Raw genomic sequence first — 228,271 nt, forward strand, 5'->3', positions numbered from 1 at the left:
CTGGGGGCCGCCCCCCCGCGCCGCTCTTCGCCCCGCCCCGGCGCCCCCACACCACTCACCCCCTTGCCTTGTGTCGCCGGGGGGGGGCCGCCCCGGCCCGCCCCCCCCGCCACGGGCGCATCGAGGTCAGCAGCAGTCTGCGACGCACGTGCCGTCTTCGAGGATCTCGCAGCAGTCGTCCATGTCACACCCCCTTACATCGATGTCCATCTATATGATTCCCAGCCATCGTGGCGGATATATTGACGATCGTCAATACATCAGACAGAATCGAGATGTGCCTGTCTCAGAGCTCATCCCCCTGCGCGACCTGCGCTCCTGCTGCGCGCCGCTGACCCGGGCGCCGATCTCCGTTCAGAACGCGGAGTCACTGGCATCCTCCCTGAAGGCCCTCGCCGACCCGGCCAGACTCCGGCTGATCTCGATGATCTCGGCGCACGCCGACGGCGAAGCGTGCGTCTGCGACCTGACCGAGCCGCTCGGACTGAGCCAGCCCACGGTCTCGCACCATCTGCGAGTGCTGGTCTCGGCCGGTTTCCTCGAGCGTGAGAAGCGCGGGACTTGGGCGTACTTCCGCGTCGCCGACGGTGCGATCGCCGCCATCTCCGACCTGCTCGGGCGCTGACCGCGGGCCCTGCCCCCGAGACGACGGCTGCGGTGCCAGGATGAGGGCATGACCGACAGCACGTCGCCGGCACTCATCGAGCGCACCGGCATCGAGATCATTCCGGAGTCCGATCGCACCGCGCGACCGCGCGATCTGTTCTGGCCGTGGTTCGCCGCCAACGTGTCGGTGTTCGGCATGAGCTACGGCTCCTTCGTGCTGGGCTTCGGCATCTCGTTCTGGCAGGCGACGATCGTCTCGATCGTCGGCATCGTCGTGTCGTTCCTGCTGTGCGGGCTCATCGCGATCGCCGGCAAGCGCGGATCGACGCCGACCATGGTCCTCTCGCGCGCCGCCTTCGGCGTGCACGGGCAGAAGGTGCCCGGCATCGTATCGTGGCTCACCTCGATCGGATGGGAGACCTTCCTCGCCATCATGGCCGTGCTCGCGACGGCCACGGTGATCACGCAGCTCGGCGGCGACGGCGACAACGTCGCGTTGAAGATCATCGCGACCGTGATCGTCGCCGCGCTCATCGTGACCGCCTCGGTGCTCGGGTACCACACGATCATGAAGCTGCAGTCGGTGCTCACCTGGCTCACCGGCGTCGTGACCATCCTCTACATCGTGCTCGCCGCCGGCAGGATCGATCTCGGGGCGGTGCTCGCCAGGCCCGACGGCAGCATCGGGCAGGTCATCGGCGCGCTGGTCATGGTGATGACCGGTTTCGGGCTGGGCTGGATCAACATCGCCGCCGACTGGTCGCGGTATCAGAAGCGCACCGCTTCCGATGGCGCGATCGTGTTCTGGAACACCTTCGGTGGAGCGATCGCCCCCGTCATCCTCGTGGTCTTCGGTGTGCTGCTCGCCGGCTCCGACGAGAAGCTCTTGGATGCCGTCGGCGCCGACCCGATCGGCGCACTGGCCGTGATCCTGCCGATCTGGGTGCTCGTCCCCTTCCTGCTCACCGCGGTGCTCGCGCTCGTGTCCGGGGCCGTGCTCGGCATCTACTCCTCCGGCCTGACGCTGCTCAGCCTCGGCATCCGCATCCCCCGGCCGGCCGCGGCAGGAATCGACGGACTCATCCTCACCATCGTCACGATCCTCGTCGTGTTCGGCGACCAGGGCTTCCTCGGCCCGTTCCAGTCGTTCCTCATCACGCTCGGCGTGCCGCTCGCGTCGTGGGCCGGTATCCTCATCGCCGACATCCTGCGCCGCCGCTGCGACTACGACGAGGCGGCGCTGTTCGACGCGAACGGCCGTTACGGAGCGTGGGACTGGACCTCGATCGGCACCATGATCGTGACGTCGATCATCGGCTGGGGCCTGGTCGTCAACCTGTTCGCGGAAGACGCAGCCTGGAACAACTGGCAGGGCTACCTTCTGCCGCTCATCGGCGGCAAGGACGGCGAGTGGGCCTACGCGAACCTCGGCGTGTTCATCGCGCTGGTGCTCTCGTTCGTCGTCACCTGGTTCGCCCGCGCGAGCCGGATCCGTCGCCAGGAGCAGGCGTGACAGAGGGCGGGACCGCGGACGCCTGGCTGGTCGTCATAGATCCGCAGAACATCTTCGCCTCGCCCGACTCCGAGTGGGGATCGCCGTTCTTCGGGTCCGCGATGCAGAACATCGCGCAGCTGGCCGACCGGTTCGGCGAGCGCGTGCTGATGACACGGTGGATGCCGACCGCCGACCGCTCCACCTCGTGGGGCGCCTACTTCGCCACGTGGCCGTTCGCCGACCAGCCGGCGACCGACGAGCTGTTCGACCTCGTGCCGGCGGCGGCCGCGCTCTCACCGCATCCCACCCTCGACCTGCCCACCTTCGGCAAGTGGGGTGCGCAGCTCGAGGACATCGTCGGTCGCGGCGCGCACGTCGTGCTCGCCGGGGTGTCGACGGATTGCTGCGTGCTGTCGACCGCGCTGGCGGGGGCGGATGCCGGCGCGCACCTCACCGTCGCGACCGACGCCTGCGCCGGGTCGACGGCGGAGAACCACGCCGCCGCGCTGCACGTGATGAGCCTGTATCCCCCGCAGATCACGCTGGCCAGGACCGCCGAGATCCTGGCCTAGCCGCCGTCACTTTGGCAAAGGGGTGGGGCAGAGCGGGTTCAGGGGGTCCAGGTGTGCACGGGATCGCCCGAGTGCATCCGCTCGAGGTAGTCGTCGAGCATGCCCCGCAGCGCCTGCGGACGCGACTCGCCTGCCCTCTCCCTGGCGGCGACGTTCGCGCGCTGCCAGGTGGCGCCGTTGCGTCCGGTGATGCACCGCTGCTCGATGATGCCCAGGTAGCGGTCACGCGCCTCCGCCGAGACGCCGTGGGCGTCCAGGCCCTCTGCTGCCAGAGGCAGGAGCCGACGCAGCACGAGCTCGCGCGGACCGACCCAGCCGAGCTCGGGCCAGTACAGGCTGGACTCGATGCCCTCTCGCGCGGCCGCACGCAGGTTCTCATCCGCCGCGTCGAAGGTCATCTGCGACCACAGCGGGCGCTCGGCGTGCGCGAGCGACTGCAGCAGGCCGTAGTAGAAGGCGGTGTCCGCCAGAGCATCGGCCATCGACGGGGCCGCCGGCAGCACCCGGTTCTCGAGCCGGAGGTGGCATCCGCCGTCCTGCGTATCGTAGATCGGACGGTTCCAGCGGTACACGGTGCCGTTGTGCATGCGCAGCTCGCTGAGATCCGGCGCGGTGCCCGCCTGCATCGTGGCCAGCGGGTCCTGGTCGGAGCACTCCGGCAGCAGCGCCGGAAAGTAACGGGAGTTCTCTTCGAAGAGATCGAAGATCGAGGTGATCCAGCGCTCGCCGAACCACACCCGCGGGCGCACCCCCTGATTCTTCAGCTCGTGCGAGCGCGTATCGGTGGCCTGCTCGAACATCGGAATCCGCGTCTCGTGCCACAGCGCGCGCCCCGCGAAGAAGGGCGAGTTCGCCGCAAGGGCGACCTGCACGCCGGCGATGGCCTGCGCGGCGTTCCAATGGGCGGCGAACTCCTCGGGCTTCACCTGCAGGTGAAGCTGCATCGACGTGCACGCGGCCTCGGGCAGGATCGTGTCGCAGACGATGTCGAGATCCTCTGCCTCGGCGGCGTCATCGAGGGCCACCCCGTCCAGACGCAGCTCGATGTCCTCGCCGCGCGCGGCGAGGATCTGCTGCCCGAGCATCTTGTACCGGGGCTCGCGCGACAGCCAGCGCTCGGTGAAGTGGGTCTCGTCGAGAGTGGGCAGCATGCCCACCATCGCCAGGTCGCTGCCGGCGCTGTGTGCCCGCTCGTCGGCAGCGGCGAAGGCTGAGCGCAGCACGCGCTCAAGCTCGGCGAGGCTGTCGCCGGCGAGCGGGCGCGGGGCGACGTTGATCTCGACGTTGAAGCGACCCAGCTCGGTCTGGAACGCGGGGTTCGCGATGGCGTCGAGCACCTGCTCGTTGGTCATCGCCGGATTTCGTTCGCCGTCGACGAGATTCAGCTCGATCTCCATGCCCAGCTGCGGCTGCGAGGCCTCTTCGAACCAGCCGTCGCCCAGCATCGTCTCCAGCGCCGCGAGCCCGCGCTGCACCTGTTCACGGAACCGCGCCCGATCCTGTCGAGTGAAACGCCGTGCGCTGATGCTGTCTCCCATGGCGCGAGAATATCGGGTCACCCTGCACGGAACTGCATTCGCATCTCACGGTTGTGACGACCGCCACGTAAGTGATACGTTCGGCGGCATGGCCGACGGCGAGAATCAGCGCGCGCTCGAAGAGGGCATCGTCACCGATCTGAAGGACCGGATGACCTACGGGCTCTACCTCGACCTGGATCGTCTGCTCGGCGCCCAGCACCCGGTGTCGCGTCCCGAGCATCACGACGAGATGCTGTTCATCATCCAGCACCAGACCACCGAGCTGTGGCTCAAGCTCGTGCAACACGAGCTGGGCACCGCGCGCGACCGCCTCGCCGGCGACGACCTGCGCGCGGCCCTCAAGCACATCGCGCGGGTCAAGCACATTCAGGAGGTGCTGACCCAGCAGTGGTCGGTGCTGGCCACCCTCACCCCCACCGAGTACGCCGAGTTCCGCGGCGACCTCGGCAGCTCCTCGGGCTTCCAGTCGGTGCAGTACCGGTGCGTGGAGTTCGCGCTCGGCAACAAGAACGAGCGGATGCTGAGCGTGTTCAACGATCACCCGGAGAACCTCGCCATGCTCACCGCGGAGTGGGAGCGACCCACCGTGTACGACGAGTTCCTGCGCTACGCCGCCCGCCGTGGACTGCCCATCCCGCAGCAGATCCTCGACCGCGACGTGCGCGAGCCGTACCGCGAGCACCCCGAGCTCGTCCCCGCCATCCGCGAGATCTACGAGCACCCGCACGAGCACTGGGACCTGTACGAGGCGTGCGAGGAGCTCGTCGACGTCGAGGACAACTTCCAGTTCTGGCGCTTCCGGCATCTGCGCACGGTCACACGTACGATCGGCATGAACGTCGGCACCGGTGGCTCCAGCGGAGTGAGCTTCCTGCAGCGCGCGCTGGATCTGACCTTCTTCCCCGAGCTGTACAGCGTGCGCACCGAGATCGGACGCTGAGTGCGGGCGGCGCACTTCTTCGACGGCTCGGCCGTGCGCCCGGGTGTGCTGCAGGTGCGCGACGGCCGCGTCATCCTGCGGGAAGGGCAGGCGCCGCACGGCGCTGCGGTTCTCGACGGGGTGGTCACCGGGCTGTTCACCGACCACCATGTGCACCTGCAGCTCGTCGACCACCACCGGCTGAGCCGCTCCCGGCTCGGCCGGGTGATCGATCTGGGTGCGGATCCGGAGTGGGCGCGCGAGATCGCGGCGCAGAACTCCGGAGAACCGGGCGCTGACGACGGGGAAACGGCGGATCTCGGCCCCGACGGTGCCGTCTCTGCGGAGTTCTGGCCCACGGTTGAGTACGCCGGCCCGTTCCTCACCGCACCGGGCGGGTATCCCTCGGATCGCGCCTGGGCTCCGGCGGGTGCGGTGCGCGAGATTCCGGATCCCGTGCATGCGGCCGCCGTCGTCGACGAGCTCGCCGCCCTCGGGGTCTCGCTGATCAAGGTCGTCGCGCACAGCGAGGCCGGCCCGCTGCTCGACGACGACGCGTTCCGCGCGGTGGTCCGCCGCGCGGCCGCGCACCGCCTTCCCGTCGTCGCGCATGCGGAGGGCCAGGGTCAGGCGCAGCGCGCCTTGCGCCTGGGGGTGACGCGCCTCGCGCACGCGCCGTTCAGCGAGCGGCTCTCCGACGCGGAGGTGGCTGCGCAGGCGGCGTCCGCGTCGTGGATCTCCACACTGGCGATCCACGACAGCGCGGTGCGGGCGATCGCCGTCGACAACGTGCGGCGCTTCGTCGCCGCCGGCGGCGAGGTGCTCTACGGCACTGACATGGGCAACGGCGAGATGCCCGTCGACCTGCACGCGGCCGAGATCGACGCCCTGCGCGCCGCCGGCATCGACGGGCTCGACCTGCTGGCCGCCCTCTCCCCCGCCGACCCGCTCGCGGCAGGCCCCCTTCTGCTGCTGCCCGACGGCGACCCGAACCGGGCCCATCGACTCTCTCCCGCCGACATCGACGCCGACATCCTGGAGCCGTGACATGACCGACATCACCGCCGACCTGCTCGCCGAAGCCCGCAAGCTCGACCAGGCCGATCCGCTCGCCCACCATCTCGCCGAGTTCGCAGACGCCCCCGGCGTGGTGGCCTACCTCGACGGCAACTCGCTGGGCCGCCCGCTGCGCGATCTGCCCGAGAAGGTCGCTGCCTTCGTGCGCGACGACTGGGGCACCCGGCTGATCCGCTCGTGGGACGAGCAGTGGATGCAGCTGCCCATGCAGCTGGGCGACCGGATCGGCTCGCTCACCTTGGGCGCCGCGGAGGGGCAGACCGTGGTCGCGGACTCCACCAGCGTGCTGCTGTACAAGCTCATGCGCGCCGCGGTGGCCGCGCAGCCCGGCCGGACCGAGATCGTCATGGAAGCCGGCAATTTCCCCACCGACCGCTTCATCGTCGCGGGCGTCGCCGACGAGACCGGCACGACCGTGCGCTGGGTGGAGCCCGACCCGGTCACCGGGCTCACGCCCGAGCAGGTGGCATCCGTCGTCTCCGAGCGCACCGCCCTGGTCGTGCTCAGCCACGTCGACTACCGCTCCGGCGCTCTGGCCGACATGCCGCGCATCACCCGCGTGGCCAAGGACGCCGGTGCGCTGATGCTCTGGGACCTCTGCCACTCCGCGGGAGTCGTGCCCATGAAGCTCGACGAGTGGGGCGTCGACATGGCGGTCGGCTGCACCTACAAGTACCTGAACGGGGGTCCCGGCTCGCCCGCCTTCGCCTACCTCGCCGCCGCGCATCACGGCTGGCTGACCCAGCCGATCCACGGATGGTGGAGTGCGGCAGACATCTTCGCCATGGGCCCGCAGTACACCCCGGCGCCCGGCATCCGCCAGCTGCTCAGCGGCACCCCTCCGGTGCTGTCGATGCTCGCCATGCAGGGCATGCTCGATCTCATCGAGGCGGGGGGCGTCGACGCGGTGCGGGCGAAGTCGATCACGCTCACCGAGTTCGCCATCCGCGCGTACGACGCCGTGCTCGCGCCGCTCGGCGTGCGGATGCTGTCGCCGCGCGAGGCCTCGCGACGCGGCGGGCACGTCACGATCGGACACGATTCGTTCCAGGAGGTCACACAGCAGCTGTGGACGGATGGGATCATTCCGGACTTCCGCTTCCCGGACGGCATCCGCCTGGGACTGTCGCCGCTGAGCACCTCGCACGAGGAGACCCTGCGCGGCATCCTCGCCGTGCGCGACGCGCTGCAGTCATGACCACCGCCCCGCCCGATGTCGTGCTCGACGACATCGAGGCGCGTCCGGGCAGCACCACCTCCCTGCTGCGCACCCTGATCGGGCTGTATCTGCGCCCGCTCGGGGGGCGGATCTCCTCGGCGGCGCTGGTGCGGCTGGCCGGCGATCTCGGCATCCCGGCCGCCCGGGCGCGCACCGCGATCACCCGCCTCAAAAAGCGCGGCCTGCTGCTCGCCGCTCCGGATGCCGGGTACGCGCTCAACCCGGCTGCCGTGCCGATGCTCGAGCGCGGCGACCGGCGCATCTTCCAGGTGCGCGCCATGCGCCCCCACGACGAGTGGCTGCTGGTGTCGGCGACGATCCCCGAGACCCGCCGCGATGTGCGGCATCAGCTGCGCCGCCGCCTGCAGTTCATCGGCGCGGGTGCGGTGTCGGCCGGGCTGTGGATCCTGCCCGGCCACCTCGCCGACGAGGTCGAGCAGCTGCTCGCCGAGCTGGAGGCCCGCTGCTACGCCACCCTGTTCCACACGCGCGACCCGGCGCCGGCCGAGCCGCTGCCGGACGCGGTGGCCCGGTGGTGGGATCTCGACGCGCTGCGCGCCGAGCACGACCGCTTCCTGACGTCTCTCGACCACCTCGACCCGGCGGAGCCGTTCGCCGCCTACGTGCGCCTGATCGACAGCTGGCGCGTGCTCCCCTACCTCGACCCCGGCCTGCCCGCGGCGCTGCTGCCGGCCGACTGGCCCGGCGAGCGCAGCGTGGCGGAGTTTCAGCGCCTGTCCGAACTCCTGGCGGCTTCGGCCGCCGCGCACGTGCGACGCGTGGTGTGACCGGCGCGCCCATTCGCCCCCATTGCGGCAGGCGGACCGACCTCACGACACGCGGAAGAGATCCGCATCGGCAGTGCGCAGGGTCAGTCCGTTGCCGGGTGCCGACGAATCCGGCGTGATCGTGCCGCCCTGCGGGTCGAGGGTCCCCTCGAAGAGCATCCCCTCGATGCGCACGTGGTCGTGGAACCACTCCAGATGGCGCAGGTTCGGTGTCGCGGCGGCGACGTGGGCGTGCAGGTGCGGTGCGCAGTGACCGGAAACCTCCAGCCCGAAGGATGCCGCGACCGCGGCCGACCGCAGCCACTCGGTGATCCCTCCGCAGCGGGTCGCGTCGATCTGCAGGCAGTCCACCGCCTGCGCCTGGCACATCCGCCGGAAGTAGTACGTGTCGAAGCCGTACTCTCCCGCCGCGACATCCGCTCGCACCGCGTCGCGCACCTCGCGCAGCCCGTCCAGGTCGTCGGATGAGACCGGCTCCTCGAACCAGTGCACATCCAGATCTGCCGCGTCGGCCATGACCCGGATCGCCTGCTTGCGGGTGTAGCCGCCGTTGGCATCCACGAACAGCTCCGTCCCCGCCCCGATCACCTCCCGCGCCTGACCCATCCGGCGCAGATCGCGCTGCGGGTCACGACCCCAGGACTCCCCGATCTTGATCTTCACCCGCGGGATGCCCTGCTCGATCGCCCAGTGCCCCAGCTGCTCGCGCAGCTGGGTCTCGGAGTACGTGGTGAACCCGCCGCTGCCGTACACCAGCACCTCGTCGCGCACGGCGCCCAGCAGCCGGTGCAGCGGCAGCTCGAGCAGACGCGCCTTCAGGTCCCACAGCGCGACGTCCACCGCGGAGACGGCGTAGCCGACCGCCCCCTGACGGCCGCTGTTGCGCACCGCCGTGATCATGTCCTGCCAGCGGCCGGGCACATCCAGCGCGCTCTCGCCGCGCACCACGGGAGCCAGCACCTCCGCGACGATCTGCCCGCAGGCGGCCGTGCCGTACGTCCAGCCCAGCCCAGTCCGGTCCCCGGCACCGACCTGCACGATGATCATCGTGGTGGAGTCCCACGCGATCGTCCCGTCCGCCTCCGGGGCGTCGGTGGGGATGGTGTAGACGCCGACGTCGACGCGGTCGATGACCACATCGGCAGGCGCAATCCGCCCGGCGTTCACGACGACGACTTCTCACCGTCGCCCGGGTCGGAGCGGCCGAGGTGCAGCGTGTTCTTCACCCGCTGCACCCCTTCAGTCACCAGCGCCTTCGCCGAGTCCTTGATCACGGCGGGGGCGTACGGGTCGCCCTTCAGCAGCGCCTCTCCGGTGTTCTTCGCGAACTCGAACGTGATGTGCGGCGGCAGGGGCGGGACGTTCTTGCTGGTGTGCGCGTCGATCAGCGTCACGCCGTCGTGCGCCAGCGCGATCTCCCACGCCGCCTCGACCTCGCTGTCCTTGGTCACCCGGATGCCCTTGAAGCCGAGCAGCTCGGCCCAGCCCGCGTAGTCGACCGACTCCACCCGCTGCGACGTCTCCCACACCGGGTTGGCGTCCTCGGTGCGCATCTCCCACGACACCTGGGTGAGGTCGTCGTTGTGCAGCACCATGACGATGAAGCGCTTGTCGGTCCAGCGCTCGAGGTACTTCTTCACGGTGATCAGCTCGTTCATGCCGAGCATCTGGAACGCCCCGTCGCCGATCGTGCAGATCACCGTGCGATCCGAGTACGCGAATTTCGCGGCGACCGCGTACGGCATGGCGGCGAGCATCGTCGCCAGACGGCCGGACAGGTCGCCGCGCATGCCGCGCCGGAGCCGGATGTGGTGTCCGTACCAGTCGGCGGTGGATCCGGCATCCGTCGTGACGATCGCCCCCTCCGGTAGCCGCTCGTTCAGCGCGTGGAACACCCGGCGCGGATTCACCCCGTCGTCGTACTCGGTCATCGCCTGCGCGTGCATCTCGCGCTCCCAGTCGACCATCTCCGCTGCGATCTTCTGCTGCCAGGAGGTGTCGGTGCGCTCCTCGAGCATCGGGATCAGGGCGGTCAGCGTCGCCTTCACGTCACCCCACAGGTTCACCTCGGTCGGATAACGCAGACCCATGTGCTCAGGTTTGAGGTCCACCTGCACCGCCCGAGCACTGCCGGTCTCGGGCAGGAACTGTCCGTACGGGTAGTTCGTGCCGAGCATGACCAGGGTGTCGCAGTCGTTCATCTGATGCAGGCTCGGCAGCGACCCCAGCAGGCCCACCTGCTGGGTGTGATGCGGGACGTCACCGGGCACGACCTGCTTGCCGCGCAGCGCGGTGATGATGCCGGCTCCGCAGCGCCGTGCGGCTTCGAGCACCTCATCGGTGGCGCCGTCGGCGCCCGCGCCGACGAGGAAGGTCACCCGCTCGCCGGCGTTGATCACGGCGGCCGCCTTCGCCACGGCATCCGCGGGTGGCACGATCGCCATCTGCGGTGCGACCGCGCTGGAGCGTGACACCCAGTTCTCGCGTTGCGGCTTCACCATCTTCATGCCCTGCACGTCGTGCGGCAGGATCACCACCGTGGGGGTGCGATCGACGATGGCGACGCGGAAGGCGGTGTCGACGACGGCCTGCGCCTGCTCGGGCGAGACGATTGTCTGCACGTAGCCGGCGACGTCGGCGAAGGTCAGCTCGAGCTTGCTCTGCTGCTGATTGAAGGTGCCCAGCGCATTCAGGCCCTGCTGCCCGACGAAGGCGACCACGGGCTGGTTGTCCATCTTCGCGTCGTACAGGCCGTTGAGCATGTGGAACGCCCCTGGGCTCGAGGTGGCCATGCACACGCCCACCTCGCCGGTGAACTTGGCGTGCGCGGTGGCCATCAGAGCGCAGATCTCCTCGTGGGTGGGACGGATGTACTCCAGGCCGTCCTCGCCGCGTTCGGCGCGGCCGAGTGCACCGTCGAAGTCCCCGATGCCGTCGCCGGGGAAGCCGAAGACGCGGCGCACTCCCCACTCGCGGATGCGCTGGATGACGAAGTCGCTCACGGTGGATGCCATGGTGTGCTCCTCTGGCTCTAGTTCTTGCTGCGGATCAGCCGGTCCGCTGCGCGCGCGGCGACCGACATGATGGTCAGCGCCGGGTTGGCGCTGCCCTGGGTGGGCAGGACGCTGCCGTCGGTTATCAGGAGGTTCGGCACCGCGAAGGCGCGACAGTCCGCGTCGACCACCCCCTGGGTCTCGTCGGCGCCCATCCGGGCGCCCCCGACGAGGTGGGCGAAGCGCTGGATGGTGATCACCTCCTCCGCGCCGGCGGCCCGGAGGATGTCCTCCATCACGTGCTGAGCGGCGTCCAGCAGCATCCGGTCGTTCTCGCATTGCGAGTACGCGAAGTGCGCGACGGGCAGACCGTAGCGATCCTTCTCGTCGGCGAGGGTCACCCGGTTGCCGGCCTGCGGCAGGAACTCGCACAGCGCGCCGAAGCACGCCCAGTGCGGGTAGTCGGTCATGTAGTCGCGCATCCGCCGGCCCCACCGTCCGCCGGCCGAGACGTGCTCGGCCCAGGTGATCGGCAGCGGCGAGACGGTCTGCACCGAGAAGCCGCGCTTGTAGGGCTTGCCGGGATCGGTCTCGTAGAACTGCTCGGTGCTCACCTCGGGCGGCGGCGCCTTCCACATGCGGATCTCGGCCTCGAAGCGGCCGGCGGTCTGCGGCGCGCCCTGCACCATGAGGTAGCGCCCGACGAGATCGTGGTCGTTGCACAGGCCGTCCGGGAAGCGCGCGGAGGTGGAGTTCAGCAGCAGCCGCGGCGTCTCGATCGAGTAGCCCGCGATCGCGACCATCCGCGCGCGCTGGAAGCGCGCCACGCCGTTCCTCAGATAGTGCACGCCGGTTGCTCTGCCGGTTCGCTGGTCGATCTCGACGGAGGTCACCATGCTCTCGGCGCGCACCTCCGCACCGTGCGCGAGCGCGTCGGGCAGGTGCGTGATCAGCGGCGACGCCTTCGCGTTGACCTTGCAGCCCTGCAGGCAGAAGCCGCGGTAGATGCAGTGCGGGCGGTGTCCGAACCTGCCGTTCGCGATCGCCACCGGCCCGACGCGGGCGGGGATGCCGAGGGCCAGCGCTCCGCGCTGGAAGACCTCGCCGTTGCCCGAGACGGGGTGCGGCCGATGCGGGTAGTCGTGCGGGTCGCCCCATGGCCAGTGCTCCCCCGCCACCGGCAGCTCCTGCTCGATGTCCTCGTAGTAGGGTCGCAGGTCCTCGTAGGCCATCGGCCAGTCCGCGCCCACCCCGTCCTGGGTCCGCGTGCGGAAGTCGCTTGGGTGGAAGCGCGGGACATAGCCGGCGTAGTGGATCATCGACCCACCGACGCCGCGACCGGAGTTGTTCGACCCGAGCGGCACCGGGTCGGCGCCGCCGATCTGGCGGGGCTCGTTCCAGTACAGGTGATGCGAGCCCGCCTCATCGCTGACCCAGTCGGCCTCGGGGTCCCAGAACGGCCCGGCCTCGAACGCGACGGCCTTCCACCCGGCACGCGCGACGCGCTGCAGCAGGGTCGACCCGCCCGCGCCGCAGCCGACGATCGCCACGTCCACCTCGTCGTCGTCGGCGAAGCGCCGCATGTCCTGGATCAGCTGCGGCTCGATCGCCGAGCCGTCCGGGCGCAGCAGCCAGGCGGACTCGTTGCGTTCACGCAGATCACTCATCGTGCTTCTCGCGCAGGGGGTCGGCTTGCGGCCGCACGTCGCGGACCTCGAACGGCTCAAGACGGTCGATGCCGATGTTCTTGTAGCCGCGGGGGTAGGCGGGGCCGGCGAATCCGATCTCGTCCCAGGCGGAGGGATGCGAGTAGAAGGCCGTGCAGGCGTACCGGTTCCACAGGTTCCACACCAGCGCGCGGGGCATCCCGCGCCAGAAGTCGGCGTCGGAGTCGTGGATCTGCGCGAGCATGTCGTTCTGCTCGTTCCAGCGGCATTCGGCGAAGGGCCGCCCGCAGCGCTCGCGAGCCTCGTCATCGAGCAGGGCGAGAGTCTGCCGCCAGGCCTGGTCGTCGGGCGGCATCGAGTCGTGGTGCCAGCCGTCGAACTGGCCCTCGGCGAGACGTACATCGACCATGCGCGTGATCGGCACCTTCGGCTCTGCGCGCTGGTCGAGCAGCTGATCGAACAGCGCGGTCGCGGCGGCCTCCTCGGCGACGGTGAAGAAGCGGATCTGTGGCAGGGTGCCGACCCTGCTCTCCACGACGGCGCGGGTCGCGTCGTCCCAGTGCCGCCGCTGCGAGAGCACGTGGAAGCCGGGATAGCGGTCGCCGCTTTCCATCGGGAGCGGACGGTCGGTCATTCTTCCCGCCTGAGGATCGCGGCGAGCACGCCCATGCCGCCGACGAGTGTGACCAGCAGCGGCGCGAGCAGCGGTGGCCCCATCTCGAGGTTGTAGCGCAGGTTGCCGAGCCCGCCCGGCTTCTGGCGCACACCGCGCAGATGCAGGTAGACGCCCTGGATCCCGTTGGCGATGATCGTCGCGGATGCCACCGGCAGCAGCGTCTTCGCGGCGCGGCGGCTCGCCGCCCCGGCGACGCCGGCGATGGCGCCGACCGGCCCGAGCACGACCGGCGCCCACATCCAGCGGTTTCCGAAGCTCGCCTTGTCGTGCTCGAAGAAGATCTCGCCCGCGGTGACCACCGACCCGACGGCGGTCAGCACCGACAGCGACCGCTCGAACCGACCGGTTCTGACGTTGCGCACCATCCGGTCGATGCCGACCAGTCCAGCCGGTTCCGATCTTCTGCGAGAGGCGCGCCGAGCGCGGGTGACTGTGCGCATGCGGGCATCGTACGCCCGGTCCGCGCGGCCGCGGAGGGGGTTGACCTCGATCGGCGACGGCGGGATGCTTGGCGTCGCGGGCTCTGTCACGGATGTCAGCTGACAGGATCGTCGTATGAAGAACTCCGTCAAGGCCGTCATCCTCACCGGCGGTCTGGTGATGGTGCTGCTGGTCGGGCTGCTCGTGTACGCCGTGGCGCAGCGCGCCGAGAGCGAGAACGACCCGAAGCCGCAGGCGCTGCGAGCGGATTCCCATGTGCTCGACGACGCCGGACCCGACGCGGTGACGGTGGTCGAGTTCCTCGACTTCGAGTGCGGGGCGTGCGCGGCGCTGCAACCGACGATCGACGACCTGCGCGCGCGATACGACGGGGCGATCACCTTCGCGGTGCGCTACTTCCCGCTGTCCGGGCATGCCAACGCGATGGCGGCCGCACGCGCGGCGGAGGCGGCAGGTCAGCAGGGCGAGTTCGAGGCCATGTACGACCTTCTGTTGCAGACCCAGCCGCAGTGGGCGGGGGCCGCCGAGGCGACCCCGGAGGTGTTCCGCGCGCTCGCCGAGGAGCTCGGGCTCGACCTCGACGCGTACGACGCCGCGGTCGCCGACCCCGCGACCACCGAACGCGTGCGCCGGGATCGCTCGGAGGGCACCTTCCTGGGTGTGGAGAGCACCCCGACCTTCTTCGTCGACGGCCGCCGGATCGTCCTCACCGAGCCCGGCGACCTGGAACGCGCGATCGTGGAGGCCCAGACGCGCTGACCGCCGGAACGGGTCGTGTTTCTTCGCGTGTCGGCTCGTATCGACGACGGCCATGGTGCGTCGTACTCTCGGTGCATCCGATTCAGAAGGAGCACCGTCATGACCACGCCCCCACCCCGCCTGTCGCCCCTCGAGGTGCGCGAGGGTACGGCGTGCATGTGCGATCGTGGCGGAGCGTGCTCCTCCTACGCCCCGGGACATGCGCTGCATCTGATCCAGGCACGCATGGCCGCATCCACCCCGCTGAGCTGGCTGGATGCCGTGGTCGAGGACGCCGACCCGGGCTCGGGCATGCTGCACCTGCGCACGCTCGACGGCCACCTCATCGCGGTCTGGAACGCGGGCGGCGCGGCGCTCGAGGCGAGCGTCGGCGCCCCGGTGGCGTTGCACACCGCATACGACGTGCTCGATGTCGCAGGCGCGCGCTACAGCGTCGTGCGCTGACAGCGCCTGATCGGTTCGATCAGGACGCCATCTTCGTCATCGAATCGCGCATCGCCATGCAGGCGTCCATGCAGGCCTGACAGGCTTGAGCACACAGGCGGCAGACGTCGCTGTGCTCGGCGTGCGCCCGGCACTCGTCCATGCACATGCGACACATCGCGATGCATGCGTCGAGCATCGCCGTCATCGTATCGGCGGTCATGCCCTGCATCCGCAGCATCGAGCGCATCATCGTGCCGCACATGTCGGCGCAGTTCATGCACGAGACGCTGCAGTCCATCATCTGCGTCGCGCACACCGTGCAGGCCTGCTCGCAGGCGGCGCACGCGTCCATGCAGGCCTGCATCACCTGCATGTCCATCATCTGCATGCCCGCCGACTTCATCTCCGACGCCATGGCGTCCATCATCATCGCATCCATGTCAGGCAGGGTACGCCCGCGCGATCCCGGGGTCGAGGGCATGCGGTGCGGATGCCGGAGTAGGGTCGGTCCGTGCCCACGTTCACGTCCGTGCAGCGGCTCGTCGTCGCGGTCGCCGTGCTGGCGTCGTTCGTCACGTTCCTCGACGGCACGGTCGTCACGGTGGCGCTGCCGGCCATCAGCCGTGAGCTGGGCGGTGGCATCCTCACCCAGCAGTGGGTCGTCGACGCGTACCTCATCACACTCAGCGCACTGATCCTGCTCGCCGGCTCGCTCTCGGACGCCTACGGCCGGGTGCGGGTGATGCGCATCGGCCTGCTCGCCTTCGGTGCCGCGTCGGTCGCGGTCGCCGCCGCGGGTGACCCACTCGTGCTGATCATCGCGCGTGCCGCGCAGGGGGCCGCCGGCGCCCTGCTGGTGCCCAGCTCGCTGGCGCTGATCACTGCGACCATGCGCGGGGAGGTGCAGGCGCGAGCCATCGGGGTGTGGACCGCGTTCACCACCGGTGCGCAGCTGGTCGGGCCGCTGATGGGCGGAGTGTTCGTCGATCTGCTCTCGTGGCGGTTCGTATTCCTCATCAACGTGCTGCCGATCGCGGTGAACCTGATCCTGCTTGCGCGTCTGCGCCTGCCCGAGCCAGAGCGCGCCGTGCGCGTCGACTGGCTCAGCGGCGTCGTGTGCGCGCTGGGGCTGGGCGCAGTGGTGTTCGCGCTCATCGAGCAGGAACGGCTGGGCTGGTCCACTCCGGCGATCTGGATGCCGGCGGCCGCCGGCGTTCTGCTGCTCGCGCTCTTCCTGCGCCGCCAGGCACGCGCGCGCCATCCTCTGCTGCCGCTGGAGATGTTCGGGGTGCGCAACTTCGGCTGGGGCAACATCGCCACGCTGTTCATCTATGCCGCGCTCTCGCTGAACGGGTTCGTGATCGGTGTGTATCTGCAGCAGGGCGCGGGTCTGAGCGCGACCGCTGCGGGCCTGGCCAGCCTGCCGGTCACGGTGCTGATGATCCTGCTGTCGTCGCGTGCCGGGGCGTGGGCAGGGCGATTCGGACCGCGCCTGTTCATGACCGCCGGCCCGCTGGTCATGGCGGCAGGTGCGCTGCTGCTGCTCACCGTCGGCGGCGAATTCGACTACTGGTGGCAGGTGCTGCCGGCGATGCTCGTGCTGGGGCTCGGACTCGCCCTGACGGTCGCTCCGCTCACCTCGGCCATCCTCGGTGCGATCGACGAGCGCCGCAGCGGCATCGCCTCAGCCGTCAACAACGCCGTCTCACGTGTCGCCGGTCTGCTGGTGGTCGCGCTGCTGTCGACGATCGTGGGCGGAGCATTGGACCTGGACGGGTTCCACAGTGCCGCCGTCGTCACCGCCGCCCTGTTCGCCGCGGGCGGGGTGGTGTCATGGATCGGCATCCGCCGGCCACCACGAGAGAACTGAATCGGTCGGTGCACTGTCGGCACCGGCGCACCCGCGCAAGCCCCCTCGCTTCCGCCGCCGCGACGTGGTTCGCTGGTGCGATGACACGCAGACGCCGCCCGCACCGACACCGGCGCGCCGCGCCGGCTGCATCCACCGCCATCCGCATCGCGGCGGCCTGCTACGCGGCGAACTGCGCGCTGGGCATCGGCGTCGGCACCGGCGTGGTGCGCACCGGGAGGTTCCGCTGGGTGCATCACGCGCTGTACATCGCTACCGCCACGACGACGCTCATCGCCCTCGCGATCGCCGCCGCTGACCCGATGCAGCGTCAGCGATCGGCCGCACGCGCTCTGTCCCCCGTGCTCGTCCCGCTCGCTGTCATCCCGTATGCGGGCACGCGCACTCGCCGACATCCGATCATCGCGCTCAGCGCCGCACCCTGCTACCTCCTCGCCGTCCTCAGAACCCGCTGACTGGAGCACCATGGAATTCCTCGACGTCATCCGCCGCCGCAAGACGACCAACGGACCCTTCCTGCCCGACCCGGTATCGCAGGAGCACCAGCGGCTGCTGATGGAGGCGGCCGGGCGGGCGCCGTCGCAGCTGAACAGTCAGCCCTGGCGGTTCGTGGTGATCGAGGACCGCGGCACCATCGAGCGGATCGCGAAGATCTCGGGCGAGAGCATGACCGAGGTGATGTCGAACGGCACGTTCTTCGAGCGGTACAAGCCGTACTTCCGCTTCAGCGAGGCGGAGATGGAGCAGAAGCGCAGCGGCATGCTGTTCGACAAGCTGCCCGCGCTGCTGCGGCCCTTCACCAGTCAGGTGTTCACCTCCCGGGGCCAGAAGCTGATGAACTCCCTCGGCGTGCCCAAGACCCTCGGCGCCGAGAACGCGAAGCTCGTCGCGGGATCGCCGCTGCTGCTGGGCGTGATGCTCGATCGCAGCGAGTACCGGCCCGGCGAGCTGTCGTCGTTCTACTCCGTGTTCAGCATGGGCGCCGCGATGGAGAACGTGTGGCTGACGACGGTGGAGCTCGGCATGGGCATCCAGTTCATCTCCTTCCCGATGGAGGCCCCAGGGCGATGGGACGAGATCATCGAACTGCTGCACGTGCCAGACGACCTCGAGCTGATGGCCGTCTACCGCCTCGGGTACCTGCCCGCCGAGCAGCGCCGGCCGGCGATCGACTGGTCGAGCTCGCAGCGCAAGCTGCCGTCGCAGTACATCTTCCGCGAGACGTGCGAGACGCCGCAGCAGGGCTGGGACGGGTAGGACGGATGCCGGATGAGGCCCTGATCGGCGCCGCCCAGGCGCCCGACCTGCACGTGATGACCTTCAACGTCCGTCGCGCGGTGGAGGGCCGGTTGCGCCCCCGAGCGGATCGCTGGTCGACGCGCGCACCTGCCGTGCGGGCGCTGCTCGCCACGGAGCAGCCGACCCTGCTGGGGCTGCAGGAGGTGCGTCCGCGCGTGCTGCCGCTGCTGCGCGACGCGCTGGGCGACGGCTACCGGATGCTGGGCCGGGGACGCCGTGGCGACGGGGGCGGTGAGGGCACTCCGCTGTTCTTCGACGATCGGCGGCTGCAGCTGCGCGACGGCGGGCAGCGCGCCCTCTCCGATCGTCCGCAGCAGGCGGGGTCGACCGGCTGGGGCAATGTGCTGCCGCGCATCCTGGTCTGGGCGGAGTTCGCCGACCGCGACACCGGGCGGCGCTTCCTGGCCGTGAACACGCACTTCGATCACCTCTCCGCCGGCGCCCGGTGGCGATCGGCCGCCGCCGTCCGCGATCTCGTCGCCAGGCGCGGGCTGCCGGCGGTGGTGCTGGGCGATCTCAACGCCGGCGCTGATTCCGCTGCGCTGGCGCGGCTGACGGACGATCGGGCCGTCGGCGATCCGCTCACCGACGCCTGGCAGCAGGCCGCAGCGCGGCGCAGCCCGGCGTGGGGCACGTACGCCGGCTACCGCCCGCCGCGCGAAGGCGGGCGCCGTCTGGACTGGATCCTGGTCACGCCGTCGGTCGAGGTGTGCACCGCGGCGACGAACGCGCGGCGATATGCGGGACGATGGCCTTCTGACCACCTGCCGGTGCAGGCGGTGCTGCGCATCGGGAAGGAACACGAATGAAGGAAGACTTCCTGCGCCCGCCACGCACGGTGGTCGAGTGGACGGCGGACGCCCTGCGTCTGATCGGCGTGCTCGGGGTGGTCGCCGCTGCCGTGTGGCTGCAGGTGACGGATGCCGGCATCGCCGCGCTCGCCCTGCCGGCGCTGATGCTGCCGCGGATGCTGGGCATGCGCGCCGGGTTCGATGTGCTCTCGAGCGTGGTGGTGCTCGCCGCGACCTGGAGCAACGTCTTCGAGCTGTACACCGCGATCCGCTACTGGGACCTGCTCATGCACTTCGCCGGCGCGGGCGCGCTCGCCGTCATCGCTGCGCTGATCCTCGACCGGTGCCGGATCGCCGCGGTGACCGCGCCCGGCGTCCCCGCGCGCACGCCACTGGTGCTGCTGCCGCTCATCGCGCTCGCACTCAGCGCGGTGTGGGAGATGATCGAGTGGTTCGGCGCGGAATTCGTCAGCCCTGCCATCCACGTCGGCTACCGCGACACGATCGGCGACATGATGTTCGGCGGTCTGGGCGGGGTGGTCGCCGGGATCGTGCTCACGACGGTGTCCGTCGTGCGCAGAGCCGCGCCGGAGGACGCTGCGGCTGAAATCGCCCGGTCGGCTGCGGCCGTGCACTCGAGCACCGAGGGATGATACCCGCGAGTGGGCCCGGCGTCACGCCCCTGCCGCGCATCGCGTTCATGCGATGTGATCGCGGCATGACGAACAACGACAGCACCGGACACCACGACGCCGCCGCCGACGCGAAGCAGGCCGCCAGCGGCTCGCACGGCAACCCCGAGCCCGCGAACGAGGACACCCCCGACGGGCAGTTCGACGATCAGAAGATGCCCACCACCGACGGGGAACCCGCCTCGGGCGAGGATCCGGCCACGAGCGGCGGATCCGAGTCGCAGGAGGAGGGGGACGCGGCGATGAAGGCCGCTGAGGACGCGACCAGGAACTCCGGCTCGCACTGACCGGCCCGCTGGTCGGAAGGACGACCGCCATGGATTTTCAGCAGGTGATCGAGGCCGTCGGCAAAGCGGTCGACGCCCTGGGCGTGCTCGCGATCGTGATCGGTGCGCTCGCGGCCACGGCATCCGCCGCGAGCCACCTCTTCCGACGCGAGGCCAACGTCTACGGACGGTTCAGGCGCTTCCTTGGCCGGTCGATCCTGCTCGGCCTGGAGCTGCTGGTCGCCGCCGACATCATCCGCACCGTCGCGGTGACGCCGAGCCTGGGGTCCGTCGCGGTGCTGGCGGTGATCGTGCTGATCCGGACCTTCCTCAGCTGGTCTCTCGAGCTCGAGATCACCGGTCGCTGGCCGTGGCAGAAGCAGTCGACGACGGCGCAGAGCGGCACCGCAGAGGACGGCGCGTGATGATCGGGCGTCAGCGGAACCCCTCCTGCTGGGTGGTCTCATCGGCCACGCGCACGCCGTAGCGATACGCGAGCTTGCCCCCGAGGTAACCAGACGCCCCGAGAGCCGCGAGCCCGATGATCGACAGGACGAACCCCGCGATGCTCACGTGGTCTTCCTCCTCGGCGAGACGCACCACGAGGTTGACGATGAACAGCACGGTCACGCCGAGGTTCAGCACCATGTGCAGCGTGCCGGTCTTGCGCGCCTGCGTGCCCCGCTCGAGCTGCAGGTAGTCGAGGAAGCCGAACAGCGCCGCGAGCACCGCCCCGACCAGACCGATCACGATGAGGATCCACGCCGCTCGCGTGTATGGCTCGGGGTCTGCGGCGATCAGACCGATGATGTCGAACACGAGGCTCGCCACCCAGGTCCCGATCGGGATCGTGACGAGGATGGGGTGGAACGGATGCCCGTAGGGGCCGGCAAGCGCCGTCCTGGGCTGCTTGGCGTGCTGGTGAGCGTTGTTGCGCGACATGTCATCACTCCCTTGTGAGTCGCAGAGCCTGGTGGACTGTGCAGTTCATCACAGCACCGTCACTGCACTCCCGCACCGGGATTGACAGCACCACCAGGTAGCGTCGCCGTATGAGTGATGCCGGCGCCCTCGATGCGATCGCGGCTGAGCTGTACTCGGCTCCACCGGATCAGTTCGTGGCGATCCGGAACGCGCGCGCCAAGGAGGCCGCCGACCCGCAGCTCGCCGCCCAGATCCGCCGCCTGCGCAAGCCCAGCACCGCTGCGTGGGTGGTCAACGTCTTCGCCCGGGAGCGTTCCGCTCGGCTGCAGCAGGCGCTGCAGCTGGCCGCCGAGCTGCGCGAGGCGCAGGCCGACCTCGACGCCGCCACGCTGTCGCAGCTCGGCCGGCAGCGCCGCGCGCTGACCGGTCAGCTCGCGCACGAGGCCTCCTCGCTCGCCCAGTCGCTGGGCGCGCGAGTGACGGATGCCACGCGCGAGGCTGTGCGCCAGATCATCTCGGCGGCGTTCTTCGATGAGCAGGCGGCGGCCGCAGTGGCATCCGGGCGGCTCGTGCAGGATCTCGAGCCCACGGCATCGTTCGACCTCGATGTCCTCGTCGCCGGTGGTCGCCCGGCCCCGCCCGCGGCAGCGGCGGCGCCCGCCGACGAGGTGCGCGCCCGCCGCGAACGGCGCGCAGCGGAACGCGCCCTGCACGAGGCGGAGCGCGCCCTGGAGCGCGCCCGGGGTGCCGAGCGGCGGGCAGACGCCCGGCAGCAGGATGCCGCTGCGGAGCTCGAGCGGATCGACGAGCACATCGCCGAGCTCGAGGATGCTCTCGCCCGCGCCCGGGCCGATCGCGGCCGAGCGGCGGACGACGCGCAGGACGCTGAGAAGCATCATGACGATGCGCTGCAGCAGGTCGAGACCGCGGAGGGCGCTGTCGCTGCAGCGAGCGCCGGGATCCGTCGCATTTCGGAGCCGCCGACCCTGAAGTAACTATCTGACATGTGCTATGTTACAGGCGTGCCGCGGCCCGCCTGTGGCATCAGCCCGTCGAAGATGCGGGCGCACCCGACCCGAGAATCAAGGACGACTCTATGGCTCGCAAGAAGCTCTCCCCTCTGACTCCGCTGGTCGTCGCATCAGCCTTCGCGCTCGTGCTCAGCGGCTGCTCATCCACCGGCGGGGGCGGCGGCGACGCCGGCGAACCGCAGACCGGCGGCACGCTGAAGGTGCTCTCGAACGGCGACACCGACCACATCGATCCGCAGCTGATCGCGTACGTGCCCTCGAACAGCATCACCCGCGTCATCTCCCGCTCGCTGCTGAGCTACGAGGCGTCCAATGACGCCGAGAAGCGCGCGGCGCTCGTCGGCGATCTCGCCACCGAGGTGCCGGAGCCGACCGATGACGGGCTGACCTACACGATCACACTGCGCGACGGCGCCACCTGGGACGCACCGGACGGGGCGCGACCTATCGTCTCCGGCGACGTCGAGCGCGGCATCAAGCGCATCTGCAACCCGCACATCGGTGCGGCGCTGGGCGGCTACTTCATCACGCTCATCGAGGGGATGGCGCAGTTCTGCGACGGCTTCGGCGCGGTCGCCCCAGAGAGCGGCCCGATGAAGGAGTACGTCGAGGCGAACGACATCACCGGCATCGAGACCCCCGACGACAAGACGGTCGTGTTCCACCTCACCGAGCCGGCATCCGACTTCACCTCGATGCTGAGCCTGCCCACCGCCAATCCGGCCCCGGTCGAGGTGCTGGACTACATCCCGGACTCCCCGGAGTACCGCAACAACTTCATCTCGTCCGGGCCGTACACGATCGACGAGCACAAGCCCGACGTGAAGCTCACCCTCACCCGGAACAAGTCGTGGGACGCGAAGAGCGACCCGCTGCGCAAGGCGTACGTCGACAGCATCGAGATGACGATGGGGGTGGAGGTGGATGCTGCCATGCAGCAGGTGCAGGCGGGTTCGGCCGACATGCTGTTCGACATCCAGCCGGGACCTGCGAACATCCAGCAGCTGACCGCCACCAACGACGAGAAGTTCTCGACGCTCGAGAACGGCGGCGTCGACCAGTTCATGTGGATCAACACCAAGACGGACAACAACGGCGGCGCGCTGCAGAAGCTCGAGGTGCGCCAGGCGCTGCAGTACGCGATCGACAAGAGCGCCGTCGTGCAGGTCATGGGCGGCACCGAGATCGCCACGGTCACCAACGGCATCTTCGGCCCCGGCATCAACGGGTACGAGGAGTACTCCCCCTACGGTGACAAGAGCGGCAAGGCCGATCCCGAGAAGGCGAAGGAGCTGCTCGCGCAGGCCGGCGTGCAGAACCTCACCCTGAAGTTCCCGTACCGCAACCTCGGCTCGCAGCCGGACATCGCCCAGACCGTGCAGGCCAGCCTCGAGAAGGCGGGCATCAAGGTAGAGCTCTTCCCCGTCCCGCCGACCGACTACTACGCGAACTTCATGACCAACCGCGAGAACGCGTCCAGCGGCGAGTGGGACATCGCGCTGGTCGGATGGTCGCCGGACTGGGTCGGCGGCGCAGCGCGCAGCGTGTACCAGCCGCAGTTCACCTTCGACGGCACCCCGCAGGCGTACAACTACGTCGACTACAACAACGACGAGGCGAACGCGCTGGCCGACAAGGCCCTCGCCGCCAGCACCCCCGAGGAGGCCGGCAAGCTGTGGCACCAGGTGGATGAGACCGTCATGAAGGACTCGCCCATCGTCAGCATCGCCGCGAAGAAGAAGGCCAACTATCACTCGGCCCGCGTGCAGAACTTCTCGATCTACGCGCTCGCGCAGAACGGCGACTGGGCCAACGTCTGGCTGACGAAGTAGCCGCTGCTCGCCCTGCTGCTGCGGCGCGATGACCTCGCGCCGCAGCAGCTCGCACTCGGAAGAGAAGAGAACGAATGCCCATTCTCGAGGTCTCCCACCTGCGGGTCGACATCCCCACCGAGGGCGGCGACGTGCACGCCGTCAGGGACGTCTCCTTCGATGTCGCCGAGGGTGAGTTCTTCGGCATCGTCGGCGAATCCGGTTCGGGCAAGTCCGTGCTCGTGCAGTCGGTGATGGGGCTGATCCCGCAGGCGCGCACGTCCGGTTCGGTGCGCTTTCAGGGCGAGGACCTGCTCTCGCTGGACGCCGAGCGGCTGCGCCGGCGGCGCGGGCGCGACATCAGCATGATCTTCCAGGACCCGCTGTCCAGCCTGCACCCGCAGTACACCGTCGGCTGGCAGATCGTCGAGCAGATCCGCGCGCACGAGAACGTCTCGCGCCAGGCGGCGAAGGCGCGCGCGATCCAGCTGCTCGACAAGGTGCACATCAGCGACGCGGCCTCGCGCTTCGACGCATATCCCCACCAGTTCTCCGGCGGCATGCGCCAGCGCGTCATGATCGCGATGAGCCTGTCGCTCGATCCGGCGCTGATCATCGCCGATGAGCCGACCACCGCCCTCGACTCGACGGTGCAGGCGCAGATCCTGCAGCTGCTGGGCGAGATGAAGCAGGACTTCGGCGCGACGGTGCTGATGATCAGTCACGACCTCAGCGTGATGGCGAGCGTCGCGGACCGGGTGATGGTGATGTACCGCGGCGAGCAGGTGGAGGTCGGCACGAGCGACGAGGTGCTGCGCCGTCCGCGCGAGCAGTACACGCGAGCGCTGATCGCGTCGTCCTCGTTCACGCAGAGCGAGCGCCGAACCCCGCTCGGACAGCTCGAGGATGCCGCGCCGGCGCCGGCCGGCCCGATCGCCGAGGTGTCAGACGTCAGCGTCTCGTTCCGCGCCCGTCGCGGCGTCGAGCGGAAGGTGCTCGACGGGATCAGCCTCGAGGTGCGCCGCGGGGAGACGCTGGGGCTGGTGGGCGAGAGCGGATGCGGCAAGACCACGCTCGCGCGCACGATCGCCGGCCTGGTGTCGCCGTCCGAGGGCACCGTCCGCTTCGACGGCACCGACCTGCGCAGCATCTCCGGCGCCGAGTGGCGGCGGATGCGCCAGCGGGTGCAGGTGGTCTTCCAGGACCCGTTCTCGTCGCTCAACCCCAAGCGCCGCGTCGGGTCGATCATCGGCGATCCGCTGCGCATCCACGGTGTGGGCACCCCGCGCGAACGCGAGCGACGCGTCCTCGAGCTGCTCGACCAGGTCGGGCTCGACCCCGACCACTACAACCGCTTCCCGGCGCAGTTCTCGGGCGGGCAGCGCCAGCGGATCGGCATCGCCCGCGCGATCGCGCTGAATCCCGATCTCATCATCCTCGACGAGCCGGTCTCGGCGCTCGACGTCACCGTGCAGGCTCAGGTGCTGCAGCTGCTGGACGAGCTGCAGCGCGAACTCGGGCTGACGTACCTGTTCATCTCGCACGACCTCGCCGTGGTGCGGCACATGTGCGATCGCATCGCCGTGATGGAGAACGGCCGCATCGTCGAGCTCGACGACGCCGAGAGCATCTACCGCACGCCACAGCAGCCCTTCACGAAGAAGCTGCTCGCCGCCGCGTTCCTGGGCGCGCTCAGCGATGTCGCCACGCCCGGCGCCGACCTCGCCGCCGACACCAGCACCTCGGAGGAGCGCTCATGAGTCCGTTCTCGAAGGAGACCCTGACCCTGCTCATCCCCTCCAAGGGCGCCGCAGACGCGGCATCCGGAGTGAAGAGCTCGTGGCATCTGACCCTGCGACGCCTGCGGCGCGATCCGGCGAGCGTCGGCTCTGCCGTCGTCATCGTGCTCATCGTCGCATTCGCGCTCGCCGCACCCCTGATCGCGCAGTGGACCGGGCACGGCCCCACCGAGCAGTTCCGCGAGACCGGCCTCTCGCCGGCGGGGATGCCGGTGCCGCCGAACGGCGAGTTCCTGCTCGGCACCGATCAGCTCGGCCGCGACGTGTTCGTGCGCCTTGCATACGGCGCGCAGGTGTCGCTGCTGGTCGGTGTCGTCGCGTCGCTGGCGGCGTCGGTCATCGGCATCCTGATCGGCATGACCGCCGGCTTCTTCGGCGGCGTGGTCGACACGGTGCTCAGTCGCGTGATCGACCTCGTGATGAGCGTGCCGTTCCTGCTCGTCGCGATAGCCACGGTATCGGTGCTCGGCCCGAGCCTGCAGCTGTCGATCTCGGTGATCGTGTTCTTCAGCTGGGCGGGTCTGGCCCGCGTCATCCGCGGACAGGTGCTCGCGCTGCGCGAGCGCGAGTTCATCGAGACGGCCCGCTCGCTGGGACAGTCGGGCATCGCGACGATGTTCCGCGATGTGCTGCCCAACCTCGTCGTGCCGATCGTAGTGTACACCACACTGATGATCCCCGCCGCGATCGTGTTCGAGGCCACCCTGTCGTTCCTGGGCCTGGGCACCGTGCCGCCCACGCCCAGCTGGGGAAACATGCTCGCCGACGCCTCGAACGGGTCGATGTACATCGTCGCGCCGTGGATGGTGCTCGTGCCGGGCCTCGCGCTGCTGGCGCTGACCCTCACGTTCAATCTGCTCGGCGACGGTCTGCGCGATGCGCTCGATCCGTCCTCTGCGAAGGGAGCGCGGGCATGATCCGCTTCCTGATGTCGCGCATCGGCTTCGGCCTGCTGGTGCTGTTCCTGCTCAGCGTCTTCATCTTCGTGCTGTTCTACGTCACGCCCTCAGACCCGGCACGTATCATCGCCGGCGACAAGGCGACCGAGGCTCTGATGGCGCAGATCCGAGCGAACCTCGGTCTCGACAAGCCGATCTGGGAGCAGTACCTCATCTTCATCGGCAACCTCCTGCAGGGTGATCTGGGCTTCTCGTACCGCTCGAGCCTGCCGGTCGCCGATCTCGTGCTCGCCCGCATCCCCGCGACCATGTCGCTGGTCTTCGGCGCGGTCGTGGTGTGGCTCGCGATCGGCATCCCGATCGGCATCGCCTCGGCCAAGCGCCCCGGCAGCGTGCGCGACCGCCTGGGTCAGGGCTTCGCGCTGGTCGGCATCAGCTTCCCCACCTTCGTGCTGGGCATGCTGGCGCTGTACCTGCTGTACTACCTGCCCACCCGCTTCGGTGTGAACCTGTTCCCGCCCTCGGGGTATGTGCCCTTCGCGACCGGCCCGCTGCAGTGGGCGTGGCATCTGGCGCTGCCGTGGCTCACCCTCGCGATGGTGACCGCCGCCGTCTATGCCCGCCTCACCCGCGGGCAGATGCTCGACGTGCTCGGCGAGGACTACGTGCGCACCGCACGGGCGAAGGGCCTCACCGAGCGGCGCGTGATCTACGTGCACGCGTTCCGCAGCGCCATGCCGCCCCTGGTCACCCAGCTCGGCATCGACATCGGCCTGCTGCTGGGTGGGGTGATCGTGATCGAGCAGGTCTTCGGACTGCAGGGCGTCGGCGCACTCGCCGTCACCAGTGTGGCCATGCAGGACCGCCCGGTGGTGATCGCCATCGTGCTGCTGGGCGGACTTTTCGTCGTGCTGTCGAACCTCATCGTCGACCTCTTCTACGCGCTGCTCGATTCCCGGGTGCGCACTCGCGCCCGGTGACCCGCGGCAGACTGGACCGGTGCCCGCTCGCCGCGAGCACGTCGATCGGAAAGCAAGGTGACCTGCGTGATCTCTGACAGCGCGTACTTCGTCGGCAAGGACATCGTCGCCCGCGACGTGTGGACCACCGTGCCGCTGGATTGGAACGACCCCGACGGGGAGACCATCGAGATCTTCGCCCGGGAGTTCGTCGCCGCCGAGCGCCGCCACGACGACCTGCCGCTGCTGCTGCATCTGCAGGGCGGTCCCGGTGGCAAGGGCGTGCGACCGGTCGGCCGCGGCGACTGGGTCGCCGCCGCACTGTCGCGCTTCCGGCTCATCGTCCCCGACCAGCGCGGCACCGGACGGTCCACCCCGTTGTCGGGGGCGCAGTTCGCCGAGATGCCGGCCGAGGAGGCCGCGCGACGGCTGTCGCTGCACCGGGCCGACTCGATCGTGCGCGACTTCGAGGCGCTGCGCGCCGCGCACTACGGCGGACGCCGCTGGTGGACGATCGGGCAGAGCTACGGCGGCTTCCTCACCCTGCACTACCTCTCCGCATTCCCGGAGGCGGTCGTGGGCTCCGCGGTGGCGGGTGGACTGCCGTCGCTCGATCCTGACCCGGCCGAGGTCTACCGGCGCACGTTCCCGCGCGTGGTGGCGAAGAACCGGCTCTTCCGCGAGCGCGCCCCGCACCTCGCCGAGCGCATTGCGCGGGTCGCCGACATCCTGCAGACGCGGGAGGTCCGTCTCGCCGACGGCGACCGGCTCACCGTGCGGCGCCTGCAGACGCTCGGCTTCGATTTCGGCATGGGCCCGGGGTTCGACCGGGTGCACTGGCTGTTCGACGAGGCGTTCGCCGATCGCGCCGAGACCCGCCTGAGCGACACGTTCCTCTCCTCAGTGGGCGCGGCCACCGCGTTCGCCGCCAACCCGCTGTTCATCGCCTTGCAGGAGAGCATCTACGGCGCAGGGCCGACGGCCTGGGCGGCGCAGCGCGAGCGCGAGCGGCATCCGGAGTTCGACGAGGATGCGCGACCGGTGCTGTTCACCGGCGAGATGGTGTTCCCCTGGATGTTCGACGAGATCCGTGCGCTGCGCGGCTTCCGCGCCGGGGTCGAGCTGCTCGCCGGACGGGAATGGCCGATCGAGCTGTACGACACCGCCCGTCTGGGCGTCAATGAGGTGCCGGTCGAGGCGGTTGTCTACTTCGACGACATGTACGTCGACGCGGGCCTCTCGCTCGACACGGCGGCCCGCGTGGGCGGACTGCATGCGTGGGTGACCAACGAGCACGAGCACGACGGCATCGTCAAGGACGGCGTTGCCGAGCGGCTGTTCACCGCACTCGAATGGCGCCTCGGCGGCCGCGGCAGCGACCGCCCTTGACCCGGCCGGTGCGGCATCCGCACCTCTCCCCCGCCCGAAGATCATCTGGAGATCAGCATGAGCAGTGACCACCACCAGCCCGCCGGCTACGGCGCCGAGGTGCACGTCGTCGATTGGGAGAGCGGCATCCCCAACGCGCGTTCCGGCTCGCAGGACCCGCGGATGCCGTCGCTGGCGACCGCGGCCGGCTTCACCGACTGGATGAGGACCGGCTGGGGCGACGCGGACCGCACGCCGCGGGTGGAGCCCGGCGCCGCGCAGGCCGCGGGGCAGCACCGCGAGCGACTCTCGGCCGCACTGCCGGGGCAGACGCTGGTCATCGCGGCCGGGCGTGCGCAGGCGCGGCTGAACGACTGCTTCTTCGAGTTCCGCGCGCACAGCGACTTCCTCTGGCTGGTGGGCTTCGGTGTGGAGGACGGCGTGCTCGTGCTCACTCCCACCGCGGGCGGACACGACGCGACGCTGTACATCACCCCGCCGGCGCGCCCCGGCGCCGCGGCCTTCCATGCCGACCCGGCGCACGGCGAGCTGTGGGTGGGTCCGCTCGCCGGCACCGCCGAGCTCGCCGATGCCCTGGACCTGCGCGTGCGGGAGCTGGACGAGCTGGCCGTCCCCGACGACGCGCTCATCGCGGGCAGTGCAGTGGTGGGGGCCGTGCCCGGTCGGCAGCTGGGCGGCCGGCATCGCTCGGCCGAGCTCGCCCGGGTGCTCTCGGCGCTGCGCATGCAGAAGGACGCGTGGGAGCTCGCCGAGCTGCGCGCGGCGGTGCAGCACACCGTCGAGGGATTCGCCCAGGTGCGCCGCGAGATCCCGCGTGCCGTGCAGCACGGCGGGGAGCGCTGGCTGCAGGGCACCTTCGACCGGCACGCCCGCACGGTCGGGCAGGCGCCCGGGTACGCGAGCATCGTCGGCTCGGGGGCGAATGCGCCGATCCTGCACTGGGTACGCGCCGACAGCGCTGTCGATCCCGAGGCGCTGCTGCTGCTGGACATGGGAGTGGAGAACCGCAGCGGGTACACCGCCGATGTGACGCGCACGCTCCCCGCGAGTGGTCGCTTCACGACCGCGCAGCGCGAGGTGCACGATCTGGTCGAGCGCTCGCACCGCGCCGGGCTCGCCGCGGTGGCGCCGGGTCGCGACTGGCGCGATTTCCACATCGCGTGCATGGAGGTGCTCGCGCAGGGGCTCTCCGACTGGGGACTGCTGCCGGTCTCGGTCGACGAGGCGCTCGCGGCAGACGGTCAGCACCATCGCCGCTACATCGTGTGCGGCGTGGGGCACCACCTCGGGCTGGACGTGCACGACTGCGGCGCGTCGTCGTACGCGCAGTACTTCGAGGCCACCATGCAGCCCGGTATGGCGCTCACGGTCGAGCCGGGTCTGTACTTCCACGCCTGGGACGAGACCGTTCCGCCCGAGCTGCGGGGCATCGGCGTGCGGATCGAGGACGATGTCGTGGTGACCGACAGCGGGATCGAGGTGCTCAGCGACGTGCTGCCGATCGATTCCGCTGGTTTGGAGCGCTGGATGGCATCCGTGCTGTAATATGTTACATATGACCAACGGCTTCAGCGCCGCGAAAGCTGGAAAGGAACAAAGATGTCTCAGAAGGCTCCCTGGCATGGCGTGATCGTCGCATCCGCCCTGCCGTTCAAGGACGACCTCTCGGTCGACTACGACCGTTTCGCCGATCACGTGCGCTTCCTCGCCGAGAACGGCTGCGACGGGATCGCACCGAACGGATCCCTGGGTGAGTACCAGAACCTCAGCGAGCAGGAGCGCGCGAAGGTGATCGAGGTGGCGGTGGATGCCGCCCCCGAGGGCTTCTCGGTGATGGCGGGTGTCGGCGCGTACGGCGCGCTGCAGTCGGCGCACTGGGCCGAGCAGGCCGCGAAGGCCGGCGCAGACTGCGTCATGCTGCTGCCCCCGAACACCTACCGCGCGAACCGCGAGCAGGTCAAGCACCACTACGCGACCGTCGCCGAGGTGGGCCTGCCCGTCGTCGGCTACAACAACCCGATCGACACCAAGGTCGACCTCGTGCCCGACCTCATCGCCGAGATCCACGAGGCCGGCCACATGGTTGGTGTGAAGGAGTTCACCGGCGACCCACGCCGCATCTACGAGATCAAGGAGCTCGCTCCCGACATCGACATCCTCATCGGCACCGACGACAGCGTTCTCGAGATCGGCATCGCGGGGGCCGTCGGCTGGGTGGCCGGCTACCCCAACGCCATCCCGCAGGCCACGGTCGAGCTGTTCCGGCTGTCGACCTCGGGAGACGTGCGCGACCTCGAGCGCGCCAAGGTGATCTACCGCGATCTGCACAAGCTGCTGCGCTGGGACACCAAGACGGAGTTCGTCGAGTCGATCAAGCTCTCGATGGATGTGCTCGGTCTGTACGGCGGTCCGTGCCGTCCGCCGCGCCTGCCCCTTGCGAAGGACGTTGCCGACCGCATCGTCGCCGACACCGAAGAGGCCGCCGCCAAGGGCTACGGCAAGTGATCCGTGCCGCGGGGCGCGGCGGCGTGCTGCCGCCCTGCCCCGCGGCATCCGGTAGTTTCGTAGGCAGTGCCATGCCGCATGGCACTGCCTACGCTTGTTGATCGGTGGTCGTTCATGGCTCTTCCCTCCGTCGTCACTCCCCTGCAGCCGGTGATGAACCTTCGGGAGCGCGTGGAGGTGGCGCTCGAGGCCGCGATCCGCGCCGGAGAGATGGCTCCCGGCGAGCTGTTCTCGGCGCCCGCGCTCGCCGCGCGCTTCAACGTCTCTGCCACGCCCGTGCGCGAGGCGATGCTCAACCTCGAGAAGCTCGGCTTCGTCGAGGCGGTGCGCAACAAGGGATTCCGCGTCACCGAGGTGCGCGATGACGAGGTGGCGAACATCGTCGCGGTGCGGCGGCTGCTCGAGCCGCCGGTGATGCGCGAGCTGGCGGGGAAGATCCCCGCGGATGCCATCGAGAAGCTGCGCGCGACGGCGGATGCCATCGTCGACGGCGCCTCCAGCGGTGACCTCACCACCTACCTCGAAGCCGACCGCGCCTTCCACGAGTCCATCAACGTGCACAGCGGCAACCCCCGGCTGGCCGCGCTCATCTCGCAGCTGCGCAAGGAGACCCGCCTGCCGGGTCTGGCCGATCTGCTGGCCACGGAGGAGCTGTCACGTTCAGCGGCCGAGCACCACGAACTGCTGGATCTGCTCGCGGCCGGCGAGGGCGAGCGCGCCGAGCGGCTCATGCACCAGCACATCGGCCACGTGATCGGCTGGTGGGCCGGGCGCCCCGAAGCCGGCAGCTGACGCTTCCCGGCTGCGCGCCGGGGTCATCCCTGCGAGGTATGCGGATACGTCCCACGCCCGACGCGGCGCGGATCCGCTGCGGCGAGGCTGGAAGCATGAACGCACGCACAGCCCTCGCCGCTTCCGCCCTGCTCGCCGCAGCCGGATTCTCCCTGACCGGATGCGCGGTGTACGAGGAGCTCGTCCACCAGCAGTCCACGCACACCTTCGACGACCTCGCGGCGTTCCATGCCGAGGCGGATGTCGACGCGCCGTGGATCGCCTCGGACGCCACCGACATCACCGTGCGCACCTCAACGTCTAAGAGCTCCGATGACGCGGTCATCCTGCTCACCGGCGACTTCGCTCTCGCCGGCGACTGTGCGGATGTGGAGCGGCGATCGGCTCCGGTGTGGACGCTCGACGGCGCACCCGACCCGTACGCGGCGAAGACCGTCTTCGCCTGCGGTGACTGGAGTGTGATCCCCGCCGACGACGGCTGGTTCGGCTGGACGCCGAACTCTGACGCGGAGCGGGCGGACGCGCGGGGGAAGTGACCCGTCGGCGCAACGCGCACGATCTGGTCGCGCGCCGCCCTCCAATACGCGAGAACCCCCGATCACTCGGGGGTTCTCATGGCGGTGACGGTGGGATTTGAACCCACGGTAGGGGGTTACCCTACACAACTTTTCGAGAGTTGCACCTTCGGCCGCTCGGACACGTCACCGTCGTCCAGCTTACGACATCCGTCCGCCGCTGCGCGAATCGAAACCGAGCGACGCGCGGAGCAGCGATAGCGCGTGACATATTACAGTTTTGAACCTAGATTGGGATCATGCCCGATGTCATCGCCGATCTCGCCCTGGTCAATGCGCAGCTGCTCGCCGAGCGGGTGAGCATGTCCGCCGCCATCGCGGCCGTGCAGAGCACGCTGCGAGACGGCTTCGACCCCGAGCACGACCTCGCACGGCAGATCCTCGACGTCCCCAATGGGCAACTGCTGCTCATGCCCGCCGCAACCGGCGGCGCCGTGGGCCAGAAGTTCGCGACGGTCGCGCCCGGCAACCCCGATCGGGGGCTTGAGCGCATTCAGGGCGTCTACATCCTCGTCGACGGCGAGACGCTCGCTCCCACGGCCATCCTCGACGGCACTGCGCTGACGAGCCTGCGCACCCCCGCGGTCTCCGCCGCCTGCGCAGACGTGCTCGCCGGCCAGAGCGCCGGCGATCTCGTCGTCATCGGCACCGGTCCGCAATCGGTCCGTCACGTCGAGGCGTTCGCGGCGATCCGCCCGCTGCGCTCGGTGCGGCTGATCGGGCGGGATGCCGGGCGTGCGACATCCGCCGTCGAGGCGTCCCGCTCCTACGCACCGGACGCCGACATGCGCGTCGGCACCTTCGACGACATCGCGGCCGCCGACCTCATCGTGTGCGCGACCACGGCATCCGCTCCCCTGTTCCCCTCCGAATCGGTGCGCGACGACGCGACGATCGTCGCCATCGGCTCACACGAGCCCGACCGCACCGAGCTCGACCCCGCCCTTGTCGGCCGATCGCAGGTCGTCGTGGAGAGCCGGCGGGTCGCGGCATCCGAGGCCGGTGACGTGATCGTCGCGGTCGAGGCGGGGATGCTGCGCCTGGACGACGTGGTGACCATGCACGAGCTGTTCACCGGCGCGACCCCCGCGGCGACCGACCGCCCGCGGATCGTCAAGACCTGCGGCATGGGCTGGCAGGACCTCGCCGTCGCCCGTCTGGCCGTCTGAGCGCCGGATCGCGGAATCACCCGAGCACCGAAGGAGAGCGCATGCAGTGGAGCACCGAGGACTGGCACACCGCCGGCGAACCGTTCCGCATCGTCGAGGACGTGCCGACGCACGGCGACACAGTCGCCGAGCGCCGGGTCGAGGCGATCAGCGGCGACGCGGATGCCATCCGGCGGTTCCTCTGCCTCGAGCCGCGCGGCCACGACGACATGTACGGCGGGTTCATCACCCCGCCCGACGACGCCGGCGCGGACTTCGGCGTGCTGTTCTGGCACAAGGACGGCTTCTCGACGGCGTGCGGACACGGCACGATCGCCCTCGGCGCCTGGGCGGTGCGCACGGGCCGCGTCCCGTCCGACCCGGACGGCGAGACGGCGGTGACGATCGACGTGCCGAGCGGACGCGTGCAGGCGCTGGTGCGCCAGAGCGCCGGACGCATCGACGAGATCGTCTTCCGCAACGTCGAATCGCGGCTGCTTGCCCGCGGCATCCCGCTGCGCACCTCGCGCGGCGACGTCGAGGTCGACCTCGTCTTCGGCGGGGCCGTCTACGCCACTCTGCCCGCCTCGCCCGTCGGGCTCGAGGTCACCCCCCAGCACACCACCGACCTCATCGCGATCGGTCGCGAGATCAAGTGGGCGCTCAACGATCATCCTGCCGCGCAGCTCGAAGACGACCGTCTCTCGGGGGTGTACGGCACCATCCTGTTCGACGATCTCGGGCGCACCGATGCCGGCCCCCATCAGCGCAACGTGACGGTGTTCGCCGACGGCGAGGTCGACCGCAGCCCGTGCGGGTCGGGCACGGCGGCGCGCGTGGCCCTGCTCGCCGCGACCGGTGAGCTCGCCGACGACGAGACGCTCACGCACGACTCGATCATCGGCACCCGCTTCCTCGCCCGTGTCGCCGAGCGCACCGCGGAGGGCGTCATCCCCGAAGTCCGCGGCACGGCGTACCGGGTCGGCTCGTGCACGTTCGAGCTCGACGAGGGCGACCCGGTCGCAGACGGCTTCAGCCTGCGCTGACCACGACCCGAAGAAGAGAGAAGCATGTCGACCGCGTCCTTCACCGCAGCACCCCTGACGATCACCGGCGCCCAGGTCTGGGACGGCGAGCGCTTCGAGCGCCGCGACCTGCACCTCGCCGACGGAATGGTGAGCGAGCATTCGCATCCCGACGCCGACGTGCTCCACGGCACCGGCCTCTGGGTCGTCCCCGGACTCATCGACGCGCACTTCCACGCCTACGCCACGAGCATGGGCGGCTTCGAGAACGAGCGCGGCCCGCTCAGCTACGCCGCGCTCAACGGCGCGCGACGGCTCACCCGGGCGCTGCAGCGCGGCTTCACGACCGTGCGCGACGTGGCCGGTGGTGACATCGGGCTCGCTCAGGCGATCGACGCCGGACTGTTCCCGTCGCCGCGGTACCACTTCACCGGCCCGGCGCTCAGTCAGACCGGCGGGCATGGCGACCCGCGCGCCGCGCACGTGGATGTGTGCTTCTCGCACGGGCACATGTGCGAGGTCGTAGACGGAGTCGACGCCCTGCGCGTCGCCGTGCGCGAGCGGCTGCGCACGGGCGCGCACGCGATCAAGGTGATGGCCTCGGGCGGCGTCTTCTCGCTGACCGATCCCATCCGCGTCCCGCAGTACTCCCCTGAAGAGCTGCGCGCCGTGGTCGACGAGGCGACCCGGCGCGGCAGCTACGTCGCCGCGCACGCCTACTCGTCGGAGGCCGTGCAGCATGCGGTGCAGGCCGGCATCCGCTCGATCGAGCACGGCAACCTCATCGATGAGGCCACCGCGGCGATGATGGCCGAAGCGGGCGCCTTCCTTGTCCCCACCCTCGCCGCGTACGAGGCGATGGACCGCCGCGGCGCCGAGATCGGACTGAACGCGGTGTCACTCGCGAAGAACGCCGAGGTCCTCGCGAAGGGGCAGGATGCCGTGCGGCTCGCGCACGACGCGGGTGTGCGCGTCGGCTTCGGCAGCGATCTGATGGGCGACCTCGAAGACGACCAGCTGGCCGGGGTGCGCCTGCAGGTCGAGGCCAGCGGTGCCGCCCGGACCCTGCAGTCGATGACCGTGGTGAATGCGGCGCTGATCGGGGATGCCGCACTGGGGCACCTGCGGCCGGGCGCGTACGGGGATGCCGTGCTGCTGGCATCCGATCCGCTCACCGACCCCTCTGCGCTGTGGCGCGAGGACGCGCGTCGGGCCGTGATCAGATCCGGCGTCCGGATCTGACGCCCTTCCCCGCGCGGTCGCCGACACCCCTGCTTGCTGCCGAGACCCCCACGTGCGTCTGCGCACACGTGGGGGTCTCGGCTGAAGGTGGCGGTCTCGGCGGAGAGGCGAGGCCGACCGGTCGGATCAGCGGGCGAAGGAGCCCCACTCGGTCGAACGGCCCGCTTCGCTGTGCTGCTGCGGCACGTTCCACGGATTGTCGTCGCGCAGCGGGGCGGGCAGCAGCTCCTGCGGCGCACCCTGGTAGGCGACGCCGCGCAGGAAGCGCGTGATCGCGGCGGTGCCGACGCTGGTGGCATCCGTCGTGGTGGCGGGGTACGGGCCGCCGTGCTGCATGGCGGGCGTCACCGACACACCGGTGGGCCAGCCGCCGAACAGCACGCGTCCGCTGGTCTGCGCGAGCGCGTCCACGAGCGGGGCGAGGGAGCCGTCGGACAGCTCCTCTTCGCGGGCGTGCACGGTCGAGGTGAGGTTTCCGGGGAACAGCTCGACGTGCAGCGCCGGCAGTGCGTCACGGTCGCCGTACTGCACGATCACCGACAGCGGTCCGAACGACTCCTCGAGCAGGGCGTCGCGGTTCGCCATCAGGGTGTCGACGTCGACGGTCACCACCGTCGGGGTGGCGTAGGCCTGCCCGGCGTCATCCGTGCGCACCTCGCCCTCCGACAGCACGGTGACCCCGTCGGCGCCCAGCACATCGTCACGGCGCTGCGAGAACGCGCGCCCGATGCCGGGGTTGAGCAGCCGGTGCTCGTCGACGGCCCCGGCGGCATCCGTCACCGCGCCCAGATCCGCCCCCTCCGGGACGAACAGGAATCCGGGCTTGGTGCACAGCTGTCCGGCCGAGCCGGACACAGAGGTGACGAACGCCTCGAGCAGTGCGGAGTCGGCGTAGGTCGCGTAGACCGGGTTCACGCTGCCCAGCTCGCCGTAGAACGGGATCGGCACGGGTCGGGATGCCGCGATGTCGGCCAGCATCCGGCCGACGTGCGTCGATCCGGTGAACGCGCCGGCGCGGATGCGCTCGTCCTTCAGCAGCGCGACGCCGTTCTCCTGCCCGCTGATGAGCTGGAAGGTTCCCGCCGGCATCCCCGCGCCTTCGAGGGCGGCGGCGACGATCTGGGCGGTGCGCTCGGACAGCTCCGGATGCCCGGAGTGCGCCTTCACCACCACCGGGCATCCCGCGGCGAGCGCGGCGGCGGAGTCGCCGCCGGCCACCGAGAACGCGAAGGGGAAGTTCGATGCGGCGAAGTTCAGCACGGGGCCGACCGGTTCGAGCATCCGGCGCAGGTCCGGGCGCGGGCCGATGACGTAGTCGGGGTCGGCGGCGTCGATGCGCGCGTCGAGGTAGCCGCCGTCGACGATGGTGTCGGCGAACAGGCGCAGCTGCCAGGCGGTGCGCCGCAGCTCGCCGGTCAGCCGCGCCTCGGTGAGGCCGGTCTCGCGCATCGCGATCTCGATGAGCTCGGGCGATGCGGCCTCCAGCGCTTCGGCGACCGCGACCAGGGCCGCACCGCGCTCTCGGGGGCTGGTGCGGGCGAAGGGACGGGCGGCGGTCGCCGCCGCGGCGGCGACGGCCTCGATGGGCTTCTCTGTCACTGTTCTCTCCTCGTCTCGATGAATGTCTGTGTTGTCGGCGTGTGGGTGTCGGCGTGAGCCGGCGTTCAGCTCAGAACACGAACCCCTCGGGGAACGGGTCGTCCGGGTCGAGCAGGTACTGCCCGAGTCCGGTCACCCATGCGCGTCCGGTGATGGTGGGCACCACCGCGGGGCGGTCGCCCACACGCGTCTCGGCCACCAGTGTGCCGGTGAACTCCGTGCCGATGAACGACTCGTTCACGAACGGCACGTGCAGGTCGAGTTCGCCCCGGGCGTGCAGTTCCGCCATGCGCGCGCTGGTGCCGGTGCCGCAGGGTGAGCGGTCGAACCAGCCCGGGTGGATCGCCATGGCGTGCCGGGAGCGGACGGCATCCGATCCGGGGGCGATGAACTCGACGTGATGCACGTGGTCGGCGCCGCGCAGCACCGGGTGCACGGGCGGGGCCTGGGTGTTGATGGCATCCATGATGGCAAGTCCGGCGGCGAGGATGTCGTCCTGCCGGGACCGATCGAAGGGCAGCCCCACCTGCTCGAGGTCGACGAGCGCGTAGTAGTTGCCCCCGAACGCGACCGAGTAGCTGATCTCGCCGATGCCGGGCACGTGGATGCGCTCGTCGAGCCGGTCGACGAAGCTCGGCACGTTCTCGATGGTGACGTCGACGGCCCGGCCGTCCTCGACGCGCACCCGCGCGATCACCAGGCCAGCCGGCACGTCCAGGCGGATCTCGGTGACCGGCTCGGTCACCTCGACCATGCCCGTCTCGACGAGCACCGTCGCCGCCCCGATGGTGCCGTGGCCGCACATCGGCAAGAATCCGGATGCCTCGATGAACACGATGCCCCAGTCGGCGTCGTCCCGAGCGGGCGGCTGCAGCAGCACACCCGACATGGCGGAGTGACCGCGCGGCTCGTTCATGAGGAAGCCGCGCAGCCCGTCGAGGTGCTCCATGGCGTACAGGCGGCGATCGTTCATCGTCGCGCCGGGGATGCGTCCCACGCCACCGGTGACGACGCGCGTCGGCATCCCTTCGGTGTGCGAATCGACGGCTTGGATCGTTCGACGCGCGCGCATCAGATACCTCCTGCGAAACGGGGGACGAGGGACGGATCCGGATGCCGCCGCAACGCGTCCACGGCGAGAATTCTCGCACGCTCGGGTGCGCTGCCGCTGTGCACGATCGCCGTGCTCGGAAGCGGACGGGTGTGGCTCATCACTTCGTCTTTCTCAGTCGCGCATCGAGCGGTGTCGAGTCTCGGGCATCGTGAGGACCACGAGGAGCGCCAGCACCGTGATGATCACCACGTACCAGGCGGGCGCGACGGTCGAACCGGTCACGCCGATCAGCCAGGTCGCGAGCAGCGGTGCAGTGCCGCCGAAGATCGTGAAGGCCAGGTTGTAGCTGATCGATGCGCCGGTGTAGCGCACTCGGGCCGGGAACAGCTCGACGAACGCGGGACCCGCCGGCCCGAAGAACAGCCCGAGCGCCAGACCGAGCAGTCCCTGGCTGATGATCGCCGCGCCGAGCGTCCCGACGCCGACGAGCAGGTACGCCGGCACGGCGACGACCGCGCCGAACAGGCCGGCGATGAGCAGCATCCGGCGGCGCCCGATGCGGTCCGAGACGAGGGCGGCGACCGGCACGGTGAAGAACGTGATGAGCAGCGCGATGCTGTTGGAGATCAGGGCGGCCGACGACTCGAGCCCGATCGTCACCGTCATGTACGAGAAGAAGTACCCGGTCAGCGAGTAGTAGCCGAGGCTGGCGACAGCGGCGATGCTGAAGCAGACGAGCATGTTGCGCCACTGCTCGCGGAAGACCGTGCGGATGGGCGCCGACTCCACCTGGCGGTTCTCGCGCATCTCGAGGAACGCGGGCGACTCGTCGACCCGGGTGCGGATGTACAGACCGACGACGGCGAGCGGCGCGCCGAGCAGGAACGGCACACGCCAGCCCCAGGCCTGGTACGCCTCGGGCGGGAGGATCGTGGTGAGAGCGAGCACCAGCAGGGCGGCGATGACCGGCGGAAGGTTCGACCACGTGTAGACCATGCCCACGTTGAAGCCGCGCCGGGCGGTCGGCGAGTGCTCGGCGACGAAGGAGTTCGAGCCGATGGTCTCGCCGGCGGCGGAGAGGCCCTGCACCATGCGGAGCACGACCAGCAGCACCGGTGCCGCGACGCCGATCACCGCGTACGTCGGCAGCAGGCCGATGAGGGTGGTGGAGATGCCCATCACGAGGATCACGCCGGCCAGCACGCGCTTGCGTCCGAGCCGGTCGCCCAGGTATCCGAGAAGGAAAGCACCGATCGGACGCGCGACGAATCCCACCGCGTAGATGCCGAACACCGCCATGAGCGCCGCTGCCGGGTCGGTCTGCGGGAAGAACAGCGCGGCGATGACCGGCGCAGCATAGGCGTACACCGCGAAGTCGAACCACTCGACGAAGTGCCCTATCGCCGACGACGTCATGACCTTCCGCACACGACGTTCGTCGGCGGGGGCTGGTGAGGCGATCGGGTTCTCGGTCGTGGTGGTGCTCATGAGCGTCTCCTTTGTCGCGTACTGGCGTGTAACATGTTACACGCTACACGGCGATCTGCGACGCTTCTTTGCTCGCTGCTGACCCACTCGCTCCGTCGATTCACGCGCGCGGGATCGACGGCGGCGGCGCATCATCCGGCCCGCCCGAGACGCCGTCGCCCTCGGCGAGAGCGGCGAGCTCAGCGCTCGCAGCCAGCTCGCCGATACGCACCGACGAGAGCACCGGACGCCGGTCCAGGCTGAAGCTCGTCCCCAGCACATCCTCCACGCTGCGACCGCAGGTGCGCCCCTGGCAGGCGCCCAGCCCCGCGCGAGTGGACAGGCGCATGGCACGAGACGAAGCGGCCGAGTACTCGTCGATGCGAGCCTTCGGCACACTCTCGCAGCGACAGATGATGGTGTCGTCCTCGAGCCAACTCGTCCATCCTCGGCCGATGCGGTGCACATCCAGGCGGACGGCGAACGCCCGCATCCGTCGCCGGGCGGCCAACGGCGCCCTCCAGCGGGGGTCGGTGTCAGGAACCCCGGCGGCTGCGAGGCCGGCGAGCTCGCCCTCGGCGAGCGCGGCATCCGCACCGCCGATCCCGGTGACCTCGCCTGCGGCGTAGACGCCGGCGACGCTTGTGCCCTGGTCATCGCCGACTCGCACGAAGCGGTCGGGAGCGATCTCGCAGCCGAACTGGATGGCCGCCTCGAGCCGCGGGGTGAACCCGTGACCGAGTGCGACGGAGTCGCACTCGACGGTGCGCTCGGTTCCGGCGATCCGACGCCAGTCCGCGTCGATCCGCTGCACGGTCACCGCTTCCACTGCTGTGTCGCCGTGGATGCGGATGACCGCGCTGCCGAAGCGGTACGGCGTGCGATGGCGTGCCAGCGAGAAGAGGTACGAGCCGAGCTCTCCGGCCTTGCCGGCCGCTGCGGTGAGCTCCCAGGCGCGAGCCCCCCAGCCGCGCAGCATCCGTCCTGCTGCCGTCGCCTCGACGACCTCGGCCACCTCGCCGCCCATCAGCGCCACGCTCTGCGCGACCGGCAGCAGGAACGGGCCGGCCCCGGCGACGACGGTGCGCGCGCCGGGCGCGAGTCCGTCGCGCTTGGACAGCGCCTGCGCGGCACCGGCGGAGGTGACGCCGGGAAGCGTCCATCCCGGCACGGGCAGAACGCGATCGTGCGCGCCAGTGGCGACGACGACGGCATCCGCCTCGATGGTCTCCGCGCGTCGGTTCGCGGCGTCGGCGGGGCCGATCAGCACGTGCGCACGCAGCGGCGGGCCCGGCTCGACTCGCCACACACTCGCGGAGGACACCACCCGCACATCGCGCAGGCGATCGCGCAGATCGGCGAAGCGGCGGCGCTGATGCTGCAGGCGCTCGTCCGTGAGGGTGGGGTGATGGCGCCAGAACTGCCCGCCGACACGCTCGCCTTCGTCGACGATCACCACGTCGGCGCCGGCGTCCGCTGCGGCGACCGCGGCGGCCAGCCCGGCGGGACCCGCGCCGATGACCATCACCCGGGGTGCGCTGGCGCTCATGCGCGGGTCTCCCTCTCGATCACGTCACCGTCGCAGACGGTACGCTGGCAGGCGCGGACGCCCTCGACGCCGTTGACCGTGAGCACGCAGTCCTGGCACACGCCGATGCCGCAGAAGATGCCGCGCTCGCCGCCCTCGGCGGTGCGCCAGGTGCGGTGCCCGTGCGCGAGCAGCACGCCGGCGATGCTCTGGCCGTCGCGCCCTTCGAGCACCTCGCCGTCGAACCGGATCCGAACGCTCATCGCCCGCTCCCCCTCGCCAACCGCACTGCCTCCGGTATGACTTTCTGCCGCCTGAGCGCGCTCGCGGCGGCAGAAACTGATACCGGAGCGAGTGAGCGGGCCGTGACTGGAGCGAGTGGGCGGGGGGCGGCGGTCATGCGGCGGCTCCCTGCAGGGTGGCCCGCGAGGGCAGGAAGGGCGTCGGGTCCAGGGGCGCCGGGGTGCCGAGCACCGCGTGCGCGATGAGCGCCCCGGTCGTCGGGGCCAGGCCGATACCGGCGCCCTCGTGCCCGGCGGCGTGGAACAGCCCCTGCACATGGGTGTCCGCGCCGATCGCGGGCAGGTGGTCGGGCGCGTACGGGCGGAAGCCGAAGTAGGTGCGCAGCAGCATCGTGTCGCGCAGGAACGGGAACAGCCGGCTCGCCTTCGCCGCGACCTCGGCGAGCGGCGCCAGCAGGCCGTCCTCGGAGAATCCGACGCGCTCGCGGCTGGAGCCGATCAGCACCGTCCCGGCGGGGGTGGACTCCACCACCGTCGACGTCTGCAGCGCGGCATCCCCCGACCCGACGGCGCCCACGTAATCGGCGTCGTACACCTTGTGGAACACACGCTGCGGCATCGCGGTGGTCACCAGGATCGTGCCGCGGCGCGGCCGGATGTCGAGGGCGGCGCCGAACAGCGCCGCGATCTCCCCGGCCCAGGGTCCGGCGCAGTTCACCACGGCATCCGCGTCGATGCGTCCGGTCGGGGTGCGCACGCCCCGCACCCGCCCGGCTTCGACGATCGCGCCGGTGACCTCGGTGAGCTGCAGCTGTGCGCCGAGATGACGGGCGCGGGCGAGCATCGCCTGAGTGGCGAGGCTGGGCTGCACCTGGGCGTCATCCGGGTAGTGCACGCCGACGGCGATCTCGGGCGCGAGGTGCGGCTCAGCCGCGCGCAGGGCATGTGCGTCGAGCACTTCGGCGCGGATGCCGGTCTCGCGCTGCGCGGCGGCGAAGCCCTGCAGTGCCTCTGCGCCCTCCGGGAACGCGACGACGATGCCACCCTTGGCCTCGAACTCCGTGGCGGGTTGACCCGGCACGCGCTCCGCGTCGAGCCGGGCGGCGAGTGCGCGCCAGGCGCGGTTGGCCTCGATCGCCATGCCCGCTTCGGCTCCGGGTTCTTTGTCGGACACCAGGATGTTGCCCTCGCAGCGACTCGAGGTCTCCCCGGCCACGCCGGTGCGGTCGACGACGATCACGTCAGCGCCGGCTTCGGTCAGACTCAGCGCGCAGGCGGCCCCCACGGCCCCGGCTCCGATCACGATGATCCGCATCGATCACACCTCCTCGACCAGCCTAGTGCAATGTCACATGCTTACGACGGGAGATCGCCTCAGCCGCCGAGGTAGGCGTCGATCACTCTGGCATCCGCCGCCAGTTCGGCGGCCGGACCCGACAGCGTGGTCTGTCCGCTCTCGACGACGTACGCCCGGTCGGCGATCTTCAGCGCCGCCCTGGCATTCTGCTCCACGAGCAGCACCGTGGTGCCCTGGGCGTTGACCGCCTGGATCGTCTCCATGACCTGCTTGACCACCAGCGGTGCAAGTCCCATCGACGGCTCGTCGAGCAGCAGCAGCTTGGGTCCGCCGATGATCGCACGTCCGATCGCCACCATCTGCTGCTCGCCGCCCGAGAGCGTGCCGCCCTGCTGACGGCGTCGCTCGGCGAGCCGCGGCATCAGGCCGTACACCTGCTCGACGCGCCGGCCGATGAGCTTCGCGTCGCGCACGGTGTATCCACCCAGCAGCAGGTTCTCGTGCACGGTCATCGTCGAGAAGATCCGCCGGCCCTCGGGTACGTGGATGAGCCCGGCCGCGACGATGTCCCAGGGCTTGGCTGTGGCGAGGTCCATCTCGCCCCAGCGCACCGCGCCCGATTTCGGGCGCACGAGCCCCGAGAGCATGTTCATCGTCGTCGACTTGCCGGCGCCGTTGTTACCCAGCAGGCAGACGATCTCGCCGTCCTGCACCTCGAAGCTCAAGCCCCGCAGGGCGTGCACGCGACCGTAGTAGACGTCGGCCGCATCGACCGTCAGCGTGCTCACGGGCGCTTCTCCTTCCGGCCCCGGCCCGGTCGGGCAGGGTCGAGCGACGACAGGTTCACCGTGCCGGTCTGCAGCTTGGTGTCGTCGAGCGCCTCGTCCTCGACGCCGAGGTACGCCTCGATGACCACGGGGTCGTGCTTGATCTGCTCGGGGGTGCCCACTGCGATCTCCTTGCCGTAGTTGAGCACCACGATGCGCTCGGCCAGCTCCATGATCAGCCCCATGTCGTGCTCGATCAGCACGACGGCGACGCCGAGGTCGCGGATGCGGCGGATGAGCTGCATCAGCCCCTGCTTCTCGTTGAAGTTCAGGCCGGCGGCGGGCTCGTCCAGCAGCAGCAGCTTCGGGCCCGTGGCGAGGGCCCGAGCGATCTCGACGCGGCGCTGCTCGCCGTAGGGCAGCTGCGTGACGTAGAGGTTCTCGTCGCCGGTGAAGCCGACGAAGTCCAGCCATCCGCGAGCCTGCTCTGCGCACTCCGCCTCGGCGTGCCGGTACCCGGGCGTGTGCAGCAGCGTCGCCCAGAAGCCTTCGCGAAGGTTGGCGTGCATGGCCGTCTTGACGTTGTCGAGCACGCTGAGCTCGCGGAACAGGCGCAGGTTCTGGAACGTGCGCGCCATGCCCCACTTCGTCACCCGCGAGGGCAGGACGCGGTAGAAGCCGAAGCTCTGCAGCAGGTCGACCAGGCGCAGGGTGCGGAAGATTCCGGGCGCCTCGCGCACGATGTCCTTGCCATCGAAGACCACGGATCCGGATGTCGGCAGGTAGAACGCCGAGATGCAGTTGAACGCGCTGGTCTTTCCGGCGCCGTTGGGCCCGATCACCGCGAGGATCTCCCCCGCCTCGACCGAGAAGCTCAGCCCGTCGACGGCCTTGACGCCACCGAACTGCAGGCGCAGGTCCTTGACCTCCAGCAGCGCGCTCATCGGCTCTCCTCGCCTTCCACGGTCTCGAGGTCCTCGTTGGCCGTCGGCGGCGGCACCGCCATGAACCCGGCGGTCGCCGGCAGCACCGGCCGCCGCTTCTTCAGCCACGGCAGCACCGCGGTCGCCGGCCACAGCCCCGAGGGGCGGAACAGCATGACCACGACGAGCAGCACGCCGAAGATGAGGAAGCGCCATTCGGCGAAGTCGCGCAGCAGCTCGGGGGCGAGCGAGACGAACAGCGCGCCGATGATCACACCGGGCGTGGAGCCCATGCCGCCGAGCACGACGGCCATGAGGATGAGCGCCGAGTACAGGAACTGGAAGCTGTTCGGGCTGATCGCCGACAGGTGAGTCGCCATGAGCTGACCGGCGACACCGGCCCAGACCGCGCCGATGATGTACGCCATGATCTTCGCGATGTAGGTGTTGATGCCCATCGCCTCAGCGGCGTCCTCGTCGTCGCGCACGGCCTTCCAGGCCCTGCCGAGCCGGCCGCGGGCGAGGCGCCCGGCGCCGATCACCCCGACGAGCACGACCACGGCGGCCACGAAGTAGTAGAACACCACGCGCTGCGGGAACTCCAGCCCGAACAGGGTGAAGCCGTCGGCGAAGCTCCAGTCGCCGAAGCGCCAGGTGGGGATGCCGTGGATGCCGGACGGCCCGCCGGTGATGTCGAGGTTGTTCGCGGTGATCCGGATGATCTCGCCGAAGCCGAGCGTGACGATCGCGAGGTAGTCGCTGCGCAGGCGCAGCGTGGGCGCGCCGATGATGATGCCGGCGATGATGCACGCCAGAACCGTGGCCGGCAGCGCCGCCCACATCGGCCAGCCGAGCACCGTGGTGAAGATGCCGGAGGTGTAGGCGCCGACGGCGAAGAAGGCGATGTAGCCCAGGTCGAGCAGACCGGCGTAGCCGACGACGACGTTGAGGCCCATGCACAGCATGATGTAGATCAGCGCGCTCGTCGCGATCGACATGGTGTACCGCGACGCGTCGAGGAACGGCAGCACGAGCAGCAGCACGACGCTGATCGTGCCGAGCGCGCGCAGGAAGCCGGTGTTGGACGAGAGGATGCCGGCCGGCGTGGCCGGGCGGTCGAACAGCGGCGACGGGGCACGCAGTGCGGCGTCGTCTCTGAATGCGGAGCGGGACATGTCACATCCTCTCGACGACGCGGGCGCCGAGCAGCCCGGTCGGTTTGAAGGTGAGGAACAGGATGAGGAAGGCGAACGAGAAGACGTCGCGCCATTCGCCGCCGAACCAGGCCGAGCCGAACGACTCGAGCAGCCCGAGCAGCAGGCCGCCGAGCATGGCGCCGTAGAGGTTGCCGATGCCGCCGATGACGGCCGCGGTGAACGCCTTCAGACCGATGATGAACCCCATCAGGAAGTCGATCGAGCCGTAGTAGGCGCCGGCCATCACGCCCGCCGCGCCGGCGAGTGCCGACCCGATGAAGAAGACCGTGGCGATCACGCGGTTGACGTTGATGCCCATCAGCTGCGCGCCCTGCGGGTCGAGGGCGATCGCGCGCATCGCGCGTCCCTGCCGGGTGCGCTCGACGATGTGCGCGAGCACGAGCATCAGCGCGGCCGCGATCACGACGAGCACGATCTGTGCGGCGGTGATGCGCATGCCGGCGAAGTTGAAGCCCGAGGACTCCAGCCGCACCGGGAAGGCTTCGGGGTTCGGGCCGAAGATCTGCCGCACGGCGTACTCGAGGGTGAACGAGACACCGATGGCCGTGATCAGCACGGCCAGGCGCGGGCTCTTGCGCAGCGGCCGGTAGGCGATGCGCTCGATGCCCACGCCGATGAGGCCGGTGGTCACCATCGACAGCAGCATGATGACCAGCAGCAGCGGGATCGACGACTCGTTGGAGATCCCGAATGCCGACATGGTGGCGAAGCCGGCGAAGGCGCCGAGCATGTAGATGTCGCCGTGCGCGAAGTTCAGCAGCTTGATGATCCCGTAGACCATGCTGTAGCCGAGCGCGACGAGGGCGTAGAACGAGCCGACGATGAGGCCGTTCCAGATGAGTTGCATCACTGCGGATGTCCTTGCTCGTCAGGGGCGGAAGGAGGCGTGCCGGGCGGATGCCGGACAGCGCCGACGAGCGGGGCGGCTCGCGCCGCCCCGCCGGTCGATCTCAGCCCTGGAGGTCGTCCTTGAGCACGAAGCTGCCGCTCGCGGGGTCGATGGCCACGATCACGAAGCCACCGCCCGAGAGGGTGTGGTCCTTGGTGAAGGTCAGCGGGCCGGCGAAGGTCTTGAAGTCCTTCAGCCCCTCCAGCGCCGCGACAACCTTGTCGAAGTCGGTGCTGTCGGCCTCGTCGATCGCCTCGGCGACCACGCGCACGGCGTCGTACGACTGGGTGGAGTACGGGCCCGGCTTGCCGCCGGCGAGCTTCTCGTAGTCGGCGATCCACTTGTCGGCGCCCTGGATCATGTCGGGCGTCTGCGTGAAGGTGCCCACGACGTTGTCGGTGTAGCCCTTGCCGGCGATCTCGGCGAACTTCGCATCCACCGAGCCGTCGCCGACCAGGAACGCGCCCTCGTAGCCCGCGTCGGTGGACTGGCGCACGATCAGGCCGCCCTCCTGGTAGTAACCGGTCCAGTAGACGAGGTCGGGCTTGGCCGAGGCGAGCTGAGTGGCCACTGCCGAGTAGTCGTTCTCACCCGGGGTGACGGTGGCCTCGAACGAGACCGTCAGCCCGGCATCCTTCGCCTGCTGCACGAACGACTTGGCGAGGTCGGCGGAGTACGCGGTGGCGTCGTTGATCGCCGCCACCGTCTTCGCGCCGATCTTCTCGGCGTATGTCACCGCGGCCTTGGCCTGCTGAGTGCCGGTGCCGTTGATGAGGAAGACGCCGGGGAGCTGCTGCTTGACGAGCTCGTTCGAGTTCGCGGCGGGGATCACCATCGGGATGCCGGCCTCGTCGAAGATCGGCAGGGTGGGCAGTGTCGCTCCCGAGCAGTAACCGCCGACGGAGGCGACCACGCCGTTGGTGACGAGCTTGTTCGCCGCGGCGACCGCCGCGGTGGCGTCGCAGGCATCGTCCTCGACGACGAGTTCGAGCTTGCGGTCGTCGATGCCCCCGTCCGCGTTGATCTCGTCGATCGCGAGCTGCGCGCCGTTCTTCATGTAGTCGCCGAAGGCGGATTCGCTGCCGGAGAAGGGCGCCAGCATGCCGAGCTTGATGGGGCCGTCGGACTTGCCGCCGTCTCCGTCGTCGCCGGCCCCGAGGCCGCCCGAGCAGCCGGCGGTGATGATGATCGCGCCGACTGCGGCGACGATGGAGAGGGTGCGTCGCAGACGCGGAGTGCGGGTATGCATGTGATGGTCCTCCTGGATGCCTCATTGCATTTGCCATCGGATAGTACGTGACACATTACTTTGTGCGGGGTGGGAACGGAAACCTTCGAGACCAATCCGTGACCGAGCAGCGCCGGCGGAAGGGTCAGCCTTCGTCGCGCCCGCTCCAGATGCCCCCGACGTGGCCGATATGGCGGCGCATCAGCGCCTCGGCTCCCTCACCGTCACCGGCGACCAGCAGGTCGACCAGCTGCGCGTGCTCGAGGGCGGTCGGCATGAGGGCGTCGGATTCCACCAGATGCGCGAGGCCCACCAGCCGCGTCTGCTGACGCAGCTCGCGCACCACCCCGAGCAGAGTGCGGTTGCCGGCCAGCTCGAGCACCCGCAGGTGGAAGGCGGTGTCGGCCGCCAGGAACTCCGCGAACAGCCCCGCCCGCCCGGCGTCGACGATGCGGTCGGCGAGTACCCGCAGCTCGGCGACGACCTCGTCGTCGAGGGCGCCGGCGATGCGGCGCATGGGCGGCGCCTCGAGCAGCATCCGCACCTCGCACAGCTCGTTCAGCTCGTCCTGCGAGACCTCCGTCACCGCGAAGCCACGATTGCGGATGGGACTGAGGAAACCGCGGCGCGTGAGGTTGAGCATCGCCTCGCGCACCGGCGTGGCGCTGACCCCGAAGTCACTTGCCAGACGCGGCACGGTCAGCACCTGGCCGGGCGGGATCTCACCCGCGACGATCCGCGCCGACAGCTGGTTCTCGATCTGCTCGCGCAGGCTCTCGGTGGGAGCCAGCGGCGCGGCGAAGCCGCTCAGCGCATCCTGCAGCGTCATGGCCACACCCTACCCGCACGCGGCCGCAAGGCCGGGAGCGCGTTTTGTCCGGCCCGACCGGGCGGAAGCGGGCTACGGTCGGAATAGGATCGCCTCACGCCGAAAGGGAGAACGCGATGGGATTCCTCACCTCTGCCGCCCTCAGCGAGACGGGCTTCGTCGTGCTCGATCGCCACGACCAGTCCGCGGACCCCGCCGAGTGGCTCGACCTGGAGTACGTGGGCTGGCGCTCCTCGGGCATCACGCGCTTCGCGCCGCTGGCCAGTCATGCCGGCGAGATCGAGTGCAACGGCTTCTGGAACCACACCCCGCCGCGCACCGACAAGGACGGGGTGTGGATCGACTCCCAGGTCGAGCGGGCGCCCACCCTGCAGGCGCGTGCGCTCGAGCCCGGTGTGAACGTCGGGCGCTGCCGCGTGATCGAGCTGCAGCCCAACACCTACGCGGACGCGATCTACAACCTGCACCAGGACGACAACAACCGGCTGAACGTCGAGGGCACCGGCTGGGTGGTGCGGGCGTGGCTCAACCTCACCGACGACGCCGATTCGCTGCTGATCCTGCGCTCGGACCGCTTCGACCCGTCCACCGAGATCCGTCTGCCGCTGCACGCGGGCTCGCGCATCATCGTCGACACCCAGCGCTTCTGGCACGCCGTGTGGCATCGCGGCACGGCACCGCGCTACTCACTGATCTGCTCATGGACCTCGGGCCCCGAGCTCGACGCCTACATCGCCGCCGGAAACGGCGACCCGCACCCCGCCTCGGTGCCGCTGCCGGCCGACCTCGTCGCCGACGCGCAGGTCGAGATGCACCGACGCATCGAGGAGCGACGACAGGCGCTGGAGGCGCACGGCATCGTCATGGAGCCGGTCGAGTCGCTGTACGGCTGAGCGGCGCCGGGACCGGTCAGGCCGTGAGGCGCAGCTGCACGGTGCACTCCGCCGGGCGCTGTGCGGCGAGCACGCAGTCCGCGGCGAGCGGGCCGCCCGCCTGGGTGAGCACACCCTGCATGAGGCCGAGATGCACCTGACACAGGGTCGGTCGGTGCTGCGGTGCGCTGGCGGCGTGCGGGCACGGGCTCAGCTCGACGGTCATCGTGGTCTCGTCCACGACCGGCTCGAAGCCGCTCTCCTCAAGGTGCTCGACGAGGGCGTCCAGCTGGTACGTGGCCTCGCGACCCAGCTGCGAATCGGGTTCGGCGAGCAGGCGGCGCATCATGTCGCCGCGTCGGGCGGCCTCTGCGACCTTGTCGCGCGCGACGGCGCTCGACGCGTCGGGCATGCCGGTGGCGGCGCTGTACAGGGTGCGCGGACGTCCGCGGGTGGTGCGGTGCTCGGTGGTCTGGATGACGTAGCCGCCCTCGATCAGACGCTGCAGGTGCTCGCGGATCGTGTTGGCGTGCAGCCCGGTCGCCTCGCAGAGCTCGCTGATCGTGCGCTCGGCGCGCGTCTGCACCAGGTGCAGGATCCGCACGCGCGAATAACTCGATATCGGTCCGTATGCGACCGCGCTGCTGCTCATGCGCCCATCCTCCCAGGGCTGAGGTTTTTCACGGTGCGCATGGGCCGTGAATAATCGCCCGCGCATCGCCGGCATCCCGCGCGGATAGTGTGGGGACATGATCGCCGCCGCCGTGCTCACCGTCTCGGATCGCTCGGCATCCGGCGTGCGCGACGACGCGGCCGGTCCGGTGGCCGTGGCCGCGCTGCGCGAGGCCGGGTTCGCGTGCGCCGACCCCGCGGTCATCCCCGACGGGGCGGATGCCGTCGAGCGCGCGCTGCGCGACCTGCGCGCATCCGGCATCCGACTGATCGTGACCAGCGGCGGCACCGGCGTCGCTCCGCGCGACGAGACCCCCGAGGGCACCGCCCGGGTGATCGAGCGCGCCCTGCCCGGAGTCGCCGAGGAGCTGCGCCGCAGCGGCCTCGCGCAGACGCCGATGTCGATGCTCACCCGCGGGCTGGCCGGCGTCGCCGGCGATGCCCTGATCGTCAACCTGCCCGGTTCGCCGCGCGCCGTGGCCGAGGGCATGCCCGTCGTGCTGTCGGTCGCCGCGCACGTGCTGGCGCAGCTCGAAGGAGAGGACCACCGATGACCGTCCGCCTCGCCCGCATCAGCGAGCAGCCGCTCTCGCTCGACGAGCACATCGCGGCCGTCGACAGCTCCACCGCGGGAGCGGTCGCGACCTTCGTCGGCCGGGTCCGCGACCACGATCCGGATGCCGCCGGTGCCGTGGTCGCCCTCGAGTACAGCGCGCATCCGGATGCCGAGGCGGCACTGCAGCGCATCGCCGAGGCGGCGGTCGGCCAGACGGATGCCGTCGTCGCGGTCAGCCACCGCGTCGGCCGACTGGCGGTGGGCGAGGCCGCGGTCGCGATCGCGGTGGCGTCGTCGCACCGCGACGCGTCGTTCACGGTCTGCCGCGAGGTGATCGAGGCGATCAAGCGCGAGCTGCCGGTGTGGAAGCGACAGGTCGAGGCCGACGGCACGACCGCCTGGAAGGGCATCGGCGGCTGACGCGCGCCGACTGGTCTCCGGGCGGGATCGGGGCTCAGCCCCCGGCGAAGGGCGGCAGCACGTCGATCGTCTGCGCGCCGGTCAGTGCGAAATCGTCGTCCACCCGCGCGCCGTCGACCAGCACCGCGCACCGCGGAAGGATGCCGGTCAGTGCCGGATGCTGCGCGAGCAGCGCCGTCTTCAGGGCGCCGAGAGTCTCGGCATCCGTCGTCATCGCGTCCTGCCCGACCGCCTCCTGCGCGGCCGCGAAGAAGCGCACCGTGGCCGTCCGCTGTGCGGGGATCTGCTCGGTGGTCATCTCACGCCTCCTTCTCGTGCCAGTCCTGTGCGAGCGCGACGACGGCGGCGACCGTCTCGCGCACCTGCTCGGGCGTGCCGCCCGCGCGCCCGGCGACCAGACCGGCCACGAACGCGCTGAACGGCGCGGCGGGCCGCGCCACGCCGGTCGCGACGTCGCGCGCGAGATCGAGGATGAGCGCGATCGGCACGTCGGCGGCGTCCAGCGTGAAGCGCTCGCGCAGCGCCGCTGCCCACGCGTCCAGCGCCTCGGGCGGCAGGGTGCGGCTTGACTCGCTCATCGTTCCTCCTCGAAGACGGCGCGCATGCGCGCCAGGTCGGCCGGCGTGTCGATGTCGGCGGTGACGCCGTCGTCGTCTGACAGCCAGGCTATCCGCAGTCCGCCGAGCACGGCGCGGCAGGACGCGTCGTCGAGCGCTCCCTCCTGTGCGCGCAACGCTTCGCGCAGCGCACGGGTGCGATACGCGCCGGCCAGCCACTGCGGGTGCCCATGTGCGGTGAACACCGCCGCGTCGTCGTCAGCGGAGGCGGATGCGGTCGCCCCGATCAACGTGGGGACGAGGCGCGCGGCGTGCGGCAGATCGCCGGCGAGCACCAGCATCCACGGCGGGATCGGCTCGGTCAGCGCGGCGAGCGCGGCGGCGATCGCGGCGACAGGACCGGTGAACGGCGGGTCCTCTCGCACCCAGCGCACATCGGCGGTCGCGTCGAGCAGGGGCCCCACCGCGATGATCGGAGCGGATCCGGCATCCTGCAGCGCCGTCAGCATCCGGTTCAGCAGCGTCCGCCCGCCCACCTCGAGCAGCGGCTTCGCCCCGCCGCCCATGCGTCGCGAGCGCCCCCCGACGAGCACGATCCCGCCGGGCGACGGACTGGGCGTCATTCGCCGGGCCGTCGCCACGACCCGCTGCGGCCGCCCTCCTTGGCCGTGATGCGCAGGTTCTCGATCGACGCCGACTTGTCGACGCCCTTGATCATGTCGATCACCGACAGCGCGGCGACCGAGACGGCGGTGAGCGCCTCCATCTCGACGCCGGTGCGATCGGCGGTGCGCACGGTGGCCTCGATGGCCACGCCCTCGTCCTCGATGTCCAGGTCGACGACCGCACCGTGCACGCCGATCACGTGCGCGAGGGGCAGGAGCTCAGGGGTGCGCTTGGCGGCCTGGATGCCGGCGATGCGCGACACTGCGAGCACGTCGCCCTTGGGCACAGAGCCGTCGCGGAGCAGCGCCACGGTCTCGGCGGCGCAGCGCACGAATCCGCGCGCGGTCGCGGCGCGCACGGTCGGGGTCTTCTCGGTGACGTCGACCATGCGGGCATGCCCGGCGGAATCCAGATGGGTGAAGGTCATCACAGCTCCATGACTTCGATGGGATCGCCGACGGAGACCTGCTCCGTCTCGGCGGGGACGATGGCGTAGGCCTCGGCGGCGCCGAGTCCCACGCTGAGGTGCGAGCCCGAGCCGCCCGCGGTGGCCGGGCGCACCACGGGCTGCGCGGGGTCGGTGCGGTCGATGATCGCGGGCAGGTACTGCCGGCGTCCGGGCGGCGTGCGCCAGTCGGCGCCGGCCGGCAGCATCCGTCGCGGGCGGTGGATCTGAGCGCGCCCCTGCATGCGCAGCAGGGCCGGCCGCACGAACACCTCGAACGACACCGCAGCACTGACCGGGTTGCCGGGCAGGCCGAACAGCAGCATCCCGTCATCCGCGCCGAAGCCCTGCGGCTTGCCGGGCTGCATGGCGATCTTCGCGAACTCCATCGCCTCGCCCATGCTCTGCTTCACGACCTCGTACGCGCCTGCACTCACCCCGCCGGAGAAGACGATGACGTCGGCGTCCAGACGCCGCGCCTCGGCCACAGCATCTGCCGGGCCGTCGCCCTCGTCGTCGACCACGCGGCGCAGCACGATGTCGGCGCCTGCCTCGGCGGCGAGGCCGGCGAGCAGGATGCCGTTCGATTCGGGGATCTGCCCGTGCTGCAGCGGCGCGCCGGCGGGCACGAGCTCCGTACCGGTCGAGACGATCGCGACGCGCGGGCGGGGTGCGACCGTCACGTGCGAGATGCCTGCGGATGCCAGTGCCGCGAGCTGACGCGGCCCCAGCAGCATGCCGGCGGCGAGCACATTCGCCCCCACGGCGACGTCGCCGGCGGCGCGACGGATGTGCGCGCCGGGCGTCTTCGGCGGGCGCAGCACGACGGCCGTGTCGAGCGAGTCGGCCAGGCCGCCGGCCGTGTCCTCGAACGGGATGACGGCGTCGGCGGCGGCGGGCACCGGCGCGCCGGTCATGATCCTCGCGGCCTCGCCGGGGCCGATGGCGGGATCGAGCCCGCTGCCGGCGGGGATGTCGGCGACCACGCGCAGGGTGACCGGATGCTCTACGGCGGCATCCGCGACGTCCGCCGCGCGCGCCGCGAAGCCGTCCATCGCGGAGTTGTCGAAGGGCGGCACGGCGGTCGCGGCGTGGGCGTCGGCGTGCAGGGTGAGCCCGCGCGCTTCGTCCAGAGGGACTGCGACGCCCGGTCGCTGCCGCACTTCGGCGAGCACGCGCTCCAGCTGCTCCTCGACCGTTCTCATCCCCGATCCTCTCCGTCTCGCCGTCCCCGCCCCCAAAACCGCTGATTCGCTCCGGTATGACTTCGTGCCGCTTGCGACGCGTTCCAGCGGCACGAACTCATACCGGAAGGAGAAGCGGTACCGGAAGGACGGGCGGGGGCGGGGGCGGGGGCGGGCGTCATCGGGGGGACTCCTGCGCGGCCCAGGCGTCCATGCCGCCGGCGAGGACCACGGCGTCGCGCCCGACAGCGCGCAGGGCATCCGCCGCACGCCGCGCGCGCACCCCTGCCTGGCAGATCACGACGATGCGCTCACCGTCGATCGCCTCGGGCTCGGCGAGCACGCGCGCCAGGGGCACATGCCGGGCACCGGCGATCATGCCGGCCGCGACCTCGGCATCCTCCCGCACGTCCAGCAGCAGCGCGCCGGCGTCCGACGCGGCCGTGAGTTCATCGACCGCGATGTGCGGAGCAGGCGCCGGGGCCTCCGGGCTCGGCTTCCACCGAGCGCGCGACGAGCGCAACGGGACCTCGCTGGTCCTGGCACGCAGCGCGTCGATCACCATCACTCTGCCGAGCAGCGGGTCGCCGATGCCGGTGATCAGCTTGATCGCCTCCATCGCGAGGATCGATCCCGTCTGCAGGCACAGCGCCCCGAACACGCCCACGGCGGCGCACGTGGGCAGCTCGCCGACGCTCCCCTCGGGGTAGAGGTCGCCGAGCACGACGGCGTCGGCGCCCTTCGGTGGCGACGACCAGAACACCGTGATCTGCGCGGCGAACTCCTGGATCACACCCCACACGAGCGGTATGCCGAGCCGCTCGGCGGCCGCGGCGACCACGAGTCGCGTCTCGAAGGTGTCGGTGCCGTCGATCACGAGATCCGCGCCGGCGAGCAGATCCGCGGCGTTGCCGGATGCCAGTCGCACGCGCAGCGGACGCACGACCGTCTCCGGCGAGAGATCAGCGGCGACGCGCACGGCACTGTCGACCTTCGGTCGGCCGACGTCGCCGCGGCGGTGCATGATCTGCCGCTGCAGGTTCGACAGCTCGACGTCGTCGTCGTCGATGATCGTGATGGTGCCCACTCCGGCGGCGGCGAGCGCGAGCACCACCGGCGCCCCCAGTCCCCCGGCGCCGACGACCGCGACGTGCGCCGCACGCAGACGGCGCTGCCCGATCTCGCCCAGACCGGCGAGCACCTGGTGGCGCGCGGTGCGCAGGCGCTCGGCGTCGCTCAGGGCGTCGACCGGCGCGACGAGGGGAGGCAGGGGCATACTCCGAGCGTACGGTTCCCGCACGCCGCAGGCCAGCACCGCTCGCCGGGAAACCCGGCCGAACGCCGGTTGGCGTCGCATCCCCGGGCTCAGGTGGCCGGCCTCGCGGTATCCGCCCCCGGGAGAGCACCATCCCGGCCACGCGAGCCACCGACCTCCAGCCCGACGACCGCACAAGCGGAAAAACACCGCCAGAAAACCAGCAGATGCGGGAGCAGCGCCCTAGGCTCGCATCATGAGCTCCTACCGCATCGCCGATGCCGCCCGTCTGCTCGGGGTCAGCGACGACACCGTGCGACGGTGGGTCGACCACGGTGCCCTGCCCGTGACCGGGGACTCCCCCGCCCGCATCCCCGGCGCGGCCCTCGCTGAGCACGCGCAGCGCCTGGCCGACGCCCCCGGCGACGACTCCGACCTGCTCTCCAGCGCGCGCAACCGCTTCACCGGTCTCGTCACGCGGGTGCAGATCGACGGAGTGATGGCCCAGGTCGACATCCAGGCCGGTCCGCACCGGGTCGTGTCGCTGCTGTCGGCCGAGGCCGCGCGGCAGCTCGATCTGCAGCCGGGGTCACTGGCCTCTGCCGTGATCAAGGCGACGAACGTGATCGTCGAGACGCCGAAGGAGGGACTGTGATGAGGCTGCGGAGAATCGGGATCGCCGCGCTGCTCGGGATGCTGCTGCTCACCGGCTGCACGACGTCGGCCCACAGCGGCGACGGCCTCGACCCGAACGCCGAGAGCTCCGGCCCGGGCACCGAGCAGCCCGGCCCGACCGGCGAGGTGACGGTGTTCGCCGGCGCGTCGCTGAGCACCGCGTTCGATGAGATCGCCGATTCGTTCGAGCAGCAGTACCCGGGCGTCACCGTCCGGCCCATCGTCTATGACGGCTCGAGCACCCTGGTGACCCAGCTGCAAGAAGGCGCGCGCGCCGACGTGCTCGCCACCGCCGACGAGCGCAACATGCAGACCCTCGTCGACAGTGGCCTTGCCGTCGACCCGCAGCTGTTCGCCACCAACACCCTGGTCGTGGCCGTTCCCGCCGGCAACCCCGGTGACGTCGACTCACTCGACGACCTCGCCGACGCGGTCACGGTGCTGTGCGCCCCCGAGGTGCCCTGCGGCGCCGCGTCGACGAAGCTGCTGGACGCGGCCGGTGTGAAGGTCACCCCGGCGAGTCTCGAGCAGAATGTCACCGCCGTGCTGCAGAAGATCGCGGCGGGCGAGGCGGATGCCGGCCTCGTGTACGCCACCGATGTCATCGGCGACGACGCCGTCGAGAGCTTCGCGCCCGCCGGTGCGGATGAAGTCGTCAACCGGTACCCGATCGTCGCCCTGCGGGATGCGAGCGAGGCGGGGGTCGCCTTCGCCGAGTTCGTGCGCGGGGATGAGGCGCAGCAGATCCTCGCGAAGCTCGGCTTCGGCGCGCCGTGAGTGCGCCCGCAGGAGGGCCGCGGCGGGGACGGCACGGCGGCATCCGCGACACCGGCACCGGCACGCCGTTCACGCTGATCGCTCCGGCGCTCCTCGGCGTGCTGCTGCTGATCCTGCCCCTGCTGGCACTGATCACCCGCGCCTCCTGGGCGACGCTCTGGCAGGACATCACCTCGCGCGCCGCGCTCGACGCGCTGCGGCTGTCGCTCGTCAGCGGCCTGGCCGCGACCGGGCTGTGCCTGGTGCTCGGCCTGCCGCTGGCGCTGCTCATGGCGCGCTCGGGGCCGCGCGTGTCCGCCCTGCTGCGTGCGCTGGTCGCGGTGCCGCTGGTGCTGCCGCCCATGGTCGGCGGCGTGGCGCTGCTGTTCCTGTTCGGGCGCACCAGTCCGCTCGGCCGGATGCTGTCGGATGCCTTCGACCTGACGCTGCCGTTCACCCCTGCGGCGGTGGTGCTCGCGCAGGCGTTCGTCGCGCTGCCGTTCCTCGTGCTGGCCGTGGAGGGCACCATGCGCAGCGTCGGCGGACGGTACGAGCGCACCGCGGCGACGCTCGGCGCGCGCCCGTGGCGGGTGCTGTGGCGGGTGACGCTGCCGCTGGCGGCGCCCGGCATCGTGGTCGGGGTGATCCTGTGCTTCGCGCGCGCGATCGGCGAGTTCGGTGCGACAGCGCTGTTCGCCGGCAACGCCCCCGGCGTGACGCAGACCATGCCGCTGGCGATCTACACCGCGTTCAACGGCGCGGGCACCGGGCGCGAGACGGCGGTGGCCCTGTCGATCCTGCTGCTCGCGACGGCGGTCGTCGTGCTGCTGCTCGTGCGGGCCTGGCGGCCGGGGGCGCTGCGGTGACCGGCGCTCTGGACGCGCACGTCGTCGTCGCGCACGCCGGTCTCGACGTGCACCTGTCGGTGCGCCCCGGCGAGGTGCTCGCCGTGATGGGCCCGAGTGGCGCCGGCAAGACCACGCTGCTGGATGCGATCGCCGGCCTCACGCGCCTCGGCGCGGGGCACGTCCACATCGACGGGCAGCGGCTTGCGGATGCCATGCGGCACACGCCCCCGTCGCGGCGCTCGATCGGGCTGCTCGGTCAGGATCCCCTGCTGTTCCCGCACATGACCGCCGTCGGGAACATCGCGTTCGCCGCGCGTTCGGCCGGTTCCTCGCGCGCCGAGGCCGTGGCGGTCGGCGAGGAATGGATGCCGCGCATCGGCCTCGCCGGCCTCGGCGATCGCCGTCCCGACCAGCTCTCCGGAGGTCAGCGTCAGCGCGTGGCGCTCGCCCGTGCCCTCGCGGCGCGGCCGCGCCTGCTGCTGCTCGACGAGCCGTTCAGCTCACTCGATGTGCTCGCCGCCGCGCAGCTGCGCGAGGTCGTGCGGGACCAGCTGCACGGCACCACGACGATCGTCGTCTCGCACACGATCGCCGACGCCCAGGCTCTCGCCGATCGGCTGCTGATCCTCGAGCACGGCCGCCCCACCCAAGAGGGTTCACTCGGCGAGGTGCTGGCGGCCCCGGGCACGGAGTTCGCCGCCGCGGTGGCCTCCACCAGCCGGTAGCAGCCACCCGCTGACCCCTTCTCCCCTCTTCACTCTCCACCGCCGCCGGCTGCACACCGAGTAGGGCGCAGGGACGTTCCCGGAGTGAGCATTGGGGAGGAGCGGAGCGGAGGGGCCCCACTCTGCGAACGAAGGGAACGTCCCGGAGCCAGGCCCTTCGACAGGCTCAGGGGCCCAACAGGCTCAGCGACCCAGGCAGCTCAGGGACGCCGCAGCCGCGCCGGGTCGGGGGTCGACACCGGATCCCATCCCCGCTTCGGCGCTCGCGACCCGCGGTGATCGTCTCGCGAGCGGTACACGATGTACGGCCGGAACAGATATCCCACCGGCGCCGAGAACACGTGCACCAGCCGCGTGAACGGCCACAGCGCGAACAGCAGCAGCGCCGTGATGACGTGCAGCTGGAACAGCAGCGGCACCTCGAGCATCAGCTCGGGTCGCGGGCGGAAGATCATCAGCTCGCGGATCCACGGCGAGATGCTCTCTCGGTAGTGGAAGCCGTGACCGAACACCTGGTACACGACCGTGGCGAGGGTACCGAACACGAGCGTCGCTCCGAGGAAGACGAACATGATCTTGTCCATCACGGTGGTGGCGAGGAAGACCGCGGGCACCGTGCGGCGCCGGAAGACGAGGATGGCGAGGCCGGCGAGGGTGAGCACCGCGGCGAACGAGCCGAGCACCGTCGCGCCGATGTGGTAGATCTCCTCGCTGACGCCGACCGCGTACAGCCACTCGCGCGGGATGAGCAGTCCCACCACGTGTCCGGCGATGACCATGAGGATGCCGAGGTGGAACATCGGCGAGCCCCACCGCAGCATCCGGTTCTCATAGCTCTGCGAGGAACGCGTCGTCCAGCCGAACTTGTCGTAACGGTAGCGCCAGATGTGCCCGAAGATGAACACCGCCGCGCACACGTACGGCAGCGCCACCCAGAGCAGTACCTGCATCGTGTTCATGATCACTCCCCTGTTCGGCGGAAGGCGGGCATGGGCAGGCTCATCCCGACCGTCTCGGTCGGCGGGCCCTCGTTGACGAGTGCGAGCACGCGCTCGCGGATGCGCTGGTCGACCTTCGGCAGCGACAGCGTCACGGCGCGCACCACGTCGGCCCACGGGCTGTCCATGCCCTCCAGCGCCGCACGCAGCACCTCGATGCCCTCGCGGTGCGCAGCGAGCACGGCATCCGCCACGTCCGACTGCGACCGCGCTGAGAACTCCAGAACGGCGGGCAGATAGTCGGGCAGCTCGGGCGCGTCGAACTCCCACCCCGCCGCGCGGTACGCGTCGAGGAAGGTGACCAGCGCCGTGCCCCGCCGCCGCGTGTCGCCGGTGGCGTAGTAGCTGAGATACAGCGAGCACTTGCGCTTGAGATCGAACGTGGTGACGTAGCGCTGCTGCCACTCGGACACTCCCGCACCGCGCGCCGTCCGCAGGAAGCGCTGCAGCGGCTCGGCGATCGGCGCGGGCAGCGTGGCGGCATGCGCGTCGAAGACATCGAGTCGTTCGAACCACTGCGCGTCGGGATAGTCCAGCAGCAGCGACACGAGCATGTGCACGGTCTGTCGCTGGGTGGAGGTGAGGGATGCCGGCGTCAGGGCGTCCGGCAGCCGGCGCCGCGGTGTGACGCGCGGCGGCAGGACGGTGCTCATCGCGGGTCCTCCGTGCGCTGCTGTGCGGCGTCGCCGGGGAAGTCGACGACGTCGTCGTCGTACTGCCGGGGCTGCGCGCGGTCGGACGGCGGGAACAGTCCGTGCGGCCGGCCGTTGCCGTCCCAGTTCAGCAGATTCACGCGTCCGGGTGAGGAGGGCCGGTCCGCGGTCTGCCGGTCGGCCAGCGCGTGGAAGTTCTCCACCGCGACCGGCACGGAGGTGCCGCTGGCCGCGCCGAACGGTCCGCCGGCGCCGCCCATGCCCGGGCCGCCGTCGTAGTCCAGCGAGCAGGCCATCTCCTCCAGTTCGTGCGCGCGTTCGGAGTGCGCGGCGGGGATGACGTAGCGCTCCTCGTACTTGGCGATGGCGAGCAGGCGGTACATCTCCTCGATCTCGGCACCGGTCATTCCGACCGCGTTCGCGATCCGCTCATCGCGCTCGTCGTCGATGCTCACCCCGCGCATGTACGAGCGCATCGCGGCGAGGCGCCGCAGCGACGCGTCGACGGGCACCGGATCGCCGGCGGTGAACAGCTCGGCGAGGTAGCCGATGGGGATGCGCAGCTTGTCGATCGCGGCGAACAGCGTCCTGGCATCCTCTCCGTCGTTGCCCGATCCGGTCACGACGTCGACGACCGGCGAGAGCGGCGGGATGTACCAGACCATCGGCATGGTGCGGTACTCCGGATGCAGCGGCAGCGCCACCTCGTAGTCGTGGATGAGGCGCCAGACGGGGCTGCGCTGCGCGGCCTCGATCCAGTCCTCCGGGATGCCGTCGCGTCGCGCGGCCTCGATCACCGCGGGGTCGTGCGGGTCGAGCAGCACCGACCGCTGCGCGGCGAGCAGCTCGTGCTCGTCCTCCACGGCCGCCGCCTCGGCGACGCGGTCGGCGTCGTAGAGCACGAGTCCGAGATAGCGCAGCCGGCCGACGCAGGTCTCCGAGCACACCGTCGGCAGACCGACCTCGATGCGCGGATAGCACATGGTGCACTTCTCGGCCTTGCCGGTCTTGTGGTTGAAGTAGACCTTCTTGTACGGGCATCCGCTCACGCACATCCGCCAGCCGCGGCAGGCGTCCTGGTCGACGAGCACGATGCCGTCCTCGGCGCGCTTGTACATCGCGCCGGAGGGGCAGGATGCCACGCACGACGGGTTCAGGCAGTGCTCGCAGATGCGCGGCAGGTAGAACATGAAGGCCTTCTCGAACTCGGCCTGCACCTCTTCGCTCATCTTCTGCAGGATGGGGTCGTCCTGCATGGTCTCGATCGATCCGCCCAGGTCGTCGTCCCAGTTCGCCGACCACGAGACCTTCATGTCCTTGCCGGTGATGAGGCTCTTCGGCCGGGCCACCGGGGTGTGCGCGCTGTTCGGCGCGTCCACGAGCATGTCGTAGTCGTAGGTCCACGGCTCGTAGTAGTCGTCGATGCCCGGCAGCTTCGGGTTGGAGAAGATGCGCGCGAGCTTGGCCAGCCGGCCGCCCGAGCGCAGCCGCAGCCGGCCGCGCTTGTCGCGCACCCAGCCGCCGCCCCACTTCTGCTGGTCCTCGTAGCCGCGCGGGTAGCCGACGCCGGGGCGGGTCTCGACGTTGTTGAACCACACGTACTCCACGCCGGTGCGGTTGGTCCACGCCTGCTTGCACGTCACCGAGCAGGTGTGACATCCGATGCACTTGTCGAGGTTCATCACCATCGACATCTGAGCCATCACCTTCATCGGTACTGCACCTCCTGGTTGCGGCGGCGGATCGTGGTGACCTCGTCGCGCTGGTTGCCGGTCGGTCCGAGATAGTTGAACGCCCATGCCAGCTGCGCGTAGCCGCCGATGAGATGGCTGGGCTTGAGCAGGATGCGGGTGAGGGAGTTGTGGATGCCGCCGCGCTGGCCGCTCATCTCGCTCAGCGGCACATCGACCGTGCGATCCTTCGCGTGGTACATGTACACCGTGCCCTCCGGCATCCGGTGCGACACGTTCGCACGCGCGACCACGACGCCGTTGCGGTTGTACGACTCGATCCAGTCGTTGTCGCGCACCCCGATCTTCTCGGCGTCCTTCGGGCTCATCCAGATCGTGGGGCCACCGCGCGAGAGCGAGAGCATGAACAGGTTGTCCTGGTACTCGGAGTGGATCGACCACTTCGAGTGCGGGGTCAGGTAGCGCACGTGCACCTCGGTGTGCGTGCTCTTGCCCGGGATGACGTCGCCGAACAGCCGGTGCATGTCCAGCGGCGGGCGGTAGATCGGCAGCGTCTCGCCGAGCTCGTCCATCCAGTCGTGGTCGAGGTAGAAGTGCTGGCGTCCGGTGAGGGTGTGCCACGGCTTGAGGTGCTCGACGTTGATCGCGAACGCCGTGTAGCGCCGTCCGCCGTGCTCTGAGCCCGACCATTCCGGCGAGGTGATCACGCTGCGCGGCTGCACCGACACGTCCTGGAAGCTCAGGCGCGTGCCCTCGTGCTCATCGGCGAGGAAGGTCATCTTCTGCCCGGTGTGCTGCTCGAGCTTCTCGAAGCCCTGCACCGCCAGGCGGCCGTTGCTCGTGCCCGACATCGCGAGGATCATCTCGCACGCGCGCTTGTCGGTGTCCAGGCGCACGCTGCCCGCGTACGGTCCGGATGTCGTCGTGCCGTTCAGGTGCGCCAGGCGCTCGATCTCCGGCTCGGCGCGATAGGTGATCCCCTTCGTGGTCAGCCCGAGCTTCCCGGTGAGCGGGCCCAGCGTCTTCCACCGCTCGGCGAGGTTCGGGTAGTCGCGCTCGACGACGGCCAGCTTCGGCATGGTCACCCCAGGCACGCGCGGCAGATCCTGCACGCGTCCGTGCGGGGTGGCCATCACGTCGGGGGTGTCGTGCTGCAGCGGTGTGGCGACCACGTCGCGACGCACGCCGAGGTGCGTGCGCGCCATGGCGCTGAACTTCTCGGCGAGGATGCGGAACGTGTCGAAGTCGGTCTTCGTCTGCCACGGCGGGGCGATCGCCGGGTTGAAGGCGTGGATGAAGGGATGCATGTCGGTCGACGACAGGTCGTGCTTCTCGTACCAGGTCGCCGCCGGCAGCACGATGTCGCTGAACAGCGTGGTGCTGGTCATGCGGAAATCCGCCGTCATCAGCAGGTCGAGCTTGCCCTCTGGAGCCTTCTCATGCCAGGTCATCGACACCGGCCGCGATCCCTCCGGCGCCTCCTGGGCGCGCAACGATGCGTCCGTACCGAGCAGGTGCTTGAGGAAGTACTCGTTGCCCTTGCCCGACGAGCCGAGCACGTTCGCCCGCCAGATGTTCATCACGCGGGGGAAGTTCTCGGGGGCATCCGGGTCCTCCACGGCGAAGTGCAGCGAGCCGTCGTCCAGGCTGTCGACGACGTGCTGGGCCGGGTCCTTGCCGGCGGCCTCGGCCTCATCGGCCAGCTCGAGCGGGTTGCGGTCGAAGGTCGGGTAGCTCGGCATCCATCCGCGCTGCACCGACTCGACGAGGCAGTCCGCGGTGGTGCGTCCCTCGAACCTGCCGAGGCCCAGCGGCGAGGCCAGCTGGTCGGCGGGCAGTCCGTCGTAGCGCCACTGGTCGGTGGCGAGGTAGAAGAACGCCGTGCCGATCGTGTGCCGGGGCGGGCGGCCCCAGTCGGCCGCGGCCGCGTACTGCTGGTAGCCGGTGATCGGGCGCACCTTCTCCTGCCCGACGTAGTGCGCCCACCCGCCGCCGTTCACGCCCTGGCATCCGGTCATGGTGGTCAGCGCGAGGAAGGTGCGGTAGATGGTGTCGGAGTGGAACCAGTGGTTGGCGCCGGCGCCCATGATGATCATCGAGCGTCCGCCCGAGCGATCGGCGTTGTCGGCGAACTCGCGGGCGATGCGCGTCGCCTGTGCGGCGGGCACCGAGGTGTGCTCCTCCTGCCAGGCCGGTGTCCCCGGGCTGGACGCGTCGTCGTAGCCGGCGGCCCACTGACCCGGCAGGCCGTCGCGGCCGACGCCGTACTGCGCGAGCATGAGGTCGAACACCGTCGTGACGGTCTTGCCCGCCACGGTCCGCACCGGCACGCCCCTGGTGACCGCGCCGGATCCGCCGGCGTGCTCCTGACCGGCCTGCGGGTCGAGGTCGAATCGCGGCAGGTGCACCTCGGCGGCCTCGCCCGCCCAGTCGGCGAGGTCGGCGACCGACAGGGGCGGCACCACGTCGCCCAGGTCGAGGTTCCAGCGCCCCTCGTCCTCGGGCGTGAAGCGGTGCCCGAGCGAGCCGTTGGGCACGACCGGGGTGCCGTCGGCGTCCATCAGCACCGGCTTGAAGTCGGCGCGCGCCTGCGCCGCGTCCGGCCCGTCGAGGTCGGAGGCGGTGACGAACTTGCCGGGCACCAGCACGCCGTCGCGCTGCTCGAGCTCGACGAGGAACGGCGCGTCGGTGTAGCGGCGCATGTAGTCCTCGAAGCGCGCGGTGCGCTTCTCGACGAAGTGCTCGCGCAGGATCACGTGTCCCATCGCGAAGGCCAGCGCGCCGTCAGTGCCGGGGTGCGGGGCGACCCACTCGTCGGCGAACTTCGTGTTGTCGGTGTAGTCGGGCGAGACGGTGATGACCTTCTGGCCGCGGTAGCGCGCCTCGGCCATGAAGTGCGCGTCTGGCGTGCGCGTGACCGGCACGTTCGAGCCCCACATGATCAGGTAGCCGGCGTTGAACCAGTCGGCCGACTCGGGCACGTCGGTCTGGTCGCCGAACACCTGCGGGCTGGCGACGGGCAGGTCGGCGTACCAGTCGTAGAACGACAGCATGGTGCCGCCGATGAGGTTCATGAATCGCGATCCCGCGCCGTGCGAGACCATCGACATCGCCGGGATCGGCGAGAAGCCCGCGATGCGGTCGGGTCCGTAGGTCTTCACGGTGTACACGTGCGCGGCGGCGGCGATCTCCATCACCTCGTCCCACGTGGTGCGCACCAGCCCGCCCTTGCCGCGGACCCGCTTGTACGAGCGGGCCTTCTCGGGATCCTCGACGATCGACGCCCAGGCGTCGACGGGGTCCGGATGCTGCGCCTTCGCCTCCCGGTAGATGCGGGCGAGCGTGTCGCGGATGTACGGATAGCGCACCCGGGTGGGCGAGTAGGTGTACCAGCTGAACGCCGCGCCGCGGGGGCAGCCGCGTGGCTCGTACTCCGGCGAGTCCGGTCCGACGCTGGGGTAGTCGGTCTGCTGCGCCTCCCACGTGATGATGCCGTCCTTGACGTACACCTTCCACGAGCACGACCCGGTGCAGTTCACGCCGTGCGTGGAGCGCACCACCTTGTCGTGCGACCAGCGGTCGCGATAGAACGAATCGCCCGATCGGCCGCCCTGCAGGAAGACCGCGCGCAGGTCCTCCGAGGTCTCGCCGGGCCGGACGAAACGGCCCATGTTCAGCAGCGCATCGGCGAGCGCTCCGTCGGTCGCGGCGTCGCGATGAGTGGTGGTTCCGGGGGTCATCTCTGTTCCTTCCGGAGAACGGCTGGTACTCCAGCATCCTGTCTGCCACGGCATCGCGAGGCAAGCACGCGCCGTTTTTAATCAGATCGGATGCTGCGTGCCCGGATCTTTTCCACGGTGCAAGATGTGGCTGGGATCGGTGAAGCGCGCTACCGTCACCGTTATCGAAGGGATGCATGATGACTGCTGCCACCACCTCCCCCGCACCGACGTCGACCTCGCTCAAGGGCGGATTCGCGCAGGTGCTCCTGGCCACTCTCGCCTCGACCGTCGCCTTCTGGGCGTGGATGTCGATATCGCCGCTGCAGCGCACCTACGCCACTGAGATGGGGCTGGACGAGGGTCAGATCTCGCTCATGCTGGCCACCCCGGTGCTCGTCGGCGCACTCGGCCGCATCCTCATCGGGGCGATGACCGACCGCTTCGGCGGACGGAAGATGTTCACCGCGGTGCTGCTGCTGTCGGTGCCGGCGGTGCTGCTGGTGGCGCTCGCGGGCAGCATCCGCAGCTTCCCGCTGCTGATCATCGCGGGGTTCTACCTGGGCGTCGCCGGCACCATCTTCGCCGCGGGCGTGCCGTTCTCGGGGGCGTGGTTCCCGCCCGAGCGGCGCGGCTTCGCCACCGGCGTGTTCGGCATGGGGATGATCGGCACGGCGGTGTCGGCGCTGATGACCCCGCGCCTGGCGCAGGACATCGGCTACCTGCCCACCCATCTGCTCATCGCCGCCGCCCTGGTGGTGATGGCCGTGCTGGTGTGGTTCTTCATGCGCGAGTCGCCGCAGTGGCAGCCGAACCACGAGAAGCTTGTGCCCAAGGTGGCCGGGGCGCTGAAGCTGCCGGTGACCTGGGAGATGGCGTTCCTGTACGGCATCGTCTTCGGCGGATTCGTGGCGTTCTCGACCTTCCTGCCGAAGTACCTCACCACCATCTATCCGTCGGAGGTTGATGTGCTCGGGGCAGGCATGCGCACTGCGCTGTTCGCCGCTGCCGCCGTGGTGGCGCGGCCCATCGGTGGCGTGCTGGCCGACCGCTTCGGTCCGAAGGTGATCTCGCTGGTCTCGCTGGGCGGGATCGTCACCCTCGCGTACGTCGTCGGGCAGCAGCCCGCGGAGGGCATCGTCACCGGGGTGACGTTCATCCTGATGGCCGGCGCGATGGGGCTGGGCATGGGCGCGGTGTTCGCCTGGATCGGGCCGTCCACGCCGAAGGAGAAAGTCGGCGCGGTCAGCGGCGTGGTCGCGGCAGCCGGCGGCCTGGGTGGCTACTTCCCCCCGCTGGTGATGGGCGTAACGTACGACGCGTCGACGAACTCGTATCACCTGGGCCTGTGGCTGCTGGTGCTGGTCGGAGCGTTCGCGCTGGTGGTGGCCGGGATGCTGCGCGACGTGGGCCGCAAGGTCGCGTGAGCCGCGGCGCGCTCAGCTCGGCGTGCGCGCTCAGCCCAGCACGATCGGAAGCTGCGCCCACCCGGCCAGCGGCGGCTCGTGCCGGACGGGTTGGCGTCCCTCCGCCGGTGAGATGAGCGCGGTGGCCGTGAGCAGCGCGGCGGTCACGGCGCGCAGCTCGGCGTAGGAGAGATCTCGTCCCGGACACACATGCGGCCCGGTGCCGAAGACGAGATTGTGCGCGGCGTGGCCGTGCGGGTCGAACGCCGGCGAGAAGACGTCAGGGTCCCGGTTCGCGGCTGTCCAGTCCAGCAGCACGGGCGTGTCCTCGGCGATGAACTGCCCCGAGGGAGTGGTGACGGGGCAGGTCGTGACGCGCTTGTTCGCGACGAACGGGTCATCGAGCCGCAGGCACTCGCCGAGGATCGCGTCGAACTCGTCGGACTGTGCGGGCAGCTCCCGGGCGAGCATGCGCAGGCGCTGCTGCCAGCGCGGGCGCTCAGCCAGGCGGTGCACCACGACGCCGACGCAGCGCGCGAGGGAGCCGAGATCCCCCGCCGTCCAGTTGCGCAGGATCGAGACGATCTCCTCCTCGGTGAGCGGCCGCCCGTGCACGCGCTCCTCGAGCAGCCGGTGCGTGGCGTCGACCGGGCGCTCGGCGGCGGTCTGCTGTTCGTACGGCGCCATGTCGCGGTGCGCGGCGACCTGTGCCGCCACGATCCGGTCGAACCACGCGGCGACCTCGGCGTTGCGCGCGCTGTCGGCAGCGCGCGCGGCTGCATAGTTCTCGGCCATCCAGTCGCGCAGCTCGCCCTCGACAGCAGCGGGCCAGCCCAGCCAGCGGCACTGCGCACGCACCGCGAACACCTCACCCAGATCGCCGACGGCGTCGATGGGCTGGTGTCGGGGCAGCGCGGCGACCACCTCCTGCGCGGTGCGCTGCAGCATCGGCTCCAGCCCGGCGACGACCTGCGGCGTCATCTGGCGCTCGACGATCTCACGGAACGCCCGGTGCTCGGCGCCGTCCATCCCGTTGGGCACGTGCAGGTGGTGCGACGCGCGGCTCGAGAACGCCGCGGCATCCTGCGCCGCCGCCACCACATCGCGGTGTCGGGTGAGTGCGACTGGCTCGGTCATGGAATCTCCTTCCGGCGACTGCCAGGCTAACCGGCTCAGCGGAGCACGCGGCCGTGACAAAGAGCGCGCACCCGGAACACGGGTCGCGGCGGGTCGGTGTCGGATGCCGCGGTTAGCCTTGCTGCATGGCCAGCACCCGTCGACCCGCCCCGCCCGCCTTCGTCTGCACGGAGTGCGGCTGGACGACCGCGAAGTGGGTCGGCCGGTGCGGGGAGTGCCAGCAGTGGGGCACGGTGCAGGAGCAGGGGGCGCGGGTCGGTCTGGTCCGCCAGACCGAGGCCGTCGCACCGCTCGCGGCCCGTGCCGCGCGTCCGATCACCGAGATCACCACGGCCGACGCGCCGCGGCGTACGAGTGGGGTGGGCGAGTTCGATCGGGTGCTGGGCGGCGGGATCGTGCCGGGTGCGGCGATCCTGCTGAGTGGCGAGCCGGGTGTGGGGAAGTCGACGCTGCTGCTCGAGGTGGCCGCCGCCACCGCCCGGGCCGGCCGGCGCGTGCTGTATGCCAGCGCAGAGGAGTCCCCCGCGCAGGTGCGTCTGCGTGCCGAGCGGACGAACGCGCTGCATGACGAGCTGTATCTGGCCAGCGAGACCGACCTCGCCACGATCCTCGGTCACATCGACGAGGTGCGGCCCGAGCTGGTGATCGTCGACTCGGTGCAGACCGTGGCCTCCGGTCTCATCGACGGCGCAGCCGGGCAGCCGAGTCAGGTGCGCGAGGTCGCCGCGACGCTCATCCGCGTCGCCAAGGATCGCGGCCTGCCCGTGATCATCGTCGGCCATGTGACCAAGGACGGTCAGGTGGCCGGTCCTCGCGTGCTCGAGCATCTCGTCGATGTGGTGTGCCATTTCGAGGGCGACCGCCAGACTGCGCTGCGCTTCATCCGCGCGCTGAAGAACCGCTTCGGTCCGACCGATGAGGTCGGCTGCTTCGAGATGACGGGTGCCGGCATCGCGGAAGTGCCCGATCCGAGCGGACTGTTCCTGTCGCAGGGTGCGGCCGAGCCGGGCACGTGCGTGGCGATCGCGATGGAGGGCCGGCGCGCGCTGCCCGTGGAGGTGCAGGCGCTCACGATCGAGTCGAACGCGCCGAACCCGCGCCGCGTGGTGCACGGGCTGGATTCCTCGCGCGTGGCGATGGTGCTGGCGATCCTCGAGCGGCGCGCCGGCATCGCCACCTCCAAGCTCGACGTGTACGTCTCCACGGTCGGCGGGGTGCGCTTCACCGAGCCCGCGGCCGATCTCGCGATCGCGGTCGCTGTGGCGGGCGCGATTCGCCAGGTGTCGGTGCCGCGCATGATCGCCGCGGTGGGCGAGCTGTCGTTGGCGGGTGAGATCCGGCCGGTGACACAGGCCGCGCAGCGGCGCAGCGAAGCCGCCCGCCTCGGGTATCGGCGCGTCGTCGACGATCGCTCGAAGAACCTGCGTGCGGCGCTCGGCGACATCCGCTCGCACACGATCACCCGTCGGCCGGAGCACGATGTGCCGCCGTTCTGAGCGGTCTCCGGTCGCGAGCGCTCTCTCAGGCGTCCAGCGCGCGGCGCAGCTCCTCCGGCGGCGCCTGCATCGGATGCGGGCCCGCGATGTCGAGGAACACCGTGGTGATCGTGTCGCGATGCGTGGTCAGGAACGACTTCAGCCAGGCCGGCGAGTAGATGCCGACGCCGGGGGGAAGGTTCGCGGGCTTGTTCTTCGCGTCGCTGAACAGCAGCAGCGCGACGTCGCCGGAGTTCGGATCGCGATACGTCCACACCTCGCCGCTGTCGAGCGGATTGTCGCGCGCACCGGGCTTGATGAGCGGCACCACGGTGTTGCCGTTGCGCAGCGCCAGGGCGACAGCGGCCATGTCCTGCTTCTCGAGGGCCTGAGCCAGCGCTTCAGAGCGGAAGGCCTCGGGTGCGGGGCGCGTGCGCGCGGACCTCTTCTTCGCCATGACTCCAGCTTAAGAGAATGGGGCCCTCTCGAATCCTCCATTGGGGACTGGGGAACTCGGGAGGGCCCACCGGTTCTCGACGCGGTGACTGTCGAAGCGCTGGGGACGCTGGTATCGACACCACTGGGGATGGCTTCACCGCATCAGATCGAAGAACCTTCCACCATGGTATCCCAAAACGACCACTGTGTCAGCCCCGGAGGTGCAATTTGACGATTCCCGACAGAGCATTTCGCTCAGCGCAACAGGATCTGCTTCGGCTGATCGCTCTGGAAACCGCCGATCTCGACTGACACCCGGTACGACGCGCCGCCGCCCGGCGCGCGCGGACGGTTCTTCTCCTCGCAGGTGTCCACGGATGAGCGGGTGCGATCCCAGACCACCGGATCGGCGCTGGTCACCGTCTTGCCGGCCTCGAGGGTGGCGATGAAGTCACTGGGCTCGGACTGACAGTCGGTGGAGCGCCACCATACGTCGGATCCGCTGGTCACCGTGAACTTCTGAGTGCTGGAGCCGACGTTCATCGTGCAGTCCTCGGTGCCGGTGTTGGTCAGCGTGATCGAGAGCTTCGGCAGCTCCCCCGCCGGGTACGTGTCGGCGTCGGTCGTCGCCACCACGGTGACATCGGATGCCGTGCACGCGGCGATCCCGGGTGTGGGAGAGGGCTCGGGTTCGGCGCTGGGATCAGCGCTCTTCTCGGCATGCGGTTGCGCGTCGGCGGTGGCATCCGCTGCAGCCGCGCCGCCCGCGGCATTCGCGCTCTTCGTCGCCGCCGACGACGGCGCTCCCGCGCTCCAGGGCTGCGCGACGGCGAGCCACACGCCGCCGGCGAGGACGGCCGCGACGAGCACGAGCAGAAGCAGCACCGCCAGTCGGCGGCGACGGTAGACGGCGGCGGACTGGCGAGGCATGCTCCCAGGCTAATTCAGGTGCTTGAGCATCCTCGTGTTGCCGAGCGTGTTCGGCTTGACGTGTGCGAGATCGAGGAACTCCTCGACGCCGGCATCACCGCTGCGCAGCAGCTGCGAGTACACGTCGGCGTCGACGACCTGCTCGCCGATGGGCTCGAAGCCCCGGCGCGCGAAGAACTCGGTTTCGAAGGTCAGGCAGAACAGGCGAGTGAGGCCGAGCTGGCGCGCGCGGTGCTCGAGATCGGTGACGATGGCGCGACCGACGCCGTGGCGCAGGTACTCGTCGCGCACGAGCAGGGTGCGCACCTCGCCGAGGTCCTCCCACATGACGTGCAGTGCGCCGCAGCCGATGAGCTCGCCGTCGGCCTCGGCCACGACGAACTCCTGCACGGCACCGTAGAGCACCGCAAGGTCCTTGCCGAGCAGGATGCGCTGGTCGACGAGCGGCTCGAGCAGGGCATGGATGCCGGTGACGTCTGTGCTGCGCGCCGGGCGGACGAGGAAGTCTGTCACGTGTCCACACTAGGGCTGCCCCACCCGCGCGAATCCGGAGGTCCGCTGGGAGCTTCGCGATTCCTCTCGGCGGAACGCCGGTAGTTGCCTCAGGCAACTACCGATAGTCTGGTCGCATGAGCAGTGCCGGACCCTCCCCCGAGATCACTCTGCTGCAGTCGCTCACCCTGCTGGTCGCACGCTGGTCGTCGCCCGCCCTGCAGCGCAGCGTGGCGCAGACGGCGGGGGTGGAGGTCGATGCCGCGGACGTGTCGACGTTGTATGTGCTCGGCATGCGGGGGCCGATGCGGGCCGGGGATCTCGCCAAAGACGTGCACGCCAGCCGCCCGACGGTGAGCAAGCAGCTCGCCCGGCTGGAGCGCGCGGGCATGATCCGTCGCGAGGTCGATCCGCTTGACGGTCGCGTGTCGATCGTGCGCCTGTCCGCGCAGGGCGTGGCCGCGCACCAGCGACTGCTCGCACAGGGCATCCGGATGATGCGCCGTGCGTTGCGCGATCGTCCGCGCGCCGACGCCACCGCCTTCGCCGCCGAGGTCGCCGACCTCATCCAGCGGCTGGGCGTCACCGACTCCCCCGGCGACCCCGCCGGGGGCCACCAGCGCTCCCGACCGGGGCGCGATTCCCAGGAGGATCAGTCATGAACCGCACCTATGTCGTCACCGGATCGGCATCCGGCATCGGCGAGACCACCGCGCGCCTGCTGCGCGAGCGGGGCGCCCGGGTGATCGGGATCGACCTGCGTGGCGCCGACATCGACGCCGACCTCAGCACGGCGGAGGGTCGTCAGTCGGCCGCCGCTCGGGCGATCGAGCTCGCCGGCGGCACGATCGATGGCGTCATCGCGTGCGCAGGCATCTCGGCGCCGATCCCCAAGACGCTCTCGGTCAACTACTTCGGTGTGACCGAGCTGCTCGAGGCGCTGCGTCCGGCGCTCGAGCGCTCCGAGGCTCCGCGCGCCGCGGTGGTCTCGTCGATGGCGTCGCTGCAGCCGAGTCCGGCCGAGCTGGTCGAGGCGGCGCTGTCCGGCGACGAGGCGGCGACGCTCGCGATCGCCGAGGAGCTGACGGCGCAGGGTCCGCGCGAGGCGTACCAGGTGTACCCCGCCTCGAAGCGCGCGCTCTCACGCTGGGTGCGCCGCCGCGCCATCTCCCCCGAGTGGGCCGGCGCCGGCATCCCGCTGAACGCGGTCGCCCCCGGCACCGTGCTGACGCCGATGACCGAGCAGCTGCTGGCCACTGACGAGGGTCGAGCGATGGTCGACGCGGCCGTGCCGATGCCGCTGAACAGCCACCAGCCGCCGGAGTCGATCGCCAACCTGCTGATCTGGCTCACCGGTGTGGAGAACACGCACCTGGCCGGTCAGGTGATCTACGACGACGGCGGGGCGGATGCCACGCTGCGCGGCGACGACATCTGGTCGTGGAACGACCCGCGCTGATCCCCGGCGCGACGAAGGGGGCGGATGCCATGGCATCCGCCCCCTTCTGCGTCTCAGTCCGGCCGGATCAGCCCGCCTGCTCAGCCCGCCGCGAGGTCGGGCGTGGTGGAGATTCCGCCGCCGGTGTTCACACCGACCGACACCTTCTCGCCGCGCGGAGCGTGCTCGAAGACGAAGGCGCCGTTCTCGACGTCGACCTTCACGTGGTCGCCGGTGTTGAGCTGGCCGTGCAGGATGCGCTCCGAGAGCTGGTCCTCGATCTCGCGCTGCATGGCGCGACGCAGCGGACGCGCGCCCAGTGCGGGGTCGAAGCCGATGTCGATGAGCTTGTCCTTCGCGGCATCCGACAGCTCCACCGTCATGTCGCGGTCGAGCAGGCGGTCGCCGAGCTGCTTGGTGAACAGGCCGACGATCTGTCGCAGCTCGTCCTTGTTCAGCTGCGGGAAGACGATGATGTCGTCGAGTCGGTTGAGGAACTCGGGCTTGAAGTGGCGCTTGAGCTCTTCGTCGACCTTGCCCTTCATCCGCTCGTACGTCGTCTGCGAGTTGCCCTCGATCTGGAAGCCGACCGGACCACCGGCGATCGCCGACGAGCCGAGGTTGGTCGTCATGATGATCACGGTGTTCTTGAAGTCGACGAGGCGTCCCTGACCGTCGGTCAGACGTCCCTCTTCGAGGATCTGCAGCAGCGAGTTGAAGATGTCAGGGTGCGCCTTCTCGATCTCGTCGAACAGCACGACCGAGAACGGCTTGCGGCGCACCTTCTCGGTGAGCTGGCCGCCCTCTTCGAATCCGACGAATCCGGGAGGGGCGCCGAACAGACGCGAGACGGTGTGCTTCTCGCCGAACTCGCTCATGTCGAGCGAGATGAGCGCAGCCTCGTCGTCGAACAGGAACTCGGCGAGGGCCTTGGCGAGCTCGGTCTTTCCGACGCCGGTGGGGCCGGCGAAGATGAACGAGCCGCTGGGGCGCTTCGGGTCCTTCAGGCCGGCGCGCTGGCGGCGGATCGTGCGGCTGAGCGCGGCGATCGCCTCCTCCTGGCCGATGACGCGCTGGTGCAGCGCCTTCTCCATGAAGACGAGTCGGCTGGACTCCTCCTCGGTGAGCTTGAAGACCGGGATGCCGGTGGCCTGCGCGAGCACCTCGGCGATCAGGCCCTCGTCGACGACCGACTGGCTCTCGATGTCTCCCGCGCGCCACTGCTTCTCGAGGCGCAGACGCTCGCCGAGCAGCTCCTTCTCCTGGTCGCGCAGCGACGCGGCCTTCTCGAAGTCCTGCTCCTCGCTGGCGGCCTCCTTGTCCTGCCGCACCTTCGCGATGCGCTCGTCGAACTCGCGCAACTCGGGCGGGGAGGACAGGATGCTGAGGCGCAGGCGCGCGCCCGCCTCGTCGATCAGGTCGATCGCCTTGTCGGGCAGGAAGCGGTCGGACACGTAGCGGTCGGCGAGGTTCGCGGCCGCGACGAGGGCGCCGTCGGTGATCTGCACCTTGTGGTGCGCCTCGTAGCGGTCGCGCAGTCCCTTGAGGATGTTGATCGCGTGCGGCAGGGTCGGCTCGTTGACCTGCACGGGCTGGAAGCGGCGCTCGAGCGCGGCATCCTTCTCGAAGTACTTGCGGTACTCGTCGAGGGTGGTCGCGCCGATCGTCTGCAGCTCACCGCGCGCGAGCAGCGGCTTGAGGATGCTGGCGGCGTCGATCGCGCCCTCCGCGGCGCCCGCGCCGACGAGGGTGTGGATCTCGTCGATGAAGACGATGATGTCGCCGCGGGTGCGGATCTCCTTGGTGACCTTCTTCAGGCGCTCCTCGAAGTCTCCGCGGTAGCGGGAGCCGGCGATGAGCGAGCCGAGGTCGAGCGAGTAGAGCTGCTTGTCCTTGAGCGTCTCGGGGACGTTGCCCTTGACGATTGCCTGGGCGAGGCCCTCGACGACGGCAGTCTTGCCGACGCCGGGCTCGCCGATGAGGACGGGGTTGTTCTTCGAGCGGCGCGAGAGGATCTGCATGACCCGCTCGGCCTCCTTCTCGCGGCCGATGACGGGGTCGAGCTTGCCGTCGCGCGCCGCCTGGGTGAGGTTGCGACCGAACTGGTCGAGCACCTGCGAGCCGCCCTGAGCGGCCTGCTGGTTCTCGTTGGTGGTGGCGCCGACCGAGGCGGTCTCGCGGCCGGGGGTGCCGGAGAGCAGCTGGATGACCTGCTGGCGGACCTTGTTGAGGTCGGCGCCGAGCTTGACGAGCACTTGGGCGGCGACGCCCTCGCCCTCGCGGATGAGGCCGAGCAGGATGTGCTCGGTGCCGATGTAGTTGTGGCCGAGCTGCAGCGCTTCGCGCAGGCTCAGCTCGAGCACCTTCTTGGCGCGGGGCGTGAAGGGGATGTGGCCGGTCGGCTGCTGCTGACCCTGGCCGATGATGTCCTGCACCTGCTCGCGCACCGCGTCGAGCGAGATGCCCAGGCTCTCGAGCGCCTTCGCGGCGACGCCCTCGCCCTCGTGGATGAGGCCGAGCAGGATGTGTTCGGTGCCGATGTAGTTGTGGTTGAGCATCTTCGCCTCTTCTTGGGCGAGGACGACCACTCGACGGGCTCGGTCAGTGAATCTCTCGAACATGCTGTGACTCCTTTTCGCGCGGGGCGAAGCGGCGGTGGCGCCGTGTACATCGAGAGTAACGACCGTGGGATGCCGGTTCGGCCGTGTTCGCCGTCGGCATAGCGCCACCCCCACGAATGGGACCCTGAGCCTGTCGAATGGGACCCTGAGCCTGTCGAAGGGCATGAGCCCGTTCCCCTTGAGCCCCTGAGTTGCTCGAACTCTTGACGCAGTTATCGCTTCTCGTTATGTTAACGAGGAACGATAACAACGATTTTCGATATACGCGATGGAGAATCATGAAGATCTCGCAGAGCGCTCCGGCGGCGGAGCGGACGCTGAGCAGGGCCGATACGGTGAGCTTGGCGGTGTTCGTCATCGCCGGGGTGGCGATCGCCGGGTGGACAGTGTGGCAGGTCGCGATGCGGATCGCGGAGCTCGTCGGCGGCGGCTCGGTTCAGGTCATGGTCGACTTCCTCGACACGAGGGTGCATGCCCGGATCAGCGAGACGACCCTGCCGGTCGAGATCGACAGAGGAGTCATCACCGTCGAGGGGCTCGGCCCGCTGGGCGTGGTGCCCGGCGTGCTGGGCCAGCTCGCGTTCGCGATCACGGTCGTCGTCGTGGTGGTTTCTCTGATCCTGCTGAGTCGCAACATCCTTCGCGGGCGCGTGTTCGGCAAGACCAACGCCCGCCTTGCCGCGATCGGCGGAGGCGTGGGGCTGGTGGGTGCGGCGGCGTCGCGGTTCTTCGACAACATGCTGGCGAACGCCGCGATGGCGCACGCTGTCGACGGCCCCTTCGACACGGCGGTGATCTCGGTCGAGCCGTTCACCTTCGTGCTCGCCGCGTTCGCGCTGGCTGTGGTCGGCTCGGTGTTCGTGGTCGGTGATCGGCTGCAGCGCGAGACGGAGGGGCTGGTGTGACTCCCGCAGATGCGGACGATGAGTCCACGGGCATCCACTGCCGACTCGACGAGCTGCTCGCCGCACGGGGGATGACGCTGACCGAGCTGAGCGCGCGGGTGGGCGTGAGCATCGTGAATCTGTCGGTGCTGAAGAACGACCGTGCGCGAGCGATCCGCTATTCGACTCTGCGTGCGGTGTGCGACGCTCTGGGCTGCGAGGTGGGCGAGCTGCTGGTTCTCGCGCCGCGCGCCTGACCGGCCCGCCTGGCCACCGATTGCCTGCTCGTGGCCGCGGCGGGTCTAGGCGACGATGGGTCGGAATCGTTCCGGTGGCGGATCGAGGTCTCCCCACAGGTAGGCGAGGAATCCTCTCGGTCGCAGGACGCGCACTTCCCCGCCGCGGTGGCGCAGCTCGAAGTCGCCGTTGCCCTGCCGGGTGATGCGCCAGCCGCCGTGATGCAGTTCCATGTGATGGAACCGGCACAGCAGGATGCCGCGGTCGACGTCGGTGCGCCCCTGATCTCGCTGCCACTCGTCGATGTGGTGCGCCTCGCAGTACGAGGTGGGGCGGTCGCATCCGTGCCAGCGGCAGCCGCCGTCTCGGATGGCCAGGGCGATGCGCTGTGGCGGTGTGAACAGGCGCTGTTCTCTGCCGACGTCGAGCGGATTGCCGCACGCGTCGACACGCACCGGCACGATCCCGGTGTCGCAGATGTGCTGGTCGATCGCTCCCTCTGGCAGCGTCAGGAGGCCGTCCTCGGTGTAGCCGGTCTTCCTGCCGTCGGCTCCGACGACCTGCACCAGCCGCACTCCGGCCTGGCGGGTGCCGAAGACGCTTGTCGCGTCGGCCAGGGCACCCGCGCGGATGAGGTCGATGAGGAGGTCGTACTGCAGCTGCTCGCTGCTGCGTGGGTCGTTCGCGAGTGATCTCGCGGTGGTGCTCTCTTCGGAGTCGACGAAGCGCGGTCCGCCGCGACGGGGACGCAGCGCGGCGTTGAGGATGGTGCTGATCAAGGCGGCGCCGTGATCGTCGTAGGCGATACTCGCGCGGCGGACGCCGTACTGGTCGATCCATTCCCGGTACGAGCGCTTCTCGTGGCGGTCGAGGAACCGCTGCTCGGCGCCGTCGGGGTCGAGCAGGTCGCGGATCGCCCGTGCAGCCGCGCCGAGTTCTTCGACCGTGCGCTCTCCCGCTTCTGCGATCAGCTGCGCTACCGCCTCCGCCCACGCGGCGCGGGTCGCGTCGTCGGCGTCGCGCCACTCAGCGTCGTCGGGATCCCCGCCGGCGGTCGGCGGCTCGCCGAGGCCGCGGTTGATCACGTCGAACTGCGCAGTGCTGATACTGCCGTCGCGTCGGGCTGCGCGCAGCGGCGCGCGCCAGTCGATCGGATGCCACGTGGCATCCGGCTGTTCGAGCGGGGCCACCGGGTCGGTCGCGATCGCATCCGGCTCACCGCCGAGCATCGCCTCACCCACGCGCACCTGCCGCGCGGCTTCCGCCTTGGTCGATCCGGTGATCTGCTGCACGAGCGAGGTGGCGTTTCGATGCCCCTGCTTCTGCGCGGCGCCGGAGTGCCCGGCCTCACGCTGCGAGCGGCGGGCGATGACTCCTGCCGCGATCAGTCGCAGCTGCTCGGCGCACTGCAGGATCTCGTTCGCTTCGCGCAGCACGGCGATGATTTCGGCATCCGTCATCGCGCTGACCGCGGTCTGCGCCTGCTCGACCGATGCACACGTGCCGACCCGCTTGTGCAGGGTCGGGACCAGTGCCGCGACATCGGTGAGAACTGCCATACTTCATCGTCCCAGGGGCCACCGACATTGGTGCGCGACGATCTCATCCATCCTCGTCAGCGGTCCGCAGCAGACAACTGTGAGAACATCTCCGGCTTCATCATCGCGTTGTAGCTCACGAGCTACAATGGGACGATGAGCCGAGAACTGAGCTTGAGGGAGCTTCGCCAGAATCCCACAGCTGCGATCAACGCGTTGGAGGGCGGGGAGGCGACCGTGATCACGCGACGCGGCAAGCCGATCGCCGACCTTGTGCCGCACCGCTCGGCGATAGCGGCAGGTGCGACACCCGCGCAGGTGGCCGCGCTCCTGAGCCGTCACGCAGATGACGTCGCCTGGGCGGCAGAACTCGCCGCGCAGCGCGCAGAGGAGATCCGGGACGCCTGGGGAGATGACGGATGAAGCGGCCGGTCGCACTACTCGACACGTCCGCTCTGATCACCTCCATGGACACGGACGTCGTGGCTGCGCTTCCCTTCGAGCGTCTGGTCGTGTCGTCACTCACGTACGCAGAACTGCGTCTCGGCCTCGTGACAGCCAAGGACAGGAAGTCGTTGGATCACCGAACCAGCCGACTCATCGACATCGCGCAGCTGCTCGGCCCTGGTCTGCCTTTCGACGACGCCTGCGCACTCGAATACGAACGCATCACGACGGCAGCCGTCGATCAAGGTCAGCGCCCGCGCGCCAACGCCATGGATCGCATGATCGCGGCGTCAGCGGCGGCCCACCGAATGCCCATCCTCACCAGAAACAGCCGCGACCTTCCCGGGCTCGATGGCCTGGTGGAGATCATCGAGCTCTGACGCAAGGCGACAGCGGCGGGCCGTACAGGACGCGGCGTGATCAGTCGGAAGCGGACTCGTCCGAGGACGAATCCTCCCCGCGCTTCCTGCCGCGAAACAGCCCCGCGGCCTTCCCACGGATGCTGTCCGCCGCGCCGGAAATCGCCGCTCCGGCGTCCTTCACAGCCGTCACCGCACGGGCTTCGTCCGGCACTCCGTCGCCGTCGAGGTCGACCGAACGGAACACCTCAGCGCTCTTGCTCACCGTGCCGGCGACTCCGACCCCGGCCCGCTTCACTGCCGTGAGCGCGCGGGCTTCGTCGGGGATGCCGTCGCCGTCCAGGTCGACGGAACGGAAAGCTTCGGTCGCAGTGCTCAGTACGTCCCACACGCTCTCGCCGAAGTCTTTGACGTTGCCCGCAGCGGAATCGAAGGCGAGCATGGCGCGTGACGGCTCCGCATCCGTCGGCTTCTCGTAATCTTCCAACCATTCCGGGAAGCCCACCGGCGACTCCGGAAAGGCCATGCGCGCGGCCTTGACGACGTCGCGCCCGAAGGTGAAGCTGCCGACTCCTCCGATGACCGCCCCGACTCCGAACGGAATCGCCTTGCCGACCGCGCCGGCGCTGAGCTTGCCACCGAGCTTGATGGACTCCCGTCCCAGCGCGATGGTCAAAGGCGCGAGAGCCGATTCGGGAAGCTGCTCGGTGAGCACTTCGCCCCAGCCCTTGGGCAGCGCCTTGCCGACGACACCGGAGGCTGACGACTTCGCTGCGCTTACGCCGCCGATACCGACGGCGTTCATCACCATCTTGTTCACTTGGTTCTGCGACTTCTGCCCGAGCAGCATCCCGAGCACGAGCGGCTTGGCGCGCTCGGGGTCGTCAACCGGGATCCCGTGCAGCTCCGCGACTGCGAGGACGTAGAGGGCGCTCGTCTCGTAGAAGAACAGCACGTCGGCGACGCCGAGCCCAAGGGCGATCGGAACGCCGAGGCCGGGGATCGCGGCGGACGCGCCGACCCCGCTGCTCGTGATCGTCACCGTCGCGACGTAACGGCTGTCGAGCTCCTTGAGCACTTCCGCCGGCGTCGCGTGGGGCTTGGCCCGACGGACCGACCGCAGATACTCGAGCACGACCGGCCGCTGAACGGCAATGGCCTTGTACATCTGGGCCTGGAAGCCTTCGGTCTGCGCTGCCTCGCGGGCCTTTCCGACGATGACATCGGGCGCGAGGCCCGACGTCGCCGTTGCAGTCTCGTCTGCGGGCGGTTGGCTTCCTGCGGGTTCAGTCATGCCGTTCTCCTCGTGTCAGGGCGAGTGTATTGGAGCGCAGGGACATTCACTTCGTGTCTCTGCGGTCTGGTCAGATCCGCCACGCAGCGGGCACCGAGACTCCGTAGTCCACTACACCGATGGCGGCGAAATGCGCCTGTGCGGCCTTGATCTTCGCGTTCTCGCTGGGGCGACGCTTCGACTCGTCCATCGTCGACTTCGTTTCTCGGATCATGTAGATCCGATCCTCACCGTCTTCGTGCTTGATGATCGCCCAGTCGGGGTTGTAGGGGCCCACCGGTGTATCGATCTTGAACTTCGGAGGGAGCTTCATGAACAGCTTGATGTCGTCACGCGAATCGAGCAGCTCGGCGAACTTCCGCTCTGGTCCCTCTGGGCCGGCCTCGAAGACAACGTGGTCGAAGTCCGTCTTCTGCTTGTTCTTCACGGCGTACAGATGGTCGAGGAAGTACTCCTTCTCCTCCGCGCCGTCCTTCTGCAGATCGCGCAACTCGTAGACCGATCCGGCGATCGGTTCGTATTGGATGCCATCCAGGACAATCTTCGCGAGTTCGGCAGTGATCTGCTTCTTCATCATCGCGATCACATCATGCGGATTCGCGATGAACTCCTCGAGCCGCCCGCTCTTCAGCAAAATATCGATGACCGTCGTCCGAGTGAGGTTCGTCGCGTCCTTCAGTTCGGTGATGATGTCCGGCAGATCATAGCTGCCCCGAAGCTCAGCCGATCGGGGCGCCGCGTTCTCAACGGCCTTCGCGCCGCCGCGATGGATGGTGACGGACGCGCGCGTCACGGTGATGCGCAGCGGTTCGATCCGAGGCTGGGCCCGAATTGCTGCAACTGCCCTCTTGATGATCTTCTTGCGCTTCGCCTTGACCCGATATGTCGTGCGTGCCGAGATCTTCTCCCAGAACTCCTCGAATTCCTCGGACTGGTAGAGCTCCTTGTTGAAAACGCGACTCGCGCGCGTGCTCACCGGCTTGACGTAGGTGCCGATATTCGCCTGCGCGATCCGCTGAATGATCTCCGGCTCATAGTCGAGGTAGACGTCGGGCAGGTTCAGGCTGAAGTCGAGCGTGTGCGGCTGGAACTTCTGAGTGACCTGGCCCGTATCGTCGATGAACTTCTGCGCGAGCAGGTGCTCGAACACCGAGACCGACCTGTCATACCCGAACAGCTCGTCGGTCGCTGCGCCGTCGACGCCGCGCCAGAGGATCTTGGAGAACTCGTTCTTGCGCACGCGCCCGATCTCGATGCCTTCCTTCTGGAAGTCGTTCTGCAGATTCTTGGCGAACTGCTGCACGGATTCATTTGCGATGACGGTAAGAGTTGCGATGCTGCGGTCGGCCACGCGGACGAACCCATCGTCAGTCTTCGCGACAGGAAGACGCAGACCTCGACCGAGTGTCTGCCGGCGTTCGGTCTCGGCCCCGATCTCACGCAAAGTGCAGATTTGGAAGACGTTCGGATTGTCCCATCCCTCGCGCAGGGCGGAGTGGCTGAAGATGAAGCGCACCGATTCCGACTCGTCGAGCAGGCGCTCCTTGTCCTGCATGATCAGCTCGTATGCGTCGTCATCCTTCTGCGTGGACCCTGTGGTGTCGCCGAAGACACCCTTCTTGAGCTGGGAGAAGTACGCACGACGGTAGTCGCGGGGGTCACCGGGCAGCATCTCAAGATACTTGGGGTTGCGCCCACGCTCTTCGACGAAGACCTCGTCAAACCAGCGCGCGAAGTCGCCGTTCGCCATCTCGTTGTTCGCGCCGTCGCCGAGGAAGCTCCTGACTCGGTCAACGAAGAAGAGGCTCAGCACCTTGATGTTCTTCGGGCGAAGCATCACCGCCTTGCGGAGATGCTCTTTCACGGCTTCGCGGATCATCTCTTTATAGATCGCCCCGGTCGCGCCGCCGACGCTCTCGCCCTCGTACAGCGAGGCGTTGGTGAGTTCGACGAACGGAGGGTCGTTGCGCACCTCCACGATGCGCCACCCGTCGTAGGCCGAGTTGCCGGTGATCTTCGGATCGGAGAGTTCGGGCCATCGCCCACCCATGGGCTTGACCGTGATCGACTTACGCTGCGGCACGCCGCTGGCATCGCGTACAGAAAGCTCCAGGCGGGCAGACCAGGGGCTGTCGTTGATGCCAATCAACTTCACGTACGGGTTCGCGTCCGCACCCTCCTGGTGCGCGTCGGCGACGGCGATCTGCTTGACGAGCCCGAGGTCGTGGGCGTCGACGGGGTCCAGGCGATAGACCACGTTGCGCTTCTTCTTGTGCGTGGCGCTGTAGCGCAGCGTAAACGCCGGATCGAGCTCGCCGATGGCCGACTGCGACAGCTTCGACTCCATGTTCTGCGGTTCGTCCATGATCACGATCGGACGGGTCGCCTTCAGGTAGTCCATCGGCGAGAGGCCGTTCAGCTGATTGCGTGCCTGGTGGATAACCCGAGTGTTTTTGTCTCCGCGGATCGCGTCCATCGTCATGATCAGGATCTGCACGTTGGTCGCGGTTGCGAACGCGCGCACTTCGTCGGGTCGGGTTCCGCTGTACACCGTCTCCTTGAAGGTGATCCCGTATTGCGTGTAGATCCTCTCAAAGTGCTCACGCATGAGCCGGATGCTGGTACTGACGCCCTCGCGGATCGCAACACTGGGCACGAGGATCACGAACTTGGTGAAGTTGTACTGCTTGGCGAGCTCGAAGATCGTGCGCAGGTAGACGTAGGTCTTGCCCGTGCCCGTCTCCATCTCGACGTCGAAGTCGAGTTTGGCGGCGTCGAACAACACGGACTGTACTTCCAATCCGTTCCGGTCCTGGACGCGCCGCAGGTTGGCGAGGATGGTGTCCGTGTCGAGCACCAGGCTGTTACCGACAGCGCCGACGTCTTCGAGGTCGAACCTTCCTTGCCCTGATGCCGTGTGCGCAGCACCTGTGAGGGCACGCTCGAGTCTTTCACCGTCCTTGGGCTGCCCGTCGAAGAGGTCCACGACGGACGCGACCGCGTCGAGCTGGTACTTCTGTTCCGAATCGAACTGAAAGCTGGAGACCGTCATCACGCGGTCCAGAGTTCGATGCCGCGGCTCCGGCACAGCTGCGCCAGGTTAGTCTTGAGCTCGTCATCGCCGCGGAATGCATCCTCGAGAACGATGATGCGCTCGGGAGCCTGATCGACCACATCGCGCAGCTGTTCAAGAGTCGGCTTGGCGTGCTCGTTCAAGTACGCGAGTACGAGCCCGTCGCTCACTGATCGCAGTTCCAGGCCCGCGATCTCGACGGTCTCGATCTTCTCGGTGAGCGAGTTGCCCTGCTTGAGGAGGATCTCCACGAGTAGGTCATCGACTGAGGCGTAGTCGTTGCTGCTTGACTCGCGGAGGTCAAAAAGACGCTGCTCGAGGGCCGTGCGATCGACGTCGCTGGACATGCGCCACTTTGAGAAGTTGGTGTCCGCCAAACGATAGGAGCGATAGCCAAGATCCCGCGTAGCATGGCCAGGATCGAATTGGTTCGCAGAGGCCTTAGTGATCTCGGCCGCAGCGAGTTCAATTCGTCGCCGCGAGATGGCCGAGATTGAGTTGAAGCCACTGCGGCGCGCCACCGAATCTGCGGGTGTCGGCTCAGGAAGCTGAACTTGGATGAAGGAACGGCTGCCACCATCAGCGAGATTTTGCTTCATGACTGCGTGCGCAGTCGTGCCTGACCCTGCGAAGAAGTCAAGGATGATCGAATCCTTGTTGCTCCCGATTTGGATCACTCGCTCAATTAGCGCGGTTGGTTTCGGCGAATCAAACACCTTGTCTCCGTCGAAGAGTGAGCGAATCTCGCGAGTGCCCTTCTTATTACCGTCGACATCAGTCCACAAGTTGGACGGCCGCTTTGCGCGCCCTTCCAGATAAAACTTCTGGTAAGGATGCCACTCGACACCAGCCCCACGGTCGATCTGCTTCCACTCAACGAGCCCGTCGACCTCCATCTCGGCGAAGCGCGCCTTCCCGCAAATCCATCGGCTCTCGTATCCGCCGGGTCCAATGGGATAAACCTCTGTACCGTCGGGGGCGATCGTCGCGTAGAACATACTCGGTCGATCTTCGCGTCGGTCTTCGCCGCCTGTTCGTCGAAGCGAGCGAGTGAGGTAGCGACCTCGCTCGTCCTCCTCGTTGTAGATCGACGCGTCGCTTTCGCCGAACTCGAGGCCGTTAAGGACAGCCACGTTGCTTCTACGGTAAGCAAGCATGAAATCAACAGCGTTAGCCAGCCCGTCGAATCCTCCGCCAGTTGGTGTGCCAGTGGCGCGAGTGATTAGGCCCACGAAGTTCGATTCGCCGAAGACTTCGTTCGCAAGTTTGCGAAGATTGTCTAATTCGTGGTCGTCGATAGCAATGAAGATCAAGCCGTCATCCGCCAGAAGGTTCCTAGCAAGCTTCAGTCGCGGGTACATCATGTTGAGCCAATTCGAGTGATACCGACCCTCGGTCTCCGCATTGGTGGAGAGTTTTTTTCCCTCGTCATTCACTTGCCGAGACCAATCCAAGTACGTCTCAAGGCCTTCTTTGAAGTTGTCGGGATAGACGAAGTCTCCCCCTGTGTTATACGGCGGATCGATGTAAATCAGCTTGACCTTCGCGTGGTAGTGCTTTTGCAGGATCTTCAACACCTCGAGGTTGTCGCCCTCGATGAACACGTTCTTGGTAGTGTCCCAGTCTTTCGAGTTCTCGAAGTCAGGGCGCAGTGTCGCCGTGGTCGGCTCCTGTGCACCACGCAGGGCGCGCTTCTTGCCCGGCCAGAACAGGCCGAACCGCTCGCTGCCATTTGCAGCATCGTCTGCCAGCAGCTCCTTGAGTTTCTCGACGTCGACCTTGCCGTCGGCGATCGCCTCGGGCACCAGTGCCTCCAGCTGCGCCGCGAGCTCGGTGCGGAAGTTCGGGGTCGAGGACGGGGTCTCGTGGATGTCGTCGGTCAAGGCGTGCTCCGTGGTTGTCAGGCGACGATGCGCCAGCGGATGGTGAAGAGGTGCTCAGTGGTCTGGGTGCCCGAGAGCGACTGCTCAATCAGGTCGAGGAACGCGTCCGCCTCATCGCGGAGCCGGCGGCGGACGGTGCGGAACTCCTCATCGGCGTCTTCCGCCTTCTGCTCCCATCGGCGCGCTTCGCGCTTCTGCCGGAGCTGCTCCATGGGGTCGTCGGCAGCGCGGGCCAGGCGCCTCGCTTCCTTTTCCTTGGCGCGAAAGTCACGGATGCGCCCCTCGTGCTCGGCCTTGCGGTCCTGCTGCGAGCGGTAGAGGATCTCCTCCTGCTGCGCGTAGTACCGAGCGTTGCGCGACTGCACCTCGCGCATGAGTTCGACCTTGCGCGACTCGAGATGCATCTCGAACACGCGCCCATCGATGGAGGTGTCGAGATCGCGCACGTCGGTACACGCGAGTTCGAGGATGTCGGCGACGTACTCGCCGTCGAGATCGCGACCGTCATCCGTGATCGCGGCCGCGAGCATGTACGACTCGGAGACGTTCTGATCGCGGGCGGACATGCGGAAGGTGATCTCATTCGCCGTGAGCACTCCGGATGCGCCGGCCAAAGCCTTCACCGCAGCCGAAGCACGTCCTGATCCCGTTATCGAGAACACAAGCTCTCGAGGCGGGGTGTCATGCGCCTTCGCTGCGCGCACCACGTTCTGCGCGAGCAGGCCGGAAAAGCGGTACTGATGTGCGTTTACGATCGGCTGCGACTTGAAGTAGTAGCGACCCGTTTCGACATTGGGTGCCGGGTACTTGTGCAGCTCGAAGATGCGACCGTCACCTTCGAAGGTCGCATCATCGGTCAGCTCATGGCGCGTGACCGCCAACAGCATCCGCTCGAACGTATTGAGGACTTCCTCCGCGGCCTCGTCGTATGCCTTGAGCCGGTCTTGCACGTGGGGGTCGAGATGATCGAAGACTTTGGCCTTCGCGTTCGACATCTCTCGCGAGATCTCGTGCGCATACTGCGCCGCGACATCGTTGAAGGCGGCATCCAGCTCGGCGGCCGTGCGGCAACGCGTGAGGATGTTGCCGATCGTCTTCTCAAAGTCGAGCCCGTCTTCGATCTGCCCCAGCACCTCGTCACTGGCACCGAAGACGCTGGAGAAGAGGTGGAACTTGTCGGTCAAGAGCTCGAGGATCCGAGCCTCGGCGATGTTGCCCTTGTTCGAGAAGTTGACGACGACGACGTTGTGTTTCTGCCCGAACCGGTGCACACGACCGATGCGCTGCTCGACGCGCTGGGGGTTCCATGGCAAGTCGTAGTTGACGAGCATCGAGCAGAACTGGAGGTTGATGCCCTCAGCCGCCGCCTCGGTCGCGATCATCACCGTGCCGTCGGTGCGGAAGTAGTCCACGAGCGCCTTGCGACGATCGACTGCAGGGATGCCCGTGACGACGTCACTGCCACGTTTCGTTTCGAGCCACGCGCTGTAGATCGCGGTCTGCGCTGGGTCGTCATTCGACCCGTTGAAGAGGACCAGCCCTTCGCCATGCCCTGATTCGCGCAGCATCCGCGCCAGGTATTCCTGCGTCTTGGTCGAGTCGGTGAAGATGATCGCCTTCTGCGCGGCACCGAGTTCGCGCAGCCGCTCGAACCCGCGATCGAGCGCCTCGAGCAACTTCACGCCCTTCTGATTCACCACGATCGAACGGGCGAGCGACGCGTAATCCCGCAACTCCGTCGCCTCGGCAGCCATAGCCGCCCGTTCATCTGCGCCGAGAGGGTCGATGTTTGACGGGCCGAAACGCTCGGATGCGTCATCGATGACCTCACCCTCGACTTCGTCGGCGGTAGCGAAGTCGCCAAAGAAACCTCGCGCGATCTGCTGCCGAGTGCCTGCGGCGGCCTCCTCCGACAGACGCGCGGCGATACGTTCCAGCGTGCTCGCCACCGCGTACGTCGACGAGCCGAGGCGCTTGCGGATGATGAGCGCCGCCAGATGGCGCTGCGATCCGGAGAACGCGTACAGCTCATCGCGTTGCAGGTATTCATTGACGAGGCCGTAAAGGCGCTGCTCGTCGTGGGACGGCGTGAATTCGACGGTGAGCGGCAAGCGCTCGGTGAACCGGATGTACTTGTCGGCATCCCTTCGAAGGGTCCGCTTGGAGATGACGGCCACCCGGTCGACGAGATCGTCCTCACCGCCCTTTACATAGCGTTCTCGGAACGCATCCAGCGATGTGAAGTACGTCGGGTCGAAGACGGAGACGAGACCGTACAGCTCCTCCAAGCGGTTCTGGAGCGGTGTCGCGGTGAGAAGGACGGTCTTGTGCGCGTTCTGCACGATGTGAGCGACCGCCGACGCGGCTTTTGCACGCCCTGTCCAGTGGTTACGAAGTCGATGAGCCTCGTCGGCGACGACGAGATCCCATGGCTTCAGAAGCTGTTGCTCATGCCGCCGTGCGAACTCGTAGGAGCAGATGAGGACGACTGGCCGCCGATCCGCGGAAGGCGCAAGCAGCGGATCCTTCGAACGCGGATCGATGATCTCCGACGGAATCAGGAACTTCTCGAACAGCTCTTGCTGCCATTGCTGCCGCAGGGTCGAGGGCGTCACGATCAGAATGCGCCTACGTCGCTCAGCCCAGTACTGGGAAATGACGATGCCCGCCTCGATCGTCTTGCCGAGTCCCACCTCATCGGCGAGAATCACGCCCTTGAGGAACGGCGTCTGCAGCGCGAACAGCGCGGCGTCGATCTGATGCGGTTTGGGTTCGACCTGGGCATCGAAGAGCAGTCCGGCAAGCTTGCCGACATGATCATTCGCGTACGAACGCTGCAGTTCGTACGCGTAGTACTTGGACTGATAGTCGGTGAGCACATTCATGCCGCGACTCGCTGTCGCGACTTGACCAGCTTCTCGCCGACCATCGCCGTCCTCCGGGTTCCCTCAATCCCGGATCGGTACTTATACCCGGGTGCGTTAACCCTGGCACAAGTGGCGGACATTCCTCACGTTTGACGGGTGCCCCGCGTCCCGTCCCCTGCCGCCGCCCGAATCGGCGAGCTGATCGCGGACGAGCGCAGGCGTCGCGGCATCACACAGGACGAACTCGCGGTGCTCACGCAGATCGATTCGTCGAACATCCGCGGGTACGAGAAGGGCCGCGCGCTGATGGGCATTCCGACACTGGTCCGGATCGCGGATGCGCTGAAAGTTGAGCCCGGCATGCTGCTGGACGGGGTCACCGTCGAGATGTTCGCTCTACCCGAAGCGGACCGACGCCGGCGCGCGTAGCGCTCGCCGACGACGGGCCAGCCGGTCGACGTCCGATCCCGGCCACCTGCTGACGGAGCACCTCACGCTGTAACGTATGTTTCATCACGAGGGGGTCAGGTGTCTGAGAGCGACGAGATGGCAGCCGTCGGTCCCCTGAACGTGCAAGTGCGCGAAGCGCTGGATCGGCTGAGTTCGGGCGAGCGGAAGGTTGGCCGTGCAATCCTCGCGAACTATCCGATCGCCGGCCTGGGAACCGTCGCCGAGCTCGCCGAACGTGCGGGTGTCAGCCCGCCGACCGTGGTCCGATTCGTGAGCAGGCTCGGATTCAGTGGCTACCCCGCGTTCCAGAAGCAGCTCGTTCGAGAGGTGCACGAGCGTCTCGGCTCGCCTCTCGAACAGTACGGACGCGACGATCTCCTTCCGGCCGACGGAGACCTCGCCCGCGCTGGCCGCGTCTTCGCTGCGAGCATTGCGGCAACGATCGGTGAGTTGCCGCCCAGCGAGTTCGAGCGCACCGTCGGGATGTTGTCGGATGCACGACGAGTGCGCCTCATCGGCGGCCGATTCAGTCAGCTGCTCGCCGAGTACCTCGGTGCTCATCTGATGCTGCTCCGGGACGATGTGCAGATCATCGGCGGCGACGAGTTCACCCGACTCTCCGTGGTCGCCGACACCCGCCGCGGAGATGTGATCGTCGCCTTCGACTATCGCCGATATGACCCTCGCGTGGTGCGCCTCGCGCAGCGCGCGGCCGAGCGGGGTGCGGATCTGGTTCTTTTCACCGATCTTTGGCTCTCGCCGGTCGCCGAGCACGCCGCGACCGTGCTGCCTGCGAACGTCGAAGCTCCCTCACCATTCGATTCGCTCGTGGGCGCCCTGGCCGTTGTCGAGACGGTGATTGCCGCGGTCACAGATCGTCTCGGCGAAGCCGGCCGTCAGCGGGTCGCCGCGTTGGAGGACATGCGCCGCTCCTCGGGGTGAGGCTCACCAGCCTTGGAAGGCTGCGATCATCTCATCAGTCACTGCTCCTTCGACAGCGTCATCCACCGCGTTCGCGATGAGGCCGGCGGCCTGCTCGATCGCGGATGCGGTGATCGTCAATGGCGGCGTCAGCTCGAGCACGTTCCCACGCACCGGATATGCGACAGCGCCCAATTGCCACAAGCGGTAAGCGACCTTGGCAGTGAGGTCTGGGTCGGGGTCGAGCGATACCTGATCGCGCACCAGTTCGATGCCGAGCGACAGCCCCCGGCCCCGAACATCACCGACTCGGCGTGCCCCTCGACGATCGCCGCGAGCGTATCGCTCAAGCAGCCGTCGCAGCTGATCTCCGCGGTCTGCGGCATTGCGGATCACCTTTGTGTCGCGCAGCATTCGCAGCACAGCTCTACCGGCTGCGCACGACACCGGGTTGCCGGTCGTTGTCATCAGAGCCGAGGCGATCGGTTGATCGAGCACCGACGCAGGACCGACCGCCGCTGATAGCGGAAGCGTTCCTCCGAGAGCTTTCCCGAGGGTCACGATATCCGGCATCACGTCCTCGGCTGAGAATGCGTGCAGACGGCCTGTCCGCCCCAGACCGACCTTCACCTCGTCGACAATCAGGTATGTGCCATGCTCGTCGCAGAGCCGCCGCAATCCGCGAAGGAAGCCATGCGGCGGCACGATGACACCGCCGTCCGATTGGATCGGTTCTACGATCACTGCGGCAACGCCTTGTTGACTGAGCACTCGCTCAGCTTGCGTGAGCACGTCCACCAGAATGGTTTCTGCGTCTCCTGTGTGGGGCCGGTAAGGGTCGGGGTAAGGCAGAAAGATCACGCCTGGATCGGCTGGCACTCCGGCCGAGACATGCACGCCCGACACCCGTTGCGCGGTGCCGACGCCACCGTGATACCCATTCTCGAAGGCGACCACTCCCGAGCGGCCCGTTGCATCCCGGCATCCGCGCAGGGCCACGTCGTTCGCGTCCGTGCCCGCATGTCCCAGGTAGACCCGCCGCTCGTCTGTCGGCAGTCGACTGGGAACGACCGCGATCAGCTCTTCCGCCAGCGCGACTGCGTCGTTGTGTGTGGCGGAGAGAATCGATGCTCCAGCACCTTGCAACATCGCCTGCTGCACGGCCTGTGCGATAGCCTCATTGCCGAGGCCGAAGCCGGACGCTGTCCAGCTGGCGCTCAGATCGATCAGTTCACGCCCGGATGGTTCCAGCAGGGTGTGCCCGTGGCCCGATTGCACAGCCAGAGGGAAGAAGCGCAGCTTCTCGACCCCGGCTATGGCTGCTGCGTCGCGGTCAACCAGGTTGTCTACCGGAGCCATCACTCGTCACCCGTCTCGGCAGGCCCTCGTCGGTGTTCGATGCCGAGCGCGAGCTCCGCAGCGGCGAGGTAGCCGGCCATCAACGCTCGTGCGACGGAGGCGATGGCCTCGTCACCTGGCAGGAAGCGCGGGTGATGCAGCCCTGGCTGCGGGTTCTCTCCCGCCGTGCGCACTCCGACGAACATCATCAACGACGGTGCTGCGTTGCAGAAGTACGAGAAGTCGTCGGCTCCCAGCGAGCGCATCGCATCCGCGCCCTCAACACCCAGCCGCGCAAGCCAGTCATCTGCCCCGGCGGCGAGAACTCGATCATTGATCAGCGCGGGTTCTCCCTCGATTCGACGGACATCTGCCGCAGCACCGTACGCCGCTGCAACGCCCTGCGCCATATGCTGCACTGCGGAGAAAAGCAGGGCGCGATCATCCGGATCCGTCGTGCGCATGGTGGCGAAGATGCGCGCTTCGGCGGGGAGCACGTTGGCGGCGCCCTCGCCGGCGGCGAGGGTGCCGACGCTGATGATCGCCGGGCGCAGTGGGCTCACGGTGCGGCGCACAACCTCCGGGAGAGCAAGGGCGATCTGCGCGATCGCAGCGACAGTGTCGTTCGCCTGGTGTGGGTACGCGGCATGCCCCCCTCGACCGGTGATCCGGATCTCGAGCTCATCGGCAGCCGCGTTGATGAATCCCCCAGCTGCGGACACCGCGCCATCAGGTAAGCCCGGATGCACGTGCGCACCGATCACGTGCGCGATCTCGTATCGACCGATCACTCCGGCCTCGAGCATGTCAAGCGCGCCAGACGGGTAGGTCTCCTCTCGAGGCTGCAGCAGCGGGACCAACGCGACCGGCAGTTCGAGTTGGGCGGCCGAGCGGACCAGCGCGACAAGGGCAGCCTGGTGGATGTCGTGACCGCACGCGTGCATCGCTCCGTTGTCCGATGCGAATCCAGCACCGGTCAGTTCGGTCACAGGCAGCGCGTCCAGCTCAGCGCGAACGGCAACAGCGGGTCCGCCTCGGGGTCCGATTCGACCGACAGCCCCGCTCTCGGCGACAGTCTCGAACGGGACATAGTCGCTCAGCTCTTCGACCAACCGCGCGACGGTCGGGTGCTCGCGTCCCGATATGCACGGTGCGGCGTGCAGCTCGCGCCGCAGCGCGCGAGCCGCGTCAAGCTCGCGCTCGAGCACGGAATCCCACGCTGTTGCGAGCTCGGTCAGGCGTGTCACGGTCAGGGTCACGATGCCACCGCGTCCCGTGCCTCAGGCTTGACGGAAGTCACGGTATCGAGCCGGTACGCTCGCCAAGCGTTGCGCCACCCAATCATCTCGGTGATCCTTGCGCACTCCGACTGCGGCCAGCCGTCCCGCTGCGAGAACGTGTCGAGCGCGCGAGCGAGTCCCCGGCGAAATAGCAGAGCCCCGAGGTGATAGAGCTCGGCGGCGCCGAAAGCATCTGACGAGAACAGGATCTTGTGGAACGGCGCGAGCTCAAGCGTCTCCGCGATGATCTCATCGGACCGGGAGCCGGTGTAGTTGATCGCCAGCCCGACATCGAAGTAGACATGCGGGAAGACCTGCGCGAGGTAGCCGGCCTCCCGGTGGAAGGGGTAGCAGTGCAGGAGCATCACGCGCGCTCCGGAATCGCGAGTCAGACGCAGGAACTCGGTGAGAAGCAGAGGCGTGCACCGGTAGAGATCGACATCGGCGTCGCCGTATCCGATATGGAACTGGATCGCGCAGGCACGGTCGACTGCCGCCCACAGCAGGTTTCTGATGATGACGGGATCAGCCAAGCGTGCTGGGGCACCACTTGCGATGTCGGCCAGCCAGCTCGCGACAGCCCGATCGGTCTCCGCGGCGAGCGGACGTTCAGGGTTGAAGTCCAGCCCGATGCGGTACGCGGCGATGGACTTCACACCGACGGCCGTACTCAGCCTGTCATCAAGGAGACGGCCGTACGCTTCGCGAAAGTCCGCCGCAGCGCACCCGTCGAGCACGAGCTCCTCAGCCAGACGCTCAAGTCTCACGATCTCGAAGGCGCGAGCGTCGGCGGCATCCGCCATATCGTCCGGATCGAGGATCTCATCCCCGCGATGCCCGGTCTCGATGAAGTAGTGACTGATACCCGTCGCACGCAGCAGGCGCCGGCTCGCTTCGACGCCACCGAGTTGGCGCCGCCTGCTCAGGTAGTCATCGGGCGTCGCGAACGGTTCGAGGCCGAGCACCGGGGCGCAGTGCTGTCGGATCGCGAAGCCGACCTGTGAGTCGAAGTGGGTCGTACCCTCAGGCGCATCCCAGTCAGACTCGGTGATGAGGGTTTCGAACTCGTCCCGGTCAAGGTCTGCGGTCGTCACGCCGTGGCAGTGGTGATCGAACAGCGGGATGCTGGCGTCACTCTGGTCAGTAGACACGCGCGTACACCTCGCACTGCTCCGCAAGCGAACGCGCCTGCACTGACGCGAACTCGTCGTGCTTGATCGCCTCGTAGGTCGCAAGGAACGCCGGCGAGAACCACCCCGAGACGACTTCGTCGTCTTTGAGCACGGCCAGCGCCTCCTCGAGGTTGCGGGGCAGCTTGGGCAGGTGCGCGTGCTTGTCATCGAGATCGAGTTCGCCGACGACGATCTCGGGGGTCTCGAGCTCGTCGCGCAGACCCTGCGCGCCGGCTCGCAGGATCAGCCCGAGCAGGATCCACGGGTTGGCTCCGATGTCACCGCCGCGGAACTCGAAGTGCAGCTGCCTGCTGGGGTCGCGCCCATCGATCTCATTGGTCGGGCAGATGCGCAGAAGTGCCTCACGGTTCTGCAGCCCAAGGAACGCACGAGCCGTCGACCAGTTGTGCGGAGCCAGCCGCTGGTAGCTCGTGGCGAGTGGTGCGAAGAGCGCGGCCATCGCCGGTCCGTACTTGATGATGCCTGCGGCGAAGCTGCCGGCAAGCTTCGAGAGCCGGCCTGGACGGGACGGATCGTAGATGACCGTGTTGCCGTCCTTGTCATCGAGCCCGAAGTGCACATGCACGCCGTTCCCTGCCTCTCCTGGTGCGACGACAGGAGCGAACGATGCTTCGCGGCCGTGCGCGTCGAACAGGTCGTACACAATGTCGCGGACAAGGATCGCCCGGTCAGCGGCCGTCACCGGGTCGGCCGGAGCCACAGTGATCTCGTACTGGTGACGGCCATACTCAGGGAGCCACGTCTCAGGTTCCAAGCCCGCCCGGCTCAGTACCGTCATCAGCTTCGATCCGATCGGTTCAGCGCGGCGGAAGGCCTGTAGCGAGAACGGGTGGTGGTCACCCTTGGCCGTGCGATCGACGAACTCGTGCTCGAACGAGCAACGCGTTGTCAGGCCGAATTCCGTGCGCAGCTGTTCCACTGCGTCGCGCAGGAACGTGCGGGGGCAGCTCTCCCACGGCGTGCCGTCGGTGTTGACCAGGTCGGCGAAGACGATGCTGAGCGGCGGGCGACCTGGGATGCCGTCGAGTCGCGCGAGAGAGGCCAGATCGGGTTTCAGCCGCAGGTCGCCCGTCGACCCGTAGGGGATGTCGTCGACGATGTGCCCCAGCGATCCGATGCCCAGGTTGGCCGGCACCCACCCGAGGGAGGTGCTCTCCTCGAAGTCGGCGAGCCGCATGGAGCGCCCCTTGGTGCGGGCTGCAATGTCGGTGGTGGCGATGAAGACGAGTTCGTCCACATCGGCGGCCGGGTGTGAGGGGGCGTCGTTCATCTCTTCCATCCGCGTCTGCGTGGGGTCGGCGGCGCCGACGGAATTTGCGATCATCGTCATCTCAGTCGAGATCCTCCATGCTGAGTCGTGAACCGATGCGGTTCGCGAGCGCGGGTTTCATGAGTACGATCACCAGTCCAATGACACACCACGCACCCGCGATCCAGGGAAAGTAGGTGTACGGGGGCTGCTGGCCTGCGATCTGGATGATGTACACGTACGCGAGGAACGCCAGCCCGAGCACCGGAAGGATCGCTTCCCACTTCGGGATCAGAGAGTTGGGCTTGAACGTGTGCCGGATGACGCCGACCGAGGTCATTCCGTAGGCGACCACCATGCACAGCACGGCGACCGTCGCGAACCAGTAGTAGACGTCGACGGAAGTGGCCCCGAAGAGCCCGAAGGCTACGGCCATTGCGACCGTGAAGATCACGACGAAGACGGTGCTGTTCACCGGGACGCCTGTCTTCGCGCTGGTCCGCGCGAACGCGCTCGGCCCGAAGCCGTCACGGGCGAGGGCGAAGAGAAGGCGAGCGGATGCTGCTGTCGAGCTGAGCAGCGAGGCGAAGGCGACGAAGAACGCGAAGATGGCGATGAGAACGGCGAACCATTGACCGACATACGTCGACGCCAGTGTGGTGAGCGTAGACGAGGCTCCAGCGAAGGCAGCCGCCCCGGCCTCGTCGGTGCCGAAGCCGATCGTCTGCGCGAACATGACGAGCACGTAGATGAACCCGGCGAGCACGACAGCCAGCAGCAGCGCGATGGGCACAACGCGTTTCGGATTGCGCGTCTCCTCGCCGAGGGACGCGCCCGACTCGAACCCCGCCCAAGACAGGAAGCCGAACACTGCAGCAGTCATCACTGCGCTGATAGGGGCATCACCGGGGAGCAGAACAGACAGGTCCACGCCCGTCGATACCGGCGCGTCACCCGTGGCGACTCGAAAGATGATGACGACCGACAGAACCAGCATGGCCCCGATGCCGATGAAGCCGATGACGAGGAGGGTACGAGCAGTGATGGTCGATTCACGAACATTCAAGACCAGCACGAATACTGATACGACGAGCGGCACCAGGACCCATGCCCAGCCTGGCATGGTGACGTCGAGCTCGGCGAGCATGGCTTCGAAGAACACCGCGCAGGCACCGGCAATGCATACGGCGAAGAACAGGTAGGTGCCGAGCAGAGCGAATCCGCCGAAGAACCCTGCTCGCGGTCCCAGCGTCGCGCCAGCCAAGGCGTAGACGGAGCCGGCGTGCGTGATGTAACGAGTGAGCCTGATGAATGCGTAGGCGACCAGCATGGTGCCCACGAAGGAGACCGCGAATGTGAATGGCACAGAGGAGCCGACGAGCGCGGCCACCCCGATGCCGTTGAGCGACATCGCCATGACTGGCCCCATGAAGCCGACGGATATCGCGACGACTTCCCACAGCCTCAGCGATCTGCGAGGAGTGCGACTCCCTTCACGCGCGGCGGATGGCTGGGCCTGCGACGTCGACGTCATGAAAACCCCTTCGCCCGGCATCCGCATCGATACCGGAGTGATGAACGAAATCATGCACGATCTCGTCGTTCGAGTAAGAATGAAACAGATATTACACATCGACGGTTCACCCGTCACGCTTCGTCACATCTATTCCCGGGAATACGTCCTTCCGCTTAGCGTTTACTCCACGTGATGCGCACTCCGCGCAGACCATTGGAGATCCCGTGAGCAACTCATCCGCTACTGCGCGCGCCCAGAAGGCGCCCGACACCCGAGGCCCGGTCCGCAAGCTGCTGACCTCGTTCGGGTTCCAGATCATCGCCGCCCTCATCCTCGGCATCGCCGTCGGACTGATCGCCGTCTCGCTCGGCGCATCGGCCGACAACCCGACACCCCTGTCCGACACGCTTGACCGCATCGGCAGCTCGTACGTCACGCTGCTGCGCGCCGCCGTGGTCCCGCTGATCTTCACCGCGATCGTGGCGAGCATCTCCAACCTGCGTCGCGTGCAGAACGCCGCGCGCCTCGCCGGACAGACGCTTCTGTGGTTCGCGATCACCGCGTTCATCGCCGTGTCGATCGGCATCGTGCTGGGCCTGACCATTCAGCCGGGCGCCAAGGCCGGCGCCGGCCTCGAGAGCACCGGCGAGCCGGGCACCGTCGGCACCTGGTGGAACTTCCTGCTGGGCCTGATCCCGCAGAACTTCCTCGGCCTCACGGTGTCGACCACCCCCGGCGCCACCGACGGCAGCTACACGTCGAGTGTCGGCTTCAACATCCTGCAGGTCATCGTCGTCGCCGCGGTCGTCGGCATCGCAGCTCTCAAGGCCGGCCGCAAGGCCGAGCCGTTCCTGGTGTTCACCGAGTCGCTTCTCAAGGTGATCCAGCGCGTGCTGTGGTGGATCATCCGCATCGCCCCGCTCGGCACCTTCGGCCTCATCGGCGCCGCGGTCGTGAAGTACGGCTGGGACAAGCTGACCTCGCTCGCCTGGTTCGCCGGTGCGATCTACCTCGGTCTCGCTCTGGTCATCTTCGTGGTCTACCCGATTCTGGTGAAGACCCACGGCCTGTCGATCAAGCAGTACTTCTCGGGCGTGTGGCCCGCCGTGCAGCTCGCGTTCGTCAGCCGCTCCTCGATCGGCACCCTGCCGCTCACGCAGCGCGTCACCGAGCGCAACCTCGGCGTGCCCGCCGGCTACGCCTCCTTCGCGGTGCCGCTCGGATCCACCACGAAGATGGACGGCTGCGCCGCCATCTACCCGGCGATCTCCGCGATCTTCGTCGCGCAGTTCTTCGACATCCAGCTCAGCTTCATCCAGTACCTGCTGATCGTCATCGTCTCGGTCGTCGGCTCGGCCGCAACCGCCGGCACCACGGGTGCGATCGTGATGCTGACCCTCACCCTGTCGACGCTGGGTCTGCCGCTCGAGGGCGTCGGACTGCTGCTGGCGATCGACCCGATCCTCGACATGGGCCGCACTGCGGTGAACGTCGCCGGCCAGGCGCTGGTGCCCACGATCGTCGCCAAGCGCGAGGGCATCCTCGACGAGGAGCTCTACAACGCTCCCCGCAACGGCCTGCCGTTCGCCGAGGACATCGACGACGCGGATGCCGCGGAGTCGGATACCACCACCCCGGATGCCACGAAGGAGCCGGTCAGCTCCCGCTGACACAACCCGGGCAGCAGAGCGCCCCACCCCGATGCTGCGGGGTGGGGCGCTCTGCGTTCGCCGGGACCGGCACCGGCGTCAGCGCTCCCGGCGCTGCTCGGCGAGCTCGCGACGGAGGTCGCCGTTCTCGTCCTCCAGGTCGAGCACACGTCCGACTCCCGCGAGATTGACGCCCGCGTCGCGCAATTCGGCGACTCGACGCAGCCGGTCGATGTCGTGGTCGCTGTAGCGCCTGGTTCCCCCCTCGCTGCGGTGCGGCGCGAGCAGACCGCGCCGCTCGTACAGCCGCAGCGTCGCCTCGGGCACGGATGCCAGCTCGGCGGCGACGGCGATCCCGTACAGCGGCGTGGTGGTGTCTCGCTCAGCCATCTGGCATCCGTCCCGTTCTGCAAATCCGACTACTTGAAATCTGCGCCTCTGCGAGCTATAAATATACATCATCGGATGCAGATAACCTGCATCAGCAACCTGACAAGACGCCTCTGCGGCGCATAGTGAGAGGAGAACACCATGGCCATGACCCTCGACCCGATCAGTCAGCTCGATCGTTTCGCTGCGAGCGTGCTGGACTCCGTGCGCGCACCCCGCGTGATGCCCGTCGATCTCTACCGCGACGGCGACCGCTATGTCCTGCACGCCGACATCCCCGGCGCCGACCCCGGCTCGATCGATGTCGACCTCGACGGCTCGCAGCTGTCGATCCGCGCGCAGCGCACCGCCGGAAGCGGCGAAGGCATGCGCTGGATCGCCCGCGAGCGCGGGGCGGGCAGCTACTTCCGCCAGTTCACGCTCGGCGACGGCGTGGACCTCGAGCGGATCAGCGCCTCGTACGACAGCGGCGTGCTCTCGGTGATCATCCCGGTCAGCGAGCGCGCGAAGCCCCGCCGCATCGCGGTGGAGTCCACCGACCGGCAGGACGCCATCAGCGCCTGATCCACGGGGGCCGGGGAGAGCCGCACGGGCACTCCCCGGCCCGCCCTCCTTCTCCCCCTCGATCCCTCGATCCCCCTGCAGCAGAAGGGAGCTGACATGTCTCTCTCAGCCTCACTCGAGCGCTTCCTCGCCGACATGGAGTACCCCGCGACCGGCGACGACCTCGCGCGGGAAGCGGCACGTGAAGGCCTGGACCCCCGCGACCGGCTCCTGCTGGCGCAGCTCGGCAGCCACAGCTACAGCGCGCGCTGGCAGATCCTCACGGCGCTGCGCCGCGCAGACGCGTCTGCCGAGGCATCCCGCGGCGCACCGGCCCTCGTGGCGGTCTGAGTTCGGCCCTCCCGAACGGATGCCGGGGAGCCGGCTCGCCGCCGCGCGGCGTTTCGCGGACGCCCGGTGGGGACCGGGTCAGGAGCGCAGCGCCATGCGCGTGTCGAGCGCCAGCTCCTCGGCATCCATCGCCGCGATCAGCTCGTGCATGACCTCCTCGCTGAGCGTTCCCGCCCGGCGCTCCTCGAGCAGCAGTCGGCGCCGCACCGACAGCCACCCCTTCGCCAACTCCGCGAACTGCTCGGCAGTGGGGCGCTCCTGCTCGGTCGCATCGGCCTGCTCGGCTTCGGACTGCATCTTCATCAGCCGCTGCGCGTACGCGTCGAAGGCCGCCAGGCTCTGCTGGCCCTGCGTCTTCGCCCACGTGCGTCGCATCTCGCGCAGATACGCCTTCCCCGCATCACGGCTGCGCTCGCGCACGGCCGCGATCTCGCGCTCGTCCTCCTGCCGCTCGGTGTCGTCGACGAGGCCGAGCCGGCGGATGAGCCAGGGCAGAGTCAGCCCCTGCAGCAGCAGGGTGCCGACCGTGACGACGAAGGCGACCACGACGATCGCGTGCGCCGCCTGCGGCCGGAGCGCAGCGAGATCGGCCGCGGCGAGCGCGGTCGCCAGCGTCACCACTCCCCGCATGCCCGCCCACGAGATCACCGCGTTGTCGCGCCACGACAGCCGCGTCTCCACCAGACGACGGCGCAACTCATCCTCTGAGACCGGATGCCGGCGGCGCCGCCCCGGCGCGACAGGAAGGCTCTGCGCGGCGGCCGAGATGCGCTGCCACTTGCGCAGTCGCAGGCCCGTCCACCATTGTCCCCACGCGCCGGCCGGGTAGACGAACAGCGGACGCACCACGAGCACTCCCAGCAGCACCACCGCCGCCAGCAGCACGATCGTGCCGGCTTCGCCGTCCTTCAGCTCGCCGAGCACGCGCGGCAGCTGCAGGCCGATGTAGGCGAACACGAACGACTCGAGCAGGAAGTCGGCCGACAGCCACAGCGGCGTCTCCTGCTGACGGGTCGCATAGCTGGTCTTGGGGGCGTTGAAGCCGACGAACAGCCCCATCGCGACCACGGCGAGGACCCCCGAGCCCAGCAGCTGCTCGGCGATGGCGTAGACGCCGAACGGTGCCAGCAGACCGAAGGTGCCGTTGACCACCGGATCGTCCACCCGCATGCGCAGCTGGTGCAGTGCCACCCCGAACACGAGTCCCACGATGACGCCGACGGCCACCGCGAGCAGGAACTGCCCGATCCCGCCCCACACGGTCACCGTCGCTCCGGCGACGATCGCCGCGAACACCCGGAACAAGGTCAGCGAGGTCGCGTCGTTGATCAGGCTCTCGCCGGACAGCACGGTCATCACGCGTCGGGGCAACCCGAGGCGGCGCCCGACGGCAGCCGCCGAGACGGCATCCGGGGGCGCGACGATGGCACCCAGCAGCAGCGCACCCGGCAGTGTGAGCGCCGGCATCACCCACCAGGCGAGCAGGCCGACCACCAGGGCCGTCACGACCACGAGACCCACCCCGAGCCGGCGGATCTGCGGCATCGCCCGACGGAAGCTCACGAACGATACGTCCAGCGCCGCCGAGTACAGCAGCGGCGGCAGCACGAGGTTGAGCAGCACGTGTCCGTCGAGGGTGACGTCAGGGATGAAGGGGAGGAAGGATGCCGCCAGCGCGACCATCGTGACCAGCAGCGGAGCGGGCCAGCCTCTGCCTCGAGCGACGGCCGCCACGGCGACGGCCCCGACGACGACGAAGAAGAAGTTGGCGTCCATCACGAAAGCGTAACGCCGACGGTCACGGCATCAGGCGCTCCACTTCGCCATCCGAGGTCTGGTGGAAGTCGAGGTAGTGCATGCCCACCGCCATGAAGTCCGCCGGCGTGTGCAGGCACACCACCTCGTCCACCTCATCGCGCAGCACGTCGATCACATCCGCGGGGGCGACGGGCGCCGCGACGACGATGCGGCGGGCGTGCCGGGCTCGGGCGATCGCACAGGCGGCGCGCATGGAGGCGCCGGTCGCGATGCCGTCGTCGATGATCAGTGCGGTGCGTCCGGCCAGCGACACCGGCGGGCGGCCCCCGCGGAACCTTGATGCCCTGCGGGCGACCTCGTCGCGCTCGCGCTGCTCGGCCGCCTCGCGCTCGCGGCGGGGGACGCCGGAGGCGGCGATCACGGAGTCGTTGCGCACCACGGCATCCTCCTCGCCGACCGCGGCCATCGCGAGCTCCGGATGCCACGGCACGCCGACCTTGCGGACGATGAGCACATCCAGCGGTGCGTGCAGCGCACGAGCCACCTCGGCGGCCACCGGTACGCCCCCGCGCGGCAGCCCCAGCACGACGAGATCGGGTGCTGCGAGGTCGGCATCCGCCGGTGTTTCGCCCTGGGCGGCGAAGTGCTCCTGCAGTCGCTGGGCGAGACGCCGCCCGGCATCCGTGCGATCGGTGAAGTGGCGCATGCCACCGGCCTACGCCGGCGCACGCGGGCCCGTCAAGTCCTGACTTGGTCGCCCCGCACGAGCAGCATCGAGAGGGGTCAAAAAATGCCGCATGACGCCACCCACACTCGACATTTCTTGACCCCCCAGCGCGCGCCCGCCCACGTGAGGGGTCAAGAAATGCCGCATGACGCCACCCACATGCGACGTTTTTTGACCCCTCAGCGCCGCCTGGAATGCCGACGCGCTCTCGGCTGTTGACGATGTGGATGACTGCTCTCGCCCTCTCCGTCCTCGATCTCGTCCCCGTCCGCACCGGCCAGACCACCGCGCAGGCCGTCGCGTCGTCCATGGCACTCGCGCAGCGCGCCGACGAACTCGGACTCGTGCGCTACTGGTTCGCCGAGCACCACAACATGCCGTCGGTGGCATCCACCGCCCCGCCGGTGCTGATCGCCGCCGCGGCGTCGCGCACGCAGCGCATCCGGGTGGGATCCGGCGGGGTGATGCTGCCCAACCACGCGCCGCTGATCGTCGCCGAGCAGTTCGCCGCGCTCGAGGCGATCGCACCCGGACGCATCGACCTCGGCATCGGCCGCGCGCCCGGCAGCGACCCGGTCATCACACAGCTGCTGCGCCAGTCCGGCACGGCCGGGGACGTCGAGCGCTTCCCCTCGCACGTGCAGGACATCGGCCTCATGCTGCAGCCCGATGGTGCGACGGTGCAGTTCACCACTGGCGGCGAGTACACCGTGAAGGCGACGCCGGTGGCATCCGGCGCACCCCAGATCTGGCTGCTCGGATCCAGCGACTACTCCGCGCAGCTCGCCGCCGCGCACGGCCTGCCGTACGTCTTCGCGAACCACTTCGCCGGCACCGGACTCGAGCGTGCGCTCGACCTCTACCGTTCGACCTTCCGTCCGTCCGCGACGCTCGACGCGCCGCGCACCTTCCTCACCGCGAACGTCGTCGCCGCGCCCACTGCCGACGAGGCCGAGGCGCGCGCCCTGCCGCAGCTGCGGGCGATGGCCCGGCTGCGCGGCAACAAGCCCATGCGCGTGCTGGAGACGGTCGAAGAAGCCCAGCGCGGTCTCGCCGAACATCCGGATGCCATGGAGCAGACCCTCATCGACGCGATGCGCCAGCGCTGGTTCATCGGTGACGCCGAAGGGGTGCGGGCGTCGCTCGCGGAGTTCGCCAGCCGGCATGGCGTGGACGAGATCATGATCTCCCCCGTCGCGGGTGCGCACGAGGGCGAGGCGCTGGACGCCGCCGGCGGGCGCGCGCAGACGCTCGAGCTGCTCGCGGCCTGAGCCGCCCCGAGGCGGCGGAGCAGACGGCGCCGGCCTCGGTCAGGCGCCGGGCTCGCCGTGCAGCAGCGCACGCAGCCAGTCGCGCGCCTCGACGAAGACCCCGTCGGCGTAGCGCTCGGGATAGTGCACGATCTTGCGGTCGGCGCGCGGGTACGAACCCAGGAAGACCACGCGCGGGCTGAAGCGGCGGATGCCCAGCAGCGCGTCGGCCATCCGCTCGTCATAGGCGTGCCCGTCAGCGTCCACCACGAAGCGATAGCGTCCCAGGGCGTCCCCCACCGGCCGCGACTGCAGCAGCGACAGGTTGATGCCGCGCGTGGAGAACTGCTCGAGCATGTCCAGCAGTGCGCCCGGCCGGTCGTCGGGAAGCTCGACGATGAGCGAGGTCTTGTCCGCCCCGGTCGGCTCGCCCGGGGCGACGGGCTTGGAGACGAGCACGAAGCGGGTCACGGCGTTCTCGTTGTCGCCGATCTGCTCCGCCAGCACCTCGACGTCATGGTGCTGCACGATCCCCGGGGCGGCGATCGCGGCCTGGGCGGGCGATGTCCCGTCGAGCACGCCGAGGATGGACGCCACATTGCTCGCCGCCGGCACATGGGCGTGCTTCGGCAGGTGCGCGCCCAGCCAGCTGTGGCATTGCGCGTACGCGACCGGATGCGCGGAGATGACATCCACGTCCGCCAACCGGACCCCGGGCTTGCCGACGAGCACGAAGTTCACCTTCACGAGGTACTCGCCCACGATGCGCAGCCCGGGCAGCGTCGCCAGAGCGTCGAGCGTGGTCGACACCCCGCCCTCGACGGAGTTCTCGATCGCGATCATCGCCGCGTGGCTGCGACCCTCGAGCACGTCCGCGAGCGCTTCGCCTACGTTGTGCACGGGCTTCCAGACCTGGCCGCGCGCCTCTGGCACCTGATCGAGCGCTGCTTCGGTGAAGGTGCCCGCGGGGCCCAGATAGCTGTAGGTGCGGCGTTCGGTCACCTCGTCAGCCTAGTGCCGCCCCTCGCACAGCCAGCGAGTCTGTGACGGCTCCGGCGCCGCAGCCCCTGACGCGTCATAGTCGTACCAGAGCCACAAGCGCAATCGAGGTGCGCATCGCGGCTCCGGCGGGGCAGACTAGCTGCATGACGAGCCGAGCTGGCCTCCCCGCGGAGGAAAACGATCTGATCGACGTCGACGAGCTGATCGCCGCCTATTACGACCGCATCCCCGACCCGTCCGATCCGACTCAGCGTGTCGCATTCGGCACGAGCGGGCACCGCGGTTCCTCCCTCACGACGAGCTTCAACGAGCAGCACATCGTGGCCACCACGCAGGCCATCGTGGATTATCGCCGCGAGCAGGGCATCCGGGGCCCGCTCTTCCTCGGCCGCGACACGCACGCGCTGTCGCTGCCCGCCGAGCGCACCGCCATCGAGGTGCTGATCGGCAACGGCATCGACGTCCGCGTGGACTCCCGCGATTCATGGGTGCCGACCCCGGCGCTCAGCCACGCCATCCTCACCTACAACCGCGGACGCGGGCTCGACGACCCCGAGCGCGCCGACGGCATCGTCGTGACCCCGAGCCACAACCCGCCGCGCGACGGCGGCTTCAAGTACAACCCGCCGCACGGCGGTCCCGCCGACACCGACGCCACGGGATGGATCGCGCAGCGGGCCAACGCGCTCATCGAGGCCGGCCTGGAAGGCGTCGAGCGCATCCCGCACGCCGACATCGACGATGACTCGATCGGGCAGTACGACTTCCGCGACGCCTACGTGCGCGACCTGCCCTCGATCATCGACGTCGAGGCGATCAAGCGTGCGGGTGTGCGCATCGGGGCCGACCCGCTCGGCGGCGCCTCCGTGGAGTACTGGGCGCTCATCGCCGAGATGCACGGTCTGGATCTCACCGTCGTCAACCCCGAGGTCGACCCGACCTGGCGCTTCATGACGCTGGACTGGGACGAGAAGATCCGCATGGATCCGTCCTCGCCCAGCGCGATGGCATCCCTCGTCGCGAAGCGCGGCGACTACGACGTGCTCACCGGCAACGACGCGGACGCGGATCGGCACGGCATCGTCACCCCGGATGCCGGACTGATGAACCCCAACCACTACCTCGCCGTAGCGATCGACTACCTGTTCTCGCACCGCCCGGAGTGGCCGCAGGACGCCGCGATCGGCAAGACGCTCGTGTCGTCGATGATCATCGACCGCGTCGCGGAGTCGCTGGACCGGCGCCTGCTCGAGGTGCCGGTAGGGTTCAAGTGGTTCGTGCCGGGTCTGCTCGACGGGTCGGTCGCGTTCGGTGGCGAGGAGTCGGCGGGCGCCTCGTTCCTGCGCAGGGACGGCAGCGTCTGGTCGACGGACAAGGACGGCATCCTGCTCTGCCTGCTCGCCGCGGAGATCATCGCCGTGACCGGGAAGACCCCGTCGGAGCGCTACCGCGAGCTCGAGCAGGAGTTCGGCGCCTCGGCGTATCAGCGCGTGGACGCCCCGGCGACGCCGGAGCAGAAGGCCACGCTGGGCAGGCTCGCCCCGGACGCCGTCAGCGCGACCGAGCTGGCCGGGGAGCCGATCACGGCCAAGCTCTCGCACGCGCCGGGCAATGACGCGGCGATCGGCGGGCTCAAGGTGCAGACCGAGCACGCGTGGTTCGCGGCGCGTCCGTCGGGGACCGAGGATGTCTACAAGCTGTATGCCGAGAGCCTGAAGGGGCCCGAGCACCTCGCGCAGGTGCAGGAGGAGGCGCGCGCGGTCGTCAGCGCCGCGCTGAAGGGCTGACCGCCGCCTCCTGGGCGTATGAGGGGTCAGAAAATGCCGCATCGCACCCCCCAGACCCGACGTTTTCTGACCCCTCATCAGTTCGCGGGGGCCTTCCTCAGAGGCTGCGTTGGTGGTAGCCGCGTTCGGCTCAGGGAAGGGGCGTGCGCAGCGCGAGCTGCCGGCCGGCCTCGTACAGCCAGCGCTGCGTGTCGGCCAGCGCCGCCGCTCCCGAGCCGGCCAGTTCGGTGAGTGAGCGGGTGTCAGCGAAGAGGCCGGTGTCGGCATCCTCGTCGATGCGCCCGGCGACGAGCAGGGCCTCGGCGCCCGCCTCCGCGGCGAGGGATGCCACGAACGACGGAACCTTGCCATCACCGGACTGTCCGTCATACGCCCCTTCACCCGTCACGACGACGTCGGCTTCGGCGATGGCATCCGCGAGCCCGATCAGGTGCGCGACCTCGGCTGCGCCGGGCAGCAGCGAACCGCCCCAGGCGAGCAGCGCGCCGCCCACTCCGCCCGCCGCGCCGGCGCCCGGCGTGCTCGGATCGAGGGCGAGCAGCTGAGCGAGTCGGGCGAGGCCGGCATCCGTGCGCCGCTGATCCTGCGGATCGACCAGCCCCTTCTGCGGTCCGAACACCGCAGCGGCTCCGCGCGGTCCGGTGAGGGGATTGGTGACGTCGGTGAGCACCTGCACCTGCGGCGCCTGGCGCAGGTGGCCGAGATCCAGCCGAGCGATGTCGGGAAGCCCGCGTGCGCCCGGCGCGACCTCGGTGCCGTCAGCGGAGAGGAAGCGCGCGCCGAGGGCGCGCAGCATCCCGGTGCCGCCGTCGGTCGACGCGCTCGAGCCGATGCCGAGCACCAGTCGCGAGACGCCGTGGTCGAGTGCGGCCGCTATCGCCTGGCCGAATCCGGTCGAATCCGCGTCGAAGGGACGCAGCTCGTCGAGCAGTTCGATCCCGGAGGTGGAAGCCATGTCGACCACTGCGGAGCCCCGCGGCGCGTCGTCGGATGCCGGCAGCAGCAGCCACGCCGTCTCGACCCGGCGTCCGGCGGGGCCGTCGACGACGATCGGCATCCGCTGCGCCCCGCGAACGGCGGCGGCGAACGCGGCGACCGTGCCCTCTCCCCCATCGGCCATCGGCCGCAGCACCGTCTCGACGCTCGGATCGATCGACAACCACGCCTCAGCCAGCACTCGCGCGGCATCGGCGGCGGTGATGGTGCCCTTGAAGCTGTCGGGCGCGAAGACGACGCGCGTCATCGGGACGTTCCCGGCGTGCTCTCGCGCACGACCACCTCGAGCACGGCGGGCGGCTGCGTCCATTCCGCATCGACGACGGCGCGGAACGCCTGCTCGCCGAGGTCGCTGAGCGGTACATGCACCGTCGTCAGGCGCGGAGTCACGTCGCTGCTGACCGGCACATCGTCGAAACCGCACACCGCGATGTCCTCGCCCACGCGGCGACCGGCATCGCGGATGGCGGTCATCGCGCCCACCGCGATCACGTCGCTCAGCGCGAAGACGAGGGTTCCGGCATCCACTCCCTCGGCCAGCGCCTCGGCCATCGCGGCAGCGCCGGACTCGCGATCGAACGACCCCCGGTGCACCCGCGCTACCTCACCGCCGCCGGCGGCGAAACCCGCCGTGAAGCCGGCCAGGCGGTCGTCCGAGGTGCGCACGCCCGCCGCCGCCGCGATCGCGATCGCGCGTCGGTAGCCGAGTCCTGCCATCTTCCGGCCCAGTCGTTCCGCACCACCGTGGTTGTCGATGCGAATGCGGCGATCTCCGCCGTCCCCGAACGTGACGGTGCGCCCGCCCAGCGCCTGGAGCGCCGACAGCTCCGCGACGCTCGACGCCCCCTGGTTCTCGGCGCGCGACGCGGCGAGGATCACACCACGCGGGCGCTGACCGCGCAATGCACGGAGGATGCGCACCTCGCGGTCGGGGTCGCGCTCGGTGATGGCCACCGTGACGATGAGCCCCTCTGCATCGGCCGAGCGTGCGACGCCGGAGGCGATGAGCCCGAAGTACGGGTCGGCGATGTCCGCTACGAGCAGCGCGATGGCCGCCGATGTGCCTCTCGCGGTGGCCTGCGCGGAGGCGTTGGCGGTATAGCCGAGTTCGTCGGCAGCCTTCTCGACACGCTCGCGGAAGGAGTCCGCCACTTTCCGTTCGGAGCCGTTGAGCACACGAGAGGCGGTTGCCAGCGAGACGCCGGCGGCGCGTGCGACATCGTGCAGCGTGGGCGGCGAGGTGCGCACGGACGCGGCATCGACGGTCATGGCCACAGCCTAGCGACGCCCCGCCCCCCGACCCGCGCTGGAGGGGTCAGAAAACGTCGCATCCCGCACTTGTCATTGCGCACTTCTTGACCCCTCATGAAAGGGGGCCACGCGCGACTGCGGAAGAGGGGTCAAGAAATGTCGCATGGAGGGCATCTCACGCGACATTTTCTGACCCCTCGTGGGGGGACGGGGGTAACAGGGCACGCAGCGTGGCCGCCTCGGCGGGCAGCAGCGCGGGATCGTCGTCGACGACGAACTCCAGCAGCGCGTCACGCGGTGGTGCGGGCTGCGCCGCGGCCGAGGCGAACAGCCGGCGCCATAGATCGCCGCGCTCCGCCAGGCGCAGCCTGTTGTCGAAAGGCCACCACGAGAAGACGTGCACGGCGCTGGTGTGCGCCGCGACCTGCTCGTACTCGACGAGGGCGACCTCATCGGGGGCGTCCACGGTGGGCTGCCAGTAGGTCGAGAGCCCCGGCACGTCGGCGAGCAGCCGCAGCGTCGCCGCCGGAGTGTCAGCGAGGGTGCGACGGTGGAACTCCAGAGACAGCGCGATGCCGCGCTCGGATGCCTCCGCGACGGCATCCCGCAGCCGCGCTGCGACCTGCGCCCAGTGCTCGGGCGTCGCCTCGTCAGATCCGGTGCGGCCGGCCCAGATGCGCACCCGGTCGGCCCCGAGCGCCGCCGCGCTGTCGATGACGGGTGTGAGCGGCTCGTAGGCGCCGGCGCGGAAGTACGAACCGTACGAGCAGACCGCGAGGCCCGCATCCGACGTCGCCGCCGCGACCTCGGCGGCACGCTCAGCGTCCCCCGGCGGCACATGCACGTCACCGCCCCACTCGATCACCTCGAGACCGGCGGATGCCGCTCGATCGGCGATCTCCTCCGGCGAGAGCTGCCGGAACGTCACCGAGCACAGTCCCGGTCTGATCATGAGCGCCTCCCTGACGGTGCCGGACCCGACGTCGCCGACATCCCTACGAAATCACATCGCGTGATCACGCCGCGCGAATCACATCGCGCGGTCACGCCGCGCGACAACATCGCGCGATCACAGGTACGGCGAGACGGTCGCCGCGAATGCCTCCGCCGTGCGCGCGACGACCTTCTCGGGTGCATCCGACCAGATGTCGGCGTTGAAGATCTCTACCTCGATGTCGCGGTCGTAGCCGGTGTCGACGACGGCGCGGGTGAGCGAGGCGAAATCGATGATTCCGTCACCCATGTAGTGCCGGGAGAGCAGCACGTCGGCGGGGAACGGCGTCTTCCAGTCGCACACCTGGTACGTCGCGATTCGTCCGTCACGGCCGGCCCGGTCGATCTGCTCGTACACCTGCGGGTCCCACCAGATGTGGAACGTGTCCACCGCGGCGCCCACCACCTCGGCGTCGAAGTCCGCGGCGATGTCGAGCGCCTGACCGAGTGTGGTCACCACGCAGCGGTCCGAGCCGAACATCGGATGCAGCGGCTCGATCGCTAGGGTGACCCCGGCGCTCTGCGCGTACGGGGCGAGCACGCCGATGGCATCCCGCACCCGCTCGCGCGCACCGCTCAGGTCGCGCGATCCCTCGGGCAGGCCGCCCGCGACGAGAACGAGCACGGCCGTGGAGCCGTCGGCACCGGCCGCGGCCAGAGCCGCCGTCTCATCGATCGCCCGACGGTTGTCGTCGAGGGCCGCATCGCGCTCGGGTCCCGCCGGAAGGGTGAAGAACCCTCCCCGGCAGTGCGTCGAGAAGCGCAGCCCGGAATCGGACAGCATCTTCCCGGCCGTGTCCAGGCCGACCTCGTTCACCGGCTCGCGCCACAGCCCGATCGACTGCACACCGGCGTCGGCGGTGACCCGCAGAGCGGTGGCGAGATCGGCGTACTTGATCGTCGCCTGGTTGATCGACAGGCGGGGGTGGGGAGTCGTCATGCGTCCAGTCCGTTCAGCTTCAGCATTGCGTGCCAGCGCTCGCGGGCGAGCTCCGGTTCCTCGAGCGCGAGCGAGGCGTTGCCGAGTTCGACGATGCGCGAGAGGTGCGGCAGACTGCGCGCGGAGTGCAGCCCTCCGACCATCTGGAACGCCGGCTGGTGACCGTTCAGCCACGACAGGAACGCGACGCCGGTCTTGTAGTAGAACGTCGGCGCGGCGAAGATCTGCCGGCTCAGCTCTTCGGTGGGGCCGAGGATGCGGCGGTAGGCCGCGTCGTCACCGTCGTCGAGGGCCTGGATCGCCGCCGAGGCGACGGGCGTGATCGCGGCGAAGGCTCCGAGCAGCGCGTCGGAGTAGGACCGCCGCGAGCCGTCGACCCCGCGGCCGCCGGCGCTCCCGCCGTCGTCGAGTGCACGGGATGTCGCCGACTGCACGCCTTGTTCACGCGAAGAACCCGCGCGCTCGGCGAGGTCCCGTGCTGTCGACGGGGAGGGTCCCGAGTCGCCGATCAGCGACACGTAGTTGAAGTCGTCGCCGGTGAACATGCGCACACCTTCGGGAAGGCGCTCGCGCACCGAGATCTCGCTCTCGGCGTTGAGCAGGCTCATCTTCACACCCGCGATCTTCGAGGGGTCCTCGGCGATGATGTCGAGCAGAACGTCCGCCGCTGCGGGCCACTCAGTCGAGCCGAAGTAGCCCTCGAGCTCGGGGTCGAACGCCGTGCCGAGCCAGTGCAGCACGACCGGGGTGGTCGCGCGATCGAGCACGGCCCGGTACACGCGCCGGTAGTCGTCGGCGGATGCGGCGACGCGGGCGAGGTGGCGGGATGCCATCAGCACCGGCCCCGCGCCCTGCTGCTCGGTGAACTCGAGCTGCGAGATGTACGCGTCGATGACCTGCTGCAGCGAGATGTGCGTCTCTTCGACGTGGTCGGTGTTGACGCCGACCACGACCGAGCCGCCCTCCTCGCGCGCCACCTGCGCGCTGCGGGCGATGAGCTCGCGCGTCGCCGCGGCATCCAGGCCCATGTTGCGCTGGGCTGTGTCCATGGCATCCGCCACGCCGAGCCCCCACGAGTACACGTTGCGGCGAAACGCGAGCGTGGCATCCCAGTCGACGTAGGCGGGCCGGCCGGGGGTGTTGTCGCCCCAGACCACGGGCACCACGTGGGCGGCGGCGTACGCCACTCGCGCACGCAGGGGCGACGTCGGGCGCGCGTAGGCGCCCGCGTCGTTGAGCGCGGCGTCGGAGAGGTCTCCGGATGCCGAGAGCAGACGGATCTTCGACATGCTCAGCTCAGGCTCAGCGTCTCGATGGCCACCTTGCGACCCTCGGCGCTCGAGGTCAGACCCGCCTCGGCGAACTGCACCCCGCGTGCACCGGCGAGCAGGTCGAACGGGTAGTCGGTGCCCAGCACGTAGGAGGTGAGGTACTCCTCCCACTGCTGACGGAAGCCGTTGAGGAAGACGTCGTTGGTGGGGACGTTCTGCCAGTCGCCGTCGTAGTCGTGGGTGTCTTCGAGGTCGGGGTTCCACACCGGCTTCGGGGTGGCGTTGCGGGGCTGGATCTTCGCGCCGAACAGTCCGACCACGGCCGAGCCGTGCGTGCCGTCGACCTGGAACTCGACGAGCTCGTCGCGGTTCACGCGCACGGTCCACGACGAGTTGATCTCGGCGATGACACCGCCCTCGAGCTCGAAGATGCCGTAGGCGGCGTCTTCGGCCGTCGCGGTGTAGTGCTCGCCCTTCTCGTCCCAGCGGTCGGCGATGTGCACGGCGGCCTGCGCGTAGACGCTCTTCACCTCGCCGAAGAGGTTCTCGAGGACGTAGTTCCAGTGCGGGAACATGTCGCTGATGATGCCGCCGCCGTCCTCGGTGCGGTAGTTCCAGCTGGGGCGCTGCGCGGGCTGCCAGTCGCCCTCGAACACCCAGTAGCCGAACTCCCCGCGCACCGAGAGGATGCGGCCGAAGAAGCCGGAGTCGATCAGGCGCTTGAGCTTCTGCAGGCCGGGCAGGTACAGCTTGTCGTGCACGACTCCGGTCTTCACCCCGGCGTCCTGGGCGAGCTTGGCGAGCTCGAGCGCCTCCTCGAGCGACTCGGCGGTGGGCTTCTCGGTGTAGATGGCCTTGCCCGCGGCGATCGCCTTGCGGATCGCGGTGGCCCGCGCCTTGGTGACGAGGAAGTCTGCGTAGATCTCCCACTGCGGGTCGGCGAGGGCCGCGTCGAGGTCGGTGGTGTAGTCCGTGATGCCGTGCTTGGCGGCGAGCTCGGCGAGCTTGGCCTCGCTGCGGCCGACGAGCAGCGGCTTGACGGTCACCTTCGAGCCGTCGGGAAGCTCGATGCCGCCCTGGTCGCGGATCGCGAGGATCGAGCGCACCAGGTGCTGCCGGTAGCCCATGCGTCCGGAGACGCCGTTCATGATGATGCCGATCTCACGCACGTCGGTCATGGTGGTCCGTTCTCTCGAGGTCAGTGGCCCGTCGAAAGTGACGGGTAAACGCTTTCCCATATGAAAGCATCTTCCCCCGCTGAGCGCAAGCGCTGCTCAGCCGGCGAGCGCGCGCAGCAGATCCGCGAAGTGGTCGAGGTCCTCGGCCGACCACTGCCGCAGCCGCTCACCGAGGCGACCCTCGTATGCGGCGCGGGCGGCAGTGACGCGTTCGACCGCCAGCGGGGTCGCGACCAGTCGTCGCGCCCGGCGGTCGTCGGCGTCGCGGATGCTGTCGACGAGCCCCAGCTCGATGAGCCGGCGCACCTGGCGGCTCACCGCTGATTTGTCGGTCTGCAGGCGCTCGATGATCTCGCCGGCGGTGCCCTGGCCGTTCACGATCGACACCAGCACCTGGTAGCCGAGCGGCTGCAGCTCGGGATGCACGGTCGCGGCAGCATCCCGCCATCCGATGCGGATCCGGGCGAAGAGGCCGCCCAGCTCGCGCTCGACACGGTGCACGGCCGCGTCGAGCGCCTCGCCTTGGAGTGGCTCCTCGGGCGCAGCCGGATCAGCGGGGGCGTCGCTCACATCGCCAGCCTAACCGTGGCCCCGTCCGTCCGACCGTCGCGCGCGGAGGCTCAGACCTCCGCAAGCAGGCGGAACGCCTTCGACGCCGCCTGCACCTCATCCGCGGTCAGCTCGGCGAGCACCGCCCGCATCCGCTCGGCGTTCTCAGCCCGCAGCACCGCGAGCGTGTCCTGTGCCCCGGCTGTCGCGGTGAGCACCCGCAGCCGGCCGTCGCGCTCGTCGGGGCGCGATTCGAGAAGCCCGAAGTCCTCCAGCATCCGGATCTGCCGGCTCACCATCGACTTGTCCATCTCGAACAGCTCGGCGAGCTGATGCGCGTTCGACCCGCCGGTGCGGGCGATATACGCCAGCAGCTTGTAGCCCGAGGGCTGCAGATCGGGATGCACGCGCGCCGCCGACTCCCGCCACAGCGCCTTCGCTCGCGCGAAGATGAGGTTCAGATGCCCCTGGAAGTCGGCGAGCGCGTCGTCGACGCTCTGCGTCTGCACCTCAGCGCACCTGCTCGCGCACGCGCCCGTCGTCCTCGACCACGCGGATGCTGCCGGTGGAGCCGCCCACCTCGGCCTGCGCGACCTCGATCGCTGAGCCCTCCGCCTGCTCGCGCAGCTGCTCGGCCGAGTTCTTGGTCGACAGCGGCTTGTTGCGGATGAACGCGATCGCGATCACGCCGATGACCGCCAGCGGCACGGCGACGATGAACGCGTCGGCGATGCCCAGGCCGTAGGCCGATTCGACCACGCGGCGGATGCTCTCGGGCAGGCTCGACATGTCGGGGACGTTGCCGGAGCCGAGCGACTTCAGAGCGCTCATCTCTTCCGGCGACTTCGGCACGAACTTGCCGAGATCGTCCTTGATGTAGGTGCCGACGTTGGTGGCGAGGATGGAACCCATGATGGTCACGCCGATGGTGCCGGCGATGGTGCGGAAGAAGTTCACGCCCGACGAGGCCGCGCCCAGCTGCTGCGGCGGGGTGTCGTTCTGCACGATGAGGGTGAGGTTCTGCATCACCATGCCCAGGCCGGCGCCCAGCACGAACATGAAGATCGCGACGAGGATGAACGGGGTGTCCCAGCGCAGGGTGGACATCAGCGAGACGCCGATGAGGGCGAGCACCGACCCCAGCATCATCCAGCCCTTCCACTTGCCGAAGCGGCTCACGAGCTGGCCGATGATGATCGAGGCACCCATCTGGCCGACGATCATCGGGATGGTCATCAGGCCGGACTCGGTCGGCGTGGCGCCGCGCGCGAGCTGGAAGTACTGGGCGAGGAACACCGAGGTGGCGAACATCGACACGCCGATGGCGATGGAGGCGATCACCGAGAGCGTGAACGTGCGGTTCTTGAACAGCGTCATCGGCACGATCGGCTCGGGCACGAGGAACTCCACGACGACGAAGGCGACGATCACGACGGCCGCTCCGATGCCGAGCACGTAGCTGGTCGAGGAGTCCCAGTCGAACTGCGAGCCGCCCATCGACACCCAGATCAGCAGTGCGGAGACGCCGACGGCGAGCAGCACGATGCCGAGGTAGTCGATCGACACCTTGACGTTCTGCGGCTTCGGCAGGTGCAGGGTGAGCTGCAGCAGCACGAGGGCGAGCACGGCGAAGGGCACGCCGACGAAGAAGTTCGCGCGCCAGCCCCACACGTCGGTGATGAACCCACCCAGCAGCGGTCCGCCGATCGTGGCGAAGGCCATGATGCCGCCGACGACGCCCATGTACTTGCCGCGCTCGCGCGGCGAGATGATGAGGGCGACGGCCACCATGACGAGCGACATCAGACCGCCGACGCCGATCCCCTGCACCACACGCACGGCGATGAGCATGTTCGTGTCGGTGGAGAAGCCCGAGATCACGGTGCCGACCGTGAACAGCACGAGCGAGAGCTGCACGAGCACCTTGCGGTCGAGCAGGTCGGCGAGCTTGCCCCAGATCGGGGTGGAGACCGCGGTCGCCAGCAGGCTGGCGGTGATCACCCAGGTGTACTGGGCCTGAGTGCCGCCCAGGTCGGCGATGATGACCGGCAGCGAGGTCGAGACGACCGTGCCGGAGAGCACGGCGACGAACATTCCGACGATGAGGCCGGAGATGGCGGTGAACACCTCACGCGCCGACCGGGTGGTGGGCGCGTGGTGGGACGGAGGGGAGGGAAGAGAGGTCAAAAGGTGCAGCTCCTGGAAGATGGTTGATCTTTCTCAACCTTATCACTATTCGTTGACACTCATCAACTATTGCCGAGCATCAACTATTCCCTGCGCGGGGACGCTAGCCTTCAGGCACCACGCCGCCCGGATAGAGGAGGATCGCGCATGACCGACGCGCGCCCGCGCGCTCACGCGCTCATGGACGTCGATGCGTTCGCACTGCTCTTCGACCCTCCGCGTCTGGATCGGCTGAACAAGCTGTCCGACGGAGCGGGGAGGATGCTGCTGCCCGACGCCGATGACCCGGCGAGCATCGCGCTGCTCGCCGAGGCGGAGATCCTCATCACCGCGTGGGGAGCACCGCGGCTCGATCGGGCTCGACTGGAGCGGATGCCGAAGCTCCGGGCCGTCCTGCATGCGGCCGGCAGCGTGCAGTGGCTGGTCTCGGACGAGTTCTGGGCGCGCGGCATCCGACTCACCTCGGCCGCCGACGCGAACGCGGTGCCGGTCGCCGAATTCACGCTCGGCGCGATCCTGCTCTGCGGCAAGCGCGTCTTCACGCATCTGCGCTCCTCCCCCGACGCCACCTGGAACGCGTGGACCGCGCGTGGGATCGGCAACGTCGACCGCACGGTCGGCATCGTGGGCTTCTCGCGGATCGGCCGGCGTGTGGTGGAACTGCTGCGGCCCTTCGACGGCATCCGCACGCTCGTCGCCGACCCCTTCGCCGACCCGCGAGCGGTCGCCGCCGCGGGCGCGACGCTGGTGCCGCTCGAGGAGATGCTGCCGCGGGTGGACGTGCTCTCGCTGCACGCTCCTGCGCTGCCGGCCACCCAGCACATGATCGCCGCAGCGGAACTTGCGGCGCTGCCCGACGGCGCGACGGTGATCAACACCGCCCGCGGCGCGCTGATCGACCACGACGCGCTGCTCATCGAATGCCGCAGCGGTCGGCTCGACGCCGTGCTGGACGTGACCGAACCCGAGCCGCTCCCGATCGACTCCGAGCTGCGCCGCCTGCCCAACGTCGCCGTCACCCCGCACCTCGCCGGATCGCTGGGCACCGAGGCACGCCGGCTCGCGGACACGGCGCTCGACGAGCTGAGCGCTTACCTCGCCGGCGCTGCCGCCCGCAATCCCGTCCATGCTGCCGACCTGGTGATCAGCGCATGACGATCCCGCTGCCCGCCGCCGATCACCGGCGGTCACCGCACACCGGCTGGACCCGCGCGCACTGGGTCGCCGTGGCCGACACGATCCTCGACGGTGCCGCCCGCCACGCCAGCCCTGCGCAGTCGCTCATCCGCTACCCCGGCGCCCCGGGCGGGCTCGGACGCGACATCGACCAGCTGGAGGGGTTCACCCGCACGTTCCTGCTGGCGGCCTTCCGCATCGCCGGCGACCCGGCCGGCACCGCCGCGCTGGCCGAGAGGTACGCGCGCGGCATCGCGGCCGGCGTCGACCCCGCGCACCCGGAGCGCTGGGTGCGCGTGGATGCGCACCCTCAGGCCAAGGTCGAAGCCGCCGCGCTCGCGGTCGGGCTGCACCTCACGCGTGACACGGTGTGGGCGCGGCTCGACGAGCGGAGCCGGCGCCAGACCATCGAGTACCTCACCCCGTTCATCGGCGGCTCCTACCCGCCGAACAACTGGGCCTGGTTCCGCCTGATCGTCTCGTTCTTCGTCGAGAGCGTGGGCGGGGTGTACTCCGACGCCGACCGCGCCGAGGATTTCGAACTGCTCGACTCCTTCGAGCTGCCGGGCGGGTGGACCCGCGACGGCGCGGCTCGCAACTTCGACCACTACTGCGGCTGGGCGCTGCCGTTCTACCCGATGATCTGGGCGCAGATGGTGGCGGGCGATCCACGCCATGCGGCACGCGTCGATCGATACCGCAGACGACTCGATGACTACCTCGACGACGCCCTGCACCTGATCGGCGCCGACGGCGGCCCGCTGATCCAGGGGCGCAGCCTCACCTACCGGTTCGCGACCGCTGCGCCGCTGTGGGCGGCAGCTCTGCACGGCGGCTCCCGACACGACGCCGGCCTGCTGCGCCGAGCCGCGAGCGGGCAGCTGTGCCACTTCGTCGAGCGGGGAGCCCCCGATGCCGACGGGGTGCTCACGCTCGGCTGGCACCAGCCCTGGCGTCCGATCGCGCAGAACTACTCGGGACTCGGCTCGCCCTATTGGGCGGCGAAGGGGATGCTGGGCCTCGCCCTGCCCGCCGATCACGAGGCCTGGACGGCGATCGAGCAGCCGTTGCCGATCGAGCGCGCACCGTTCGCGCGGGCGATCAGCGCCCCGGGATGGCTCGCCACCGGCACCCCAGACGGCACCGTGCGGATCGTCAACCACGGCACCGACCATCGCATGCCCGGCTCGCTGGAGCCGGATGCGCCGCTCTACGCCAAGTTCGGCTACTCGACGGTCACGGCACCGGTGCTCGCCGGTGCCTCCGTGACCGCGCCGGTGGACGGCGTGGTCGCGATGATGCGCGGCGACCTGCCCAGCCACCGATCGGGCTTCGTCGCGGGCCCGGTGCGCGCACTCGATGCCCGCACCGCCATCGGCTCCTCACGCAGCCGCGCGCACTGGCCGATCGGCTTCGCGCTGGTGCCCGACCACGGCGTCAGCCATCACGACGGCCCCACCGTGGTGGGCCCCTGGATCCACACCGTCTCGGTCGTCCGCGGAGCCTGGGAGGTGCGCTTCGTGCGCGTCGAGGAGGCGTCACCGGATGACGACGCGGGCGCGTCCGGCGATGCTCTGCGGATCGGAGGGTGGGCGCTCACCGCACCGGATGCCGCACCGGCAGGGACCGCCTCGGCGGCGAGCGCGCGGCTCGCCACCCGGGTGGTCGTGCTCGAGGAGGCGGCGCCGGTGGCATCCGGAGTGCTGGTGGACGACGGCATCACCCCGCTCGCCGGGCGCACCGCGGTGCCGTGGCTGGAGATCGTCCCCGTGCTCGGTCGCTGGCACGCGTTCGGCGTCGTGCTCGGCACACCGGAGGATGCCGCGCACGCGCCGCGCCTCGACGGGATGACGATCACCTGGCCCGACGGCACCGCGACGACGGTGCCGGATCTGCCGCCGACCGTACGCGATTAGGCTCGACACGACGGCTGCCGCGACCCCGGCGCAGCGGGAAGGATGACCGGTGGACACTGGATGCTCGTGCGGCTGCGGCACGCCGTCGCGCGCCGTCTTCGGATCGGTGCCGGTGCGCGCCGCCGATGCCGCTGCGCCCGCCCCTTCCCAGCACGCGGTCGCACAGGTGCTCGTGCCGGCCGGCTCGTTCGTCATGGGCGACTCCTCGGGCGACCGCAACGCGGCCGACGGCGAGGTGCCCCTGCACCGGGTGACGCTCGACGCGTTCTCGATGGATGCCACGAGCGTGACCAACGACGACTTCGCCCGCTTCGTCGACGCGACCGGATATCGCACCGAGGCCGAGCAGTTCGGCTTCTCGGCGGTGTTCCACCTCGCCCTCGCCGCCGACGCGGCGGACGTGCTGGGCCGACCGCCGCAGACGCCGTGGTGGATCGGCGTGCGCGGCGCCGACTGGAGTCACCCCGGCGGGCCGCTCTCGAACATCGCGGGCATGGGCGACCACCCGGTGGTGCACATCAGCTGGAACGACGCGCAGACGTACTGCGAGTGGGCGGGGCGCCGACTGCCGACCGAGGCCGAGTGGGAGTACGCCGCGCGCGGCGGCCTCGAGCACAGGAAGTACCCCTGGGGCGACGAGGAGATCGACGAGGGCGGCTGGCGCACGAACATCTGGCAGGGCGAGTTCCCGCGCGTGAACACCCTCGAGGACGGCTGGCTGACCACCGCACCCGTGCACTCGTTCGAGCCGAACGGGTACGGGCTGTGGCAGATGGTCGGCAACGTCTGGGAGTGGGCGTCGGACTGGTTCTCACCCGGCTACTACCGCGTCTCACCCTCGCACGCGCCGACCGGACCCGATCGTGGGCAGTCCCGCGTGCTGCGCGGGGGCAGCTACCTCTGCCACTCGTCGTACTGCAATCGCTACCGCAACTCGGCCCGCTCGCAGAACACGCCCGACTCCTCGATGGGCAACGCGGGGTTCCGCACGGTCGCTCTCTGACCCCGGTTCAGCGCGCCGCGAGCAGCACGGCCACCAGCGCCAGCATCCCCACCGCCGACGCCCAGGCCGTCAGCGCCAGCAGCACTCCGGCACCGGCGACCCGCGGAGTGCGCCGCTGCTCGACCTGGGCCATGAACGCATGATGCCGACGGCGGGAGACTCCCCAGAGCGCCGCCGCGGCGACGAGCCCGACCATCCCGGGCACCACCCACAGCATCTCGCCCAGCCACAGCGGCAGCAGGCGCAGGGCGATGAGCGAGCCGGCCGCCAGCGACAGGGCCGTGCGCCGCCACGACAGCGAGGTGCGCTCCAGCTGCAGGCCGGGGTCGAAGGGGCCCGCAACCGCTCGCGCATCGCCGCGATCGCTCATCGCAGCACGGCGAGCAGCACCAGCACACCGGCGGCGACCACCGCGATGGCGAGCACGATCGCCGTGGGCGGCTGCGGCAGCGGCCGGCCCAGCCGCATCGCCCGCTCCACGCGCGACCACTCCACCCACGCGATGACCGGCAGGACGATGCCTGTGACGATGAGCACGAGCGAGGCCGCCAGCCGCAGCGGCGCGTACATGTCCAGCGCGAGCGCCTCCAGCGCGACGCCTCCGGCGATCAGGGCCAGTGCGGTGCGGGTCCAGGCGAGGAAGGTGCGCTCGTTGGCGAGCGAGAAGCGCACATCGGGTTCGCTGCCCTGCCCGAACACCGAACGCGGGAAACGACGGTCGGGGCGCGCATTCACCCGTTCAGACTACCGGCGCCGAACCCCTCGCAATCCGCCCGGCGGAGTGGTGGAATCGTGACATGCGCGCTGTCATCATGCACGGGCCCGGCGACGTCCGGGTCGAAGAGGTCCCCGCACCGCACATCGTCAAGCCCACCGATGCCATCATCCGCGTCGACGCGACCTGCGTGTGCGGCTCCGACCTGTGGCCCTACCGCGGCATCTCCAAGCAGTCCCGCCCCACTCGGATGGGGCACGAGTACATCGGCGTCGTCGAGCAGGTCGGGGCTGAGGTGCGCGAGATCCAGGTGGGCGACTTCGTGGTCGGCTCGTTCATGGCATCCGACAACACCTGCGAGATCTGCCGGGCGGGGTACCAGTCGCGGTGCGTGCACGTGGTCGGCATGGGCTCGGTCGGCACGCAGGCCGAGTACGCGCGCATCCCGTGGGCGGACGGGACGCTCGTGAAGGTCGACGGCGAGATCACGCCGCAGCGACGGCGCGGGCTGCTGGCCGCCTCGGACGTGCTGGGCACCGGATGGTTCGCGGCGGATGCGGCCGCCGCGGGTGCGGGCAGGACCGTGGTCGTCGTGGGCGACGGAGCGGTGGGACTGCTCGGGGTCCTGGCCGCGTCGCGGATGGGGGCCGAGCGGATCATCGCGATGTCGCGGCACGCCGATCGTCAGGCGCTCGCGCGGCGGTTCGGTGCCACCGACATCGTCGAGGAGCGCGGGGATGCCGGCGTGGACCGCATCCGCAAGGAGACCGGCGGTTATGGTGCGCACTCGACGATCGAGGCGGTCGGCACGCAGGAGGCCATGCAGCAGGCGATCCGCTCCACCCGCGCGGGCGGACACGTCGGCTTCGTCGGGGTCTCGCACGGTGTGAGCCTCGACGGCCAGCAGCTGTTCCTCTCCGAGGTGCACCTGCACGGCGGACCGGCGCCGGTGCGCCGCTTCCTGCCCGAGCTGATCGACCTCATCATGCGCGACGAGATCGATCCGGGCGCGGTGTTCGACCGCACGCTGGCGTTCGACGACGCGGCCGAGGCCTATCGCGCGATGGACGAGCGGCGCGCGATCAAGGTGATGCTGGAGTTCTGACGCCGCGTCGGCGGTGATTCACGTGCTGGCGCGGGTGACGAGGGTCGGCTCGAGCAGCAGATCGGTGGGGTGCTCGCCCTCGATCCAGGCGACCAGGCGGCGCACGGTCTGCTCGCCGAGCGCGTCGAAGTCCTGCCGCACCGTCGTCAGCGGCGGCTGGAACTGCGCGGCATCGGCGATGTCGTCGAACCCCACCACGGCCACGTGGTCTGGGACACGCAATCCGGCGTCGGCGGCCGCGCGCAGCGCGCCGAGCGCCATCTGGTCGTTGCCGGCGAAGATCGCAGTCGCCCCGCGCGCCAGCATCCGCTGCGCCTGGACGTAGCCGGATGCCGCGCTCCAATCCCCTCGGGCGGGGGCGGGAGCGTCGATGCCGGCTTCCGCGAGCGCGGAGCGCCATCCGCGCTCGCGCTCCGCGGCGGCGAATGAGCCGGCGGGGCCGGCGAGGTGGTGCACCGTCCGGTGACCTCGCGTCAGCAGGTGCGCCACGGCCGCGCGCCCACCGGCGGCGTGGTCGGTGCCCACCACTGTGAAGCGATCGTCAGGCGGGGAATCGACGACCACCAGACGCAGGCCGGCGGGCGCCGCCTCGCGGGCCAGCGCAGTCGCCTCGTTCAGCACGATCGCGCCATCGACCCCCTGATCGCGCAGCCGATCGAAGGCGTCGGCGATGTCGGCATCCGCCCCCAGGGTCAGCACCGTGAGCGCGTAGCCGCGCGAGGCAGCCGACTCGGCGACCGCCTGCAGCATGCGGGAGTTGCCCACCGTCGCGAGGGTCTGCGCGACCAGGCCGAGGGTGCGGGTGCGGCCGGTGCGCAGCGCACGCGCGGCGCGATGCGGGCGATACCCCAGCTCGGCCATCGCCTGCTCGACTCGCGCCCTGGTCTGCGGATCGACGCGCGGGCTGTCGTTGGCGACCCGGGAGACGGTCTGGCCGGACACCCCGGCGCGCGCGGCCACCATCGCCATCGACACGCGCCTGTCGTCTGGCATCCGCTCTCCTTGATCAGAACTCCGGAATGTTGACGTTACCACGGAGGCCGACATAAGATGTTGACGTGAACATGAGTGAGTCTCCGGAGTTGTGCACGACCGAACTCGGCGCCGGCGTGATCAAGCGAGCGACCCGGCTCGCCGACGGCCGCGAGCTGTTCTACTACGACGATCCCGGCACGACCCTCGGGCCCGACCGGGCGGTCGACTCCCGTACGCTCGATGAGCGCCCGGAGACCGCCACCATGCGGCAGGACATCCTCACCGGCGACTGGATCACCTTCGCCACCAAACGTCAGAACCGGGTGATGATGCCCAGCGCCGACGCCGACCCGCTGGCACCACAGACGCCGACCAATCCGTCCGAGGTGCCCGCCCGCTACGACGTCGCGGTGTTCGAGAACCGCTCTCCCGCATTCGGGCCGGCCCTGAACGAGGCCGTGGGCGGCGTGCCCCGGGCGTCGAATCCGACCCGGGGACTCGATGATCTCGCCGAGCTCGGCATCGGCCGCACCCGCACCAGCGTCGGTCGCTGCGAGGTGGTCTGCTTCAGCCCCGACCACGAGGGCTCTTTCGGCACGCAGACGGTCACCCGCGCGCGCACCGTGATCGAAGCCTGGGCGGATCGCACGGCCGCGCTGTCGGCGCTGCCCGGCATCCACCAGGTCTTCCCGTTCGAGAACCGCGGCGAGGCCATCGGCGTCACGCTGCCGCATCCGCACGGGCAGATCTACTCGTACCCCTACGTCACGCCGCGCACGCTGCGGCTGCTCGACAGCATCCACCGCACGGTGCCGGATCTGATGGCGCGCGTGCTCGACTCCGAGCGCGCGTCCGAGCGCGTCGTGCTGCAGGGCGAGCACTGGACGGCCTTCGTGCCGTTCGCGGCCCGCTGGCCGCTGGAGGTGCAGCTCATGCCGCACCGGCACGCGCCCGACTTCGCCGCGCTGACCGAGGAGGAGCGCGACGAACTCGCACCGCTGTATCTGCGTCTGCTGCGCGGGGTGGACGCCCTGTACGAGACGCCGACGCCGTACATCGCGGCCTGGCATCAGGCGCCCGTGCACACCGGTCGTGACACGGTGCGCATGCGCCTCGAGCTCACCAGCCCGCGCCGCGCGGAGGACAAGCTGAAGTTCCTCGCCGGCTCGGAGGCGGCGATGAGCGCGTGGACGGCGGAGATCCTGCCCGAGGTGGCCGCCGAGCGGCTGCGTGCGGCGATCGCATCCGTCCCCACCCCCTGACCTCTCCTCCTCTTCCTCCTCCTCCTTGACAACGAGGGGTCAAAAAATGCCGCATGCCACCCCCTCCACCCGACAGATATTGACCCCTCGTGGCTCCGAGCCAGCGAGGGGCGACGAAACGGAACGGACTCCGCGATGACCACCCCCTCCCCCGCGATCGCCGCCGCCCGCACGCTGCTCACCGAGGTCACCGGACGCGAGCCGGCCGGCGTGTGGTCGGCACCGGGACGCGTCAACCTCATCGGCGAGCACACCGATTACAACGAGGGGTACGTGCTGCCCTTCGCGATCCCGCATCGCACGTATGCCGCGGCGGCGCTGCGCGAAGACGCTCGCATCCGCGTCACCTCGACCTTCGCCGACGAGCCGGTCGAGGTGGCGCTGGCCGAGCTCGACGAGATCTTCCCCACCCTTTCCGCGGCTCCGGCCGTGCCGGAGTGGTCGGCGTACGCGCTCGGGGTGGCGTGGGCGCTGCGCGCGCTGCGACCGGATGCCACGACGCGGGGCCTCGACATCGCGATCGCCTCCGACGTGCCGGTCGGCGCCGGGCTGTCCTCGTCTGCGGCGATCGAGGGGGCGGTGGCATCCGCCCTGAACGAGCTGTGGACCCTCGACCTCGACCCGGTCACCCTCGCGCAGGCCGGTCGCCGCGCCGAGAACGAGGCCGTCGGCGCGCCGACCGGGATCATGGACCAGATGGCGTCGATGCTCGGCCGAGCGGATGCCGCGACCTTCATCGACTGCCGCTCGCTCGAGGCGCAGTCCGTGCCCACCGGGTTCACCCCGGCAGGGCTCGAGGTGCTGGTCATCGACACCCAGGTGAAGCACTCGCACTCCACCGGCGGATACCGTGAGCGCCGCGACGCCTGCGAGCGGGGCGCCGCCCTGCTCGGCATCCCGTCGCTGCGCGATGCGAGCGTCGACGACCTGCCGCGCGCCGCGGAGCTGATGGACGACGTCACCTTCCGCCGGGTGCGCCACGTCGTCACCGAGAATCAGCGCGTGCTCGACACGGTCCATACGCTCGCCGAGCAGGGGCCGCGCGCGATCGGGGACCTGCTGGTCGCCTCGCACGCGTCCATGCGCGACGACTTCGAGATCTCCGTCGACGAGCTCGACCTCGCGGTCGAGACGGCGCTGGCGAACGGGGCGGTCGGCGCGCGGATGACCGGCGGAGGGTTCGGAGGCGCGGCGATCGCGCTCGTCGCGCACGACGCGGTGACGCCGATCGCGTATGCCGTGACGCGCGCCTTCGCGGATGCCGGCTACGGCGAGCCGCACATCTTCACCGTGCGCCCATCGGACGGTCCGCGCCGCGACGCCTGACAGAATGAACACCGCGCGTGCGCGCAACACCGCGCGTGCGCGCAAGGGAAGGAGCCCCATGTCCTGGCTTGTCACCGGCGGTGCCGGCTACATCGGAGCGCACGTCGTGCGCGCCCTGGCATCCGCCGGCCTCACCCCGGTCGTCCTCGACGACCTCTCCAGCGGCCGCCCCTCGTTCGTCTCGCCGGGCGTGGCTCTGGTCGAGGGCAGCATCCTCGATCGGGAGCTGGTCGAGCGCACCCTGCGCGAGCACGAGGTCGAGGGCGTCATCCACGTCGCGGGCTTCAAGTACGCCGGGGTCTCGGTCGAGCGGCCGCTGCACACGTACGCGCAGAACGTCGAGGGCACCCGCGTGATCCTCGAGGCGATGCAGGCGGCGGGCGTGGCCAACATCGTCTTCTCCTCCAGCGCTGCGGTGTACGGCACGCCGGACGTCGCGCTCGTCACGGAGGACACCGCGAAGCGCCCGGCCAGCCCGTACGGCGAATCGAAGCTCATCGGCGAATGGCTGCTGCGCGATCAGGGCGTCGCGACGGCGGCATCCGCGACCCCGCTGCGGCACACGTCGCTGCGCTACTTCAACGTCGTCGGATCGTCCGACCCGACGGTGTACGACGTGAGCCCGCACAACCTCTTCCCGATCGTGTTCGAGGCGCTTCTCGAAGGGCGCACGCCGCAGATCAACGGCGACGACTACGACACCCCCGACGGCACGAACGTGCGCGACTACGTGCACGTCGGCGACATCGCCGCCGCGCACGTCGTCGCGGCGCAGCGCCTCGCGTCCGGCGCGCCCATCGAGGCGGCGTACAACCTCGGCTCCGGTGACGGCCTGAGCGTCAGGGAGATCATGGATGCGATCGTGCGCGTCACGGGGATCGACTTCGAGCCGGTGATCGGACCGCGCCGTCCCGGCGACCCGGACCGCATCGTCGCCGCGGGCGATCTCGCCGCCCGGGACCTGGAGTGGACGATGCGCCACACGGTCGACGAGATGGTTCGCACCGGCTGGGAGGCCCGCCGCAACGCCGGCTGACCCACCCCCCCAGAGCCGCCCCCGAAAGACCGCCCCTCCTTCCGGTATGAGTTCGTGCCGCTCGCGCCGCGCGCAGGCGGCACGAACTCATACCGGAGCAAGAAGCGGTCTCCCCGGGGGTCCCCGGGGGGCGGGGGCGGGGGGCGGGGGTCACCAGGCGGACATGACGTGCTTGAGGCGCGTGTAGTCCTCGAACCCGTACTGCGAGAGGTCCTTGCCGTAGCCGGAGTGCTTGAAACCGCCGTGCGGCATGTCCGACACGAACGGGATGTGCGTGTTCACCCACACGCAGCCGAAGTCGAGATCGCGCGTGAAGCGCATCGCCCGGCTGTGATCGCGGGTGAAGACGGATGCCGCCAGCGCGTATCGCACCCCGTTCGCCAGGGCGAGTGCCTCATCGTCGCCCGAGAACGCCTGCACGGTCAGCACCGGACCGAAGATCTCGTCCTGCACGGCCTCGTCATCCTGCCGCATGCCCGACACGATCGTGGGCTCGAAGAAGTAGCCGCTCGCGCCGTGACGCCGCCCGCCGGTCTCGATCCGCGCATGCCCGGGAAGCCGCTCGACGAAGCCCTGCACCTGCGCGAGCTGCGCGGCGCTGGAGAGCGGTCCGAAGAACACGCCCTCCTCGTGCGGACCGCCGGTGCGCGCGTGCGACGCAGTCCGCGCCACCAGCATCCGCACGAACTCGTCGTGCACCGACTCGTGCACGAGCACGCGCGTGGCCGCCGTGCAGTCCTGCCCGGCGTTGAAGAACGCCGCCGCCACGATCGCCTCGGCCGCCGCGGGCAGGGCCGCGTCGTCGAAGACGATCGCGGGTGCCTTCCCGCCGAGCTCGAGATGCACGCGCTTGAGATCGGATGCCGCAGACGCGGCCACCGCCATCCCCGCGCGAACCGATCCGGTGATCGCGACCATCTGCGCGGCCGGATGCCCCACGAGGGCCGCACCGGTCTCGCGAGCGCCGAGCACGACGTTCAGCACGCCGGCCGGAGTGTGCGCGGCGACGATCTCGGCGAGCAGCAGCGTGGACTGCGGCGTCGACTCCGCGGGCTTGAGCACGACCGTGTTGCCCGCCGCGAGGGCGGGCGCGATCTTCCACACCGCCATGTTCAGCGGGTAGTTCCAGGGCGTCACCTGTCCGATCACGCCGATCGGCTCTCGGCGCACGTAGGAGGTGTGCCCCGCCAGGTACTCCCCCGCCGCGCGCCCCTCGAGGTTCCGCGCGGCGCCGGCGAAGAAGCGCAGCTGGTCGACCGACTGCGCGATCTCGTCGGCCACGAGCGTGGCGCGCGGCTTGCCGGTGTCCTGCGACTCCAGGTCGGCGAACTCGTCCGCGCGCGATTCCATGGCGTCCGCGATGCGGAACAGCGCCAGCTGGCGTTCCGCGGGAGTGGCCTCGCGCCAGATCGGGAACGCCCGCGCGGCTGCCGCGTACGCCGCATCGAGATCGGTGGCATCGGAGAGCGGGATGCGTGCGTACACCTGCTCGGTGGCGGGATCGACCAGATCGAGCCGCTGCGCCCCGTGCGCGTCACAATAGGAGCCGGCGATGTGGTTCTGCAGAGTCGTCACTGACATGGCCTCACCATAGCCAGGCTTCTGCGGATTCGGTAGAAAACAAGCCATCTGTCAACGAAAACGGTTGTCAATGCACGGTTCTCGTGTCAGGATCGCCATATGAACGAGAAGGCGAGGAACGCCGCGCTGGACGACGTCTCGAAGCGGATCATCGAGCTGCTGCAGCAGGACGGCCGTCGACCGTATGCCGAGATCGGACGCGCGGTGGGGCTCAGTGAAGCCGCGGTCCGTCAGCGTGTGCAGCGGCTCACCGAGTCCGGCGTGATGCAGATCGTCGCGGTGACCGATCCGCGACAGCTCGGCTTCTCGCGGATGGCGATGATCGGCATCCGCACCTCCGGTGATCCGCGCGAGGTCGCCGAGGCGGTCAAGGCCTTCGACGAGATCGCGTACGTCGTCGTCACCCTCGGCACCTTCGACGTGCTCGCCGAGGCGATCTGCGAGACCGACGAGGACCTGCTCGAACTCGTCTCGATGCGTGTGCGGGCCATCCCCGGCGTCGAGCACACCGAGAGCCTCATCTACGCCGGGCTGCACAAGGACTTCTACAACTGGGGCACCCGCTGATGGGCACCACGGTCTTCGAGCGGTCGCGGCCGGCCGACGCCGTCATCGACCACGCGCTGCAGCACAGCACCCACGCCACCTTCTGGCTCGACGACGTCGAACGCCCCCACTATCCGACGCTCACGGCGAGCACCCGCGCCGACCTCGTCATCGTCGGCGGCGGATACGCGGGGCTGTGGACGGCCGTGCGTGCGAAGGAGCGCGACCCGCAGCGCTCGGTCATCCTGCTCGAGGCCGCTCGCATCGGCTGGGCGGCCTCCGGCCGCAACGGCGGCTTCTGCGAGGCCAGCCTGACCCACGGCTACGAGAACGGCATGAACCGCTGGCCGGATGAGATGGAGCAGCTCGAGCGACTCGGGCTCGAGAACCTCGACGGCATCCAGGAGTCGGTCGAGCGGTACGGCATGGACGTGGACTGGGAGCGCACCGGCCAGCTCGCCGTCGCGATCGAGCCGCACCAAGTCGAGTGGATGCAGGGCGACGGGTTCCTGGATCAGGATGCCGTGCGGGCCGAGGTGCACTCGCCCACGTATCTCGCCGGGAACTGGGATCGGGACGGCTGCGCGATGGTCCACCCCGCCAAGCTCGCCGTCGAGCTGGCCCGGGTCGCCACCGAGCTCGGCGTGGTGATCCATGAGCGCAGCCGTGTCACCGGCATCAGCGGCTCGGGTCGCCAGACCGTCACCGTCGCGGGCGGCGCGAGCGTCAGCGCCGACCACGTCGCGCTGGCCACCAACGTGTTCCCGTCACTGCTCAAGCGCAACCGTCTGATGACCGTGCCGGTGTACGACTACGTGCTGATGACCGAGCCGCTGACCGCAGAGCAGTACGACGAGATCGGCTGGCAGAACCGGCAGGGCCTGGCCGACAGCGCCAACCAGTTCCACTACTACCGGCTCAGCGCCGACAACCGCATCCTGTTCGGCGGCTACGACGCGATCTACCACTTCGGCGGCAAGGTGCGCGCCGAGTACGAGGAGCGCCCTGAGAGCTTCCGCAGGCTCGCGTCGCACTTCTTCACGACCTTCCCCCAGCTCGAGGGGCTGCGCTTCACGCACCGCTGGGCCGGCGCCATCGACTCGTGCAGCCGGTTCTGCGCGTTCTTCGGCACGGCCCGCGGCGGTCGCGTCGCGTATGCGACCGGCTTCACGGGTCTCGGCGTCGGCGCGAGCAGGTTCGCCGCCGACGTCATGCTCGACGAGCTGGCCGGACTCGACACCGAGCGCACGCGCCTCGAGATGGTGCGCACCAAGCCGATCCCGTTCCCGCCCGAGCCCGCCGCGTCCATCGGCGTGAACCTCGTGCGCAAGTCGATGAACCACGCCGACCACAACGAGGGCAGACGCAACCTGCTGCTGAAGGCGCTGGACGCCGTCGGAATGGGGTTCGACTCGTGATTTCGCCGCTGGATGCCGCCGGGGTCGTGACGGATGCCCTGCACGAGCGGCTCTTCCCCGACCCGCTGCCCGCAGAAGTGGTCCGCGCTGGGGCGCCGCGCACCGGCATCCGCGAGCTCGGCGCGTTCGCCGGCGTCGAGCTGGGCATCTGGGAGATGACCGAGGGCGCCGCGGTCGACACCGAGACCGACGAGGTGTTCATCGTGCTCGCAGGACGTGCGCGCATCGACTTCGTCGAGCCGCCCCTGCCGACGATCGAGGTGCGCGCGGGCTCGGTGGTGCGCCTGGCCGCCGGCATGCAGACCCTCTGGAGCGTGCACGAGACCCTCCGCAAGGTGTACGTGGCCTGACCGCGGTGGGTCACCCGCGGGCCAGCAGAGCGAGGTGCAGCGCGGACAGCGTCTCGCCGTCGTCGAGGTCGGCGCCAAGCAGGTCGGAGATCACCGCGAGGCGCTGGTAGAACACCGACCGCGACAGATGGGATGCCGATGCCGCCGCCGTGCGGCTGCCGGGATGCGCCACGACGGCGGCGAGCACGCGGATCAGGTCACCCTGGTGCTGCTCGTCGTAGCGGATGAGCGGCGCGAGCAGCCGCTCGCTGTGCTCCTGCAGCCGGTGATCGTCGCCGAGTTCGCTGACCAGACGAGTCAGCGGCCGGTCGTCGACGCGGCGCACCTCGCCCGCGCGCAGGCGAGCAGCGAGCAGGCGAGTGGGGCGGAGGGATGCCAGCAGCTGAGCCACCGTCGTCACCTCCGGTCCCACGGCGAGCGCCACCGAGGCCTTCCGCGCGGCCCGTCGCAGCACGCCCGAATCCACGCCGGCTCGCGCAGACACGAGCACCACGCCCGCGCCGTCATGCAGCGTGCCCAGCGCCCGGACGGCGCGGGGTCCGCTCGCGTCCTCCGCCGAAAGTGCGGCGATCAGCGCCTCCAGCGCCGCGGCATCCGCCCCCTTCGCAAGCAGCACGCAGAGCACTCGCCCCTGCACCGGCAGTCCCGCCGCCTGCAGACGGGCGGCGACGTCGTCCTCGCCGGTGTGACCGCCGCTGAGCACAGCCTCGATGAGCTTCTGCGCGGGCAGCGCGGCCCACTCGTCGGGGCCGTCCGCCAGCCGCGCGAGCGCCAGGGTGGTCGCCGCGAGCTCGAGCACGGTCGTCCGGCCCGCGGGATGCTCAGGCCCCGCCAGCGCGACGAGGGCGCCCCAGCGCACACCGCGCGCCTCCACCGGCACCGCGACGAGCCCGTTGCCGGCGCGGGAGCGCGCCGCCCAGTCGCCGAGCACCTCACCCGCCGCCTCGCCCCACAGCTCGGCGGCGACCACCTCGCGCCCGAGGGTCTCGAGAACGACCGGTGCGCGCAGCGCGTGAGCGGCGGCGTGCACCACGGTGTCGGCCGGCGCTCCGCGCAGCGTCAACCCGGTGAACAGCTCGTGCAGCCGCTGCCGTTCCTGCAGCGCCTCCAGCTGAGCTGAGATTATGCGCCGGTGCACCGCCTCGGTGACCGCGACGAACTTGATCACCCGCTCCAGTGCGATCAGCGCGAGGCCGCGGGTACGGCAGGCGGCCACCAGGGCCGGCGGTGCGACGGGGAAACGGGCGCCCAACTCGAGCACGATGCCCGCCACCCCGGCCGCGGCGAGACTCTCGGCGATCGCCCGCAGGGCGGCATCCGTCCCGCGCCACCCGGCGGCCGTCGTCAGCAGCAGCTCGCCGCCGTCGAGCAGACCGGCGACGTCATCGCTGTCCGAGACGTGCACCCAGCGAACCCGAGCCTCGAGCGCGCGGCCGCCGACGAGCACCTGGGGGTCGCCGCGCAGCAGCACTCCCGCCTCGAGCACGTCGCGCACGCGCGGCAGGGCGAAGTCGTCCGGACGGTCTGTCCGAACCGAGTCGTCTTCCGGACGATCTGAGGCCATGCGTTCATCCTGCCCGCTGCGAGCATGGGAATCGAGCCGGACGACCATCTCGGTCATTCTGTGCGAGTCAACCCGAGAACCTCGACGAGGAGACCCTCCATGACCACGATCCGTCATTTCATCGACGGCGCCGAGACCGGCGCCGTCGACCGCACCCTCTCGGTCTACAACCCCGCCACCGGCGAAGCGCACCGCCAGGTCGCGGCCGCCAGTGCCGAGGATGTCGAGCAGGCGATCGCATCGGCCAAGGCCGCCCAGCCGGCGTGGCGCGCATCCAGCCTCATCAAGCGTGCGGATGTGTTCTTCCGGCTGCGTCAGATCCTCGCCGAGCGCACCGACGAGCTCGCCGCGATCGTGACCAGCGAGCACGGCAAGGTGCTCTCGGATGCCGCCGGCGAGGTGTCGCGCGGCATCGAGAACGTCGAGTTCGCCGCCGGCCTGCTGCACCACCTGAAGGGCGAGCGCGCCGAGCAGGTCTCGCGCGGCGTCGACGTGCACTCCGTCAAGCAGCCGATCGGCGTGGTGGCCTGCATCACGCCGTTCAACTTCCCGGTGATGGTGCCGCTGTGGATGGTCGCCTCGGCGATCGCGTGCGGCAACACCGTCGTGCTCAAGCCCAGCGAGAAGGACCCGTCGGCGGCGATCTGGCTGGCCAAGGCGTTTCAGGAGGCGGGTCTGCCCGACGGCGTGCTGAACGTCGTCAACGGCGACAAGGTCGCTGTCGACGCCCTGCTGGACTCCAAGGACGTCGGCGCCATCAGCTTCGTCGGCTCCACGCCGATCGCGAAGTCGATCTACCAGCGTGCCTCCGCCAACGGCAAGCGCGTGCAGGCCCTGGGCGGGGCCAAGAACCACATGGTCGTCATGCCGGATGCCGACCTCGACGGTGCGGCAGCGGCGGCCATCTCGGCCGCCTACGGCTCCGCCGGCGAACGCTGCATGGCTGTGTCGGTGCTGGTCGCCGTCGGCGACATCGCCGACGACCTGATCGACGGCATCCGCGTCCGCATCGACGACCTGCACATCGGCGACGGCACCGACTCCACCTCCGAGATGGGGCCGCTGATCACCCGCGAGCACCGCGACAGGGTCGTCTCGTACGTCGAGGGTGCCGCTGCCGAGGGTGCCACCGTCGTCGTCGACGGCACTCAGAAGCAGTTCGAGGGCGACGGGTTCTTCACCGGAGTGACCCTGCTCGACAACGTGCGCCCCGGCATGAAGGTGTACGACGACGAGATCTTCGGTCCGGTGCTCTCGGTCGTGCGCGTCGACAGCTACGCCGAAGCGGTGGAGCTGATCAACGCCAACGCGTTCGGCAACGGCACGGCGATCTTCACCCGCGACGGCGGAACCGCGCGCCAGTTCGAGTTCGACATCGAGGTCGGCATGGTCGGCGTCAACGTGCCGATTCCCGTGCCGGTCGGCGCGTTCTCGTTCGGCGGCTGGAAGGACTCGCTGTTCGGCGACTCGCACATCTACGGTCCCGAGTCGATCAACTTCTATACGCGCTCGAAGGTCGTCACCACGCGCTGGCCCGACCACACGCCCGCGCAGGTCGACCTCGGCTTCCCGAGCAACCACTGAGCGGAAGGTGTCAGGATCATGAGCCAGTACACCGACCGGTGCGGTGCGACGCACGCGCTGCCGGATGCCGAGGCCGAGGCGCAGGTGCGCGCAGACGACCGCGCGCACGTCTTCCACTCCTGGAGCGCACAGGCGCTCATCGACCCGGTGCCCGTCGCCGCCGGGGCGGGATCGACCTTCTGGGACTACGCCGGCAACGCCTACCTCGACTTCGCCAGTCAGCTGGTGAACCTGAACCTCGGTCACCAGCATCCGGATCTCGTCGCCGCCGTGCAGCAGCAGGCGGGACGCCTCGCTACCATCCAGCCGTCCGTTGCGAACGACGTGCGTGGCGAGCTCGCCCGGCTGATCGCCGGCGTCGCGCCCGAGGGCCTCGAGAAGGTGTTCTTCACCAACGGCGGAGCCGAGGCGAACGAGTACGCGGTGCGCCTCGCGCGTCAATCGACGGGGCGCCGGAAGGTGCTCTCGATGTACCGCAGCTATCACGGCTCGACGTCGACGGCGATCTCGCTCACCGGCGACCCGCGGCGCTGGGCGAACGACGTCAGCGACACCGGAGCCGTGCGATTCTTCGGGCCGTACCTGTACCGCTCGCCGTTCCACTCCGAGACCCCGCAGGAGGAGTCGCAGCGCGCTCTCGAGCACCTCGAGCAGACCATCCTGCTCGAGGGCCCGTCGACCATCGCCGCCATCATCATCGAATCCGTGGTCGGCACCAACGGTGTGCTCATCCCACCCCAGGGGTATCTGCAGGGCGTGCGCGAGCTGTGCGACCGGCACGGCATCGTGTACATCGCTGACGAGGTCATGGTCGGCTTCGGCCGCATGGGCGAGTGGTTCGCGTTTCAGGCGTACGGCGGGCAGCCCGACCTCATCACCTTCGCCAAGGGCGTGAACTCGGGGTATGTGCCGCTGGGCGGAGTCATCATCTCCGACCGGATCGCCGCGCACTTCGATACCACCCCGTTCGCCGGCGGGCTGACCTATTCGGGCCACCCGCTGGCGTGTGCCGCCGGCGTGGCGACCTTCGAGGTGTTCGCGCGCGACGGCATCCTCGAGTGCGTCCGCGACCTCGGCGAGCGCATCGTCGAGCCGACACTGCGCTCGTGGGCGTCGAAGCACCCGAGTGTCGGCGAGGTGCGCGGGCGTGGTCTGTTCTGGGCCGTGGAGCTCGTGCGCGACCGTGAGACCCGCGAGCCGCTCGTGCCGTTCAACGCGTCGGGAGCGGATGCCGCACCCATGGGCGCGTTCGCCACGGCGGCGAAGAAGGCGGGCGTGTGGCCGTTCGTGCACTTCAACCGCACGCACATCGCCCCGCCGCTGGTGATCACCGAGGACGAGCTCGTGCGCGGCCTGTCAGCGATCGACGAGGCCCTCACGGTGGCCGACGGCCACACGGCCTGACGCCTCGGCGGCGGTGGATACCCTGGAGGCGTGGAGGACATCGCGCTGGCACCGATCGCGCAGACGGCAGAGGGCCCGGTGCGCGGCATCCGGCGACCGGACGGATCGCTCGCGTTCCTCGGCATCCCGTACGCGGCGCCGCCCACCTGGCGACGGCGCTTCCAGCCGCCGCAGCCGGTCACGCCATGGTCCGAGCCCCTCGACGCGACCCAGTACGGCCCCACACCGCAGCGGCGCGAGGAGCCGAACGCCATCATCCCCGAACCGAGCATCCCCGGTACGGCGACACTGAACCTCAACGTGTTCACACCTGCCCTTCGACAGGCTCAGGGACCCACGCGACAGGCTCAGGGACCCACGAGACAGGCTCAGGGACCCAGCTATGAAGGTCTCCCTGTGCTGGTGTGGATCCACGGCGGCGGGTACTCCTCCGGTTCATCGGCGAGCCCCTGGTACGACGGGCGGGCCTTCGTGCGCGACGGAATCGTCGTCGTCGCCATCTCCTATCGCCTGGGTTTCGACGGCTTCGGTGTCATCGACGGCGCACCCGACAACCGTGGGGTGCGCGACTGGATCGCGGCGCTGGAGTGGGTGCAGCGCAACATCGCCGGCTTCGGGGGCGACCCGGCGCGCGTGACGATCTCCGGGCAGTCGGCCGGCGGCGGCGCGGTGCTCACGCTGCTCGGGATGCCGCAGGCGCAGCACCTGTTCCGCGCCGGCATCTCGCTCAGCGGTGCGCTCGGTGATCTGCCGCGCGATCGCGTCCGCAAGCGCAGCGAGCGCCTCGCCGCGATGGTGGGCTGCGAGCCGACCCTCGAGGGATTCCGCGCGGTGAAGGAGCGCACGCTCACGCGGCACCAGTACGAAGCCTCGCTGCTGGGCAAGAAGGGACTCGCCGCGACGACGGCGACCCTCGTCGACGGCCTCCCGTGGGGCCCGGTGATCGACGGCGAGCTGATCACCCGCCCGACCGTCGACTCGTACGCCGCCGGCGTCGGGGCAGACAAGCCGCTACTGCTCGGTGCGACCGACGACGAGTTCACTATGGTGTTCGACCGCGCCCCGCGCATCCTGCGGTGGGTGCCCGTGCCGCTCGCGCTGCTGATCGTCGAGAAGACTCGCGCCCTGCGGCGCGGCTGGCGGCGGGTCAACCGGGCACGACGCGGTGCGGGTGCCGCGCTGGGGCGCTTCGTCACCGACCGCGTGTTCCGCTCGCTCGTCGTGCGCATCGCGGAGACGCGACGGGACTCCGTCACCTGGGTCTACCGCTTCGCGTGGGCGTCCCCGACCAACGGCTGGTCGTATCACTGCCTCGACGTGCCGTTCTGGTTCGACTGCCTCGACGACCCGCACGTGGCGCGCATCGCCGGACGGCAGGCGCCCCCGCACCTCGCCGACGAGATGCACGCCGCCGCGGTCGCCTTCATCCGCGACGGCGACCCCGGATGGCCCGCGTGGCGCATCGAGCCAGGGATGACCCGGGTGTTCGGCGCCCAGCCCGCCCTGTCGCGCTCGGCCTACGACGACGCCCTGCCGCTGGTCTGAGCGCCGTTCGCGCGCTCAGACCAGCGGACTGCCGACGAGGCGGCTCAGCGCACGGGCTCGAGCAGCGGGATCTCGTACCGGTGCGGGGTGCCGAAGCGGTGCGCGGTGATCGAGACGGCCTGCTCGCGCAGGAACGTCAGCATCTCCACGCGGCCGGCCGCGACCACCGGGTTCGCGTAGATCGCCAGGCTCGGCGAGCCCTCGACAGCGGATGCCGTGGCCGCGGCATCCGCCCCGATCAGGCGCACCCGGCCACCGGCGCGCGCCAGACGACGCGCGTGGGCGGCCCACGCCTCGGTGTCCTCGGTCACCACGACGACATCGTGCGAGCCCAGCCAGGTGAGAACCGGGGCGGGAAGGGGTGCGGCGGTGCTGACGGTCACCCGCGCGCCCGCACGGCGCCCAGCGGCGGCGACGCGCAGCACCTCTGCCACGCGCGACCCCTCGTAGCGGACGGTCACGGGCACGGCCTGGTAGCGCAGCGCGTTCTGCTCGGTGACGAGCCCGGTGGCATCCCGGACCACGCCGAACTCGGCGCGGTGCGCATCGATGTCGGTCGCCAGCGCGCCGCGCAGCCACTCGGCATCCGCGTCGTCGACCAGCGCGACCGCCGACGCGGCGAGCTCATCGAGCGCGGTGGTCGAGCGCACTGCGGCATCCGTCCACCCCGACAGTCCGACCAGGTAGTTCGGACCGCCCGCCTTCGAGCCGGCGCCGACGGCGGCCTTCTTCCATCCACCGAACGGCTGACGCTGCACGATGGCACCGGTCGTGCCGCGGTTGACGTACACGTTGCCGGCCTCGATGTTCGCCAGCCACTGCTGCACCTCGTCGACGTCGAGCGAGTGGATGCCGCTGGTCAGGCCGTAGTCGATGTCGTTCACGATGTCGATCGCCTCGGTCAGCGAATCGGCCGTCATCACGCCGAGCACGGGTCCGAAGTACTCGACGCGGTGGAACTCGCTGCCGCGCTGCACGCCGTCGCGGATACCCGGGCGCCACAGCTGCCCGGCCTCGTCGAGCTTCTCGGGCGCGAGCAGCCACGACTGTCCGGGGTGCAGCTCGGTGAGCGCAGAGAGCAGCTTGCCCTCGGCGGGGCCGATCAGCGGCCCGATGCGGTTCACGCCCTCCTCCGGCGAGCCCACCTCGTAGGCCCGGACCGCGTCGATGAGCTGACGGCGGAAGCGCTCAGACTTCGCCACCGACCCCACCAGCACCACCAGCGAAGCGGCCGAGCACTTCTGACCGGCGTGACCGAACGCCGAGTACGCGACGTCCTTCGCCGCGAGGTCGAGGTCGGCGGAGGGGGTGACGATGATCGCGTTCTTGCCGCTCGTCTCTGCGAGCAGCGGCAGATCGGCGCGGAAGCCGCGGAACAGCTCGGCCGTCTCGAACCCGCCGGTGAGGATCACCCGGCCGACGGCCGGGTCGCTGACCAGCCGGGTGCCGAGCTCGCGGCCGTCGAGCTGCACGTACTGCAGCACGTCACGCGGCACGCCCGCCTCCCACAGCGCCTCGACCATGACCGCGCCGGAGCGCCGCGCCTGCCTGGCCGGCTTGATGATCACCGGCGAACCGGTGGCGAGGGCGGAGAGGGTGGAGCCGGCCGGGATGGCGACGGGGAAGTTCCACGGTGGGGTGACGACGGTCAGGCCCACCGGCCGCATCTGCGCACCGTCGACGTCGGCGAGCTTGCGCGCGCTCTCGGCGTAGTAGTGCGCGAAGTCGATCGCCTCGGAGACCTCGGGGTCACCCTGCTCGATGACCTTGCCGGCCTCCGAGCCCATCACCTCGAGCAGGTCGGCGCGGCGCGCCTCGAGGATGTCGCCCGCGCGGTGCAGGATCTCCGCCCGCCCGTCGGCGCCCAGCGCACGCCAGGCGGCGCCGGATGCCACCGCCGTGGCGATCCGCTCCTCCACCTGCGCCATCTCGGTCAGGGTGTTGGCGGCGACCGTGTCGTCGCCGAGGGTGGACGCGGCCATGCGCGCGCGGATGCCGTCCGCCCACTCGCGGTTCGCCGCGAGTGACGGGTCGGTGTCGGGGGTGTTCACGAAGACGTACCCCTCCTGGGCCCCTGAGCCTGTCGAAGGGCAGGGCAGCTGGCGGTTCTGGGTGCGGTTCGGCCCTGGCACCTCGGCCGGGATGGTGCCGATGGATGCCAGGAAGCGCTGCTTCTCACGCTCGAACAGGGCGGAATCGCTGTCGAGGTCGAACACCGCCGACATGAAGTTCTCGTGGCTCGCCCCCTCCTCCAGCCGCCGGATGAGGTACGCGATCGCGACGTCGAACTCGTCCGGGTGCACGACCGGGGTGTACAGCAGCAGCGAGCCGACGGTGCGCTTGACGACCTGCGCCTGCGCGGAGGCCATGCCCAGCAGCATCTCGAACTCGACGCCGTCGGTGACCCCGCGCCGCTCGGCGAGCAGCCAGGCGAGTGCGATGTCGAAGAGGTTGTGCCCGGCGACGCCGATGCGCACGTTCGCGATGCGCTCGGGGTGCATCGCGTAGTCGAGCACGGCCTTGTACGAGGAGTCGGACTGCTGCTTGGTCGCCCAGGTCGCCAGCGGCCAGCCGTGCGTCTCGGCATCCACCGTCTCCATCGGCAGGTTGGCGCCCTTCACCACGCGCACCTTGATGGCCGCACCGCCGTCGGCGACGCGCGCGGCGGCCCACTCCTGCAGGCGCATCATCGCGGCGAGCGCATCGGGCAGGTACGCCTGCAGCACGATGCCGGCCTCGAGGTTCTTGAACTCCGGACGGTCCAGGATGCTGGTGAACACCGCGATGGTGAGATCGAGGTCCTTGTACTCCTCCATGTCGAGGTTGATGAACTTCCGGCCGCGTTCGGCGATCCGGTACAGCGGCAGCAGCGCCTCGGCGGCATCCGCCACCGCGGTGTCGAACGCCCACGGGCTGTGCGGGGCGACCGTCGACGAGACCTTGATCGAGACGTAGTCCACGTCGTCGCGTTCGAGCAGGCGACGCGTGCCCTCGAGGCGGCGCTTCGCCTCCTCACGGCCGAGGATCGCCTCGCCCAGCAGGTTGATGTTGAGCTTGACGTCCTGCGTCTCGCGGATGTGCTTGATCGCGGCGCCCAGCTTCTCGTCGCGAGCATCGACGATGAGGTGACGCACCATCTGACGCAGCACGGCACGGGCGGAGGGGACGACGACTCCCGGCAGGACGCCGGCCGTGACGCCGCCGAGCCCGATCGCGGCGCGCATCGGCGCGGGCAGGAAGCCGGGGGTCAGCGGCACGAGCTCCTTGAGCTTGCCGGCGGCGACCTTGAGGTCCTCCGGGCGTACCACGCCGTCGACGAAGCCGACGGTGAAGTCGAGTCCGTGCGGGTCACGCAGCACGCCGGCCAGCCGCTGCCCGGCCGCGTCGACGGGCACGTCGCGGCTCTCGGCGAGCCACTTCTTCACGAGGGCGACGGCGTCGTCGCCGAGCGCGGCGATCTCGGCGATGGATGCTTCAGCGGAGGGCGCAGGCGTGGTCATGATCTCATGATGACCCCACGCACCTTCCGGGAAAAGCGATCATTTGCGAAGGGTATCCTTCGAGAGAGCCGATCTATTGAAGGAGCGCGCGATGTTCGAGCTGAGACGTCTGCGGCTGCTGCACGAGCTGTCGTTGCGCGGCACGATCGCCGGTGTCGCCGCATCCCTCTCCTACTCCCCCTCGACGGTCTCTCAGCAGCTCTCGCTGCTGGAGAAAGAGGCCGGGGTGGCTCTGCTCGAACCCGACGGCCGTCGGGTGCGGTTGACGCCGCAGGGGCGCATGCTCGCCGCGCACGCGGCTCGCGCGTTGGAACTGGATGAGGCGGCCCGCGCGGCGCTGACCGCGCACGCCGGATGGGAGCCGGTGCGGATGTCGGCCATGCCCACCGCCGCCGAGACGATCGTGCCGGCCGCACTCACCCTCATCGCCGAACGGGCCCCGCAACTGCGTGTCGAGCTGGCCGAGCTTCCTCCCGAGGAGAGCCTGTTCGAGCTGTGGGCGCGACGGTTCGACCTCGTGATCGCCGAGCAGTACCCGGGCCACACCCGGGAGCGCCGCGACGGCGTCGAGCACGACCTGCTGGGAGAGGATCCGATCCGCATCGTGCTGCCGCCGGCGGAGCATCCGCTGCCGCTGACCGAACTGCGTGACCGCGCCTGGGTGATGGAGCCGGAGGGAACCGCTGCCCGGCAGTGGGCGGTGCAGCAGTGCCGCGCCGCCGGGTTCGATCCGGATGTGCGCTTCGAGGCGGCCGACCTCACCGCGCACGTGCGCCTGGTGGCATCCGGTCACGCCGTCGGCATGCTGCCCGATCTCATCTGGGGTGACGAGCCCAGCCCGCTCACCGTGGCCGACCTGCCGGGTTCGCCGGTGCGGGAGGTGTTTCTGGCGGTCCGGTCCTCGTCGCGGGCGGATGAGGCCGTGGACGTCGTTCGCACCGCGCTCCGCGACGCCTTCGCCGCGCATCGCCGCGTCGCCCCCTGACCCCCCCTTACGAGGGGTCAAAAAATGCCGCATCACACCCCTCGCATGCGGCATTTTCTGACCCCCCGTTGGTTTGGCCCGTGCAGGCGGGCATGACCCGTGGCGGGGCGAGGGCTCACGCGGGGGTGGGGCGGACAGCGGCGTGCGGCATGCGCTCGCGCATCACCCGGATCGCCTCGGGATTGTCGTCGACGAGTACCGCGTCGCGACCGAGAGCGGATGCCACGGCGCCGGTCGTTCCGGAACCGGCGAACAGGTCCAGCACCCGATCGCCCGGCCGCGAAGACGCCTGCACGATGCGCCGCAGCACCCCCTCGGGCTTCTGCGTCGGATATCCCGTCTTCTCGCGACCGGTGGTCGGCACGATCGTGTGCCACCACACATCCGTGGGCAGCTTGCCGCGCGCGGCCTTCTCGGCGGTGACCAGGCCCGGCGCCATGTACGGCTCGCGGTCGATGTCGTCGGCGTTGAACACGTGCCGGCCGGGCGTCTTGACGTACACGAGGATCGTGTCGTGCTTGGTCGGCCACCGGCTACGCGACTTCGCCCCGTAGTCGTACGCCCAGATCAGCTCGTTGAGGAAGCAGTCGCGCCCGAACACGGCATCGAGCATGACCTTGGCGTAGTGCGCTTCGCGGTAGTCCAGGTGCAGGTACAGGGTGCCGTCGTCGGCGAGCAGACGCCAGGCCTCCTCCAGCCGCGGCATGAGGAACGCGCCGTAGTCGTCGAACCGGTCGTCGAACGTGCGCAGCATGCCGCGCACCCGCTCGTACGAGTGACCGTGGAACCCGAACCGGATCTCCTTCTCGACCTCGAGCGGGTCAGAACTCCGGAGATCCGCACCCGCAACCGCCGATCCGGCGTGCTGCGCCGTCGAATCGGCGGAGTTCTCCGGAGTTGTGATCAGGCGCCGCGCGGTGACCACCTCGCGCTCACGGATCCGGCCGGTGTTGAACGGCGGGTCGAGGTAGACGAGGGTGAACGAAGCGGATGCCATCGACGCGGCGACCTCGAGGTTGTCGCCCTCGATGATCTCGACCGAGCCGGGGTGGGCGGAACCGATCACGGCACGCGATGCAGCCACGCGTCGGTCGCGAACTTGCTCTCGACCAGCGCCTCGGCGTCGGCGTACTCCTCAGCGGTGATCGCGCCGTCCTCCGCGCCGGTGAGCGCGCGGAAGGTGCTCTTGAAGCGCTCGATGATCTCGGCGCGCTCCATACCGGTCTGCGTGCGCAGCGGGTCGACGCGCTTGGCCGCCGAGGTGGTGCCCTTGTCGCTGAGCTTCTCGCGGCCGATCCGCAGCACCTCGGTCATCGTCTGTCCGTCGATGTCGTACGAGATGGTGGCGTGGTGCAGCACTCCGCCGTTGGCGAGGCGCTTCTGCGCCGCGCCGCCGATCTTGCCCGTCGGCGAGGCGATGTCGTTCAGGGGCTGATAGGTCGCGTCGATGCCGACCGAGCGCAGCGCCTGCAGCACCCAGTCGTCGAGGAAGGCGTACGAATCGGCGAAGGTCATGCCCTGCACGAGCGCGGCAGGCACGTACAGCGAGTAGGTGATGATCTGGCCGGCGGCCATCATCATCGCGCCGCCGCCGGAGATGCGGCGCACGACGTCGAAGCCATGGCGCGCCGCGCCCTCGGGGTCGACCTCGTTGCGGTACGACTGGAACGAGCCGATGACCACGGCGGATTCGTCCCACTCCCAGATGCGCAGCGTCGGACGGCGTCGTCCCTCCCCCACGCGCGAGGTGAGCACCTCGTCGAGGGCGAGGTTCATCCGCGGCGAGACCGCCTTCTCATGCACGATCTCCCAGTCGAAGTCGCGCCAGCCGGGGGCGGTGACCAGAGCGCGCCGCACCACCGTGCCGACGGCCTCGGGCGAGAAGCCGAGCAGCTGCGCGCCCTGGGGAAGCGCGGCGCGCACAGCGGCGGCGATCGTGGCGACGTCCGCCTCGACCGGCAGCCCCTCGACGGCCGCGTTGATGTCCTCGAGCGCCGTGTCGGGCTCGAGGAAGAAGTCGCCCGCGAGGCGGAAGTCGCGGATCAGACCGTCGGCGACCTCCAGGTCGACGACGACGAGCTTTCCACCGGGAACCTTGTACTCACCATGCACGGCTCCAGCCTAAGTGCGCGCCGGGATGTGCGCGTCGAGCCACGAGCGAAGGTCGGCGCGCACCTCGTCCTGCTGCAGCTCGTTGAACAGCTCGTGCCGTGCGTCGGCGTAGACGAGCGTGGTGACGTCGGTCAGCCCCGAGCGGCGGCGGTACGCCTCGGCCAGCTTGTGCACGCTGCGCGGCCCACCGACGGGATCGTCGCGACCGACCATCAGCAGCACCGGCACATCCCGGCCCAGGTCGCGCCTGGGCAGGCCGTACAGCCGCGCGGCCTCGACCGGCCCGAACAGCTTCAGCAGCGGCACCTCGATGGTCAGCGGATCGTCGCGGAACGCCGCCCAGACGGCCTCGTCGCGCGAGAGCCACTCGAGACCGTGCGCTTCGGGCCCCTTCCATCGCGCGTTCAGTGGCGCGGGATTCAGGTCGGTCGGCGTGCGCAGGGCCGAGCCGGTGAGCACGACCGCGTCGTAGTGCTCCGGATGCCGGTTCAGCATCATCTGGGCGAGGAAGGAGCCCCAGGAGTGCCCGAGCAGCACGAGCGGCAGGTCGGGATGCTCGTCGCGGATGATCGCGGTGAGCTGCGCGCATGCCGCCACGGCCGCCCGCAGACCGCCCGGACCGAGCCGGCCGAGCTTCTCCGGGCCGCCGTACTGGCGGATGCCGGTGCGCCCGTGGCCGCGGTGATCGTCGGCGTACACGTGGAAGCCCGCGTCGGTGAGCATCGCGATGGTGCGGGCATAGCGCCCCGCGTGCTCGCCTACGCCGTGCAGCAGCTGCACCACGCCGCGTGCAGGGCCGACGGCCTCATGGATGTCGTAGACGATGGCGATGCCGTACGCATCGACGAACTCCGCTGTTCTGACGGGCATGGCACGAGTCTACGGAGACCGCGAGCGCCATCAGCCCTCCCATCCGGCGGAAACTTAGTTAGACTATCTAAGTAATGACTGCCGATCTCACCGACTCCGCTGCCGAGCTGCGCTACGCGCTCTTCCGCCTCACCCGCCGGCTGCGCTCCGCGCGCGCGGTGGACGCGATGAGCGATGCGCAGCTCGCCACTCTCGGGGCGCTGCGCGTGCACGGGCGACGCACGATCTCGGGCCTGGCCGAGCACGAGCACGTCACCGCTCCCACCATGAGCGCGACCGTCAACGGTCTCGCCGAGCTGGGGCTGGTCGTGCGCGTGCCCGATGACGACGACCGCCGTCGGGTGTATGTCGAGCTCACCGCACAGGGCGAGAGCGTCGTCATCGAGACGATCCGCAAGCGCGACCGCCTGCTCGCCGACCTGATCGACCGCCAGGACTTCGCCGACGACGAGCTGGCCGTGCTGCACGCGGCATCCGGCCTGCTGCGACGGATGGCCGACGCATGAACCGCGCATCCTCGCCCCGCCGCGACGTCGGAGCGCGCCGTCGCGCACCGCGCGAGGTCCCCGCGATGTTCCGCTCGTTCCGCAGCTTCAACTACCGCACCTGGTTCCTCGGCGGCATCATCTCGAACATCGGCGGCTGGATGCAGGCCACCGCGCAGGACTGGGTGGTGCTCACCGAGCTCACCGACAACGACGCGACCGCGATGGGCGTCACGATGGCCCTGCAGTTCGGTCCGCCGCTGGTGCTGGTGAGCCTGACCGGCTGGGTGGCCGACCGGTTCGACCGTCGCAAGGTGCTGCTGTGCACGCAGACGGCCCTGATGCTCCTGGCCGTGGGCGTCGCGACTCTGCTGCTCAGCGGCGTGATGACGCTGCCGCTGATGTTCGCGTTCGCCGCGGCGTTCGGTGTCGCCAACGCGTTCGACGCGCCGGCCCGGCAGGCGTTCGTGTCCGACATGGTGAGCCTGGAGGACACCTCGAACGCCGTCGCCCTGAACTCGGCGGCCTTCAACATGGCGCGCCTCGTCGGGCCCGCGATCGGCGGCATCGGCATCGTGCTGCTGGGCTCTGGCTGGGTGTTCGTCGCCAACGCCGTCACCTTCCTCGCCATGATCATCGCGCTGTCGCTGATCCGGGTGAACGAGCTCATGCCAAGGGTGACGGGGAAGCGCTCGGGCGGGCTCGGGGAGGGCTTCCGCTACGTGCGGGGTCGGCCGGACCTGCTCGTCGTCTTCGTGATGGTCTTCCTCATCGGCGCGTTCGGCATGAACTTCCCCATCTTCGCCTCCACCATGGCGCTGGAGTTCGGCCGCAACGCGGACGGGTACGGGCTGCTCAGCTCCGTGCTCGCGATCGGCTCGCTCGGCGGAGCGCTGCTCGCCGCGCGGCGTGACCGCGCCCGCGTGCGCGTGCTGGTCATGGCCGCCGGCGGTTTCGGGGTGGCATCCGTGGTCTCCTCGGTGATGCCCACCTACTGGAGCTACGCCGCGGTGCTCATCCTCGTCGGGTTCTCGACCGTCTCGATGCTCACGACCGCGAACGGCTACGTGCAGACCACCACCGACGCGGCGCTGCGCGGGCGGGTGCTCGCGCTGTACATGGCGGTGATCATGGGTTCCACCCCGATCGGGGCGCCCATCGCCGGCTGGATCGTCGACGCCTTCTCGGCCCGCACGGCGATCCTCGTCGGCGGCATCGCCGGGATCGTCGCCTTCGGCATCGGGGTGGGATGGATGCTGTGGTCCGGCCGGCTGCACCGCCATGCAGGCCGGCGCTTCCGGCTCACCCTCGACGAGACGCGCCCGCTGTCGGTCATCAAGGCGATGGACCCCGCGTCGTACGACGACCGCACGGCGGCCACCACCCCGATCCGGCTGAAGGAGCCGCGCGAGGACTGACAGCCGCGCTCACGTGCGCGAGGTGTCAAGGGGGTGCGGCTGAGCTCGACGCGCCCGCTACCGTCAACGCATGGACGACCAGGATCAGACCTCCCAGGACGGCGCTGCTCAGCAGCCCACCCCGAAGTACGGATCGCCCGCCGGCCAGCATCCGCACGTGCCCGGTCACGACCCGCTCGGCAGCGGCATGCCCCGCCTGCCCGAGCCGCTGCAGGGATTCGCCTCGGCGACGGCATCCCCGAGCGACGACACGAGCGGTGGCGACGCGACCGGCGACGACGACGCGGCCCCCCTCCTCGAGGAGGACGCGCCGCTCGGTGGCGACGAGAACACCGAGGAGCAGCTGACCGCCGACACCGCCGTCGAACGCGATGCGCTGAAGTCGCTCGACCCCGATGACACCCCCGCCTGAGCAGGTCGCCGCGAGTAGCCTGGGGCGCATGAGCGATCGTCGAGACCCGCAGGTGCTGCGGTGGGTGTTCTGGCCGGCCGCGGCCATCGTCGTGCTGTTCGCACTGTTCGCGCTGCTGCTGCCTGGCGTTGCCGAGTCGGTGTTCGATGGCATCCAGACGAGCATCGTCAACGCGTTCAACTGGTACTACGTGCTGATCGCCGCCTTCTTCGTCGCGTTCTGCCTCTTCATGGGCTTCAGCCGCTTCGGCGACATCAAGCTGGGCCGCGACGATGAAGAGCCGGAGTTCTCGCTGATGAGCTGGTTCGCGCTGCTGTTCGCCGCCGGCATGGGCATCGGTCTGGTCTTCTACGGCGTCAGCGAACCGCTCTCGCACTTCTCGAATCCACGCCCCGGCGTCACGGGCACGCCGGAGCAGCTCGCCCAGGCGGCGCTGGGGCAGACCTATCTGCACTGGGGCGTGCACGCCTGGTCTATCTACGTGGTGATCGGCCTGGCGTTGGCCTACGCGATCCACCGCCGCCGCCGCCCGGTGTCCATCCGCTGGACACTCGAGCCGCTCCTGGGCCGCAAGGTGGAGGGCGGCTGGGGGCACGCTATCGACGTGATCGCGCTGGTGGGGACTCTGTTCGGTGTCGCGACATCGCTCGGTCTGGGGGTTCTGCAGATGAGCGCCGGGCTGCACTCGGCCGGGATCGCCGATCCGGATGAGACGACGCAGGTGGTGCTCATCCTCGTCATCTCGGTGTTCGTGCTGCTCTCGGTGCTCTCCGGGGTGACCAAGGGCATGAAGTGGCTCTCGAACATCAACCTCGTGCTCGCCGGGCTGCTGGTGATCTACCTCCTCGCGATGGGGCCGACCGAGTTCCTGCTGCGCGAGTTCGTGCAGTCGATCGGCTACTACGTGCAGAACTTCGTCGGCCTGTCGTTCAACGTCAGCGCGTTCCAGGGCGCGGCCGGCGAGCAGTGGCAGGCGTCGTGGACGTCGTTCTACTGGGGCTGGTGGATCTCGTGGGCGCCGTTCGTCGGGATCTTCATCGCGCGCGTGTCGAAGGGCCGCTCGGTCCGCGAGTTCGTCGTCGGCGTCATCCTCGTGCCGACCCTGCTCGGCATCCTCTGGTTCTCGGTGCTCGGCGGATCGGCCCTCGCGCTCGAGCTGGCAGAGCCCGGTACTCTGACCGCGGCCGACGGCAGCGTCGACCTGCAGGGCGCGCTGTTCGCGATGCTGCAGCATGTGCCCGGCTCGGCCGTCGTGAGCATCGGCGCCATCCTGCTGCTGGCGATCTTCTTCATCACGTCGGCCGACTCGGGCGCGCTCGTCATGGGCATGATCGCCACGGGCGGCAACCCCGAGCCCAAGCGCTGGATCCGCACGTTCTTCGTGGCGGTCACCGCGCTGCTGGCGATCGCCCTGCTGCTCTCCGGCGGCCTCACCGCATTGCAGACGGCCGCGATCACCATCGCGCTGCCGTTCAGCATCGTGATGCTGCTGATGTGCTGGTCGACGGTCGTCGCGTTCACCCGCGAGCGTCGCGCGTACGCGCGCGCCGAGCGCGCGCAGTTCATCGACAAGATCGGCGACTACTACGGTCTCGAGGTCGAGGCGCACGACGCGACCGGGCTCTTAGGCGCCCAGCCGCGTTGGGTGCGGCGCCTGCAGCGCTCGTTCGGACTGCCGGTCGCGCCGGCCGACCCCGCACGGGCGACCCCGGGCGCGCTGGCAGCCGAGAGCCACGTCGACGCCTCCCCCTCGACGCTCGACGTCGACGAGCTCATCGCCGAGGACGAGCTGGCCGGGCTCGACGACCCGGATGTGCGTCCCCGAGACTCCGGGACGTTCCTGAAGGACTGATCGGCGTCAGGCCTCGAGCACGAGGCGCAGCTGCTCGACGGCCCAGTCGAGCTCGGTCGCACGGATCACCAGCGGCGGGGCGATGCGGATCGTCTGGCCGTGGGTGTCCTTGACGAGCACGCCGCGCTGGCGCAGCCTCTCGGCGATCTCACGCCCGGTGCCGTACGCCGGGTCGATGTCGACTCCGGCCCACAGTCCGGCGATGCGCACCGTGCTCACGCCGTGGCCGGTCAGCGGCTCGAGCACGGATGCCAGGTGCTCCCCCAGCCCTCGCGCGCGCTCCTGGAACTCGCCGGTGCTGAGCATCTCGACGACCTTGCGTCCGACTGCCGCGGCGAGCGGGTTGCCGCCGAAGGTCGAGCCGTGCTCGCCGGGGCGGATGACGCCCAGCACGTCGCGGTCGCCGACGACGGCCGAGACGGGCAGGATGCCACCGCCGAGCGCCTTGCCGAGCAGGTAAAGGTCGGGGACGACGCCCTCGCGGTCGCACGCGAAGGTCTCGCCGACCCGGCCGAGGCCGGACTGGATCTCGTCGGCGATGAACAGCACGTTCTTCTCGTCGCAGAGCTCGCGCACGCGGCGCAGGTATCCCTCGGGCGGGATGATCACGCCGCCCTCGCCCTGGATCGGCTCGATCAGCACCGCCGCCGTATCGTCGGTGATCGCCGCGGCGATGGCGTCCGCATCCCCGTACGGCACCGTGTCGAAACCGGGCGTGTACGGGCCGAAGTCGTCGCGCGCCTGCTCATCGTCGCTGAAGCTGATGATCGTGGTCGTGCGACCGTGGAAGTTTCCGGCCGCGACGATGATGCGCGCCCGGCCCTCGCCGATGCCCTTGACCCGGTAGCCCCACGCGCGCGCGACCTTGATGCCCGTCTCCACGGCCTCCGCGCCGGTGTTCATCGGCAGGACCAGGTCCTTGCCGCACAGCGCGGCGAGCGCCGCGGCGAAGGGCTCGAGCTGGTCGTTCATGAACGCCCGGCTGGTGAGTGTCACCCGGCCCAGCTGCGCGGTGAGAGCATCGACGATCGCCGGATGCCGGTGGCCGAAGTTCACCGCCGAGTAGGCGGCGAGCAGGTCGAGGTAGCGTCTGCCCTCGGCATCCGTCACCCACACCCCCTCACCCTCGGCGATGACGACGGGCAGCGGATGGTAGTTCTCCGCGACGTGCGGCTCCGGACCGGGTCCCTGAGCCTGCTGAGGGGCCATCACTCGCCGCGCAGCTCGAGGGTGCAGCACTTGATGCCGCCACCGCCGAGCAGCAGCTCCGAGAGGTCGACGGTGATCGGGTTGTAGCCGCGCTCGCGCAGCTGCTTCTCGAACCCGGTCGCGCGCGGCGAGATGATCACGTTGCAGCCGTCGCTGGCGGAGTTCAGACCGAACACCGCGCCGTCCTCATCCGAGACGAGGATCGCACCCGGGAAGCGCTCCTCGAGGATGGCCCGGCTGGCGTCGTCGAACGCCCCCGGCAGGTAGGCGATGTTGGCCCGCTCGGGGCCGCCGTTCTGCACGCCCTGCACGGGATCGAGCACGGTCAGCGCGGTGTCGAGGTGGTAGAAGCGCGGGTCGACGAGGTTGAGGGTGACGACCTCGCGGCCGAAGACCTCGCCCACCTCGCGGTGGCTGTCTCCTGCCGAACGGAAGCCGGTGCCGGCGAGGATCACGTCACCGACGAGCAGGAAGTCCCCCTCGCCCTCGTTGACCTCCTTCGGCAGCACGGTGTCGAAGCCGTTGGCGCGGAACCACTCGGCGAACGCGGGCGCCTCGCCCTTGCGCTGCTCGAAGTAGAACTCGGGCACGTAGGCGCGTCCGTCGATCACGAATCCGCCGTTGGCGGTGTAGACCATGTCGGGGTAACCGGCGAGCGGCTCGATGAGCTCGACCTCGTGACCCAGCTCGAGGTACAGATCGTGCAGCTTCTGCCACTGCTCGACGGCTTTGGCGGTGTCGGTGGGCTTGGCAGGCTCCATCCACGGGTTGATCGAGTAGTTGACCGTGAAGTGCTCGGGGCGGCACATCAGGTAGCGGCGGTGGTGCGCCGTGCGGGTGGCTGCATCACCCAGTCCCTGAGCCGGTCGAAGGGTAGTGGTTTCAGGCGTGGACATGAGTGCTCCTCAAGAAGGTGCGGCGGACGCTGTCCAGGGGCCTGGCGGAAGTTCGACCCGCCGCTTCGATGCGGAGCGCGGGGAAGATGCGACACAGGCACGCCACATCCATTTTTGCATCCGGATGCTGGATGCCGCCAGCATCCGTGCGCGCGAGCCGCGCGACCGGCTGGGATCAGTCCCAGACGCTGGGCGCCGCGGTGCGGGTCGAGGGCAGCGCCGAGCCGGAGGCCCAGTCGTGGATCCAGGGCTCGACCTCGGGCAGTCCCGCTGGCTTGCCCACCGCGGCGAAGAGCTCCTCGTTGCTGACCGTGCCGCCGCGGCGGCGCAGCATCCGGGATCTCACAATCACCCGCGCGTAGACCTCGCCGTCGACCACGGCACGGTGCTCGAGGAAGACCGCCTTGTCGTCGTGGCCGACGAAGCGCGATTCGACGTCGAAGCGCTGCCAGAGGTGCAGCGACTTGCGAAAGGTCACGGTCTCGCTCGAGACGACCGCGTACCAGCCGCGGTCCTTCATGGCGTCGAAGAGCCCGCTGCGGATCAGCAGATCCCATCGCCCGAGGTCGAACAGCGACAGGTAGCGTCCGTTGTTCATGTGGCGCAGGATGTCGAGGTCGCTGGGGAGCGTGGTGAGGCGGATGCGACTGACCGCCGCTGGGTCGAGGATGTCGCCGCGACGCGCCCGCCGCCGGGCCTGCAGGATGACGAGAAGGGTGCGCCAGATCACATTCACATCCGCTGATGGTAGTGATCCACGATGATTCGCCCAACTTCATTGGCGGTTTCTCACAGTGCCCGAGATGCGTCCGAGGCCGATTTCCGGTGCACGGCGGTGGCGCGTAGAGTCACGCTCATGAGCAGCGAAGCCCAGCCCGAGATCATCGTCCGTCCGGTCCGTGATGTGGATGCCGAGGCTCTGGGCCGCGTGCATGCGCAGTGCTGGCACGAGACCTACGATCATCTGATCAGCGAGGCCGCACTCGAGCGCGTCTCGCCGCGCCGGCTCGCGGAGCTGTGGACGAACTGGGCCCGGCAGGGCGACGACTTCCGCATGAGCGCCGCTCTCGTCGACGGCGAGATCGTCGGCTTCGTCGGCTCGGGGCCAGCCCGTGACAAGGACGCGCCGGCGATGCGCGAGCTGTACTTCATCTACCTGCTCGATGCCTACCACGGCACCGGCATCGGCCAGCGGCTGTTCGACGCGGCCGTCTACTCGGACGAGCCGAGCTACCTGTGGGTGGCGGACGACAACCCGCGCGCGCACCGCTTCTATCAGCGCAACGGCTTCACCCTCGACGGCGCGAGCCACACCGAGCCGTTCCTGGGCGAGACGCTCACCGAGGTGCGGTTCGTCCGAGCCTGACGCTTCGTCTCCTCCCGCCGAGACCCCCACTTCGCGCCGAGACCCCCAGCTGTGGACGCGCACAGCTGGGGGTCTCGGCGGCAACTGGGGGTGTCGGCGCAGACTGGCGTCCCGTCGCCCAGGTCAGCGGCCGGAGACCTGCCCGAAAAGCTTCGCGATGGGAGCGAGCACCAGCGGGCGCGCGGCGAACCAGCCGGCGACGACCACGACCATCGACGCGGCGAAGACGCCGAATCCGAGCCACGACACGGTGTCCTGCGCGGCGTACATGTGGTTGAGGTTGCGCAGCATCCCGGTGAGGAACACCAGCGCCACGTGCGCGATGATGAACGCCACGAAGTAGAGCATGATCGGGAAGTGCAGGGCCCGCGCCCACTCCACGGGGTACGCCTTCGACAGCCTCTCGGCCTTCTTCGGCCACAGTCCCGACATGCGATAGCCGGTGATGATCGCCAGCGGCGCCGCGACGAACACGGTGAGGAAGTAGGCCAGCTGCTGCAGGCTGTTGTAGTTGTTCCAGCCGTTCTCGGTCGGCCAGTCGAACGAGATGTACTGCAGCGCCGCCGACAGCGCATTCGGCAGCACCTCCCAGCTGGTGGGCACGATGCGCGCCCAGTGCCCGGTGGCGAACAGCAGCACCACGAAGATCACGCCGTTGATCATCCAGAGCAGATCGAGCGCCTGGTGGAACCACAGCGTGAGACTGATCTTTCCCTTCGCGTCGCGGCGCGGCGTCCAGAACACCGTCGGCCGCTTCTCGGTGCGCACTCGCAACCCCGAGCGGATGATCAGCACCATCAGGAACATGTTGAAGAAGTGCTGCCAGCCCACCCACGGGGCGAAGCCGGACTCCACATGCACGGCGGGCTCGTACTCGCCGGGGAACGCGGCGAGGAAGTCCTGCATGAACGGCACACTGAGGAACGCGCGCGTGAGGAAGACGGCGACGACCGCAAGCAGGCCGAGTGCGGCCAGGCCGATCAGCCCGCTGATCGCCTGCGGCCAGGTGGGCCGGGCGCGTGAGGAAGACGGCGACGAAAGCGCCGCGTGGCGCGGGGCGCGACCCTGCCAGACGGTGCGCGTGAACGGCAGCGGGGTGGTGACGTCCGGCCGTGCGGATGCGACGATCGCAGCCGATCCGGCCGGCGCGGCGGCGGGCGGCTCAGTGACAGCGGTGACCGCGGCGGATGCGGGAGTCGTTGCCGCCATCGACTCCGGCTCCTCTGCGCGCTGCTGCACGTCGGCGGTGATGCGCATGGTTCCCGCGGGCGGCCAGGGCTCGCCACCCTTCACTCGGGGAAGGCCGCGCCGCAGCGCCGCGCCGTCAGTTGCATCCGCCTGCGTGGCATCCGCCTGCGTGGCATCCGCCTGCGTGGCATCCGCCCGCGCGTCGGCTGCACTGCTTGTCGGCGAGAGCATGGGCTCTTCGCGCGATGATGCCGTGCGCTCGGCGAGATCCCGTGCACTCGACGCAGGCGGGGAGGTCACGGGCGCGACGACGGCACCGGCAGCGGCAGACGCGGGGGGCCACGGCTCCCCGCCCGCGACTCGAGGCAGACCACGCCGCAGCGCCGCACGCGTGGTGGCACCGGCGGAAGGCGTGGACGTTTCGGGGGCCGACACTCCACTTGTCGGATCGGATGCCGGAATCTGTCCGACATCTGGCGTGTCGGCCACCGGAGCGGCCGCCACCGACTCCACCGGCAGCGCAGCAGCCTCGTCCGTGCGCGTTCCGGCGGTCGGGGCCCCTGCCGGCGCGGGTGCGGCGGGAGGCCAGGGTTCGCCGCCGGTCACCCGAGGCAGGCCGCGGCGCAGCATTCGGGAGCCCATGGCTACTTCTTCCGCGCTTCGAGCGCCTCGATCAGCTGCGGCACGACCGTGAACACATCGCCGACTATGCCGAAGTCGGCGACATCGAAGATCGGCGCGTCGCCGTCCTTGTTGATCGCGACGATGGTCTTCGCGGTCTGCATGCCGGCGCGGTGCTGGATCGCGCCGGAGATGCCGAGTGCGACATACAGCTGCGGCGACACCGAGACGCCGGTCTGACCGACCTGGTGTGCGTACGGGATGTAGCCCGCGTCGACGGCGGCGCGGGACGCACCGACCGCGGCGCCGAGCGCGTCGGCCAGCTGCTCGACGAGCACGAACTTCTCCTTCGAGCCCAGCCCGCGCCCGCCCGAGACGACCCGGGTGGCTCCACGCAGCTCGGGGCGGGTGGAGGTCTTTTGCTCCGCGACGATGGGCTCGGCCGCGGCCGCGACCGCACCGGATGCCGTCACCGCCAGCTCCTCGACCGTGGCCGCCCCGGCCGCGCCCGGTGCACCGGCGGAGGTGTCGATGGCTCCCTGGCGCACGGTGATGATCGGCGGGCCGAACGTGGGCGCGGACTCGGTGAGGTACGAGCCGCCGTACACGGAGTGCTGGGCGAGGACGCCCTCCTCATCGCGGCTCACGCCGACGGCATCCATCGACAGCGCGAGCTTCTCACGCACCGAGAGCCGGCCGCCGGCGTCCCGCCCCGCGATGGAGTTCGAGATCAGCACGGCATCCGGCCGCACCTGCTGGAAGGCGCTCTGCAGCGCGTCGACGACCGGGACGGTCAGTGTCGCGGCATCGCCGGATGCCGTCAGCACGACCTGCGCGCCGGCAGCGGCAACTGTCTCGACGGCGTCGGCGCTGCCGCCCACGATCAGCGCCACCGGGGCCCCGATCGAGGCGGCCGCGGTGAGCAGCCCCGCGGTGCTGCTGGCAGGGGCGCCGGTCGGGTCGACGTCGACGAGGACGAGGATCGGCTTCTCGGGGTACGCCATGTCACACCAGCCTGTTCTGTGCGAGGAACTCGACGAGCTGCGCGGCAGCATCGCCCTCGTCGGTGATCTTGACCCCGGCGGCGCGCGGCGGCTTCTCGGAGATGGCCGTCATGATCGTCCGCGGAGCCGCACCGGGATCGGCGGAGACCCCGAGGTCGGCGAGCGAGAGCACCTCGAGCGGCTTCTTCTTGGCCGCCATGATGCCCTTGAAGTTCGGGAAGCGGGCGTCCGGCAGCGCCTCGGTGATCGAGATGACCGCGGGCAGCGTCGCGCGGACCTCCTGGGTGCCGTCGTCGCCGCTGCGGGTGCCGGTGAGCCCGTCGGCGCTGATGTCGACCGCGCTGAGGGCCGTGGCCTGCGTCCAGCCCAGGTGCTCAGCGAGCATGGCCGGGATGACTCCGCCAAGGCCGTCGGTGGACAGATTGCCCGTGATGACGAGATCCGGCTCGCCGCGTCGGATCGCGGCCGCGAGCGTCTCGGCGGTGAGCGTGAGATCCGCGCCGCGCAGCTCGTCGTCGACGATGTGCACGGCCGATCCGGCTCCGATCGCGAGGGAGCGCCGGACGGATGCCGTCGCCGTCTCGGGCGCCATCGAAAGACTCACCACCTCGGTGCCGGGGTTCTTGTCCGCGTACGAGAGGGCCACTTCGAGAGCGCGTTCGGTGATCTCGTCGAGCACCACCTCGCCGGCCGTCCGATCGGCCAAGCCGGTCTCGAGATCGAGCTTGCGGTCTCCGTAGGTGTCGGGCACTTCCTTCACCAGGACGTAGATCTTCATCGAACCTCCCTCACGCCAGTACCGATCCTACTCGCGCACCGGTATGACATCGCGTGTCACAGCTAATGATACTGAGTTTCGAAGACGGCCGACGGCGGGACGGCCGAGACGCTAGCGTGGGTCCATGGCCCGTCCCCGTCCGCTGCCCATCGACCCGCTCGCCGAGGCGAAGCGGCAGTGGCTCGCGCACGGCTGGTCGGACGCCGCCGACGGCATGGCCGTGGTCACCAGCGTGATGCGCGCCCAGCAGCTGCTGCTGGCGCGGGTGGATGCCGCACTCAGACCCTTCCAGGTGACCTTCGCCCGCTACGAGGTGCTGCGTCTGCTGGCGTTCAGCCGCACCGGCACGTTGCCGCTGTCGAGCGTCGTCGCCCGCCTGCAGGTGCACGCGACGAGCGTCACGAGCATCGCCGAGCGGCTCGTGCGCGACGGACTGGTGCGCCGCGACCCGCATCCGCACGACGGCCGAGCAGCGCTGCTCACCCTCACCGACTCCGGCCGCGACCTCGTGGAGCGGGCCACGGCTGCGCTGAACACCGAGGTCTTCTCCTCGCCGGGACTGGATGCCGACGACGCGGCATCCCTCGTCGCGATCGTCGCCCGCCTGCGCAAGAACGCCGGCGACTTCACCGATCCGCGGCCCCTTCCCGACCCGCTCTGAGCCGCACCAACAGCGCGGCACCACCTCAGCCCGCGCGAATCGCCGCCCGACGAGCGATGCGCCGGTGTCAGTCACCCTCGTAGACGTAGTGGTCGAAGCGCTCGGGCACCTGCATCCGCTGCCAGGCGAGCTCCTCGTCGCGGCGCGAGCGGTCGTCGGGGAAGGCCTTGGCGGTGTAGCGCGGCACCTGCCGGGCATGCCCCGCCATGTGCGCGACGGCGGCCGCCTGCCCGCACACCCGGGCCGCAGCGACCGCGCCCGGGTCGATGGATTCGCGCGCCGCCGCATGGCAGGCGAACGAGAGCTCGCGCACCTCGTCGATCCCGAGCTCGCCGCGCATGAACGCCTGCGCAGCATCGAGAGCCTCCCGCGGACGGGAGTCGTGCGGTCGCTCGGCGAGGAACAGCGGCAGCATCCGCTCCGCGCAGGCCACCGTCCACTGCACGAGCTCGCGTCGGTCCTCCTCGGAGAGGGTCAGGTCGTCGTCGTCAGGCAGCGCTTCCATGGCGACGCTCATCCGTGCTGGAAATGAGGGGGGCGCTTCTCACGGAAAGCCGCCATCCCCTCCTTCTGATCTGCAGTGTCGAACAGGGCGGCGAACTGCTGCTTCTCGACAGCGAGGCCGGCTTCGAGCGTGGTCTCCATCGCGGCATCCAGCGTCGCCTTGGCCGCGTACAGCGAGGGCAGCGACCTCGCGGCGATGCTCTCGGCGAGGCGGGTCGCCTCGTCGAGCAGATCCGCCGCCGGCACCACGCGGGAGACCAGACCGATGCGCTCGGCCTCGTCGGCCTTGATCGAACGCCCGGACAGGATCAGCTCTGCCGCCTTGTAGTAGCCCACGGCGCGGATCAGGCGCTGCGTGCCGCCCATGCCCGGCACGACGCCGAGATTGATCTCGGGCTGACCGAAGGTGGCGGTGTCGGCGGCGAGGATGATGTCGCACATCATCGCGAGCTCGCATCCGCCGCCGAGCGCATAGCCCGAGACCGCCGCGATCACCGGCGTGCGCACTGCCGCGAAGCGCGTCCACGCGCCGAAGTGGTCGGTCTCGAGCATCTCGGTCGCCGTCTTCGACTCCATCTCCTTGATGTCCGCACCGGCGGCGAAGGCGCGCTCGGATCCGGTCACGACGATGGCGCCGATGCCGTCGTCGGCGTCGAAAGCGGATGCCGCCTCGGCGACCTCCTGCGACACCCGGCCGTTCAAGGCGTTGAGCGCCTCGGGTCTGTTCAGGGTGATCCAGCCCACCCGTCCTCGCTGTTCGACGATGATCGTCTCGTACTCAGCCATGTCGCCCCCTCCTCCGCGGCACTGCGGTGAGTCCAGTATCTCAGGCGTCCGCGATCACTCCCTTCGACAGGCTCAGGGAGCCACTTCGTAGGTCAGCTCCCGGAGTGCCCGTCGCGGATGTCGGTGATGATGCCCGAGAAGTCACGGCCGGCGCCGTCTCCCGCGGCGAACGCGGCGTACAGCTGCTGGGCGAGCCGGCCCATCCTGGCATCCGTCCCCGTGCTCTCGATCGCCTGCAGGGCGAGTCCGAGGTCCTTCGCCATGAGCGCGCCGGCGAAGCCGGGCTGGTAGTCGCGGTTGGCGGGACTGGTCGGCACCGGGCCGGGCACCGGGCAGTTGGTCGTGATCGACCAGCACTGGCCGGATGCCTGCGAGACGACGTCGAACAGCGCCTGGTGCTCGAGGCCCAGCCGCTCGCCGAGCACGAACGCCTCGGCGACGGCGATCTGCGAGACCGCGAGGATCATGTTGTTGCACACCTTCGCCGCCTGCCCGAGACCGGGGCCGCCGCAGTGCACGATGCGCTTGCCCATCGTCTCGAGCAGCGGGAGGGCTGCCGCGAAGTCGTCGTCAGCACCGCCCACCATGAACGCCAGTGTGCCGTTCTCGGCGCCGACCACGCCGCCCGACACCGGCGCGTCGATGTTGCGATGCCCCGCGGCGAGCGCGAGCTCGTGGGCGGTGCGCGCCTCGTCGACGGCGATCGTCGACGATTCGATGAACAGGGTGCCCGGCTGCGCGGCTGCCAGCAGCTCGTCACGGTAGGCGGCGATCACGTGCCGGCCGGCGGGGAACATGGTGATCACCACCTCGGCATCCGCAACGGCCTCCGCGCCGCTGCCGGCGACCGGGATGCCGGCGTCGCGCGCCGCATCGATCGCGGCCGGAACGAGGTCGAAGCCGTGCAGCTCGTGCCCGGCGCGGACCAGGTTCACCGCCATGGGCAGGCCCATGTGGCCGAGGCCGAGGAAGGCGACGCGGGTCATGATGCGCTCCGCATCTGGTTCTCGCCGCTGCGCTGGAGCGAGGCCGACCCTGCCGGACGCAGCATCTCGCGTCCGACGATGAGCCGCATGATCTCGTTCGTGCCCTCGAGGATCTGGTGCACGCGCAGGTCGCGCACCACCCGCTCGATGCCGTAGTCCTGCAGGTAGCCGTATCCGCCGTGCAGCTGCAGCGCGCGGTTGGCGACGTCGAATGCGGCATCCGTCGCGAACCGCTTCGCCATCGCACAGCGCATCGTGGCATCCGGCGCCTTCTCGTCCACGGCCCGCGCGCCGTCGTGCACCATCAGGCGCGCGGCCTGCAGCTCGGTGCGCATGTCGGCGATCGCGAACAGGATCGACTGCTTCTCGGCGAGCGGCTCGCCGAACGCGACCCGCTCGTGCACGTACTGCACGGCCTTCTCGAGCGCCCACTGCGCCCCGCCGAGCGAGCACGCGGCGATGTTCAGTCGCCCGCCGTTGAGCGCCGACATGGCGATCGCGAAGCCGCGCCCCTCCTCGCCCAGCATGGCGGATGCCGGCACGCGCACACCGTCGAAGATCACCTGGCGGGTGGGCTGGGCGTGCCATCCCATCTTCTTCTCGGCCACGCCGAAGCTCAGTCCCTCGGCATCGCCGGGCACCAGGAACGCCGAGACGCCCTTGGCGCCGGACCCGGGCCCGCCGGTGCGGGCCATCACGACGTAGACGCCGGCTTCCCCCGCGCCGGAGATGAACTGCTTCACGCCGTTGAGCACGTAGTGCTCGCCGTCGCGCTGCGCGGTGGTGGCGAGGCCTGCGGCATCCGATCCCACGCCGGGTTCGGTGAGGCAGTAGCCACCGAACAGCTCCATCGCGGCGAGGGCGGGCACCCACTGCGCGCGCTGCTCGTCGTCACCGTAGGTGTCGATCATCCAAGCGACCATGTTGTGGATGGAGATGTACGCCGCCACAGTGGGATCGCCCTTGGCGAGCTCCTCGAAGATGGCGACGGTGTCGACGCGGCCCAGTCCGGTGCCGCCGAACTCCTCGCCGACGTAGATGCCGCCCAGACCCAGCTCGCCCCCGCGATGCAGCGACTCGCGGGGGAACAGGTGCTTCTCGTCCCGCTCGGCTGCGTGCGGAGCGAGCTCTGCGTCGGCGAACTCGCGCACGGCGCCGAGGATCGCCTCGCGCTCCTCATCGGTGACGGCGGTGCTGTCGATCATGGTCATGGTTTCGGCTCCTAGGACATCGTGGGCATGACGAAGCTGGCCCCGTCGCGGATTCCGTGCGACGGCCAGCGGCTCGTCACGGTCTTGGTCTTGGTGTAGAAGCGGAAGGCGTCTGTGCCGTGCTGGTTGAGGTCGCCGAAGCCGCTGCGCTTCCAGCCGCCGAAGGTGAAGTAGGCGATGGGCACCGGGATGGGCACGTTCACCCCCACCATGCCGACGTTGACGCGGGCGGCGAAGTCGCGCGCCGAGTCCCCGTCGCGCGTGAAGATCGAGACCCCGTTGCCGTACTCGTGATCGGATGCCATCGCCAGCGCCTCTTCGTAGTCGGCGGCGCGAGCGATCACGAGCACCGGCCCGAAGATCTCCTCGCGGTAGACGGCCATATCGGTGGTGACGTGATCGAACAGCGTCGGCCCCAGATAGAAGCCCTCCTCGTGCCCCGGTACGGTGAACCCGCGCCCGTCGGCGAGCAGCGTCGCGCCCGCGTCCACGCCCTGCTGGATGTAGTCCGTGACGCGCGCCACCGCGTCACGGGTCACAAGCGGGCCGTAGTCGAAGCCCTCCTCGAGCGAGGGGCCGACCTTGAGCTCGGCGACGCGCTCGGTGAGCTTGGCCGCCAGGGCATCCGCGGTCTTCTCCCCCACCGGCACGGCCACCGAGATCGCCATGCAGCGCTCACCGGCCGAGCCGAATCCGGCTCCCATCAGCGCGTCCGCGACCTGATCCAGGTCGGCGTCTGGCATGACGATGAGGTGGTTCTTCGCGCCCCCGAAGCACTGCGCGCGCTTGCCGTGGGCGATCGCGGTCGTGTAGATGTACTCCGCGATCGGCGTCGACCCCACGAAGCCGACCGCCTGGATCCGTGGATCGGTGATGAGCGCGTCGACGGCCTCCTTGTCGCCGTGCACCACGTTGAACACCCCGGCGGGCAGACCCGCCTCGAGGAAGAGCTCGGCGAGCTTGACCGGCACCGACGGATCGCGCTCGCTGGGCTTGAGGATGTAGGTGTTGCCGGCGGCGATCGCCGGTCCCGCCTTCCACAGCGGGATCATCGCCGGGAAGTTGAACGGGGTGATTCCCGCCACCACGCCGAGCGGCTGGCGCATCGAGTACACATCGATGCCGGTGCCGACGCCGGTGGAGTATTCGCCCTTGAGCAGGTGCGGCGCCCCGATGCAGAACTCGATGACCTCGAGGCCGCGCTGCACGTCGCCCTTGGCGTCCTCGAACGTCTTGCCGTGCTCGCTGGAGAGCAGGCGCGCCAGCTCGTCCATGTCGCGGTTGACCAGATCCACGAAGCGCATGAGAACGCGGGCGCGCTTCTGTGCGTTCGTCGCCGCCCACCCCGGCTGCGCCTGCTCGGCGACCTCGATCGCTGCGCGCACCTCGTCCGCGGTGGCGAGCGGAACGCGGGCCTGCACCACGCCGGAGCTGGGCTCGAAGACGTCCGCCACGCGGCCGCCGGTGGTGTGAACGTGCTTTCCGCCTATGAAATGGGGGATCATGCGAGTCATTGTGGTGACGCTCCTCTGTGACCTCTTTGGCACACTGCCAGGATAGTCCGCGCGCCGACGGATTACTAGGGGGCCCTAGTAAATCGGCGGCAGTCATCGCCGAGGTCACGAATGCGCACGATCCCGCAGGTCGGTCTTCCCTTCGCCGCCCTCGGCGGGTAAACCCTTATCTGTGCGCCCTGACCGGGGCGCGTCATTTCGCATCGTCGCGAACATCCCTCGTGACGGTGTCCGAAGGGAGAACTGATGTCACAACGGACTGCCCGCACGCGACGACGCGCTGCAGCGGCGACGTCCGCGTTCGTGATCGCAGCCGCAGGCTTGACGGCCTTCGGCGGCGCCCCCGCGACCGCGGCTCCATCCTCCGACCCCGGTGCACCGCAGGCGGCGCCGACGATCGGATCCGACGAGTACTACATGAACTACGTCGCCCCCCGCACCGACAAGGTCGTCGAGGTGCCGGCCGACCAGCCGATCGCGAACACGAAGGGGCAGACCAAGCGCTCGCTGGGCGGCAAGGCCCTCGAGCGCGCGATCAAGAACGATCAGAAGTTCGCGCAGGGAAACCCGCGTGCTGCGGCGCAGCTCGCGAAGACCGAGGCGAAGGCTCTGAAGACCGGCAAGAGCCCGAAGCAGCTGAAGAAGTCGAAGACGACCCAGCAGGCGAAGCTGCTCACGATCCTCGTGGAGTTCGACGGCACCGACGACTTCAGCGATCTGTACGTGCCCACCGCGTTCGGCGAGACGACCTGCAAGCCGGGCAGTGTGCAGGGCCCCACCCTGCACAACAACATCCCCGACCCCGCCGATGCCGAGCACCTCGACAACAACTCGATGTGGGTGCCGGACTTCTCCAGTGAGCACTACAACAAGATGCTCTTCACCGACGAGGGCATCACCGACCGGGTGCGCACCGACCTCACCGGACCCGACGGCAAGCCGGGCTTCGACATCTCCGGCTACACCATGAAGAACATGTATGAGGAGATGTCCCGCGGAGCGTACACGCTGACCGGGTCGGCGACCCAGTGGGTGAAGGTTCCGCACTCCGAGGGGTACTACGGCGCGACGGTGTGCCAGAAGAACCCGGAGACCGGGGAGTGGGAGGCCGGTGCCATGCAGGACATGCAGGGCCACCCCGACAACCCCCTCGGCCCCGGACAGCTGCCCATCGACGCGGTGGCCGCGCTCGCGGCGCAGAACCCGGACTTCCCCTGGGCCGATTACGACATCGAGGACCAGGGCGATCGGGACGGCGACGGGAACGTGCATGAGGCGGACGGCGTGATCGATCACGTTGTGCTCGTGCACGCCGGTTCCGACAAGTCCGGCGGCGGCGGCGCCGAGGGCACCTACGCGATCTGGGCGCACTCCTCCGCGGTCGCGGGCGGTGCGAGCATCCCGGGCACGAACCTGAAGATCTCGAACTACATCGTGCAGCCGGAGGACTCGGGTGTGGGCGTCTTCGCTCACGAGTACGGACACGATCTCGGCCTGCCCGACCTCTACGACACCTCCAACGCCGGCAACTCCGACATCGACTTCTGGGATCTGATGAGCTCGGGGTCGCACGCCGGGCCGATCTTCCAGTCGATGCCCACGCACATGGGCCTCTGGGACAAGTGGGTGCTCGGCTGGGCGGACCCCGAGGTCGTCGACCCCGGCAGCCGGTCACGCACGATCAAGGTGGGGCAGGGCTCGCGGCCCAAGAAGGGCACCGAGGACGGCATCAAGATCAACCTGCCCGACAAGAAGCTCGTGCTCGCAGAGCCGCACAGCGGTGAGGACATGTGGTACTCCGGCGCCGACCAGAGCTGGGCGGATGTGCGTCTCACCCGTGCGATCGCCGATGTGCCCGCCGACGCGAAGTTCTGGATGTGGAACGACTACGTCATCGAGCAGGACTGGGACTTCGGCTTCGTCGAGGTCTCGACCGACGGCGGCAGCACCTGGGTCGAGCAGAAGGTGTACGCCGAGTCCGGCGAGCTCGTGTCGACGGATGACGGATACGCCGACCCGAACGGGCGCATGAAGGACTTCGGCGGCAAGAAGTACGGCCTGACCGGATCCAGCGACGGCTGGCGTCACGACTACGTCGACCTCGCGGCATACGCGGGGCAGGACATTCAGCTGCGACTGCGCCAGGCGACCGATGCCGCCTTCGAGGAGCGCGGCTGGTTCGCCGATGACTTCAGCCTGACCAGCGGGACCGACACGGTGTGGTCCGACGATGTGGAGTCCGGCGACAACGGCTGGACCGCGACGGTCGACTCGTGGACCGACACGACCGGCGCCGGCTGGCACCACGACAGCGGCACCCAGATCAAGGCGCAGTACTACCTGGTCGAGTGGCGCAACTTCGACGGTTTCGACGAAGGCCTGAAGTACGGGTACACCACGGTGTACAGCGACGACGCGTGGAAGGTCGAGAAGGTGCCGTACAACGCTCCCGGAGCGCTGGTCTGGTATCGCGACACGGTGTACGGCGACATGAACCACGTCGCCGCCAACCACACCGCGTTGCCGAGCTGGGGCGCGAAGGGCGGCCTGCTGCTCGTCGACAGCCACTTCGACCCGCTGCGTCGCACCGGCGCCCAGGCGGCGATGGATCCGTCACCGCTGAAGAACCTCTCCACCCGTGCGCAGTCCTCCAACGCGGCGTTCGGCGTGCAGCCGACGTATCGATTCAAGGACTGCTCCGTGGATGCGAACTACAAGGAGGCGTGCACGACGCTGGCCCCGCAGCCGGCGGTCAGCACCTTCACCGATGACAAGGGCTGGGTGCCCGGCATCGAGGTGCGCGGCGGAGACCTGTACTACCGTCTGCGCGACGCCTCGGTGGTGGTGCCCTCGGTCGGCGACGCCCCGTACAGCACGCGGGTGGTCAACGCCGACGGCTCCCCGGCAACTGATCTGTACGGCCTCGACCTGGGCAACACGGTCCTCGGAACCGGGAATCCGGCGGATGCCGGGGTCGGCTACGGCACCGTGGTCACCGTGAAGAAGCCGATGCAGGACAACACTGCCGCACTCATCTCGGTCACCCCGCCCAGGGCGGAGTGACGCGCACGAGCTGAGCGCACCAGGCGCCGGTCATCCGTTCGGATGGCCGGCGCCTCGTCGTATCCGCCCCCGGAAGCGAGACCCCCGCCGACTCGGGTCGGCGGGGGTCTCTTCGTTCGTGCGCTTCTCGCTGTCAGCGGCGGATGTGAGCCTGCACCTTCACCTTGCCCTTGGCGATGCTCACCAGCGTCCCCGGCCCACCGGCGAAGTCGAGCGTGGACGCCCAGACCGTGCCGTTGCCGGATGCCGCGACCCCGACCGCGCCCGGCAGCGCGGCGAACTGCGAGACGGTGCCGCGATCGACCACCGAGATCTGCCCGCCGAACAGCTCCGCGATGTACACCCGGTTCGCGGCGATGGAGAGGCTGGTGGGTCCGGAGAAGCCCGAGGCGACCTGCGTCGTCGCGCCGGTGCGGCTGTCGATCCGCCACAGCGCTCCGAGTGACGCGGACTCACCGGGGAACCCGGGGAGCGTGGTGACGTAGATCGCACCGCCGGGACCCACCGCGACGCCGGTCGGCACCGGCTCGGCGTAGTACACGTCTCCGATGGCGCAATCGCCGAGGCCCAGCATGCCCGCCGTCTCGGCGGTCAGGGTGACGGGCACCGGCGGCAGCACCGCGACAGTGCGGATCGCTCCCTTCGCCGTCACCTCGTACACCGCGTTGGATGCGGCATCCGCCACCAGCCACCCGCTGTGCCATGCGGCCACTCCGTACACGTGCGAGTCCAGCAGCCCGGTGTAGGCGGTGCCGGCCGCGCAGCTCGCGGGGTCGGTCACCCCGTAGCTGCTGCCGGAGTCCGGATTGTTCGCCATCTCGTAGGCGTGCAGGTCGATGTACGCGGTCTGACCACCGGGGCTGCGCACATTCAGTCCGCTCTCGGTGATCATGGGCGGCTCCGATGCGCCGTCCTCCACGGATGATCCGTACGCGAGCCACGACCCGCGCACGGCGAGACCTGCCAGCCCGGGGACGCCCTGGACGATGGGCGCGATGCTGCCGTCGGGCTGCAGCTGCCCGACGGTTCCGGTGCCGCCGTCCGCGACGAGCACCCGGTGCCCCTCGACAGCCAGGCTGAACGGTGCTGCGAGCTGTGCCGACCATTCCTCCAGCACCGGCGTCCGATCAGCCGCCGACGCCGCTGTCGGCACCACGAGGATCAGCGCTGCCGCGGCCCCGACCGCGGCGAGCGCGCGAGAAGTGCGCATATCTGCCTCCGATTCCCGATCCGCGAGCGGATCTTCGTGCCGAGCGCGGCGAACCGACCCCGGCGCCACCCCAGCGGCGGCTGAGCCCGATTGTGGAGAGGCCCGTCCGTCTTCTCAAGAGCGGCGGCGGAAGAACGGGGGAAGTCGGGGGCAGGCCCCGATCAGAGCCGCTCGATGATGAGGGCGTTGGCCATACCGCCGCCCTCGCACATCGTCTGCAGCCCCAGGCGGCCGCCGGTGGCCTCGAGGTGATCGAGCAGCGTGCCCAGCAGCCGCGTTCCAGAGGAGCCGAGCGCGTGCCCGAGGGCGATCGCACCCCCGCGCGGGTTCAGCTTGGCCGGGTCGGCGCCGAGTTCGGCAGCCCAGGCCAGCGGCACCGAGGCGAACGCCTCGTTCACCTCGTAGGCGTCCAGGTCGTCGATCGTGAGATCGGCGCGCTCGAGCACGCGGCGGGTGGCGGGGATCGGACCGGTGAGCATGAGCAGGGGATCGTCGCCGATCACGTCGAAGGCGCGGAAGCGGGCGCGGGGGGTCAGTCCCAACTGCTCGGCGCGGTCGGCGCTCATCATCAGCGCGGCGGAGGCCCCGTCGGTGAGCGGCGAGGAGTTCCCCGGCGTGATCGACCAAGACAGATCCGGGAACCGCGCGGCGAGCGGGTCGGTGCGGAACGAGGCCGGAAGGGCGGCGAGCTTCTCGACCGTGGTGCCTTCGCGCACGGTCTCGTCGGCTCTGGCATCCGGGGCCTCCGGAACCGCGATCACGGTGTGGTCGAAGAACCCGTCGTGCCACGCGCGCGAGGCTCGGGCGTGCGATTCGGCGGCGAACGAGTCCAGCTGCTCGCGCGCGAGTCCCCAGCGGCGGGCGATGAGCTCTGCGCTCACGCCCTGGTTGACGAGCCCCTCGGGGTAGCGCTCGCGCAGTCGTGGCGACAGGGGCGACCCACCGGCGGCGGAGGCGCCCAGCGGCACCCGGCTCATCGACTCCACTCCGCCGACGATGACGATGTCGTTCTCGCCTGCGGCGATTCCGGCGGCGGCGAAGTGCACCGCCTGCTGGCTCGAGCCGCACTGCCGGTCGATGGTCGTCGCGGGCACCGTCTCGTCGAATCCGGCGGCGAGGACCGCCTGACGGGCGATGTTCATGGCCTGATCGCCGACCTGGCTGACGCAGCCGAGCAGCACGTCGTCGACCTGCCCCGACTCGAGGCCGTTGCGCTCGAGGATCGCCTGCAGCACGCCCGCGGCGAGATCGACCGGATGCACGCCCGAGAGCACCCCGCCGGGCTTGCCCCGTCCGACCGGGGTGCGTACGACGTCGACGATCACGGCTTCGCTGCTCATGACTCCATCCTGCCTCCGACCGGCGATGTAGGACGACGATCGGGGAGATTCAGCCGACGGCGACGCGATCGGCTGCGAGCGGGTCGGCCAGCAGCCGATCGAAGGCCGCGTCGGCGGCGCCGATGAGCAGGCGGTCGGGGCCGAGCGCGGCGGATGCCAGCTGCAGGTTCTCCGCCGACGCGGCCAGCGCCCGTGCGCGCACCTCCCGGTCGAAGGACTCGTGGTCGAGGTCGCGGAGCACGGCGAGGAAGCCGCCGAGGACGATCATCGACGGATTGAGCACGTTGACCGCGTTGCGCAGCGTGGCGGCGAGGATCCGGCGCTGCCGCGCCGCCTCCTCACGCGCCTGCACGCCCGCCGGCTGGCCCAGCGCGCGTGCGAGCTCGTGATCGTCGGCTCCCACCAGGCCGGCGGATGCCAGCAGGCGCGCACGGTTGACCTCGTCCTCGAGCACGCCGTCGCCGACGCGTCGGTCCCTGGCATCCGCGATGCTCGCCGCCGTCTGCCCCCATTCGCCGGCGTATCCGCCCGCACCGCCGATCAGCTGACCGTGCAGGATCAGGCCGCCGCCGATGCCACTGGCGCCGCCGTTGAGGTACACCACGTCGGCGTGCTCGCGTGCCGCGCCGAACAGCCGCTCCGCGCGTGCCCCGTACGACGCGTCGTTGCCGACGGCGACCGGCAAGGCGAGGGCATCCGCGAGCGGCCGTGCGATCTCGGCATCCCGCCAGCCCAGGTGCGGGGCCAGGCGCACGATGCCATCGACGGCGCGCACCAGACCGGGTACGGCCACCCCGGCGCCGACGATGCGGCATCCCGCCAGATCTTCCCGCCATCCCTCGAGGACCCCGGCGACCAGCTCCATCACGTCATCGACACCGGGACGGGTGGCCTCGATGCGCGCGCGCCGGCGGACGGCACCGCCCAGCGACACCGCGCCGACCTCGATCGCGTCGATCTCGGGGTTGATGCCGATCGCGACGACGTCCGGGCTCGGCACGACGATCGGCGAGGGTCGCCCGACCCGTCGCGTGGGGTCGGGGTCGTGCTCGTGAACCAGTCCCGCTTCGGCGAGACGGGACACCAGGTCGGAGACCGTCGAGCGGTTCAGTCCGGTCTCCGCCGTGATCACCGCCCGCGAGCGCGGTCCGCGGTGGTGCACCAGCCGCAGCACCTCGCCGAGGTTGGTGCGGCGCACGCCTTCGACCGTCGTGGCGCGTTCACTCATGCTTGGTCCGCCTTCTGCCGCCCTGGCTCACCAGGCTACCGAGGTGAGCGGTACGTGCTCACTCCGCGGCATCCGACGGCGCGTACTCGAATCGGGTGATCGCCAGCTCTCCCTGCGGCGCGCTGCCGGCACTGGTCGCGTGCACCCCGACCCACAGCCCGAGGAAGCCCCCGGTCGACGAGGCGTCCAGCTGCCGGGCATCCACCGTGCCGAGCGGAAGGTCGTCGTGCATGAGTTCGAGGTCGTACCCGCGCCCGCGCAGGCGCAGCTCGACCTGCAGCACGTCGGGCAGCGTGCGCAAGGCGAGCACGCGCTCCTCCCCGCCGCGCACGTGCACGGCGCGCAGCGTCAGGGCCGCGGCGGTGCGGGTGACGACCACCGCGGCGTGGTCCCGCTCGGATTGGCGCACCACGAGCGCGCCGCTCTCGCCGACCGCGAGCCCGCTGACGTCCAGCACCGTTCGCACATCGACGTCCGCGTGCTGCTGCCGGATGCCGAGGAAGGCCACCGTCGTCGCATCCCGCAGCGTCGCCGCGCGCACCGGCATCCGCCACACCCCGCCATCGGCGCAGGCGATCTCGGCCGGCAGCGCGCGCAGCGCCGTCCACCGCGGATCGTGCGGCGACACGGCGCCGGCGACCCGGTCATCGGGCTGCCAGCTTCCCGCCGGCGCCGGCTCGGTCGCCCACCGAGCGGTGATCTCGCGCGGCAGCCGGCCCTCTCCGGGGGCGAAGACGGGCCAGCCGTCCTCCCACTCGACCGGGCACAGGAACGTCTCCCGGCCCAGCGGATAGTGGTGTCCGTCAGCAGCGCGCATCGCCAGCATGAGGGCCTGCCACGAGCCGTCCGGCGCCTGCACCAGGTCGGCGTGCCCCGCCCCGATCACGTCGGTGCGGCGGCCGAGGTGACGGTGGGTGAAGACCGGGTTCGCCCTGTTGCCCCGGTACGGGCCCGTGACCGCATCCGCGCGGGCCACGCTCACGGCATGGTGGAACTCCGTGCCGCCCTCCGCCGCGACGAGGTGCCAGTCGCCGTCGATCCGGTACAGGTGGGGCGCCTCGGCCCACACCGCCCCGTGCACGGCGCCGCGCCAGACGACGTGCTCGTCGCCGATCAGCGCGCGCTGTTCGGCGGAGTACTCGCGCACCCACACCTCGGTCTGGTCGTGCCAGGCGGGATCGGCGGCGAGGCGGGTGCCGTGCATCCACACGCGCCCCTCGTCGTCGAAGGCGAGCGACGGGTCGATCCCGCCGACATCGAGCATGACCGGGTCGCTCCACGGTCCCTGCGGCTGCTCGGCGGTGACGAGGAAGTTGCCTCCTCGGCTCGGGTCGTCCGGGTCGACGAGCGTGCACACCACCCAGAACAGATCGAGGCCGTGGCGGATGGTGGGCGCGTACAGCCCGCCGGACGAGCGGATGCCGTCGAAGTCGAGCATGTCCGCGCGGTCGATCACGTGCCCGATCGTCTCCCACCGCAGCAGATCGCGCGAGCGCAGCACCGGCAGGCCGGGCAGGTACTCGAAGGTCGAGGTGACCAGGTAGTACCACTCCCCCACCTGGCAGACCGACGGGTCGGGATAGCAGCCGGGCAGCACCGGATTGAGCGCGGTCATGCCCGCACTGCCTGCGACACCTCGACACCGACGACGCGGGCATCCGCACCGGTCACGCGGTGCACGTCACCGGTGAGCACCATGCTGCGCGGCGTCGTGGCGGCGCCGGGCAGCACCACCTGCTCGCGGGCGCGCTCGTTCGAGATCGCTCCTCCGGTCGTGCCGGCCAGGTCCGCGGAGGGCGCGGAAGCCGCGGCGTGTGCCGCCGCCCACACCAGCACCTCGCCCGGTTCCACGACGCGTGCGAGGGTGCGGTCGGTGAACGCGAAGCGCGCGGCGGGAACATCGAAGCTCACCCGCCGGCTCTCGCCGGGTTCCAGGGCCACGCGCGCGTAGCCGAGCAGCTGCACCACCGGCCGCGTCACGGTCGCCACGAGGTCGCGGCCGTACAGCTGCACGATCTCGTCGCCGGCCCGATCGCCGGTGTTGGTGACGGTGACGGTGGCGGTGAAGCGCCCGCCGGTGCCCGCCTCGGCGGGCAGTGCGAGGTCGTCGTACGCGAAGCTCGTGTACGACAGGCCGAATCCGAAGGGCCGCAGCGGTGTCGGGTCGGTCGCGGTCACCTCCGACGGTCCGCCGAGGATGGGATGCAGGTAGCTGTACGGCTGCGCGCCGGAGAAGCGCGGCAGGCTCACCGGCATCCGGCCCGACGGAGTGACGTCACCGGTCAGCGCCTGGGCGAGCGCCGTGCCGCCGGCCTCGCCGGGGAAGAATGACTGCAGCACGGCGGCCGGTCGCACCTCGCCCTCCAGCGCCCACTCGATCGCGTACGGCCGACCGCTCAGCAGCACCATGATGACGGGTGTGCCGGTCTGCACGAGCCGCTCGACGAGCTCACGCTGCACGCCGGGCAGGTCGAGCGACTGCACGTCGTTGCCCTCGCCTACGGTGCCGCGCCCGAACAGGCCGGCCTGATCGCCGACGACCACGACGGCCAGATCGGCGTCGGCCGCCGCCCGTGCGGCATCGTCGAACGCGGACCGGTCCGAGCCCTCGACGTCGCTTCCGCCCAGGTGGACGATCTCGGCATCCGGCATCGCCACGGCGAGCGCCTCGCGCACGGTGGGGATCTCGAAGCCGATCTCGTGGTCGGTGTGATGGGCGAGCACGTGATTGGCGAAGGAGTAGCAGCCCTGCAGCGCGGCGGAGCGATCGGCGTTGGGCCCGATCAGCGCGATGCGCGAGGCGCGATCGGCGATCGGCAGCACCCCGTCGTTCGCGAGGAGCACGATCGACTCGGATGCCAGACGCAGCGCGACCGCTCGGTGCTGAGCGGTGTCGAGGTCGACGACGGTCGGCGCCGCGTCCTGGAAGGCCGCCGGGTCCAGCAGCCCGAGTTCCTCCTTCTGGGCGAGGACGCGGATGACCGCCCGGTCGAGGTAGGCCTCGTCCAACTGCCCCGCGCGCACGCGCTCCACGAGCGGGGCGAGGTAGGCGTCTCCGGAAGGCAGCTCGACGTCGATGCCGGCCTTCAGGGCGAGCTCGGCCGCCTCGCCGCGGTCGCGCGCGATGGCGTGCATGACCTGGAGGAAGGCGACGGCGAAGTAGTCGGCGACCACCACGCCCTCGAAGCCCAGCTCGTGGCGCAGGAGATCGGTGAGCAGTGCGGGATCGGATGCCACCGGCACCCCGTCGATCTCGGAGTAGCTGTTCATCACACCGCGCGCACCGCCGTCGCGGATGGCCATCTCGAACGGCGGGAGGAAGACGTCGGCGACCCCGCGCGGGCCGGCCGATACCGGGGCGTGGTTGCGCCCGGCGCGCGAGCCGGAGTAGCCGAGGAAGTGCTTGAGCGTGGCGTGCACGCCCTGCGACTGCAGCCCCTGCACGTAGGCGGTGCCGATGGTGCCGACGAGGTACGGATCCTCGCCGATGCACTCGTCAACGCGTCCCCAGCGGGGGTCGCGGACGACGTCGAGCACCGGAGCCAGGCCCTGATGGATGCCGAGCTCGCGCATCGACTGCCCGATGAGCGCTCCCATCTCGGCCACGAGATCGGGATCGAACGACGCGCCCCAGGCCAGCGGAGTGGGGAACGTCGCGGCCTTCCAGGCGGCGAGGCCGGTCAGGCACTCCTCGTGCACGATGGCCGGGATGCCCAGGCGCGTCTCGCGCTGCAGCCGGCGCTGCTCGTTCCATAGCCAGGCGGCCCGCTCTGCCGGCTCGACCGGGCGCGTGCCGTAGACGCGCGTGAAGTGGCCGATGCCGTGACGGGTGATCTCGCTCAGCGTGTCGGATGCGCCGGCCGAGGCCATCTCGTTCTGCATGGGCGCGACCACGTCGCCGCCCTGATCGAGCCAGTAGCCGACCAGCTGCGCGGCCTTCTCGTCGAGGGTCATCTGCGCCAGGAGTGCGGCGACGCGCGGAGAGGCGATCGGGAAGGCGGGGACCCCGGGCGGTGTGGGATGGGTGCGATCGAACATGTCAGCCTTTCACGGCTCCGGTCAGTCCGCCGACGATGCGGCGCTCGAACAGGCTGAAGAAGATCAGCGCGGGAAGCATCGACAGCGAGGTGTAGGCCAGCACCCGGGCGGTGTCGACCGAGTACTGCGACGCGAAGTTCTGCACCCCCAGCGGCAGGGTGAACAGGCTCTGGTCGCTGAGGATGAACAGCGGCAGCATGTAGCCGTTCCATGCCCCCACGAACGCCAGGATGCCGACGGTGATGACGCCCGGCAGGCTGAGCGGCAGCACCATGCGCCAGAAGAAGCCCAGTCGCGATGCGCCGTCGATCGACGCGGCCTCCTCGAGCTCCCTGGGGATGGCGCGCAGGAACGGGACGAGGATGATGATGGTCATCGGCAGGGCGAAGGCGATCTGCGGCAGGATGATGCCGGCGAGGCTGTTCACCAGCCCGAGGTTGCGGATCAGGATGTACAGCGGGGTGATCGCGACGGTCACCGGGAACATCAGCCCCGCAGCGAACAGCGAGTACATCAAGCCGCGGCCACCGAAGTCGTATCGCGCGATCACGTAGCTGGCCATGAGGCCGAGCAGGACGGCGCCGGCGGTGGTGCCCACAGCCGAGATCGTGGAGTTCATCATGGCGACCCAGAACTCCGAGCTCGCCAGCACGTCACCGTAGTTGGCGAACTGCCACGGCGCCGGGAAGCCGGACGGGTCGATCGTGATCTGCGAGTTCGTGCGGAAGCCGCCGATGATGATGTACAGCACCGGGGTGATGCAGATGGCGATCAGCATCAGTGCGACGAGGTAGACGGCGGGGCTGCCCCACTTGACGCCGGACTCGCGTGGTCGGCGCGGGCCCTTCGGCTCGATCGCCTGGATGGCGACTCGCGTGTTCAGAGTCTCGGCACTCACTTGCGCTTCCTTCCGCTGTCGCCGGTCAGTGCGCCCTCGGTGTCGCGGCGCAGGACGAAGCGCTGATAGAAGAGCGCGACGACGAGCGTGATGATGAACAGCATCACGGCGACCGCGTTGCCGAAGCCGTAGCTGCCGGCCAGATGTCCGTTCTGGTACATGTAGGTCGCCATCGTCGAGGTGCCGGCGGTGGCGGCGATGTACTGCCCCCAGATGATGTTGACCAGGTCGAACAGCTGCAGCGATCCGATGATCGAAAGGAACGCCCAGATCCGGATGGTCGGCCCGAGCAGCGGGACGGTGATCGCCCACTGGGTCTTCCAGAAGCCGGCGCCGTCGATCGCGGCGGCCTCGTAGAGCTCCTCGGGGATGGACTGCATCCCCGCCAGCATGAGGATGACGGCGAAGCCGAGGTACTTCCAGGTGATGATGATCATCAGCGACGTCATCGCGATCGCCGGGTCGGCGATCCAGGACTGCTGGAACTCGCCCAGACCCCACTTCTCGAGCAGGGAGTTCAGTGCACCAGCATCCTGCAGCATCAGGCTCCAGCCGATGCCGACGATCACCTCGGAGATGACGTACGGGACGAAGATGAGGATGCGGATGATCGAGCGCCCGCGGATCTTCTGGTTCATCAGCAGCGCGAACAGGATCGCGATGGGCCCCTGCAGCAGCAGCGACAGCACCACGATGATGCCGTTGTGCAGGACGGCCGCACGGAATGTGTCGTCCTGCCAGATCATCACGTAGTTGTCGAGTCCGATGAACTCGGTCGGCCAGCCGAATCCGTTCCACTTGAAGAAGCCGTAGAACGCCGCCATCGCCACCGGCAGGATGACGAAGCCGAGGAACATGATCAGGGCAGGTCCGGCGAGGAGCGCGATCTCGCCGCGCTTGCGCCAGTCGGTCCGCCTCGGCCGCCGCTCCGGGGCGGGCGTCGCGCCCGCCCCGGAGACGGCGTCCTGCTCAGGCACCGTGGTGCGCTGCAGTGCCTGGGTGTCGTGCATGGCTGGGTCAGCCTCGCGCCTGCGCCTTGGCGACCGTGTCGACGAGCTTCTCCGGGCTGCCCTGACCGGCGAGCATCTCGACGACACTGGTGTTCAGCGCGTTGCCGACGTTCTGACCGAGAGCGGTGTCGAGCCACAGCGCGACGTACGGCGCCTTCTGGTAGGCCTCCATCAGCGGCTTGAGGGACGGGTCGGTGACCGCACCCATCGCCTCCTGCGAGGCGGGGATGGTCTGGAACGCGACCGCGTACTTCTCCTGCCACTCCTTCGACGAGACGAAGTTCAGGAACTTCTCGCACGCTGCCGGGGAATCCTTCGCGCAGGAGTAGCCGTCGACGCCGCCCATCATGGCGCCGGCGCCGCCGTCACCGCCCTCGACCTCGGGGAACGGGAACCAGCCCAGGTCGGGCAGCGGCTTCTGGTCGGGGGTCAGGCTGGCGATCACGCCGACATCCCACGCGCCCATGAGCTCCATGGCGGCCTTGTGGTTGGCGAGCAGGCCCGCCGACGAGTTCGCGCCCTCCTGCGGGGAGGTGGTCAGGAACCCCTTGTTGAACGGTTCGGTGGCCGCGAACTCCTGAAGGTTCTTCGCCGCCTCCAGCCAGCAGGGGTCGGAGAAGTCGGCCTTCGTGGCGAGGTTCTCGATCAGCCCCTGATCGCAGGCGCGCAGGGCGAAGAAGTAGTACCAGTGCGCTGCCGGCCACGCGGCCTTGGCGCCGAGGGCGATCGGCTCGACGCCTGCGTCCTTGAGCTTCGAGACCGCGTCGTCGAGCTCCTCGACCGTGCTGGGCTGCGAGGTGATGCCGGCCTGCTCGAACAGGTCCTTGCTGTAGAACATGCCCCCGGGGAGCACGGCACTGGGCATGCCGTAGATCTTGCCGTCGACGGTGAACGCGCTGAACGGCGCGTCGCCCAGCGCCTTCTTGACATCGTCGTCGATGAGGTCGGTGAGGTCCTTCACCTTGTCGGCGCTGACGATGTCGGCCAGCTTGCCTCCGCCGCGAGCCATGAAGATGTCGGGCATGTCGCCCGAGTTCACGGCGGTCTGCAGCTTGCCGTCCATGTCCTCGTTCTGGATCGACGTGACCTTGATGGTCACGTCCTTGTTCGCCTCGTGGAAGGCGGCAGCAGCGTCTTCCCAGTACTGCTTGCCCTCTCCGGTCGTGGAGTTGTGCCACATGGTCAGCGTCTCGCTACCATTGTCGTCTCCGCCGGATCCCGCGGAGCAGCCGCTCAGTGCGAGCGCTCCCACCGCGACGACGGCGGCCGCCGCCAGCCAGGTCTTCCGGATCTTCATGCTGTGTCTCCTCGTCGTTGAGTGCTACCGGGTGCACCTATTTGTTGCCAGCGACACCCAATCTCCTTGGCTTCACTCTGACACCTGCATTCCTTCATGTCAATCGTTATCGATAACGTTTTCGGTCATTAGGCTGTCTCCATGGCCGCACGCACCACCATCCACGACGTCGCGAGGGCCGCCGGCGTCTCGGTGGCCACTGTGTCAAAGGCCATCAATGGCCGCGACGGAGTCGCCCCCGCGACTCTGAACCATGTGATGGCGGTCGTGGAAGAGCTGGGCTATGCCAGCTCACTCGTGGCGACCTCGATGCGCCGACAGCAGACGAACGTGATCGGCGTGCTCGTCGCGGAGTTCGAGCCGTTCGCCGTGCAGCTGCTGCAGGGTGTGTCGACCGCCCTGCAGAACACGCGCTATGACGTGCTCGCGTACGCCGGCAGCGTCTCGGCGGGCGAGCATCTCGGATGGGAGCGGCGCTCGCTCTCCCGACTGGGGGGCACGCTCATCGACGGGGCGATCATCGTCACACCCACCACGACCCCCGCGCACGCCTCGGTGCCGATCGTCGCGGTCGACCCGCATGCCGGGCCGCAGGGCACCTCTACGGTGAGCGTGCACAATCGTGATGGAGCCCATGCGGCCGTCGCTCATCTGATCGAGCTCGGACATCGGCGGATCGGCCATCTGCGCGGACGCACCGACCTGGAATCCGCCCATCAGCGCGAGGACGGCTACCGACGGGCGCTGCATGAGGCCGGCATTCCCTTCGACCCCGCGCTCGTCGTCGATGGCGGGTACCGCGCCTCCTCATCCACCGCCGGCGCCCAGCGGCTGCTCGACCTCGTCGACCGGCCGACCGCCGTCTTCGCCGCGAACGACCTGTCGGCGATCGAGATGATGCGCGTCGCTGCGCAGCGCGGGATCCGCGTGCCGCAGGACCTGTCGGTGGTCGGTTTCGACGACGTGCCCGAAGCCGCGTCGCACGACCCCCAGCTGACCACGGTGCGCCAGCCGCTGCTCGAGATGGGCGCCATCGCGGTGCGCCTGCTGCTGGCCATGCTCGAGAACAGCGCACACGAGGACGTCCGCCTGCCGGCCGAGTTGATCGTGCGCGCATCCACTGCGCCGCCCGCGCACTGAACCCGAGAGGTCGCTCGGCGGCGGCCGGTCGGTCTACACGTTGCATCCGCGTGATCCGGTTGATATGTTTGACCCTACAACATTTCACCGACGTCGCTGAAGGCGGATCACCATGTCTCTCACCCCCACCAAGGCCGACCGATTCTCGTTCGGACTCTGGACCATCGGCTACAACGGCACCGACCCGTTCGGCGGCCCCACCCGACCGGCTCTCGATGTCGTGCACGCGGTCGAGAAGCTCGATGAGCTCGGCGCGTACGGGCTGACCTTCCACGATGATGACCTGTTCGCCTTCGGCTCGACCGAGGCAGAGCGGCAGAAGCAGATCGATCGGCTGAAGGGCGCGCTGGACGCCACCGGCCTCGTCGTGCCGATGGTGACCACCAACCTGTTCAGCGCCCCGGTGTTCAAGGACGGCGGGTTCACCTCGAACGACCGCCAGGTGCGTCGCTTTGCGTTGCGCAAGGTGCTGCGCAACATCGACCTCGCCGCCGAGCTGGGCGCGAAGACGTTCGTCATGTGGGGCGGCCGCGAGGGCGCTGAGTACGACGCGGCGAAGGACATCCAGGCGGCCCTCGAGCGCTACCGTGAGGCGGTCAACCTGCTCGGGGACTACGTCACCGACAAGGGCTACGACATCCGCTTCGCCATCGAGCCCAAGCCCAACGAGCCCCGCGGCGACATCCTGCTGCCCACGCTCGGGCACGCGATCGCCTTCATCGACTCGCTCGAGCGCCCCGAGCTGGTCGGGCTGAACCCCGAGGTCGGCCACGAGCAGATGGCCGGACTCAACTTCACCGCCGGCATCGCCCAGGCGCTGTACCACGGCAAGCTGTTCCACATCGATCTGAACGGTCAGCGCGGCATCAAGTACGACCAGGACCTCGTGTTCGGCCACGGCGACCTCAACAACGCGTTCTCGCTGGTCGACCTGCTCGAGCACGGCGGTCCTTCGACAGGCTCAGGAAGCAACGGCGGACCGGCCTACGACGGCCCCCGCCACTTCGACTACAAGCCGAGCCGCACGGAAGACGAGACGGGAGTGTGGGACTCGGCCGCCGCCAACATGCGCATGTATCTGCTGCTCAAGGAGCGCGCCGAGGCGTTCCGCGCCGATCCTGAGGTGCAGGAGGCGCTGGCCGCGGCGAAGGTCGCCGAGCTTGCGCAGCCCACGCTCGGCGAGGGCGAGTCGTACGACGACCTGCTCGCCGATCGCAGCGCGTTCGAGGACTTCGACGCCGCGTCGTACCTGGGTGGCCACGGCTTCGGCTTCGTGCGCCTGCAGCAGCTCGCCACCGAGCACCTGATGGGCGCGCGCTGAGACCCCTCCCCCGCGCGGGAGCTGACGGAAGGATGCCGTGATGGCACTCGTGATGGGAGTCGACTCGTCGACGCAGTCCTGCAAAGTCGTCGTGCGCGATGCCGTGACCGGGACGGTGGTGCGCACCGGTCGCGCACCGCACCCGGCCGGCACCGAGGTCGATCCCGAGGCGTGGTGGGCTGCCCTGCAGGAGGCGCTCGCCGACGCCGCCGGCGCGTCCGCCGCATCCGGTGCCGCCATGGACGACATCGCCAGCTGGTCGGTCGGCGGGCAGCAGCACGGCATGGTCGCCCTGGACGAGGCCGGGCGGGTCATCCGCCCGGCACTGCTGTGGAACGACACGAGGTCGGCGAGCGCGGCCGCAGACCTCGTGTCGGAACTGGGTGCGGAGCAGTTCAGCATCCGCACCGGCGTCGTGCCGGTGGCCTCCTTCACGGTGACCAAGCTGCGCTGGCTCGCCGATCACGAACCCGGCAACGCCGCCCGCGTCGCGGCGGTCGCGCTGCCGCACGACTGGCTCACCTGGCGGCTGCGCGGCTACGGCCCCGAGGACCCCCGGCTCGACGAGCTGGTCACCGACCGCTCGGATGCCAGCGGCACCGGCTACTGGGGCGCCGATGGATACGACCGCGAGATCCTCTCGCTCGCGCTGCGGCGCGACGCATCCGGCATCGTCCTGCCGCGCGTGCTCGCCCCGACCGAGCACGTCACCGGGAAGGACGGCGTGATCGTCGCCCCCGGAGCGGGCGACAACGCAGGGGCGGCGCTGGGTCTCGGCGCTCGCCGCGGGGACGCGGTGGTGTCGATCGGCACCTCCGGCACCGTGTTCGCGGTCACCGACACCGCCGTGCACGACGCGAGCGGCACGGTCGCGGGGTTCGCGGACGCCGCGGGTGGGTGGCTGCCGCTGATCGCGACGCTGAACGCGGCCCGGGTGATGGATGCCACGGCGGCCCTGCTCGGCGTGGATCACGCCACCTTCAGCGAGCTCGCCCTGGACGCCGAGCCCGGCGCCGGCGGACTGGTGCTGCAGCCCTGGTTCGAGGGCGAGCGCACGCCGAATCTGCCCGATGCCACCGCCACCCTGTTCGGCATGACCCTGGCGAGCACCACCCGGGAGAATCTCGCCCGCGCGGCGATCGAGGGTGTGCTCTGCGGGCTGGCCTACGGCCTGGATGCGATCCGCCGGCAGGGCGTCTCCCCCACCCGCATCCTGCTGATCGGCGGTGCGGCGCAGAGCCGCGCCGTGCAGACGATCGCCGCGCAGGTCTTCGATCTTCCGGTCGTCGTGCCCGAGCCCCAGGAGTACGTGGCGCTCGGCGCGGCGGCTCAGGCCGTGTGGGCGCTCACCGGTGTGCGCCCGGAATGGGCTACCGGCGAGGCCGCACCTGTGCCGGTCGCGTGCGTGCCCGGCATCCGGGAGCAGTACGCCGTGCGTCTGCCCTGACCACCGCTGGGTCAGCCGTCTGTGATCAGAGCGCGCGGATGGTCCAGGATGCGATGTGCTCGCCGGACGCGTCGATCACGACGAGCCCGGCGCCGGAGTTGAAGGCATCGGGCGCGCAGGTCATCGGCTCCACGGCCAGACCGATACGGTGCGTCGCTTCGCACTCGGGGGTGTCGGCGGTGTGGATCTGCACCCACGGGCACGCCTCGTCCCAGCTGATCGCCGTGCCGGTGCCGTCAGCGGCAGTCACCCGCACCTCGGCGATCCCGTCGTCGCGTGCGAGGGCGGTGAAGGCGTGGTCGACGAACGTGTCGCCGATCGTGCGGGGCGTGCGGAAGTCCCACTGGGGATGCCGGTCGACCGGCTCGACCGCGACGGGACTGAGCCGGTCGTCGGTCACCGTCAGCACCTCGGATGCCGGCAGTGACAGCGTCCACGCGTCGACGGCTCCCGGGCGGGCGGCGTCGGCGACGAGGTACGGATGCGGGCCTGTCCCCCACGGCGCAGCATCCGTCCCGAGGTTGCGGCCGGTCACGACCTGCGTCAGCCCGTCCGCGGTGAGGTGGTACTCCACCTCGACCTGCACCCGGAACGGGTAGCCGAGCTGCGGCTCGATCACTGCGGTCAGCACCACCCGGTCGGATTCCACCACCTGGTCGGTGAACTCCAGCCAGGCCGCGAGTCCGTGCAGGGCGTGCCCGCGCGACGGCTCGGTGAGCGCGAGCTGGTGCTGCGCGCCGGCGAACGCGTACCGCCCGTCGACGACCCTGTTCGGCCACGGCGCCAGCGTCGCACCACGGTAGTTCGGCCGCACCTGGTCGGCGTCGAAAGGCACGATGAGGTCGCGCCCCTCGTGCGTGAGCGTGCGGACGGCGGCGCCGACGCTGGCGATGACGGCGTCGTAGCCGTGGCCGGTGATCGAGAGCTGACGGCCCGAGACCGGCAGCATCACAGGCCCTGCGCCAGGCGGTGATAGGCCGCGTTCCAGCGCACCTGATTCTGGAACGCGGGCAGCGTGGTCGACTCGTCGATGACGAGCAGCTCGACCTCGGCCATCTCGGCGAAGTCGCGGAACGCCTCGATGCCCACCGCGGTGGACATGACGGTGTGGTGCGCGGCGCCGGCAGTGAGCCACGCGGCGGCGCTGGTGGTGAAGTCGGGTGCCGGCTTCCACACCGCGCGCCCGACCGGGAGGTTGGGCAGCGCGGCGCGCGGCTCGACGTTCTCGACGACGTTCGCCGTCAGGCGGAAGCGGTCGCGCATGTCGCTCAGCGCGACGACCACAGCGGGCCCGGTGTCGGCGGTGAAGACCAGGCGCACCGGGTCGTCCTTGCCGCCGATGCCGAGCGGGTGGATCTCGAGGGTCGGCTTCTTCGTCGTGAGCGACGGCGACACCTCGAGCATGTGCGCACCGAGGATGAGCTCGTCGCCCGGGGTCATGTCGTAGGTGTAGTCCTCCATGAGGCTCGCGCCGCCCGGCAGCCCCGCGCCCATCACGTTCGCCACGCGCACGAGGATGGCCGTCTTCCAGTCGCCCTCGGCACCGAACCCGTAGCCCTCCGCCATGAGGCGCTGCACGGCCAGGCCCGGCAGCTGCTTCAGCGCGCCGAGGTCTTCGAACGAGGTGGTGAAGGCGCCGAAGCCGCCCTCCTCGAGGAACGAGCGCAGCCCGATCTCGATGGCGGCGCCGTCGCGCAGCGACTGGTGGCGGTCGCCGCCGCGGCGCAGCTCGGGAGCGACCTCGTACAGCTCCTCGTACTCGGCGACGAGGGCGTCGATGTGCGCCGCGGAGGCCGCGGCGACGGCATCCGCCAGGTCGTTCACGCCCCACGTGTTCACCTGCACGCCGAAGCGCAGCTCGGCCTCGGTCTTGTCACCCTCAGTGACCGCGACGAAGCGCATGTTGTCGCCGAAGCGGGCGAGCTTCAGCGAGCGGGCGGCCGCGAGGCCGGCGGCGGCGCGCTGCCAGGTGCCGAGCTGCTGACGCAGACGGGGGTCGGAGGCGTGCCCGACGATGGTCTTGCGCGGCACGCCCAGCCGGGTCTGGATGTACCCGAACTCGCGGTCGCCGTGCGCGGCCTGGTTGAGGTTCATGAAGTCGAAGTCGATGTCTGCCCACGGCAGCTCGACGTTCGCCTGCGTGTGCAGGTGCGCGAGTGGCTTCTGCAGGGCGTCGAGGCCGGCGATCCACATCTTCGCGGGGCTGAACGTGTGCATCCAGGCGATCAGGCCGATCACGCGGTCGTCGGCGTTCGCCTCGAGCGCGATGCGGCGGATGGATGCCGAATCGGTGAGCACCGGCTTCCAGACGATCCGCACCGGCACCTCGGCGGCCTCGTCGAGCGTGCGCGCGATCTGCTGCGACTGCTCGGCCACCTGCGCGAGCGTCTCGGGCCCGTAGAGGTGCTGGCTGCCGGTGAGGAACCAGACCTCGTACTCGTCGAGGGTGGAGGTGAGCGGAGTGCGGGTCATGGGCGTTCCTTGCGTGTCGGCCGGGGTTGAGCGGTTCAGGCGGGTCGTGATTCAGAGTGCGGCGATCGCGGCGGACTCGACGGCGATGCCGGCGCGGTAGCGGTCGAGATAGGCGGCGTACCCGGCGACGTCCTCGGGCAGCGGATCGGCGACGCGGATGCCGGTGTCGGCGAAGACCCGCTCGGCGAGGTGATCGCCGAGCGGACGGTCGGATCCGAGGAACGCGGCGAGCACGGCGATGCCCCACGCGCCACCCTCGGATGCCGTGTCCCCCACCGCGACAGGCGCGTTCAGCGCCCCGGCGAGGAAGCGCTGCGCGACGCCCGCGGTGCGGAAGATGCCGCCGTGCGCGAACATTCGCTCGATCGTCACCCCCTCGTCGGCGAGCACCTGCATGCCGAGTGCGAGCGTGCCGAACACTCCGTAGAGCTGGGCGCGCATGACGTTGGCGAGAGTGAATCGGCTGTCGGGCGTGCGCACGAACAGCGGCCGCCCCTCGTCGGTGCCCGCGATGGGCTCGCCCGCGAGATGGTTGTAGGCCAGCAGCCCACCGGCATCGGGCTCGCCGTCCAGCGCCTCTCGGAACAGCGTCTCGAAGACGGCATCCGCCGACTTCGGGGTTCCGGATGCCTCCGCGAACCGCGCGAACATGCCCACCCACGCGGCCAGCTCGCTGGCGCCGTTGTTGCAGTGCACCATGGCGACCGCGTCACCGGCGGGGGTCGTCACGAGGTCGAGCTCGTGGTGCACCTCGGCGAGCGGGCGCTCGAGCACCACCATCGCGAAGATGCTCGTGCCCGCGCTGACGTTCCCGGTGCGCGGCGACACAGCGTTGGTCGCGACCATGCCCGTGCCGGCGTCACCTTCCGGCGGGCAGAACGCGATGCCCGGCTGCAGCGTCCCGGTCGGGTCGAGCAGCGCCGCGCCCATGGCCGTCAGCGAGCCCGCGTCCTGGCCGGCGACGAGCACCTCGGGCAGCATCGCACGCAGATCACCGCCGGTGTGCGCGTCGTAGCGCTCGATGAGCGACTGATCGTAATCCCGGGTGAGGGAGTCGATCGGGAAGATCCCCGACGCGTCGCCGACGCCGAGGACACGGCGCCCGGTGAGCTGCCAGTGCACGTATCCGGCCAGGGTGGTGAAGAAACGCACCTCGTCGACGCGCGGCTCGGCGTCGAGCTGGGCCTGGCGCAGATGCGCGATCGACCAGCGCAGCGGGATGTTCACGCCGAGCAACTCGGTCAGCTCCGCGGCGGCCGCGCCGGTGTTGGTGTTGCGCCAGGTGCGGAACGGCGCCAGCAGCTCGCCCGCGCCGTCGAAGGGCAGGTAGCCGTGCATCATCGCCGAGATGCCCATGGCGCCGAACGTCGCCGGCCGGCTGCCGTAGCGGTCGTACGCGTCGCCGACGAGGCCGGCGTACGCCTCCTGCACGCCGGTCCACACGGCGTCGAGCGAGTAGGTCCACAGGCGGTTCTCGAAACGGTTCTCCCAGTCGTGGAAGCCGGTGGCGAGCACCTCGTGGGTGTCGGCGTCGATCAGGCATGCTTTGATGCGCGTCGAGCCGAGCTCGATGCCCAGCGCGGTGCGGCCCGAGCGGATGGCCTCCAGCTTGGCTGCAGAGTCGCGTCGAATCCGGGTCCCTGAGTCTCGTCGAAGGGTCATCGCCGGGCATCCGAGTTCTGGCCGTACACGTTCTGGTACCGGCCGTAGAGGGCGTCGATCGCGGGCTGCGGGATCGGGATGAGCGGTCCGGCCTCTCGGGCGTGGTGCACGGTGCGAGCGACGTCCTCGACCATGACGGCGGCCTTCACGGCATCCTTCGCATCGACGCCGATGGTGAACGGGCCGTGGTTCTGCATGAGAACAGCCCGCGAGCGGTGCCCACGCAGGGTGTCGACGATGCCGCGGCCGATCGAGTCGTCGCCGATGATGGCGAACGGGCCGATCGGGATCGGTCCACCGAACTCATCGGCCATCGCGGTGATCACGCAGGGGATCTCCTCGCCGCGCGCGGCCCAGGCCACGGCGTACGTGGAGTGCGTGTGCACGACCCCGCCCACCTCGGGCATGTTCCGGTACACGTACGCGTGCGCGGCGGTGTCGCTCGACGGCGACCGATCGCTGCCTGCGCTGCCCGGCACGACATTGCCGTCGAGGTCGCAGAGGATCATGTTCTCGGGTGCGAGGTCGTCGTACGAGACGCCGCTGGGCTTGATGACGAACAGGTCGGCGCCGGGAACCCGGCCCGAGACGTTGCCGCCGGTCCAGACGACCAGGCCGTAGCGGACGAGTTCGGCGTGCAGGCGCGACACGTCGGCACGCACGGCCTCGATGGCGGCGGCCACGTCGGCGGCGAAGGGGGCTTCGTTGCTCACGGATACCTCGGCGATTCGATCGGATCCGGCGTCTGTGACCGGTCACAGTAGTGTGACATCGACGCGCCATCGGGTCAACCGCGCACCTCGCGTGAGCGGCCGTCGTCGGCGTCCTCAGCGCCGCGGAGGAGCAACCGAGTCGCGCACGACCAGTTCGGGCTGCACCGGGTCGTGCGGCGCGGCGGCGTCGCCGATCACGGCGGCGACGGCGCGGCGGGCGAGCTCGTCGAAGTCCTGTCGCACCGTGGTCAGACGGGGCCAGTAGTACGCCGCATCCGGCGCGTCGTCGAAGCCGACCACGCTCACGTCACGCGGCACGTCGAGGCCGGCCTCGCGCAGTCCGGTGATGAGCCCGAGGGCCATCTGGTCGTTCGCGCTGAAGACGGCCGTGGCACCGGAGTCACAGATCGCGTCGGCTGCCGCGTGCCCGGATGCCGCCGACCAGTCCCCGGCGATGACCGGGCCGCAGGACATCCCGCGCGCCGCAAGCTCCGCCGCGTATCCCTCCGCTCGGGACTCCGCCTCCAGCCAGTCCGCAGGACCGGCCAAGTGCGCGATCTGCGTGTGCCCGGCATCGGCGAGCGCGGCCACAGCCAGTCGCGCTCCGGCGGCCTGGTCGACCGAGAGCCCGCGCGCACCTCGCCCGGAGGAATGCAGCGTGACGATCGGCACGCCGATCCGCAGGGCGTCCAGTGCGTCCAGGGTCTGCGTGTGCGGGGCGACGACGACGATGCCCTCAACTCCCTGCGAGACGAGATGCTGCACGGCGGCGACGACGGCGTCGGCATCCGCGGCATCCGCGAACGCCGCACTGACCCAGTAGCCGGCACCGCGAGCGCGCGCCTCGATCGCCGCCAGGCTGCGGGCGGGCCCGTACTGCAGCGCGTCGGATGCCAGCACGCCGAGCGTGCGCGAACGCCGGGTGCCGAGCGCTCTGGCCGCGTTGTTGATGCGGTAGTCCAGCTCGGCCATCGCCGCCAGCACGCGCTCGCGGGTGTCCACGGCCACCTCGGGATGCTCGTTGAGCACCCGCGACACCGTCTGACGTGACACACCGGCGCGCGCGGCGACCTCGCGCACGCCAACCGGGCGCCTCGGCGGGCTGATGGGCTCATCCACGGCGCCGAGTCTACGGTGTGACGTCACAGCGCCGTGGCTGCGCCCGTCCCCGCACGGATGTCGGCACGATTCACGGATGCCGGCGCGGATCTTTCGATTCTGCCGACATCCGTCCGCTGCGCCGGCATCCGTCCTTGCAACGGACCCGGCCGACCGGGGCTGGCCGCTCAGAGTCCGAGCTTCTCCAGACGCTCGTTGACTAGGCGACGCTCGGGGTCGTACGACGCGGCGAGCGCGGCGAAGTCGGCCCAGCGCGGATAGCGCGAACGCACCTCGGCGGGATCGAGGGTCGAGATCTTGCCCCAGTGCGGGCGGGCCGAATCCGGCAGCGCCGCCTCGATCGCGGGCAGCAGCGCCCGCACCGCCTCCTCGTCGGGGCGCCAGGTGAAGTGGATGCCGACGGCATCCGTCCCGTACGACGAGCTGAGCCACAGGTCGTCCGCGCGCACGGTGCGGATCTCGTTCACGAGCAGCAGCGGGGCGATGCGCGCGGCGAGCCCGCGCACCGCCTCGATCGCCGCGACGGCGTCGTGCCGCGCCACGAGGTACTCGCTCTGCAGCTCGCGACCAGCGGACGGGGTGAAGGCGAGGCGGAAGTGCGGCAGCCGCTCGAACCACTCGCCCGGCACGCCGCCCTGCTCGCTGCACGCCTGCGGATCGGCGCCGAGGATCGGATGCCGTTTCGCGGCGGCCGGGAGCGCGCCGAGTAGGGCAGCGAGGGAGTCACGCTGGTCGGCGCGCTCGTCTGGCTGACGCTGCTTGACCCACAGCTGGTCGGCGGCATCCGTGCGCTGCCAGGTGGAGAAGATGCTCACGCTCGTGCCCGCGCTGGTGACCGCGTCGAGGTCGGCGAGGATCGCGTCCCAGCTCGGCCCCTCGTAGACGTGCTGCGCGACGGTGTAGGTGGGCTCGACATCGAGCGTGAGGTAGATCACCGCGCCGAGGGCGCCGAGCGAGACGACCGCGCCGTCGAAGCCGGGATCACCCCGGCGCAGCTCGCGGATCTCGCCGTCGGCGGTCAGCAGGGTGAGCGCACGCACCGCGGACGCGAGCGAGCCGGTCCGGTCGCCGGAGCCGTGCGTGCCGGTGGCCACAGCGCCGGCGACCGAGATGTGCGGCAACGAGGCGAGGTTCGCCAGGGCGAGGCCGGCGCCGTCGAGGTGAGGTGCGATGTCGCCGTAGCGCAGCGCACTGCTGACCCGCACGGCGTCGCGCTCGTCGCTGATCTCGATCACCCGGGGCATCCGGTCGAGCGCGATGAGCACTCCATCGGTGTCGGCGATGTCGTTGAAGGAGTGCCGCGTGCCCAGCATCCGGATCCGCGCGCGGGAGCCGAGCGCCTCGCGCGCCTCGTCGGGCGACGCGGGGCGGATGAGCTGAGAAGCCCGGTAGACGAGGTTGCCTGCCCAGTTGCGCTCGATGCTCATCCCGCCATGATCCCACGGCGCTTCCTCGGCTCCCGCGTCAGCTGCCGCCCGTCGGCGTGACGCCCTCCTCCGCGGGCGCCACCAGCGAGAGCGGGTCGGCGACGTCCTCGAGCGACTTTCCGGCGGCGCTGATGCCGAAGACCCCGCAGATCACCCCGCCGAAGATCATCACCGCCGAACCGAGGACGTATCCCCAGAACAGCGGCCCGCGGTCGCCGGAATCGGCGCTCGCACCGATCAGCGACCCGTAGAGCACGGGAGCGATCGCGCCGACCAGCTGCCCGATCGAGAAGACGTACGAGATCACCTGGCTGCGCAGCTCGAGCGGGAAGATCTCGCTGACCGTCAGGTAGGCCGCCGACGCTCCCGCTGAGGCGAAGAAGAACGAGGCGCACCAGAACGCCGTGTGCGTCGCGGCGTTCAGCACGCCGGCGTGGAACAGGAAGGCGCTCACCAGCAGGATGAGGCCGGCCAGCACGTAGGTGCCGAACAGCATCCGCCGACGCCCCCAGGTGTCGAAGAAGTGGCCCAGCACGAGTGCACCGGTGAGGTTTCCGATGGCGAAGATGATGAAGTACTGGCCCGCGGATGCCGGGGGCGTGTCGTAGAAGTTCTCGAGCACCAGCGCATAGGTGAAGAAGATCGCGTTGTACAGGAATGACTGCGTGATCATCATCGTGATGCCGACCAGCGTGCGGCGAGGGTACTTCTTGAAAAGCACCTTCATGATCACGAGGAAGGGGACGCTGCCGTACTCCTTGACCGTGATGGCCTTCTCTTCGTCGACCGGGCCGACGGTCTTGCCCTCACGACGGATGCGCTCCTCGATCTCGTCGACGTTGCGCTCGGCAGCGTCCTCGCGCCCGTGGGTCATCTGCCAGCGGGGGCTCTCGGGGATGTGCCGGCGCAGCCAGATGATCAGCACGCCCAGCGCCGGCCCGAGGAAGAAGCTCAGGCGCCAGCCGAGGTCGGCGGGCAGGATGTCGGTGTTCAGGAAGAACATGTTCGCCACGGCGCCGAGCGCGGCGCCGCCCCAGTACGTGCCGTTGATGGCGATGTCGACCCGGCCGCGGTACTTCGCCGGGATGATCTCGTCGATGGCGGAGTTGATCGCCGCGTACTCGCCGCCGATGCCCGCGCCCGCCATGAAGCGCCAGATGTAGAAGAACCACGGCGCGAAGGCGAGACCCGCGACGGCCGAGCCGACCAGATACACGGCGAGCGAGAGGAGGAACAGCTTCTTGCGTCCCAGTCGATCGGCCAGCCTGCCGAAGACCAGCGCTCCGAACACCTGCCCCAGCAGGTAGCAGGTGCCCGCCAGACCCACCTCTGCAGGCCCCATGCCGAGCGTCTGGGCGTATCCGTTCGCCGCGACGATCTGCACCTCGAGACCGTCGAGGATCCACGAGAAGCCCAGTCCGACGATGATCATCCAGTGGAATCGCGACCACGGAAGCCGGTCCATCCGCGCGGGAACCAGCGACCGCACCTCTTTCACTTTCCCACCGGATGCGGGCATGCTCTCCTCCTCGCGGGGGATGGGGCATCCCCGAAAATCCGTTTCTACTCCGCCGGGCAGTCACGTCAGCACACCGTTGACCCGGAGGGTTCGGACCCGCTAGTGCGGTGACGCCCGTGGTGCCGCTCGTGGGCGTCCAGGAGACGGCGTGACAGGATGTCGGCATGCCGGGAACACTCCCCCTCAACGACGGCACTCGTCTGCCCGCGCTCGGGTTCGGGCTGTACAAGGTGCCGATCGAGCAGACCGCCGAGGTGACGCTCGCCGGCATCGCGGCCGGTTACCACCTGGTGGACGGCGCGCAGTTCTACGGCAACGAGCGCGAGCTGGGTGAGGCGATCCGCTCATCAGGGCGACGCGACGAGCTGCTGGTCGCCTCGAAGTTCTGGGGCGACCCGGTGCAGAGCCGCGAGCAGGCGCTCGCCGACTTCGCCGATTCCCAGCGCGACCTCGACGTCGGCCCGCTCGACCTCTACATGATCCACTGGCCGCGCTCGACACGGCGCGCCTTCGTCGACGTGTGGCGCGGCTTGATCGAGCTGCAGCAGGCGGGGCGCGTGCGCACGATCGGCGTCGCGAACTTCGAACCCGACGATCTGCGTCGCCTGATCGACGAGACCGGTGTCGCACCGGCGCTGAATCAGGTCGAGTCGCATCCGTGGCTGCCTCAGCACGAACTTCGCGCGCTGCACGCCGAGCTCGGCATCGTCACACAGGCGTGGAGCCCGCTCGGCCGCGGCCGCCTGCTGGACGAGCCGACCCTTCTCACCGTGGCAGCGAAGCACTCGGTGTCGGTCGCGCAGGTGATGCTGCGCTGGCACCTGCAGCTCGGCGGCGCCGCGGTGGTCAAGTCCACGCATCCGGAGCGCCTGCGTCAGAACCTCGATCTCGACGGCTTCACGCTCGACGACGATGACATTGCCGTCATCGCCGGGCTCGAATCCGGCCAGCGCACGGGGACGCATCCCCGCGACCGGCAGTAGGCGGACGGGCGCCGCGACACCGCGCCGGCGCTGGCGCGTATAGCGTTGCAGGACGAACCTCGACGGAAGGACGGCGCCCATGCGCATCGCACTGACCGGAGCATCCGGCAAGCTCGGCTCGGTGGTCGCGCGCGAGCTGCGCGGCCGGGGCTGGGACGTCATCGGCATGGACGTGGTCGGCACCCGCGGGCCGGACTTCGTGCAGGTCGATCTCACCGACTACGGCCAGGTCGTGGACGCGCTGACGGCCGTCGGGGACCGGCATGACGGCATCGACGCCGTCGTGCACCTCGGCGCCATCCCCGCTCCCGGCATCCGCAGCGACGTCGCGACCTTCCACAACAACATGCCGGCGACGTTCAACGTGTTCTGGGCCGCCGTGCGCCTCGGGATCCGGCGCATCGTGTACGCCTCCAGCGAGACGGTGCTCGGCCTGCCGTTCGACGTGCCCCCGCCGTACATCCCCGTCGACGAGGAGTACCCCGCCCGGCCGGAATCGGTGTACTCGCTGGTGAAGACCCTGGAGGAGCAGCTGGCACGGGAGCTCGTGCGCTGGCATCCGGACCTGTCGATCACGGCGCTGCGGTTCTCGAACGTGATGGTGCCGGAGGACTACGCCGAGTTCCCCTCCTTCGACGACGACGCGATGAAGCGGAAGTGGAACCTGTGGGGCTACATCGACGTGCGCGATGGCGCACAGGCCGTCGAGCGCGCCCTGCAGGTGGCGAAGCCCGGGTTCGACCGCTTCATCATCGCCGCAGCGGACACCGTCATGTCCCGGCCCAACGCGGAGCTGATCGCCGAGGTCTTCCCCGACGTGCCGGTGACGCGCGAGGTGGGAGCGCACGAGACGCTGCTCTCGATCGACCACGCGCGAGACGTGCTGGGGTACGACCCTCAGCACTCCTGGCGCGACCACGTCCAGCCGCAGCCGCGGGGCTGAGAAACCACTTCGGGCATGAGACACACGTTCACACGTGGTTTCTCATGCCCGATGCGGTTTCTCCCGAGGAGAGAACGCGCGGACGGATGCCGTCAGCCGGCCGCTTCCTCCGGACGCTCCTGCACGTCGATGGCGGCGGTGTCGGGCTCGTACTCCTCGATGTGCCGCTCGTCGGCGCCGTTGTACGCCGACAGCGGGCGGATCAGCGCATTCGAGACCTGCTGCTCGAGGATGTGCGCGGTCCAGCCGACGATGCGCGCCGCGATGAACAGCGGCGTGAAGGTCAGCGTGTCGTAGCCGATGAGGTTGTAGGCGGGTCCAGACGGATAGTCGAGGTTCGGGTAGATGCCCTTGCGCGCCACGAACTCGCTCTCCAGCTTCTCGTAGAGCTCAGCTACGTCGGGCCGGTCGTAGTGCTCGACGAGGGTGTCGAGGGCGGCCTTCATGGTCGGCACGCGCGAGTCCCCCCGCTTGTACACCCGGTGACCGAATCCCATGATCTTGCGCTTGGCGGCGAGTGCCTCGTCGAGCCATTCCTCGACGCGGTCGGCCGAGCCGATCTCCTCGAAGATGTGCATGACCGCTTCGTTCGCGCCGCCGTGCAGCGGGCCCTTGAGCGCGCCGATCGCCCCCACGACCGCCGAGTAGAGGTCGCTGAGCGTCGACGTGATCACCCGAGCGGTGAAGGTGGACGCGTTGAACGAGTGCTCGGCGTACAGGATCATCGAGCGGTTGAACGCGTCCACGACCGCGCCGTGCGGCTCTTCGCCGAAGGTCATCCACAGGAAGTTCGCGGCGTAGTCGAGGTCGTCGCGCGGCGCGAGCAGCTCCTGGCCCCGGCGGCGACGCTGACCGTACGAGACGATGGCCGGCAGCACGGCGAACAGCTGCAGGCTGCGCTGGAGGTTCTGCTCGGGAGTGCCCACCGCATCCAGCACGTTGCCGGTGCCCGCGGTCTCGAAGGCGCCGATCACGCTGACGGCGGTGCGCACCTCGTCCATCGGGTGCGCGTCGAGCGGCAGCGCGTCGATCGCGACCGTGACCTCCGGAGTCAGCGCGCGGTGCGCCCGCTCAGTCGCGCGGAACTCGGCCAGCTGCTCCGCTGTGGGCAGCTCGCCGTGCCACAGCAGATACGCGACGGCCTCGAACGGCTGCGTCGCGGCCAGCTCCTGCACCGGGTACCCGCGGTACAGCAGGCTGTTGGTCTCGGGGTTGACCTTGCTGATCGCGGTCGCATCGGCGACGACGCCGGCGAGGCCCTTCCTGATCTCGGACTCGCTCATTGGATCGCTCCTCGCTCGACGTGGAAGTTGAAGACTCCGGAGTCGAAGTGGTTGTACGACTCGTAGTCGATCAGATCATAGAGGTCGGCGCGGTGCTGCATCTCGCCGAGCTTCGAAGTCAGATGCCCCTCTTCGTTCAACGTGTCGAGCGCGCGGCCGGCCGCCCCCATCGCGATGCGCAGCAGCGACACCGGCCAGATCACGATGTTCACGCCCACATCGCGCAGCTGGTCGACCGAGAACAGCTTCGACTTGCCGAACTCCGTCATGTTGGCGAGGATCGGCACGTCGACGGCATCCCGGATCGCGGCGAACTCGGAAAGCGACCGCATCGCCTCGGGGAAGATCGCATCGGCCCCGGCATCCACCAGCTGCTTCGCGCGCTCCTTCGCCGCCTCGAGGCCGTCCACCGCTGCGATGTCGGTGCGCGCCATGATGAGGAAGTTCTCGTCGCGACGCGCGTCGACCGCGGCGCGGATGCGCTTGACCGCCGTGTCGGAATCGACCACCGCCTTGCCGTCGAGATGGCCGCAGCGCTTGGGGTTGATCTGGTCCTCGATGTGCGCGCCGGCCAGCCCCGCATCCTCGAGCGTCTGGATGGTGCGTGCGACGTTCATCGGCTCACCGAATCCGGTATCGGCGTCGATGATGGCGGGCAGTTCGGTCATGCGCGCGATCTGCTGACCACGGCCGGCGACCTCGCTGAGCGTCGTCAGTCCGATGTCGGGAAGTCCGAGATCGGCCGATAGCACGGCGCCCGAGATGTAGACGCCCTCGAAGCCCTGCTGCTCGATGAGCCGGGCGCTGAGCGGGTTGAAGGCGCCGGGGAAGCGCAGCAGCTCACCGGTGGCGAGGCGCGCACGGAACGCGCGGCGCTTGTGGTGCGCGGGGGTGGTGGCGTACAGCATCAGAACAGCCCCGCGGGGGCGGGGGCGGATGCCAGCACGCCCGGCTTCGCGATGATGGTCAGCTGCTGCACCTCAGCGGCGGTGAGCTCGGGAAGGCGCTGCACGAGCTCGAGGAAGCGGTCGATCTCGGCGGCGTCGAGCACCGGCTGCGCGAGTACCCGGAACTTGCGGATGTAGTCCTCCCGCGCGAAGGGGCGCGCACCGAGCGGATGCGCGTCGGCCACCGCGATCTCGGCCTCGATCGAGGTGCCGTCGTTGAGAGTGATCTCCACGCGGCCACCGAACGCCTTCTCGGCGGGGTCGGTGGAGTGGTAGCGCCGGGTCCACTCGGCATCCTCGGCGGTGGCGATCCGCTGCCAGAGCTCGACGGTGTCGGGGCGCTGGGCGCGCTCGGGCGTGTAAGAGTCGACGTGGTGCCAGGTGCCGTCCTGCAGAGCGACGGCGAAGATGTACGGCACCGAGTGGTCGAGCGTCTCGCGCGACGCTGTCGGGTCGTACTTCTGCGGGTCGTTCGCACCCGAGCCGATCACGTTGTGCGTGTGGTGGCTGGTGTGCAGCACGATCGACGCGATGCGCTTCTCCTGCGGCCCCTCGCCGAGCGCCGCCTGGCGCAGCTCGGGGTTCTCGGTGCCGAGGCGGCGGGCGAGGTCGATGATGGCCTGCGCCTGATATTCGGCCGAGTGCTCCTTGGTGTACGTGTCGAGGATCGCCCGCTTGGGCTCACCGGGAGCGGGCAGCGGCACCTCGTAGGCGGCGTCGGGTCCGTCGAGCATCCACGCGATCACCCCATCCTCGCCTTCGTAGATCGGCGACGGCGAGGTCTGGCCGCGCATGGCGCGGTCGACCGCCTCGACTGCCATCTTGCCGGCGAACGCCGGTGCGTACGCCTTCCAGGTCGAGATCTCGCCCTTGCGGCTCTGTCGCGTGGCGGTGGTGGTGTGCAGCGCCTGTGCGATCGCCTGATAGATCGTCTCGGCGTCGAGGCCGAGCAGGGCGCCGATGCCGGCGGCGGCGGCCGGTCCGAGGTGGGCGACATGGTCGATCTTGTGCTTGTGCAGCGAGATCGCGCGAACCAGGTCGACCTGGATCTCGTAGCCCGTCGCGATGGCGCGCACGAGCGCACGTCCGTCGGATCCGACGTGCTGGGCGACCGCGACGATCGGCGGGATGTTGTCACCCGGGTGCGAGTAGTCCGCGGCGAGGAAGGTGTCGTGGTAGTCGAGTTCGCGCACCGCCACGCCGTTGGCCCAGGCGGCCCATTCCGGGCTGGTGCGCTCGTCGAGCTCGCATCCGAAGACCGTCGCGCCGCGCCCGCCGATGGACACCGGGTGGCTGAAGGCCTGCGCGCGGGCAGCGTTGATGGGTTCGCGCGTGAGCGAGGCGGCCGCGACCGCGGCGTTGTCGATGATGCGGTTGATGATCATGTCGACGGCTTCGGGCTCGACGTCGACCGCATCGACCGCGACCTGCGCGATCTTCCAGGCCAGCTGCTCCTCGCGGGGCAGCTCCTCCTCGGAGCGGTGGACGCGGACGTGGTGTGCGACGGTCATGGTGTTCCTTCCGTGAGGGACTGCAGGATGCTCTCGAGGGCGTTGTGCAGGTGGACGTGGGTGGCGTGCGCGGCGAGATCGGCGTCGCGCGATGCCAGGGCATGCGCGATCAGCCGGTGCTCGGCTGCCGATGCGGCGAGCCGCTCGGGCTTGTCGCGCGCCATGCGCCTGACGCGCACCAGGTGCGCGCGGACGGTGCGCAGGGCGGAGCTGAGGTAGTCGTTGGCGACGGCCGCGTCGAGTTCGGCGTCGAGCCGCGCGATGAGGGTGTAGTAATCGTCGCGCCCCTCGTCGGCGGAGAGGTCGACGCGGGTGAACTCCTCGGCGAGCGCGGCGAAGAGCGCACTGTCGCCGCGCTGCGCCGCCAGTCGGGCAGAGGTCTCCTCGAGCGCACGACGGATCTCGAACAGCGCGCGGATGTCGGCGGCATCCAACCCGGCGACGACCGTGACGCGCGGGGACTGCTGCACGACGAGACCGTCGGCTGCGAGCCGGCGCAGCGCCTCGCGCAGCGGTGTACGGCTGACACCCAGCCGGGTGGCCTGCTCGACCTCGGCGAGCACCGAGCCCGGTGCGAGGGCACCGGACTGGATCTCGTCGAGCAGCGCCGCGTATGCGCGGTCGCTCGCGCGAACACGATCGACGACGGATGCCATGCCGTTAGCGTATACACAACTCGATCGGGAGTCCATTCCGATCGTGATTCATCCGGTTTGCGTATACAAACGTGAGGGCTGGCAGGGCGTCTGGCTCACCGGGGAGGGTCAGGAAGGGGCTCCACGAGTTCGGTCACCGCGGCCGGCTCCCCGAGCTTGACGATCACCACGCCTGCGAGCACGAGCGCTCCGCCGAGCAGCTGCACCGGCGCCGGCAGCTGGCCCAGCAGCAGCCACCCGAACAGCAGGGCGGCGACGACCTCGGCGAGTGCGACGAACGACGCCAGGCGCGAGCCCAGCATCCGCGTCGACGCGACACCCAGCACGTACGCAAGCGCGCACGCCAGCACCCCGATTGCGAGCACCGGCACGAACCACGGCACGAGCATCCGGGGGATCGGACCGAATCGGTATGCGACGTCCTCGAACGACCACGCCATGGGCAGCACGCCGACGAGGCCCGCAAGGGTGAGGCCCACAGCGCCCAGCAGCAGGCCGGCTGCCGCCAGCACGATCGGCGGCAGTCCGGTGTCCTCCCGGGCCGAGAGCACGAAGTAGGTGGCGGCCCCGATCATCGCCGCCAGCGCCCACAGGATGCCGCCGGCATCCACCCGCGCCCCTGTGAGCACGTCGAGCATCAGCACCAGCCCGGCGAAGGCGACGACGGCACCGAGGATGCTGCGCCGCGTCGGTCGCTCGCCCCGGCGCAGCCACAGCCACAGCACCACCGCGGCCGGCGCGGTGTACTCGATCAGCAGGGCGATGCCGACGTCCATCACGGCGACGGCCTGGAAGTAGCACAGCTGGGTCGCGGTCACCGCGAGCAGTCCGTACGCGACGATCATGCCGGCGTTGCGGCGCAGCAGACCCCATTGGCCGCGCAGCGCATACGCTGCAGGCACCAGCAGCACCAGGGCGCCCAGCCAGATCCGCGCCGTCACGGCCGCTCCCGGCGTCCACCCCGCGTCGATCAGGCCGCGGGCCCACGCCCCCGACATGCCGAACGAGAGCGCCGCGCCGAGCGCGACGACCAGACCGACGCCGGCGCGGGAGCCGGCCCGCCCCGACCGTCGTCCCCGCGCCGCGTGCGTAATCGACCCCATGGCCTCAAAGAGTACTGCCCACCGCGCCCCACCCCCACCGCCCTTCCCTCACCGCCCCGCCCTCACCGCCCTTCGCTCCGGTATGAGTTCATGCCGCCTGAGTCGCGCTGAAGCGACACGAAGTCATACCGGAAGCAGAAGCAGGTGCGGGGTTGAGGGGGAAGCAGAAGCGGGTGCGGGGTTGAGGGGGAAGCAGAAGCGGGTGCGGGGTTGGGGGGAAGCAGAAGCGGGTCAGGGGGTGGTGGTCTCGTAGAGTCCGATGTGGTTGCCGTCGGGGTCGACGATCACCGCCCAGGAGCTCGTCTCGTTGATGGGCTGCTTGTCCATCAGCACGGTCGCGCCGGCCTCCCTCGCGACGGCGATCGTCTCGTCGATCGAATCGACCTCGACGTACGACCTCGGCTGACTGAAGCCCTCGTCACGCGGGGCGAGCCCGCCGCCGGAGATCCCGTTCGGCGCCTGCCACATGGGGTATCCCCCGTATCCCGGCATCTCCGCGATCTTCCAGCCGAACAGCTCGCTGTAGAACTCTCCCGCTCGCTGCAGATCCGTCACCGGGATGTCGATGTGCGTGATGTCACCGTGCGCCATTGCCTCGTCCTCTCATCCGTCGACGCCGCCATTGTGCGCCTGAGTGGTCGAGCGCACAAGGGCTCTGGCATCCGAGGTTCAGTAGGGGATGGCGAAGATGCGCTCCTGCGTACCTGGCGCGGCATCCGCCGGCAGCGGCACCAGCTTGAGGAACTCCCTGTCGTCGGTGTCGAGGCACCATTGCAGCAGGCAGGCGCGCATCTGCTCGAGCACCGCATCGAAAGCCGATTCGACGGCAAGGTTGCGCCGCTCACCAGGATCGGCGATCACGTCGTGCAGCTGCTCGCGATGGCGTCCCCAGCTGTAGACGGCGTACTTGTACCGGCCGCGGTACACGGCGCGGCCGCGGGTGAGCGGCGGATCGGAGCGCTCGAAGCGCGTCTCGACGCCGATGACACGATGATCGGATGCCGCTTCGCCCGGCCCCAGCGCCAGCGCCCTACCGCGCAGGTGTGGAGGCACGTCGGCGCCGGCGGCCTCGAGCAGCGTGGGCAGCACGTCGAGTCCCGCCGAGACGGGCTCGCTCCGCTCCCCTGGCATCACGCCGGGTCCGCTCACGAAGAGCGGCACCCGCACGCACTCCTCGAAGAGCGCCGTCTTCTGATTCCACCGGTGCGCGCCGTCGCCGTCGCCGTGATCGCTGGTGAACACGACCAGTGTCGACTCCGTCAGACCCGACTCGTCGAGCGCGTCGAGGATCCGCCCCAGCTGGGCATCCGTGCGCTCCACGAGGCGGCGGTAGGCGGCGCGGTACAGGCGCCATTCCTCGGGTGTGTACGCGGCAGTGCCGTAGGTCTGCTGTGCGGCGTGCTTCTCGAAGCGCACCGCCTCGGGCTCGAACGGCGCCGGCTCGAAGTTCGCCGGCAGGGGCGGCGCATCGCGCACGGCACCGGGGTCGACGTCACCGTAGGGCATTGGCTGCCGGCGCGCGTACTCGCACACGCTGTGCGGATCATCGAATGACGCGAAGAGCAGGAAGGGTCGCGGCGCATCGCCGCGGCCACGCAGCCACTCCACGGCGGCGTCGGCCAGACCGCGGTCGCCGAAGGGGTGCAGCACGTCGAATCCGGCATCCGGCGGGGCGCTCGGCGAGAGCGCATGCCACTTGCCGGCATACGCGCAGTCGTACCCGGCCGCCGTGAGCAGATGACCCATGCTGTCCGGACGCGCGCCCGGCTCGGCCGCCGCCGACGCTTGCCGGTTGCCGCCGACGCCGAGCTCGTGCGGCATCATCCCGGTCAGCAGCGACGCGCGCGAAGGCACGCACAGCGGGAAGGTCACAGCGGCGCGGGTGAACTCCGCCCCCGCTCGGCGCAGCCGATCGAGGTGCGGAGTGTCGACCCAGCCCTCATCGCGGTCGATGACGTGCGCGCCCAGCTGGTCGGCCATCACCACGAGCAGGTTCGACCGCGCCGCGCCCGTCATCACTTGCCCATGCCGAGGGTGAGGCCCTCGGTGAGGCGGCGTCCCAGCCACAGGTAGATAGCCAGCATCGGAAGCACCACGATGCACAGACCGGCGAACAGACCACCCCAGTCCGCGCCCGAGTACGTCTGCTGCTGGATGAAGGAGATCAGCGCGACCGGGAGGGTGTACTTCTCGGTGGACTGCAGCAGCGTCAGCGCCAGGAGGGTCTCATTCCAGTGCGAGATGACCTGCAGCACGAAGGCGGTGAGGATGCCGCCCTTGGCCAGCGGCAGCGTGATGCGCCAGAAGGTGCCGAAGGCGGTCGTGCCGTCCAGCGCGGCGGCCTCCTCCATCTCCAGCGGCAACGAGCGGAAGAACGCCGTCAGCAGGAACACCGTGAACGGCATCGAGACGCCGATGTACACGAGGTTGAGCCCGATCAGGCTGTCGGTGAGATAGACCTCGTTCAGCATGACGAACAGCGGGATGACGATCACCTGTGCGGGGATGCCGAGCCCGAGCACGAAGTACATCGTCAGCGAATTTGTGAGCCGGTTCTCGACTCGGCTCAGGTAGTACGCGGCGGGAGCGGCGAGCGCGACGGTGAGGAACGACGACACGAGCGTGGTGACGACGCTGTTCATCGTCGCCGTGGCGAAGTCGCCGACGGTCCAGGCCGTCACGAAGTTCACCGGGTCGAGGGAGGCAGGCATCCCCCACGGGTCGGCGAGGATCGAGCGGGTGTCGCGGAAGGCCTGGATGACCATCCACACCATCCACGCCACGTTCAGCACGACGAAGGCCCACAGCAGCACGAGGCCGATGCCGCGGATCACGCTGCGATCGTTGCCGATCGCGGCTCCGCGCCGGCGGCGGGGTCGGCGGTGCTCGGGGGGCACGACGAGCGTGCGGGTGGTGTCTTCGGTGAGGGTCGCAGTCACGATGTCTCCTAGAACTCGATCGCTTCGCGCTTCATCACGCGACGCAGCAGCAGCACCAGCACCGACACGAGCGCCAGCGAGAGCACTGCCGAGGCGGACGCGGCCCCGTAGGCGGGCACGGATTCGCCGGAGAAGGCGGTGACGTAGGTGTACACCGCGGTGGTCCAGGTCTGAGTCGGCGGCATGCCGGCGCCGGTCGAGCCGCCGAAGATCCAGATGATCTCGAAGATCTTCACCGACGAGATCGTCCACAGCACGGCGCACGTGCCGAAGACATCCCAGGTGAGCGGCAGGATGACGTGGCGCAGCCGCTGCCAGGCGTTCGCGCCGGCGAGGGCGCAGTCCTCGTAGTAGTACGGCGGGATGCGGTCCACGCCGGCCATGAGGATCGTGGTGAAGTAACCCGTGGTGATCCAGGTCATCATCACCATGATCAGCGGGAACAGGTTGTCTTGCGAGAGCCAGGCGGGTGGATCGGTGACGCCGAAGGCGCCGAGCAGGGTGTTGACCAGGCCGCCGGGGTTGAAGATGAATCCGGCGAGGACGCCGAAGATCATCGCGTTGACCAGGTGCGGGAAGAAGATGACCGAGCGGGCGATCTTCTTGCCGGCCATGTCGCGCAGCACCAGCGTGAGCGCGAAGGCGATCACGAAGATCGCGAGCCCGACCACGAACAGCAGCAGCAGCGTGTTGCCGAACGAGCGCAGGAAGAGCTTGTCGTGGAACAGTCGGGTGTAGTTGCCGAAGCCGACGAATTCCATGGGGCCGGCGCCGGCCCACTTGTTGAAGCTGATCCAGATCGCGTAGACCGAGGGGACGACGAAGAGGATCGTGTACAGCAGGAAGGCCGGTCCCACGAAGGGGACGAACAGGCGTCGACGCGCCTGATCGATGGTGCTGCCCCCTCCCCGCCGCCCGCGTCGGGCGGCGGGGAGGGGGGCGACCGGCGCCAGAGCGACGTCGGTCACGAGTTCTGCTCCCAGTAGTCGACCTGTCCGGTCTTCATGGTCTGCACGAAGGTCTTCGCGTCGGTCTTGCCGAGCACGAGATCGCTCAGTGCGGGCCACAGCAGCTTCTCGGTGTAGCCGGGGAAGCTGATGCCGTCGTTCTGCATGTAATAGGAGTCCGCGGCGTCGAGCGCGTCCTTGACGGTGGACATCTCCTCGCTCACGGTGGCGTCGGTGCGGATCGGGATGATCTTGGCGTCGCTGCCCAGCGCGTCCTGGTACTTCTTGTTCAGGAAGAACGCGGCGAACTTCTGCGCGTTCTCGGCGTTCTTCGCGCGGGCCGGCACCGCGAATCCGACGAAGTCGGCGCGGGCGGTGTCGCCCAGCGACGGGAACGGGAACGACGAGTACTCGAAGCCGTCCGCGGCGTATGGACCGGTCTCGGTGGGGATCCACGTGCCGTTGAAGAGCATCACGGCCTTGCTGTCGGCCCACGCCTGCTGCTGCGCCGGCCACTTGCTGGCGTTGTAGCCGTCGATGAAGTAGTCGCCCTTGACGAGCTCCTCGATCATCTGCGCAGCTTCCAGAGCCTCCGGGTCGTCCCACGCCTTGCCGGTCTTGTCGGCGGCCATCTCGCGCAGCGAGCCGGGGCCGGCCAGCCCCACCATCGCCGACGTGTACCAGTAGGCGTTGTACCCGGCGACGTCGCCGTCGATGGCGATGGGCGTCTCGCCGGCAGCCTTCATCTCGTCCATGGTGGTGAGGAAGTCGTCCCAGGTCTGCGGCGCGTTCTCGACGAGCTCCGGATGCTCCGCCTTGTTGAACCAGATCGCGTCGCTGGTGAGCGAGTACGGCAGCATCCACGGGGCGTCCTCGCCCTTCACCGTGAGCACGTCGTCCTCCAGGTACGCCTCGGGGATCAGCGAGGACACCTTGTCGCCGTCGACCTCTGCCGCGTACGCCTCGGTGAGGGGCTTGGCCTGACCGGTCTCGGCCAGCACCGGTGCGGTCTTCGCGAACGAGCCGTCGACGAGGTCGGGCACCTTGTTGGTGTTGAGCGTGGGAACGGTCTTCTTGAGGTTGTCGCGTCCCTGCCACTGGACGTTCACCTCGATACCGGTCTCCTTCTCGAAGTCGGCGATGGCCTGAGCGACCACCTTCTGCTGCGCTTCGCCCTCTTTCCACATCGCCCAGTAGGTGAACTCACCGGAGTCGCTGGACCCGCCGCCTGAAGCGGACGAGCATCCGGCGGCGGTGAGCGCGACCGCGCCGATGAGGGCAATTGCCGAGACCTTTCGGATCTTCGCCATCGGATTTCCTTTCGTCTGTGCGCGGCGTCATCGCCTGCGTCCGTCGACTTTCGCCCCTCAATACATGAGTATTCAAGGAGTATTCCGATATCCGTTGCGGATCTGTTGCGAGCGAGTTCGCGACTGCATAGGCGTAAGCGAGCGAATGAAGGGGAGGAATCAAGGAATACTTCTTTATTCCTCTCTTCAGAGACCGAAGAATCAAAGGAAGAACGACGGAGGGGATCGGCATGGCCGGAAAGCGCGCAGCGGTGCGCGACGCGGGATCGCGAGGACTGAAATTCGAGCTCCTCGCCGACCAGCTGCGCCGCGGAATCCTCGCCGGCACCTGGACGGCCGGGCAGAAGCTGCCCACCGAGCAGGAGCTCGCCAAGGAGACCGGCCTGTCACTGACGACGGTGCGTCGGGCTTTCGACGAGCTGGTGGCCGAGCGCATCGTCGTGCGCCGCCAGGGCGCCGGCAGCTTCGTGGCGCACACGCGTCCGCGCGAGGAGAGCACCCGGCGCCGCATCGGCGTGCTGCTGCCCGACACGCAGCTGTACTATCCCCGGGTTCTGCAGGGCATCGACGAGTCCTTGCAGGCGGCGGGCGCCTCGCTGCAGCTGGCCACCTACCGCTACCAGCCCGAGCGCGAGGACGACGCGATCGCATCACTGCTGGATGCCGGCGTGGACGGTCTCATCCTGGCTCCCACACTGATGGGGCTCGACTCCCCGCTTGCGCGGGCACAGCAGCTCATGGCCCTGCCCGCCCCGGTGGTGCTGGTGGAGCGCAGCCTGACCGACGGCGGACCCGCCGACACCACCGAGCACGTGTGCTCCGACCACGCCGGCGGCGCCTACGATGCCATCGCGCACCTGGCGCGCCTGGGTCACTCGCGCATCGCGCTGCTCACGCGCTCGGCCACCGTCACCGAATTCGGCATCGTGCGCGGCTACCGCCGCGCCGTCGCGGACCTCGGACTGCCGTCCGGACTGGAGTTCGCGCTGACGAAGCAGGAATGGGAGGCCGATTCCGGCTCCTCCGCGTTCGCCGCGCTGCGGGAGTTCGGGGCCACGGCGGCCCTCGTCTTCGGCGATCGGGAGGCAGCCCTGCTGCAGGGGGCGGCACGACGAGCCGGGATGCGCATCCCCGAGGACGTCGCGCTGGTCTCGTACGACGACGAGGTCGCCGATCTCGCCGAGGTGCCGCTCACCGCGGTGGCCCCGCCCAAGTACCGCATCGGCCGCATGGCCGCTGACGTCATGCTGCGCCGACTGGTGGAGGGCGATGAGTGCCCGCTGCATCAGATCCGGCTGCGGCCGCGCATCGTCATCCGTCGCTCCTGCGGCGCGAGCGCATTCCACCAGGACTGATCGAGGAGAGACACGTGCGGATCGGATTGATCGGAGCCGGGGCCGTCGCCCCGTACCACTGCGCTGCAGCGGCGGAGCTGGACGGGGTCGAACTCACCGCCGTCTGCGACATCGACGAGGGCGCCGCCCGCAGGGCGGCCACCGGATCCTCGGGTGCTGTCGTCTTCACCGATCATCGGCGGATGCTGGAGGCGGGCGTGGTGGATGCCGTCATCGTGAACACGCCGCACGCCACGCATCTGCCGATCGGCGTCGACGTCGCCGCCGCCGGTGCACACGTCATGGTGGAGAAGCCCATGGCCACCACGCTCGAGGACTGCGACCGGCTGGTCGCGGCGTGCGAGAGCGCCGGTGTGGCCCTGACCGTGGGGCACATCCAGCACTACCTTCCCGAGAAGGTCGCCGCCCAGCACGTGCTCGCCGCGGGCGAGTTGGGGGCGGTGCGGATGGTGCGCGACAACCGCAGCACCGACTACCGACCGGGCACCCGCTCGCCGTGGTTCTTCTCTCCCGACATCGCCGGCGGCGGGGCGCTGATGAACATCGGCGGACACTGCCTGGACCGCTCGCTGTGGTTCGGCGGCGGTCGCGCCGTGGAGATGCTCGCCACCACGGTCAACCGCTTCGGCTCGCCCGTCGAGACCGACGGGGCGATGATGCTGCGCCTGGACAACGGAGTGGCCGCGAGCATCGTGGTGGTCAGCGACCCGGCCACCCGCAGCGACCTGGTGACGGTGGTGTGCGACGACGGGGTCATCGAGATCGACCCGCGCCATGGCACCACCGTGCACACCGACGGTCGATCGCAGCTGGTGCACCGGACCCGTCCGAGCGACATCCAGAGCGCCTTCACCGCGCAGCTCGCGGACTTCCAGCGCGTGGTCGGCGGTGCCGCGCCCACTGTGCCGCTGGCGCATGCCCGGCACGTGGTCGAGCTGGTCCTGGCGGCATACCGCTCCGCCGCAGAGGGCAGCGCCCTGCTGTTCGCCGACGCGGATGCCCTGACATGACACGGCCGAACCTCATCCTCATCGTCAGCGACGACCAGGGCCCATGGGCGCTGGGCGCTGCCGGAAACCCCGAGATCCACACACCCGTGCTCGACGACCTGGCCGCGCGCGGCATCCGTCTGGATCGATTCTTCTGCACCTCGCCGGTGTGCTCACCGGCCCGTGCCAGCCTGCTCACCGGACGGATACCGTCCGCGCACGGCGTGCACGACTACCTCGATGGTGCCCACTCTGGGCCCGGCAGCCGTGATCACCTCGCCGGGATGCCGACCCTCACCGATGCCCTCGCCGACGCCGGCTACCGACTCGGCTTGTCGGGCAAGTGGCATCTGGGCGCCAGCGACGTGCCGCGACGCGGGTTCGTGCACTGGTACGCACTCGACGGCGGCGGCAGTCCTTACCACGACGCGATCATGCACCGCGACGGGACCACCACCGAGCACGTGACCGGATACCTCACCGATGTCATCGCCGACGACGCAATCGCCTTCCTCGACGCCGAACAGCAGCAGGATGCCCCGTTCTTCCTGGCTGTGAACTTCACCGCGCCGCACAAGCCGTTCGCCGGCCAGCATCCCGATCGGTTCACCGAGATGTACCGCGACTGCGCGTTCGACAGCTGCCCGCAAGAGGAGCCGCATCCCTGGCTGCAGACCCTCGACGGTGCACCCATCGGCGGCGAGGCCGACACCCGCGAGGCCCTGATCGGGTACTTCGCCGCGGTGACCGCGATGGACGCGGCGATCGGCAGAGTGCTCGATCGTCTGGACGCGCACGGCATCGCCGACGACACGGTGGTGGTCTTCCTCAGCGACAACGGGTTCAGCTGCGGCCAGCACGGGTTCTGGGGCAAGGGCAACGGCACCTTCCCGATGAACATGTACGACGAGTCGGTCATGGTTCCCTTCATCGTCGCCGCGCCAAGCATCCTGCCCGAGGGAGAGGTGCGCGATGAGCTGCTCAGCGCGTACGACCTGCCCGCGACGCTGCTCGAGCTGCTCGGGCTTCCCGGGGAGCAGTTCGAGGGGGGCCCGGGACGCAGCTTCGCCGCGACCCTGCGCGGCGAAGCCCCGACGGTGGAGCGTCCGATCGTCGTGCACAGCGAATACGGCCCTGCGCGCATGATCCGCACCCGCGACCGCAAGTACGTGCACCGGCATCCGCACGGCCCGCACGAGCTGTACGACCTCGTGGCCGACCCGGGCGAGCGCGTGAACCTCGTCGACGATCCTGGACGTGCCGAGGAGGTCGCGCATCTGCGCCGGATGCTGCGCGAGTGGTTCCTCCGCCACGCCACCGTGCAGGCCGACGGCCAGGGCCTGCCGGTGTACGGCGCCGGTCAGACCCGCGTTCTCGACGACGACCCTCTCGGCGCGTTCGCGCTGCCCGGCTGGGATGGAGCCCGCTGATGACCCGACCGAACATCCTGCTCATCGTCTCGGACGACCACGGATACGCCGACCGCTCCGCCGAGGGCACCCCCGGGGTGCGCACCCCGGTGCTCGACCGCCTGGCGGCGGAAGGCGCGACCTGCACCGACGCATATGTGACCGCGCCGATCTGCTCCCCCTCACGCGCGGGGCTGATCACCGGCCAGTACCAGCAGCGCTGGGGCGGCCTGTGGTTCGACTCCGCGCACATCGGCAGCGCACCCACGATCGCGGAGCGGCTCCGCGAGGCCGGCTACGCGACGGGCTACTTCGGCAAGGTGCACTACGGCGACGAGACCGCCGCCGACCGCGGCGCTCCCCCGCATCACGGCTTCGACGAGTCGTTCTACGGCCTCGCCGGCCAGTCGATGGGACGCCTGCACTACCTGCACCACACCGGCGACGCGGTCGCCGAGTACGGCGAGGCCGCGGAGGCGATGGGAGTGCAGCCGTTCTGGTCGGGCGAGGACCCCGTCGAGTTCGACGGCTTCACGACCGACGAGATCGCCGACCGCGCCGGCGCGTTCGTCGAGCGCCATGCCGGCGAGCAGCCGTTCTTCGCCATGGTGGCCTTCAACGCCGTGCACAACTTCTGCTGGCAGCTGCCCGACGACGAGCTGGCTGCTCGCGGTCTGGAGAGTCCGGGCGACTGGCATCCCGGCGCCGCGGAGTACCTCGACTGGTACGACGGGGCGATCAGCCCGAATCTGCCGGACGGGCGGGCCTTCTATCTCGCCCAGCTCGAGCTGATGGATCGCGCGATCGGCCGTCTGCTCGACAGCCTGGACGCCGGCGGCGTCGCCGAGGACACCATCGTGGTCTACCTCACCGACAACGGCGGCTCGCAGTGCAACTACGGCGACAACGGGGCGCTGCGCGGCACCAAGTACACGCTCTGGGAGGGTGGCATCCGGGTGCCGTTCCTCGTGCGCTGGCCGGGTGTCGCCGCCGCCCACGCCGTCGTGCGTGAACCGGTGAGCGCACTGGATCTCGCGGCCACATTCGCGGCCGCTGCGGGGCTGGCGAAGAACGAGGACGACGACGGACGCGATCTGCGCGCACTGCTCGGCACCGCCGGAGAGGGCACCGCAGCCGACGCCGGCACCGCCGGCGGCGCCGAAGCGCACGCCGAGCGCGAGCTGCACTGGGACTGCGGCTGGCAGTGGGCGGTGCGCCGAGGCGACTGGAAGCTGCTGTCGGTGGCCGGCGACAGCCCGACCGCGCAGTACGTGCGCACGGTCGAGCACACCAACACCGGTGACGGCCTGATCCTCACCGACCTGGCCGGCGACCCGGGTGAGCGCGACAACCTCGCCGCCCGCCGACCGCGGCTGGTCGCGCAGCTCACGCGCGCCCATGAGCGCTGGCGGGAGCAGGTCGGGCTGCCGGCCGAGGCGGCGCCGCCGGACTGAGGGCCGAGGCGACGCCCACGGGCCGAGCGCGCCGGCAGCTCAGCGCGCGATGCGCGCGGGATAGGCGGATGCCAGCGCCGCGGCGCCCTCCCATTCGTCGCCCGCATGCTGCAGTTCCCTGCACAGGCGGGCCCCCAGCACGTGCGCGCGCGGGTCGCCGGGGCGGTCGTCCTGCTCGTAGGGGTCGGCGATGAGGTCGAAGAACTGCACGTGCAACCCCGATTCCGGATGCCAGGTCGCGACGACCTTCGCCGTGCGCGTGCGCAGCCCGCGCACGCTGCTGGCATCGGATCGCGAGGCGAACCGGGTGTAGAGCGTGGCGTCCTCGTCCTCGGATGCCGGCGCGTCGGGCGCGCCTCGCAGCACATCGGAACGGTCGCGACCGGCCCGCCGCTCGTCGGACGGCGCGACCCCGGCGACCCCGGCGATACCCAGGATGGTCGGCGCGAAGTCCAGTGAGTCCAGCACGGTGTGCGATTCGCCCGCCGGAACCAGGCCGGGTGCGTGCACGATGAGCGGCAGTCGCATGGACTCCTCATAAGGGACGTTCTTGTACATCAGGCCATGGCTGCCCAGCTGCATCCCGTGGTCGGAGGTGAACAGGATCACCGTCGACCGGTTCGTGTCCTGGGCGGCGACGGCGGCGGCCAGCCGGCCCACCTGCTCGTCCACGCCGGTGATGGCTGCGAAGTAGTCGCGGGCGACTGCCGCGGCCTCGGCCGCGACGGGGGTGCCGTGCGGCACGTTCGGGCGGTTCAAGAGTGTGCGTTCGTCGAGATCGGCGTAGCGGGCGCGGTAGCGGTCGGGCACCTGATCGAAGGGCTGGTGCGGCGGGTTGAGTGAGACCATCAGCGCGAAGGGCTCCTCGCCGCTGTCTCGAACGAAGTCGATGGCGACGTCCACCTCGTGCTCGGCCGACCACTGGTCCACATCGACCCGCTCCTCTCGAGCGGCGTCCGTCGTCCAGTAGTGCGGGGCGAGGTGGCGGTCGGCCGCGCCGTAGGAGTACCAGTACTCGAATCCGAATCGCCGCGCAGGCGGCGACCAGGCATCCCACACCTTGCCGTCGACGCGGCGTCCCTCGCCGAACCGCTCATCATCGGCGACCGGTGGTTCGAGATGCCACTTGCCGATGTAGCCGGTCCGCCAGCCGTGATCACGCAGCACGCTGGCCCACGTGGGCAGGCCGTCGCGCAGGCCGACCCCGTCCTGCCCGCTCTCGGAGTTCACGTTCAGGGTGACGCCGTTCACCTGCGGACGCATGCCCGTGAGGAACATCGCGCGGTGCGGACTGCACACCGGGTATCCGCTCACCGCCTGGCGCATGATCCGCCCGCTTTCCGCGAGCGCGTCGAGGTGCGGCGTGTGCACCGGATCCTCCTCGAGGACGCCGAGGGACGCGGCGCGGAACTGGTCGGCCATGATGACGAGGATGTTCGGGCGATGCGGCAATTCGGCCTCCTGGGTGGGATGCCGCCAGTCAACGGGGTCGGGAGGAGAGGATTCAACACCTTCTCCTCTTGAATCCTCCTCTCCCCCGCCGGGACGATCGAGTCATGCCGACGACCACTCCCGCCTGGATGCCGCCCGCCGATCTGCGCACCGCCCCGTTCACCGGGTACACGCGCGCCCACTGGACAGCTGCGGCGGACCGGATCCTCGACGCGGCCCGGCAGCGCTCGACGCACGGCGGGGCGATGGTGGATTTCGCTGCGGAGCCGGGGGTGTCGGGTGCCGGCGCCCCCGGCTCGGCCATGGACAGTCTGGAGGGGTTCGCCCGCACCTTCCTGCTCGCAGCGCTGCGCATCACCGGGGATCCGGAGGGCGTGGACGGCACCGCCCCGCTGGTCGCGCACTACGCCGAGGCGCTGAGGAACGCGATGGCGCAGCGGATCTGGCCGGCACTCACCGATCACAGCCAGGGGACCGTCGAGGCGGCATCCATCGCCATCGCCCTGCATCTCACCCGCGACACGGTGTGGGCGGCGCTCGACGACAGCACCCGTGAGGGCGTGCACTCCTGGTTTGCGCAGGCACGCGGCACCTGGTGCGCTGACAACAATCACGTCCTGCTCGGCGCCACCCTCGCGGCGTTCAACCATGCCGCCGGATTCGCCGACGGAAGAGACACCGTCGAGAACGCGCTCGACCGGATGGACGACTGGCACCGCGCCGACGGCTGGTACACCGACGGCGACGGCCGGCGCTTCGACCACTACAACGCCTTCGCGTTCCACTGGTACCCGTTCTTCATCGACGAGCTGATGGGCGCCGGCTTCGACGATCGGCGCGCGCTGCACCGCGAGCGCCTCGCCGCGTTCGTCGACGGCTATCAGCACCTGTTCGACGCGCGGTGCGCGCCGGTCTTCCAGGGCCGCTCGCTCATCTACCGGTGGGCGACGGCGGCACCGTTCTGGATGGCGCGCCGCGAGGGGCTCGAGGTGCTGGACGCCGGCCGGACCCGTCGGCTGACCAGCGGCATCCTGAAGCACTTCGTCGACGGCGGCAGCCTCGACAGCGGCGTGCTGTCGTTGGGCTGGCAGCGAGAGCCGATTCCGAGCATGGTGCAGTCCTACAGCGGGCCGGGTTCGCCGTACTGGGCGGCGAAGGGCTTCCTCGGCCTCGCACTCCCCGCGGACGATCCGATGTGGACGGCGGTGGAGACGCCGCTGCAGATCGAGCAGGAGGACGTGCGCCGCGTGCTCGACGGCCCGCGGTGGCTGATCGACGCCCGCCGAGACGACGGCATCGTACGCCTGCACAACTTCGGCAGCGACGGACACCCGACGCGCGACGACCCGCTGTACCGCCGGCTGCAGTTCACCTCCCTCACCCGGCCCGTTCCCGCCGGCGAGGTGCGCGACAGCGACATCACCATCGAGGGCGCTTCACACCGCCCGGCTCTGCGCGCGAGCGTCGGGTCCCGTGGGGGAGCGGTCACGCGCGCCCTCGACGCGGGCGGGCGGCACGTGCTCTCCCAGGTGGCGACGAGGATCGCCGGCGACACTGTCGTGCACGTGGCGCGACTGTCGGGCTGCGTGGGCCTGCCCGGCCGGGTGAGCGGCGCAGCACTGGTCGCAGAGGGGGGACGAGGGACGGATGCCGACGACCGCGCGTCCGAGGCGACTGAGGCGCGTGTGGCCAGCGGAGGCGTCACCAGCGCGGTGCGGCTCCTGGGCGCCTGGGCGGCCTCGCCCTCACTGGAGCCGATGGTCGTCCCGCTTGCGAGCGACGGCGTCGTGGAACGGATGGCGGACGGCGCCGACGTGCTGCTGTGCCCCACCGTGCGGCTCGGGCCGCTGCCCGCCGAGCTGATCGTCGCCTGGCAGACCGCCCTGTCAGCGGCATCCGTTCCAGCGCTGGAGATCAGCGAGGTCATCGTGCACGACGATCACGTCGCGCTGAGCGCGGACGGAGAGCGACTCGTGTTCCGCTGGTCGCTGTCGGAACCGTTCCCCGCCGACATCGAGGCGCAGCTCATCCGCCGGCCCTGAGCCCGGGCTCAGCGGCACGTCAGCGGGGACGGTATCCGGTGTGATCGGGGTTGGGTGCCAGAGCCCAGCCCTCACCGTCGACGACCACGAGGTTCTTCATGCCGTTCGCATCCGAGATCACGGTGTAGTCCTGGCCGGCGTCGGCGGCGTAGCAGAACAGCGTGACGAACGGCTCGTCCCCCACGTTCACACTGCGATGGATCCAGTGCCCGGGGACGTTGACCGCCTGCCCTGCGGTGAGTTCGATCGCGGTGGACTGTCCGTCCAGGGTCTCCAAGAGCATCACGCCGCGCCCGCTCAGGCAGTGGTAGAGCTCCGCCCGGTCGGCGACCGCGTGCAGGTGCCCGCGCGTGACGGCGAACTCCTCACCGTAGCGCCCGGGAAGCAGGGTGCTGGTGCCCACGATGAGGGCGCCCGGGCCGTCCTGGTACCGGTGGTCGTCGACCCAGTAGATGAGCTCCTCCGGGCCGCGCGCCGCGACGGCCGCCTGCCAGGCGGCCTCGTCGCGGTACACACCGGCCATGTCGCCCAGGAACTTCTCGTACCGCCGGCTGCGCCCCTCGATTCCGCCGTCCGGCGAGATCTCGAGCAGCACGGGGGTGTCGACAGTGGTGCTCATATGAGGCCTCCTCGTAACTTGTAATTACAGGTATACTCCGAAACACCTCGAAACCCGAAACCGGACAGGGACGAATGTGATCATCGCGCACGACCTCGGCACGACGGGCAACAAGGCGTCGCTGCATCATGACGACGGCCGCCTCGTGGCATCCGTCACCGTCCCCTATCCGGCGCGGTTCGCCGCGGGCGGCATCGCCGAGCAGAACCCCGAGGACTGGTGGAATGCGGTGGTCGACGCCACCCGCGACCTCCTCGCGCGCACCGGCACACCGCCCGCGCAGGTCGCCGGACTCGTGGTGAGCGGGCAGATGATGGGAGCGGTGCTGCTGGACGCCGACGGCCAGCCCGCCCGACCGGCGATCATCTGGGCGGACACCCGAGCCGGCGCGCAGCAGCGCGAACTCGAGTCCGCGCTCGGCGCGGAGCACGCGTACCAGCTGCTCGGACACCGGCTGAACCCGACCTACTCCGTGTCGAAGATCATGTGGGTGCGCGACAACGAGCCCGACGTGTGGCAGCGCGTGCGACGGGTGTGCGTCGCCAAGGACTTCATCGTGCTGCGCCTCACCGGGCGCCTGGCCACCGACCGCTCCGACGCCTCGGGCACGAACGCGTACGACCAGCGCGCCGGCACATGGTCGACCGAGGTGCTCGCGGCGGCTCGCCTGGACCCGGCGCTCTTCCCCGAGATCCTCGAGTCGACGAGCGTGGCAGGCGCACTCACCCCCACCGCGGCCGACGCGCTCGGTCTGGCCGCCGGAACTCCGGTCGTGATGGGCGGTGGCGATGGTCCCATGGCCGCGGTCGGGTCGGGTGTCGTCTCCCCGGAGGACGGCGCCTACGTCTGCCTGGGCACCAGCTCGTGGATCTCCTTCGCGTCCGACGAGCCGCTTCTCGACCGGCAGATGCGCACCTTCACCTTCGACAACGTCGTGCCGCGCTCGTTCGTGCCCACCGCGACCATGCAGGCCGGCGGGGCCTCGGTGCAGTGGATCGCCGAGGCACTCTCCCCCGACCCGGCCCGACCCGACACCGGCCGCTTCGCCGCCGAGGCCGCCGCGGATGTCGACACCGAGGAGCTCTACTTCCTGCCCTACCTCCTCGGTGAGCGCTCACCCATCTGGGACCCGAACGCCCGCGGCGCCTTCATCGGCCTCGGCCGCCATCACACGCGTGCCCATCTCATGCGCGCGGTGCTCGAGGGCACCGCGTTCAACCTCCTCACGTGCATCCACGCGTTCCGGGAATCCGGGGCGGTGATCGAGCGCATGGATGCCGTCGGCGGCGGCGCGCAGAGCGACGCATACCTGGCGGTGCTCGCCGATGTCTGGGGCATCCCCGTGCGGCGGCGAACGGTCGTCGGGGAGGCCAACAGCCTGGGTGCGGCCGTGACCGCAGCCGTCGGGCTGGGCCTGGCGGACTTCTCGGCGGCGCGGGCGCTGAGCGAGGTCACCGCGGAGTTCACCCCGGATGCCGACCGTCACACCGGCTACGCGCGCCGGCACGCCCGCTTCACCGAGGCCTACGAGGCCCTCGCTCCCTGGTTCGCCGGGGCGCAGCACAACGAGAAGGAAGGGCGCTGATGGGCGTCATCCTCGTCACCAGCCGCTCCTTCTCGGACGGCGACCTCGATCTCGTGGCCCGCGCGCAGGCGGCCGGGCATGAGATCGTGCGCGGTCCCGCCCACCATGACCTCGATGAGCTGCGCGAGAGCCTGGCCCGCGCGGACGCGTGGATCGCCGGCACGGGCACGGTCACGGATGCGCACCTCGCCGCGGCGGAGCACCTCAAGGTGATCGCCCGCTACGGTGTCGGCTACGAGGCGGTCGACGTGGCGGCGGCATCCGCGCGCGGCATCCGGGTCACCAACACTCCCGGCGCCAACTCCGACGCTGTCGCCGACCACACCGTCGCGCTCATGCTCGCCGCCCTGCGCACGGTCACCGACGGTGACCGCCGGGTGCGCCGGGGCGACTGGGGCGTGCGTCGCGGACGCGAGCTCGGCGCGGCGACGGTCGGCGTGGTGGGCTTCGGACGCATCGGCCAGGGCGTCGCGAGACGACTGAGCGGCTTCGGATGCCGGCTGCTGGCGGCCGATCCGTTCCTCCCCGCGGAGGACGTGCGCCATGCCGGTGCGGAGCCCACCGACCTCGACGAGCTGTTCCGCAGCGCCGACGTCATCAGCCTGCACGCTCCGGGCGGGCAGCGCCTGGTCGACCAGGCCCGGCTCTCCGGCATCCGCCCCGGGGCCGTGCTGGTGAACACCGCACGCGCCGACCTCATCGACGAGCCGGCCGTCGCCCAGGCGCTGCGCGACGGCACGCTCGGTGCGTTCGCGGCCGACACCCTGGACGGCGACACTGCCGCCGGCGCCAGCCCGCTTCTGGATGCGGCGCTCGCGGATCGCGTCATCGTGACCCCTCATCTCGCCGCCCAGACCACCCAGGCGGTGGACAACATGGGCCGGATGTCGCTGGACGACGTCATCGCCGTGCTGCGCGGCGACGCCCCTGCGCATCCCGTCACCCAGCCAGCTCGTCAGGAGACCGCATGACCAGCACGCCCACCGACGACTACATGGGCTTCGTCGGCGTCACCACCGGATCGTCGTCGATCATGAAGGTGTTCCCGCTGTGGGCCGACATCCTCGGCCTTCCCACCCGGACGCTGGTCGGGCATGACCTGCCGATGGATGCCGATCCCGCGGTCTACCGCGCCATGGTGGAGCACATCCGCGACGATCGGCACCATCGCGGCGCGCTGGTGACGACGCACAAGATGAACGTGTACGCCGCGGCATCCGACCTGTTCGACGAACTCGACCCGTTCGCCGTGTCGTGCAGCGAGATCTCGAGCGTCTCCAAGCGGGGTGAGCGGCTCGTCGGCCGCGCCAAGGACCCGCTCACGGTGGATCTGGCGCTGCGCGACTTCCTGCCGGCCGACCACTTCGCTCGCACCGGCGCCGAGGTGATCATCCTCGGCGCAGGCGGCTCGGGCACGGCATTGAGCTGGGCCCTCGCGGAGCGCACCGATGCGCCGGCGCGCGTCACGGTGACCGCGCGCTCGCAGGACAAGCTCGATCACCTGCGCGAGGTGCATCGGCAGCACGGCACGGCCGATGACCTGATCCGGTACGTGGTGACCCCCGCGGAGACCGACGCGGATGCCCTCGTCGCCGCCGCACCGGCAGGTTCGCTGATCGCGAATGCCACCGGCCTCGGCAAGGATCGTCCGGGATCCCCGTTGACCGATGCGGCGGTGTTCCCGGAGGACGCGTGGGTGTGGGAGTTCAACTACCGCGGTTCGCTGGAGTTCCTGCATCAGGCGCGCGCGCAGCAGGGTGAGCGCGGGCTGCATGTGGTCGACGGCTGGCGCTACTTCATCCACGGCTGGTCGCAGGTGGTCGCGGACGTCTTCGAGCTGGATCTCACGCCCGATGTGGTCGAGCAGCTCGCGCAGGCGGCGGAATCGGTGCGCTGATGGCGTCCGCCGGTGGGTTCGTCGCGGACGGTGCGGGCGGTGCGGGCGGTGCGGGCGGTGCGGGTCGTATGGTGCGGACGGTCCTCGGTGACGTCGCGGCGAGCGCGCTCGGAGCGGTGAACTATCACGAGCACCTGTTCCAGGTCAGCCCGCTGCTGACCGGCGACGAGCTCGACGACGAGACCGCCTCGACCGCCGAGGCGGCTCTGCTCAAGGACAGCGGATTCGCCGCGATGGTCGACGCCACGCCGTTCGGTCTCGGCCGCGACCCCGAGGTGGTCGCGCGCATCAGCGCCACGACCGCTCTCGGCATCGTGGCGACCACCGGCATGCACCGCGAAGCGCACTACGGCGCCGACCACCCGCTGCAGGTGTGGGAGGCCGAGCGTCGGGCGGCGCTGTTCATCGCCGAGGTGCAGACCGGCATGGCGGCCGACGATGGCGAGACCTTCGAGAGCCCTGAGGTGTCCCTCGCGCGCACCCCGGCCGGCGCACCGGTGCGCGCGGGGATGCTGAAGGCCGGTATCGGGTACTGGTCGATCAGCGCGTTCGAGCGCGCGACGCTCGACGCGGTGGCGCTCGCCCACGGCGCCACGGGCGCCCCCGTGATGGTGCACCTGGAGTTCTGCACGGCTGCGCACGAGGTGCTCGACCTGCTTGCGGCGGCGGGTGTCGCTGCCGACCGTGTCGTGCTCGCGCATGCCGACCGCGACCCGGATGCCGGCCTGCACGCGTCCCTTGCCGAGCGGGGCGCCTACCTGGGGTACGACGGGTTCGCCCGGCCCCGGACACGCTCGGATGCCGAGCTGCTGGTCCTCACGGCATCCGTCGTGGCGGCCGGGGCAGGCGATCGAATCGTGCTGGGCGGGGATGTCGCCCGCCGCACGCGCTATATCTCCTACGGCGGCATGCCGGGGCTGGGATACCTCGGCGAGCGCTACCTGCCGCGCCTGCGCGCCCTCGTCGGCGAAGAGGCCGTCGACCGGATGCTCATCGACAACCCCGCCCGCCTGCTTCCGCTCTCCCCCTGACCCTCCCCCGCCCCGCTCCCAGCCGGAGAACCGCTACTCCTTCCGGTATGACTTTGTGCCGCTCGCAGGCGACGCAAGCGACAGAAAGTCATACCGGAGCGAGAGGCGGTTCCGGGGATGCGAAAGGGCCCCTCACCGGCGGCGAGGGGCCCTTCCGATCAGAGCGTCAGCGGATCACTCGTAGAGGACCGCCGCGATCTTCGGGTCGTCGATGTTGTCGGCGTCGTACCAGTACGAGCCGGTGTCGTAGAACTTCTCGAGCTTCTCGCCGTTGGCTGCGGCGACCGCCGACTCCACCGTGCGCGCGCCGATGCCGATTGGGTCCTGCGTGATCGCGCCGGCCATGGTGCCGTCCTTGATCGCGTTGACCTGAGCAGCGCCGGAGTCGAAGCCGATGATCGTCAGCTTGCCCTTCTCGATGCCGAGCTCGTTGACGGCGTTCACGACGCCGATCGCCGAGCCCTCGTTGGTGCCGTAGATGCCCTTGAGGTCGGGGTGCGCGGCGATCATGCTCTTGGCGATGTCGGCCGACTTCAGGTGGTCGCCGTCGCCGTACTGGATGTCGACGATCTTGATGTCGGGGAAGTCCGACTCGATCTTCTCCACGAAGCCGTCGCGGCGCTCGACGCCGGTCGAGTTGATCTGCGAGTGGCCGACGATGGCGACCTCACCCTTGCCATCGATCAGCTCGGCCATGTGCTCCGCGGCCAGCGCGCCGGCGGCCTTGCTGTCCGTCGCGGCGAGACTGAGACCCACGTCGCCGTTGCAGGGCGCGTCGAAGTACACCACCGGGATGTCCTTCGCCTTGGCCTGCTCGAGCGGGGCGACGCACGCCTCGGGGTCGAGGGCGGCGTAGCCGATGGCATCCGGGTTCGCGTTGATCGCGGTGGTGAGCATGTCGAGCTGCTGGGCGATCTCGGTCTCGGCGGCTGGGCCCTCGAACGTGACCTTGACGCCGAGCTCCTTCGCCTTCTCCTCCGCACCGGTCTTCACGGCCTGCCAGAACTGGTGCTGGAAGCCCTTCGACACCAGCGCGACGTACATCTCGCCGTCGTTCTTGGCGCCGGCGTCGCCGCCGCCCGGGTTCTCGCTGACGACGTCGCCGCCGCCGCAGCCGGCGAGGGCGATCGCGGATGCCGCGAGGAGAGCCGCGAACGCGGTCTTCTTCTTGCTGAAACGCATGGAAACTCCATTGTTCTCTGTGTGGGCCGATCGGGAGATCGGCACGGGGTGATTCGGGATGGTGATGCGGGAAGGGATGTTGAGACGAAGCGACACTCAGGTGCGCTGACGGTTGCGCAGCGAGTCGAAGAACACGGCCAGGAGCACGACGACGCCGACGACGATGTTGCGCCACTCCGTCTGGATCGACAGGATGCTGAGTCCGTTGACCAGCACGCTCATGATCAGCGCGCCGATCACGGTGCCGGTGATCGAACCGCGACCGCCCAGCAGCGACGTGCCGCCGATGATCACGGCCGCGATGGCCTGCAGCTCGTAGCCCATGCCGATCTGCGGCTGGGCGGAGTCCAGCCGCGCGGCGATGACGACGCCGGCGACACCGATGAACGCCCCGGCGAACATGTACACGAAGATCGTCCAACGGCGCGTGTTGACGCCCGAGAGCCGGGTCGCCTCCTCATTCGAGCCGATCGCGAAGGTGTAGCGGCCGAGCAGGGTCTTCGACAGCACCAGCGCGGCGACGATCGCCAGCACGATCGTGATGAGCACGGCGTTCGGGATACCGGGGATGAGCACCCCCAGGGCGATGCGCTTGAAGTCCGGCGCCGAGGTCGAGAAGTAGATCGGGCGGACGTTGGAGATCACCAGGGCGAGACCGCCCGCGATCATCATCATCGCCAGGGTTGCGATGAACGGCGGCAGGCGCAGGACCGTGATGTTCACGCCGTTGACCAGGCCCATCAGCACGCCGGTGGCGATGCCGCCGAGGACGCCGACCCAGATCGGCAGACCCCAGTTCGTGATGAAGACGCCGGTCATCACCGCGCACAGCGCCATGCCGGTGCCGAGCGACAGATCGATGCCGCCGGTGATGATGACGAAGGTCGTGCCGAGCGCGAGGATCGCGATGACCGCGGTCGACAGCAGCACCGTGGTGAGGTTGCTCACCGTGAAGAACGCGGGGCTGGCGATCGCGAAGAAGATCACCAGCACGACCAGCGTGCCGAACGCGAGGGACTGCTGCAGCTGGCGCTTCAGCATCCCGCCGACATCACGCTTGTCGGTGTTCTCGGCGACCGCCTGCTGGACGACGGTGGTCGTCGATCCGGACTGCTGTGACGTGCTCATTCTTCTTCCTCCCCATGGGCGGCGAGCTGCATGATCTTCTCCTGGCTGGCTTCCTCGTTGCGCAGGGTGCCGGTGATCCGCCCGTTCGCGAACACGGCGATGCGGTTCGCGACGCGCAGGATCTCGGGCAGCTCCGACGAGATGACGATGATGGACTTGCCGGATGCCGCGAGCTGCTGCATCAGGCGGTAGATCTCCTCCTTGGCCCCGACGTCGATGCCGCGAGTGGGCTCGTCGAAGATGAGGATGTCGCAGTCGCGCATCAGCCACCGGGCGATGACGACCTTCTGCTGGTTGCCCCCGGACAGCAGCTTCACGATCTGATTGACCGACGGGGTCTTCACCCGCAGCTGCTGGACGTAGTCCTTGGTCTGGTTCTTCGCCTTGCGGTCGCTCATCCAGCCGATGCCGTTGGCGTAGGAGTCGAGCGACGCGAGCACGGTGTTGAAGGTGACGTCCTGCTCGAGCATGAGCCCGAGCAGCTTGCGGTCTTCGGACAGGTATCCGATGCCGCGCTTCACGGCATCCTCCGGCTTGCGGATGCGCACCGAGTCGCCGCCGACGACGATCGTGCCGCCGTCTCGGCGATCGGCGCCGATGATCGCGCGGGCGGTCTCGGTGCGCCCGGCGCCCATCAGGCCGGCGAAGCCGAGGATCTCACCGCGGTGCAGCTGGAACGACACGTCATCGAGAAGAGCCTTGGTCGACAGGCCCTGCACGTCCAGCACGACGGGGGCGTCGCTGTGATCACGGGCTTCGGGGCGGGTGCCCTCGTCGATCGCGCGCCCGACCATCATCTCGATGATCGTCGGGATGCTGATCTCGGACTTCTCCAGCGACCCGATGTAGGCGCCGTCGCGCAGCACACTGACGCGATCGGCGAGCCGTCGCAGCTCGTCCATGCGGTGCGAGATGTACACGATTCCCGTGCCGCGCTGCTTGAGCTGCTCGATGAGCACGAACAGGGTCTCGACCTCGGTGTCGGTGAGCGCCGAGGTCGGCTCGTCCATGATGAGCACCTTGGCGTTGAACGAGAGAGCTTTGGCGATCTCGACCATCTGCTGCTCGGCCACGGTCAGCTCGCCGACCTTCCGGCGCGGGTCGAGCTTGATCTCGAGACGCTGGAGCAGCTCCTCGGTGCGGCGGTTCAGCGCACGCTCCGAGAGGAAGGGGCCCGCCTTCGGCTCACGGCCGATGTAGATGTTCTGCGCGACCGTGAGGTCGGGCATCATGTTCAGCTCCTGGTGGATGATCGTGATGCCCAGCTGCTGCGCCTGCAGGGGGCTGGTCAGCTCGACCGGCTCGCCCTCGAAGATGATCGTTCCCTCGTCGCGGGTGTAGATGCCCGACAGGATCTTCATGAGGGTGGACTTGCCGGCGCCGTTCTCGCCGACGAGCACGAGCACCTCGCCGGCGCGCACCTCGAGATGCACGTCCTGGAGCGCCTGCACGCCGGGGAACCCCTTGCTGATTCCCTCCACCCTGAGGATGGGATCACTCATCGGCACCTGCTTCCTCGAAGGTCATCCGGATTCCGCCGTGGAATCCATTTCAAACATCGGATCAATTGTGCGCCGCTCGTGGCTCCGGCGCAAGTGCAATCGACCGTACGTGACGCCCGGGCCGTTGGGAAGGCCTGTAATGACATCACAACAAACTTGTAATAACATCTGAGCACGTCGGGTGCGCGAAGTCCGTGCTCCCGGAAGGAGAGACATGCTCATCGGTGCGCACGCTCTGGTCTTCAGCGGCACTTTCGACGAAGCGGGCCTGCGGCGCGCGATCGAGGGGACAAAGCGCGCCGGCTTCGATCTCATCGAGGTCCCATTGATGGACGTCGACGGCTTCGACTCGGCGTCGGCGGCCCGGATGCTGCGCGACAACGACCTCGCCGTGACGGCATCCCTCGGCTTGACCGCCGCGACCGACCTCTCCAGCGAGGATCCCACCGTGGTCGCCGCCGGCGAGGAGCTGCTGCAGCGCTGCCTCGACCACGTGGCCATAATGGGCGGCGAGGTGCTCTGCGGCGTCATCTACTCCGCCATGCAGAAGTACAGTGCTCCGACGTCCGAGCGCGGGGTTGAGAACAGCCGCGCCGCGATCGCCCGGCTCGCCGAGAGCGCCGCGCAGCGCGGCATCCGACTCTCGCTCGAGGTCGTGAACCGCTATGAGTCCAACGTCTTCAACACCGGGCGCGGCGCTCTCGCCTTCCTCGACGGCATCGAGCGCGACGACGTCTCGGTGCACCTGGACACGTACCACATGAACATCGAGGAGTCGGATCTGTTCCAGCCCGTGCACGATGTGGCGGCCGCCGGCAGGCTCGGCTATGTGCACATCGGCGAGAGCCACCGTGGGTACCTCGGCACCGGATCGGTCGACTTCGGCACGTTCTTCCGCGCGCTGCACGACGTGCACTACGACGGCCCGGTGGTGTTCGAGTCCTTCTCGTCGGCCGTGGTCAGCGCTGAGCTGAGCAACACCCTCGGCATCTGGCGCAACCTCTGGCAGGACTCCGACGACCTCGCCGCGCACGCCAACCGCTTCATCCGCGACGGCCTGCACGCGGTGCGCACGATCGACCAGCACTGACCCCGCACCACCTTTCGCTCCGGTATGAGTTCGTGCCGGATGAATCGCGCCCAAGCGGCACGAACTCATACCGGAAGAAGAGGCGGGGCGGGTCAGGACGAGGGGTGACCGACCACGCCCTTGCGCAGCAGAGCATTGCCGTACTTGCGGGTCTCGCCGGTGCGCACCATCAGATAGGCCCCCTTGGCCACGTCGTAGTACGCGAAGCGCTCCACGAAGCCGGTCGTCTCCTGCGCCGTGCCCGCCGCCTCCATCAGCTCGCGCTGCACGTCGAGCACCCTGGCGTCGGCGGACTCCATCAGATCCATGCCGGGCGCGTCATCCAGCGGCAGCACGGTGCGGATCGCGGCGACCACCTGCGGCGTCGTCGTGCCCGGCAGATCGACGACGCGCTCCCCCAGCGCCCAGGCCGGGAAGTGCGCGTCGGCGACGACGACCGCGTCGGAGTGCCCCATCCGGTCCAGGTGCAGCAGCAGCTCACCCGTCAGCAGCGGATCGATTCCTTCGAGCATCCGGATCTCCTTCGACTTCGACTATGGCTTCTACTTCGACTTCTATTTCGACTATCAGGCGGGGATGAGTCCCTCGGCGGCGAGCTCGGCCCACAGCTCGGCGGGGATCTCGAGCGCAGCGTACTCGGCGTTCTGACGCAGCTGCGCGGGGCGACTGCCGCCGACGACCACCGAACGCACGACATTCGCCTGCAGCGGGAACTGGATGGCCGCGGCGGGCAGCGGCACATCGTGCGCCGAGCAGACGGCCGCGATCCGCACGAGTCGCTGCCAGAGCTCATCCGGCAGCTGCCCGTACTCGTATCGGCCGTCGCGCCGCGGCTCGCTCTGCGCGAGCAGACCGGAGTTGAAGACGGATGCCGCGACGATTCCGGTCTGGCGCTCGGCACACGCCGGCAGCACGTCAGCCGCAGCCGGCTGCTCGAGCAGCGTGTAGCGCCCGGCCACCATGATCAGATCCAGGTCGGCTTCGCGCACCGAGCGCGCAAGCGCCTCCGAGACCATGGATCCGACGCCGATCGCCCGCACCGCACCGTCCGCGCGCACCGCCTCGAGGGCGGGGAAGGCCTCCGCGATCGCGAGGTCGAGATCGTTGCGTTCTGGATCGTGCAGGTACAGCAGGTCGATGCGCTCGAGACCCAGTCGCTCCTGCGACTCGGCGATGCTGGTGCGGATGCCGGTTTCGGTGAAGTCCCACACGCGCTGCAGGTCGTCGGGCACGTGGAAGTCGTTGGCGGTGTCCAGCCCGCCCGGCGCGTGCGCGGGATTCGGGCGCAGCAGGCGACCGACCTTCGTGGACAGCACGAACTCGTCGCGTGGCTTGGTCTGCAGGAAGGCGCCGAGACGGCGCTCGCTCAGGCCGAGTCCGTAATGCGGTGCGGTGTCGAAGTAGCGGATGCCGGCGTCCCACGCCGCCTCCAGCAGCGCCCACGCCTCATCGTCGCTGATCGGGCGGAACAGGTTGCCGACGTTCGCCGCGCCGTAGCCGAGTGCCGGCAGTTCGAGTTCAGTCGACGACATGGTTACCCGTCCAGGTGTACTTCGCGATGCTGTCGGCATGCATCTGCATGCTCGTGCCGGGCGCCGTGGGGGCCATGTACGACCCGCCCTGGATGTCGGTCGGCACGACGAAGTGCTCGTGCAGGTGATCGACGAACTCGATCAGGCGACCCTCACGGGTGCTGCTGACGGCGACGAAGTCGAACATCGAGAGGTGCTGCACGGCCTCGCACAGCCCCACGCCGCCCGCGTGCGGGCACACCGGCACGCCGAACTTCGCGGCCAGCAGCAGGTTGGCGATGTTCTCGTTCACACCCGCGACGCGCACCGCATCGATCTGCATGACCTTGATGGCGTCGGCCTGCAGCAGCTGCTTGAAGATCATCCGGTTCTGCGCGTGCTCGCCGGTGGCCACTCGGATGGGGGCGACTCCGCGGGCGATCTCCGCGTGCCCGAGGATGTCGTCGGGACTGGTGGGCTCCTCGATCCAGGCCGGATCGAACTCGGCGAGCGCGTTGACCCACTCGATCGCCTCGGACACCTCCCAGCGCTGGTTCGCGTCGATCGCGATGGGGAAGTCAGGACCGACCACCTCGCGCGCCTTGCGGAAGCGACGGATGTCATCGTCGAGGTCGGCACCGACCTTCAGCTTGATCTGGGTGAAGCCGTCGGCCATCGCCTCCCGCGCGAGGCGCTCGAGCTTATCGTCGGAGTAGCCGAGCCAGCCCGGGCTGGTGGTGTATCCGGGGTAGCCGGTGGCAAGCAGCTCCGCCTCGCGCTCCGCGCGTCCGGGGACCGCGGCGCGCAGGATCTGCAGCGCCTCGTCACGGGTGAGCGCATTGGTGAGGTAGCGGAAGTCGACGAGGTCGACGATCTGCTCGGGCGTCATGCGGGCAAGCAGCTGCCACAGCGGCAGTCCGGCGCGCTTGGCCTTGATGTCCCACAGCGCGTTGATCACCGCGCCGATGGCCATGTGCATCACGCCCTTCTCCGGGCCGAGCCAGCGCAGCTGCGAGTCGCCGATGATGTCGCGGAAGGTGCCGCCCATGTCATCCAGCAGCGGCTCGAGCTCGCGTCCCACGAGGTGGCCGGCGAGCGCATCGATCGCCGCGACCTGCACGTCGTTGCCGCGACCGATGGTGAACACGAAAGAGTGCCCCTCGATGCCGTCGGCGGCATCCGTGCGGATGATCACGTAGGCCGCGGAGTAATCCGGGTCGGGGTTCATGGCATCCGAGCCGTCAAGACTCAGCGAGGTGGGGAAGCGGATGTCGCTGGTGTCCAGCGCGACGATACGGCTCACAGTGCTCCTTCAATGCGCGGTGATTCCGACGCAGACCCTTGGAGTGTAAACATCCGATGTCTATACTGTCAACGTGCGGATGCTGTCCCAGCATCCGTCCGCGCGACACGAAGGAGAGCCATGAAGTTCGCACGACTCGGCGAGCCGGGGAGCGAGATCCCCGTCGTCATCGACGGAGACCGCACCTACGACCTGCGCCCTGTGACATCCGATGTGAACGGCGATTTCCTCGCCAACGCCCCGGTCGAGCGCACCCGCACCGCCCTCGAGGGCGGTTCGCTGCCCGAGCTGGCGGATGCCGATTCGCTGCGCATCGGTGCGCCCATCGCGCGCCCGAGCGCGGTGATCTGCATCGGGCAGAACTACGCCGCGCACGCCCGCGAGTCCGGCTCCGAGCCGCCGACAGTGCCGATCATCTTCCTGAAGACCCCGAACACGGTCGTCGGACCGAATGACAGCGTGACCATCCCCCGCGGCAGTGAGAAGACCGATTGGGAGGTCGAGCTCGGCATCGTGATCGGCGCCCGTGCCGCGTACCTCGACTCGCCCGACGACGCGGCCAAGCACATCGCGGGATACGTGGTGGCGAACGACGTCTCCGAGCGCGCGTTCCAGATGGAGGTGTCCGGCGGGCAGTGGTCGAAGGGCAAGATCGCGTTCGGGTTCAATCCCACCGGGCCGTGGCTGGTCACCCCCGACGAGGTCGACGTCGACGATCTGAACCTGAAGAGCTTCGTCAACGGCGAGGCGCGGCAGGACTCGAACACGAACGACATGATCTTCGACGTGCGCACGATCGTCCACCACCTCTCGCAGTACGTCACCCTCGAGCCCGGCGATCTCATCCTCACCGGCACCCCGCAGGGTGTGGCGTTCGGCGGGAAGTTCCCGTATCTGAAGGCGGGCGATGTGGTCGAGATCGAGATCGAGGGCCTGGGCCGCCAGCGTCAGGAGTTCGTGGCGTGGGAGGCACAGCGATGAGCGCGCAGATGGAGGGTCTCGTCGCGATCGTCACCGGCGGCGCATCCGGAATCGGCGCGGCGATCGCCCGCCGACTCCACGAAGAGGGCGCGCAGGTCGCCGTGCTCGATCGCGATCCTTCCGGCGCCGACGAGCGCCTCGCCACGTTCACCGCGGACATATCGGATCGTGCCTCGGTGGATGCCGCGGTCGCAGCCGTCGCAGAGCGCTTCGGGCGCATCGACATCGTGATCAACAACGCGGGGATCGGCGCGCAGGGCGACATCACCGCGAACGACGACGCCGAGTGGGCGCGCGTGCTCTCGATCAACGTCACAGGGATCGCGCGAGTCACCTCGGCGGCGCTGCCGTGGCTGCGGCAGTCGCCCTCGGCGGCGGTGTGCAACACGGCATCCATCGCATCGACGACGGGACTGCCGCAGCGCGCGCTGTACTCGGCGTCCAAGGGCGCGGTCTCGGCGCTGACCCGCGCGATGGCGGCGGATCACCTGCGCGAGGGCGTCCGCGTCAACGCGGTCAACCCGGGTACGGCCGACACGCCGTGGGTGGGGCGGCTGCTCGACTCGGCCGATGACCCGGCCGCCGAGCGCGCCGCGCTCAACGCCCGTCAGCCGCACGGCCGGCTGGTGTCGGCCGATGAGGTCGCCGGGGCGGTGCTGTACCTGGTGAGCCCGGCCTCCGGCTCGACCACGGGAACGTGCATCGAGGTCGACGGCGGCATGGCTGCGCTGCGGCTGCGCTCCGAATAGCCCCTCCCCGCTTGGCCCCGCTTCTCGCTCCGGTATGAGTTTGTGTCGCCCGGATCGCTTCTAGGCAACACGAACTCATACCGGAGCTCGGCGGTTGGCCGTGACGGACATGGACTGACTGCGCCGGGATAGCCGCTCGCGTTGCGGGTTGTGGATAACTCGACGCGCTCGCGCCGTGGATCTGCGAACGTCGGCGGATGCCGTCACCACGCCCCCTCCCCTCCGCCCTGGGCACGACCTTCAGCGTTCGGGCAGCCGCCGAAGCCGGGGTGAGTCCGGGACGGCTGCGGCGCGGCGACCTCGAGCGGCCGTTCCGTGGCATCCGCACCGTTCCTCCCCCGGCATCCGACGCGGAATCCCCGGGTGAAGACGACCCCTTCCTCCAGCAGGCCGAGGCGCGGCGCCGACTCGCGCGTCACTACGCGCCCCGACTGGCGCGCGCCCAGTTCATCAGTCACGAATCAGCGGCGGCGATGTGGCGCGCGCCGCTGCCGCTCGCGTGGACGGATGCCGGGAAGCTCGCCGCGCCTTCCGACCTCACCGTCCACGTGAGCACTTTCGGCCGCGGCCATCTCATCCGCGCAGCCGCGGTCACCGCCCACCGCGCCCGGCACCGCACCTCGCGCTACACCCATGTCGAGCAGATACCCGTGGCGGATCCGGCGACCACCTGGGCCAGCCTCGGCCGTCTGCCGCTGCTCGATCTCGTCGCCCTCGGAGATCACTTCTGTCGCGTGTGGCGCAGCGGTCCCGGACGTCCGGATGCCGGCGCGCCTCCCCTCGCGACCGTCGCGCAGCTGCAGGCGGCCATCGACGCCGGCCGCAGGACCGGCAACCGCCGTCTGCGCGAGGCGATCGACCTGATTCGCGTGGATTCCTGGTCGCCGCGCGAGAGCGCAGTGCGCTGTCATCTCATCTTCGGCGGACTGCCCGAACCGAGGCTCAATCACGACATCTACGACGAGCACGGGCGGTTCCTCGCATGCGCCGACCTTGCCTATCCGGAGCGGAAGCTCGCGATCGAGTATCAGAGCATCCTGCACGCCGCCCACTACGCGGCGGACGTGGAACGCCTCGCGCGGCTGCGCGCCGCGGGTTGGGTGGTGATCGAAGTGACGGCGGAGCTGCTCGCCGATCCGGACGCCATGGTCGCGCGCGTGCGCGCAGCGCTGCGCGCTCGTGCCTGACGCCGCCCGCCTGTACCGCCCCGCCGCCCGCTTCTCCTTCCGGTATGACTTTCTGCCGCCTGAACTGCACGTTGGCGGCAGAAACTCATACCGGGGGGGGATGGCGGGTCAGCGGATGCGGGAAGGGACGGAGGGGATGGGGGGGTCAGCGGATGCCATAGAACGCGAGCGCGTTCGACCAGAACACCCGGTCGATCGCCAGCCCCCGCGCTTCCGCCCAGTCGCGCACCGTTCGGCGCCAGGCCTCGCGATTCCCCGCGACATAGCGCGGACCTGTGGATCCGCCTGCGCGGACCGACGACACCGGCCAGTCGCTGCCCCACATCAACCGCTCCTCGCCGAAGATCTCGGCAGCGATGTCGAGGAACGGCTGCACCTGGTCGCCGTCGACCACGCCATCTGCCTCGGCCGGCAGTCCGGACAGTTTGACGTGCACCTGCGGGTGCGCCGCCAGCTCGCGCAGATCCCGCGCCCATTCCGTACTGGGACGCAGCGGCGCCGATGCGGTGCCGATCGCCGGCTTGCCGAGGTGATCGAGCACGACGGGCAGGTCGGGCACGGCATCCGCCAGCGCGGTGACGTCGGGGATCTGATGAGAGCGCACGCAGGCGTCGAACGTCAGCCCTCGGCGCGCCAGCTCTCGCGCTCCGGCGAGGAAGGAATCCGTGCGAGCGAATCCGTCCGGCTCGCTCTGCAGGAGGTGCCGCACCCCCACCACGCGTTCGAACTCCGACAGAGCATCGAGGTGCTGACCGAGCGCCGGCCCGCTATCGAGCCGGGCTCCCGCCACGATCCCGACCACACCGGCGGCGCGCGCAAGCGAGTCCACCCAGCGCACCTCATCCATCGCCTGCTCCGCGACGGGATCGGCCTGCACGAAGACGGCGGTCTGGTCCGCGGCGTCCAAAGCCGTCTCAGCGGCCAGCTCCTCGGCGGCGAACCTCGCGTCCAGCTCCCCGGTGAGCCAGGGGTAGCTGAGGACGCTCGGATCCCAGAGATGCAGGTGACTGTCCACGACGCGCATACCTCCATCCTCACACGCCCGAGCTCAGACATCCGATCAATGGCTAGGATGACCCCATGGCAGTCACCGACGAGGCGATCCAGAAGATCAAGGCGATGATCGTCTCAGGTGAGCTCGCGCCCGGCGACCGACTGCCTCCCGAGAAGGAGCTCTCCGAGCGACTCGGGCTCTCCCGCAACTCCATGCGCGAGGCGGTCAAGGCGCTCGAGGTGATCCGCGTGCTCGACGTCCGCCGCGGCGACGGGACGTACGTCACCAGCCTCGAACCCCATCTGCTGCTCGAGGCGATCAGCTTCGTCGTCGACATGCACGACGACGATTCGCTGCTCGAGTTGTTCGCGGTGCGCCGGATGCTGGAATCGCAGGCCACCGGCCTGGCTGCGGGCAACGCGACGGCCGACGAAGCGCAGGCTCTGCTCGAGGAGATCTCGTCGATCGATCCCGGAACGGTGTCGATCGACGACCTGGTCGCGCACGACATCCGCTTCCACCGTGAGGTCGTGCGCCTCACCCGCAACGACTACCTCGCGAGTCTCATCGAGAGCCTGAGCAGCCAGACGGTCCGCGCGCGGGTGTGGCGCGGGGTGACCGAGCAGGGCGCGGTCGAGCGCACGCTGTCGGAGCACCGGGCGATCGCCGAGGCGATCGCCGCCCACGACTCGGCGCTGGCGACGTCACTCGCGACCGCGCATGTCGCCGGCGTCGAGCGCTGGCTGCGTCAGGCGGCGACCGCCTGACGCACCGCACCGCTCCCCGCCCAGAGCGCCGCTCCCCGCCAGAGCACCGCTCCCCGTCCAGAGCGCCAGAGCACCGCTCCCGGCCCAGAGCCCCGCTCCCCGCTCCCCGCCCCAGAGGACGGCGACACCGCTCCTCGTTCCGGTATGACTTCATGCTGCCTGGCAGCATCGCGGGCGGCACGAACTCATACCGGAGCGAGAGGCGGTGAAAGGGAGGGCGGGGGCGGGTCAGGCGCGCAGGCGCAGCATGGCTGCGTCGAACTCCGCCGCGGAGGTATCGCTCACCTCGTTGAACAGCATCTCCTCGAGTACGTCGGGCGCGGCGGTGAAGTACGGCACACCCGCCTCCCGCAGCTGCACGATGTCATCGGCGCTGCGCAGGCTCGCCGCCAGCACATCCGTGCCGCTGCCCGCGCACATCGCCTGCATCCGGGCGATCATCCCGGCGCCGTCCAGCCCGGCGTCGCGCATCCGACCGAGGTACGGCGCGATGTAGCGCACGCCGATGCTCGCGCACGCGAGCGCCTGCGCGACCGAGTACACCGCCGTCACCAGCACCGACGCGCCATCGCGCACCAGAGCGGATGCCGCCGCGAACCCGTCCGTTGTCGCCGGCACCTTCGCGACGACCCGGTCACCGAGCGAGCGGATGCCCTGGGCGTTGCGCAGCAGGGATGCCGCATCGCCGCCCCAGGTCTGGAAGAACACCTCCGCGGCGCCCTCCGCGACCCAGCGCTCGTACAGCTCCGTCATCTCGTCGGCGCGGCGACCACCGCGCTCCAGAATGGTGGGATTGGTGGTGACGCCGTGCACCACACCGGCGGCGAGCAGCCTGCCGACCCGGTCGACGTCGGCACTGTCCACATAGAGCCGCGGAGCGGTCATCCGTTCTCCTCCCGTCAACCTGTCGTTACAGGTTTGCTTGCGGCTAATGTTATGACAGCATCCGTCCGCGTCCAAAGACAGCGGGACGCCGGTACGACGACGATCGGAACACCATGACCACTGCCTCGAGCCCCCGCACCGGCGTCGTGATCGTCGGCAGCGTGACCGCTGACGTGACCACCTTCTCCCAGCGTCTGCCCGCCCGCGGTGAGACCATCCTGGGCGACCAGTTCACGCTGCTGCTGGGCGGCAAGGGCGCCAACCAGGCGGTCGCCGCGGGACTCGCGGGGGCGCGCACCAGCTTCGTCGGCTGCGTCGGCGACGACCTCTTCCGCGATCTCATCGTCGAGGGTCTCAGCGGCGCGGGCGTTGACCTCACCCATCTGCGCACCGTGCCGGGACCGACCGGCATCGCCCACATCCGCGTCGACGCCTCGGCCCAGAACGACATCGTGATGGTGCCGCTGGCCAACGCGCAGCTCAGCGCCGAGCAGATCGACGCCGCACTCGAGGCCCTCGCCCCGACCACTTCGGTGCTGCTCACCCAGCTCGAGACGCCCGCGTCGCTCACCCTGCACATCGCCTCCCGCGCTCGCGCGCACGGCATGACGGTTGTCCTCGATCCGGCGCCCGCGGCGGCGCTGCCTGTCGAGGTCTGGGAGAGCGTCGACATCGTCACTCCGAACGAGACGGAGGCGGCGCTGCTGAGCGGCGTCGAGGTGACGGATGCCGAATCGGCAGAGCGCGCGGGACGCTGGTTCCTCGCGCAGGGTGTGGGGGCCGCGGTGATCACCATGGCGGAGAAGGGCTCGTGCGTGGTCACCGCAGACGGCGTCACGTTCATCGAGCCGATCCCGATGGAGCCGGTGGACACCACCGCCGCGGGAGACGCGTACGCCGGGTACCTCGGCGCCGCGCTCGCGAACGGCTGGACGCTCGCGGAGGCGACGCGTCTGGCCAGCGCCGCCGGCGCGATCACCGTCACGCGTCAGGGGGCGTCACCGAGCCTGCCGCGCCGCGAAGAGGTGGATGCCCTGCTCACCGCTAACTCGGCCGCCGCGGCACCGGCTCGCCGACACGAGCACTGACACGAAGGGGAGCAGCTCGAATGCGCAAGACCGACACCACCATCAACCCGGCACTGTCACGGGTGATCAGCGAGACCGGACACACCGACCTCATCGTGGTCACCGATGCTGGGCTGCCCATTCCCACGGCCGCCGAGCGCATCGACCTCGCCTACCGGCCCGGTGCTCCCGCCTTCTTCGACGTGCTCGACACCGTGCTGGCGGAGATGGTCGTCGAGGGCGCGACGGTCTCGGCGGAAGTGGCCGAGGTCAGCCCCCATGTGCTCGAGGCCCTGCGCGAGCGCCTGCCCGGGATCGAGATCGAGCTGGTGCCACACGTCGAGTTCAAGAACCGCACCCACTCCGCTCGCGCCTTCGTGCGCTCCGGCGAGTTCACCCCGTACGCGAACGTGATCCTGCACGCGGGCGTCGCGTACTGAGTCGGCATGAGCACCACCTCCGACACGACCGCCGCCGGCGGCATCG

208 protein-coding genes and 1 tRNA gene (1 of these 209 cut by a window edge) are annotated in these 228,271 nt (G+C 69.7%); 94 read left to right on the forward strand and 115 right to left on the reverse strand.

Annotation, left to right across the window (positions count from 1 at the left end; all coding sequences use genetic code 11):
• The first annotated feature begins 277 nt into the window (after positions 1-277).
• From WFG93_RS00005 to WFG93_RS00015, 3 genes are read left to right on the forward strand one after another with little or no spacing between them, the layout of a single operon-like run.
• Complete coding sequence (locus tag WFG93_RS00005) at positions 278-625, forward strand: ArsR/SmtB family transcription factor (RefSeq protein WP_336644262.1); 348 nt, start codon at positions 278-280, stop codon at positions 623-625.
• Between the two features lie 48 nt (positions 626-673).
• Positions 674-2,119 carry a purine-cytosine permease family protein gene (locus WFG93_RS00010; protein WP_336644263.1) on the forward strand — a complete coding sequence of 482 codons (1,446 nt, stop codon included), beginning with the start codon at positions 674-676 and terminating at the stop codon, positions 2,117-2,119.
• On the forward strand, positions 2,116-2,673 hold the full coding sequence (locus tag WFG93_RS00015) for a cysteine hydrolase family protein (protein ID WP_336644264.1): 558 nt from the start codon (positions 2,116-2,118) through the stop codon (positions 2,671-2,673). Before WFG93_RS00010 ends, WFG93_RS00015 begins: the two co-directional genes overlap by 4 nt.
• 38 nt (positions 2,674-2,711) lie before the next feature.
• On the opposite strand, the gene WFG93_RS00020 is transcribed toward WFG93_RS00015, so the two are convergent.
• Positions 2,712-4,211, reverse strand: a complete 1,500-nt coding sequence (locus tag WFG93_RS00020) for a glutamate-cysteine ligase family protein (protein WP_336644265.1) — start codon at positions 4,209-4,211, stop codon at positions 2,712-2,714.
• Between the two features lie 88 nt (positions 4,212-4,299).
• Between WFG93_RS00020 and WFG93_RS00025 the strand changes: the two genes are divergently transcribed.
• Genes WFG93_RS00025 through WFG93_RS00040 form a run of 4 tightly spaced genes read left to right on the forward strand, consistent with a single transcriptional unit; the run spans position 4,300 to position 8,217 of the window.
• Entirely contained in the window at positions 4,300-5,154 is an 855-nt protein-coding gene (locus tag WFG93_RS00025; protein WP_336644266.1) for a tryptophan 2,3-dioxygenase, read from the forward strand.
• Entirely contained in the window at positions 5,155-6,180 is a 1,026-nt protein-coding gene (locus WFG93_RS00030; protein ID WP_336644267.1) for a hydrolase, read from the forward strand.
• Between the two features lies 1 nt (position 6,181).
• On the forward strand, positions 6,182-7,408 hold the full coding sequence (locus WFG93_RS00035) for a kynureninase (protein WP_336644268.1): 1,227 nt from the start codon (positions 6,182-6,184) through the stop codon (positions 7,406-7,408).
• Positions 7,405-8,217, forward strand: a complete 813-nt coding sequence (locus WFG93_RS00040) for a PaaX family transcriptional regulator (RefSeq protein WP_336644269.1) — start codon at positions 7,405-7,407, stop codon at positions 8,215-8,217. Before WFG93_RS00035 ends, WFG93_RS00040 begins: the two co-directional genes overlap by 4 nt.
• A gap of 42 nt (positions 8,218-8,259) precedes the next feature.
• Here the strand turns inward: WFG93_RS00040 and WFG93_RS00045 are convergent, their stop codons facing one another.
• Genes WFG93_RS00045 through WFG93_RS00065 form a run of 5 tightly spaced genes read right to left on the reverse strand, consistent with a single transcriptional unit; the run spans position 8,260 to position 13,993 of the window.
• The gene (locus WFG93_RS00045) at positions 8,260-9,384 is read right to left on the reverse strand and encodes an enolase C-terminal domain-like protein (protein ID WP_336644270.1); all 1,125 of its coding nucleotides are present in this window, start codon (positions 9,382-9,384) and stop codon (positions 8,260-8,262) included.
• Positions 9,381-11,231, reverse strand: coding sequence for a thiamine pyrophosphate-requiring protein (locus WFG93_RS00050; protein WP_336644271.1), 1,851 nt, complete (start codon positions 11,229-11,231; stop codon positions 9,381-9,383). Before WFG93_RS00050 ends, WFG93_RS00045 begins: the two co-directional genes overlap by 4 nt.
• A gap of 17 nt (positions 11,232-11,248) precedes the next feature.
• Positions 11,249-12,877 carry a GMC family oxidoreductase gene (locus WFG93_RS00055; RefSeq protein ID WP_336644272.1) on the reverse strand — a complete coding sequence of 543 codons (1,629 nt, stop codon included), beginning with the start codon at positions 12,875-12,877 and terminating at the stop codon, positions 11,249-11,251.
• Positions 12,870-13,511 (reverse strand): gluconate 2-dehydrogenase subunit 3 family protein, encoded by a 642-nt coding sequence (locus tag WFG93_RS00060; RefSeq protein WP_336644273.1) that lies wholly within the window; start codon positions 13,509-13,511, stop codon positions 12,870-12,872. The genes WFG93_RS00055 and WFG93_RS00060 overlap by 8 nt, the downstream gene beginning before the upstream one ends.
• Positions 13,508-13,993, reverse strand: coding sequence for a hypothetical protein (locus WFG93_RS00065; RefSeq protein WP_336644274.1), 486 nt, complete (start codon positions 13,991-13,993; stop codon positions 13,508-13,510). Before WFG93_RS00065 ends, WFG93_RS00060 begins: the two co-directional genes overlap by 4 nt.
• A gap of 115 nt (positions 13,994-14,108) precedes the next feature.
• Between WFG93_RS00065 and WFG93_RS00070 the strand changes: the two genes are divergently transcribed.
• The gene (locus WFG93_RS00070; RefSeq protein ID WP_336644275.1) at positions 14,109-14,753 is read left to right on the forward strand and encodes a DsbA family protein; all 645 of its coding nucleotides are present in this window, start codon (positions 14,109-14,111) and stop codon (positions 14,751-14,753) included.
• A gap of 99 nt (positions 14,754-14,852) precedes the next feature.
• On the forward strand, positions 14,853-15,197 hold the full coding sequence (locus tag WFG93_RS00075; RefSeq protein ID WP_336644276.1) for a hypothetical protein: 345 nt from the start codon (positions 14,853-14,855) through the stop codon (positions 15,195-15,197).
• A gap of 19 nt (positions 15,198-15,216) precedes the next feature.
• Here the strand turns inward: WFG93_RS00075 and WFG93_RS00080 are convergent, their stop codons facing one another.
• Complete coding sequence (locus WFG93_RS00080) at positions 15,217-15,618, reverse strand: hypothetical protein (protein WP_336644277.1); 402 nt, start codon at positions 15,616-15,618, stop codon at positions 15,217-15,219.
• A 72-nt stretch (positions 15,619-15,690) separates the two neighbouring features.
• Between WFG93_RS00080 and WFG93_RS00085 the strand changes: the two genes are divergently transcribed.
• The 7 genes from WFG93_RS00085 to WFG93_RS00115 all read left to right on the forward strand — a co-directional run bounded on the left by WFG93_RS00085 (position 15,691) and on the right by WFG93_RS00115 (position 20,522).
• The gene (locus WFG93_RS00085; RefSeq protein WP_336644278.1) at positions 15,691-17,049 is read left to right on the forward strand and encodes an MFS transporter; all 1,359 of its coding nucleotides are present in this window, start codon (positions 15,691-15,693) and stop codon (positions 17,047-17,049) included.
• 80 nt (positions 17,050-17,129) lie between these two features.
• A complete protein-coding gene (locus tag WFG93_RS00090; protein WP_336644279.1) occupies positions 17,130-17,504 on the forward strand; it encodes a hypothetical protein in 375 nt (124 codons plus the stop codon).
• A gap of 10 nt (positions 17,505-17,514) precedes the next feature.
• The gene (locus tag WFG93_RS00095) at positions 17,515-18,306 is read left to right on the forward strand and encodes a nitroreductase family protein (RefSeq protein WP_336644280.1); all 792 of its coding nucleotides are present in this window, start codon (positions 17,515-17,517) and stop codon (positions 18,304-18,306) included.
• Positions 18,307-18,311: 5 nt separating this feature from the next.
• Complete coding sequence (locus WFG93_RS00100; protein ID WP_336644281.1) at positions 18,312-19,157, forward strand: endonuclease/exonuclease/phosphatase family protein; 846 nt, start codon at positions 18,312-18,314, stop codon at positions 19,155-19,157.
• Entirely contained in the window at positions 19,154-19,792 is a 639-nt protein-coding gene (locus tag WFG93_RS00105; RefSeq protein ID WP_336644282.1) for a hypothetical protein, read from the forward strand. Before WFG93_RS00100 ends, WFG93_RS00105 begins: the two co-directional genes overlap by 4 nt.
• A gap of 65 nt (positions 19,793-19,857) precedes the next feature.
• The gene (locus WFG93_RS00110; RefSeq protein WP_336644283.1) at positions 19,858-20,118 is read left to right on the forward strand and encodes a hypothetical protein; all 261 of its coding nucleotides are present in this window, start codon (positions 19,858-19,860) and stop codon (positions 20,116-20,118) included.
• A gap of 29 nt (positions 20,119-20,147) precedes the next feature.
• A complete protein-coding gene (locus WFG93_RS00115) occupies positions 20,148-20,522 on the forward strand; it encodes a DUF1622 domain-containing protein (RefSeq protein ID WP_336644284.1) in 375 nt (124 codons plus the stop codon).
• Positions 20,523-20,532: 10 nt separating this feature from the next.
• On the opposite strand, the gene WFG93_RS00120 is transcribed toward WFG93_RS00115, so the two are convergent.
• The gene (locus WFG93_RS00120; protein WP_336644285.1) at positions 20,533-21,039 is read right to left on the reverse strand and encodes a DUF2231 domain-containing protein; all 507 of its coding nucleotides are present in this window, start codon (positions 21,037-21,039) and stop codon (positions 20,533-20,535) included.
• A 110-nt stretch (positions 21,040-21,149) separates the two neighbouring features.
• On the opposite strand from WFG93_RS00120, the gene WFG93_RS00125 reads away from it, so the two are divergent.
• The 10 genes from WFG93_RS00125 (at position 21,150) to WFG93_RS00170 (ending at position 32,742) form a co-directional block, all read left to right on the forward strand.
• Positions 21,150-22,016: a transposase gene (locus WFG93_RS00125; protein ID WP_336644286.1), complete on the forward strand. Its 867-nt coding sequence runs from the start codon at positions 21,150-21,152 to the stop codon at positions 22,014-22,016.
• A gap of 101 nt (positions 22,017-22,117) precedes the next feature.
• On the forward strand, positions 22,118-23,884 hold the full coding sequence (locus WFG93_RS00130; protein WP_336644287.1) for an ABC transporter substrate-binding protein: 1,767 nt from the start codon (positions 22,118-22,120) through the stop codon (positions 23,882-23,884).
• Between the two features lie 74 nt (positions 23,885-23,958).
• Positions 23,959-25,623: an ABC transporter ATP-binding protein gene (locus WFG93_RS00135; RefSeq protein ID WP_336644288.1), complete on the forward strand. Its 1,665-nt coding sequence runs from the start codon at positions 23,959-23,961 to the stop codon at positions 25,621-25,623.
• Positions 25,620-26,579 (forward strand): ABC transporter permease, encoded by a 960-nt coding sequence (locus tag WFG93_RS00140; RefSeq protein WP_336644289.1) that lies wholly within the window; start codon positions 25,620-25,622, stop codon positions 26,577-26,579. Before WFG93_RS00135 ends, WFG93_RS00140 begins: the two co-directional genes overlap by 4 nt.
• Positions 26,576-27,541: an ABC transporter permease gene (locus tag WFG93_RS00145; RefSeq protein ID WP_336644290.1), complete on the forward strand. Its 966-nt coding sequence runs from the start codon at positions 26,576-26,578 to the stop codon at positions 27,539-27,541. Before WFG93_RS00140 ends, WFG93_RS00145 begins: the two co-directional genes overlap by 4 nt.
• A 66-nt stretch (positions 27,542-27,607) precedes the next feature.
• Positions 27,608-28,909, forward strand: coding sequence for an alpha/beta fold hydrolase (locus WFG93_RS00150; RefSeq protein ID WP_336644291.1), 1,302 nt, complete (start codon positions 27,608-27,610; stop codon positions 28,907-28,909).
• Positions 28,910-28,966: 57 nt separating this feature from the next.
• A complete protein-coding gene (locus WFG93_RS00155; RefSeq protein WP_336644292.1) occupies positions 28,967-30,454 on the forward strand; it encodes an aminopeptidase P family protein in 1,488 nt (495 codons plus the stop codon).
• Positions 30,455-30,508: 54 nt separating this feature from the next.
• Positions 30,509-31,414 (forward strand): dihydrodipicolinate synthase family protein, encoded by a 906-nt coding sequence (locus tag WFG93_RS00160; protein ID WP_336644293.1) that lies wholly within the window; start codon positions 30,509-30,511, stop codon positions 31,412-31,414.
• A 114-nt stretch (positions 31,415-31,528) separates the two neighbouring features.
• Positions 31,529-32,206 carry a GntR family transcriptional regulator gene (locus tag WFG93_RS00165; protein WP_336644294.1) on the forward strand — a complete coding sequence of 226 codons (678 nt, stop codon included), beginning with the start codon at positions 31,529-31,531 and terminating at the stop codon, positions 32,204-32,206.
• A gap of 95 nt (positions 32,207-32,301) precedes the next feature.
• Positions 32,302-32,742 carry a hypothetical protein gene (locus tag WFG93_RS00170; RefSeq protein ID WP_336644295.1) on the forward strand — a complete coding sequence of 147 codons (441 nt, stop codon included), beginning with the start codon at positions 32,302-32,304 and terminating at the stop codon, positions 32,740-32,742.
• 79 nt (positions 32,743-32,821) lie between these two features.
• Here WFG93_RS00170 and WFG93_RS00175 read toward each other — a convergent pair.
• A tRNA-Ser gene (locus WFG93_RS00175) sits at positions 32,822-32,912 on the reverse strand.
• Between the two features lie 108 nt (positions 32,913-33,020).
• Between WFG93_RS00175 and WFG93_RS00180 the strand changes: the two genes are divergently transcribed.
• Genes WFG93_RS00180 through WFG93_RS00190 form a run of 3 tightly spaced genes read left to right on the forward strand, consistent with a single transcriptional unit; the run spans position 33,021 to position 36,196 of the window.
• Positions 33,021-33,950 (forward strand): ornithine cyclodeaminase family protein, encoded by a 930-nt coding sequence (locus WFG93_RS00180; RefSeq protein ID WP_336644296.1) that lies wholly within the window; start codon positions 33,021-33,023, stop codon positions 33,948-33,950.
• Between the two features lie 41 nt (positions 33,951-33,991).
• Positions 33,992-34,975 carry a proline racemase family protein gene (locus tag WFG93_RS00185; RefSeq protein WP_336644297.1) on the forward strand — a complete coding sequence of 328 codons (984 nt, stop codon included), beginning with the start codon at positions 33,992-33,994 and terminating at the stop codon, positions 34,973-34,975.
• 24 nt (positions 34,976-34,999) lie between these two features.
• Positions 35,000-36,196: a metal-dependent hydrolase family protein gene (locus WFG93_RS00190; protein WP_336644298.1), complete on the forward strand. Its 1,197-nt coding sequence runs from the start codon at positions 35,000-35,002 to the stop codon at positions 36,194-36,196.
• Between the two features lie 126 nt (positions 36,197-36,322).
• Here WFG93_RS00190 and WFG93_RS00195 read toward each other — a convergent pair whose 3' ends face one another.
• From WFG93_RS00195 to WFG93_RS00250, 12 genes are all read right to left on the reverse strand, one after another.
• Entirely contained in the window at positions 36,323-37,795 is a 1,473-nt protein-coding gene (locus tag WFG93_RS00195) for an aldehyde dehydrogenase (NADP(+)) (protein ID WP_336644299.1), read from the reverse strand.
• A 70-nt stretch (positions 37,796-37,865) separates the two neighbouring features.
• A complete protein-coding gene (locus WFG93_RS00200; RefSeq protein WP_336644300.1) occupies positions 37,866-38,867 on the reverse strand; it encodes a proline racemase family protein in 1,002 nt (333 codons plus the stop codon).
• A gap of 153 nt (positions 38,868-39,020) precedes the next feature.
• Positions 39,021-40,337, reverse strand: coding sequence for an MFS transporter (locus WFG93_RS00205; RefSeq protein ID WP_336644301.1), 1,317 nt, complete (start codon positions 40,335-40,337; stop codon positions 39,021-39,023).
• 100 nt (positions 40,338-40,437) lie between these two features.
• The gene (locus WFG93_RS00210; protein ID WP_336644302.1) at positions 40,438-41,865 is read right to left on the reverse strand and encodes an FAD-dependent oxidoreductase; all 1,428 of its coding nucleotides are present in this window, start codon (positions 41,863-41,865) and stop codon (positions 40,438-40,440) included.
• A complete protein-coding gene (locus tag WFG93_RS00215; protein WP_336644303.1) occupies positions 41,862-42,107 on the reverse strand; it encodes a (2Fe-2S)-binding protein in 246 nt (81 codons plus the stop codon). The genes WFG93_RS00210 and WFG93_RS00215 overlap by 4 nt, the downstream gene beginning before the upstream one ends.
• 133 nt (positions 42,108-42,240) lie before the next feature.
• A complete protein-coding gene (locus tag WFG93_RS00220) occupies positions 42,241-43,401 on the reverse strand; it encodes an NAD(P)/FAD-dependent oxidoreductase (RefSeq protein ID WP_336644304.1) in 1,161 nt (386 codons plus the stop codon).
• Between the two features lie 59 nt (positions 43,402-43,460).
• Positions 43,461-44,171, reverse strand: coding sequence for an ABC transporter ATP-binding protein (locus tag WFG93_RS00225; RefSeq protein ID WP_336644305.1), 711 nt, complete (start codon positions 44,169-44,171; stop codon positions 43,461-43,463).
• A complete protein-coding gene (locus WFG93_RS00230; protein WP_336644306.1) occupies positions 44,168-45,094 on the reverse strand; it encodes an ABC transporter ATP-binding protein in 927 nt (308 codons plus the stop codon). The genes WFG93_RS00225 and WFG93_RS00230 overlap by 4 nt, the downstream gene beginning before the upstream one ends.
• On the reverse strand, positions 45,091-46,248 hold the full coding sequence (locus tag WFG93_RS00235; RefSeq protein ID WP_336644307.1) for a branched-chain amino acid ABC transporter permease: 1,158 nt from the start codon (positions 46,246-46,248) through the stop codon (positions 45,091-45,093). Before WFG93_RS00235 ends, WFG93_RS00230 begins: the two co-directional genes overlap by 4 nt.
• 1 nt (position 46,249) lies before the next feature.
• Positions 46,250-47,137: a branched-chain amino acid ABC transporter permease gene (locus tag WFG93_RS00240; protein ID WP_336645033.1), complete on the reverse strand. Its 888-nt coding sequence runs from the start codon at positions 47,135-47,137 to the stop codon at positions 46,250-46,252.
• 103 nt (positions 47,138-47,240) lie between these two features.
• A complete protein-coding gene (locus WFG93_RS00245; protein ID WP_336644308.1) occupies positions 47,241-48,428 on the reverse strand; it encodes a branched-chain amino acid ABC transporter substrate-binding protein in 1,188 nt (395 codons plus the stop codon).
• A gap of 124 nt (positions 48,429-48,552) precedes the next feature.
• Entirely contained in the window at positions 48,553-49,236 is a 684-nt protein-coding gene (locus WFG93_RS00250; RefSeq protein ID WP_336644309.1) for a GntR family transcriptional regulator, read from the reverse strand.
• A 116-nt stretch (positions 49,237-49,352) separates the two neighbouring features.
• Between WFG93_RS00250 and WFG93_RS00255 the strand changes: the two genes are divergently transcribed.
• Positions 49,353-50,129 carry a hypothetical protein gene (locus WFG93_RS00255; protein ID WP_336644310.1) on the forward strand — a complete coding sequence of 259 codons (777 nt, stop codon included), beginning with the start codon at positions 49,353-49,355 and terminating at the stop codon, positions 50,127-50,129.
• A gap of 16 nt (positions 50,130-50,145) precedes the next feature.
• Here WFG93_RS00255 and WFG93_RS00260 read toward each other — a convergent pair whose 3' ends face one another.
• Entirely contained in the window at positions 50,146-50,760 is a 615-nt protein-coding gene (locus tag WFG93_RS00260) for a helix-turn-helix transcriptional regulator (RefSeq protein WP_336644311.1), read from the reverse strand.
• A gap of 97 nt (positions 50,761-50,857) precedes the next feature.
• Here WFG93_RS00260 and WFG93_RS00265 point away from each other — a divergent pair, with 97 nt between their 5' ends.
• Together WFG93_RS00265 and WFG93_RS00270 are read left to right on the forward strand one after the other, a co-directional pair.
• Complete coding sequence (locus WFG93_RS00265; protein WP_336644312.1) at positions 50,858-51,334, forward strand: MogA/MoaB family molybdenum cofactor biosynthesis protein; 477 nt, start codon at positions 50,858-50,860, stop codon at positions 51,332-51,334.
• Entirely contained in the window at positions 51,331-51,756 is a 426-nt protein-coding gene (locus WFG93_RS00270) for a molybdenum cofactor biosynthesis protein MoaE (protein WP_336644313.1), read from the forward strand. The genes WFG93_RS00265 and WFG93_RS00270 overlap by 4 nt, the downstream gene beginning before the upstream one ends.
• Positions 51,757-51,790: 34 nt before the next feature.
• On the opposite strand, the gene WFG93_RS00275 is transcribed toward WFG93_RS00270, so the two are convergent.
• From WFG93_RS00275 to WFG93_RS00300, 6 genes are all read right to left on the reverse strand, one after another.
• Positions 51,791-52,054 carry a MoaD/ThiS family protein gene (locus WFG93_RS00275; RefSeq protein WP_336644314.1) on the reverse strand — a complete coding sequence of 88 codons (264 nt, stop codon included), beginning with the start codon at positions 52,052-52,054 and terminating at the stop codon, positions 51,791-51,793.
• 1 nt (position 52,055) lies between these two features.
• Complete coding sequence (locus tag WFG93_RS00280) at positions 52,056-52,334, reverse strand: DUF6457 domain-containing protein (RefSeq protein WP_336644315.1); 279 nt, start codon at positions 52,332-52,334, stop codon at positions 52,056-52,058.
• Positions 52,331-52,936 (reverse strand): molybdenum cofactor guanylyltransferase, encoded by a 606-nt coding sequence (mobA, locus tag WFG93_RS00285; protein WP_336644316.1) that lies wholly within the window; start codon positions 52,934-52,936, stop codon positions 52,331-52,333. Before mobA ends, WFG93_RS00280 begins: the two co-directional genes overlap by 4 nt.
• The gene (moaC, locus tag WFG93_RS00290) at positions 52,933-53,406 is read right to left on the reverse strand and encodes a cyclic pyranopterin monophosphate synthase MoaC (RefSeq protein WP_101188781.1); all 474 of its coding nucleotides are present in this window, start codon (positions 53,404-53,406) and stop codon (positions 52,933-52,935) included. Before moaC ends, mobA begins: the two co-directional genes overlap by 4 nt.
• Positions 53,406-54,629: a molybdopterin molybdotransferase MoeA gene (locus WFG93_RS00295; protein WP_336644317.1), complete on the reverse strand. Its 1,224-nt coding sequence runs from the start codon at positions 54,627-54,629 to the stop codon at positions 53,406-53,408. Before WFG93_RS00295 ends, moaC begins: the two co-directional genes overlap by 1 nt.
• 157 nt (positions 54,630-54,786) lie before the next feature.
• Positions 54,787-55,884 carry a ThiF family adenylyltransferase gene (locus tag WFG93_RS00300; protein WP_336644318.1) on the reverse strand — a complete coding sequence of 366 codons (1,098 nt, stop codon included), beginning with the start codon at positions 55,882-55,884 and terminating at the stop codon, positions 54,787-54,789.
• A gap of 235 nt (positions 55,885-56,119) precedes the next feature.
• On the opposite strand from WFG93_RS00300, the gene WFG93_RS00305 reads away from it, so the two are divergent.
• The 4 genes from WFG93_RS00305 to WFG93_RS00320 are packed head-to-tail and all read left to right on the forward strand — an operon-like array spanning position 56,120 to position 58,867.
• A complete protein-coding gene (locus WFG93_RS00305; RefSeq protein WP_336644319.1) occupies positions 56,120-56,518 on the forward strand; it encodes a TOBE domain-containing protein in 399 nt (132 codons plus the stop codon).
• On the forward strand, positions 56,518-57,315 hold the full coding sequence (modA, locus tag WFG93_RS00310; RefSeq protein ID WP_336644320.1) for a molybdate ABC transporter substrate-binding protein: 798 nt from the start codon (positions 56,518-56,520) through the stop codon (positions 57,313-57,315). Before WFG93_RS00305 ends, modA begins: the two co-directional genes overlap by 1 nt.
• Before the next feature lie 41 nt (positions 57,316-57,356).
• Complete coding sequence (locus tag WFG93_RS00315; RefSeq protein WP_336645034.1) at positions 57,357-58,160, forward strand: ABC transporter permease; 804 nt, start codon at positions 57,357-57,359, stop codon at positions 58,158-58,160.
• Positions 58,157-58,867, forward strand: a complete 711-nt coding sequence (locus WFG93_RS00320; protein ID WP_336644321.1) for an ATP-binding cassette domain-containing protein — start codon at positions 58,157-58,159, stop codon at positions 58,865-58,867. Before WFG93_RS00315 ends, WFG93_RS00320 begins: the two co-directional genes overlap by 4 nt.
• 200 nt (positions 58,868-59,067) lie before the next feature.
• Here WFG93_RS00320 and narI read toward each other — a convergent pair whose 3' ends face one another.
• The 4 genes from narI to WFG93_RS00340 are packed head-to-tail and all read right to left on the reverse strand — an operon-like array spanning position 59,068 to position 65,949.
• Positions 59,068-59,826: a respiratory nitrate reductase subunit gamma gene (gene narI / locus WFG93_RS00325; RefSeq protein ID WP_336644322.1), complete on the reverse strand. Its 759-nt coding sequence runs from the start codon at positions 59,824-59,826 to the stop codon at positions 59,068-59,070.
• A 2-nt stretch (positions 59,827-59,828) separates the two neighbouring features.
• A complete protein-coding gene (gene narJ, locus WFG93_RS00330) occupies positions 59,829-60,518 on the reverse strand; it encodes a nitrate reductase molybdenum cofactor assembly chaperone (RefSeq protein ID WP_336644323.1) in 690 nt (229 codons plus the stop codon).
• Entirely contained in the window at positions 60,515-62,230 is a 1,716-nt protein-coding gene (gene narH, locus WFG93_RS00335) for a nitrate reductase subunit beta (RefSeq protein WP_336644324.1), read from the reverse strand. The genes narJ and narH overlap by 4 nt, the downstream gene beginning before the upstream one ends.
• A complete protein-coding gene (locus tag WFG93_RS00340) occupies positions 62,227-65,949 on the reverse strand; it encodes a nitrate reductase subunit alpha (protein ID WP_336644325.1) in 3,723 nt (1,240 codons plus the stop codon). The genes narH and WFG93_RS00340 overlap by 4 nt, the downstream gene beginning before the upstream one ends.
• A 179-nt stretch (positions 65,950-66,128) precedes the next feature.
• On the opposite strand from WFG93_RS00340, the gene WFG93_RS00345 reads away from it, so the two are divergent.
• Entirely contained in the window at positions 66,129-67,355 is a 1,227-nt protein-coding gene (locus WFG93_RS00345; protein WP_336644326.1) for an MFS transporter, read from the forward strand.
• A 30-nt stretch (positions 67,356-67,385) separates the two neighbouring features.
• Here WFG93_RS00345 and WFG93_RS00350 read toward each other — a convergent pair whose 3' ends face one another.
• Positions 67,386-68,471, reverse strand: a complete 1,086-nt coding sequence (locus WFG93_RS00350) for a cytochrome P450 (protein WP_336644327.1) — start codon at positions 68,469-68,471, stop codon at positions 67,386-67,388.
• A 125-nt stretch (positions 68,472-68,596) separates the two neighbouring features.
• On the opposite strand from WFG93_RS00350, the gene radA reads away from it, so the two are divergent.
• Positions 68,597-69,967: a DNA repair protein RadA gene (gene radA / locus WFG93_RS00355; RefSeq protein WP_336644328.1), complete on the forward strand. Its 1,371-nt coding sequence runs from the start codon at positions 68,597-68,599 to the stop codon at positions 69,965-69,967.
• Positions 69,968-69,992: 25 nt separating this feature from the next.
• On the opposite strand, the gene WFG93_RS00360 is transcribed toward radA, so the two are convergent.
• From WFG93_RS00360 to WFG93_RS00370, 3 genes are all read right to left on the reverse strand, one after another.
• On the reverse strand, positions 69,993-70,403 hold the full coding sequence (locus WFG93_RS00360; RefSeq protein WP_336644329.1) for a dehydrogenase: 411 nt from the start codon (positions 70,401-70,403) through the stop codon (positions 69,993-69,995).
• 236 nt (positions 70,404-70,639) lie between these two features.
• Positions 70,640-71,314 carry a hypothetical protein gene (locus WFG93_RS00365; protein ID WP_336644330.1) on the reverse strand — a complete coding sequence of 225 codons (675 nt, stop codon included), beginning with the start codon at positions 71,312-71,314 and terminating at the stop codon, positions 70,640-70,642.
• 9 nt (positions 71,315-71,323) lie between these two features.
• On the reverse strand, positions 71,324-71,827 hold the full coding sequence (locus tag WFG93_RS00370; protein ID WP_336644331.1) for an amino-acid N-acetyltransferase: 504 nt from the start codon (positions 71,825-71,827) through the stop codon (positions 71,324-71,326).
• A 116-nt stretch (positions 71,828-71,943) separates the two neighbouring features.
• On the opposite strand from WFG93_RS00370, the gene WFG93_RS00375 reads away from it, so the two are divergent.
• Positions 71,944-72,468, forward strand: coding sequence for a MarR family winged helix-turn-helix transcriptional regulator (locus tag WFG93_RS00375; protein WP_336644332.1), 525 nt, complete (start codon positions 71,944-71,946; stop codon positions 72,466-72,468).
• A complete protein-coding gene (locus WFG93_RS00380; protein ID WP_336644333.1) occupies positions 72,465-73,265 on the forward strand; it encodes an SDR family oxidoreductase in 801 nt (266 codons plus the stop codon). Before WFG93_RS00375 ends, WFG93_RS00380 begins: the two co-directional genes overlap by 4 nt.
• Positions 73,266-73,345: 80 nt before the next feature.
• Here the strand turns inward: WFG93_RS00380 and WFG93_RS00385 are convergent, their stop codons facing one another.
• Complete coding sequence (locus WFG93_RS00385; protein ID WP_336644334.1) at positions 73,346-75,865, reverse strand: ATP-dependent Clp protease ATP-binding subunit; 2,520 nt, start codon at positions 75,863-75,865, stop codon at positions 73,346-73,348.
• 278 nt (positions 75,866-76,143) lie between these two features.
• On the opposite strand from WFG93_RS00385, the gene WFG93_RS00390 reads away from it, so the two are divergent.
• Positions 76,144-76,770, forward strand: a complete 627-nt coding sequence (locus tag WFG93_RS00390; protein WP_336644335.1) for a DUF2975 domain-containing protein — start codon at positions 76,144-76,146, stop codon at positions 76,768-76,770.
• A complete protein-coding gene (locus WFG93_RS00395; RefSeq protein WP_336644336.1) occupies positions 76,767-77,006 on the forward strand; it encodes a helix-turn-helix domain-containing protein in 240 nt (79 codons plus the stop codon). The genes WFG93_RS00390 and WFG93_RS00395 overlap by 4 nt, the downstream gene beginning before the upstream one ends.
• A 45-nt stretch (positions 77,007-77,051) precedes the next feature.
• On the opposite strand, the gene WFG93_RS00400 is transcribed toward WFG93_RS00395, so the two are convergent.
• Positions 77,052-78,545 carry an HNH endonuclease signature motif containing protein gene (locus WFG93_RS00400; protein WP_336644337.1) on the reverse strand — a complete coding sequence of 498 codons (1,494 nt, stop codon included), beginning with the start codon at positions 78,543-78,545 and terminating at the stop codon, positions 77,052-77,054.
• A gap of 135 nt (positions 78,546-78,680) precedes the next feature.
• Here WFG93_RS00400 and WFG93_RS00405 point away from each other — a divergent pair, with 135 nt between their 5' ends.
• Both WFG93_RS00405 and WFG93_RS00410 read left to right on the forward strand, forming a co-directional pair.
• Entirely contained in the window at positions 78,681-78,947 is a 267-nt protein-coding gene (locus WFG93_RS00405) for a type II toxin-antitoxin system Phd/YefM family antitoxin (RefSeq protein ID WP_336644338.1), read from the forward strand.
• Positions 78,944-79,351 carry a PIN domain-containing protein gene (locus tag WFG93_RS00410; protein ID WP_336644339.1) on the forward strand — a complete coding sequence of 136 codons (408 nt, stop codon included), beginning with the start codon at positions 78,944-78,946 and terminating at the stop codon, positions 79,349-79,351. Before WFG93_RS00405 ends, WFG93_RS00410 begins: the two co-directional genes overlap by 4 nt.
• Before the next feature lie 40 nt (positions 79,352-79,391).
• Here the strand turns inward: WFG93_RS00410 and WFG93_RS00415 are convergent, their stop codons facing one another.
• From WFG93_RS00415 to WFG93_RS00430, 4 genes are all read right to left on the reverse strand, one after another.
• A complete protein-coding gene (locus WFG93_RS00415) occupies positions 79,392-80,624 on the reverse strand; it encodes a hypothetical protein (RefSeq protein WP_336644340.1) in 1,233 nt (410 codons plus the stop codon).
• Between the two features lie 70 nt (positions 80,625-80,694).
• Complete coding sequence (locus tag WFG93_RS00420; protein ID WP_336645035.1) at positions 80,695-83,676, reverse strand: restriction endonuclease; 2,982 nt, start codon at positions 83,674-83,676, stop codon at positions 80,695-80,697.
• Positions 83,676-85,580 carry a site-specific DNA-methyltransferase gene (locus tag WFG93_RS00425; RefSeq protein WP_336644341.1) on the reverse strand — a complete coding sequence of 635 codons (1,905 nt, stop codon included), beginning with the start codon at positions 85,578-85,580 and terminating at the stop codon, positions 83,676-83,678. Before WFG93_RS00425 ends, WFG93_RS00420 begins: the two co-directional genes overlap by 1 nt.
• A 17-nt stretch (positions 85,581-85,597) precedes the next feature.
• Entirely contained in the window at positions 85,598-88,465 is a 2,868-nt protein-coding gene (locus WFG93_RS00430) for an SNF2-related protein (protein ID WP_336644342.1), read from the reverse strand.
• A gap of 138 nt (positions 88,466-88,603) precedes the next feature.
• Here WFG93_RS00430 and WFG93_RS00435 point away from each other — a divergent pair, with 138 nt between their 5' ends.
• Both WFG93_RS00435 and WFG93_RS00440 read left to right on the forward strand, forming a co-directional pair.
• On the forward strand, positions 88,604-88,876 hold the full coding sequence (locus tag WFG93_RS00435; RefSeq protein WP_336644343.1) for a helix-turn-helix domain-containing protein: 273 nt from the start codon (positions 88,604-88,606) through the stop codon (positions 88,874-88,876).
• A gap of 99 nt (positions 88,877-88,975) precedes the next feature.
• Complete coding sequence (locus tag WFG93_RS00440) at positions 88,976-89,839, forward strand: MurR/RpiR family transcriptional regulator (protein ID WP_336644344.1); 864 nt, start codon at positions 88,976-88,978, stop codon at positions 89,837-89,839.
• A gap of 3 nt (positions 89,840-89,842) precedes the next feature.
• On the opposite strand, the gene WFG93_RS00445 is transcribed toward WFG93_RS00440, so the two are convergent.
• The 5 genes from WFG93_RS00445 to WFG93_RS00465 are packed head-to-tail and all read right to left on the reverse strand — an operon-like array spanning position 89,843 to position 96,466.
• Complete coding sequence (locus WFG93_RS00445) at positions 89,843-91,177, reverse strand: aspartate aminotransferase family protein (RefSeq protein WP_336644345.1); 1,335 nt, start codon at positions 91,175-91,177, stop codon at positions 89,843-89,845.
• Positions 91,177-92,415: a M20 metallopeptidase family protein gene (locus tag WFG93_RS00450; protein ID WP_336644346.1), complete on the reverse strand. Its 1,239-nt coding sequence runs from the start codon at positions 92,413-92,415 to the stop codon at positions 91,177-91,179. Before WFG93_RS00450 ends, WFG93_RS00445 begins: the two co-directional genes overlap by 1 nt.
• Entirely contained in the window at positions 92,412-93,587 is a 1,176-nt protein-coding gene (locus WFG93_RS00455; RefSeq protein WP_336644347.1) for an amidohydrolase family protein, read from the reverse strand. Before WFG93_RS00455 ends, WFG93_RS00450 begins: the two co-directional genes overlap by 4 nt.
• Positions 93,577-94,959: a glutamine synthetase family protein gene (locus tag WFG93_RS00460; protein WP_336644348.1), complete on the reverse strand. Its 1,383-nt coding sequence runs from the start codon at positions 94,957-94,959 to the stop codon at positions 93,577-93,579. Before WFG93_RS00460 ends, WFG93_RS00455 begins: the two co-directional genes overlap by 11 nt.
• A 1-nt stretch (position 94,960) precedes the next feature.
• Entirely contained in the window at positions 94,961-96,466 is a 1,506-nt protein-coding gene (locus WFG93_RS00465) for an APC family permease (RefSeq protein WP_336644349.1), read from the reverse strand.
• Between the two features lie 152 nt (positions 96,467-96,618).
• Here WFG93_RS00465 and WFG93_RS00470 point away from each other — a divergent pair, with 152 nt between their 5' ends.
• On the forward strand, positions 96,619-98,064 hold the full coding sequence (locus tag WFG93_RS00470) for a dicarboxylate/amino acid:cation symporter (protein WP_336644350.1): 1,446 nt from the start codon (positions 96,619-96,621) through the stop codon (positions 98,062-98,064).
• Positions 98,065-98,142: 78 nt separating this feature from the next.
• Here the strand turns inward: WFG93_RS00470 and WFG93_RS00475 are convergent, their stop codons facing one another.
• The gene (locus WFG93_RS00475; protein ID WP_336644351.1) at positions 98,143-98,433 is read right to left on the reverse strand and encodes a MerR family transcriptional regulator; all 291 of its coding nucleotides are present in this window, start codon (positions 98,431-98,433) and stop codon (positions 98,143-98,145) included.
• Between the two features lie 141 nt (positions 98,434-98,574).
• Between WFG93_RS00475 and WFG93_RS00480 the strand changes: the two genes are divergently transcribed.
• The gene (locus WFG93_RS00480) at positions 98,575-98,997 is read left to right on the forward strand and encodes an Hsp20/alpha crystallin family protein (protein ID WP_336644352.1); all 423 of its coding nucleotides are present in this window, start codon (positions 98,575-98,577) and stop codon (positions 98,995-98,997) included.
• 96 nt (positions 98,998-99,093) lie between these two features.
• Positions 99,094-99,327, forward strand: coding sequence for a DUF2795 domain-containing protein (locus WFG93_RS00485; RefSeq protein ID WP_336644353.1), 234 nt, complete (start codon positions 99,094-99,096; stop codon positions 99,325-99,327).
• Positions 99,328-99,405: 78 nt separating this feature from the next.
• Here WFG93_RS00485 and WFG93_RS00490 read toward each other — a convergent pair whose 3' ends face one another.
• On the reverse strand, positions 99,406-101,103 hold the full coding sequence (locus WFG93_RS00490) for a cation:proton antiporter (RefSeq protein WP_336644354.1): 1,698 nt from the start codon (positions 101,101-101,103) through the stop codon (positions 99,406-99,408).
• Between the two features lie 22 nt (positions 101,104-101,125).
• Positions 101,126-101,791 (reverse strand): phosphoribosyltransferase, encoded by a 666-nt coding sequence (locus tag WFG93_RS00495; RefSeq protein ID WP_336644355.1) that lies wholly within the window; start codon positions 101,789-101,791, stop codon positions 101,126-101,128.
• A gap of 248 nt (positions 101,792-102,039) precedes the next feature.
• Here WFG93_RS00495 and WFG93_RS00500 point away from each other — a divergent pair, with 248 nt between their 5' ends.
• Positions 102,040-103,083 (forward strand): LLM class flavin-dependent oxidoreductase, encoded by a 1,044-nt coding sequence (locus WFG93_RS00500; protein WP_336644356.1) that lies wholly within the window; start codon positions 102,040-102,042, stop codon positions 103,081-103,083.
• Between the two features lie 39 nt (positions 103,084-103,122).
• Here WFG93_RS00500 and pheA read toward each other — a convergent pair whose 3' ends face one another.
• Positions 103,123-104,064: a prephenate dehydratase gene (pheA, locus tag WFG93_RS00505; protein ID WP_336644357.1), complete on the reverse strand. Its 942-nt coding sequence runs from the start codon at positions 104,062-104,064 to the stop codon at positions 103,123-103,125.
• A 143-nt stretch (positions 104,065-104,207) separates the two neighbouring features.
• On the opposite strand from pheA, the gene pgm reads away from it, so the two are divergent.
• Positions 104,208-105,851: a phosphoglucomutase (alpha-D-glucose-1,6-bisphosphate-dependent) gene (pgm, locus tag WFG93_RS00510; protein ID WP_336644358.1), complete on the forward strand. Its 1,644-nt coding sequence runs from the start codon at positions 104,208-104,210 to the stop codon at positions 105,849-105,851.
• A 130-nt stretch (positions 105,852-105,981) separates the two neighbouring features.
• Here the strand turns inward: pgm and WFG93_RS00515 are convergent, their stop codons facing one another.
• The 9 genes from WFG93_RS00515 to WFG93_RS00555 all read right to left on the reverse strand — a co-directional run bounded on the left by WFG93_RS00515 (position 105,982) and on the right by WFG93_RS00555 (position 115,156).
• Entirely contained in the window at positions 105,982-107,094 is a 1,113-nt protein-coding gene (locus WFG93_RS00515) for a glycerate kinase (RefSeq protein ID WP_336644359.1), read from the reverse strand.
• Positions 107,091-108,116: a LacI family DNA-binding transcriptional regulator gene (locus WFG93_RS00520; protein ID WP_336644360.1), complete on the reverse strand. Its 1,026-nt coding sequence runs from the start codon at positions 108,114-108,116 to the stop codon at positions 107,091-107,093. Before WFG93_RS00520 ends, WFG93_RS00515 begins: the two co-directional genes overlap by 4 nt.
• Before the next feature lie 157 nt (positions 108,117-108,273).
• On the reverse strand, positions 108,274-109,050 hold the full coding sequence (locus WFG93_RS00525) for a sugar phosphate isomerase/epimerase family protein (protein WP_336644361.1): 777 nt from the start codon (positions 109,048-109,050) through the stop codon (positions 108,274-108,276).
• 117 nt (positions 109,051-109,167) lie between these two features.
• A complete protein-coding gene (locus tag WFG93_RS00530) occupies positions 109,168-110,031 on the reverse strand; it encodes a sugar phosphate isomerase/epimerase family protein (protein WP_336644362.1) in 864 nt (287 codons plus the stop codon).
• Positions 110,028-111,320, reverse strand: a complete 1,293-nt coding sequence (locus tag WFG93_RS00535) for a dihydrodipicolinate synthase family protein (protein WP_336644363.1) — start codon at positions 111,318-111,320, stop codon at positions 110,028-110,030. Before WFG93_RS00535 ends, WFG93_RS00530 begins: the two co-directional genes overlap by 4 nt.
• Before the next feature lie 2 nt (positions 111,321-111,322).
• A complete protein-coding gene (locus WFG93_RS00540; protein ID WP_336644364.1) occupies positions 111,323-112,480 on the reverse strand; it encodes a Gfo/Idh/MocA family protein in 1,158 nt (385 codons plus the stop codon).
• A gap of 96 nt (positions 112,481-112,576) precedes the next feature.
• Complete coding sequence (locus WFG93_RS00545) at positions 112,577-113,050, reverse strand: MarR family winged helix-turn-helix transcriptional regulator (protein WP_336644365.1); 474 nt, start codon at positions 113,048-113,050, stop codon at positions 112,577-112,579.
• A 50-nt stretch (positions 113,051-113,100) separates the two neighbouring features.
• Positions 113,101-113,538: a MarR family winged helix-turn-helix transcriptional regulator gene (locus WFG93_RS00550; RefSeq protein ID WP_336644366.1), complete on the reverse strand. Its 438-nt coding sequence runs from the start codon at positions 113,536-113,538 to the stop codon at positions 113,101-113,103.
• 1 nt (position 113,539) lies between these two features.
• A complete protein-coding gene (locus WFG93_RS00555) occupies positions 113,540-115,156 on the reverse strand; it encodes an MDR family MFS transporter (RefSeq protein ID WP_336644367.1) in 1,617 nt (538 codons plus the stop codon).
• 207 nt (positions 115,157-115,363) lie between these two features.
• On the opposite strand from WFG93_RS00555, the gene WFG93_RS00560 reads away from it, so the two are divergent.
• The 3 genes from WFG93_RS00560 to WFG93_RS00570 are packed head-to-tail and all read left to right on the forward strand — an operon-like array spanning position 115,364 to position 119,311.
• Positions 115,364-116,371: a hydroxyacid dehydrogenase gene (locus tag WFG93_RS00560; RefSeq protein WP_336644368.1), complete on the forward strand. Its 1,008-nt coding sequence runs from the start codon at positions 115,364-115,366 to the stop codon at positions 116,369-116,371.
• A complete protein-coding gene (locus WFG93_RS00565; RefSeq protein ID WP_336644369.1) occupies positions 116,368-118,308 on the forward strand; it encodes a DUF2264 domain-containing protein in 1,941 nt (646 codons plus the stop codon). Before WFG93_RS00560 ends, WFG93_RS00565 begins: the two co-directional genes overlap by 4 nt.
• 49 nt (positions 118,309-118,357) lie before the next feature.
• The gene (locus tag WFG93_RS00570) at positions 118,358-119,311 is read left to right on the forward strand and encodes a formylglycine-generating enzyme family protein (protein ID WP_442928218.1); all 954 of its coding nucleotides are present in this window, start codon (positions 118,358-118,360) and stop codon (positions 119,309-119,311) included.
• Between the two features lie 7 nt (positions 119,312-119,318).
• Here the strand turns inward: WFG93_RS00570 and WFG93_RS00575 are convergent, their stop codons facing one another.
• Together WFG93_RS00575 and WFG93_RS00580 are read right to left on the reverse strand one after the other, a co-directional pair.
• A complete protein-coding gene (locus tag WFG93_RS00575) occupies positions 119,319-119,681 on the reverse strand; it encodes a DUF202 domain-containing protein (protein WP_336644370.1) in 363 nt (120 codons plus the stop codon).
• On the reverse strand, positions 119,678-120,046 hold the full coding sequence (locus tag WFG93_RS00580; RefSeq protein ID WP_336644371.1) for a YidH family protein: 369 nt from the start codon (positions 120,044-120,046) through the stop codon (positions 119,678-119,680). The genes WFG93_RS00575 and WFG93_RS00580 overlap by 4 nt, the downstream gene beginning before the upstream one ends.
• A 62-nt stretch (positions 120,047-120,108) precedes the next feature.
• Here WFG93_RS00580 and WFG93_RS00585 point away from each other — a divergent pair, with 62 nt between their 5' ends.
• Positions 120,109-121,131 carry a zinc-binding dehydrogenase gene (locus WFG93_RS00585; RefSeq protein WP_336644372.1) on the forward strand — a complete coding sequence of 341 codons (1,023 nt, stop codon included), beginning with the start codon at positions 120,109-120,111 and terminating at the stop codon, positions 121,129-121,131.
• Between the two features lie 18 nt (positions 121,132-121,149).
• Here WFG93_RS00585 and WFG93_RS00590 read toward each other — a convergent pair whose 3' ends face one another.
• Positions 121,150-122,124 carry a LacI family DNA-binding transcriptional regulator gene (locus tag WFG93_RS00590; protein ID WP_336644373.1) on the reverse strand — a complete coding sequence of 325 codons (975 nt, stop codon included), beginning with the start codon at positions 122,122-122,124 and terminating at the stop codon, positions 121,150-121,152.
• Positions 122,125-122,195: 71 nt separating this feature from the next.
• On the opposite strand from WFG93_RS00590, the gene galT reads away from it, so the two are divergent.
• The 3 genes from galT (at position 122,196) to galE (ending at position 125,730) form a co-directional block, all read left to right on the forward strand.
• A complete protein-coding gene (gene galT / locus WFG93_RS00595) occupies positions 122,196-123,368 on the forward strand; it encodes a galactose-1-phosphate uridylyltransferase (RefSeq protein WP_336645037.1) in 1,173 nt (390 codons plus the stop codon).
• Between the two features lie 135 nt (positions 123,369-123,503).
• Entirely contained in the window at positions 123,504-124,694 is a 1,191-nt protein-coding gene (gene galK / locus WFG93_RS00600) for a galactokinase (protein ID WP_336644374.1), read from the forward strand.
• Between the two features lie 58 nt (positions 124,695-124,752).
• Positions 124,753-125,730, forward strand: a complete 978-nt coding sequence (galE, locus tag WFG93_RS00605; RefSeq protein ID WP_336644375.1) for a UDP-glucose 4-epimerase GalE — start codon at positions 124,753-124,755, stop codon at positions 125,728-125,730.
• A gap of 150 nt (positions 125,731-125,880) precedes the next feature.
• On the opposite strand, the gene WFG93_RS00610 is transcribed toward galE, so the two are convergent.
• Positions 125,881-127,311 (reverse strand): aminobutyraldehyde dehydrogenase, encoded by a 1,431-nt coding sequence (locus WFG93_RS00610; RefSeq protein ID WP_336644376.1) that lies wholly within the window; start codon positions 127,309-127,311, stop codon positions 125,881-125,883.
• A gap of 99 nt (positions 127,312-127,410) precedes the next feature.
• Here WFG93_RS00610 and WFG93_RS00615 point away from each other — a divergent pair, with 99 nt between their 5' ends.
• From WFG93_RS00615 to WFG93_RS00625, 3 genes are read left to right on the forward strand one after another with little or no spacing between them, the layout of a single operon-like run.
• Positions 127,411-127,878: an Lrp/AsnC family transcriptional regulator gene (locus WFG93_RS00615; RefSeq protein WP_336644377.1), complete on the forward strand. Its 468-nt coding sequence runs from the start codon at positions 127,411-127,413 to the stop codon at positions 127,876-127,878.
• The gene (locus WFG93_RS00620) at positions 127,878-129,275 is read left to right on the forward strand and encodes an NAD(P)/FAD-dependent oxidoreductase (RefSeq protein WP_336644378.1); all 1,398 of its coding nucleotides are present in this window, start codon (positions 127,878-127,880) and stop codon (positions 129,273-129,275) included. Before WFG93_RS00615 ends, WFG93_RS00620 begins: the two co-directional genes overlap by 1 nt.
• The gene (locus WFG93_RS00625) at positions 129,272-129,625 is read left to right on the forward strand and encodes a cupin domain-containing protein (RefSeq protein WP_336644379.1); all 354 of its coding nucleotides are present in this window, start codon (positions 129,272-129,274) and stop codon (positions 129,623-129,625) included. Before WFG93_RS00620 ends, WFG93_RS00625 begins: the two co-directional genes overlap by 4 nt.
• Before the next feature lie 10 nt (positions 129,626-129,635).
• On the opposite strand, the gene WFG93_RS00630 is transcribed toward WFG93_RS00625, so the two are convergent.
• Positions 129,636-131,189 carry a PucR family transcriptional regulator gene (locus WFG93_RS00630; protein ID WP_336644380.1) on the reverse strand — a complete coding sequence of 518 codons (1,554 nt, stop codon included), beginning with the start codon at positions 131,187-131,189 and terminating at the stop codon, positions 129,636-129,638.
• Between the two features lie 99 nt (positions 131,190-131,288).
• On the opposite strand from WFG93_RS00630, the gene WFG93_RS00635 reads away from it, so the two are divergent.
• The 3 genes from WFG93_RS00635 to WFG93_RS00645 are packed head-to-tail and all read left to right on the forward strand — an operon-like array spanning position 131,289 to position 135,722.
• On the forward strand, positions 131,289-132,773 hold the full coding sequence (locus WFG93_RS00635; RefSeq protein WP_336644381.1) for a CoA-acylating methylmalonate-semialdehyde dehydrogenase: 1,485 nt from the start codon (positions 131,289-131,291) through the stop codon (positions 132,771-132,773).
• Between the two features lie 18 nt (positions 132,774-132,791).
• Positions 132,792-134,177, forward strand: coding sequence for an aspartate aminotransferase family protein (locus tag WFG93_RS00640; protein WP_336644382.1), 1,386 nt, complete (start codon positions 132,792-132,794; stop codon positions 134,175-134,177).
• A 30-nt stretch (positions 134,178-134,207) separates the two neighbouring features.
• Positions 134,208-135,722 carry a carboxylesterase/lipase family protein gene (locus WFG93_RS00645; RefSeq protein ID WP_336644383.1) on the forward strand — a complete coding sequence of 505 codons (1,515 nt, stop codon included), beginning with the start codon at positions 134,208-134,210 and terminating at the stop codon, positions 135,720-135,722.
• A 44-nt stretch (positions 135,723-135,766) separates the two neighbouring features.
• Here WFG93_RS00645 and WFG93_RS00650 read toward each other — a convergent pair whose 3' ends face one another.
• Positions 135,767-139,222: a bifunctional proline dehydrogenase/L-glutamate gamma-semialdehyde dehydrogenase gene (locus WFG93_RS00650; protein ID WP_336644384.1), complete on the reverse strand. Its 3,456-nt coding sequence runs from the start codon at positions 139,220-139,222 to the stop codon at positions 135,767-135,769.
• A 91-nt stretch (positions 139,223-139,313) separates the two neighbouring features.
• Between WFG93_RS00650 and WFG93_RS00655 the strand changes: the two genes are divergently transcribed.
• Entirely contained in the window at positions 139,314-140,207 is an 894-nt protein-coding gene (locus tag WFG93_RS00655) for a LysR family transcriptional regulator (protein WP_336644385.1), read from the forward strand.
• 115 nt (positions 140,208-140,322) lie between these two features.
• Here WFG93_RS00655 and WFG93_RS00660 read toward each other — a convergent pair whose 3' ends face one another.
• From WFG93_RS00660 to WFG93_RS00670, 3 genes are all read right to left on the reverse strand, one after another.
• Complete coding sequence (locus WFG93_RS00660) at positions 140,323-141,204, reverse strand: DNA-methyltransferase (protein WP_336645038.1); 882 nt, start codon at positions 141,202-141,204, stop codon at positions 140,323-140,325.
• Between the two features lie 65 nt (positions 141,205-141,269).
• On the reverse strand, positions 141,270-142,319 hold the full coding sequence (locus WFG93_RS00665; protein WP_336644386.1) for a lipoyl protein ligase domain-containing protein: 1,050 nt from the start codon (positions 142,317-142,319) through the stop codon (positions 141,270-141,272).
• Between the two features lie 9 nt (positions 142,320-142,328).
• A complete protein-coding gene (locus WFG93_RS00670; RefSeq protein WP_336644387.1) occupies positions 142,329-143,189 on the reverse strand; it encodes an alpha/beta hydrolase in 861 nt (286 codons plus the stop codon).
• Positions 143,190-143,263: 74 nt separating this feature from the next.
• On the opposite strand from WFG93_RS00670, the gene WFG93_RS00675 reads away from it, so the two are divergent.
• From WFG93_RS00675 to WFG93_RS00690, 4 genes are all read left to right on the forward strand, one after another.
• Positions 143,264-143,695, forward strand: a complete 432-nt coding sequence (locus tag WFG93_RS00675) for a MarR family winged helix-turn-helix transcriptional regulator (RefSeq protein WP_336644388.1) — start codon at positions 143,264-143,266, stop codon at positions 143,693-143,695.
• 65 nt (positions 143,696-143,760) lie between these two features.
• Entirely contained in the window at positions 143,761-145,092 is a 1,332-nt protein-coding gene (locus tag WFG93_RS00680) for an MFS transporter (RefSeq protein WP_336645039.1), read from the forward strand.
• 70 nt (positions 145,093-145,162) lie between these two features.
• Complete coding sequence (locus WFG93_RS00685; RefSeq protein ID WP_336644389.1) at positions 145,163-145,504, forward strand: hypothetical protein; 342 nt, start codon at positions 145,163-145,165, stop codon at positions 145,502-145,504.
• 28 nt (positions 145,505-145,532) lie between these two features.
• Positions 145,533-147,356, forward strand: a complete 1,824-nt coding sequence (locus tag WFG93_RS00690) for a BCCT family transporter (protein ID WP_336644390.1) — start codon at positions 145,533-145,535, stop codon at positions 147,354-147,356.
• 6 nt (positions 147,357-147,362) lie between these two features.
• Here WFG93_RS00690 and rocD read toward each other — a convergent pair whose 3' ends face one another.
• The 3 genes from rocD to WFG93_RS00705 all read right to left on the reverse strand — a co-directional run bounded on the left by rocD (position 147,363) and on the right by WFG93_RS00705 (position 150,197).
• A complete protein-coding gene (gene rocD, locus WFG93_RS00695; RefSeq protein WP_336644391.1) occupies positions 147,363-148,565 on the reverse strand; it encodes an ornithine--oxo-acid transaminase in 1,203 nt (400 codons plus the stop codon).
• Complete coding sequence (gene ddaH / locus WFG93_RS00700) at positions 148,565-149,461, reverse strand: dimethylargininase (RefSeq protein WP_336644392.1); 897 nt, start codon at positions 149,459-149,461, stop codon at positions 148,565-148,567. The genes rocD and ddaH overlap by 1 nt, the downstream gene beginning before the upstream one ends.
• Positions 149,462-149,636: 175 nt before the next feature.
• The gene (locus WFG93_RS00705; protein ID WP_336644393.1) at positions 149,637-150,197 is read right to left on the reverse strand and encodes an acyl-CoA thioesterase; all 561 of its coding nucleotides are present in this window, start codon (positions 150,195-150,197) and stop codon (positions 149,637-149,639) included.
• A gap of 120 nt (positions 150,198-150,317) precedes the next feature.
• On the opposite strand from WFG93_RS00705, the gene WFG93_RS00710 reads away from it, so the two are divergent.
• Positions 150,318-150,827, forward strand: a complete 510-nt coding sequence (locus WFG93_RS00710) for a GNAT family N-acetyltransferase (RefSeq protein WP_336644394.1) — start codon at positions 150,318-150,320, stop codon at positions 150,825-150,827.
• 123 nt (positions 150,828-150,950) lie between these two features.
• On the opposite strand, the gene WFG93_RS00715 is transcribed toward WFG93_RS00710, so the two are convergent.
• From WFG93_RS00715 to WFG93_RS00725, 3 genes are read right to left on the reverse strand one after another with little or no spacing between them, the layout of a single operon-like run.
• Complete coding sequence (locus WFG93_RS00715) at positions 150,951-152,657, reverse strand: cytochrome b/b6 domain-containing protein (RefSeq protein ID WP_336644395.1); 1,707 nt, start codon at positions 152,655-152,657, stop codon at positions 150,951-150,953.
• A 2-nt stretch (positions 152,658-152,659) separates the two neighbouring features.
• Entirely contained in the window at positions 152,660-153,640 is a 981-nt protein-coding gene (locus WFG93_RS00720) for an electron transfer flavoprotein subunit alpha/FixB family protein (protein ID WP_336644396.1), read from the reverse strand.
• A gap of 1 nt (position 153,641) precedes the next feature.
• Entirely contained in the window at positions 153,642-154,418 is a 777-nt protein-coding gene (locus WFG93_RS00725; RefSeq protein WP_336644397.1) for an electron transfer flavoprotein subunit beta/FixA family protein, read from the reverse strand.
• A 124-nt stretch (positions 154,419-154,542) separates the two neighbouring features.
• On the opposite strand from WFG93_RS00725, the gene WFG93_RS00730 reads away from it, so the two are divergent.
• On the forward strand, positions 154,543-155,079 hold the full coding sequence (locus tag WFG93_RS00730; protein ID WP_336644398.1) for a MarR family winged helix-turn-helix transcriptional regulator: 537 nt from the start codon (positions 154,543-154,545) through the stop codon (positions 155,077-155,079).
• 67 nt (positions 155,080-155,146) lie between these two features.
• Here the strand turns inward: WFG93_RS00730 and WFG93_RS00735 are convergent, their stop codons facing one another.
• From WFG93_RS00735 to WFG93_RS00755, 5 genes are all read right to left on the reverse strand, one after another.
• Positions 155,147-155,584: a putative immunity protein gene (locus WFG93_RS00735; protein ID WP_336644399.1), complete on the reverse strand. Its 438-nt coding sequence runs from the start codon at positions 155,582-155,584 to the stop codon at positions 155,147-155,149.
• Between the two features lie 8 nt (positions 155,585-155,592).
• Positions 155,593-156,369 (reverse strand): enoyl-CoA hydratase-related protein, encoded by a 777-nt coding sequence (locus WFG93_RS00740; RefSeq protein ID WP_336644400.1) that lies wholly within the window; start codon positions 156,367-156,369, stop codon positions 155,593-155,595.
• 92 nt (positions 156,370-156,461) lie between these two features.
• Positions 156,462-157,355, reverse strand: a complete 894-nt coding sequence (gene mmsB / locus WFG93_RS00745; RefSeq protein ID WP_336644401.1) for a 3-hydroxyisobutyrate dehydrogenase — start codon at positions 157,353-157,355, stop codon at positions 156,462-156,464.
• Complete coding sequence (locus tag WFG93_RS00750) at positions 157,352-158,566, reverse strand: acyl-CoA dehydrogenase family protein (protein WP_336644402.1); 1,215 nt, start codon at positions 158,564-158,566, stop codon at positions 157,352-157,354. Before WFG93_RS00750 ends, mmsB begins: the two co-directional genes overlap by 4 nt.
• An 11-nt stretch (positions 158,567-158,577) precedes the next feature.
• Positions 158,578-160,080, reverse strand: coding sequence for a CoA-acylating methylmalonate-semialdehyde dehydrogenase (locus tag WFG93_RS00755; RefSeq protein ID WP_336644403.1), 1,503 nt, complete (start codon positions 160,078-160,080; stop codon positions 158,578-158,580).
• A 246-nt stretch (positions 160,081-160,326) separates the two neighbouring features.
• Here WFG93_RS00755 and WFG93_RS00760 point away from each other — a divergent pair, with 246 nt between their 5' ends.
• Entirely contained in the window at positions 160,327-163,143 is a 2,817-nt protein-coding gene (locus tag WFG93_RS00760; protein WP_336644404.1) for an immune inhibitor A domain-containing protein, read from the forward strand.
• Positions 163,144-163,276: 133 nt separating this feature from the next.
• Here WFG93_RS00760 and WFG93_RS00765 read toward each other — a convergent pair whose 3' ends face one another.
• From WFG93_RS00765 to WFG93_RS00800, 8 genes are all read right to left on the reverse strand, one after another.
• Positions 163,277-164,353, reverse strand: coding sequence for a ScyD/ScyE family protein (locus WFG93_RS00765; RefSeq protein WP_336644405.1), 1,077 nt, complete (start codon positions 164,351-164,353; stop codon positions 163,277-163,279).
• 161 nt (positions 164,354-164,514) lie between these two features.
• Complete coding sequence (locus tag WFG93_RS00770; protein WP_336644406.1) at positions 164,515-165,693, reverse strand: thiolase family protein; 1,179 nt, start codon at positions 165,691-165,693, stop codon at positions 164,515-164,517.
• 49 nt (positions 165,694-165,742) lie between these two features.
• Positions 165,743-166,921 (reverse strand): ROK family transcriptional regulator, encoded by a 1,179-nt coding sequence (locus WFG93_RS00775; RefSeq protein WP_336644407.1) that lies wholly within the window; start codon positions 166,919-166,921, stop codon positions 165,743-165,745.
• 58 nt (positions 166,922-166,979) lie between these two features.
• Positions 166,980-168,536, reverse strand: coding sequence for a glycoside hydrolase family 43 protein (locus tag WFG93_RS00780; RefSeq protein WP_336644408.1), 1,557 nt, complete (start codon positions 168,534-168,536; stop codon positions 166,980-166,982).
• A complete protein-coding gene (locus WFG93_RS00785) occupies positions 168,533-170,959 on the reverse strand; it encodes a beta-glucosidase (protein WP_336644409.1) in 2,427 nt (808 codons plus the stop codon). The genes WFG93_RS00780 and WFG93_RS00785 overlap by 4 nt, the downstream gene beginning before the upstream one ends.
• A 1-nt stretch (position 170,960) precedes the next feature.
• Complete coding sequence (locus tag WFG93_RS00790) at positions 170,961-171,815, reverse strand: carbohydrate ABC transporter permease (protein ID WP_442928225.1); 855 nt, start codon at positions 171,813-171,815, stop codon at positions 170,961-170,963.
• Between the two features lie 38 nt (positions 171,816-171,853).
• Positions 171,854-172,867 carry a carbohydrate ABC transporter permease gene (locus tag WFG93_RS00795; RefSeq protein ID WP_336644410.1) on the reverse strand — a complete coding sequence of 338 codons (1,014 nt, stop codon included), beginning with the start codon at positions 172,865-172,867 and terminating at the stop codon, positions 171,854-171,856.
• A 7-nt stretch (positions 172,868-172,874) separates the two neighbouring features.
• A complete protein-coding gene (locus WFG93_RS00800) occupies positions 172,875-174,164 on the reverse strand; it encodes an ABC transporter substrate-binding protein (RefSeq protein ID WP_336644411.1) in 1,290 nt (429 codons plus the stop codon).
• A 141-nt stretch (positions 174,165-174,305) separates the two neighbouring features.
• Here WFG93_RS00800 and WFG93_RS00805 point away from each other — a divergent pair, with 141 nt between their 5' ends.
• From WFG93_RS00805 to xylB (WFG93_RS00815), 3 genes are all read left to right on the forward strand, one after another.
• A complete protein-coding gene (locus tag WFG93_RS00805) occupies positions 174,306-175,304 on the forward strand; it encodes a LacI family DNA-binding transcriptional regulator (RefSeq protein WP_336644412.1) in 999 nt (332 codons plus the stop codon).
• Between the two features lie 112 nt (positions 175,305-175,416).
• Entirely contained in the window at positions 175,417-176,625 is a 1,209-nt protein-coding gene (gene xylA, locus WFG93_RS00810; RefSeq protein WP_336644413.1) for a xylose isomerase, read from the forward strand.
• A gap of 40 nt (positions 176,626-176,665) precedes the next feature.
• Positions 176,666-178,072, forward strand: coding sequence for a xylulokinase (gene xylB / locus WFG93_RS00815; protein WP_336644414.1), 1,407 nt, complete (start codon positions 176,666-176,668; stop codon positions 178,070-178,072).
• 25 nt (positions 178,073-178,097) lie between these two features.
• Here the strand turns inward: xylB (WFG93_RS00815) and WFG93_RS00820 are convergent, their stop codons facing one another.
• The 7 genes from WFG93_RS00820 to WFG93_RS00850 all read right to left on the reverse strand — a co-directional run bounded on the left by WFG93_RS00820 (position 178,098) and on the right by WFG93_RS00850 (position 186,984).
• Entirely contained in the window at positions 178,098-179,021 is a 924-nt protein-coding gene (locus WFG93_RS00820) for an aldose 1-epimerase family protein (protein WP_336644415.1), read from the reverse strand.
• Positions 179,021-180,544, reverse strand: a complete 1,524-nt coding sequence (araA, locus tag WFG93_RS00825; protein WP_336644416.1) for an L-arabinose isomerase — start codon at positions 180,542-180,544, stop codon at positions 179,021-179,023. Before araA ends, WFG93_RS00820 begins: the two co-directional genes overlap by 1 nt.
• Positions 180,545-180,595: 51 nt before the next feature.
• Positions 180,596-182,206 carry a xylulokinase gene (locus tag WFG93_RS00830; RefSeq protein WP_336644417.1) on the reverse strand — a complete coding sequence of 537 codons (1,611 nt, stop codon included), beginning with the start codon at positions 182,204-182,206 and terminating at the stop codon, positions 180,596-180,598.
• Positions 182,203-182,919, reverse strand: coding sequence for an L-ribulose-5-phosphate 4-epimerase (locus WFG93_RS00835; protein ID WP_336644418.1), 717 nt, complete (start codon positions 182,917-182,919; stop codon positions 182,203-182,205). The genes WFG93_RS00830 and WFG93_RS00835 overlap by 4 nt, the downstream gene beginning before the upstream one ends.
• Before the next feature lie 114 nt (positions 182,920-183,033).
• Entirely contained in the window at positions 183,034-184,038 is a 1,005-nt protein-coding gene (locus WFG93_RS00840) for a LacI family DNA-binding transcriptional regulator (RefSeq protein WP_336644419.1), read from the reverse strand.
• A 167-nt stretch (positions 184,039-184,205) separates the two neighbouring features.
• Positions 184,206-185,465, reverse strand: a complete 1,260-nt coding sequence (locus WFG93_RS00845) for an FAD-binding protein (RefSeq protein ID WP_336644420.1) — start codon at positions 185,463-185,465, stop codon at positions 184,206-184,208.
• A gap of 37 nt (positions 185,466-185,502) precedes the next feature.
• Positions 185,503-186,984 carry an MFS transporter gene (locus tag WFG93_RS00850; RefSeq protein WP_336644421.1) on the reverse strand — a complete coding sequence of 494 codons (1,482 nt, stop codon included), beginning with the start codon at positions 186,982-186,984 and terminating at the stop codon, positions 185,503-185,505.
• A 164-nt stretch (positions 186,985-187,148) separates the two neighbouring features.
• Here WFG93_RS00850 and WFG93_RS00855 point away from each other — a divergent pair, with 164 nt between their 5' ends.
• On the forward strand, positions 187,149-187,967 hold the full coding sequence (locus WFG93_RS00855; protein ID WP_336644422.1) for an aldo/keto reductase: 819 nt from the start codon (positions 187,149-187,151) through the stop codon (positions 187,965-187,967).
• Between the two features lie 79 nt (positions 187,968-188,046).
• The gene (locus WFG93_RS00860; protein ID WP_336644423.1) at positions 188,047-188,910 is read left to right on the forward strand and encodes an NAD-dependent epimerase/dehydratase family protein; all 864 of its coding nucleotides are present in this window, start codon (positions 188,047-188,049) and stop codon (positions 188,908-188,910) included.
• A 92-nt stretch (positions 188,911-189,002) separates the two neighbouring features.
• On the opposite strand, the gene WFG93_RS00865 is transcribed toward WFG93_RS00860, so the two are convergent.
• The 10 genes from WFG93_RS00865 to WFG93_RS00910 form a co-directional block, all read right to left on the reverse strand.
• Positions 189,003-190,193, reverse strand: a complete 1,191-nt coding sequence (locus WFG93_RS00865) for a bifunctional 2-methylcitrate synthase/citrate synthase (RefSeq protein WP_336644424.1) — start codon at positions 190,191-190,193, stop codon at positions 189,003-189,005.
• Positions 190,190-191,101 (reverse strand): methylisocitrate lyase, encoded by a 912-nt coding sequence (prpB, locus tag WFG93_RS00870; protein ID WP_336644425.1) that lies wholly within the window; start codon positions 191,099-191,101, stop codon positions 190,190-190,192. Before prpB ends, WFG93_RS00865 begins: the two co-directional genes overlap by 4 nt.
• Positions 191,101-192,651 carry an MmgE/PrpD family protein gene (locus WFG93_RS00875; RefSeq protein WP_336644426.1) on the reverse strand — a complete coding sequence of 517 codons (1,551 nt, stop codon included), beginning with the start codon at positions 192,649-192,651 and terminating at the stop codon, positions 191,101-191,103. The genes prpB and WFG93_RS00875 overlap by 1 nt, the downstream gene beginning before the upstream one ends.
• Positions 192,648-193,307 (reverse strand): GntR family transcriptional regulator, encoded by a 660-nt coding sequence (locus WFG93_RS00880; protein ID WP_336644427.1) that lies wholly within the window; start codon positions 193,305-193,307, stop codon positions 192,648-192,650. The genes WFG93_RS00875 and WFG93_RS00880 overlap by 4 nt, the downstream gene beginning before the upstream one ends.
• 95 nt (positions 193,308-193,402) lie before the next feature.
• Positions 193,403-194,410 carry an EamA family transporter gene (locus WFG93_RS00885; RefSeq protein WP_336644428.1) on the reverse strand — a complete coding sequence of 336 codons (1,008 nt, stop codon included), beginning with the start codon at positions 194,408-194,410 and terminating at the stop codon, positions 193,403-193,405.
• 231 nt (positions 194,411-194,641) lie between these two features.
• The gene (locus WFG93_RS00890) at positions 194,642-195,001 is read right to left on the reverse strand and encodes a VOC family protein (RefSeq protein WP_336644429.1); all 360 of its coding nucleotides are present in this window, start codon (positions 194,999-195,001) and stop codon (positions 194,642-194,644) included.
• A gap of 78 nt (positions 195,002-195,079) precedes the next feature.
• The gene (locus WFG93_RS00895) at positions 195,080-196,426 is read right to left on the reverse strand and encodes a sulfatase family protein (RefSeq protein WP_336644430.1); all 1,347 of its coding nucleotides are present in this window, start codon (positions 196,424-196,426) and stop codon (positions 195,080-195,082) included.
• Entirely contained in the window at positions 196,426-197,349 is a 924-nt protein-coding gene (locus WFG93_RS00900) for a carbohydrate ABC transporter permease (protein ID WP_336644431.1), read from the reverse strand. The genes WFG93_RS00895 and WFG93_RS00900 overlap by 1 nt, the downstream gene beginning before the upstream one ends.
• 8 nt (positions 197,350-197,357) lie before the next feature.
• Complete coding sequence (locus tag WFG93_RS00905; protein WP_336644432.1) at positions 197,358-198,317, reverse strand: carbohydrate ABC transporter permease; 960 nt, start codon at positions 198,315-198,317, stop codon at positions 197,358-197,360.
• Positions 198,314-199,606, reverse strand: coding sequence for an ABC transporter substrate-binding protein (locus WFG93_RS00910; protein WP_336644433.1), 1,293 nt, complete (start codon positions 199,604-199,606; stop codon positions 198,314-198,316). Before WFG93_RS00910 ends, WFG93_RS00905 begins: the two co-directional genes overlap by 4 nt.
• Before the next feature lie 230 nt (positions 199,607-199,836).
• Here WFG93_RS00910 and WFG93_RS00915 point away from each other — a divergent pair, with 230 nt between their 5' ends.
• Genes WFG93_RS00915 through WFG93_RS00930 form a run of 4 tightly spaced genes read left to right on the forward strand, consistent with a single transcriptional unit; the run spans position 199,837 to position 204,813 of the window.
• Complete coding sequence (locus tag WFG93_RS00915; protein WP_336644434.1) at positions 199,837-200,961, forward strand: GntR family transcriptional regulator; 1,125 nt, start codon at positions 199,837-199,839, stop codon at positions 200,959-200,961.
• Positions 200,962-200,975: 14 nt separating this feature from the next.
• On the forward strand, positions 200,976-201,971 hold the full coding sequence (locus WFG93_RS00920) for a Gfo/Idh/MocA family protein (RefSeq protein ID WP_336644435.1): 996 nt from the start codon (positions 200,976-200,978) through the stop codon (positions 201,969-201,971).
• On the forward strand, positions 201,968-203,380 hold the full coding sequence (locus WFG93_RS00925; protein WP_336644436.1) for a sulfatase family protein: 1,413 nt from the start codon (positions 201,968-201,970) through the stop codon (positions 203,378-203,380). The genes WFG93_RS00920 and WFG93_RS00925 overlap by 4 nt, the downstream gene beginning before the upstream one ends.
• Positions 203,380-204,813 carry a sulfatase family protein gene (locus WFG93_RS00930; RefSeq protein ID WP_336644437.1) on the forward strand — a complete coding sequence of 478 codons (1,434 nt, stop codon included), beginning with the start codon at positions 203,380-203,382 and terminating at the stop codon, positions 204,811-204,813. The genes WFG93_RS00925 and WFG93_RS00930 overlap by 1 nt, the downstream gene beginning before the upstream one ends.
• 39 nt (positions 204,814-204,852) lie before the next feature.
• Here the strand turns inward: WFG93_RS00930 and WFG93_RS00935 are convergent, their stop codons facing one another.
• On the reverse strand, positions 204,853-206,265 hold the full coding sequence (locus tag WFG93_RS00935; RefSeq protein WP_336644438.1) for a sulfatase family protein: 1,413 nt from the start codon (positions 206,263-206,265) through the stop codon (positions 204,853-204,855).
• A gap of 104 nt (positions 206,266-206,369) precedes the next feature.
• On the opposite strand from WFG93_RS00935, the gene WFG93_RS00940 reads away from it, so the two are divergent.
• Positions 206,370-208,307, forward strand: coding sequence for a DUF2264 domain-containing protein (locus tag WFG93_RS00940; protein WP_336644439.1), 1,938 nt, complete (start codon positions 206,370-206,372; stop codon positions 208,305-208,307).
• 19 nt (positions 208,308-208,326) lie between these two features.
• Here the strand turns inward: WFG93_RS00940 and WFG93_RS00945 are convergent, their stop codons facing one another.
• Positions 208,327-208,926: a glucose-6-phosphate isomerase family protein gene (locus WFG93_RS00945; RefSeq protein ID WP_336644440.1), complete on the reverse strand. Its 600-nt coding sequence runs from the start codon at positions 208,924-208,926 to the stop codon at positions 208,327-208,329.
• Positions 208,927-209,002: 76 nt separating this feature from the next.
• Here WFG93_RS00945 and xylB (WFG93_RS00950) point away from each other — a divergent pair, with 76 nt between their 5' ends.
• The 4 genes from xylB (WFG93_RS00950) to WFG93_RS00965 are packed head-to-tail and all read left to right on the forward strand — an operon-like array spanning position 209,003 to position 213,439.
• The gene (gene xylB / locus WFG93_RS00950) at positions 209,003-210,511 is read left to right on the forward strand and encodes a xylulokinase (protein ID WP_336644441.1); all 1,509 of its coding nucleotides are present in this window, start codon (positions 209,003-209,005) and stop codon (positions 210,509-210,511) included.
• A complete protein-coding gene (locus tag WFG93_RS00955) occupies positions 210,511-211,482 on the forward strand; it encodes a phosphoglycerate dehydrogenase (RefSeq protein ID WP_336644442.1) in 972 nt (323 codons plus the stop codon). The genes xylB (WFG93_RS00950) and WFG93_RS00955 overlap by 1 nt, the downstream gene beginning before the upstream one ends.
• Positions 211,479-212,408 (forward strand): shikimate dehydrogenase family protein, encoded by a 930-nt coding sequence (locus tag WFG93_RS00960; RefSeq protein WP_336644443.1) that lies wholly within the window; start codon positions 211,479-211,481, stop codon positions 212,406-212,408. The genes WFG93_RS00955 and WFG93_RS00960 overlap by 4 nt, the downstream gene beginning before the upstream one ends.
• Positions 212,408-213,439: a phosphotriesterase family protein gene (locus WFG93_RS00965; protein ID WP_336644444.1), complete on the forward strand. Its 1,032-nt coding sequence runs from the start codon at positions 212,408-212,410 to the stop codon at positions 213,437-213,439. The genes WFG93_RS00960 and WFG93_RS00965 overlap by 1 nt, the downstream gene beginning before the upstream one ends.
• A 174-nt stretch (positions 213,440-213,613) precedes the next feature.
• On the opposite strand, the gene WFG93_RS00970 is transcribed toward WFG93_RS00965, so the two are convergent.
• The 3 genes from WFG93_RS00970 to WFG93_RS00980 all read right to left on the reverse strand — a co-directional run bounded on the left by WFG93_RS00970 (position 213,614) and on the right by WFG93_RS00980 (position 217,251).
• The gene (locus WFG93_RS00970; RefSeq protein ID WP_336644445.1) at positions 213,614-214,621 is read right to left on the reverse strand and encodes an ABC transporter substrate-binding protein; all 1,008 of its coding nucleotides are present in this window, start codon (positions 214,619-214,621) and stop codon (positions 213,614-213,616) included.
• 96 nt (positions 214,622-214,717) lie between these two features.
• Positions 214,718-215,749, reverse strand: coding sequence for an ABC transporter permease (locus WFG93_RS00975; RefSeq protein WP_336644446.1), 1,032 nt, complete (start codon positions 215,747-215,749; stop codon positions 214,718-214,720).
• Entirely contained in the window at positions 215,746-217,251 is a 1,506-nt protein-coding gene (locus WFG93_RS00980; RefSeq protein ID WP_336644447.1) for a sugar ABC transporter ATP-binding protein, read from the reverse strand. The genes WFG93_RS00975 and WFG93_RS00980 overlap by 4 nt, the downstream gene beginning before the upstream one ends.
• 214 nt (positions 217,252-217,465) lie before the next feature.
• On the opposite strand from WFG93_RS00980, the gene WFG93_RS00985 reads away from it, so the two are divergent.
• Complete coding sequence (locus tag WFG93_RS00985) at positions 217,466-218,341, forward strand: sugar phosphate isomerase/epimerase family protein (protein ID WP_336644448.1); 876 nt, start codon at positions 217,466-217,468, stop codon at positions 218,339-218,341.
• 92 nt (positions 218,342-218,433) lie between these two features.
• On the opposite strand, the gene WFG93_RS00990 is transcribed toward WFG93_RS00985, so the two are convergent.
• From WFG93_RS00990 to WFG93_RS01000, 3 genes are read right to left on the reverse strand one after another with little or no spacing between them, the layout of a single operon-like run.
• Positions 218,434-218,853: an RbsD/FucU family protein gene (locus WFG93_RS00990; RefSeq protein WP_336644449.1), complete on the reverse strand. Its 420-nt coding sequence runs from the start codon at positions 218,851-218,853 to the stop codon at positions 218,434-218,436.
• A 54-nt stretch (positions 218,854-218,907) separates the two neighbouring features.
• Positions 218,908-219,873: an aldo/keto reductase gene (locus WFG93_RS00995; RefSeq protein ID WP_336644450.1), complete on the reverse strand. Its 966-nt coding sequence runs from the start codon at positions 219,871-219,873 to the stop codon at positions 218,908-218,910.
• The gene (locus WFG93_RS01000; protein ID WP_336644451.1) at positions 219,860-221,155 is read right to left on the reverse strand and encodes an L-fuconate dehydratase; all 1,296 of its coding nucleotides are present in this window, start codon (positions 221,153-221,155) and stop codon (positions 219,860-219,862) included. The genes WFG93_RS00995 and WFG93_RS01000 overlap by 14 nt, the downstream gene beginning before the upstream one ends.
• Positions 221,156-221,275: 120 nt before the next feature.
• Between WFG93_RS01000 and WFG93_RS01005 the strand changes: the two genes are divergently transcribed.
• The 3 genes from WFG93_RS01005 to WFG93_RS01015 all read left to right on the forward strand — a co-directional run bounded on the left by WFG93_RS01005 (position 221,276) and on the right by WFG93_RS01015 (position 224,072).
• The gene (locus tag WFG93_RS01005; RefSeq protein ID WP_336644452.1) at positions 221,276-222,136 is read left to right on the forward strand and encodes a fumarylacetoacetate hydrolase family protein; all 861 of its coding nucleotides are present in this window, start codon (positions 221,276-221,278) and stop codon (positions 222,134-222,136) included.
• Positions 222,133-222,885, forward strand: coding sequence for an SDR family NAD(P)-dependent oxidoreductase (locus WFG93_RS01010; RefSeq protein ID WP_336644453.1), 753 nt, complete (start codon positions 222,133-222,135; stop codon positions 222,883-222,885). The genes WFG93_RS01005 and WFG93_RS01010 overlap by 4 nt, the downstream gene beginning before the upstream one ends.
• 197 nt (positions 222,886-223,082) lie before the next feature.
• Positions 223,083-224,072 carry a hypothetical protein gene (locus WFG93_RS01015; RefSeq protein ID WP_336644454.1) on the forward strand — a complete coding sequence of 330 codons (990 nt, stop codon included), beginning with the start codon at positions 223,083-223,085 and terminating at the stop codon, positions 224,070-224,072.
• A 145-nt stretch (positions 224,073-224,217) separates the two neighbouring features.
• Here WFG93_RS01015 and WFG93_RS01020 read toward each other — a convergent pair whose 3' ends face one another.
• On the reverse strand, positions 224,218-225,096 hold the full coding sequence (locus WFG93_RS01020; protein WP_336644455.1) for an amidohydrolase family protein: 879 nt from the start codon (positions 225,094-225,096) through the stop codon (positions 224,218-224,220).
• 56 nt (positions 225,097-225,152) lie between these two features.
• Between WFG93_RS01020 and WFG93_RS01025 the strand changes: the two genes are divergently transcribed.
• A complete protein-coding gene (locus tag WFG93_RS01025) occupies positions 225,153-225,833 on the forward strand; it encodes a FadR/GntR family transcriptional regulator (protein ID WP_336644456.1) in 681 nt (226 codons plus the stop codon).
• A 228-nt stretch (positions 225,834-226,061) separates the two neighbouring features.
• Here the strand turns inward: WFG93_RS01025 and WFG93_RS01030 are convergent, their stop codons facing one another.
• A complete protein-coding gene (locus tag WFG93_RS01030; RefSeq protein WP_336644457.1) occupies positions 226,062-226,718 on the reverse strand; it encodes a transaldolase family protein in 657 nt (218 codons plus the stop codon).
• A gap of 113 nt (positions 226,719-226,831) precedes the next feature.
• On the opposite strand from WFG93_RS01030, the gene WFG93_RS01035 reads away from it, so the two are divergent.
• The 3 genes in view from WFG93_RS01035 to WFG93_RS01045 are tightly spaced (at most 20 nt apart) and all read left to right on the forward strand, a layout consistent with a single transcriptional unit that may run on beyond the window.
• Complete coding sequence (locus tag WFG93_RS01035) at positions 226,832-227,806, forward strand: ribokinase (protein WP_336644458.1); 975 nt, start codon at positions 226,832-226,834, stop codon at positions 227,804-227,806.
• A gap of 20 nt (positions 227,807-227,826) precedes the next feature.
• Positions 227,827-228,225, forward strand: coding sequence for a D-ribose pyranase (gene rbsD / locus WFG93_RS01040; protein WP_336644459.1), 399 nt, complete (start codon positions 227,827-227,829; stop codon positions 228,223-228,225).
• 6 nt (positions 228,226-228,231) lie between these two features.
• Positions 228,232-228,271, forward strand: partial view of a GntR family transcriptional regulator gene (locus tag WFG93_RS01045; protein WP_336644460.1) — the 5' end (the start) only. 752 nt of this gene lie beyond the right edge of the window; the window shows 40 of its 792 coding nt (coding positions 1-40); its start codon is at positions 228,232-228,234; its stop codon lies beyond the right edge, outside the window.

The sequence above is a fragment of the Microbacterium sp. USHLN186 genome (genome assembly GCF_037145155.1).
In the GTDB taxonomy this organism is placed as follows: Bacteria; Actinomycetota; Actinomycetes; order Actinomycetales; family Microbacteriaceae; genus Microbacterium.

Coding starts and splice junctions, on each gene's coding strand:
- WFG93_RS00515 (WP_336644359.1), bottom strand. CDS start 107,094: ATGACGCGCGTCGTCTTCGCGCCCGACAGCTTCAAGGGCACCATCACC.
- WFG93_RS00345 (WP_336644326.1), top strand. CDS start 66,129: ATGACTGCTGCCACCACCTCCCCCGCACCGACGTCGACCTCGCTCAAG.
- WFG93_RS00055 (WP_336644272.1), bottom strand. CDS start 12,877: ATGAGTGATCTGCGTGAACGCAACGAGTCCGCCTGGCTGCTGCGCCCG.
- WFG93_RS00160 (WP_336644293.1), top strand. CDS start 30,509: ATGTCTCAGAAGGCTCCCTGGCATGGCGTGATCGTCGCATCCGCCCTG.
- WFG93_RS00170 (WP_336644295.1), top strand. CDS start 32,302: ATGAACGCACGCACAGCCCTCGCCGCTTCCGCCCTGCTCGCCGCAGCC.
- rbsD (WP_336644459.1), top strand. CDS start 227,827: ATGCGCAAGACCGACACCACCATCAACCCGGCACTGTCACGGGTGATC.
- WFG93_RS00145 (WP_336644290.1), top strand. CDS start 26,576: ATGATCCGCTTCCTGATGTCGCGCATCGGCTTCGGCCTGCTGGTGCTG.
- WFG93_RS00650 (WP_336644384.1), bottom strand. CDS start 139,222: ATGACCACGCCTGCGCCCTCCGCTGAAGCATCCATCGCCGAGATCGCC.
- WFG93_RS00220 (WP_336644304.1), bottom strand. CDS start 43,401: ATGCGGATCATCGTGATCGGAGCCGGGGCCGTGGGGGCCGCCTGCGCG.
- WFG93_RS00820 (WP_336644415.1), bottom strand. CDS start 179,021: ATGCTGCCGGTCTCGGGCCGTCAGCTCTCGATCACCGGCCACGGCTAC.
- WFG93_RS00805 (WP_336644412.1), top strand. CDS start 174,306: ATGGCCGCACGCACCACCATCCACGACGTCGCGAGGGCCGCCGGCGTC.
- WFG93_RS00165 (WP_336644294.1), top strand. CDS start 31,529: ATGGCTCTTCCCTCCGTCGTCACTCCCCTGCAGCCGGTGATGAACCTT.
- WFG93_RS00040 (WP_336644269.1), top strand. CDS start 7,405: ATGACCACCGCCCCGCCCGATGTCGTGCTCGACGACATCGAGGCGCGT.
- WFG93_RS00655 (WP_336644385.1), top strand. CDS start 139,314: ATGTTCGAGCTGAGACGTCTGCGGCTGCTGCACGAGCTGTCGTTGCGC.
- WFG93_RS00685 (WP_336644389.1), top strand. CDS start 145,163: ATGGACGACCAGGATCAGACCTCCCAGGACGGCGCTGCTCAGCAGCCC.
- narI (WP_336644322.1), bottom strand. CDS start 59,826: ATGAACACGATGCAGGTACTGCTCTGGGTGGCGCTGCCGTACGTGTGC.
- WFG93_RS00025 (WP_336644266.1), top strand. CDS start 4,300: ATGGCCGACGGCGAGAATCAGCGCGCGCTCGAAGAGGGCATCGTCACC.
- modA (WP_336644320.1), top strand. CDS start 56,518: ATGAGGCTGCGGAGAATCGGGATCGCCGCGCTGCTCGGGATGCTGCTG.
- rocD (WP_336644391.1), bottom strand. CDS start 148,565: ATGGCCCCTCAGCAGGCTCAGGGACCCGGTCCGGAGCCGCACGTCGCG.
- WFG93_RS00520 (WP_336644360.1), bottom strand. CDS start 108,116: ATGACCGTCGATGCCGCGTCCGTGCGCACCTCGCCGCCCACGCTGCAC.
- WFG93_RS00525 (WP_336644361.1), bottom strand. CDS start 109,050: ATGATCAGACCGGGACTGTGCTCGGTGACGTTCCGGCAGCTCTCGCCG.
- WFG93_RS00565 (WP_336644369.1), top strand. CDS start 116,368: ATGACGATCCCGCTGCCCGCCGCCGATCACCGGCGGTCACCGCACACC.
- WFG93_RS00180 (WP_336644296.1), top strand. CDS start 33,021: ATGCCCGATGTCATCGCCGATCTCGCCCTGGTCAATGCGCAGCTGCTC.
- WFG93_RS00110 (WP_336644283.1), top strand. CDS start 19,858: ATGACGAACAACGACAGCACCGGACACCACGACGCCGCCGCCGACGCG.
- WFG93_RS00630 (WP_336644380.1), bottom strand. CDS start 131,189: ATGGCCTCAGATCGTCCGGAAGACGACTCGGTTCGGACAGACCGTCCG.
- WFG93_RS00190 (WP_336644298.1), top strand. CDS start 35,000: ATGTCGACCGCGTCCTTCACCGCAGCACCCCTGACGATCACCGGCGCC.
- WFG93_RS00990 (WP_336644449.1), bottom strand. CDS start 218,853: ATGCTCGAAGGAATCGATCCGCTGCTGACGGGTGAGCTGCTGCTGCAC.
- WFG93_RS01005 (WP_336644452.1), top strand. CDS start 221,276: ATGAAGTTCGCACGACTCGGCGAGCCGGGGAGCGAGATCCCCGTCGTC.
- WFG93_RS00010 (WP_336644263.1), top strand. CDS start 674: ATGACCGACAGCACGTCGCCGGCACTCATCGAGCGCACCGGCATCGAG.
- WFG93_RS00080 (WP_336644277.1), bottom strand. CDS start 15,618: ATGGATGCGATGATGATGGACGCCATGGCGTCGGAGATGAAGTCGGCG.
- WFG93_RS00995 (WP_336644450.1), bottom strand. CDS start 219,873: ATGTCGTCGACTGAACTCGAACTGCCGGCACTCGGCTACGGCGCGGCG.
- WFG93_RS00120 (WP_336644285.1), bottom strand. CDS start 21,039: ATGTCGCGCAACAACGCTCACCAGCACGCCAAGCAGCCCAGGACGGCG.
- WFG93_RS00575 (WP_336644370.1), bottom strand. CDS start 119,681: ATGAGCGATCGCGGCGATGCGCGAGCGGTTGCGGGCCCCTTCGACCCC.
- galK (WP_336644374.1), top strand. CDS start 123,504: ATGACCACCCCCTCCCCCGCGATCGCCGCCGCCCGCACGCTGCTCACC.
- WFG93_RS00865 (WP_336644424.1), bottom strand. CDS start 190,193: ATGAGCGAGTCCGAGATCAGGAAGGGCCTCGCCGGCGTCGTCGCCGAT.
- WFG93_RS00400 (WP_336644337.1), bottom strand. CDS start 78,545: ATGGCAGTTCTCACCGATGTCGCGGCACTGGTCCCGACCCTGCACAAG.
- WFG93_RS00280 (WP_336644315.1), bottom strand. CDS start 52,334: ATGAGCGAGTCAAGCCGCACCCTGCCGCCCGAGGCGCTGGACGCGTGG.
- WFG93_RS00065 (WP_336644274.1), bottom strand. CDS start 13,993: ATGCGCACAGTCACCCGCGCTCGGCGCGCCTCTCGCAGAAGATCGGAA.
- WFG93_RS00375 (WP_336644332.1), top strand. CDS start 71,944: ATGAGCAGTGCCGGACCCTCCCCCGAGATCACTCTGCTGCAGTCGCTC.
- WFG93_RS00855 (WP_336644422.1), top strand. CDS start 187,149: ATGCCGGGAACACTCCCCCTCAACGACGGCACTCGTCTGCCCGCGCTC.
- WFG93_RS00185 (WP_336644297.1), top strand. CDS start 33,992: ATGCAGTGGAGCACCGAGGACTGGCACACCGCCGGCGAACCGTTCCGC.
- WFG93_RS00130 (WP_336644287.1), top strand. CDS start 22,118: ATGGCTCGCAAGAAGCTCTCCCCTCTGACTCCGCTGGTCGTCGCATCA.
- WFG93_RS00235 (WP_336644307.1), bottom strand. CDS start 46,248: ATGTCCCGCTCCGCATTCAGAGACGACGCCGCACTGCGTGCCCCGTCG.
- WFG93_RS00925 (WP_336644436.1), top strand. CDS start 201,968: ATGACACGGCCGAACCTCATCCTCATCGTCAGCGACGACCAGGGCCCA.
- WFG93_RS00265 (WP_336644312.1), top strand. CDS start 50,858: ATGATCGCCGCCGCCGTGCTCACCGTCTCGGATCGCTCGGCATCCGGC.
- WFG93_RS00420 (WP_336645035.1), bottom strand. CDS start 83,676: ATGACGGTCTCCAGCTTTCAGTTCGATTCGGAACAGAAGTACCAGCTC.
- WFG93_RS00205 (WP_336644301.1), bottom strand. CDS start 40,337: ATGAGCACCACCACGACCGAGAACCCGATCGCCTCACCAGCCCCCGCC.
- WFG93_RS00975 (WP_336644446.1), bottom strand. CDS start 215,749: ATGAGCACGTCACAGCAGTCCGGATCGACGACCACCGTCGTCCAGCAG.
- WFG93_RS00875 (WP_336644426.1), bottom strand. CDS start 192,651: ATGACCGTCGCACACCACGTCCGCGTCCACCGCTCCGAGGAGGAGCTG.
- galT (WP_336645037.1), top strand. CDS start 122,196: ATGAGTGAGTCTCCGGAGTTGTGCACGACCGAACTCGGCGCCGGCGTG.
- WFG93_RS00485 (WP_336644353.1), top strand. CDS start 99,094: ATGTCTCTCTCAGCCTCACTCGAGCGCTTCCTCGCCGACATGGAGTAC.
- WFG93_RS00415 (WP_336644340.1), bottom strand. CDS start 80,624: ATGACTGAACCCGCAGGAAGCCAACCGCCCGCAGACGAGACTGCAACG.
- WFG93_RS00910 (WP_336644433.1), bottom strand. CDS start 199,606: ATGGCGAAGATCCGAAAGGTCTCGGCAATTGCCCTCATCGGCGCGGTC.
- WFG93_RS00365 (WP_336644330.1), bottom strand. CDS start 71,314: ATGCCTCGCCAGTCCGCCGCCGTCTACCGTCGCCGCCGACTGGCGGTG.
- WFG93_RS00020 (WP_336644265.1), bottom strand. CDS start 4,211: ATGGGAGACAGCATCAGCGCACGGCGTTTCACTCGACAGGATCGGGCG.
- WFG93_RS01035 (WP_336644458.1), top strand. CDS start 226,832: ATGACCACTGCCTCGAGCCCCCGCACCGGCGTCGTGATCGTCGGCAGC.
- WFG93_RS00095 (WP_336644280.1), top strand. CDS start 17,515: ATGGAATTCCTCGACGTCATCCGCCGCCGCAAGACGACCAACGGACCC.
- WFG93_RS00385 (WP_336644334.1), bottom strand. CDS start 75,865: ATGTTCGAGAGATTCACTGACCGAGCCCGTCGAGTGGTCGTCCTCGCC.
- WFG93_RS00970 (WP_336644445.1), bottom strand. CDS start 214,621: ATGCGTTTCAGCAAGAAGAAGACCGCGTTCGCGGCTCTCCTCGCGGCA.
- WFG93_RS00230 (WP_336644306.1), bottom strand. CDS start 45,094: ATGAGCGCGCTGCTGGAGGTCAAGGACCTGCGCCTGCAGTTCGGTGGC.
- WFG93_RS00560 (WP_336644368.1), top strand. CDS start 115,364: ATGACCGACGCGCGCCCGCGCGCTCACGCGCTCATGGACGTCGATGCG.
- WFG93_RS00715 (WP_336644395.1), bottom strand. CDS start 152,657: ATGGGCTCCCGAATGCTGCGCCGCGGCCTGCCTCGGGTGACCGGCGGC.
- WFG93_RS00075 (WP_336644276.1), top strand. CDS start 14,853: ATGACCACGCCCCCACCCCGCCTGTCGCCCCTCGAGGTGCGCGAGGGT.
- WFG93_RS00830 (WP_336644417.1), bottom strand. CDS start 182,206: ATGACCCTTCGACGAGACTCAGGGACCCGGATTCGACGCGACTCTGCA.
- WFG93_RS00480 (WP_336644352.1), top strand. CDS start 98,575: ATGGCCATGACCCTCGACCCGATCAGTCAGCTCGATCGTTTCGCTGCG.
- WFG93_RS00125 (WP_336644286.1), top strand. CDS start 21,150: ATGAGTGATGCCGGCGCCCTCGATGCGATCGCGGCTGAGCTGTACTCG.
- WFG93_RS00915 (WP_336644434.1), top strand. CDS start 199,837: ATGGCCGGAAAGCGCGCAGCGGTGCGCGACGCGGGATCGCGAGGACTG.
- WFG93_RS00250 (WP_336644309.1), bottom strand. CDS start 49,236: ATGACGCTGCAGGATGCGCTGAGCGGCTTCGCCGCGCCGCTGGCTCCC.
- WFG93_RS00940 (WP_336644439.1), top strand. CDS start 206,370: ATGCCGACGACCACTCCCGCCTGGATGCCGCCCGCCGATCTGCGCACC.
- galE (WP_336644375.1), top strand. CDS start 124,753: ATGTCCTGGCTTGTCACCGGCGGTGCCGGCTACATCGGAGCGCACGTC.
- WFG93_RS00955 (WP_336644442.1), top strand. CDS start 210,511: ATGGGCGTCATCCTCGTCACCAGCCGCTCCTTCTCGGACGGCGACCTC.
- WFG93_RS00495 (WP_336644355.1), bottom strand. CDS start 101,791: ATGCGCCACTTCACCGATCGCACGGATGCCGGGCGGCGTCTCGCCCAG.
- WFG93_RS00980 (WP_336644447.1), bottom strand. CDS start 217,251: ATGAGTGATCCCATCCTCAGGGTGGAGGGAATCAGCAAGGGGTTCCCC.
- WFG93_RS00640 (WP_336644382.1), top strand. CDS start 132,792: ATGAGCCAGTACACCGACCGGTGCGGTGCGACGCACGCGCTGCCGGAT.
- WFG93_RS00275 (WP_336644314.1), bottom strand. CDS start 52,054: ATGACCACCGAGCAGATCCCCGCACAGCGGACGGCCACGGTGCGCTTC.
- WFG93_RS00710 (WP_336644394.1), top strand. CDS start 150,318: ATGAGCAGCGAAGCCCAGCCCGAGATCATCGTCCGTCCGGTCCGTGAT.
- WFG93_RS00635 (WP_336644381.1), top strand. CDS start 131,289: ATGACCACGATCCGTCATTTCATCGACGGCGCCGAGACCGGCGCCGTC.
- WFG93_RS00070 (WP_336644275.1), top strand. CDS start 14,109: ATGAAGAACTCCGTCAAGGCCGTCATCCTCACCGGCGGTCTGGTGATG.
- WFG93_RS00675 (WP_336644388.1), top strand. CDS start 143,264: ATGACTGCCGATCTCACCGACTCCGCTGCCGAGCTGCGCTACGCGCTC.
- WFG93_RS00590 (WP_336644373.1), bottom strand. CDS start 122,124: ATGCCAGACGACAGGCGCGTGTCGATGGCGATGGTGGCCGCGCGCGCC.
- araA (WP_336644416.1), bottom strand. CDS start 180,544: ATGACCCGCACTCCGCTCACCTCCACCCTCGACGAGTACGAGGTCTGG.
- WFG93_RS00210 (WP_336644302.1), bottom strand. CDS start 41,865: ATGAGCGCCAGCGCACCCCGGGTGATGGTCATCGGCGCGGGTCCCGCC.
- WFG93_RS00730 (WP_336644398.1), top strand. CDS start 154,543: ATGGCCCGTCCCCGTCCGCTGCCCATCGACCCGCTCGCCGAGGCGAAG.
- WFG93_RS01015 (WP_336644454.1), top strand. CDS start 223,083: ATGCCGTCACCACGCCCCCTCCCCTCCGCCCTGGGCACGACCTTCAGC.
- WFG93_RS00765 (WP_336644405.1), bottom strand. CDS start 164,353: ATGCGCACTTCTCGCGCGCTCGCCGCGGTCGGGGCCGCGGCAGCGCTG.
- WFG93_RS00255 (WP_336644310.1), top strand. CDS start 49,353: ATGGGATTCCTCACCTCTGCCGCCCTCAGCGAGACGGGCTTCGTCGTG.
- WFG93_RS00740 (WP_336644400.1), bottom strand. CDS start 156,369: ATGGCTGAGTACGAGACGATCATCGTCGAACAGCGAGGACGGGTGGGC.
- WFG93_RS00895 (WP_336644430.1), bottom strand. CDS start 196,426: ATGACGGGCGCGGCGCGGTCGAACCTGCTCGTGGTGATGGCCGACCAG.
- WFG93_RS00200 (WP_336644300.1), bottom strand. CDS start 38,867: ATGCGCGCGCGTCGAACGATCCAAGCCGTCGATTCGCACACCGAAGGG.
- WFG93_RS00610 (WP_336644376.1), bottom strand. CDS start 127,311: ATGTCAGTGACGACTCTGCAGAACCACATCGCCGGCTCCTATTGTGAC.
- WFG93_RS01010 (WP_336644453.1), top strand. CDS start 222,133: ATGAGCGCGCAGATGGAGGGTCTCGTCGCGATCGTCACCGGCGGCGCA.
- WFG93_RS00720 (WP_336644396.1), bottom strand. CDS start 153,640: ATGGCGTACCCCGAGAAGCCGATCCTCGTCCTCGTCGACGTCGACCCG.
- WFG93_RS00380 (WP_336644333.1), top strand. CDS start 72,465: ATGAACCGCACCTATGTCGTCACCGGATCGGCATCCGGCATCGGCGAG.
- WFG93_RS00245 (WP_336644308.1), bottom strand. CDS start 48,428: ATGCATACCCGCACTCCGCGTCTGCGACGCACCCTCTCCATCGTCGCC.
- WFG93_RS00985 (WP_336644448.1), top strand. CDS start 217,466: ATGCTCATCGGTGCGCACGCTCTGGTCTTCAGCGGCACTTTCGACGAA.
- WFG93_RS00240 (WP_336645033.1), bottom strand. CDS start 47,137: ATGCAACTCATCTGGAACGGCCTCATCGTCGGCTCGTTCTACGCCCTC.
- WFG93_RS00475 (WP_336644351.1), bottom strand. CDS start 98,433: ATGGCTGAGCGAGACACCACCACGCCGCTGTACGGGATCGCCGTCGCC.
- WFG93_RS00775 (WP_336644407.1), bottom strand. CDS start 166,921: ATGAGTGAACGCGCCACGACGGTCGAAGGCGTGCGCCGCACCAACCTC.
- WFG93_RS00660 (WP_336645038.1), bottom strand. CDS start 141,204: ATGGCATCCGCTTCGTTCACCCTCGTCTACCTCGACCCGCCGTTCAAC.
- WFG93_RS00845 (WP_336644420.1), bottom strand. CDS start 185,465: ATGAGCATCGAGCGCAACTGGGCAGGCAACCTCGTCTACCGGGCTTCT.
- xylB (WP_336644414.1), top strand. CDS start 176,666: ATGGCACTCGTGATGGGAGTCGACTCGTCGACGCAGTCCTGCAAAGTC.
- radA (WP_336644328.1), top strand. CDS start 68,597: ATGGCCAGCACCCGTCGACCCGCCCCGCCCGCCTTCGTCTGCACGGAG.
- WFG93_RS00800 (WP_336644411.1), bottom strand. CDS start 174,164: ATGAAGATCCGGAAGACCTGGCTGGCGGCGGCCGCCGTCGTCGCGGTG.
- WFG93_RS01030 (WP_336644457.1), bottom strand. CDS start 226,718: ATGACCGCTCCGCGGCTCTATGTGGACAGTGCCGACGTCGACCGGGTC.
- WFG93_RS00050 (WP_336644271.1), bottom strand. CDS start 11,231: ATGGCATCCACCGTGAGCGACTTCGTCATCCAGCGCATCCGCGAGTGG.
- WFG93_RS00530 (WP_336644362.1), bottom strand. CDS start 110,031: ATGACGACTCCCCACCCCCGCCTGTCGATCAACCAGGCGACGATCAAG.
- WFG93_RS00615 (WP_336644377.1), top strand. CDS start 127,411: ATGAACGAGAAGGCGAGGAACGCCGCGCTGGACGACGTCTCGAAGCGG.
- WFG93_RS00410 (WP_336644339.1), top strand. CDS start 78,944: ATGAAGCGGCCGGTCGCACTACTCGACACGTCCGCTCTGATCACCTCC.
- WFG93_RS00890 (WP_336644429.1), bottom strand. CDS start 195,001: ATGGCGCACGGTGACATCACGCACATCGACATCCCGGTGACGGATCTG.
- WFG93_RS00585 (WP_336644372.1), top strand. CDS start 120,109: ATGCGCGCTGTCATCATGCACGGGCCCGGCGACGTCCGGGTCGAAGAG.
- WFG93_RS00100 (WP_336644281.1), top strand. CDS start 18,312: ATGCCGGATGAGGCCCTGATCGGCGCCGCCCAGGCGCCCGACCTGCAC.
- WFG93_RS00780 (WP_336644408.1), bottom strand. CDS start 168,536: ATGACCGCGCTCAATCCGGTGCTGCCCGGCTGCTATCCCGACCCGTCG.
- WFG93_RS00680 (WP_336645039.1), top strand. CDS start 143,761: ATGTTCCGCTCGTTCCGCAGCTTCAACTACCGCACCTGGTTCCTCGGC.
- WFG93_RS00035 (WP_336644268.1), top strand. CDS start 6,182: ATGACCGACATCACCGCCGACCTGCTCGCCGAAGCCCGCAAGCTCGAC.
- WFG93_RS00360 (WP_336644329.1), bottom strand. CDS start 70,403: ATGGCGAAGAAGAGGTCCGCGCGCACGCGCCCCGCACCCGAGGCCTTC.
- WFG93_RS00880 (WP_336644427.1), bottom strand. CDS start 193,307: ATGGCATCCGTCGTCGATCGTGTTCGCGCGAGCGACCGCGCATACGCG.
- WFG93_RS00930 (WP_336644437.1), top strand. CDS start 203,380: ATGACCCGACCGAACATCCTGCTCATCGTCTCGGACGACCACGGATAC.
- WFG93_RS00350 (WP_336644327.1), bottom strand. CDS start 68,471: ATGACCGAGCCAGTCGCACTCACCCGACACCGCGATGTGGTGGCGGCG.
- WFG93_RS00105 (WP_336644282.1), top strand. CDS start 19,154: ATGAAGGAAGACTTCCTGCGCCCGCCACGCACGGTGGTCGAGTGGACG.
- WFG93_RS00490 (WP_336644354.1), bottom strand. CDS start 101,103: ATGGACGCCAACTTCTTCTTCGTCGTCGTCGGGGCCGTCGCCGTGGCG.
- WFG93_RS00535 (WP_336644363.1), bottom strand. CDS start 111,320: ATGTCGAAGATCCGTCTGCTCTCGGCATCCGGAGACCTCTCCGACGCC.
- WFG93_RS00305 (WP_336644319.1), top strand. CDS start 56,120: ATGAGCTCCTACCGCATCGCCGATGCCGCCCGTCTGCTCGGGGTCAGC.
- WFG93_RS00860 (WP_336644423.1), top strand. CDS start 188,047: ATGCGCATCGCACTGACCGGAGCATCCGGCAAGCTCGGCTCGGTGGTC.
- WFG93_RS00770 (WP_336644406.1), bottom strand. CDS start 165,693: ATGAGCAGCGAAGCCGTGATCGTCGACGTCGTACGCACCCCGGTCGGA.
- WFG93_RS00795 (WP_336644410.1), bottom strand. CDS start 172,867: ATGCACGACACCCAGGCACTGCAGCGCACCACGGTGCCTGAGCAGGAC.
- narH (WP_336644324.1), bottom strand. CDS start 62,230: ATGAAGGTGATGGCTCAGATGTCGATGGTGATGAACCTCGACAAGTGC.
- WFG93_RS00885 (WP_336644428.1), bottom strand. CDS start 194,410: ATGGGGTCGATTACGCACGCGGCGCGGGGACGACGGTCGGGGCGGGCC.
- WFG93_RS00465 (WP_336644349.1), bottom strand. CDS start 96,466: ATGATTTCGTTCATCACTCCGGTATCGATGCGGATGCCGGGCGAAGGG.
- WFG93_RS00155 (WP_336644292.1), top strand. CDS start 28,967: ATGAGCAGTGACCACCACCAGCCCGCCGGCTACGGCGCCGAGGTGCAC.
- WFG93_RS00270 (WP_336644313.1), top strand. CDS start 51,331: ATGACCGTCCGCCTCGCCCGCATCAGCGAGCAGCCGCTCTCGCTCGAC.
- WFG93_RS00540 (WP_336644364.1), bottom strand. CDS start 112,480: ATGACCGACGTGCGTGAGATCGGCATCATCATGAACGGCGTCTCCGGA.
- moaC (WP_101188781.1), bottom strand. CDS start 53,406: ATGACCTTCACCCATCTGGATTCCGCCGGGCATGCCCGCATGGTCGAC.
- WFG93_RS00725 (WP_336644397.1), bottom strand. CDS start 154,418: ATGAAGATCTACGTCCTGGTGAAGGAAGTGCCCGACACCTACGGAGAC.
- WFG93_RS00390 (WP_336644335.1), top strand. CDS start 76,144: ATGAAGATCTCGCAGAGCGCTCCGGCGGCGGAGCGGACGCTGAGCAGG.
- WFG93_RS00620 (WP_336644378.1), top strand. CDS start 127,878: ATGGGCACCACGGTCTTCGAGCGGTCGCGGCCGGCCGACGCCGTCATC.
- WFG93_RS01020 (WP_336644455.1), bottom strand. CDS start 225,096: ATGCGCGTCGTGGACAGTCACCTGCATCTCTGGGATCCGAGCGTCCTC.
- WFG93_RS00115 (WP_336644284.1), top strand. CDS start 20,148: ATGGATTTTCAGCAGGTGATCGAGGCCGTCGGCAAAGCGGTCGACGCC.
- WFG93_RS00430 (WP_336644342.1), bottom strand. CDS start 88,465: ATGAATGTGCTCACCGACTATCAGTCCAAGTACTACGCGTACGAACTG.
- WFG93_RS00340 (WP_336644325.1), bottom strand. CDS start 65,949: ATGACCCCCGGAACCACCACTCATCGCGACGCCGCGACCGACGGAGCG.
- WFG93_RS00785 (WP_336644409.1), bottom strand. CDS start 170,959: ATGTTCGATCGCACCCATCCCACACCGCCCGGGGTCCCCGCCTTCCCG.
- WFG93_RS00690 (WP_336644390.1), top strand. CDS start 145,533: ATGAGCGATCGTCGAGACCCGCAGGTGCTGCGGTGGGTGTTCTGGCCG.
- ddaH (WP_336644392.1), bottom strand. CDS start 149,461: ATGTCCACGCCTGAAACCACTACCCTTCGACCGGCTCAGGGACTGGGT.
- WFG93_RS00965 (WP_336644444.1), top strand. CDS start 212,408: ATGGCGTCCGCCGGTGGGTTCGTCGCGGACGGTGCGGGCGGTGCGGGC.
- prpB (WP_336644425.1), bottom strand. CDS start 191,101: ATGCTGTACGCCACCACCCCCGCGCACCACAAGCGCCGCGCGTTCCGT.
- WFG93_RS00735 (WP_336644399.1), bottom strand. CDS start 155,584: ATGGAAGCGCTGCCTGACGACGACGACCTGACCCTCTCCGAGGAGGAC.
- WFG93_RS00960 (WP_336644443.1), top strand. CDS start 211,479: ATGACCAGCACGCCCACCGACGACTACATGGGCTTCGTCGGCGTCACC.
- WFG93_RS00500 (WP_336644356.1), top strand. CDS start 102,040: ATGACTGCTCTCGCCCTCTCCGTCCTCGATCTCGTCCCCGTCCGCACC.
- WFG93_RS00670 (WP_336644387.1), bottom strand. CDS start 143,189: ATGCCCGTCAGAACAGCGGAGTTCGTCGATGCGTACGGCATCGCCATC.
- WFG93_RS00755 (WP_336644403.1), bottom strand. CDS start 160,080: ATGACTCGCATGATCCCCCATTTCATAGGCGGAAAGCACGTTCACACC.
- pgm (WP_336644358.1), top strand. CDS start 104,208: ATGACGAGCCGAGCTGGCCTCCCCGCGGAGGAAAACGATCTGATCGAC.
- narJ (WP_336644323.1), bottom strand. CDS start 60,518: ATGAGCACCGTCCTGCCGCCGCGCGTCACACCGCGGCGCCGGCTGCCG.
- WFG93_RS00260 (WP_336644311.1), bottom strand. CDS start 50,760: ATGAGCAGCAGCGCGGTCGCATACGGACCGATATCGAGTTATTCGCGC.
- WFG93_RS00460 (WP_336644348.1), bottom strand. CDS start 94,959: ATGACGATGATCGCAAATTCCGTCGGCGCCGCCGACCCCACGCAGACG.
- WFG93_RS00295 (WP_336644317.1), bottom strand. CDS start 54,629: ATGAGAACGGTCGAGGAGCAGCTGGAGCGCGTGCTCGCCGAAGTGCGG.
- WFG93_RS00445 (WP_336644345.1), bottom strand. CDS start 91,177: ATGGCTCCGGTAGACAACCTGGTTGACCGCGACGCAGCAGCCATAGCC.
- WFG93_RS00945 (WP_336644440.1), bottom strand. CDS start 208,926: ATGAGCACCACTGTCGACACCCCCGTGCTGCTCGAGATCTCGCCGGAC.
- WFG93_RS00135 (WP_336644288.1), top strand. CDS start 23,959: ATGCCCATTCTCGAGGTCTCCCACCTGCGGGTCGACATCCCCACCGAG.
- WFG93_RS00760 (WP_336644404.1), top strand. CDS start 160,327: ATGTCACAACGGACTGCCCGCACGCGACGACGCGCTGCAGCGGCGACG.
- WFG93_RS00140 (WP_336644289.1), top strand. CDS start 25,620: ATGAGTCCGTTCTCGAAGGAGACCCTGACCCTGCTCATCCCCTCCAAG.
- WFG93_RS00750 (WP_336644402.1), bottom strand. CDS start 158,566: ATGACCATGATCGACAGCACCGCCGTCACCGATGAGGAGCGCGAGGCG.
- WFG93_RS00300 (WP_336644318.1), bottom strand. CDS start 55,884: ATGCCCCTGCCTCCCCTCGTCGCGCCGGTCGACGCCCTGAGCGACGCC.
- WFG93_RS00090 (WP_336644279.1), top strand. CDS start 17,130: ATGACACGCAGACGCCGCCCGCACCGACACCGGCGCGCCGCGCCGGCT.
- mmsB (WP_336644401.1), bottom strand. CDS start 157,355: ATGACCCGCGTCGCCTTCCTCGGCCTCGGCCACATGGGCCTGCCCATG.
- WFG93_RS01025 (WP_336644456.1), top strand. CDS start 225,153: ATGGCAGTCACCGACGAGGCGATCCAGAAGATCAAGGCGATGATCGTC.
- WFG93_RS00405 (WP_336644338.1), top strand. CDS start 78,681: ATGAGCCGAGAACTGAGCTTGAGGGAGCTTCGCCAGAATCCCACAGCT.
- xylA (WP_336644413.1), top strand. CDS start 175,417: ATGTCTCTCACCCCCACCAAGGCCGACCGATTCTCGTTCGGACTCTGG.
- WFG93_RS00850 (WP_336644421.1), bottom strand. CDS start 186,984: ATGCCCGCATCCGGTGGGAAAGTGAAAGAGGTGCGGTCGCTGGTTCCC.
- WFG93_RS00060 (WP_336644273.1), bottom strand. CDS start 13,511: ATGACCGACCGTCCGCTCCCGATGGAAAGCGGCGACCGCTATCCCGGC.
- mobA (WP_336644316.1), bottom strand. CDS start 52,936: ATGACGCCCAGTCCGTCGCCCGGCGGGATCGTGCTCGTCGGGGGGCGC.
- WFG93_RS00215 (WP_336644303.1), bottom strand. CDS start 42,107: ATGAGCGTTCGGATCCGGTTCGACGGCGAGGTGCTCGAAGGGCGCGAC.